Raw genomic sequence first — 230,686 nt, 5'->3', positions numbered from 1 at the left:
CACTAAAAAGCGTGTACCAGAGATCTGCTTACCGCCACGTTCAAGAGTGATGAACTGAGCGCCCATCTGCTTATACATCTCTTTTGGTGTATGAAGCTCATCATACTCAGCGTAAATGGTGTGGTATTGGTACGGATCGTCCACCAGCACTTCATTACCATCCCAATTCACTGCTAACAAGTAGTGGGTTAGGTGCAGATCTTTCTCTTGTTTAAGAATAAAGCCTGAAGCATCTTCACGCTCTAATTCAATGCGTTCATCTTCAATAACTAACGCAACACTATCAGCCCCAGGCATCCAAACTCGCAGCGCTCCCTGTGTAGGGTCGATAAATGGGCCGATAAAGGAAAATGGGTCAGCAAACGCAGCATGTGAAAGTTGGTTATATGTCTTTGTTGCCTTATCTAACGTTTTGGTTTTCAAGTTAATTCTCTCCCTAACCTAACTTTCGATAGTCCGATTTTCTCGGTTGTTATGATTCCAGCTAAAGCCATTATTTAGCGCAGCTGGCACAGAGGCCAATGACCCCAAAAGCCCGCAATGTGCGGGCTTAAATAATATCCAGTAAGTTTACCGAATTACTGCTCTACTTAGAGTGACCAAATCGATCATTTTCTATGTATACCATGCAACTTGATGTTTACTTACTCACCTTAGCTCGAACTTCGGTCAACTTATGCGCAATGCGGTTTACACCTGCGTGAGCGAAGACTTCGTCAAGGTTCATAGACAGTTTACGACGCCAGTTTGGATATTCATCTACCGTACCCGGAATATTGACTGGATTATCCATTTCCAACCAGTCTTCTAACTGTACGCTGAGTAGCGTTGAGGAACCCGCTGCAACATGCATTTGAAGCGCTTCCGCTAAGTAAGAATCCATTGGGACATATTGCGCATCACGGCCTACACCTTCAGGTAGGTAGCCATGCCACGCCACAGAATCCAAGATACCTTGTTTCGACTCCAAACGATCGGCAAACAAACCTTTTAGCTGCTCTGCATCAGGATACAAACCAAGCTCTTCACCCATCTTCAAGTCATCACAATGCCAGAAGCCGCGGATCGTTGGCATATCATGGGTACATAGTGCTGACATAGATTGTTCAGCATAATGCGCTGGTGAAATGTAGCCACCATCATCTTCCGATGTTTCAAAGAAGAACACCTTGTATGAGTGAACGCCTGCATCACGCAAGATTTCCACAATTTCATCTGGCACAGTGCCTAGATCTTCACCAATCACACTACATTGATGACGGTGTGATTCTAGCGCTAGAATTGCCAGCATATCTTCAACTGGGTAGTAGATGTACGCGCCTTTCGTTGCGTTTTCTCCTTTCGGAATCCACCACAGACGTAATAGACCAAGTACGTGGTCAATACGCAATGCACCACAATGCTTCATGTTGGCACGAAGCAGCTTGATGTAAGCATCATAACCTGTAGCTTGCAACACTTGTGGATTAAGCGGTGGTAAGCCCCAGTTTTGACCTAGTGGCCCTAACACATCCGGCGGCGCACCAATGCTTGCATCCATGATTAGGTTGCCATCATCAGCCCACGTTTCAGAACCTGAATCTGCCACACCAACGGCAAGGTCACGGTATAAGCCCACTGACATGCCTTTCTCTTCTGCCAGAGCTTGTGCTTCTTTGATCTGAACATCGGCAATCCATTGAAGGTACATGTATAGGTGTACTTGATCTTGGTTTTGCTCGATAAACTTCTGCACTGCGCTGTTTTCGAAACGGCGATACTCTTCAGGGAATACAGGCCAGCCCCAAACGTTAGAGTCTTTGTTATGCAATTTAGTATGTAATGCATCAAACGCTGCTTGATGAACTAGGCTTTCACCACCCTCTTCAACAAACTCTAAGAAAGTTTGTGCACGCTCTGTGTTCTTGTCTAAGTGACGCTTTTTAAACTCTTCGAACAGCTGTGGTAGTACGCTCAGTTTTAGGTCAGCGACTTCACTGTAGTTTACCCAGTGTGATTCACGCGCTTTTTGTAGACGTTGTTGGAAGTCTGCGCTGCCTACTTTTTGCTGCGCTTCAATGCTCAATGCAAACTCAGGTACTGAACTCACATCGATGTAGAGAATATTTAACCAACGACGAGAAGATGGGCTGTATGGGCTCGCACCTTCTGGATTGGCTGGGAAGAGTGAGTGAATTGGGTTTAGACCAACAAAATCACCACCACGAGAAGCAATATCCGCAACAAGCTGCTTTAGATCGCCAAAGTCACCAATACCCCAGTTATGCTGAGTACGCAGTGTGTAAAGCTGAACACTTGGCCCCCACATTTTCTTGCCATTTAAAATGCCATCTTGCTTGTAACACGCTTTTGGCGTCACAATCAGTGTCATCTCATAAGGCGCTTTACGACGTTTACGCGTAATGGTCAGTTTGTGGTATCCCCAAGCAATATCGCTTGGTAATGCAAACACTAAAGGGCCACCCTCTTTGCGCTCATCGCGAACAATTTGCGACTGAAGATAGCCTTCAAGTACCTCTCCCTGCTCTGTATCTAGACGCCAACTAAATTCACTCTCGCGAGCACTTGCGCCAAGATTTAGTACAACTTCAACAGGCTCACCATCGCGAACCACAAGCACAGGGTCTAATACTTCTTTCTTGTGCTTTTTCTCAGCTGATTTTAGAAGAGTTTCATCATTGGTTGTGTCATAGCCTAAAGACGCTAATAAGTGACGAATCGTATCGTCTTCTACCTTAGCTTCATCTCCCCACGCGCTAACATAGCTGTCGGCAATTCTCGCCATTTCAGCGACTTGTTTTAATGCGTTATTTTCTTTCATCGCTCTCTCCGAAGGACTGCAATACCTTCAAAATTGTAGGGTTGTTTATAGTTAATAAAAGAGTAGAGCCAAGACCCGAAGGCCTTGGCTGTTTATCGTGAAATTAGCGTTTTACTGACTCTAATTTCCAAATGTTGTTTACATAGTCTCGAATCGAGCGGTCTGATGTAAACTTACCAACCAAGGCGGTGTTAAGAATCGCTTTCTTAGCCCAGCCTGCTTGGTCTTTATACTGTTTGCCCATCTCTTCATGTGCTTGTACGTAAGAGGCAAAGTCAGCCAGACATAGGTATGGGTCACCACCATCAAGCAAGCTATCAAGTGTTGCACGAAGCAGACCAGGTTGACCTGGAGTAAACTCTTCACCCGCTAGAAGATCTAGCGATGCTTTTAGCAATGGATCTGAGTGGTAGTAATCGTATGGGTTGTAACCTTGAGCACGAACTTCTTGAACACCGTCAACGTCTAGACCGAAGATGTAGATGTTTTCATCGCCTACTTCTTCACGGATCTCCACGTTTGCACCATCCATCGTACCGATAGTTAGCGCACCGTTTAGCGCCATCTTCATGTTACCTGTACCAGACGCTTCTTTACCTGCTAGCGAGATTTGCTGAGAAACATCTGCTGCTGGAATGATGATTTCTGCCATACTTACACGGTAGTCAGGGATGAAGACCACTTTCAGCTTGTTGCCAATGCGAGGATCGTTGTTGATCTTCTCTGCAACCTTATTCACCGCGAAGATGATCTCTTTCGCTAGGTGGTAACCCGGCGCTGCCTTCGCTGCAAAGAAACATACACGTGGCGTACATTCGAAATCAGGTTCGTTAATGATGCGGTGGTATAGAGACAGAATGTGTAGCAAGTCTAGGTGCTGACGCTTGTATTCATGTAGACGTTTAATTTGAACGTCAAAGATAGCGTTAGTATCTAGCTCGATACCCATGTTCTCTTGAACCCAATCAGCAAGGCGCTGTTTGTTTTGCTTCTTAACTGCCATGAATTCTTTTTGGAATTCTGCATCTGTTGCAAACTGAGCAATACCTTCAAGCTGTTCTAGTTTCGCAGGCCACTCATTACCGATCTTGTCAGTAATTAGATTTGATAGACCAGGGTTACAGAACTTCAACCAACGACGCGGCGTAATACCGTTTGTAACGTTGGTCAGTTTCCCTGGGAAGATTTCGTTGAACTCTGGGAACAGGTCTTTCTTAACAAGCTGTGAGTGAAGCGCCGCTACACCGTTTACTTTGTAAGAGCCAATCACACATAGGTTAGCCATGCGAACCATGCGGTTGAAACCCTCTTGGATGATAGAAAGCTTCGCTTGCTTCTCACCGTCACCTGGCCACATTTTACGAACGTCTTGTAAGAAGTGGTGGTTGATTTCAAAGATAATTTCCATGTGACGAGGCAGTAGGCGCTGGATTAGCGACTCAGGCCAAGTTTCAAGAGCTTCTGGAAGTAGCGTGTGGTTAGTGTACGCGAACGTATTTGCGCTGATTTCCCATGCTTTATCCCAAGACAGACCTTTCTCATCAAGTAGGATGCGCATCAGTTCAGGAATCGCAATCGTTGGGTGCGTATCGTTTAACTGAATAGTTTCTTGCTTAGGTAGATCAGCAAGTGAATAACCTGCCGCTTCATGGCGACGTAAAATATCACGCACAGATGCTGCAGCATGGAAGTACTGCTGCATTAAGCGCAGAGTCTTGCCTTTCTCGTGGTTGTCATTAGGGTAAAGTACTTTTGTGATGTTACCAGCATCGATCAGGCCGTGCTGTGCTTCGAAGTAGTCACCGTTGTTAAAGCTTGCTAATGAGAACGGGGCAATCGCCTGACATTCCCAAAGACGTAGTGGGTAAACCGTGTCTGATTCATAGCCAACGATAGGTAGATCCCAAGGCATCGCTTTCACTTCCATACCTGGAACCCAAGTACGTACTTCACGACCGTCAACGTATTCAACGTTTACATGACCGTAGAAGCCGATGTTTTGTGCTAATTCTGGGCGGGCAACTTCCCATGGGTAACCCTCAACACCACGCCATGCATCTGGCGCTTCTTTTTGGCGGCCATCTTGGAAAGATTGCTTAAATAGGCCGTACTCGTAGTGCAGACCGTAACCTACTGTTGGGAACTCTTGTGCCGCACATGAATCCATGAAACATGCTGCTAGACGACCAAGACCACCGTTACCCAATGATGGGTCGCGCTCTTCTTCAAGTAGGTCAGTTAGGTTGTGGCCTAGTTCTTCCATCGCCTCTGTGATCTGCTCATACAGACCCATGCTGATAAGGTTGTTACCTGTTAGGCGACCGATTAGGAATTCTAGAGATAGGTAGTTAACGCTTTTTGCGCTTTGAATTTTAGGGTCTTGCTCAGTTTTAAGTAGGTCTAGTGTAGTGAGCTCAGCGAGTGCTCGACCCATTGCTAAATACCAATCACGCGGCGTAGCAGTTGCTTCGGTCTTCGCGTAAGTGGTCGATAAATGTTGTTTTACACTTTCTTGGAATGCGGCTTTATCAAATTTTTTCTGTTGCGTAGGTTTCATTAGAGAAATCTCACTTATTGGTTCTAATCCATCTGAGACATATCGTGCATGGATATAATCTGCGAAACATCCTCCCACCTAGACGGCGTATTAGGAGGAGGACACAGGGCGTAGAGGGCGTACTACCCGCAACTCAGTGATCTAACTCTCATTAAATTTTCAACACAGCTGAGCCCGGGTGATTGAGATCACACCGCCAACGAATTTACCCTACATCTGATGTATTAAAGTTCCGTGTCTTACAAAATACTCAATTGATGAATATGCACGCTCGATCACATTAAGAATTACTATTTGATGCAAATTTCATGTTTTTTGGTGCAAACAGGCATTCACACCCCATTCAAACCAAGATCTAAAAGTGACGGAAATCACACTTTAAGGGCGTAGTTCCGTACAAACTGTGAATCACACAAAAATCCGACCTTTGGCTGATAACTGCCCTCACTTTTCTCAAGTAACATCTTTCTCAGACCGCTACTAGAGTCACTAGTGGCACACTTTGGTGGAACAAAGGGAATAGAGAGATGTGGATTCCTTCTAAATTGACACGTCCGGGGCGCTTACATAACGCAATCGTACGCCCTCGAGTTTTAGATCTGTTACAACAAGCACCGTTCTATAAATTGGTATTGTTTCGCTCACCAGCGGGCTATGGCAAAACCACCATGGCTGCGCAGTGGCTATCAGACAAATCTCACGTTGGTTGGTACAGCATTGATGACAGTGATAACGATTCGTTTCGTTTTATGAACTACCTGCTTCAAGCACTAAACAAAGCGACTGATGGCAGCTGTCCCAACTCGCAAAAATTGGCAGAAAAGCGTCAATTTTCATCCCTCCATTCCTTATTTGGGGAGGTCTTCACCGAGATCTCTAGTTTTCACCAAGAATGCTACTTGGTGCTCGATGACTACCATCTAATTAACGATGACGATATTCATGAAGCAATGCGCTTTTTCCTAAAGCACATGCCCGACAACCTGACTTTAGTCGTTACTAGCCGAGCAGCGCCGCCTTTAGGTACAGCTAACCTGCGTGTACGTGATTTGATGATCGAAATTGGTGATGAGCTTCTGGCATTTGATACTGAAGAAACCACACGATTTTTTAATCAACGCGTGGCCGATGGTATTGATGACACCACAGCAACCAACTTACGCAACTATGTCGAAGGTTGGCCTTCAGCGCTTCAATTGATCGCGCTGCAAGCCCAGCATCAACATAAAACGCTTGCTCAATCCGCCGAGTCTTTTTCTGAATTCAACCACGCACATCTCTGGGACTACTTAGTCGAGGAAGTCTTTGATTTACTTGACAAAGAAACACGTCAATTCTTGCTGCAATGTTCGGTACTTGATCACTTCAACGATTATTTGGTATCAGAACTGACCGAGCGTGAAGACGCACTAAGCATGATCGAATCATTGAATCGCTTCGGCCTGTTTATTCACCCACTTGAAGGTGAACAAAACTGGTATCGCTTCCACAATCTATTTGCCGAGTTTCTAGCCCACGAACGCAGCGCGCGTATTCCACAGCAAGAAAAGAAACTCCACCAAACTGCGGCGAAAGCGTGGTTAAAACTTTCTTCTCCGCACCAAGCTCTGCACCACGCGCAAGAAGCGAATGATCGCCAACTCACGGCCGATATCTTGAGCCAATTTGGTTGGAAAATGTTTAATGGTGGTGAACTTCAATCCCTTGAAACCGCCATCAACTCACTTGCACCAGAACAGCTCTACAGTGAACCAAAACTTTGCATGCTTCAGGCGTGGTTAGCTCAGAGCCAACACAGATATAACGACGTCGGTGATCTGTTGTCAAAAGCAGATGAACAGATGGCTCAGTTCAGTGTTGTGCTAAGCACCAAAGAACAAGGTGAATTCAATGCACTGCGTGCTCAGGTTGCCATCAACCAGAATGAACCTGAAAAAGCTCTAGAACTCGCGGAGCTCGCGCTAAGTCAGTTAGATAGCACCGTTTACCGCAGTCGTATCGTTGCCACTTCAGTTGTCGGTGAAGTGAATCATGTACTTGGCCATTTAAGTCGTGCTCTGCCAATGATGCAGCAAACTGAAAAGCTTGCTCGTCAGTATCAAGTTTACCATCAAGCTCTATGGGCAATGTTGCAGCAAAGCGAAATCTTGATTGCTCAAGGTTATGTACAAGCTGCTTTTGAAATTCAAGACAATGCATTCAAACTGATCGAAGAACATCAGCTGCAGCAAGTTCCTCTGCATGAGTTCTTACTTCGAATTCGTGCACAAATCTTATGGTGTTGGAATCGATTAGATGAAGCGGAAGAGTGCGCATACAAGGGGCTAGATATACTGGGTAATCACAGTCCAAGTAAGCATTTACACAGCTACTCAATGTTAGCGCGAATTGCCATTGGTAGAGGAGAAATCGATAAAGCGGGTAAGTTCATCGAGCAAATCACTCACCTACTTAAACAGTCGACTTATCACGTAGATTGGACGGCGAACGCCTCGCTTTCACTTATCTTGTATTGGCAAGCACGTGATGACCTTGATTCTATCGAACAATGGCTAGAAACCACTGTGCGTCCAGAGCAAGCTTGCAACCACTTTACTCAGCTGCAATGGCGTAACATTGCTCGTGCTCAAATCGCCTTAGCAAAATACACTGATGCCAATGAAACTCTGACGTTTTTGCAGCAGCAGGCCGAAGAGAATGAACTCGTGACTGACAGAAACCGTAACCTGATTGTTGAAGCAGTTCTAGCAACGTCACAGCAAGATGACGCGTCAGCTCGTGATCTTCTCAAACAGGCACTTTCTTTAACCAATCAAACCGGGATTATTGGTAACTTCCTGGTTGATGGCAGCAAGGTAGGGCATATCTTAGAGTCTTTAAGTAAGAACAATGAGTTGAACGATTTAGAACGCCATCGAACTCAGCAACTACTTAAAGATATTTCAACCACTCAGCGCAGCAGCTCAGTCCATTTTGACGAAGAGTTCATAGAGAAGTTGGTAAATCACCCGAACATACCCGAATTGGTTCGTACAAGCCCGCTAACACAACGTGAGTGGCAAGTACTTGGGTTAATCTACTCAGGCTTCAGTAATGAGCAAATCGCTCAAGAACTCGATGTCGCGGGCACAACAATTAAGACCCACATCCGAAATCTCTACCAAAAGCTCAATATCGCCAACCGAAAAGAGGCGGTAAAAACTGCAGAGAATCTACTGCAGTTGATGGGGTACTAACTTCTTTGTCACACCAATTAGCCACTGCCTTCTGCAGTGGCTAATCTTATTTTTTCCTATCCAGTACCTTTTGTGAGTTTGACGAACTCGAGATTATGGTCTTTCCTTATTGAGCATTTACTAGGCTAAACGCGCAATACCAATCAAGGAATGAGGCTTAAATATGAAACTAATAACGTCAGTGACTTTTCTTTCCGTAGCAATTCTAGCGGGTTGCCAATCAACCTCCTCTCCCGAAGAACAAGCAATAAAATCCAACCTTTGTACTACTGGTGATGGTTCAGGGGCGAGTTACACTCAAGAGATGTTTGATAAGGCAGTCATGGAATGTGGCGGCTATGAGATCTTTACTGATGATATGGTAGTTGATCAGGAATTGGTCTTCTCATTCAATAAAGGTAAGAAGAAACGCCAAATGCTCTTGATGGACGATGGTACTGGTAAATACACGAAAGTTGATAAAGGGACATCAGAAACCATCACTTGGGAGTTCCAAGATAATGGTAATTTACACTTAGCATTTGAAGATGGCTACAAGTGGGACTGGAGACTCATTGAAGAAAAAGGCGCGTTTTGGGCGGTGAAATCTCACGGTTACGGTGAAAACGAAGGCGATCGAGACATACTGACAATGGTCGTAATGAATAAGAGCGCGCTAGCCCCAACTGAATAACACACCCGATCTAGCTAAAAAGGCAGTGATCATTGAATCACTGCCTTTTCACTTTTATCGCTCGCCTAAAACTTCGAACTCATCGTAGGTTAAACGCGCTTTTCCGTCATCTTGTAGTGTCCAAACTTCTTTATGTACGACACCAAATGCTTTATTCATTGTCCACTTAGAGGTCAAAATGTAGTTATTGTCATCGACCTTTTCCCACTCTGTTTCTGTATAAGAAACATCTGAGAAACCTTGGTCCATAATGTTTTGCCAAAAAGACTGAATTTGCTCACGACCATCAAATGTACCAAATGGCTTAGCGTGCATTGTTGTGCCTTCGGCGTACTGCTCTGCACACCCTTTTGCATCTTGTTGGTTAAACGCTGTTTTCCAAGCTTCAATTCCTGCCTGACATGCTTCTAATACAGATTGGCTCATAGTTTGTTCTCCTCTAAATCAATGCGCTCAGTTTAGTGTTACTATTAACAAAGAAAAACAAACGAATAAGAACTTACTGTTCTAATAAAGAGAACAATCAAATGAATAAACATCGCCAGATGAGCCTATTCCTTGCCATTGTTGAGAGCGGATCTATTTCCAAAGCTGCAGAAAGGCTTGAGTTATCAAAGTCCGTTTTGAGCAGCGCGTTGAAACAGCTCGAGCAGGAGCTTGATACCGTATTGCTTAAACGAACCACGAGAAAACAGAGCCTAACGCCTCAAGGGGAGCGCTTCTATCAGCATTGTCTAGCAATGCACGCTATCGCTGACCAAGCTTGGGACGAAATCAAACAAGCTCAGACGACTCCTTCTGGTTCCGTGACCCTTACCGCTCCCCACGCCTTAATGGAAAGCGTGGTCGCCCCAGCCGTTGCAAGCACATTTGTTCGTTATCCTGAAGTTAGAATTGAGCTTATTGCTGATGATCATCAACTCGATTTAATGCAACACAATATTGATTTAGCGATTCGAGTCGGCGAGTCCGCAGATAGTAGCTATCGCCAAAGAAAGATAGGCGCATTTAGAGATGTTCTTTGCCAAGCAAACCACTCTCGAGACGAGCTTTCTTCGGCTGCGTATGTTGCTAACCATTGGCAACGTAAGCACATTCATCACACTCTACAAAACCAAACAAGTGATGAAGTGAAAACATTTCGCTTCACTGCGTCCCATAGAGCAAACACCATCAATCAAGTCGCCACAATGGTGTCACTGGGTTTAGGTGTTGGAATCATTCCAGACTTCCTTATCAAACAATATCCAACGCTCGCGCCTTGTTTACCCGATTATGAGCTACCGTTGACCAACCTATATGCTTTACACGCTTACTCTCAAAAACCACCGATTGCCGTTGTGATGGCAATTGAGGCTATCCAAAGTAAGCTCAGAGAGATGAAAATAGGTGAGTAAGTCGTCGCTCACTATGCAGTCAGTAAAGCCGTTTCTTATGGCGAAATAGCCTGCGTAAAATAAAAAACCACGACCTATTGTCGTGGTTTCAGTTTATTCAGGCTTCACCTTAAATATGGTTTTGTACTCCAGCACATTCTCTGGGCAAACATCGATACAACGTCCACAACTCATGCAGTTTTGATCCATCACCCGTCGGTCTCCTTCTTTGAGTGGTTGACGCAAAACTACCGGCTCAGGACAAACATTGTAGCAATCCATACACTTGGTACACGCTTCTCGGTTGGTCGCTGTAATACGAATCAAACTCTTACGCCCAATCACCCCATATGTCGCTCCAAGAGGACATAGATGACCGCACCAACCATGGTCTACCAATAACAAATCGACGACGAACACCAACAAGATTAAGATCCATCCCGCCCCCATTCCAAATAGAATGCCTCGGTGCAGAGCAGCAACAGGATCTATCCAGCCCCACAAAATAGTGCCTGATGCCGCACTACCAATGAGCAAAGCAAAAAGAAGCCAATATCTCAATTGAGGGTTCCAGCGAAAACTCGCTTTAATCTCGAGTTTGCGTTTGAGCCAAGCAGCAAAATCAGTCACGACATTCATCGGGCAAACCCAACCACAAAATGCCCTAGGACTAACCAGTGCATAAAATCCGACCACAATAGCAACACCTATAATGGCACTGAGTTCTGGCATATGCCCAGTAAAGACAATCTGCAAAAAGATAAGTGGATCGGTTAGTGGCACCGTATCAAGCAGTAAGCTAGAAGATAAGTTACCTTTCAAAATCCCAATCGTTGGTCCTAAAAGGAATAAACCAATTACGCTGATTTGACATAAGCGACGTAAAATCAAAAAACGATGAGCGTGCCACCAGCCCAGTTTTTGAGCCGCTTCTTTACCTGCGTCTTTAGCAAGATTCTTAGCCATTACAGCTTCCCTCCTAACGACTCTAGCGCACCTGAAGGAATCACTTGATCAGGCTCGCTATTATCTAAAGGTTTGGTAATTTCTTCCCAGCCTAATTGATAATGGGCGCCCATTTTGCCCTTAGCGAGTTCCGTAGGGATGATTTTTATCGCAGCAACTTCGGTGACGCATGCCTGTTCACACTTGCCACAACCAGTACACTTATCAGAATGGACCGTGGGGATAAGTTTGGCGTGATAACCAGTACGTTCATTGCGAACATGTTCAAGCGTAATTGCTTCGTCTATGAGTGGGCAAACTCGGTAACACACATCACATCGTAAACCTTGCCAGTTAAGACACGATTCGTGGTCTATTAATACCGCTGTGCCCATCCGAGCCTGGTCAATATCAGTCAATGAAGGGTCTAGCGCACCGCTAGGACAAGCCACAACACATGGAATGTCTTCACACATTTCACACGGAATTGCTCGTGCATCAAAGTATGGGGTCCCTGATTCGACCGATGAAAGCAACGTTGCAAGCTTTAATGTATCGTAAGGGCAAGCTTGAACACATAACCCACAACGAGTACACGCTTTTTCGAACTCGCCTTTTTCTAAGGCTCCGGGCGGCCTAATAGGCACACCTGAACCGTCTCTAGCTTGGGTTTGCACTGACTGCAAACCCAGCACAGTTGCCACAGCGCCGACACCCGCTGCTGTTCTTGCCGTGTCGCGTAAAAATCGACGCCGACTTTCTGAAATTTTTGCTTTAGGATTACTCATTACACTATCCCAGTGAAGCGTGAGTGCTAGTGCAATAAAGCGCTATATTTCTCACTCTTCGTCTACATATAACCATATTAATTGTAGTCGTTTAGGGGTGAGTGTATGTGAGTTGAGGTAGGATTCGACCACCCCGAAAGAGGTAGTCACAACCTTGGTTGAGTTAGATCAAGAATATGAAGTGGTTAGGGTCACAAATTGTCAAAATTAAGGATGAAAAAAAGCGGCCACACTGACCGCTTTAACTCATCTAACAACTCTAGTTACCCGCGGATAACTAGGCCAAGCTCTTCCGCTTTATCTAGCGTAATCTTATCACTAATGACACTACCAAGTGCCGCTTCAGAGATAAGCAAAACATTTGCTGTCGATTCAGGAGCACTGACATGTACAGCGAGTCGTTTGTCAGGTTGATATTGTGACCATAGCTGGCTGTCGACCAAATAAATATAAGTGCCCGAAGGCAAATTAGGGTTACTCTCAACCATCAAATTTAACCACCAACTTGCTCGACGTAAACCTTGCCCTCCTTCCAAACGCTGAGGAGCTGCAATAGTCTGACTCTTAATCGCTTGCTGTGTAGCAATCGCTACATCCAAAGAGCCTGGGTAACTTTCAGAAAAAGGGTTATTAAACTGCCCATCGTATGAGCAAGCCCAACTCATTGGGCTCGCTATTGTGAGGGCAGCAAAAAGCAAACATAGGCCCTGCTTCATACTGTGCTCCTAATTTATGGGGTAACGATATTGAACCAGAAGTTAAAGGTATCTAGCATCCCAACGAAGTCTTTAAAGACGTCTTTGTCTCCATCTAATTCAATGTCACCGTTAGCGATAGCTTGCTCTAACGTCACATTACCCAGTTGAACATCATCCAAAGCACCTTTCGTCAAAGTCAGTGTCACATCTGGCTTATCAGTCTGCTTAGTCGTATGGTTTAACACGGAGTTCTCAACATAAAGCGTGTACTTTTCATCAAGATCGGTGAAGTTAATATTGATTGCAAAGTCTTTCCCTGCAGCTTTCTCTGGCAAAATACGCACTGCTAGATAATCAAATAACATCTCTGGTGGCATGTTTTTGATAATATCCGGCGATGCTGTGTTGGTTCCCCCAGTAGAAGGCGTACCATTTCTTAGTTCATACGCACCTTGCAAGTAGACAGAGCGCCAAGGTCCAGACTCTGCTTGATAACCTAACTGCTCATAGGTATCAGCAAGCAGCTCTTTACCTTTCTTACTCTGCGGGTTGGCAAACACGACATGTTTTAGCACCTCTGCTACCCAGCGATACTTGCCCGCGTCAAAGTCAGCTTTCGCTTTTTCGATCACGGCACGTTCTCCGCCCATGTATTCAACATATTTTACAGCAGCGTTGGTCGGTGGAAGGTTATTTAGATCGGAAGGATTACCGTTGTACCAGCCCATATAGCGCTGATACACCGCACGACTATTGTGGCGCAAAGTGCCGTAGTAACCACGAGTGCTCCAATTGTTCTCAATCTCATCAGGGAACTGGATGATCTCGGAGATTTCAGAGCCAATATAACCTTGGTTCATTAAGCGTACAGTTTGATCGTGGGTGTATTTGTACATATCACGCTGCTTCTTAAAGTAGTCGTTGATATCATCCTGTCCCCACATCGGCCAATGGTGACTTTGAAATTTCACTTCAACTTCGTCACCCCACATTTCAATCGTTTCTTGCAAGTAGCTAGACCATTTCAGCGCATCACGCACTTGAGCACCACGTAAGGTCAAAATGTTATGCATTGTATTCGTCGCGTTTTCCGCCATCCACAATGCTTTTTTCTCTGGGAAGTAAGTATTGATTTCGGTTGGAGCCTCAGATCCTGGGGTATATTGGAATACCATTTTCACGCCATCAATCGTGCGCTCTTCACCCGTTTTTTCAATGATGTCGGTTGGTTTAATCAAAGTCGCCAAACCAGTAGAGGTCGTCTGCCCTAATCCACCATTCACGCCTCCACGCTCGTTTCTTGGTAACAGCGCTCCGTACATATAAACCGCGCGACGGCCCATTGCATTACCCGCAATTACGTTTTCCGATACAGCATGCTCAGTAAACCCATGTGAAGCGATGATTTCTACCTTACCGTCAAGAACATCTTGTTCATCAACGATGCCACGGACACCACCAAAATGGTCAATGTGGCTATGGCTATAAATAACCGCCACAACCGGACGCTCCCCTAGCTCAGCGTTAACAAACTCCAGAGCCGCTTTTGCAGTTTCTTGAGAGATCAAAGGGTCAAAAACAATCCAGCCCGTATCACCTTTAACAAAGGTAATATTAGAAAGGTCATAGCCACGCACCTGGTAAACGCCATCAGTGACTTCAAACAAACCATTGATCATATTTAGCTGAGCATTTCGCCAAAGGCTCGGGTTAACACTATCAGGCGCTGGGTTCTCTAACGTGATGTATTTCTTATACGCTTCCAAGTCCCACACAACATCACCATTTTCATTAGTAATAGTGACCGTATCTTGCTTGGCAATAAAACCGCGCTGAGCGTCTTTAAAATCCTGCTTGTCTTTAAATGGTAGAGTCTGCGCAACTTTATTGTTTGCTGCAATGGTGGCTTCAGTAGCGGGTTTTGATTCACCTGCAATGGCCGATGAAGAAGCTAAAATAGCTATGATTATCGCCGAGATTGGCTTCATGACTTACTCCCTTAAATGCATATAAACACCAAATTTGAGTCTAGAAGCTAACCGCAAGATTTAACAAATAAACGCCCTAAGAAACTTATAAAATTTCTATCTTTGTTAAGTAGTTATCAAGATAAGGCGCGTAGAGTGATTAAAGAGATAATTAAGTAGATAGGAAGAAGAGAAAAGCGGCCATATTAGCCGCTTTTTACTAAGAGAGTGTGAGCAGAGGTTTGAACTCAAACATGTCCTCAAAGGTACAGAACTCAACTGCTCGATGCTTTAATGTGCCAAACGATTTAGAAATACGCTCTGCAATACGCTCAGTCGTTGCCACTAGCTCTGCTTTTTCGTGTTCTTCAAGTTCGATGACACGATAGCTCAATGTAATGTGGAAATGGTAATCATCAAAATCAGGCATATTGATACCTGTTGCTTCACGCAGTTGCTCTCTACAGTTAGCAAGCGCTTGCTTAGTCTCATTATTTGCAGGCTTGATTCGAATTGCAGAACCACCAATCTGGCAGTTGTGTACATAGTCATACACCATCTCAAATCCTTGGTGAGGACCAATTTCCTGCACTGCTTTAGCAAAGTAATCTGTCGTTTCCGATAGCGTTGCGTCTAGCGGTACCTTTGACGTCCACTTCTCTGCCAAACGAATCTGATCACATACTCCTTCGAAAACGGTCATATGCATCGACTCAATCGGCAAGTATGAGAACTTAAAACCACACTCCATTGCTTTGAGCTGTTCTTGCGCCCAAGCTAACTCGTTAATGAGTTCTAATGATGGGTCGACATGACAAATAAACGTGTTTCCCGGAAAACGACGGACAGAGCCATCCTCGTGGAACTTAACGCCCACGCTCGGTGCAAATTTCATAATTAGATGTTCCAGTGATGTTTTATTAAATACCTAGTGTGCGGAATACTGGGTACATACAAGCCCCATAAGTATTCAGCGACATTCCAACTTTGGTTGGAGAAAGACGCGCAATTGGATAGTCTCGTTCGAACTGAGTCCATTCGTGCGTAAGATTCATTTCATCGATAATGATTTGGCTTAGGTGTGCAGGGCATTCACCCGCAATAATCACGCAATCCGGGTCAAGCCAACCTATCGTCAACATAACCAATGGTCGTAACTGATAAACCGCGTTATCAAGCCATGAACGTACTATAGGGTTGCTGCTATCTGGGATCTGCTCTGGGTCATTGATGGAATAGCCAGCCTCATTCAATTGCTTGAGCAAAGCGCGAATAGTTGGCTTTTTTTCCTCACCAATAATGCTGAAGTAAGTACCAATTTCACCCGCGTTCTGGCGACTACCTCGATAAAGTTTGCCATTAACGATCGCGCCACCACCAACACCATGACCGAGTTGAATCAAGACCATATTCTTAACCCCAGGCCACTGACCTGAATAAAACTCGCCTACAACGGCTGATTTACAGTCATTGTCGATCCAAACAGGCCAATCGAAGTAGTGACCAAACTTTTCAGCCAAAGGTTCGTCACGCCAATGCGCTAGCGCTTCAACGGTATAAACACTCTTTCGATCGCCTTTGGTCGGTCCAGGTAAAGAAACCCCTATCCCAAGAATACGAGCATGCTGAAGCTTCTGTTTTTCAATCAGAGCCATGATCTCTTGATGGATGTGACCAAGAACCACATCAATTGCGGTATCTTCTTGGTAAGGAATGATGACCTTATCCACTAAAGTGCCACAAAAGTTCGCCAAGCCGATTTCAATCCGCTGGATATGAAAAGCAATGCCAAACGAGAAGGCCGCATAAGGGTTTAACTCAAGAGGAATGATCGGTTGACCTCGTCCAATACGAACTCTAGCCCCTTCCTTAATCAAGTTCATCGCCAATAGCTCTTTCGAGATACTGGTGACACTACCACTGCGAAGCCCTGTCAGCTCAACTACTTTTGCGCGAGACACTGAGCCTTCTTGACGACAAGTCGCCAGAATCTTCTTTTGGCCCGGAGTTAACTCAAGTTGAACAGGTTTAATAGGGTGTAACATGGGTAGCTGCTTCCTTAAATGGCTTTCAAGCCAGCTTCATTGATCAAATCTTTCAACATATCGATGTCATCATGACTCAGCATGTCTATCAGCCCACTACGTATCCAATCGATGATTTCACTGTGAACATCGTAGCCATAATACTGATTAAACCACTGAGTCGTCACGATATTCTCACCTTTATTTGGTAAATAGAGACGTACCGATAAGCCAGCATCTTTATAAGCTTGTAATACCTCTCTTGAGGCGTACGGGTATTCAACACAAACGCTATCCGCATTCGATGACAAAACCGCGCCTATTTGGTCGTGGTATTTTGCTAAAGTGACAACCTGAATTTTTATGTCTGGCAACAAGGTTTTAGCCCGATTTATCAAGGAATGGTCAAAGCCAAGCAATAGAATAAGTTCCAGACTTTGTGGCTTTTGTTTTAGTAGCTCGATTAACACTTCACTAAATTCTTGATGACGACGTCTTTGTTTCGCTTCGACCACCAATCCAATATTGTGCGTAATTGCCCAATCAAGCACTTCTGACAAGGTAGAGATCTTGGTACCACGAAATTGCTCACCAAACCATAAGCCAAAGTCGAGCTCGTTTATTTGCGAGAATGTCATTTGCTCTACATAACCCAGCCCATTAGAAGTACGTGCAACACTAGGGTCATGGATAACGACAATCTGGTTGTCACTTGTCATTGCGACATCGATTTCGATGCAGGTCGCACCTTTATCAACCGCACTTTGAAACGCTAACATCGTGTTTTCTGGGTAAAAAAGGCAATCACCTCTATGAGGATTTACCAAAACTGAGCCCTGATGTGAGACATTAAAATCGAACGCCATTACTACACCAATTAAACTACCTTAGAAAGTTTAATAGAGATTAATCGCCTAAGGGCATACTTGTCAACTGAGTGAATACAGAATTGTGACACGATAAAATACACATAAATATCAATAACTTATATTTTATGGCGTGATCAAAGCGTGATTTTTCAGCAAATTTTATCGCCAAGTAATATTTTTGAAATAAACTAAAAATAGTCTTAACGGAAACATTAAACTTTTTAAAAAAGGTTAATATGAACATTTTAGAATTGCGCGCTATCACTAAAAGCTACGGTGATTTTTTTGCCTCAAAAGACATCTCTTTCTCTGTAAAGAAAGGTGAGTTCGTCACTTTGTTGGGGCCTAGTGGCTGTGGAAAGACCACTCTGTTGAAAATGATTGGTGGCTTTCAAATGCCAACTAAAGGCGACATATTAATCAATGAGAAAATCGTCACGAATACTCCACCTGAAAAGCGCGATACAGCGATGTGTTTTCAATCGTATGCGCTTTTCCCACACCTCAGTGTTTCGCACAACATCTGTTTTGGTATGGAGCAGCAAAAGATCGATAAGCGTGAGCAACACAAGCGTCTTACCGAGATCTTAGAGCAAGTTGGCCTAATGGAGCATAAAGATAAGCTTCCTGGTCAACTTTCCGGTGGTCAGCAACAACGTGTCGCTTTGGCGCGTGCAATGGTGACTCGCCCAGACATTATTCTGTTCGATGAGCCTTTATCAAACCTTGATGCGAAGATGCGTGAAGGTGTTCGTTTCGAAATTAAAGAACTGCAACGTCAGCATAACTTAACCTCTATCTATGTTACGCACGATCAAGCAGAAGCATTAGCAATGAGTGATCGCATCGTCGTTCTTAACCGAGGTCAGATTGAACAAATTGGTACGCCAGAAGAAATTTACTATCAACCGAACAGCCGTTTTGTCGCAGACTTCATCGGTGCTGCAAACATTCACAGTGCCTTTGTCGAATCTGATGACAATGACAATAGCTACAAAGTAAGTTGCAACTTAGCCGACCTAACGGTTGAATCCAACACACCACCATGTGGCCAACACCTATATATTTGTTGGCGCCCAGAAGATGCAGAACTGTGTGAAACAGGAGCACCAAACAGCTTCCAAGTCACAGTTGATTCTAGCGCTTTCCAAGGTAATAACCTTGATGTATTTGGCTGGATTGGCAATCTACAAGATCAAAAAATTCGCCTACAGCTTAGCGGACGTGTAACTGCTCAACGTGGTGATGTACTAAATGTTCGTATTCCTCCTCATGCTATTCGCTTTTTGGAAGAGGTAGAAGCATGAAATTAAAGCCTTATCTGTTACTTATACCCGGTGTAGGGACGATAGCGCTGCTAATGGGGAGCGCACTCTATGTAGTGATTGCCCAAAGTTTTGGTGCGTTTAGCCTAACGGGTGAAACAAACCCTACGCTTGAGTACTGGCAAACAACGCTTAACGACCCTGTGTTGTGGCGATCTGTGGGTTACTCTCTTCGAACCTCAATCTTAGGTACTCTAGGCGCTGTCGCTTTTGCCTACCCTATTGCTCTTTGGTTACAAAAAGAGGTACCAGGTAAGCCAGCCATTATTGGTGTTTTACGTGCACCTATGTTTGTACCGGGTCTTGTTGCTGCGTTCCTTATGATGAACGTGATCGCTTACCACGGTATTTTCAACGAGCTACTTCTGCTTATGGGTATCATTGATAAGCCAATGAGGTTGGCGAACGACAAATTTGGTTGGAGCATTGTGGTCCTGCAAATTTGGAAAAACCTACCCTTTGCCTTAATTCTAATCACTGGTGCTATCGCGAGTATTCGTACCGACCTTCTTGATGCTGCTTTGGACTTAGGTGCAACACGTTGGTCTCGTTTTAGAAATATCATCTTCCCATTGACGATTCCAGCACTGCAAGCTGCTTCTATTTTGGTATTCATCGGTGCTCTGGGTGACTTCTCGTTTGCCGCTGTAGCAGGCTCTCGCAGCAGCTATTCATTGGCAATGTTAATGAACATTACCGCAACCCAATATTATGAGTGGGAGAACTCAGCGGTTATCGCCATGGTTATTATGATTCTCGCGGCTATCTCTGCTGTTGTCCTAACGCTACTTACTCAACCATTTGCAACTCGTAAGAAACCTGTCATCAATGTGGAGGCATCAAAATGAACCGCTTAAAGCAGATGTCTAACACTCAACTGGTCATGACGATTTCTATCGGCTTCTTTATTCTGGTTAACCTCGTGTGGCTTGGTATTCCTTTTGCGATGGCAATTTTGTGGTCGTTGGTCGACCCTGGTCACCCATGGAGTTACCCAGATCTATTCCCACAAGTGCTCTCTTTTGGGCGTTGGGTTGAAGTGTGGAACAACACCTCGCTACCAGAAGCATTACGCAACAGTTACAGCGTGGCTCCAGCAGTGGCCTTTTTGACAATCACACTGGCTCTGCCAACCGCCTATGCTTTTGGTCGATTTGAATTTAAAGGTAAGAAAATTGCTGAAATGGTATCGCTACTACCAATGGTTATGCCATCAATGATTCTGGCGGTTTTCTTTAGTTCAATGTTATTAGAGCTTGGATTAAACGACCCTTACATCAACATTGTTATCGCTCACACAGTACTGGCTTTGCCTTACGCAATCCGTATTTTGTCTGCAGGCTTTAAAGCAATTCCACAAGACCTAATTGATGCATGTGCTGACATGGGTGCAGGTAAGATTGGTACATTCAAACACGCATTTTTACCTATGCTTAAGCCAAGCCTATTAGCGTCTACTATTTTCTGTCTGGTTATCAGTATCGAAGAGTTCAATATGGCTTTCGTACTTGGTGCACCTGACTTTATTACCGTCCCTACCATACTCTATTCGTTCTTGGGTTACTCTTTCATCCGCCCAGATGCTGCCGTAGTATCACTGATTCTAGTGATTCCGAATGTATTGCTGATGCTGCTCATTGAACGTCTACTAAAAGGAAACTACCTGTCCCAATCTACAGGTAAAGCATAATTCAGAGGATACTATGAAAAAAACACTCTTATCTGCACTGATCGCAGCAAGCTCTTTCTCAGCAATGGCGTACGACGTCAACACAATGAGCTGGGAACAGATTGAAGCTCAAGCGAAAGAAGAAGGTTCTGTGACTTTCTCTGTTTGGTACCTACAACCAGCATGGCGTAAGTTCGTAAAACCTTTCGAAGAGCAAACAGGCATTAAGGTGCGTATCCCTGAAGGTACTCACGATGGTAACCGTAACAAGCTACAAGCAGAAAGCCGCCGAGACCAAGGCTCAATGGACATCGTCGCTTTAGGCCCAACAGCATTAAAAACGTTTAAAATAGACAGCACGTTAATGCCACTTAACGTATTGCCAGAATTTGAAAAACTAAACAAATCTGCGGAAGGCGTTGATAGCCAAGGCTATGGTGTGACTTTCTGGGGTAACCAGACAGGTATTGCTTACGATTCAGGGCGTATTAATGAAGCGGATCTACCACAATCATTTGCTGATATTGAAAAATACATCAAGAATAACCCAATGAATTTTGGTGTGAACGACCCAAATGGTGGTGGTGCAGGCCAACGCTTCATCGAAGCAACAATTCGCCATGTGAACGGTGACTTTGAAATGACTGAAAAGCCTGATCCAAAAGTAATTAAGTCATGGGCAGACACTTGGGATTGGTACCAAAGCAATAAAGAAGACATCTTAATTACAGCATCAAACGCTGACAGTCTAACGCGTATCAATGATGGCGAAATCATCATGGCGCCAGCTTGGGAAGACCACCTAGCAGGTCTACAAAAGCGTGGCGCACTGACAGATCGAATCAAATTCTACATCCCTGAATTTGGTATGTCTGGCGGCGGTAACTTTGTAACGGTAGCGAAAAACAGCCAACACAAAGCAGCATCACTTGTATTCATCAACTGGTTAACATCGGCAGAAACACAGTCAGCAATCAATGCTGAGTTTGGTTCAGCGCCGCAGCACCCAGACGCAGACAGCTCTAACTCTCTACTACCTCAAGAGATGCGCGCAAATGCAACAGTACCATTTAACTCTGAATACAGCGCGATGTTGAAAAAACAGTTCACTCGTAACGTATTGATGCGTTAAGTAAGCCTTCCAATCTGACAAAATGTAAAAGGGCTCTAGTGATAGAGCCCTTTTTTAGAACAACTACTTTTCTATAACGAGCTCAGCACTTTTTGAGCGAGTGATTCATCCTCTTCTTCTGACAAACCACTGATACCAATTGCGCCAATGACAACCTCATTCGAGACAATAGGTAGACCGCCCATAAACCCCGTGATCTTTGGGTCAGTCCAATAACTTAGCTGCTTACCAGTCTCTCTTGCCCATTTACCAAGGTCACCACTTGGCTGACGATCTCTTGCTGAGGTATAGGCTTTGTTTTGTGCTAACAACCCTGCTTGTACACTTACACCATCCATACGATAGAACGCAACAAGTTCACCATGGGAGTCAGTAACCGCAACCGCGATTTCTTGCTGATTTAACTCAGCCTGTTCAATCGCGTACTTAATCAGTCGCGATGCTTGCAAAATCCCCATTTTAGCTCCTTATGGTATTTCCTGGCCAAGTGACTTCTCAAGTAGCGTGTACCACTCAGCGCGGCTCAATGTCACCTTATCGACCTCAACACACGCTCGAATACGTGCTGGATTGGCCGTCCCGATCACCGGCTGAATACCTTGAGGTAAGCGAGTAAGAAACGCCAGTACGATAGCTTCGCGTGATACTTGATATCGCTCGGCAAGTGAGGTGACGTAACCAATGGTTTCGCGTACTCGTGAATCAGCGGTGTTGTCGTCACGTCCGGTAAATATCCCTTGCGCTAAGCATCCCCAAGCTTGGAGCTGAACCCCATGCGTATCACAATACTCCAAAGTTCCTTGAGAGCACTGCTGCGCATTAAATGGCAAAGCGACCGCCTGTTTGATGAAATCCAAGTGATTCAAACTCATTTGGATTTGGTTGACAATAATCTTGCTATCAATACGGGATTGAAAGTGCTGCATCTGAGCGTGGTTCATGTTTGACACACCTAGATGCTCAACTTTCCCCGCCGCTGTTAGTTGATTGATCGCTTCGCTAAGTTCATCAAATTCAACCAGTGGATCTGGGCGGTGCAATAGCAGCACATTTATCTTATCGATATGTAGCCGAGAAAGAATACCGTCTACAGATTGAGTCACCCAATCAGCAGAAAAGTCATAACGCTTAGCGCCTAACTTATCTTCAAAACGAATCCCACATTTAGACTGAATATACATTTGGTCTTTCAGCGATAGGGATTGCTTTAGAACTTTTCCAAAGACTTGTTCCGCTTTTCCAAATGTATAGATATCAGCATGATCAAAGAAGTTTATCCCACCTTCCAAAGCGGCCTCGATCGCTTCTCTCGCTTGGTTCTCATCTTGTTGTGTAATCGGGTTATTGTTCCAACCACCGCCAAGTCCCATGCAGCCAAAAGCCAATTGACTGACGTTAGGCAGATGCTGAGACAGTGGTAACGTCTTGCTATTCATTGCTCACCTTTCAAAATTAAATAACGTATCTCTGCTCATTGTATTGTTTTCAATAAATATGATAATAACTGGAATATGAAATGATTATTCTGGTATGAGAACAATGTCAGACCCGAAAAGAGTTGAAAAACTCATGCTGTTCAACGAAGTCGCCTTTCATCTCAGCTTTTCAAAAGCAGCAGATCAGTTGGGGGTTTCGAAAAGCTATTTATCGTCAAAAATCAAAAGCCTAGAATTAGAGTTACAGACACCTTTGATAGTGAGGACAACTCGCAGCGTTAGACTGACCCCAGAAGGGGCGCAAATTTACGCTCAAACACAGCGAATCAAAAATCAGGTGACTGAACTAGACAGGCTGCTCAATCTACAAGCAAGTGATGTGACAGGGGTGCTTCGCCTGACTGCTCCTAAAATGTTCGCAGAGTCGGTGCTTTATAAACTATGTGCAGAGTTTAAGCGCAACTATCCTGAGGTTAGGTTTGAGATAAACTCCAGCTATGAAGTGCTGAGCATTACAGATACTGAAGTGGACTTTGCATTTCGAGCGACACGTAACCCACCAGAAAACATCATTGCTTCTCACCTATTTGATTACGAACACTGCCTTGTCGCGTCACCAGAATATCTCTCACGCTACGAACCACTAACACAGGTAGAACAGCTATCACAACATGAGTGTTTGGCGACGTTACATCAGAAAGAATGGCCACTTGCCAGTACTACAGTAGAAGCCCAAGGTTGGCTACACAGCAACCAAAATGAACTGCTGAAAAGTGCCGCCATCAATCACATGGGGATAATTCGTATTGCAAGCTACTTTGTAAAAGATGAGCTAACACGCGGGGAGCTTGTGCAAGTTTTGCCTGATGAGACACGTAAAGAGTCAGGATCAATCTACCTGCTATATCCTCAACTAGTCTTTCCATCAGCAAAAGCGCAAGCCTTCATACAATTCGTTAAGCGCTATTTTCATGGAGAATAACGTTCAGCCGCTACCTCATCGTAACGATAGACTAAAAGATAAGTTAAGTCGGTCAATCAGCATACTACTGAGTCTGTCAAAGCTAGGGATAATCAAATAAACCGCTGAGACGAACAAGATGGATCCAACTAGATCGATTGGCCGATGCATACCTAACCACAAGCGGCTGTAGGCTACACTCAGTGCCCATAATGCAACCAACACAGTTAAACCATAGCGTTTATGCTGCATAAATAGCGCACCAAAGAACGCTAAGCAAATCGAGGCAAAAATAGTATGCCCAGAAGGGAACGAATAATCTTTTTCCCCCTGCCAGTGACGTGTCCGCCAAGTCGATACTTGTTGAGAGATTTCATCAATCACTTCTGCTTTCTGTGTTGTATCAAGTTTATAAAAGTGACCAGGGTTGGGAATTAATAGCTGATGAGTCAGTAGTTCGGTGTAAGGTCGAGGACTTTCTGTTACATGCTTAAGTCCGGTTTTTGCTGCAAAACCTATCACTAAAATAACACCGAGTTGGATCATTTTTGTCACGAATTGACGATTGAAACCCATCACTTTAACAGTCATTAAAGTCAAAATGACCAAGGTAAAAAGAAAACCAGAAGAACCGGCAGAGTCTGTAATCATCGTATAAATAAGCCCCGATGAATCAGCCACTTCACTGAGCAGATCTATATGACTCACAAGCAGAGACATTGGAGCAACCAACAATAGGAATCCAACCAAAAGCCCTAATCCGTGTCGCTTTTCCTGCAGTATTCTTTTCACACTTTCGACCTACACAAAATCAAACATCGAAAAGCATCTTAGCCGACGAAGCGTGGAAAATTTATCAACTTAATGTCAATTTGGTGAAAGTTAGCAACCTCTCGTTGTTTCAGTCACAAAATGCCGTCACCGACAAAGAGCAGATATTTGTGAAGGTTGCTGTTTTGCCACCTGGAAGTAACTTAAAACACCATCTACTGGAAAACCGCCGATCGCAGCCATCACGTAGTCATAATAAGGTTGTTCCACTACCTCTCTTAACTGGTACTCACCCGTATCTTTTTGTGCAACAAGTAAGGTGTATTTAGGCAATTCTAAACCCAAATTATCTTCTTCTCGCCAGATCTTGATCGTCGGGTGACTCGCTCCAAATTGATTAAGATTGTAAGCCCAGTCCCCATACCACTCTCCTTCGACAACAGGACTGCTACCTAATACTGCAACGGCTGCACCGCTCTTATACGTTTCACAAAACGACATCACATTGGGAGATGGGGGATTGTTCATACTACACCCAGCTAACAAAGCGGTAAGCCCTAACGTTGCCACGACATATTTCATTGAAACCTCTTTTCAGCTTTCTCTCATCACTCAAATTCTGTCACACATTGATATGGTTTTCTTTATTTCATTGACGATATAAATATCGTTGCATATGGAATGCAACTGCTCTAATCTAACAATGAGCAGTACCAATGCTAGGTTAGAAATCTTTCGCCGTATTTAGAAGGTTGCGAGGAGGATAATTATTATGATTAACAACCAAGAGTTTGAAGCCATGCTTCGATGTGTTGCCGAACTAAGCCCACGCCAAAGAAGGCAGTTGTCGTTGAAATTACGAGCATCACTCGTCGATAGTCATGCACAAAAGGCTTATGAATTAATCAGCCAAGAAGAATTAGATATGCTGATCAAAAGCAAACGCTATGAGGAAATAGACGGATAGCTGGATTACCCAGACCTCGTGTTTTCAACAAAGCTGCAGCGGATGCTTTGTTCCGTTAGTTCACTTGTGCTCTATTTCTGACGGTTTATACTCCTTTTATCTAAATGATATTAGGTGTAACCGCTTAGCAAATCCGATATGAAAAACAGCCTCAGCATTCGAGCTTACACCAAGCAATTACAGAGCCACTCGCACGAGAATTACCATCAACTGGTGTTGCCTATTCATGGCAATATCGCTATTGAGATGCCCAGTTTTGTCGGCAGAGTAACGGTCGGCGAGTGTGTTGTTATTCCTGCTGGTATTGAGCATGGTTTTAAAGCGGATGAAATGGCGCGTTTTATTGTAGCGGATTTGGATGTATTACCTACTCACTTTCTTACTGAGCAACTGGCTGTATTTTCTGTCACACCACCACTATTGAGTTATCTTCACTTCGTTGAAAAGCAATTACAGCACCAAGTCGATGGCGGGCTAGAAAACTCGGTTCTAAAGGTGTTCTCGTTGCTTTTACAACAGCAGACTCATGCTAAGCCTGTTGACCCTCGGATTCGAGCGGTACAACGTCATATTGCTGAAAACATTGGTATGCCTTTGACGATCAATGAGTTGGCTAAGATTGCGTGTTTAAGCCCAACTCAGTTTAAGAAACGGTTTAAAGAAAGCATCGGTATCAGCACATTACAGTACATCACTGAACAACGAATGGAGAAAGCAAAAGCCTTGCTCACGCATACTGATTTGCCGGTACAATTAATTGCTGAGCGCGTGGGCTACACAGACCTATCCGCGTTCAGTCGTCGTTTTTCAAATCACTTTGGTTTGTCGCCGCGCGAGTTAGCACGTCAATAACGTCTATTTAGACAATTACTGCGTCTTTTCTGCAAAGTTTACTATTCGTAATCTGAGTACACTTTTCTCTATTCGATATTAATGTAGAGAAACAAACCATGCCATCTATCGCGGTTCAAACAACCAGCCAATACCAAACAGGGGTAGTAGCGATCTTATTTGCTTCCTTACTTTGGGGAACAACAGGCACTGCTGCTAGTTTTGCACACCAAGTCAGCCCACTAGCTATTGGCGCTTTTTCTATGGGCATTGGTGGCTTGCTCCAAGCGGTATTGTCTTGGTCTAGCATCCGTCACCATTTCAATCAAATTATGGTGTTTAAGTTGGCGTTAATAATAAGCTGCGCTGCATTAGCCGTGTACCCCCTAGCCTTTTATACCTCTATGAAGCTCTCTGGTGTTGCAGTAGGGACAGTCATTTCAATTGCTAGTGCGCCTTTCTTTACAGTTCTCATTGGGTGTCTTTTTAGCAAAAATAATCGTATATCCATTCAATGGTGGATCAGCTTCGCATTTGGCTCGGTAGGCATCATTATGCTGGTAATGGCGAAATCGAACGGGGCGGTTGAGTCTGACCATTCCTCTTACCTTTTAGGCATCGTGTTGGGATTAATCGCCGGCCTAAGTTATGCCATTTATTCATGGGTTGCCAAGCGGATGATTGATGATGGAATTAAGTCGCAAGCGGCAATAGGCAGCATTTTTGCGGGAGGAGCGCTATTGCTAATACCTAGCTTAACCTTTACTGGAGATAACCTTTTTGCAGACATAACCAACGCCTCCGTTTCAATCTATATGGCAATCATTCCGATGTGCTTAGGCTACCTCGCGTTTGGTTATGGTTTGAGATACGTGGATGTTAGCAGCGCAAACCTTTTGACATTATTCGAACCCGTTGTGGCAGCTGTGTTAGCCGTTTGGATTGTAGGAGAAAAGATTGCTGTTTCTGGATGGGTAGGTATTGGCTTGATTGGTGTATGCCTGATTCTACAAACCTTAGACAAAGATTTAAGCAAACGAAAAGCGGCTGGATAACCTTCCGTTTGAATGAAATAGCTAGTTGGGATAACCAAAGCTCTGATTGATTTTTGCCGCAATAATTATTGTCTAATTTAATCTTGCTTTTTATAAGAAGTTTAGCGATTCTGTAATGCTGCGTAAATTTTACCGCACCAGCAGTTGCGAATCGTCAACCAGACTAATAGGTAAAAAAATGAAATTTCCAAAATCCCTTCCGACTTCTCATCAAGCTGTACTCGAGCATATTGTTGCTGTGTTATCACAAGACCCACGCATTTGTGGCATTGGTTGTAGTGGCTCTTATGCTTCAGATTCTATGGACGAGTATAGTGATTTAGACTTTGTAATTGCTATTGAACCTGAGCATCACTCAGAGGTTATGGCACAACGCTTTGAGATTCTAAATCAGTTTGAAGGTTTGCTTGCTGCTTTCACTGGGGAACATGTTGGTGAGCCAAGACTGATTGTGTCTCTATTTGGTGGTAGTGATCCTGTTCATGTCGACTTTAAATTCGTTTCCCTACCTGACGCAGCAGTAAGAGTTGATGATACTCAGGTACTGTGGCAACGCGAAAACTGTTTAAGTGATGTCTTTGCAAGTAAACAGCCACACTATCCGCAGCCGGACGCTCAGTGGATCGAGGACCGAGTTTGGATTTGGGTACATTACGCCGCAACCAAAATTGCCCGTGGTGAATATTTTGAAACGTTAGAGTTCATTTCTTTCTTGCGAATGACGGCACTTTCACCACTTGCTTTGCAACAAGCAGGCTTAACACCATCAGGCGTGCGTACCATCGAGAAACGCCTACCTGAGTTTGCCAGCAAGCTTGTAAAGACAGTTGCTATACCAGAGAAAATATCTTTAATTGCCGCTCTTGAGCACTGTATCGCCATCTATTTGGAGTTACGAGCTAAAGAGAACGTGACAATTAACGATCAAGCAAAACAAGTCAGTATTGCTTACTTAGAAGCGTTGAAATAGAGAATTAACTCGCTCAGGTTAGCGCCCAATTGAGCGCTAACCTAATTGCAATCAGCTTACATTCAACCCTTGCTGCCAAAAGGCAACTTCCATACGGGTTGCGGTTTTGAACACTTGAATAAGGTTCTGGCCGCGCTGGCTGTTGATATCAATTTCTTCCAGCAGTTGGTTGAAGTGCTCTGCGCCAGAAGCCACACCTGACTGGAACTCCTCACCGCCATACAGCTCAATCCAGCTTTGATATGGGTTGCCCTCTAGCACCGTTTTGTCACGTTCTAGCAGAGCTTTTCCGATCACAGCATAGCCGATTGAACACGGCGCCAATGCTGCATATAACTCCACTAAGTCGCCCGTCATTCCAGCATCAAGCACGTAACGAGTATAGGCAACGGTTCCAAAGTCTTCAGGCTCATTCTCTAGGTCCGACTCTGTTAATCCCCATTGGCCACAGTAAGTGACATGATGAGCGATTTCTGAATCAAGCAGAGCATGAACACTCGGCAATGCTCGACGCATATCGTCCAAGTTTCGAGCCTTATAAATAGCCAGCGCATACGCTCTTGCATACTGCTTCAAAAACAAGAAATCCTGCTTTAGATAGTGAAGAAAGCTTGGTTGAGGCAAAGTGCCCAAAGCCAGTTTCTGCACAAAGTCATGCTGTGTGTATTCGTTCCAATCTGACTCACAAGCAGCAATTAGGTCTTGATACTTCATTAGTTAAACTCCGGTACGTAATCCGCTGCTTTCGGTAGAGTTTGGATCAGCTTTTGTGAATACATAAACTCGGCGTAATCGTCGTAACGTTTTAGATCAACCGCTGATGGACGCAGTGCGAAACGAGTCAGAGTATCGTTCCAAGCACGTTTATTAAGTTCATTATTCAAGGTGTCAGGAGAGTACGCCACAAACTCGTTCCACGACGCTTCTGGGTGGTTAACAATATAGGTTGTTGCTTGCTCTAAAGCCTTGTTGAAAGCCTTAATAGCTTCAGCATCATGTGTTTTTGCATTCGCTACAAATACCAGCTCATCATAGGCCGGAACACCGTGCTCCTCTGGGTAGAATGCTTTTGCTTTGTATCCTTCCAGTTCTAATTGGTTGGTTTCAAAGTTACGTAGACCGCCCCAAATTGCATCCACTTTGCCAGATGCTAATGAAGACGACAGCGCCCAACCAACGTTAATGATGTTCACCTCTGAGAACTTCACGCCCTCTTGGCCTAGCATTGTACCGATGGTCGCTTCTTCGTTACCCGCGATAGCAATACCAATATTCTTACCTTTTAGATCGCCCAAGTTATCGTTTTTGCCGTTATCAAGAACCATCAGCGTATTCAGTGGCGTTGCAATCAGCGTTGCCGAACGAATCAATGGAAGTCCTGCAGCCACATCAATAGTTAAACTTGGCTGATAAGAGATCGCCATATCCGCTTTTCCTGCCGCAACAAGTTTAGGCGGCGTGCTCGGGTCCGCAGGCTCTTGAATATTTACTTCAATGCCCTGCTGTTCAAAATAGCCACGCTCTTTAGCGATCACAATTGGGCCGTGGTTCGGGTTAACAAACCAGTCGAGCATCAGCGTTAGCTCTTTATCTGCGGCAAATGCATTAACTGAAAATAGAGATGTAAGTAGTGCCACTGCACTGAGTGTTTTTGTTGTTTTCACTGAGTATCCTTTCTTTATTGATTTTCCCAAGGAATAAATCTTTTGAGTAATTTATCTGTGATGAAATAGAGCGAGACAGAAAGCAGCGCCAGAATAAATAGCGCAGCAAACATCTCATCGATAATCATGCGAGCATTGGCTTGAAGCATTAGGTAACCCAAGCCAGCACTTGACCCAACCCATTCGCCTACTACGGCGCCAATCGGAGCAATAACGACCGCAACACGTATACCAGATGCCAGTGTTGGTAATGCAGCGGGCAATTGAATATGTTTAAGCAGCTGCCACTTAGTTGCGCCCATGGTTTTAGCGAGATCTAAGTAGCCGGTAGGTGTATTGCGTAAACCGTCATAGCAGCAGGTCGTCACTGGAAAAAAGATGATGATCGCAGCCATCACAACTTTCGATGCAATGCCGTAACCAAGCCAAAGCATGAGCACAGGTGCAATCGCAAACACAGGAATAGCCTGGCTCGCGATCAAGATAGGCAGAAGCCAACGCTTAAGAGGTTTAAACAGCAGCATTTGCAACGCGAAGAACAACCCCATTGATAGACCCAATAGCAACCCAAGTACAATCTCTTGACCTGTCACTAATGTATGCTTCATCAAAACATCAAAGCGTGTAAACAACCGGCTAAGTACTTCCATTGGTGACGGTAAGATAAAACTAGGCATATCGAAAACCATCACCACGGCTTGCCACAAACCCAAAATCATTAGCAGCGATAGTACACCTCGAAAAAGAGAGTGATTGGTTAACGGCTTTATGTTTGAGCTCGGTTTAGTCACATTTAAGTCGGTGAGATTATTCATAGTCCAGCTCCAAGCTCTGTAAAATCGTTTGTTGCAACGCAGCGCATTCACCATCGATAACTCTTGGTGGCAAAGTGGATGGCACTGCTAACGATTGAGCTTTCGCAGGCGAGCCTTGCAATAAGTAAAGCGTGTGCGCGAGTCGAATCGCCTCTTGAGGATCGTGAGTAATCAAAATCACAGTTTTATCTTTAAGCAATGAAGCTGACAGGGTTTGTAACTTATAACGAGTGACCGCATCGAGCGCTGAAAAAGGCTCATCCATTAATACAACGGGTTTGTCTTGCATCAGAGTTCTCGCCAGCGCGACGCGTTGTCTCATCCCACCCGATAGTTGTGAAGGCATCGCCTTTGCATAGCCAGCTAAGCCGACCTGCTCAAGTAACGTTAACGCTCGCTCACGTTCACCCATAGTTTGCTGGGTAGAGAATTTACGGCTTAATAGAACGTTATCCACAACGTTTAGCCAAGGAAGTAACAGATCTTGCTGTGCCATATACGCAATTTGATCATCTAAATCATCGCCACGGCTTAACGAAATCAACCCTCCCACCTCAACCTTATCGTCAAGTAAACCCGCGAGATAGCGAAGTAATGTCGTTTTACCACTACCACTTCGGCCAAGTAAGCACGTCCACTCCCCTTGAGGAATCGACATGTTTAGCCCTGACAATGTCGGTGAATCACTATCAAGATACTTTAAATACGCAGCTCGCAGTTCAATGCCTATCGCATCAGCGCACATTGGTGTGGCCACAAAAGAAGTGGTGCACAGGCCCATGACCCTGGCCGACATCCAATAAGTCAGCATGTGCAATTGCTTGGGATATGTATTGCTTGCCTAGATAGACCGCTTTATGAAGGCAATTGCCTTGAGCAAGGTAAGAAGCAATCGCAGAAGAAAGCGTACAACCTGTACCGTGAGTGTTCTTGGTTTGTACACGTTTAGCGCTCAACAACTCACTGTTATCGGCTGAGATCAGTAGGTCATTGCTGTTTTCGTCTTTCTCTAAATGGCCTCCTTTAAGCAACACTGCTTTAGCACCAAGAGCGCGAAGAGACTCAATCATCGCTCCCATTTGGTCTTCGTCCTGCGGCACATCGCCACCAATTAAAGCAGCACCTTCAGGCAAGTTAGGAGTAATGAGATCAGCAAGAGGCAGCAGCTCTTGCTTTAAAGTTGATATGGCACTTTGTTCAAGTAATAAGTCGCCGCTTGTTGCGACCATGACTGGATCAACAACAAGATGTTTAGGTTGATATTGACGGATTTTATCAGCGACAACTTTGATGATTTGAGAATCCGCCAACATACCAACTTTAACAGCGGCTACGTTGAGATCAGTAAATACAGCATCCAGCTGACTAGAGATATGCTCTAACGGAATTGGGTGAATCGCGCTCACGCCTTGGGTGTTTTGAGATGTGATTGCCGTGATTACCGAGCAAGCATAACTGCCTGTGGCGGACATCGCTTTGATATCCGCTTGAATACCAGCACCACCGCCGCTATCAGAGCCTGCAATGGTTAATACGATTGGAGTTGTGTCTTGTGAATGTGGCATTGTTGCTCCTACTACAAGACGTACAGGAACTCTCGGCCACGACAAGAAAGGATCAGGAAGATATGATCATTTTATCGGATACGAGTGCACTCAACCAATAAGGTGAGATGCGCATAGTTCCCTACGTCAGTGCTAACTGAATCAGGTTCAACGGGTCTCGCTATGCGATCTCAGCCCTTTCCAAATTGGTTAGGCTCCCCGACTATTTCCCGCTGATGATAACAATAAAATTAAAGGAATTGCATCATTTGCTCTGAAAAATCCGTGTTCAATCATTTAAATGGAGACGTGGAGCCTTCTCTTTCTCAATCTTTTGTTATGGTTTAAACTCATCAGGATAAATTTTTCTTATGAGCAACAACTATGTTGAACCCTACCTGGTTAAAAACCTTCGTTACCCTTATCGATACTGGTCATTTTACTAAAACAGCTGACAAGCTTTTTATGACTCAGCCGGGCGTAAGTCAGCATATCAAGAAGTTAGAACAAGCTTGCGGCCATCCACTGATCAGAAGACATAACAAGAGCTTTGAAATTACAGAGGCAGGTAAAACCGTCTATGACTATGCGAGCCAATTAGAAACCCAACAGACACAAATGCTACTGTCATTGAATCAAGATGACCCGTGCACTGGTAGCGTGTCTCTTTCTTGTTCTGGTTCTTTGGCACTCTTGCTCTACCCTCACCTCCTCGATTTACAATGTAAATGCCCGAAACTGATTACTCATTTAGAAGCCGCACCACACCATAAGATACTGGCAGAAGTGATTTCTGGGGATGTTGATTTAGGTATTGTGACTCATGAACCATCCGACCCGCGTATAGAGTCTGAGAAGTTTGGGCAAGAACCTCTTTGCTTGATGTTGCCTAAATCTGTGGCAACAAAGAGCCTAAGTGAAGAGAAGCTAAAACAGATTGGTTTGATCCGCCACCCAGATTCTGAGCACTACTTAACGCTCTATTTTTCACGCTGTGGTGAACCAGAATTGACAGCGATGAACATTCACCAACTACCCATCAAAGGGTACGTGAACCAACTCAACCAGATTCTACTTCCTGTTGCGAAAGGCCATGGGTTTACGATATTGCCGAAGAGTGCATTAGACACTTTTCCTTTAAGAGATGACATTGCAATTTACCAACCAAAGCGAGAAGTGATCGAGACACTTTATTTATTAACTAAGCGTCATCGACAACTTCCTGCACGTTTTGAAACGGTTAAAGAGGTAATTCGAGAGCAACTGAGTAGCTAGACAATCGTATTTAGCTGTCGGTTTGAATGACTTTCAACTGCTCCACCAGCGCAGTAACTATGGCGTCGTCGGTGGCCCCCGTACCTAAGCCTAGTTCACTGTAGCCCATATCATTGATCTTGATATTGGTTTGTCCGCCGTTTTCATCGGTGACTTCTAACAAAGTGTGTGCGTCGTCGTTAGGGTCATTGATATCATCAATCACAGTTGCATCGATATGAGCAAACAGATCATTCATGTTCGGTGCATCTGGCAGTAAGTCTGACAAATCGATGATGTCATCACTGACTGAAAAGTCCGCTAAGGTGTCTTGTGTTGGATTCAACGCTGTGCCTGCATTCTCACTCAGCATGACAAAGGTATCTTCGCCCAGCCCGCCTAATAAGATGTCATCACTTGCGCTGCCAGTTAAGGTATCGTCCCCTTCATGCCCATAGGTTTGAGAGATTGTGATCGCTTGTTCGCTGAATAAGGTACTCAGCAGCTCAGCTTGAGTCATACTCGAAGTATCTTCACTGGTCAGTTCGCTAATTAATACATCTTGTAAAGTAATGGTTTGAACCAAATTTTGATTGTTATCGAACAAGCTAATTTGTGTATCAGTTCCAACCTCATCGATGTTCACTTGCTGCGCTACTGCGACTGATTGCCAAACATCGTTAGCATTGACGAAGCCTGATAGATCAATGATATCTTCACCAGCATCAAAATCTTTCACGTAATCGGTACCTGGCTGCGCCGATGTACCAACCGTAGAGTCACTCCAAGCGAAGCGGTCTGCTTGCCCTGCATCAGAACCGTCATTTGGACCGCCCCACAACCATTCATCAGCGCTGCTTGCTTGTAGCAAGTCATAACCAACACCACCTTGTTGAGCTGCATTACCAATCACAGTAATCGCTATGACTTGCTGCGTAGTTTTTACGCCATCCGACACTTCAACAATAAACTCATCCGTGTCCGTGGCACTAGCGACTAAGTCATTGGTTGAGCCAGGAGTGAGTTGATAGTCCCATTCACCAGTTGTTGGATTAAAGCTCAACGTACCGTACTGACCGACTGAGTTGCTCACCAACTGCCATGTAAGATCGCCAGTGTCAGTTTCGGTGTCTGTCGCAGCAAGCTGCCCAGACGTTTGATTGAGGTAATCTTCTTGAACCTGACCTGTCGCCGAACCGGTAATCACAGGCGCATCATCGGTACCTTGAATGTTCACGGTTAGCACTTGAGTAATCACGCCACCATTCTGGTCATCAATCGTGACCGTAAAGGTATCATTCACCAACTCATCTTTAAGCAGCAGTCCTGCAGCAACATTGAGGGTGTAGTTCCATGCACCAGTTGTACGGTCAATCGTGATTTCACCAAAGCTACTAGTCAGCACTTGCACATCTCCGGTCAAGGCGAAGGTGTGTGTATCACTGGTGTCTTCATCATCTATAACAATGCTACCACTTGCCGATGTAATCGCACTGTCTGCATTGATGGTTTCGGTCAGTGTACTACTTGCGGTAACAACATTCGGTGCGCCATTGGTACCCGTCACTTCAAATTCAACCAGTTGGGTGTCTGTTTCATCCAGCTCATCCATCACTTGAATGGTGTAGTTGAGCATTAGGGTTTCGCCCGCCGCTAAGGATTGAATATCAGCATGAGAATTATTTAGCTCGAAGTCCCACGCACCGGTAGTCTGATTCACCGTTAGCGTGCCTCGAGCATCCGAACTGAACACTGACCAAAAGTGAGGGTCTGAGGTATCTGGATCGCCACTATCAAAGGTGCCAGAAAGAGTTAACAGGGTATCTTCTGTCACTTCCTGAGTCGCTATGGCAACAATATTAGGCGCATCATTGGTACCGTTGATGGTGATAGTGATGTCTACGATATTAGATTCGCCATTTTCACTATCAACCGCTTTGACTTGAATTGTATCTGTAGTGCTTTCTCCCACTGCCAGCGCATTAACCGCAGGAGCAGTATCATCGACAACATAAGTCCATTCACCTTGAGCGTTGACCTGAAGCGTACCTAAGCTACCGTTAGCAACGATGGTGAAAGTGGCACTGTCTCCGATGTCAGCATCGCTTACCACCAACTTACCTGACGCATTACTGCCTGACGCTTCTTGCACAATACCCTGCGTATCTCCCGATAAAATCGGAGCATCATTTGAACCAGTGACAGAAACCGTGACCACTTGGCTGACTTCTGTACCAAGGTCATCTGTAGCGAATACAGTAAAGCTTTCAGTCACCACCTCATTTTCAGCTAGAGCTTGCAGATGCGGCTCATCATTATAAATGGTGTAGCTCCACTCACCGGTCGCATCAATAATAAACAAACCATAGGTACCATTGAGTGACTTAGCACCAAAGGTCACGGTATCACCACTATCGACGTCGCCGCCAATAAGCTGTTTGGTTTGAGTCAATACACCATCTTCACTCAGTGCAGCATTGGCATCACCGCTGATGGTTGGGGTTTCGTTGACACCATTAATGGTAACGACAATGTCTTTCTCAGATTCCAGACCTAAACTGTCGGCCACTTTAACGGTAAAGGTTTCGGTTAATGGCGCTGAATCTCGACCATTAAGTTCAATCAGAACCGCTAAGCTCTCATCTAAGTCATAGGTCCATTGGCCGTTGGCATCTAAGCTAAACAGGCCGTAGTTACCAGATTGGCTAACCGCCGTCCAGATATGGCTGTCATTGGTATCGACATCGCCCGGTTGCAAGTTACCCGAAAGAGTTGAGGTATTGTTGGCATTGGTTGACTCCGCTAAATCGCCGGTAATGTTTGGCGCATCATTGCTACCCTGAACATCCACGGTAAATTCCATCAACTGAGGTTGGCCACTACCATCAACAACGGTTTTACCATGCTCATCGACAACATAAAGCGTAAAGGTATCTTGCACCGTTTCACCGGTTTGCAGTGACTGAACCGCATTACTGCTGTTGTTTAAGGTGTAAACCCAATTACCGCTCGCATCCACACTGATGCTGCCGTATTGACCCGAGCCATCGACTAAGGTCCAGGTTGGGTTGTCGCCTAAGTCTGTTGGTGCCGCTAGAGAACCCGAAGCAGTGTACAGACCGTCATCGCTGCCATCTTGGTCATCAACATCTTCTGTCATGGTGAGCGTTTCAATCACAGGGTCCACAACCAGTACGTCTTCACCCACGCCTGTTACTTGCAAGGTAATGGTTCGTGTATCAGTCGCAAGCTCGCTATCGGTAACCGTCACGATAAAGGTTTCAGTGGCCGTTTCTCCATGAGCAAGATCGTTAACCGCAGCATTATCGGCCAAGACGTACACCCACTCACCGCTGTCTGCATTGAGTGTCAAAGCGCCGTACGTGCCTGATGAAGGGGTAGTTGGATCCAGTGACCATGTGTGCGTGTCGCCATTGTCTGGGTCATCGACACCAAGAACACCGGATGCTTGTGGAGAAACCTCATCGGTCACTTCACCCACTTGTACAGTCACACCTGGCGCCGGTTCCGTCACGAGTGAATCCGTAAAGGTGATGACTGGTTCATCATTAGTGCCAGTAATCTCTACATTCATACGATAATGATCGCCACTAGTGGTATGTATCGTCCACGTTTCCGTAATGCTTTGCCCTTCAGCGAGCCCCTGCACCAAATTGCTGTTGTTAAATAGCTGATAATCCCAGCTGGATGGCGACGTAAAATCAAGTTCACCAAATACTCCACCTGACAATGGGGAAACCTGACTAATGGTGTACGCAGGGTCAATAGATCCAGAGCTTGTCGGTTGTAAGTCTTCAAAGACTGTAGTGTTAATCGTACCTAAATTTGTACCCGGCCCAGTTCCGCCACCAAAGCCGTTTTCATTTTGTCCATGTACATCAATGGTGATCTGGTGCCACTCTGAGACACCACCATCATTGTCGGTTGCAGAGACATAAAAGGTTTCTTGGGCGATATCACCGAGGTTGAGTGCTTGAGTGTCTGGATCGCTATTATTGAGTAGATATACCCACTGGCCATTATTGCCAAGAGTTAGAATACCGTATGTACCAACGCCATAATCGGCGTCACCCGGATCAGTGCCATTTTCAATCGCCCAACTGACAACAGAGCTGTCTTTATCCATATCTGATGAAGTTAACTGGCCACTGGTTGAACTGAAGTCAATCGCACCAAAGTTAGCACCATCTTCAATAACACTGCCTGAGCTGTCACCAGTGATGACAGGCACATCATTAGTCCCTTCAATGTTGATGGTGACGTATTGAGTGATGACGCCACCAAAGTCATCTTCTGCAATCACAGTGAAGACTTCTGAGACTACTTCTTCACGTTTCATTGCATCCAGTGAGTTTGGGTAGGCAGTAAAGCTCCACTCGCCCGCTTGGTTAATATCAAACTGACCAAAATTACCTTGGTAACTATTGGCAATAAAACTTGGTGTGTCGGCATCGTCTATGTCTGACAAGGTCATCACACCCGTGATAGATGGAGCGACTTGGTCTTCGACAAATGTCCCAGCAATATCACCAGACACCGTTGGCAGATCATTAGTACCACGAATGGTGATCACCACATCACGACTGTCGGTTTCACCATAGCTATCGACCACTTCAACCGTGAAGTTTTCTTGCAAGGTTTGATTTGGATTTAGCTCTTGGATCTCGTCGAGTGCATTGTTGAGTGAGTAGACCCAAGCACCGCTAGAGGTCATGGTAAAGCTGCCGTAGTTACCGACTAGATTGCTTGGTGACCATAAGTGAGTATCGTGAGCGTCTGGATCACCATCTTGCAATTGACCACTGAAGCTGGCGGTATCTTCTCGGATGGTTTTCGCTACATCCCCTTTGATACTAGGACCGTCATTGTTGCCTTCGATATCAATGGTGAAATCTTTAATCGACACTTCGCCAAATCGGTCGACAACTTTGATTTGCACCGTATCTTGAAGAAGATCGCCCTCATCAAGTCGATTGACAGCGTTGTTGCCATTATCGAGGGTGTAAATCCAATCGCCATTTGCATCAACAACAAAGTTGCCATAGCTCCCGTTTGAGATAACAGTCCAATCCGCAGAGTCGCCAACATCAGGATCGCCCGAACCAAAGGTGCCACTGATGGTATTTGGCACATCATCTTCAACAATCGTCGGCGTATCACCAAGTACAATATCAGGTGTAGTGTTAACACCCGCTACCGAAATATCAACCGTGATGGTTTCTGTTGCGCCGTTAATGTCCGTAACTTCGACTTCGAAAGAATCCACCTCTGTCGTGCCTGGTGGGATAGATTTGGTACTCCAACGGGTACTGTCGAGTTGATACAGCCATTGGCCGTTATCATCGACGGTTAGTATGCCATATAGGCCACTCGCCTCACCGTTAATATCTTCACCAACCACCTTCCAGCTATGCGCATCGTTGGTATCAATATCAATGGCTAACAACTTGCCTGTTGCGCTACTTTTCGCTGGCGTATCTTCAATCACGCTGCCAGTCGTGCCACCAGTGATGCTTGGTGTGTCATTACTGCCTTCAATCGTGATGGTGATGGTTTCAGTGTCGGATGCATTGTTCCAAGATTTGTTGTCATTGGTGTCGTCAGTAACTGTGACCAAGAAGGTTTCAGTCAATGTTTCACCTGGCAGCAAGGCTTGAACCGCCGAGTGACCATTGGTTAAGGTGTAAGTCCATTCACCGTTAGCGTCGATTTGCATCGAACCATATTGGCCTTGATTGGTTTGCAGTGACCAAACATGGTCATCCAACCCATCAACATCATTGTGATTAAGTTGACCTGAAGTGGTTACTGGCAGCACATCATCTTCGGTCACCGTGCCCACTAGCACACCATCAATTTCTGGTGCATCGTTGCGACCTTTCACCGTGACAACCACTTGCTGGGTGTCTACTTGGTTATGCTTATCAACCACTTGAACCATAAAGTACTCTTTGACGCTTTGATTGAGCGAGAGTGCCTGGGTATTGGCCGCTTGCGTAGCATTGGTGTCTAAGGTGTAAGTCCACACCCCGTTTTGATCGAGAGTCAGTGAACCAAATTGTCCATTGGGGTCGCCAACAATCGACCAAGTGTGTACTTCATTCACATCAGGGTCGCCAGTGTTTAAAGTACCACTTCGAACGCCACTACCATCGTCTTCCCAGATAGTTCGAGTTGAACGACCTGAAATATCCGGCGCATCATTTTGGCCGAGAATGTCGATATCAATTTCGAAGCTATCCGTGCCACCTTTACCGTCATTGACGATAGCTGTGAACGTTTGTTCTTCGTAGAGCTCGCCGTGTTCAAACGACTGAGTCAAACTAGGATCGAGTGTGTATTCCCACTCACCGTTTTGGTTAATAGTGATGCTGCCGTAGCTGCCTTGACCATTACCTTGAATTGACCAAGTGTGAGTATCCATCAAATCACTATCTTCAACGCTCAGTGAACCATCCGCTACCAGCATTAAATCCTCTACGGTGTTGCCGCTGTCGTCACCGCTGATCACAGGGTCATCGTTGGTCCCTTCAATAGTAATGACGATATTTTGTTGCGATGTTCCACCGAGTCCATCATCCACTTCAACCACAAAGGTCTCTTGTACTTCCTGACCTTCAGCCAATGGTTGTGCGGCATTATTATCAAGGGTGTAAGTCCATTCACCCGTTTGTTCACCGATTGATATTGAACCGTAGGTCGAATCCGTTTCTCCGACTAGAGCCCAAGTGTGCGTTGCCCCATTATCGACATCGACTGGGGTAAGCGTACCTGTGGTTTGTAGAGTCGTTTCCTCTTTCACCTCACCCGTAAGATCTCCCAGCATAGTAGGAATATCATTGGTGCCGACAATGGTGACGGTCACGGTATGCTCTGTCCCATCGAGTGATTCTAAGGTAAAGGTTTCAACCTTAGTTTCACCCTCTGCTAAGTATTGAACATCAGCATTATCAACCGTGTAAGTCCAATCGCCATCTTGGGTAATGTCTAAGCTACCTAGAGCGCCGGCACTGGTTATGCCTGTGGCAACAACGAAAAGCTCTTCGTCTTCACCATCGACATCAGAAATACGCAGGGAGCCAGTATCAATAAGCTGTGGAGTAGATTCATCTTCGGTTACCGTGCCAACATCGTCACCTGAGATCACCGCAGCATCATTGACGCCAGTAATGGTCACCGTAATGGTGTGCTCGGTACCATCGAGCGATTCTACGGTGAAGGTTTCAACTTTGGTTTCACCCTCGCCTAGGTATTGCACGTCAGCGTTATCAACTTGGTAATCCCAATTACCTGCTGCATCGATGGTCAATGAACCCAATGCGCTCGCAGAGGCAACCACGCTGCTTGGTTTAAATTCGGCTTCGCCGCTATCAGCATCTGAAATGGTTAAGGTGCCTGAGTCAGTTAAGAGTGGAGTATCAGCATCTTCAGTTACTGCACCCACATCATCACCGGCAATTTCGGCGCTGTCGTTGACGCCAATAATGGTCACGCTAATGGTGTGCTGCGTGCCATCAAGTGATTCAACAGTGAAAGTCTCGTCTTTGGTTTCACCTTCTGCCAAATATTGCACATTGGCATTATCGACTTGGTAGTCCCAGTTACCTGAAGCATCTATGGTGAGTGAGCCCAATGCGCCCGCAGAGGCGACCACGCTACTTGGTTTAAATTCCGCTTCGCCAGCATCAGCGTCCGAAATGGTTAGAGTGCCGGAGTCAATCAGGAGAGGATTACTGTCATCTTCCGTTACTTCGCCGGAATCAACGCCAGCAATTACTGCGCTGTCGTTGACACCAGTAATGGTCACGGTAATGGTGTGCTCAGTGCCGTCGAGAGATTCAACGGAAAAGGTTTCTACTTTGGTTTCGCCCTCAGCCAAATATTGCACTGAATCATTGGCAACGACGTAATTCCAATTACCCGCTTCATCGATGGTCAATGACCCTAGCGCCCCAGCTGATGCCACCACGCTGGTCGGTTTAAATTCTGCTTCGCCTGTATCGGCATCTGAAATGGTTAAGGTGCCAGAATCGGTCAGAAGTGGTGTACTTTCATCTTCGGTTACTGCACCAACATCATCACCAGCAATTTCTGCACTGTCGTTGACGCCAGTAATAGTCACGGTAATGGTATGCTCTGTGCCATCAAGGGATTCAACGGTAAAAGTTTCAACTTTGGTTTCGCCCTCGCCGAGGTATTGCACATCGGCGTTATCGACTTGGTAATCCCAGTTGCCCGCCGCATTGATGGTCAGTGCCCCTAGAGCACCTGCTGATGCAACCACACTGCTTGGTTTAAATTGGGCTTCGCCTGTATCGGCATCTGAAATGGTTAGCGTGCCTGAATCGGTCAGCAGTGGCGTGTCATCGTCTTCGGTGACAGCCCCAACATCATCACCGGCAATTTCTGCACCGTCGTTGACGCCAATAATGGTGACGGTCACGGTATGCTCTGTGCCGTCAAGTGATTCTACTGTAAAGGTTTCAACCTTAGTTTCGCCCTCTGCTAAGTACTGAACATCAGCATTATCAACCGTGTAGGTCCAATCGCCATCTTGAGTAATATCTAATCTACCTAGAGCGCCTGTACTGGTGATTCCTGTGGCAGCAACGAAAAGTTCTTCAGCTTCGCCATCCACGTCAGAAATGCGGAGTGAGCCAGTATCAATAAGCTGTGGGGTGGACTCATCTTCAGTTACCGTGCCGACATCATCACCCGTAATTACCGCTGCGTCATTGGTTCCGATGATTTGAATGGTAATCGGATGTGATGTGCCATCGATTGACTCGACTGTGTAAACTTGGGTGATGGTTTCCCCTTCGCCCAAATATTGTATTGAGCTGTTATCCAACTCGAAATTCCATTGACCATTTTGATCAATAGTCAGTGTACCAATCGCATCTTCCGGAGCAGTCAAAGACTCCGGTACAAACAGCTCTTCGTCTGCACCGTCCACATCACTGATGGTTAATGTGCCAGATTCCGTTAAAAGCGGTGTAGATTCATCTTCTTTAACACTGCCGGTATCTTGGCCTGCAATCACCGCCGCATCGTTCACACCAATAATGGTAACCGTCACGGTGTGCTCCGTGCCATCAGCCGAACTGACGGTAAATAACTCTTGTTTGGTTTCCCCTTCCCCTAAATATTGAACATCCGCGTTGTTTACTCTGTATTGCCATAGGCCGGTTTCATCAATATCAAGCTGACCAAGAACACCCGTTGAAGGCACGACACTGTTGATATCAAACACTTCTTCTTGCGCACCATCGACATCACTGATTGTTAGCTGACCTGAATCTGTCAGCTCTGCACCTTGAGAATCTTCGATAACCTGACCAAAATCGACGCCAGCAATAACTGCGGCATCGTTCACGCCTGTAACCGTTATCGTCACAGTCTGCAGTTGGCTATCTAGGCCACCATCATCAGTAACGGAATAGAGGAAAGATACTTGGGTGGTCTCACCTTCTGGTAAAAAATCAAAATCGGTTCCGGTCTCAAACACGAACGAACCGTCAGTGTTTACCGTGACATTGCCCAGTTCGGGGCTTGCCAATAATTGATAAGACACGATCGTGCCATCAACATCTTCACCGTCTGGTAAGCGCCCTTCTAGAGTTTGGTTTTCGATGACAGAACCTTCACTGTCAAAGGCAATCGGCGCATCATTGATGGGAGTAAGGAGGATCTGAACTGACCCAGGTTGAACACTATTAAATAAGCCCGCGCCATCATCGACCGTATATTCCAATAGACCAGCAATCTCTCCAGCATTGTCCACTTCGTCAGGGGCTTCAAATTGGAGTGAAGTGAGCTGTTCAATCGTCAGCTCTTGACTTAGTACGATTGGCGTTCCATCTTCCAATGTCACGCGCCCTAGGGATGGTAGCCCTGTAATAGTTATGATTAAGGCTTCATCGTCTAAATCAAAGGGGAGCGTAATAGAAAGTGCGTTAGAGCCCGATTCTTCGGCATAAGTACGAGACTCAATTGCAGCGAATGGCGCAAGGTTACGAGTCTGAAAACTTGGATCATCAAACAGGGAAGGCGTGTCCAGTTCACTTTCTTCACGTGCTGCTGCGGTCTCAAACAGCGTAGAAGCAATTTTCTCAGTTCCGTCACGTTCAATCCCCTCCTGCGCAGTCAGACTCGCTCCTTCATTCGCCCCCGCTGCGGTAGCAAAGTCATCAATCGAAGTTGGGTCCACACCTTGTTCCAATAAACGAGTAATTTCGTCGATATCTGAATCGTTAGGTGGAGTTTGCTCCAGATCAGTCGCGATATTTGCACCAAGTTCAGGGAATTGTTCAAATAGTTCCGATGCTGGTACGGCGATCTCTCCAGGCTGTGGGAACTCGCCTGCTAAAAGCACTCTAGCGTTGCCATCCTTGCCAATCGCAATTTGTGCCCCTTTGGGTAGGTTTATTGATTGCGCCATAACCAACTCCTTTATCGTCTTATCTGAACACTTGCCACAAACGACTGCTTAGTGGATCAAGGTGTGGACATTAGATATGGCAAATAGCGGGCCAATAAAAAGAGTAGGAAAAACGCTGAAATAACAGATAGATGCTAATTACAAAGCAGAGCACCAAGAAGGATTCTCAAAAAGAGAATCAAATTAGAAAATCATTCGAGTTCGGATTTTAGCCAAGTCAAGAAGGCCTGAAATTTCGGTCGATTTTGCATTCCATGCGGACAAACGACATCATAACCTTTACCTGAATCAATAGCCGGGAAGGGCGCGACAAGCTGGCCACTCTCTAGGTATTGTCGATCAAATTCCATTCGTCCCAAAGTCACTCCCATTGACTGTAATGCAATAACAGTGGTGTGCTCGTAGCTGAACAAATCACTTTTTAACGTGCAATCGATATTCAAGTTCATTGCTTTCAGCCAACGTTCCCAAGCGGTATAGCCCCCACTATGAATAAAGTTAACTTTGGCTAAGTTGTCTGGTTTATCAAACAGTTGATGCTGCTTAGCATACTCTGGAGTGCAAACTGGTACGCGGCGCCCTACGAATAAACGCTCACTAAAGTGGTCTGGGTACGCACCTTCACTGTAAAAAATACCCACATCAATCGGATCAAACTGAAAATCAATCTGATGCTGTTTGGTCAGTAGTTTAAGACTCAAGTTTGGGTAGAGTTCACGGAAGCGTTTTAGACGAGGAATAAGCCAAGCGGATGCAAAAGATGACGATGTTCCAATATAAAGTTCACCACTCAATTCATCATTTTGAATATCCGACAGTTCAGAAAAAATTAGCTCAAACGAGGTGTTGAGCATGGATAAAACCCGAGCCCCTTCCGGCGTTAATTCTAGTTTTCTGGTCTTACGAATAAACAGATTAAACTGGAGCTGCTGTTCCAATTTACGTATGCGATGACTGACAGCACTTTGAGTCAAAAATAGCTCTTGCGCTGCCACAGTAAAACTCAGGTGCTTTGCCGCCACACTAAACGTATGTAAGTGAGCCAGTAATTGCTGTTTATTGTCGAACATAATCTCATGCATGAATCTGAGTAATCTATTAAGTCAATATACTCGTTTGTCAGTGATTAATAAAACCTCTTAAATGAACTCAGTTAATTTGATGGTGGTAAGAGGAAAGCATCATGGCAGACAAAAAAACACTCAAAGTAGCGGTTATTGGCGGTGGTTCTAGCTATACACCAGAGCTGATTGAAGGGCTTCTCGAACGCAGTCATGAGCTCCCAATTCGAGAAATCTGGTTAGTCGATATCGAAGAGGGGATGCATAAAACAGAGATCATTGGTGATCTCGCGCGTCGTATGATCAGAAAGGCAGGAAGCGAGATAAAAGTTCAGGTAACTGTAGATCGTAAGGCAGCCCTAGAGGGTGCAGATTTTGTATGTTCTCAGTTTCGAGCTGGCGGTATTCAAGCTCGCCTTCGTGATGAACGTATCGCGATTAAGTACGGCATGATTGGCCAAGAAACTAACGGCTTAGGTGGTTTTTCTAATGCTTGCCGTACGATTCCTATCGCCCTAGAAATTGCGAAAGAGATGGAAACGCTATGTCCAAACGCATGGCTACTTAACTTCACTAACCCATCAGGAATGGTGACAGAAGCCCTGCTCAAGCACTCAACTATTCGCACCGTTGGTCTATGTAATATTCCGGTCAATATGGAACGAGACATTACCACCATGCTAAACGCCAAGCGAAATGAGGTGACGTTGCAGATAGCGGGCCTCAATCATTTAGTTTGGGCGAGAAAAGTGCTGCACCAAGGAGAAGATAAACTCGACCAAATCATTGATATGTTGAACGACGGCAATATGGCAATGACGCCGAAAAACATTAAACCATTCAAGTGGGATGAAGACCTACTAGGTAATATGGGAATGATTCCTTGTGCATATCTTCACTACTACTACCAATCTAAAGATATCTTCAGCGAAGAGTTTGAAGAAGCGAAAAGTGCCAATAACCGAGCCGCTCAAGTTGCTCGTATTGAAGAAGAAGTGTTAGCTATTTACAGCGATCCAACGCTCGAAACTAAACCAAAGATTCTGGAACAGCGCGGAGGCGCTTACTACTCAGAGGCCGCCTGTGAACTGATGAGTGCCATCTACAATAACAAGCGCACCATCATGCACGTTAACACTCGTAATAACGGCGCTATTGCAGGGCTGCCGGATGACTGTGCCGTCGAAGTCAGCTCCGTCATTACCAGTAGTGAGATTCTCCCTCTCAACGTTGCGCCATTCCCGACAGATACACTGCGCCTTATTCAGCTAATGAAAGAATTTGAAGCGTTGACAGTTAAAGCGGCGATGGAAGGCGACTTAAATGCAGCGCATCGTGCTCTCATTCTCAACCCGATAGTGGATAGTGGCTCACATTTAAATGAGGCATTAAAAGAGACAATTAGAGAAAACATCGAATTCATGCCTCAGTTTGCTCACGCATTGAACCGATAGTCTTTCGAGCTACTCACCTCTTGGAGAAACCATGAAACTAATAGTTAATGCCGATGATTTCGGACTATCAGAGAGCGTCAATAATGGCATTGTTGAGTGCTTTAAAGCAGGCATAGTCACATCAACCACCATCATGATGAACCAAGAAGGAGTTCATCACGCGATAGACTTGTACAAACAGGGTTTGGTGCCTGAAATCGGCTTGCATTTTACCGTAACGAGCGGCAAGCCATTATCTCCACCAGCACAAGTACCCACTCTGATTAACGAGCACGGATATTTCTTAGATAAAAATACAATGCTTAGTCATCACGTCAATCCAGATGAGGTTTATCAAGAGCTGCTTGTGCAATATAACGCGGCGTTGAATGCGGGGCTTGATATTAACCATATTGATACCCATCACTTTGCAGGGGTGTTTGCTCCGCTTAAAGCAGCTTTCGTTCGCTTTTCCAATGATTGTGGTATTCCTGTCCGCCGCGTCGATACCTGTGTTCGCGGTCAAGGGACGCTACAAGTCCCGACAACAGATGCGTTCGACCTCTCCTTCTTTGATGAAGGTGCTACCGAGGCTAACTTTAAGCAGCAAGTGCTGAAATACAAAGAAGCGTACCCCGATGGTTTAATCGAGTTTATGTGCCACCCAAGTGCCGATAAGAATATTGAAGCGCTTCGTGCAGTGACTGGCTATGTAGAAAAACGCGCCGCCGAGCGTGAGATTTTAACCTCTCCTGAGTTAAAGTCTTGGCTTACCCAAAATGGGGTCGAGTCTGTTGGGTTTAATGCTTTGAGCTCTATGTAGAAAAAGAACTCGTAGATTATAAAACCAAAAAAGGAGCCATTGTGGGCTCCTTTTTCTCTTTGTTTTTATCGTAGTTATGCTTCTAGAACATCTTCACCAGACATTTCAGAGATAAGTAATAGATCGGCTTCATCAAGCTTCATACCTAATACTGGTAAACCGTGTTGAGCAACCCAGCAGCCTAAAAATACGAAAGCACCTAGTGCGAATAAACCTAGTGGTAACATAGCCAAACCTCCTCCATGGTTATCAGACAAAGTATCGATAACTAGAAGATGCGACTATTTAAAGAGGGGAAAAGCAAAAGGCCTTTGAAAATACTTAATTCTTATACGTTTTTGATGGCACTCTTAGCGGGTTGGACGCTAAGCCCTGTGTCTCTCTGCGTTCAGTTTGTTCGTATTCACTCTGGGAGTTTACTCAGTCTCTACACCTTAAAGTTATGTGGGATACCTATTCAATATAGTTATACCGTACATATGAAGCAACTATATTTAGTGCTTAATTGTCTAAAGATCACAAATTTTATGCCTTTGAGCGCATAATTATCCCATAACGGCCTGTAGAACTAAAAAAATGGGGCACAAGGCCCCATCCATACCATAGTAAAAATAGCTACGCCCCGATAACGCCACCATCTTCACGGGTAATCGCCATAATGGTAGAGCGCGGTTTGCTGTTTCCACCCGCAGGGAAGTGAGACGGCGCACCCTTCTCACCAGGGTGTTGAACACCAACAAACATGGTCTTGTTGTCCGCTGAGAAAGTTAAGCCCGTAATTTCACACGCAACTGGACCAGTTAAGAATCGGCGAACCTCACCTGTCATTGGGTCACCACAAAGCATTTGGTTGTTACCTTGGCCAGCAAAGTCACCTTTATTCGAATAGTTACCATCGGTCTGAATCCACAAGCGACCCGCAGAGTCAAAGCCAATACCATCAGGGCTGTTGAACATGTTGTCTTTATTGATGTTCTCGCTACCTGCATATAGGCTGCCTTGATGAACTTCAGGGTTACCTGCGATTAGGTAGAGATCCCAATTAAAACCATCGCTAGTATGATCATCGTTTTGTGGTACCCAACGAACAATCTGACCGTAATGATTTTCTTTGCGTGGGTTTGGACCACCCACCGGCTGGCCTTCTTTAACACCACGATTTTTATTGTTAGTCAACGTACAGAAGACATGTTTGTTGTTAGGGTGTACGGCTACCCATTCAGGGCGGTCCATCGTCGTAGCACCCACTTGAGTAGCGGCGCGACGAGCAAAAATCATCACTTCCGCTTGGTCTTTAAAGCCATTATCTTTAGTTAGCCCGTTCTTACCATGAGTAAGCTCTAGCCACTCCCCTTTGCCTTTTAACTCTTCGCCATCGAACTCAAACTTAGCCACATACAAGGTACCTTCTTCTAACAAGTCGCGATTCGCTTTGTCGTTGCCCGGCTGGTACTTGTTCTTAGAAATAAACTTGTACAGGTGCTCACCACGCTCATCATCCCCCAAGTACACGACGATATGACCATCATTGTTGATCAGCAAAGCGGCGTTTTCATGCTTGAAACGGCCAAGTGCAGTACGTTTAAGCGGTGTTGAGGTCGGGTCATTTGGATCAATTTCTACCACCCAACCAAAACGGTGTGGTTCGTTGGGGTGTTTTGCTACATCAAAACGCTCATCTGTGTCATGCCATTGATATTTACTTTTCGCTGCTTTGACACCATAGCGCTTATGATCATCCGAAACCTCAGCACTACCACTGGTACCAAAATAACCATTAAAGTTCTCTTCACAGGTAAGGTATGTTCCCCAAGGGGTTTGACCGTTAGCACAGTTGTTAAATGTGCCTAATGGCTTCATCCCTTGTGGGTCAAGCTTGGTCTTCATCAAGTCGTGACCCGCAGCAGGGCCGGTAAGCTTCATTTCTGTATTGGCGGTAATTCGACGGTTTAGCTTGCCGTTAATGTCGACTTTCCACTGGCCGCCTGAACGAACAACTTCAAACACCGTCACACCATGCGCTGCTTGCGCTTTCAAAACGTCATCAGCTGTCATCGCTTTACCACCATGATCAAACAGAAGATCATAGTTGGTGTATTCATTGTTAACAGCGATAACCGCACGATCTTCACTGATCGGGAACAAACTCATGCCATCGGTGTTGTCACCAAATTGGCGCAATTGAGCTTGTGAGTTTTGCTTACCGCTTGGGTCAAATTTAGGAGCGTCAGGGAAAATAGGATCTCCCCAAGAAAGCAATGGCGTCGCTTTATAACCTTTAGGGACAATAAATGCATCAGCAGTTGAAGCTGGCACCGCCTCAAAATTCAGTAATGTACTTTCACCTGTGGCAGCGAAGGCTTTCGCAATTGGGTTAAGCGATAGAAAGGCACCAGCACTGACGGCAGCGGTTCCCGCTAAAAATCGACGACGAGATAATCGTGCATCGATCATTTGGCTAAATTCTGAATCTTGATTGTCACTATTCTTATCTGAAACTGAGCACATTGCTAACTCCTTGCTTGAGTATTTTTATAAAAATGCGTGCAAATCGTAGAATCAAAAAATGACAGATTGGTTAACTTACTGTTTCAGAAAGATTAATTATCAAAGACACTAATGTTTTAGTTACATGTCAGGCTTATTAAACTGCGCCATGGTTCACTTTTCATGCATAAGGAATGGCATTCACTCAAAAAAATGTGATCAAAAGCCTAGATCTTTGCCAATTTGATGGCTACATTGTTTCTTGTTCATGAGGAACTTGATTCACATAAGCTCAAGAAAGAGCAATTTTCTATAAACGTGAGGGATTATCATGAAGAAAATGAGAAAAGCACAATTGCATCGCGTACGCATTCAGTACTGGAAAGAGTCGAACAAAGACGCAAGCAAAACTTCATAATGTGCAAAACAACCGTACTAAGCTGGCTTAATCGCCAGCTTTTGTGTTTCTAGGACTTAATAATTTTCGATTGCTCGGCTTGGTGATCTCGGTAAATACGCATTGCGGTTACTAAGTTCAACACAATCAAACAGCTCTCCAGTAGCGCTCCGCCGATCGAACCTACCGCAATATTATGGGTCAACCATAAGCTCGCCCCAACAACTAAACCCAGTCTTAATTGAATACCCCAAAAATTGAACACAGAATACGTTCCTATCGCTGTGCCTAAAATTGCCAGCAGTTGCCAATGAGATTGCCATGACAACAAGCCAATACCAGCGAGACAACCAATCACCACCCAACTTAGCCACTTTCTCGGGTAGAGTATCGACAAACCAGTACGAATAAATGACAGTACAACCGCACCAGCAGCAGCCATACTTCCTAGTAGGACAAAGTGAACCGCATGAACGCCATAAAAAGCCAGCATCATCAAACGCAGCTTGCGGTCATCTTTTTGGCAAAAACAAATCAAACCTAAAATAAAACTTACGCCACCTACCCATTGCGCAATATCCATAACACCTCTTTGAATCGTTACAATCTCTTACCTAAAACGAAAAAAGCCCCAACACTTGTTGGGGCAACTGGCTGGAGAGAGCCTATTTCAAATACGTAGATTGGTTTGCTTTGTCCACTTCTTCTAGGAACAGGTTCAGTAGCTCTGTCCCTTTTTCACCGTGAGTCTCTTTCACGTATGCAATGACACCAGGCTGAGTCGCTTGACGCATTGAGTCACGTTGCTCAGCTGTCAAAGAGTTCACCTTCATGCGCTTTTTCAGACCGTCTAGGCCACGGTCGCTCGATGCTTCAATCAGACGAGATAGACCACGGTTCGCGCTAAGAGCAATCTCAACCGCATCGGAAACGATCTTCTTCTCTTCTTCCGTCAGACCATCATAGAAATCCTTGTTAACCATAAACGTGTACGGTGCAAACAGGTGATTTGTTAGCGTTAGGTATTGTTGTACTTCGTTGAACTTAGCAAATGATACCGTTGGTACAGGGTTCATTTGACCATCGATAACACCCGTTTGTAGCGATGAGTACACCTCACCCCATGACAGCGGATACGCTTCTGCGCCTAGAGATTGAATGATTTTCTGGTGCGTTGGCAACGTCATCGTACGAATACGCAGACCTTTAAAATCATCTAGCTCTTCAATCGCTCGCTTAGAGTTCGTTACTGAGAAGAAGCCGCCTGTATCTGGGAAACCAAGAATCTTGACATCTTTCAGCTCTGACTCAATATCCGTCGCCAGCGCTTTACCAAATTGACCATCCAGAACTTCATACGTAGATGCGTTGTTATCAAACGCGAATGGAACATCTAGAACACCAATACGTGGGTAGTAACCAGCAAGAGGACCAACAGGTGATAGCGTACCTTGTAGCTGACCATCACGTACCATTTGGATGTGCTCTTTTGCCGTACCTAGTTGGTTACTTGGGAAAACTTGAACTTTGATTTCACCATTAGTAGCCGTTTCAACGATGTTTTTGAAAACGCCAGTAAACGCATGCGCTGGGTTTTCCATAATGTCAGCTTTGTTGTCATGACCAATACGAAGAACTTTTTCTGCCATAGCAAAAGGTGCGGATAATAGACTGGTTGCCAGTGCAGTAGCGATCAATGATTTCGTTAGCTTTTTCATAATAACTCCATTATGTATGAATTTTAGTTATTACCTGGCTTAGGCTTGAGCTTAAGCCAGGATTTGTAGGGTAAAAATGTACGAACTTAGGTTTGTGTTAGTAGCCCAATAGACGTGGGATGAACAACACAATGTCAGGGAAGAACGCGATAGCGAATAAGAGCAATAGTTGTCCGATTAGGAATGGCATAAGCTCTTTCGATATGCCTTCAATTTTCGCTCCAGTCACGGATGAGAGTACGAACAAGCAAGCGCCAATCGGTGGAGTCATCAGTGAAATATTTAGAGCAAGGATGAATACAATGCCGGCATGCAGTGGGTCCATTCCAATTTCCATCGTTAATGGAACGAGGATTGGCGCTAGGATAATCAGCATTACGTTGATATCCATAATCATGCCGACTGTCAGTAGTAGCGCGATAATCAGAGCCAAGATAACGTGTGGGTTATCAGACAAAGAGATGAACATATCTGCAATCATCTGTGGGATCTGATTGAAGCTCAGCCACCAGCCAAGAATCGATGCTGAACCAATGATTAGGTAGATAACCGCAGAGATCTGCGCCGTACGAATGATCATTTGGAACAGTGCGTTAACCGTTAGATTTCGGTAGATGAAGGTACCAATCACTAGGGCATAAGCCACCGCAATAGACGCCGCTTCAGTTGGAGTCACGATACCAAAAACAATGCCGCCAAGGATAATAAGTGGCATCAGTAGCGCCAGTGCAGAGTTCTTAAAGTGATCTAATACCTCTGCTAAGGACGCTTTTTGGCTCATCTTAGGTAGGTTTTTACGCTTACCCATTGCACCGATAATCGCCATACACACTAGACATACCAAGATGCCCGGCAGAATACCTGTTGCAAACAGACCACCGATCGATACGCCCATTAGTGAGCCGTAAACAACCATAAGACCTGATGGCGGAATCGTAGGGCCGATAATGGAACCTGCGGCCGTTACTGCACACGCGTAGTCTTTTGAATAGCCTTGTTTCACCATTGCTGGAACAAGAGTACGACCAAACGCTGCAGCATCTGCCGTTGCCGACCCCGTGATACCAGAGAAAAAGACCGACGCCACCATGTTTGAGTGCGCTAGGCCGCCACGGAAGTGTCCAACCAAAGCTTCAGAAAGATAAACCAGACGGCTTGTAATACCTGTATGGTTCATAATTTCACCCGCAAGGATGAAAAACGGCATCGCAAGGAAAGGGAAAATGTTTAAGCCGTTAAAAATTTTACTAGGAGCCAGTGACGCAAAGTGCGCACCACCCATATCGAACATACCCGTAATGCCAGCTACACCAAGCGCAATTGCAATAGGCGCACCCACTAACATGAGGAATAAAAAAATCACACCGACGATCATAGCTGCTCTCCTTGCACTTCTAATTTTTCACCTTGTAGACTCAGCCTTAGGGCGTAGATATCCTCTAACCAAACCATAAAGGCTTGGAAACTAGACAACGCAAACGTCACCGGAATCGCCGCATAGGCATAAGCCATTGGCATCGAAAAGACAGTTGAAAGTTGATTGGCCCCCTTCTCAGCAAAGGCGTAACCCAAATAAGCGATATAGCCAAAGAAGGCACAAGTTAGTCCACCTACAGCAATTTTGATCATCTGCTGTGCCGTTTTAGGAAAGCGTTTAGTGACAAACTCTAACCCCATATGCTCACGGCCAGCGGTACAGCAAGGAACTGCCATTAAAATGGCCCAAATCATGATGTAGCGAGCGAGTTCTTCAACCCATACCAATTGCAATTTAAGTACGTAGCGATCCAGTACGCCCAACCACACATCTAATATCAACAAAGCGGTAAGAATTCCTACTGCAAATTGATTGGCTTTGTTCAGCCGATTTTTAGTTCTAGTAATGATGTTATTCGGTAATGTCATAAACCCATTGTCCTTCCTTTTTGACAGCATTCCTTGGAGGCGCTTCCACACTTAAACAGCTCTGCTTAGTGCGGTAAAAACAACCATACCGTTAAGATTTAGATGGTGAAGTGTTCACGATCACAAAAATAACTTTGTGTGATAGTTTCTAACATCAATATCACAACCAGAATGTAAATAACTGTTTTTTATGGCTATTTTAATTTTAGCTTTTTGAGAAAAGATAATGAGTGTTAAAAAGTAACATCACCATTGCACTCTGTAGATCAAGGGGTTAGTTATAAAGATGTTATTAACTGGGTAAAAAGTAACACACCATAAACGGTGGGGACTTTATCGTGGAAAAGTGAATTTGGTCACACTGAAAGTCTGCAAAGCATTAGGAAATAAAGAGAAGATATTAGCTCAGAAAATCTTATTGAGAAGTATTTAACCCTTTATGAACATAGAAAGTTCAGTCACAACTCAAAGAATATTAATATCTGCCCTCTCATCACACTTCAACATACTGAGCGACAACCAAGCTAACTCATAAATGTTAGAAAGTAACAAAAAAGGCGATAACTATGCCGCTCGATTGTTTGAAGGGAACATTTGAGTAAGCTCATGCAGTATCGTTTGTGTCTGCTTGGAATAGAGGTGCTTATCCTTATATCCGACCAATTGAACTTGACGCACTTTCCCTGAAACAAGCAATTGACGAATCATTCGACTAACCACTTGAACATCTAGTGCACTGCCTCGTTCAAGGCGAGAAACGGGGTATAAACTAGGCAGGTCAATGTTTACGACCACTTCATCACAATAAGATAAGTAGTTAGCCAGTTGCTGCTTAACCTGAAAACGATGACCAAAACTGCACTCAGGTAACGTCATCCAGTCACAGCCAAGATCTTCTGCATACTCTAATGTCCGATCATCTTGATGTGTTGGGTCAATGCCTAAGCAGAACAGGCGACATTCATTGTAACGAGATAAAGCAAAATGAAATGCGCTCTCTTGGACAGGATCAAGTGACGCCTTAAGCTCGAATTGACGGCCCAGATGGATAATTCCGAGCTCTTTATGTGGGGAATGTAGCAGCGGTAAGCTGTGTAGTATCGTCTCACTGTTGTTAGTTAAAATAACAGGTAAAGCTTCTGAGCCTAGAAATCGGCTCAAATGAAGCTGATAGTGACCCGTTGGCTGATTCGACAAGTCATAGTGGCCACCATTGATCCAACGGTAACCATCTATATCAGCAATCCACTCATACATTTCTTCTAAGCTTTGATTGGCCATTTCGAACTCAACTTGTTTCATCGGCTTCAGTTTCTCGCTAACACTGAGCAAGACAAGGCGATGTGATAGTACACCGGTAATACTTTGCACTTTATTGCGTCGAAATAGCCCAAACATATGAATTACCTTTCTGGGGGCAATGCCCTCGCTGCTTGAAGAACGTGCAGAATGATTTTCTGCTGATTCATTTGAACTCGATGTGCAGGTGCCATCACCGAAATAGCACCAACTAGCTTTGATCCTTTCATAACAGGCGCACTGATACCTGATACCCCAGAGTCAATCTCTGAAGTACTGACTGCATAGCCCTGATTACGAATCTGCTCTAGTTCTTTGTGCCATTGCTCAATACGAGATTCTTCACCAAAGTAACGTAGGATTTTTTCGCACCGTGAGGCGGGTAAATAAGCCAACATAACCTTTGATGAGGCGCCACGCAGTAAGGGCTGACTTTGCCCTTGAACATAGCTGCAACGAAGAGCCTGCATACTTTCTTTACGACTGACACATAACGCCCTGTAACCTACAGGTACCATATACGCTGCCATTTCCCCCGTCTGCTTCTGCAGACGATTAAGCACTGAATCAACAATATCTAAATCATGCTGACTGGTTTCATAGCTGCGCATTAGCAGTAATGCCGCCGGACCTATGATCAAGGTTTTGTCATTTGGACTTTCCTCAATCAAGTTCCATTCTCTAAGCAGTTTCAAATGTCGGTAGAGACTACTTATCGGAGTACCAAGCTGTTCACTTAACTGTTTCGCGGTTACGGGTTCTTCATTGACTGCCACTTGCATCAATAGTTGAAGAACCTTTTCGTTCACTTGACCACTATTTTGCTTCATCGAGTTCACGCTATTGTTGTATCGCTATATAAAGGTAACGAGCAAATTGTATTCTTATATGGTAGGAATTTATAAATAGTTTTTGCCACCTATTCTTATTTGATGAGAATTATACGTTGAGAAACCAATCCCCCCTCAGCCAGAAATATTGAATACAACACGACAAAACTTTACTTAACGGTAAAGTTAAAATATTCTCTACAACGATAGAAATTAAAGAACAAATCACAAAATTCTATAAATCTAACAATTCATTACAATGAATCAGGGACAGACATGAACAGACTCGCCCTTTCACTTGGCCTAATCTTTATCCTCGCTCTAACTTTGGTTTTAAGCTGCCAGTTCACCCAAGCAAAGCCACACAAGAACGCAACTGCCTATCTAGTTCAGTTGCCCTCTGAGCGCCCAGCAACCCAACTCATTGCACTAAATGGCGAATTTAGACCATCGCAATACACCCAAATTGTGGCGGAAAACAGTGGTAAGATTGCTAAAATTTTCGTTCAAGATGGTGACTACGTACGCCAAGGTGAGCCTTTGCTGGAATTTGACGCGACATTGGCAAAGATTGCCGTCCAAGCGGCTCAGCACGAGTACCAGATCGCCACACGAAATATCATTGAGCTCACTCGAACGACACGTGAAGATGATCCGAGGTTTAAATCGGCCATCAGAGCAGTCGATGAAACGAGGAATAACTTGCTCCAAGCACAGCGAGAACAAGAAGCAGCCATCATGTACGCACCTTTTTCAGGCTCGCTGGGACAGTTTCGCCTCAACGAGGGTAACTACATCAACAAAGGAGAGTTGATCACCGAGTTAGTCGCGACAAACAATATTGAACTGCACTTTTCTGCTCAACCTCAAATACTCAGTGAGTATCGTCAAGCGCTAAGCCACAATCTCGATCTTGTCATTGCATCAATCGCAACGGAAAAAGGCGACTATATTGATGGGCAGCTAAAATACATCGATGCCAAACTCGCTGACCACGCTAAAGAGCTCAATGCTTTTGCAGTATTTGATAACCGTAATGGCGCGCATCTTATTGGCTCTAGCTCTTCCTTTTTCCTCAACAGCCCTAAGCGAACCCCGCAATTGTTTGTCCCTGCGACGTCAGTTCACACCCGTGATGGAACACCAACCCTATTCGTGCTTGATGAAAAACGCGTAGTGAGAGCAAAACAAGTGACTATTGCTAAGATTAAAGAAAGCTACACAGGCTATATCCCCATTCAATCTGGGATAGCGCCCAATGACTTTGTTGTGATGACGCCTGAAGCTCCAAAGCTAGTTGGTAAGAAAATCGATCCTATGATCAACCTAGTCAACCAGCTCAATGAAATATTAAAGCGTCAATCTTGATGCTAAAATCAACAAACAAGTCGATAAAAGATGAAAACACTCTCAATACGTCACTTTGTTCATAGAACTCAAGGAAATTTATGGTAGTTTCTCACCTTTCCCCATCCTGTACGGATAACGGTATGGATAAACGAAACCAGCGCAGTGAAAGGACCAAGCTAAATATCATCTTGGCCGCGATTGAATGCTACAAAGAATTAGGCGTACAAAGCGCGTCGTTAGAGCTCATTGCTAAAAAAGCCAATTCGACCAAACCTACGGTGTATTCCCACTTTGGCTCGAAAGAGAACCTTTACCAAGCCGTTGTTGAGCACATCATGCAAGAAGAAAAGCTCAATCAAACCTTGCCTGACTTCGACCCTAACAGAAGTGTGAAAACACAGTTAATCGAGATCTTTAGCCACCAGCTTGATCACGTTATGCAGTGTGAAAAACGCCGCCTACTTGTTGCCATCACCATTGAGGCGATGTGCCAAGGTAAATGCCACCTAAACAATGTCGAAAGCATTAAAGCTTGTCCTATGGAAGTTTGGCTAGAACAGGCTATTCACCACGGCGCTTTGCCAAAACAAAACACTTCAGAACTGGCTGTAAACTTGTGGGCGTTAGTAAAAGGTCGAACCTTCTTTCCTGTTTTTCTAGGTATGGCTGAAAATGACCCTGCCGAACGTTTAGTAAACTTAGAATCGGCCATCGACTTCTTCCTAGGTTGCCAAAACATTAAGTAGAGATAGCTATGACTCATGATCAGTTCAATCAATTTTGTGATTCTTTATCAGCCACAACCTATGTGATGCAATGGGGCGATTCACATGTCTGGAAAGTCGGCGGAAAAGTATTTGCCATTGGAACAACGCAAGAAGGTGGGAAAGTCGCTTATACCTTTAAGACATCGGAGCGAAACTACGATTTCTTGAAAGAGAATGAAGGCTATCGCCCAGCACCTTACTTTGCTACTCGTGGTATGAAATGGATTCAACAGATCGATACTGATGGCGAGCTGATTGAGGAGTTAACTTACTATTTAACGGAGTCTCATAAGATTGTCGCTAAAGGACTTAGCAAACGAAAAAGAGCAGAGCTTGGCCTAACAGAAGAAGAATAGTCCCCCATTAAAAAGGAGCTCACAATGAAGCTCCTTTTTAGTATTTAAAGTGCAATTTAGACTTTTAAGCTCGCACCATTAGTACCAATTACATCTTGATACCAATAGAAACTTTTCTTACGTTTGCGCTCAAGTGTGCCGTTTCCATCATCGTGACGATCGACGTAGATGTATCCGTATCGCTTGCTCATTTCTGCGGTTGAGTTTGCGACCAAATCAATCGGTCCCCAACTAGTGAAACCCATAAGTTCGACACCATCAAGAACTGCCTCACGCGCTTGAACAAGATGATCATTTAAGTAAGCGATTCGGTAATCATCAATAATCTCACCGTTTTCGTTCACTTCATCGCGTGCACCTAAGCCATTTTCAACAATAAACAGCGGTTTCTGATAACGATCATGCAAGAAGTTAAGCAAAATACGTAAGCCTTTCGGGTCAATTAACCAGCCCCACTGACTCTTTTCAAGATATGGATTTGGCACACTATCGACGATATTACCCACTTCTTTCTGCTTGGGATCAGCACTTGCACAGCCGCTTGCGTAGTAACTAAATGAGATAAAATCGACACTCGCACTCGCCAATTCTTCAACGTCGCCCGGCTCCATCACTATCTCAATGCCGTTCTCACGGAAATAGCGCAGCATATAGCCAGGATACTTGCCTCGCGTTTGAACATCACCAAAGAACAACCACTTGTTGTTTTCATGCATCGCGGCAATCACATCGTCTGGATTACATGTATAAGGGTAATTCAGAGCACCAAGCAGCATATTACCTATCTTCGCATCAGGAATGATCTCATGACACAATTTGACGGCTTTTGCATTGGCAATCAATTGATGGTGAATCGCTTGATAGATGGCCTGTTCACTCGCTTCTTCTTGCAATCCAACACCTGTAAATGGCGCATGCAATGACATGTTAATTTCGTTGAAGGTCAGCCATAACTTCACCTTGTTCGCATAACGTTCAAATACAGTACGCGCATAACGTTCAAAGAAAGTAATCAACTCACGACTACCCCAACCACCGTAGCTTTCTACTAAGGCATAAGGCATTTCGTAGTGAGATAGAGTGACGAAAGGCTGCATATCATGCTTAGCCAGTTCGTCGAAGATCTTATCGTAATACGCAAGTCCCTCTTCGTTCGGCTCTAGTTCGTCACCGTTTGGAAAAATGCGCGTCCAAGCAATCGAGAGGCGAAGGCAGTTGAAGCCCATCTCATTAAATAGTTCAATGTCTTCTGGGTAGCGATTATAAAAATCGATCGCTAAATCTTTAATGCCGTCGGTGCGCTCATCGCGTTTTTGATGAGGGCTTAAAATGCCATTTGGTAGCATGTCTGATGTAGATAAGCCTTTGCCACCTAAATTGAATGAACCCTCAACTTGATTGGCGGCAATTGCACCGCCCCAAAGGAAATCACTTGGAAATGTTGTCATTGTAGAACCTTAAATCAGCATTAACATCTGCCAATCATTGTAGATCTGAAACAAGGAACAAATGAGGCTCAATTATTCATGAACTTGTTCCTGGTTTTACAACGCCGCTGATTCTTAAAAAACGAAATTCACCATTACGGTATATAGGTTGGCCTCAGAATCGCTCGGTATCGTAATGAAGGAACCTCTCTGACCTGACATGGTATTGAAAGTTTGCCATTCTCCATTGATAGACACGTTGTAAAGTAAGTCGTATCGGACTCCTAACGTGTAGCTATCTCCAACCTTATGCTCACTTTGGTCAAATAACATTCCGTAGATAACATACGGTGTGAGTTCCTCATAGTTGTATTGACCGCCCACATACCAAGATGAAGATAAGTCATTAATCTGGCCTTCAAACGTCAACTTGCTTTGACCAAACTCATATTCAGCGCCAAGCGACCAAAGCTCAATATTTTGCCCATTATTCTGTGTAGTTAACTGAGGAATAGTCACCTCACCCACCATTGGCAGTGTTTGAACTACGTTGTAAAGCGTAGTGGTTTGGTCAAAGTCGCTATTGAGATAGGCAAAGTTCCATCTATAGCTGTCACCAGACAAAGATAAGTTTAGTCCCCACATTTTTTCAGTCTCAAACTTCAAATAAGTTTGAGGGTTAAATTGCACTTCATTTTCGTCCTTGAAACCGAAAAAGGGTGTCATTTGCAGGCTGATATCATCATTCAAATCATGAAGCCAACTAACACTTAAGCCGTTGTATGCAGTGATCCCTAATACACTGTTGTACACTTCTGATGGAGGGCGAGCAGGGGTGTAGGCTTGCCCAACATAGTAATATTCAGAAGCCAAAAAAAGCGGCAGACGTAGCCGACCCGCTCTAAATTCTAGCGACTCCACTTCATAACCGACGTAAGCCCATTCAAGCTGAGGATCACTCCAATTATCTTGGGGGCGTTTCACAACCTGCACAGACGCTTTAAAAGCGTCATAGTAGTAATCGAGTTGTAAGCCAAAGGTAGTATCACAGTCATAGCAACTCTCATCTCTAATATTTCGGTGAATGAATAACGGTGTGTCGTTGTCTGACTGAGTCCAAGATGTCGAGCCAAAGCCACTTACGGAAAAGTGATTCCCGAGTTCGATAGCACCAAAAGCAGGTAACGTGATAGCACTAAGCACAGCGATAGATATCCGTTTATTCATAGGTTAATTCTCCGTGCTTACGACGTATAAAATGGTCGCATTATCAGGTAGTTGATTGATAGGCGCATAGCCAATGCGACTCGACTTCTCTGACATCCAATTCAATAGGACATCAATACCAGCTGTACTGATCTCTTTCGGAGGTCTCGCTTTTCCTGAAAACGACAGGCTTGCCCAGTGTGCGTTCATCTGAGCAGTGTTCTTACCTAATAGAGAATGATAGAACTCAGATCGCTCGGGGCTATCTTCTGGCCAATCCGCCAGTTCAAAGCGCTTTCCCTCAAGGCGTTTTGTTTTGCCTCAATAGAGCTTCCTCGCCTTCGATTTCGAAAGCTCAGTGAAGCCTGAATCCATCGAAAATATGGCCATTTCTTGGCTTGCATTGGCTAATGGAACACACAAGCCAAGTCCCATGCTCAATAGCCAAACTGGTATTTGAGTTCGAATCACAGTTACTGAGTCCTTCCTTCGCTCTTGCCCGCTAAATAACATTGGCTATTTCATGCAAAAGCTTTTCTTTCTTCATCGGTTTTGCCACATAGGCATCCATTCCCGAGTCATAACAACGTTGAATGTCGTCATCGATAACACTGGCAGTCAAAGCGATGATAGGAGTTTTAGCTCGTCCTTGTTCAACTTCAATTTGCCTAATCTCACGAGTGGCTGCAAAACCATCCTTCACCGGCATCATGCAGTCCATTAAGATCAAATCGTAATCGTGTGCACTTTGAAACTTATCAACAGCTATCTGGCCATTATCCGCAATATCAAACTGATAGCCTGCTTTGGTCAAAAATAGAGCGGCAACTTTCTGATTTACTCTATTGTCTTCTACCAACAAAATTCGCTCCATTTTACTGGCCGTTTCTAGCACTGGTTCAGCAGGCATCTCTTCTCGCTGATCCGTCTCGATAGTCTGAACGTCGTTGTCATTTAAGCGAACTTGAGGAGCCTGAATCATTGAATCAATCTTTTCACGTAACACTGTCGCCTTAAACGGCTTAGCCACGTAATCATCCATACCCACATCAAAGCAACGTTGTATATCGTCATCAACAACACTCGCTGTCAATGCAATAATAGGGATTCTGCGTCGACCAGATGACCTCTCTAACTCTCTAATCGCTTGTGTAGCTGTAAACCCATCCATTACAGGCATCATACAATCCATCAAAATCAAGCCATATTCTTGATTGCTGGCATACATATCGAGTGCTTCTTGCCCATTATTCGCTAAATCAAAATCAAACCCAGCTTTACCCACATGTAAGCCCGCAATTTTTTGATTGATTTTATTATCTTCAACAATCAATAATTTAGAACGACGCAGTGGATGAAGAGAGCCTGAAAAGTCTGAGGAATGACATATTTTTTTGTCACAAGATTGGATTGCTTTTAGCAACCTTTGACCGAGTAATGGGAGCGTCACCAAGGCCGTAATACTGTCGCTAAAATCATGAGATTCTGTATTGAAACGACGAACAATACATACTGCATGCCCTGAGCTTTGCAACTCTGACAGTCGTTCGTAAGTAAGAGAGGTTTGATTTAGATCTGTCTCGACAACTAATAGAATTGGCTTAACCCCATGCTTAAAACTGTCCTGTAAAGCGGCAAAGTTCGCCAAGGTTTTTAGTACAGTGGCTCCGTAAAACTTAAGCTCCTCACTGATACTTTGTGACAGTAAAGTATCATCACAAACAAGAACAATTGGGGATTCAATTTGCTCTTCTTTCTTGGTTGGATAACTGCGAATATCAATAGGAAGCTCTAGCGTGAAATAGAAGCAACTTCCCTCCCCTTTGACAGATTCCAGTTGAATTTGACTACCCATCAATTCAACAAGCTGTGTACTTATAGCAAGCCCAAGTCCTGTACCACCGAATTGACGGGTAGTGGAGTCATCTTCTTGAGAAAAGGGTTCAAAAATCTTCTTCTGCTGTTGCTCATCAATGCCAATACCGGAGTCTTGTACCGCAAAGGTAAGCGCTACGTTATCACTACTTTGATAGTGACTGTCCAATGAAAGAGAGACTTCACCTTCACTGGTAAATTTGACCGCGTTAGACATAAAGTTCATCAACACTTGTCGTAGGCGGTGGTCATCTACCAATACCCTAAATGGTGTATCAGGGCTTATTGACACATTGAGGTCAATTCCCTGCTCTTTCGCCTTAGGAGCAACGATTGAAGCAATGTCATACATTGACTCACGGACACAAGTAGAATGAGGGCTAACTAACAGCATGCCCGACTCAATCTTAGAAAAATCAAGTATGTCGTTGATTAGGCTTAGTAATAAGTGAGATGAAGTTTCGATGGTATCAACATAATCTTTCTGATTAGCATTCAACTCGGTATCTGCCAACACCTCAGCGATACCAATGACACCATTGAGCGGCGTTCTAATTTCGTGTGACATGTTAGCCAAAAAGCTACTCTTCGCTTTACTGGCTAAAATCGCATCATCTTTTGCTCGTTCAGCGTCTTCTTTAGCAATCGTCAGTCGCTCTTGTGCTTGTTGACGCTCAATCGTCAAACGCTCTACCTCCACCGCAAATTGGCTGAGTTCATCATTCCCTTTAACCGCTTTACTGAGACTTGGAAGAGAAGCCGAATCATCATGGCTTAAAAAATCGAGCACGAGCTTTAAATTAAGGGTTAGGCGCTGAGCAAGTTTTATCGCCAGCACCATCACTAAAATAGTGAGTAACGACACTATCGCTAAAAACATTATTCGTTGCTGCTCAGCGTGCTCAATCGCTCGATCCACTTCACCAATAAGTTGATGTTCGATAGCCTCCCCAACATTTTGCAGTAGCATCAGTCGAGCTGATAAAGCAGAGACACCACGCTCAAGCTCAGTTGCAGACATTGCATTCAATTTCGAAGGAGAAGCAAGGGTTTGGCGAAAACTCTGACTTTGGCTAAACACCTCGTTGCTGAACACCTCCACCATCATACTGACTTGTGAGGCATCCGCATTGAGAGAGACAAAGCGTTCTATATAGAGTTGTTGATTCTGAACCAGCGAAACAATCTGCTCTTTAAGATCATTGTCGTAGTCCTGATACTCCAGCCAAACATTTATCATACCCTTGGTGATTCGAGTCTCTTCCGAAGACCAAAACATTAACCACTCTAATTGCAATAAAGCAGATAGGTGCTGTAGTACTTGAGGCTTTAGATCAGAGAAACGAACTCGCTCAAGTTTAACCAATAACTGTTTGTAAATATCAGCTTGCCACTCTTGTTCATCAAGTACTTCATAGACATCCGTTGTCGGCTCCGCGTTCGAAGAGACACTCGTAAGCTCATGAAGTAAATCCTTAGCTTGTTGGTCATTCCCAAAAACCAGCGAAGAGAGTTCAACTAAAGACTGAGACTCTTCCGACAGATTTAAATGGTCATCACTGCTTCGAAAAAAATGGCCGCCTTTCTCTAGCAACAAAACAAACGATTTAGACTTTTCAAGGCTTTGCATCTGGTCAGATAACAAATGCACTTGCCAACTGACGAGTACCAATAACAATAGTATCGGTAAGGCCACGAGCACAAAAAGCTTATGTCTTACCGATATATTACGAGCTAACCTAACCCTATCCATAGATGACGTCCATGTATCTTATTATATGCCAATGGTAGCACATCAATAGTCAACACGTTGCTCAATATGGATTTAGATCATCAATTGGAAATAAAACCGGCCTGACTGAATGCTTCACTGTGGATTCGAGACCTAGATAACACTCTTTTTGCGACGTAGTAAGTATGGTTATAACAGGTAACGATGATGAGGACACAATCATGAGATATACGCACATACTGGTAGCACTCGAACGCACAGATGAAAGTAAGATGCTTATAGATAGAGCTTCATATTTAGCAGAGATGACTAATGCCTACGTTTCCTTTGTCCACATAGATGGCTCTCATGGTGAGATTTACCCTGAATTGGTCGACATTCAACTTGATAGTAATGACCACCCTCTCGGTGAACAAACCATTAAAGAAATTCGCGAGTTTGAGGCGTACAGTGATCGCCCTATCAAGCATATACTGATTGGAACAGGTGACTTAGCTGATAAGCTACAAGAAACCATCAGTAACAATCATATTGATCTGTTAATTTGCGGCCATCACCATGACTTTTGGAGCAAAATTGCTTCCTACTCAAAACACCTAGTTGATAAATCCCCTATCGATATCTTGGTCGTGCCTATGTAGCTCGCGAGCTTCTAACACTTTCTTGTTTAGCGGAGCATGGTACTCCGCTAAGCTATTTGCCCCTCAACTTACATTCTCCCATTGATTATGGACATTTTATTCCATAGTGATTGGAGCAATTGGCTATTTTTCCTAACCGACAAAGCGATTAAATTACTCCCATCGACACGCGCTACAGAGAATATGTAGCCATCGGGGTATGTTCTCTGACGATTGACCAACTGAACAATAAACCCTAGTCATCCATTTAAAATTAGATAGTTAGGAATTCACATGACTCATCCAATCATCAAAGACTTAAACACTCGTTACACAGCAAAAAAATACGATGCAGAAAAACGCATTTCTGCTGAAGATATGGATGTCATCAAACAGGCTCTTCGTCTGTCAGCGTCTTCTATCAACTCTCAACCTTGGAAATTTATCGTTCTTGAGAGCGACGAAGCAAAACAGAAGTTCCACGACACGTTTGCGAACATGCACCAGTTCAACCAACCGCATGCAAAAGAAGCGTCTCACACAATTCTGTTTGCATACGATCCAAAATTCACTAAAGAGAAGTTTGCTAAACGTGTCGATGCTGAAGTGACATCAGGCCACCTACCAGCAGATATGTACGACATGTTTATGGGTGCTTATGCCTTCGCTGAAATGAATACAGATGAAACTGGCTTCAACGGCAACTGGACTAAAGCACAAGTATATATTGCGCTAGGTAACCTACTACACACATTGGCTCGTCTAGGTATTGACTCTACACCGATGGAAGGTGTTGACGCCCAACTGATCGGTGAAACATTTGCTGACCAACTAGAAGGGCATGTCTGTGAGCTAGCTCTGTCTATCGGTTACCACAAAGACGGTGAAGACTACAACCACGGTCTACCAAAAGCACGTCTAGCACTAGACCACGTAATCACAACACTGTAAAACAAAGCGATAACCAATAATAAATGGACCCGAAATGAGCAAACTAACGATTATTGCCAACATCATTGCAAAAGAAGACCAAGTCGATCTAGTAAAAGCTGAGCTAATTAAACTGATTGATAAGACTCGTGCTGAAGACGGCTGCATCAACTACGACTTGCACCAAGATAATGACAATCCAGCTCATTTCGTTTTCCATGAAAACTGGGAGTCTGAAGCGGCACTGGAAAAGCATCTGACTACTCAGCACATCGCTGACTATGTTGCTGCGGTAGACGGCGCAGTAGAGACATTTACTCTCAATAAAATGACTCACATTGCCTAACTAAATTTCAAACCACTGTCTTTCAAAGCCCTGCTCGCCCAGCAGGGCTTTTTCTTTTTATCAATAAGGTTAAAATGCCTGTTCAGAACAGAAGGCGGTATGGTTACCGCATCAAAGGAAGAATATGAAAGTTCGAGATAGTGGGATGCCACAAGAGCAGTATTGGGCCAGTTTTTTCAATGTCGAATTGGCGCTTGATACTTTGATCCCTGAGCCAGATCGCAATGGCAATTGGATAGAAATCGGCTGTGGTTACGGCACGTTTAGCTTGCCCGTCGCTCGACACCTTAAAGGCAAGCTGTCCAGCTTTGATATTGAGCCAGAAATGGTAGAAAGAGTGAATAGACTAGTCAAACAGCAAGCGCTTACTAACCTAGTAGCGATTGATAGAGATGTCGTTCAGCTTGGAACAGGTGAGGATGACCAAAGTCATTCTGGAGTAATAATTTACAACCTGCTTCACCTTGAAAACCCCATTGCCCTTCTAACAGAAGCCTATCGAAACCTTAAAGTTGGTGGATGCCTTTCAGTGATTCACTGGCGCAGTGATATTGATACGCCTCGTGGCCCCTCTCTCGATATTCGTCCAACACCAGAACAAACCATGCAATGGATGGAAAAAGCTGGTTTCCAAAATATTAAGCTCGTTGATATTGAACAAAGCTGCCCTTACCACTACGGCGTGTTAGCTTGGCGATAAACGGTAAGGACAACAGGAGGACTGCGGCCTACATAGGATTTGGAACTGACTGAACCAAATAACCGTGTCCATGGATGGTGACAATGTTTATCGGTACATTCTCCGATGCGATTTTCTTCCTAAGCCGTGAGACCAACAAATCTAGGCTACGACTTGCACCATCATAGGAAACACCTTGAATTACATAGTACAGCTCATCTTTAGAAACAACCTGATCAAAATTGATACCCAGGTAATGTAAAACTTTTGATTCTTGCTTTGTTAATCTCACCAACACTTGGTTGTACTCAAGTTCATATGTCTGAGAGTTTAACTCTGCACCACCAATTTCGATGACATGAGGGTTGCTTATCTCTAAATCACCAGACGATTTACACAGCGCCCTCATCACTCTTTTATATAGAACCTCCAACCCCCTAGATTTATTTACATAATCTTCAACACCGAGCTCTAGACACAATATTTCATGCCATTCACTATCGCTTGATGTGCAAACAATAATCGGGCACTGCAGTACACGTTCCATTTTATTATAGAGTTCAAGGCTTGAACCAGATGGAAGATCAATATCGATAATTCCCACATCAAACCGATTAGATAACATTTTAAAGAAACCACTACCGATATCGAAAGATTGGTGAACAATAAAACCACGCTCCTCAAAGTATGTTTTGATCATTCGACTTGTAATAATATCATCCTCTAGCAAGAACAACGTTTTTATTTTTTTCATTAGCCATGTACTAACGTTTATTTATTTAATCACAAACAAACCGGAACACAATCTCAATTTTAATCACTGAGCGCTCATACATTCATCTGAGAAATTTATTATCTATACCCACTGAAATAAAAAGCCTAACACGAGTTAGGCTTCTTGTAATTAATATATCTTTCTACGTACTCTCTAAGATTATTTAGCAAAGTCCAGAATAGTATTTTGTCGAAAACTGAATGCCGTCTAAGAGATAACCAGAAGACCACCCAGTGACAGTATCTATTTTATGACAATTGGGAACACTAAAAGTATAAGTACGCTTGTTTGAGCTGTACCAACCATTACCATAGGTTCCTATCACAGAACCATTAACATCAAGGAACTGCATTGAAGCGATCTTCTTATTGTTGGCCGCAAACTTGTAGTTACCTGTTGTTACTTTGACTTGTTTGACTCGGTTTAAATCAATGTACGAGCGTGATCCCCCATCAAAACCGACATAATCAGAATCTGAATAACCAATTCCATCAATCGCGGCACCATGACGAATAAATAGATTTAACTGGGATGAAAAGTCACCTCTATTGCCTATATTTTGGCCGAAAATAGGGCTCTTAAATTCCGTATACGTTGGAGTACAGTTTTCCAAGATCGTAGGTTCAGAATACAAGAAACCACCAATGCTACACGCTTTAAAACTCGACGTACGCACATCCATAGGCTGCCCTTGCAAGAAAGTATCAAGTGTCTCGTACACAATATTAGAATCTAAAACTCTATCATTTTGATCTAAATGTTCAGAATAGATGAAGACAGGCTCACCATTGGTAATCCGAAATGATGTGACAGATATAGGTTCAACACCAACTCCAAGCTTTTCTGGCTCAAGAACTTTAATATCCAGTGCGGCCTCATTATTTGAGGAACTTGCTGCTCTCTGGTAAGAGCGTGATTCATGTTGCTCATAGGGAGAGCACACTTTATTACTAACATTCGATGAAATACAAAACTTAACCAAGGAATTAGGCTTCAAGTCCTTATCAGAGATATAAGCTTTATTAGAGACTTTCGTATTGTCATCATACTCCCAACTAAGGGCTTGATAGTTTCCATTCTTATCGAAGTTAGTTGCCAGCTTACCTTCTTGGTAGCCAAAATATACTTTTCTTTCTCCAAATCTCTCCACTCTAATTTCCTCAGCATTAACCGAGGAGAACAACATCAGTGAAATCAGTGCCACATTACACTTAAAAAAACTTCCCATGAACTAACCTTAATTTTTATAATTAATTAGTAGACACAATTCATCTACTTAACCTACAGATCAATAAGAAAGCAATTCCTTAAAATATTAATCTATAGAAAAACCATCAATAATTATCATTTTGAAACGTGTAAATAAAATAAGTGCCAAACTCGTTTTCAAATGTTTGGCACTTAATAGGTTTTACTTATTTTTTACAAGCATAATAGCCATTGTAGAATTGGTTTGATGTGTTGTACGTATCACCTGAGCCAGAGATAGCAACAGTAACACCAAATCCACCCGGAAGTGTTGCAGGGCCTGCTCCCGTATCATTTGTCCAGTAGTTAGTTTTTCCTGGATAATCAGCGGTAAACAGGGTGCTATCTGCGCCAAATGTACTTAGCTGTGATGCTGTCATAGGTGTTGAACTACCCGACAATGCATCACAATAACGCTCTAGTAGATTGTCGCCTGAAGCACTCATTCTTGGTGCAAACGCGTAAGTAACCGCACCAACCGTTTCAGTCATATACGACTGTGAAGGGAAGAGTGCTTTAAATTGATCTTCAGTCGGTGGTAAATAGTAATCTGGTTCAGTAGGTGGTGTCGGCTTATCAGATACCACACGATCATCACAGGCAGGATCAACTTGTGGAGTCTCACCATATGTGGTGTAAATCGTTGAACAATAAGATACTTTATCGGTCGAACCTAAGGTCAATGACGTACCAGGGAAACTATAGGTTACGCCTTTATCGTCAGAAGGTGCATTCATGTATGCCTGGTAAGCTAGAGGTGTACCAGCATCATCTTTCATCTCCGCATACACATAAGCAACGGTTGGATTGGTTGCACTGAATGTATCTGAACTGATGTACGTAACTTTCGTTTCAGCACTAATTGTTGTGGTATCTGAATAGATAGCACCAGCCAACGTAATATCATTCGTTACAGACCAGAAGTTATTGAAGTCTGCTACACTAGCCGCACTACGAAGCATTCGAAATTGCCTTGGGATGTTCAACGGATTTGAACAAACCATATCAACACCAGTTACCTTACAGAGTTCAATACTTGTACCTTGTAGTTCATCTGAAGGGATGAACTTGATACCCGTCCCTAGCGTTTTCTTCGATAAACTGTCTAGCCAAATATAGTTGTTAATATTTCCTTCTTCACCATAGTGGCGGATAAACTCGCCATCTTCTGTTGCGATGATAGGAAGACCCGCTTTGCCGAATTCTTCTGAACCATCAATTGACTTAATTTCTAAACTGCTTGCATAGCTAGTCGCTGATATTAATGCCAAAGATAGACTCAAGAGGCTTTTTTTAAACTTCATATTAATTTACATCCTTTAAGATATTATATTTCACTTATTACTTCAGTTAGAAGGGTGGGTTTTTATACACAGTTCCCCCTCCTAACGTAGAAACTTTTCCATTAGGTTTAGTTGCGAGTGTTCCTCCAATTAACATATCAATTTTTGCATAATCATTTGGATGAGTTTGTATATTTGGACCAAGTCCCCATATGATAATTTCTCCACTTTCCAAGGTAATCAAGTATTCGCTTCCACCTTTTTGAGAAGAACTTATATCCACGACTCCAGAATATTGATCCATATTTGAGTTATAAGCATTGCTATCTGTATCTCCCCAAAGGGTCAATATTCCATTGTCATCCAATGCGGCAAATGTCTTGTCTGTTCCAACAACTTTGACAATATTATTTGATAGACTGGCTGATAAATATGCTGGGGGTAATTGGCTTCCCCAACTAACAACAGAACCATCCTTCAATAGTGCCGAGAAAACTTCTTTTCCGACCCCAGCACGATACGATGGAACGAAAGTAATAATTTCATCGCCAGCCTTATTAAGCTGATTTGGGAAATTGTTGAAGTCACTAGTTCCACCCCAAGATGCAACTTCACCGTTATTATTAATAACAAGAAATATTTCTCCGCCATTAAATACTCTAACAATATTCTCAAGAGGGATATTTTCACCTCGAGGTTGAAATGAAGGGTCACCTCCATACCTTGGGTTGCCCCATACCACAAGTTCACCATTCGTTTTTAATGCGGCAAAGGCACCTTTTGTCGCATAGATCGTTTCAACATCTGTTAGCTGTGCCTGAACGGAGCTGCTATCCCCACCGTAAGCAGAGTTTCCCCAAGTAATAACACCACCACTGGTTGTTAATGCCGCAAAAGCCTTCTCATTAGAAAACAACTTAGAAACACTAACGCCACTCAATTGAGATCGAACATCAGTAAATGAGGTCCCATCCCAAATTTGCTGGTCTCCACCTAATGCCGGATCGCCCCATGAACTCACAGTACCGGTAGAACTCAACGCAGAGTACGCCGCTGACCGAGCCCTATCCGCTGCTTCTACGATTTGCGTTATATCCGTTGGATTTGGTACAGGTAGCACCATGCCCAAAATCGCTATTGGCACAGGACCCCAGACCGCTACAGAATCATCGGGTAAAATAGCTGCAGCGCTGACTAACGTCCCAGCAAAAGTCGGTAAGTCATAAATTTGTAGAGGAATATTAACGACGTCACCGCCACCAAATGAGCCGATCACATGCGTTTTGCCTTCTGAAACGCCTCTCAAGCGTTCGTCTTCAATCTCAACAATAGATCGATTCAGAGGCTTCCAGACTATTTCATCTGATATATTCCTCACTCCATCATTCGTTGATATGTAAACTGTTGGCTGGAATATTTCATTCACTCGATATGAGCTTTCGATAGAAAACTTTGCATCGTATGTTGTCAGCTCATACTGCTTTCCATAATCAGCCGAACCATAACTCACAGTTATCCCTGTTGTTCCTTCACTAATAATTTCAATATCACCATCACTATTAAATCTTGCGATATTGGGATCAGTTGTTTCTAGAACTATTTCATCAACATTGTATTCACCTACCTCGTCATTTTTATATAAGGTAAGTTTTAGGTTCCCTGCTGATATATAGCTACCAACAACAGGAAGTGAGTCGATTATCTGAATATCAAAAACTACTTTTTCATGGTCTAATTCTTCTGAATATGAATAATTATTTAGAGAAGGGGAAGAATCTTTGCACCCCGTCATAAGAATTGAAAAACAGATAATAATTACTAACTGATATATTAAGTTTTTATGAGGTTTAAAGAGCAAAGGAAAGTACCGCTTGTGAATTATTTATTTAAATTCTTTCACATTGGCGATAAGGGATATGTATCACATTTGTATCAACACACCTATATTTTGATACTCAGATCTAACTTTATATAATAAATGATTTTTTCTACTAATTTTCATCATAAATGTATAAGGCATAGTAATAAAATATCGGGTCACGTCTTGAAATCTGTTACCATTGCCTGATTGATATTTACTTGAGAAAAATAATGATTACTTTATCCACCACTTACGGCGACATTGAAATTGAACTAAACATGGAAAAAGCCCCTGTCAGTTCGAAAAACTTTCTGCGTTACTGCCAAGAAGGTTTCTACGAAGGCACAATTTTCCACCGTGTAATCGATGGCTTTATGATTCAAGGTGGTGGCCACACTGAAGACATGACAGAGAAAGAGACGCACGCGCCGATCGCTAACGAAGCAAACCGTGGACTGAAGAACATTACGGGCTCGATCGCTTTTGCTCGCACAGACGCGCCTCATTCAGCGACGGCACAGTTCTTTATCAATCTTGATGATAATGACTTTTTAGATCACACAGCAAAAACCAACAACGGTTGGGGTTATGCCGTTTTTGGAAAAGTGACGGCTGGTATGGACGTGGTTAACAATATTGGTAAAGCCATGACTGGCTCAAAGAAAGGTCATGATGATGTGCCACTCGATACGATTAAAATCAACAAAGTAACCATCACTGAATAATAAAAATCCCCGAGATGAAACTCGGGGATTTTTTAATGCTGATTGGAGCTAGTTGTAGGCACGAGCCAACATACCGTTCCCGTGATAACTATAGACGCCAGAATCATTACTGATAAATACTGATTCACCAGACTTCAACAATAGCTTTTGTTGCTCCACTTCGACCGTCACTTCACCTTCTACACAGAACAGTATCTCAGCACTGCGCAAGTATTGCAGTTTTAGCGTTTCGCTAGCAGTAAGAATATCAAAGCCGAAGTCATCGACAGGAATTGGATAACTCAGCTTCCCTTCTTTATAGATAGGCGCCAGCTTAATCTGCTCTGGATGGGTCGAGACAAACAAGGTGTTATCAATCAGTTCATCCACATCAATATGCTTGGGCGTTAAACCAGCGCGCAGCACATTGTCCGAGTTAGCCATGATCTCCAATGCTGTCCCTTGAACGTAAGCGTGCGGCGTTTCAGCGTGAAGGAACATAGCTTCGCCAGGCGCTAACTCAATCGTGTTAAGGAATAACGGAGAGAGTAATCCAATATCCCCCGGATAGTGCTTGTTAAACTCTGCCACATACTCAAACACTTCGCGCATTAAGACCGTTTTAGGACCACGAACCAATGCGTGTTCAAGCTGTGCTATAGCGCTAGCTTTTCTTCGCTCATCCAAAGACATAATGGCAGTAAAGAACTCGCGCAAACCATCGCTGTTTGGTTTCGCCTCAAGCCCGCCAACCTCTACATCTAAGCTTGTAATGCCCGCTTGTTGAAACAAAGAAACGATCTGACTAATAGGTCGAAAGCCATTCATCGCTTTGTAAAAGGTTAACGCATACACCAGCTCTGGCTTGTGGTTTGAATCTTTGTAATTGCGATTGGTAGCACTCAGCGCAATGCCTTGTTCATTCTCACGAGCAAACCCTACCTCAGCTTTGTGCTTGTTCGGATGGACCTGAATCGACAACGGCGTTTCTGCAGCCAGCACCTTAAACAGGTAAGGCAACTCACCAAAACGCATTGCAGTGTAATCACCGAACATACTTTTGCTGTCTTGAGCAATCACATCGGATAATAGCTCTCCCGTCGCGGCGACACGCGAGCATCCATTAGGGTGTGCTCCCATCCAAATCTCCGCTTGCGGTTGACAGTCGGAGTTATCAATACCAAACATCTTGGAAATCGATTCTTTGCTGCCCCAAGCGTAATTCTGAATAACATTATCTAGTTTAAAAACTGACATAACCCACCACTAGAGCAGCAAAAATAGAAAAGCGGAGATCAAAACCCCGGCTCCCAAAACAATTGGGTAAGCAAAGCGACTTAAATCTTGCGCGAGCTCTTCACTAGAGAACGGCTCTTCATCATTTACTATTTCAGTTTCACTCTCTTCACCAGCTTCTGCTCCAAATAGCGCCATCACTTGTTGCGGAGAGTTCGCCGCTTGCAATTGGTCACGAAAATCATCATCAACAAGTGAAGAAGTCAGCGTGGTGAGCACTTCCATATGGGTCGAACCCGCTTCTGCTGGTGGAATCGCCAAAAGGAAGATCATAGTGACAGGCTCATCGCCATCTAAGCCTTTCCACTGCATCTCGTCTTTAACAAACGCACACGCAAACACCGGCTCTTTTACCGCAGGAGATTTACCATGGGGCACCGCTAAATACTCACCGAGAGCGGTTGGCCCCTCTTCTTCACGCTTGAGTACTGCATCTAAAAACTGGTCGCGGTCCGTCAGCTTGCCCGCTTGATCAATTTTATCAACCAAGGCATTGATCGCCGCAAAGCGCCCTTCAAAGGTAGCATTGAGCATGATTAGATTTTCAGACGTTAAGTTAGCTAGTTTCATCATAAACTCCTACTACTGGGCTTGCGGCTGAGTCAGCCAAACAAATTGATATGGGTTAAGTGTAAATTGCGCGTCGAACTCACGCTGTGAAATCAGATCCAAACCGCCTTTAGCTAGCGAAACGTCTGCCGCTTGCTCCGATAGGTTAACCACAAATTGAATCGCACTTTCTCCTTCACCACGTTTAAGCCCAAACAATCCATTATCGAGCTCTAGTACTTGCTGAGAGGAGCTTGGTGAAAACGCTTTTTGCTGTTTACGCAGCTCGAGAAGGCGGGTCATTTCACTGTAAACACGTTGACGTAGCGAGCCCTCTTCAGCCAACTCAGTTTCTAGCTGATCAAAGTCAAACTTCTCACGGTTAATGCGGCGATTAATGCCCGAGTCCAGCATACCTTGTACATCATTCTCACTGCCGAGTAAGCTGTGATAGTAAACCGCAGGCACACCGATGAACGAGAGCAAAATAGATTGCGCGGCTAGGAACTTGCTCGCTTTTAACTCGTCACTATCGCTAGGCTCTGTCACGGCACTTAAATAGTTGATATTCAGTTCGTAAGGCGATTGAGTACCGTCACCGTTATTCTTGTAGTTAACTCGTCCACCTTTGCGTTCAACGTGCTGACACATCATCAAACGATCGTCATCGCTCAAGATCCCTTCTGTTGGTCGCACCCCAATCCCATCATGGCTGGCTAAGAAGTTGAAGTAGGTTGTCTTGCGTCCCGCATTGAGAGACTCCATCGCCTCCGCAGTTAAACCTTTGGCCCAAGTCGTTAATACTTGGCTATCTTGGCTTAAGAACGCGTGCAAAGTTAATGGCGGCAGTGGGAACTGATACACCATGTGTGCTTCATCACCTTGACCAAAGTAAGAGATGTTCTCTTTGTGCGGTACATTGGTCTCGGTGATCAGTAGAGAACCCGGCATCACCTCGTCGAGCACAATACGCCACAACTTAATGATCTCGTGAGCTTGCTCTAAGTGAATGCAGGCTGAGTTCAGCACTTTCCAGATAAAACCAATTGCATCTAAGCGAACTGAGCGACCACCGTTTGCGGCATACATCAGCAAGATATCAATACTTTCTAACAGAACTTTAGGATTCTTAAAGTTAATGTCGATCTGGTCTTCTGAGAAGGTTGTCCACACATAAGTAGTCTCACCCGAAGCCTTGGTAAACGGTGTTAGGAGCGGTAATGCGCGGGGGCGCGTAACACTCGAATAATCCAGGCTTGGGTCAGACTCAATAAAGTAATCTTGGTAAGCTTCATCACCGGCTAAAAAGCGCTGAAACCAGTCACTGCTTTTGGAGATGTGGTTAATCACACAGTCGTACATCAAATCGAAGTTTTCAGCTAGTGCGTTAAGCTCACTCCAATCCCCTAAATTGGGATCGACTTTGCGGTAATCGACCACACTAAAACCATCGTCCGAGGTATATGGGAACATTGGCAAGATATGAATGTTGCTCAATGCACCTTTTAGGTACTTGTCAGCAAAGGTTTTCATCGTCACTAAAGTTGGTTTGCCTTGCTCTTGGAAACTGTCTCCGTAAGTGATGAGATAAGATGTGGTCTCATCGACCCAGTTTGCGTACTGCGGTGCTTTACCCTGCCATTTTTCAACCAAACCAAGAATATCTTGGGTGATGCTTTCCGCTTGCTCATCACCGTAGAGCAAAGCGACTTTTTGGTAAATTTTCTCGTTCATTGTTCTCTGCTCCACTAGATTTTAAAGTCAATGCGTAGGTCGATGGAATTGTTCGGTTTGACCGACCATTCTTGTTCCACACTTTGTTCGCGGTAATTCACACGCTCCACCTGAGCAAAATGGGCAAACGCTGTGGTATCAAGTTGCTGCACGTCATCTGTCGCATTAAACAGGCGCACAATAACGGCATTGTCTTGATAGAAGGAGTGACCAATACTTGAAAGTGTCAGCGCCTGATTCACTTCAAACAAGCTGAATGACTTAACCGCTGAACGAATATCAAAGCGAACTTGGAAGCGTTCGAGACGATTTTCAAAGCTGTTGAGTGACTGCTTCTGGTAGCTAAATGGCATATCGAGATATTGGTTTTCTAGGGCTCGCAGCGTTTGATGGCTGGCATCAGTTGGCATCGCTATCGAGAAAGCAAAGCTCATCGATTTTTGCAACTGAGCATCTGGCGTGTAGACCACTGTATTGTTGATGCCAGAAGCTCGTCCCGGACGCCACAACAGATCATCTTTACCTAGTTTGCCCGTCGCTTTGAACAGCGTCAGCGCAATCACATCACTCTGTTCACCAGGCAAAACTTGGAACTCTTTCAGGCCGCGACCATTAATCACCACCGCTTTACCTGCTTGCTCAATCGCAACAGCGCCATCGGTGGTTTCAATATCAATCGGACACTCACGGAAGCGCGCTTGCCAACCTTCAACATTTGGCGCAATTGGACGCTTCATTACAGCAAATGGCTGAGTGGCGACGGATTCCTGACTTTGCACATCTGAGTTAATCAATACACGAACACGGTGGTCACACGCTTGATTTACAGTGTGAATTGCCACTTTTAGCTGCTCGTCATTGGCATCTAAAGTCAGCGTGATTTCGAAACTAGCTTGAACCAATTCATTACCTGTTTGACGAGATTCTAAATCTGATGGCACTGGCATTGTTGCTAATAGCGTCATAGCTTGCTCGGTTTCGCCCACTTGCGTCGATAACCAAGTTAACTCAGTAAGGTAACGAGGCGCGTCCCCTTCTAAAGGTGAAAAATCGTATGAGTCACCATCATCAGCCTGCTCTTCAAAACGGAGCAACTGCTCAATCACACGGCCTGTTGCTTTGTTGGTGAAGCTCAGTTCGCCATCTTTTAGCGTGATGGTTAACGCCGAGTTTTCAATCGTTTGAACGTCACTACTCTGCGTAAGCATCGCTGACTCTGACTCAACCACTTGGAAGACCTGATAGCCCATCGCAGGTAGGTTGGACACCTTCACGTTCAATTCAAAGCGGTAATATGGCGGCACGGAGACTTCTTTCTCTCCATCTTTGGTCACTTCAATAACCTTGCCACCATCTAAGGTCTCGCGCGCTAGAATCTCGGTCGCAAGCAGGGATTTGCCATCCGACAATGCAATAGACGGGTGCTTAGAGAAAGCAATGATTTTAGCAACGCCGCTAAATGGTGTGATTTGGCCGTTGAAGATCATCACTTCATTGTCATCACAGGCGCTGCTGGCAATTTCTTTCACTACGAAGTTGTATAAGCCGTGACAGATCTCTTCTGCTTGCTTTAAGCGGTGCATGATGTCTGCGTTGGTTGCATCGCTATTGCACCCACCCATGCTGTCATGGGCGTGACATTCGAGGATCTTCTTCCAAGCCATGTCCACTAGCTCAGTATGAACGGTGATACCTTGCGCCTTAGCAATCGCGATCACGACTTCGAGTTTCTTGAGTAAGAGCTGCTCAATCTCGAAGTTCAGTTTTTTAATATCATAGCGAACAGAACCAATCGTCTTGTGGATACGAGTGTATCGCGGTGCCTTGAATTCACCTTGGTAAGTCTCAAATTCACTGCTGTTGTGACGAAGAAAATCAACAAAGCTTTCCATCGATGAGATGGTGTAGATGTCTCCAGCAGGCGAACGCTCACTAGCCGCTTGCAAGGTAGCCGGTAAGTTCGGGTCAATATTTACCTGATCACCACCAGATGGAATCAGCACTTCATCGAGACCAGACAGTGATTTTATCTTCTCAATCATCGGGAAGATTTTCTTATCTAGGTGCTCTGCGTCAGGAACGATGTTTTTCGCTGCGCCGTAACCGTGAACTAGGTTGTAGGCGTAAATTGAATCGCCACCTTGCGACTGCCAGAAGAAATGCGATTTTTCAACGTGCTGGTCATAATCAATCCCACGCCAAAATACGATGTTATCAATCCCCATTCCCTTGAACAGTGTTGGCATTTGCGCGTTATGGCCAAAGGTATCTGGTAGATAACCGACTTTCATGCTGTGGCCTAGCTCTTCTGCGATATGCATTCCGTATTTCAAGTTCCGGATAATTGATTCCCCAGCAACGTTGTATGTATCGGTTTGAGTGTACCAAGGACCAATAAACAGCTTTTTGTCGTTAACCAGATTCGCCATACGCTCGCGCATGTGTGGCAGCACTTTCAGGTAATCTTCAACAATGGCTGACTGACCATCGAGGTGGTAGCAGCTGTAGCTTGGTTGGTTCTCCAAAGTTTCAATCACTTTGGTGAAGTTATATGTCGCCAGAACGTCACTGTCTTGCTGAGTAAAATACCACTCACGATCCCAGTGAGTGTGAGGAATGACATGTACTTTTGCCATGGGAAAACTCTCGATAATTTCTTGATAGTTTGGGGAGGTAAGCCTCCCCGTTAGACGTGTTTAGGCTTTTGCGTGGTCTGGTTTAGTGCACAGCAGGAGAGCTATAGCGATAAACATAGAACCCGCGATAACAGAAATGGTGTAGCTGATTGGGTCAGAAGATAAGAACCAACCCCAAACTGCTGGTAGAGGCAAGCTTTGCCATACATTAAGAACAACAGCTAATTGAGTACCGATGATTGAACCCAAAATCATAATAGGAATCATCTTCGGGTTTTTCAGAATGAATGGAATCGCACCTTCGGAGATACCGATTAGGCCCAGCATCAGAGAAGTTTTGCCGACCGTGCGTTCTTCACTAGAGAAAACAGGTTTACGGAATTTGCCATCCAGCAACGCTGCGATACCCACACCGATTGGTGGAATAACGATACCCAACTCGCGAGCAACTAGGTCAAACCCTTCGCCCATGCCATTCAAACCTAGGGCTACAGAGCCTGCCGCTTTGTTGATTGGGCCACCTAAGTCAAAGGCGGTACCAGCAGCAATCACCATTGAGTAAATACCGCGCCCTGCATCACCAGCTTGAGTAAACAGATCAATCATTGCTAGGTTTAACGCACCAAAGAACGGGTTGATCGCGTACTCCATGGTTAGCACCATCACTATGCCCGTAACCGCAGGGACAAGTAACATGGTCTTTAGCGTGGTCAGTTCTGTTTTCACCTTAATTACATCGTTAAGGTAGCGAACCAGATAGCCAACGAGGAAACCAATCGCAATCGCACCGAAGAAGCCAGATGGGGCCCAACCTTCTAAATCGAAGAAGCGCTTGTAGGGTTCATCGGTCATCAAGCCACCGATAAAGGCAGGAATCAAAGCTGGTTTGCCTGCAATCGAGTACGCTAGGTAGCCCGCAAAAATTGGGTACATAAACTTGATAGTCATGAAACCAAGTTTATCTAGGGTTTGGATAGGCGTACCTGAAATATCGATGAACTCACCAGTGATCTTGGCAACGGCCATCAACAGGCCACCTAAAACGACAACAGGCAACATGTAGCTGATACCCGTCATGATATGACCGATAGCCACTTGGTAAGCCGAGCGCTTTTCATCATGCACTTCAACATCTGCATCTGACTTTTCTTTGCCTCGTAAAAATACCGTTGGCAACAAGTCATCGACGCGTTTAATCAGCTCTTGCGTACGAACCTGAAGTGGATTGGCGTTATCGAAACGCTCCATGTCCATAATGGGTACATCCACAGCCAGAACAACGCCATCAGCAGAAGCAATATCATGAGCAGTGAGTTTATTTTTCACACCATCACTGCCTTGTGTTTCGACTTTCACCTCATAGCCCTGCTTTTCAGCCCAGGCTTTGATTTTTTTAGCCGCCATAAAGGTGTGTGCAATGCCGGTAGGGCAAGCGGTCACTGCAACGAGTTTTTTCTTACTCATGGTTTTTCACCGTTATACTTATTAACTGCGGCAAGTATATTTAGCGGTGATGTATCAAGGTACAGTTTCCTCGTACAACCCATGTATGACGATACTTTTGTGATAACTATCAAGGAATTCCCCCGCATTTTAACGCCTAATAATAACCATTCTGTCATTAGTTAAGTGTAAGCGATGAACACCTTTAAAGGGATCGAACGAGTTATATATGAGTACCTGATCAGTCATGCCAAAGAGCTCGACTCGATATCAGCGAAAACGATAGCAAGCAAAGCATTAACGACGACGACATCGGTGAATCGGGTGTGCAAAAAGATGGGCTACGCAAGCTACACTGAGCTCAGATATAAACTCGCCGATGATCTTAATAAAGATGTCACGCCGTCGGCTCAAGGGGATGATCAAGCCCAGCGAATCGATCAGGTGGCTCAGTCTTTACTTAACTCTCCGGTGGTCTATCTATACTCTCGCGGTGCGTCAATTGTAAGCGTTTCGTATTTGTCGCGCTTTCTTTCGCTAGCTAACATTCCTCATCTAGTGATTACCGATATTCACCAGTTAGCTCGCGCGGAATCAGGCACAGTTATCCTAATTAGTAAATCTGGGGAAACTCAAGCGGTGGTCGATATGGCCCATAATGCTAAGCGCAAGGGATTAAAGGTTTTTGCGATCAGTCATTTAGGCTCTACGTTAGCGGGCATAGCCAGCATTAACCTTGATCTAGAAGAGCAGGTCGATGGCATTTCTCCGTATCATCGTGAATCCCAAATTCATATCTTAGAGCTAGTCGACTTGATTGGTCTGGAGTTATTGGCGGGTTAGAAGTAGATATAAAAAACCCGCCAAATAGGCGGGTATGGTCAAACTTTTTATATCGCTAGCACAGGATGTTAGTTATAGGCACGAGCTAAAATACCATTCCCTTGATATTGGTAAACGCTAGAATTATTACTAACGAATACTGATTCTCCCGGTGTCAATTTCACTTGTTCACCATTGGACTGAATATACGCTTCCCCTTCAACACAGAACAAAATCTCTGCACTACGTAGGTAAATCGATTTCATGTCATCACTGGCAGACAAGATATCAAAACCAAAATCATCGACAGGAATCGGGTAGCTTAATTTACCCTCTTTCAGTACTGGCATCATTTTAATACTAGTAGGCTCTATCGGTGTAAACTTGGTGTTGTCGATAAGCTCTGGCACGTCAATATACTTAGGCGTTAAACCCGCGCGAAGCACGTTATCTGAATTGGCCATGATCTCTAAACCTGTGCCTTTTACATAGGCATGCGGCGTTTCTGCATGTAAGAACATCGCCTCGCCTGGAGCCAACTCTATCGTGTTCAGCATCAATGGCGAGAATAAGCCAATGTCGTCAGGGTAATGTTCGTTGAAATCTTGGCTATATTGCAATGCTTCACGACACATCGCTGTTTTTGCTGGACGGGAATGTGCGGCATACAATTGCTCTAATGCCGACTGTTTTCGTGCGCCTTCTAACGACATAATCGCACAGAAAAAGGCTTTCAACCCTTCACTATTTGGGTTTGCAGATAAAGCTTCAACCTCAGCACTGAGTTCAGCAATATTCGCCTCTCGGAATAGCGCAATGATCTGCTCAATAGGTCTAAAGCCGTTCATCGCTTTGTAGAAAGTCAGCGCATAAACCAGCTCCGGTTTATGGTTAGGATCTTTGTAGTTTCGATTGGGCGCATCCAGAGCGATTCCTTGCTCATTTTCACGAGCAAAGCCTAGCTCTGCTTTAGATTTACTTGGGTGAACTTGAATCGATAATGGTGTCTCTGCTGCCAACACCTTAAACAAATAAGGCAATTCACCGAAACGCGCGGCTGTATAATCACCAAACATGCCTTTACTATCTTGTGCCAACACGTCTGAAAGCAACATCCCTGTTTCTGCTATTTTTGAGCAACCGCTTGGATGTGCGCCCATCCAGATTTCGGCTTGAGGCTGATGTTCAGAATTATCAATGCCAAACAACTGTGAAATCGATTCTTTACTACCCCAAGCATAATTTTGGATGACGTTATTCAGTTTAAAAAGTGACATTTTATCGCTCTCCAAATCGTACATCTGAATATTGCAATCGAATCGCATTGAGTAACGCTGTTATCCCAACTTCCACCTTGGAGCGTGGACAACCTAAATTGAGTCGAAGATAGCCCTTACCTGATTCCCCATAAACCTCACCAGACATGATAGCCACATCAAACTGTTCTATTAACGCCTGATTAAGCTGTGTCATATCTAAGTTTAAAGGAGAGAGATCTAACCAAGCGAGATACGTTGAATCTGGCACGGTATAACAAATGTCAGGGAAGGCTTGCTCTATAGTCGCTTTGACATACTCATGGTTGGAGAGAACATATTCGTTGAGCGCATTTAACCATGAGTTACCTTCCTTATAGGCAGCCATCATCGCTAATACACCCAATATAGAAGGAGACGAAAGACCATCCACCTCTTTTAACCTATATAAGTACTGCTCTCTCGCTTTGCGGTTGGGAATCAAAGCATACGCACCGTTTAAGGCCGGGATATTGAAAGACTTTGATGCCGATGTAACTAATGCCCAATCGCTAGTCTGCCCAAAGCCAATGTAAGGCGTGTGGGGTGTAAAACTGACATCCATGTGGATCTCATCTGAAATAACCCTTACACCATATTCGTCACACAAATCTGCGATCTTCTGGAGTTCACTTTCACTCCACACTCTGCCTGTCGGATTATGAGGGCTGCACAATAGGAGCACGGTATTATTCACATCAGAAAGCTTACTCTCTAAGTCTTGCCAGTTAATTTCAAATCGATGGTTTTCCTTGATCAAAGGTGAGCGAATACACTTTCTTCCCTGCCCTTCAATCATTTTGTCAAAAGCATCATAAGCAGGAGTATGGAAAACCACGCCTTGACCTGGCACCGACCATTGCTCTATCAGTTTAGAGACGATATAGATAACAGAAGGCCCATAAACCAAACTCTCTGTATCAATTTCACAATCAAAGCGAGTCTGATACCAATGACAAATAGCCTGTTTAAAATCATCATGATTCCAACGACTATAACCTAAAACTGGATGCTCTAGCCTTTGTTGCAGCGCTTGTATCACAGGTTCAGCTACTGCGAAGTCCATATCTGAGATGGTGAATGGCAATAGTCCCGGCTTGCCAAATCTATCTTGAACATAGTCCCATTGCGTACAGTAAGTACCTGTGCGATCAATTGGTGTGTCAAAACTAAAATTCTGGGTCATAACAATTATCCAAGGGTAGAAGTCCCTCGACACTAGGGGGAGTTAAGCGTGTGCCGAGGGAGGAGCAAAACAATCAAAACAGTGATTAACCTGCCGACATAATGGCTTGCATTTCATTCTTCACAAGGTGAACTTGGGTACCAATCACTACTTGCAAGTTATGTTCATCTAACTTGACCACACCCAAAGCTCCATGTGCTTTTAGTTTCGCGTCGTCAACTAGGCTCATGTCGTTAACCGACATACGCAGGCGAGTAATACAGTTATCTAATGCAGTAATATTCTCTTTACCGCCTAGTGCCGCTAGAACCGCTGCACCTTTACCTGATTCATTGATAAATGCAGCTTCAAGCTCTTTATCCACTTCTGCGGTATCAACTTCACGCCCTGGCGTTTTAAGGTTGAATTTAGTAATCGCAAACTTAAAGACTGTGTAGTAAACCGCGAACCAAATACCAGCAACAAGAGGGACTAAGTACCACTTGGTTGCAGTGCCTTGCAGAATACCGAAGACCAAGAAATCGATGATATTACCGTCGGTGTTACCAATAGTGACATCCAGCATCCCCATCACCATAAAGCCGACACCCGTTAAGATGGCATGGATGAAGTACAGCACTGGTGCAACAAATAAGAATAGGAATTCAAGTGGCTCAGTAATACCACCGACAACACACGCTACAACACCAGAGATAAGTAGAGCTTTGATTTTTGAACGGTTTTCTGGGCGAGCACAGTGATACATTGCCAATGCTGCACCAGGCAAACCACCTAGGAAAGTTGGCATTTTGCCTTGTGATAGGAAAGCGGTCACTTCCGGAGTAAAGGCCGTTGTATCAGGGCAAGAAAGCTCAGAGTAGAAAATGTTCAATGCGCCAGAAACTGTCTGGCCACACACTTCCATCGTACCACCAGCTTCAGTAAAGCGGATTAAAGCAACTAAGATATGGTGAAGACCAATAGGCAATAGTAGTCGTTCACCTGTACCGAATAGCATTGGTCCGAAGTCACCCGCACCTGCAATCGCATAACCGATACCGTTGATACCCGCCGCAAAGTAAGGCCATACAAACGGAATGAATACACCGACTACACCTAAGACAATGGCAGAAATGATCGGTACGAAACGCGCGCCTCCAAAAAAGGCCAAAGCGTCTGGCATTTTAAAGGTGTAGTAACGCTGATGCAGCTTGGCGACGATGATACCAACCATCACAGCGCCAAGGATACCGGTATCAATGGACTCGATACCAATGATGTTCTTAACACCATAAGAAGCACGCATTGCCTCATCACCAAGAACGCCAGCGACCGTTAAGAAAAAATTGATAGCTAGGTTAAAAGCCGCATAGCCAACAAAACCAGCAAAACCCGCAACGCCTTTCTCTTCACGAGCTAAGCCAAGAGGAATAGCAATTGCAAACATCACTGGTAAATAGATAAATGCAACCAGACCAATCTTGGTCATCCACATAAATAAATATTGAAGCAAAGTATTGTCTAAAAGAGGGATCGCTTCTTTGATTGCTGAACTCGACAAAGAACTGCCGACCCCAAGCAAAATACCTGAGAATGCCAGTAACGCTACAGGCAACATGAACGTCTTGCCGAGGCTTTGCAAGAACTCCCACATGGTCGATTTATTGGTATTAGACATATTACGTCTCCGAAACTTGAGAACTTGTAGGGCTCATACACATCACAATGTGTGTGCATGAAGTTTTGTATTTATGCGCTCAATATACGCCGCTAAAATTTTTGATAAAACGTTTTATCAAAATTTATGTGATCAAGTTAAACAAGTTTTTCCACATGCAAAGTGGGGCTTTTAAAATCAAGCTAATAGGGGTAAAGTTTCCTGATAAAACGTTTTTCTAATCCATAAGTGAAGCTATGTCGTCAAAAAAAGTGACCATTACAGAAGTCGCTAAACACGCTGGAGTCTCTGTCACTACCGTTTCTATGGTATTGGGCAACAAAGGCAGGATCTCTCCCGACACTATCGAAAAAGTAACTTCAGCTGTAGAAGAGTTGGGGTATATACGGAATCGCGCGGCCGCTAACTTGCGCTCAAATTCCAGCGAGATCATCGGACTGATCCTAAAAGACATTAGCGATCCCTATTACGCTGAGGTCGCTGCAGGACTTAGTGAAGAGATCGAGCAACAAGGCTACATGCTGTTTCTCGCTCAGAGTGGCGACAGCCAAGAGAAATTTGAAAAGTGTGTATTGACCATGGCTCGGCAAGGTGTAGGCGGAATTGCATTTTGCCCAATCGGTGAAAGCCAGCAATTCAATGTTGATAACCTAAAACAACATAATCTACCCATGGTGTGTATCTCCCGAGCATCCGTCGATAAACAAATCGATTATGTGGGGCCAGATAACATGTACGCAGCTAAGCTAGCAACGGAGCACCTTGTAAAGCAAGGGCACCGCAGAATCGCATATGTTGGTGGTGTAAGTAGCTCTCTTTGCCGAGCTGAGCGAATTGGTGGTTATTGCTCAACCCTAATGCAATTTGGCCTGCCATTTAAGCCAGAATGGGTGGTGGAATGTGATAAAAGCCAAGCCAGTGCTGCCAAAGCGGTTCAACAGCTGCTACTAGAACATCCTCAGGTTACTGCAATTCTTTGTCACCACTCTTCAACTGCTCTAGGTGCCGTCTATGGTGTACATCGCGCAGGGAGAACAATAGGAAAAGATCAATTTATTGGTGAGCAAATATCAGTGATTGGTTTTGATGACGTCGAGGAGGCTGAGCTCACCGAACCTTCGCTAACTTTTGTCAATTCCAATGCCCGTGAAATGGGAAGGCAAGCAGCGAAAAGGCTAATTACTCAATTAAAGCAAGAAGACAATCAACCATATAGCCTTATCCTTCCACCCGAGCTTATTATCCGAGAATCGGCTTAAGGCTTATCAGGATTTAATTGTTATCGAGAGAGTGAGCGACAAGACGAAAGCTCTAAATATTCAGTACCTTAATTTTTGCACTACATAGTGTAAGCCATAAAACCGAGCAATATACCAAAAAAGTGTTATACTCACGCCGTATGAGCCCTTATGGATAGTTTGCTCAGTTTTGCTCTCAAGGTTAACGTATTCAAAGATGAAACGTACATTACTGTTTTCGACCGTCTCCTCTCTACTATTGTCCGACTATGCTCATAGCGAAGAAAAGCAAGCAACAGGCGACACTAAAGTAAGTCATTTCAAGACCATTGCGATTCCGTTTTACGATCCTAGCGTGGGCGCAGGGGCATCTCTTGTGCCGATTTACAGTTTCTATTCAAACGAGCAAGAGAGTAACCCTTCGACACTTTCCGCGACTTTAACTTATACCGAAAGTCAGAGTTATAGCCTGCGAGGAAATACGGATATCTTGCTAGACAAGTTTCGAGTCGTCACGGATTTTGGCTACAACTATTCGAATATTGATGTTCAGCTTCTTGAACAAATTCAAAGTGTTACTACAACCCAGCATGAGATAAACTTCTTTGGCGATGTCTACTATTCGCTAACGCAAGACCTCTATATTGGTTTGGGCATCAACTTTACAGCGAATCGATACTTGGGCGAGAGCACTCGAGATCGGTTTTTATTAAGAATCGCTGGATTTTCTGAAGAATACCAATCAGATATCGGACTAAAGCTTTCTCTACTGTTAGATAAAAGAGAGCATTACTATTACCCATACAGTGGTTATATGTTTGAAGTCACTTATGAAGACCATGCAAAGTGGTTAGGTAATGATGACGATAAAACCTATTCTTTGATGACGACTGACTATCGTCATTACCGCAGTTTGGTTGACGAAAATAACCATATTCTTGCGACTCGCTGGCTCAACCGCTACCTGTTCGATGCAGATAACGCTCCTTCAAGTGCCTTAAGTACCTATGGTCGTCAAGGTCGAGACGTACAACGTGGCTTCATTGTCGGCGACTATGTTCCTGCCGCTAACCTCACAAGTTTGGAAATGGAATATCGCTACACTCCTCTGAATACGGGCTACGAACGACTAGATCGCTTAACTTATGTTGCTCTGGGCGGTATTGGCAAATCTTTTGGTCGTCAAGCATTAGGGCCTGAAGAGAGTTTTAGTGAAAGCGAGACACTCTCTATGATAGGTGTAGGTCTTAGATATCGAGTAATGCGCCAAGAGCGTATCAATGTACGTATGGATATCACCTATAATAATGATGGCGACTGGTTAGCTTACTTCAGCTTAGGTGAGAACATCTAACTCACTGATCTCTATATGTTCGTGTAACGCAAAGTTTGGCTTCAGGTCGGCTAAAGCTGCCATTTTTTTCAGGTAATTCTCATTGATAGGTAATCAACAGTTTGATGTTCTACTAGCTTCTTAAAAAAGCTATAGGAGCTACAAGTGAATAAGAAATACCTGTTATACCTTATGGGCGCGATAAGTCCATTTAGCAGTGCATATTCGATGACTGTCGGTATTGATACTAAAGCTGAAAATTTTATCCTCGTCGGTACCGTGAATAATGAAGTCGCAACAAACTATCTAGACGACAAGTTACTAGAACTAAAATGGATAGACCGAAACGGACAAACGATTTCAAATAAGCCTTATCTCATTCCCAAAAACTCTATCAATAATGTCCGTTTTTGCGCCTCCACGGCCAATACAACTCGCTGTTCGAATACATGGTCAAATAACTCTGCAAAATCCCTTCAATATAGAAACCTCAATGCTGCGAATCTGACCGTTCGAGTACTTAATTCAAATCAACTAAGTCAAGGCGAGCCAGTCACATCAATTAGTGACTTTGACATTATAAGAGGAACGTTTGGCTTTCATTACACAGAGCAACTAGACCAACAAGGGCATGTTATAAAAAGCACGATCAGTTACGCTGAACCCTCAATCTATCAAACCGTCCCCTCCCTCAGCTCAAACGTAAGATCGGTAAAAGCTTGTTCAGTTGGGGGCTTCTTACTATCAGAGCCAACTTACATAGAGTCGTGTACTTCAAGCTATCCCGTAGACGTATCACCGGAACCCGCGGGCTCAGCCCTTTGCCTATATAAGTCTTTTAACTATGAAGGCAAAAAGAAATGCTTCAATGAAAATCAGGTAAATCATTCAAAAGAGATGACGTCGCCAAGATTCCCTTATTTGATGTCTGATTATGGACTAGAAGGTGCACGTAGCTTCCAGGTGAAACCCGGTTACCGTGCGACAGTGGGGGATTTCAGTGGCCATAACAACGACAAACATTCAACATGGAATAGAAATAATAGATATTTCGAATTTATCCTAGGAGACTATATTCCGGACCAAATCAGACACGTATTTTTCGAGCGGGACGATACTCACGCGTGTTTTTTTGAACACCACGCACTCCATTATGGCGCATTCGAAAACTCAGTTAGCCAGTGTGTCAACTCTAGTGGAAAAATAGATCTCCTCACGAAACTAAAATCAGGGCTTCAACGTACTCTTTCCACCGTCACTTTGCATCCAGGTCTTGAAGTAACTTTATACTCTGACGAACTTGGGACCAAAAAACTGGGAACCTATAACGAAGCTAAGTTCTGGACTGGCTCTCCACATCCAAACGATAGGGCGAAGTCATTTAAGATTTCCGTCAATAAAAACTACAGCTTTTTCCGAGTCAGTAGTGACGCTCAGCTACGTAGTTTAGAAAACAGCAGCCTGGCCTTAAGAAATCTAATCTATGAGAAAGGTGACCTGCACTTAATCACGTCAGATAACAACTGGACTAGAAACTTTGTTCTTCCTGAAGGTGTTCGTGAATACACTCGATTGAAGTTCCAGCGCAACTCAAACTATTACTTTAACGTCATTGATGGCGGAACAACCTACAGACCAAACCGAGGAGAGACACTCATCCTCACCTACATCAATAATCGATGGGTTGTAAGTAACAATAACGGGGATTCGTTTTCCGTTTTTAATAGTTTGTACAACGGCTGCTTTGATTTCAAAGGAGGTGCGAGTTCAGGGAAAGATTTGACGCTTAATCAAAGCTGTAACCAGACAAGCCCTCAAAAGCTCGTCTATGACGGTTCTTCTAAGCAGATAAAAATCTCGGGAACAAACTACTGTTTAGATGTTAAAGCGGGTTCTAACTCTCACCGACAGCCTGTAATTGCCTACCAATGTCATAGTGGTAGTAACCAAAAATGGGAATTTAGCTCTGATAAAACAATAAGATCATTACTAGGAGGAACCCAGCGCTGTTTAGATGTAGACCAACACCGTCGAGACTCTGCCGGAAACCCAACCTTAACCTTGTGGGCCTGCTCTCCTCAATCAAGAGATCAGCAATTTGAAACAAGGCTGTCTCAGTAAGCATTCATCGATGACACGCCCTGCTAGTTAGAGCGTTAATAAGCATGGCTGTATCAACGATCCCCATAAAAACAAAGGTTCCTATATCTATAGGAACCTTTTTAATCGAATAACGCCCACTGTAGTTGTGGAGCTTATATCACTATTGGTGAGACTCAAGATACGCTATCGCTTCTTCTCGCCCCATATACTTGCCAAGAGTTCTTGCTGGTACATTGGTTAAGTCCACCACGATTAGGCCGTCTAATGCATTGTTAAACGCTGGGTCGACATTAAAGCACACCAACTTCCCATTCATACCCAAATACTGGCGCAGTAACACTGGCAATCCCATTCCTTGTTCTAATCTGCTGAGGACTTTAGATAACAGTGGAAGTTTAGAAAGTGAGCTCAACATATCTGGACGCCAAAATTCTTGTCCGCTTTTTTCAAGTGGCGTCGTTGGCTCAACCAATTTGGCTTTTTCATCGTCGTAGTAATGCACTGACATAACCGATGCAATTAACTGACGAGCAACGGGGCTGTAATCATTACTGATGCTGACAGGGCCAAACAGATGAGTGTACTTAGGGTTTCTTTGCACAAAGCCAGCGATACCTTTCCACAACAACAATAATGAATGCATATTGCGCTGATACTGGTGCGCCACTACCGAACGACCTAATTCAATTGAATTGCCTAAACTCTTAACAAAGTGCTCGTCATACTTAAATAAGCTAGTTGAGTAGAGCGACTCAATACCACCTTTTTCAATGAGCTGATCAACTAAGCCAAGACGATAAGCTCCAACTAAATCCCGATTCGCGCGATTCCATACGAATAGCTGTTGGTAATGAGGATCGAACTGGTCTACGTCACAATCAAGTCCACTGCCCTCGCCCACCTCTCTGAAACTCTCTTCTCGGACACGGCCAATTTCTCGCATCATATGAGGAATGAAGGGAGTTGGAATACAGTAAACATCAAAATCACCTTGCTCTATCAGTTTGTAATTTTCTAGTCCTGATAGCTCTTGTTCAAGCAATTCAACCGACACAGGCTCAATAATAGGCTCACCACCGGTACCTTCAGTTAGGTCCGTTGCCCTACCCATACTCCCCATTAAATATGTATTGAGGCGAAAATACTGGGTAATCTCCTCATCATTAGAAAAATCTTTTACTTCGCTAAATGGAATGGCGTGACCTACCGACACTGAAATGGTTTGACCCGATTTATTCAATAGTTCGCGACCAAGTAACGCAGTTCTTAGCAGTGGGTGTATCTTCCCCGCCTGATAGAACAACTTGCTATTCATGCCATTAATGAAGATAGGTATAGTTGTAGCTTGAGCGTGCGTAACGAATTTCGCCACCGACTTACTCCACTCTTTGTCGGTAATCTTCCCCTCTTCAGACTGCCACGCAGAAACCTCCCCAGCAGGAAAAACAATCAGAACGCAGCCATCTTTCAAATGCTGGTTTGCCTCCTTTATCGCCCTTCTATTGGTTCTTTTGGCTTGCTCTCCACCAAAGACGTCCACGCCAATAAACAGCTCATCTAACTCAGGAATTCGTTTAAGCAGTTCATTCGCTAGCACTTTTACATCTTCTCTAACTTCAGATATGAGCGAGGCTAAGATGATGCCCTCTATTCCTCCAAAGGGATGATTAGCGACAATCAATACTGGGCCTTCTTTAGGTATATTGTTTACACTGCCGTGATCGACACAATACTGAGTACCAATGCGCGCCAATGCTTCCTTCATGAACTCAAAACTGTTTTCAGGCAGCTTATCTTGTTTGTATAAAGCATCTAAAGTGGAAAGACCTGTTGCCCATTCAACAACGGACTCTCCAATACCGAAAGGCGTTTTACGTGGTAATCGAAAAGGACTCGCAATCATACTAAGCTCCCTTAGCTAACAAGTTCTGAGTGAATGATCCTTGAGTTCTTATGTCACGAATAAACAAAAACACACCGCAACTCCACACAAGACAAGCCATACCAAACAACAATCCACCATCGTTGCCAATCACTTCACCCATAGCATTGAACTCTGGCATGACGACACCAAGCGGCGTGAACAAGTGGAAAAAAATCGCCCCAGTCATTATTCCCGCGCTCATCGCAGCACCAACACCATGTAGTCGCGTAAACAGTAGAATGGAAGCAATCAACTCTGCGAAACCAATCAAGTAGCCTCCATACACACCAAACCACTCAATGCCAGACCACTCTCCTAGCGTGCCAAAGATATGATCCGTTTCGTAAGATCCAGAGAACTTAAAAAACAACGACTGAATAAAGACAAACGCAATAAATGCTGATGGTATATGTTTGACTGGAATAAACTTCATAATACGATCCCTATTTTTATTTAATTAGCGTTGGCCAGTTTTTATCTGCCTGAACGATGTGACCGTTACGATCGTCATCCCACCAGCTTTTTACTTCAGCGTTGTAGTTGAGGTAGAGCTTGCCATCGACAATCGCCCATTGCTTAGGATCGGATGACGCAAAATCATTTTTGGCAGAAATAGCCCAGGCACAATAACCACCGTATTGAGGCGCATACGCTTCAGGGTCAGCTTTGAACTTGTTGAGATTGTCTTGAGAAGAAAAGTACCAATCAGCGCCTTGATACTCTGTTTGCCACTGGCTATCCCCTTTCACCGGTTTACCTTCAGTAAAATAAGCGACAGTGTCATAACCGCTGACAGCTTTATTGCTAAAGATACCAGTGGATACCAAATCAGCCGAAAATGCAGAGAAGCTCACGACAGAAAGAATGAGGGCAAATAACTTATTCATTTAAATACTCCTTGTTCAACGAGATGTGAACGAAAGCAACTTAGGGAACCTTGAAAATCGATGGTTCGATGATCATCTACGGAGCGATAATTCATCTCCTGTTTAATAGAAGACACGATGACTGATGTAAAACTTACAGTGCGGGCGTCATCTCTTGCCATTAATGGGGAAAGATTAGGAAAATCAGCATCATAGGTTTGGTGAAATAACAAACCGACTTCATTGCTTGGAGTGGTCATAACCAGTTCATTAAACAAGTCCAGACGGTATCGGGAAGCTTCTTCAAAATTGAGAGCGGCGGAAACTATAGGTGCAAAAGCGTGTGAACGTACTAAACGGTGTCCATCCCACGTCCAAGCCACAGTTTCATTGGCAGTGCGTCTGGTATCGAAAGAGACAACTGTAAATGGCGCAAAGTTCTCCAACGTCATTTCCATCAGCCGTAAATCAACGGTCTGACTAGAACTACTGCTGGCTAAACGTTTGATAATAAGACCGCGGCTCGTTAATTCGCCTTTGGGTACGTCGCCTTGATAATAGTTAAGAAGGCACACCGTCACACCATGTTCATTGGTCGAGATCCAACTCCCTCCGCCAACGGGATCAATTGGCATAACACAATGAACCCCATCAATCATCATGCTTTGGGGCTCTAATGCTGGAAGACGCGTACGCTGCTCATCGCGATTAAAATAAACTTCATAGTGATTGTTGCCGTGATAAACCCAAGATAATGTACACATAACTTATTGCGCCCTCTGATACGTGGCCGTGGTAGGTGCAACACCAAACTGAGCATCAAGTTCAACACCACGAATGGAAGCCACTACCTTTGCCATAGCGAAATGGTGAGTCGCATGCAACGCAGCAAAGGTCAACTCTCGAGCCAAGGTAGAAGCGACTTCTGCACTATGAGTCTGGGTAAGCATCACTTCCGTTTCAACCGAAACAGCTTGATTGAGAGTGTGATTAGGTAATTCAAATAGCCACTTGCTCAGATCTTTGATTTCTTGTTTTGCGACTTGAAGGTTGCGTTCGACCTCGTGACCCCGTCGACGCACGTTGTAATCGATATGAAGCGGATCAAGTTTGATGGCATAGAAGAGATCAAGCCAATGACGGAAATGTTCCCCAATAGAGCTAGACACATGTGGTTGCGCAATGTAGGTATAATCTTCAGAGTTGAGAGATTCGAGAAATTCATACCCTTGAGTCAAAGTTTCAATGCACCCAACAACGGTTTGAGCAGGACTTTCGTGCGTTTCTGTTGCCGTAAAAGGCAAAGTATTTTTCATACTAGACTCCAGAGTCATTCTAATCAGTCATCGGATAAAGCTGAGTCAGCAGTTTTTCTTCGCGCCAAGCTTGCAACAAAGCCCCTAAGGTTGGCGTTTGATGGCCTTGCTGCTTTTGCTTCGAGCCTATTTGATAAAGAAGGCGGTATTGTTTTAGTAGGGTCGAAAAAATATTGCTCAACGGCGTGTCGCTATCCCAAATATGAGCCGCTTCACTACTGGCTCCATTAATTTCTAGAATGTCAAAGCCGTCACCTTCCATTAGCGATTGAATATCGCCAAATTTCACGTCCAAGCGTCCATAATGGAAGCCATCGAAGTCACCGAGTATTTCATCCAATTTGGTTTCTAATTTCTCGGTGATGAATTGATTGCCATCTCTAAAGATTGCTCCGCGTGAATGACTACCAGCAAATGCCAACTGAAACTCGTCCTCTTTTGGGATGACATAATTCAATTGATCGGTATGGCGCGGCAAATAAAGATGCTTCAGTTTCCCCGCTCGAGGACACTTCTCAATCAACTCTTTGAGGGTAGAAATGCCATCACCTACGACTCGTGGTGAGTACTTCAAGGTAATAGATATAATTTTTCCGCGTGCTTCTCCCGGCTGTCTGACATAAAACACGCCAGCTTCAGCACTGTGCTCGGATTTTTGTTGTAGTAAGAAACGACCTGAACGTGGGAAAGATTGAATATAGCTCTGCAGCTGCTCATCGTTATGAATTAGCTTAACCCCAACACCACGACATCCTAGGTCTGGTTTTGCGACAAGGGGATAAGTGAGCTTCGCTTCAGTTAACCTTTCTTTAGCTACCGCGAGAAGTGTATTAGTCGGCTCAGTCGATTTAGTGAGAGTAATGAAGGGCAAAATCCACGGTTTGGTTTGTTCTCCCGCTGAATGAAAAATGTCATGCTTTGATTCTCCAACCATGCCACTCAACTTGATGGCTGGATTCGCAATCAGCGGTAATGCCCAATCTCTATGGAATAAACTAAGCGCTGCGCTTTGCATCACCACTGGAGTATAAAAAAACCAAGCAGGTAGAAACTCAAACGGTGAAATCACTCTCTTAGGCTCACCAAGCACAGGCATACCTGCATTGACTCGTCCTTTAGGAATCATTTCAACGTTAGCGGACTGTGTCATAAGTACCTCTTAAAAACGTTTTCGTGATCAATTTATTCAGCAGCCACATCAGACATAAGCCGACTGGAATCAACAACCAACTGAATTGACTTTCTTGTAGCCACTGAGCATTACCAAGTTTAAAAAATGACCCAAAGATCAATGCCGTCCAAAGAGCTGTGGCGGTAATGACTGCGATAAAAAATTGCCATTTAGGCACATCTAAAAAACCGCTAAGCGAAAAACCTAGCGTCCTCAGGCCTGGAACAAAACGAACAATGAACAACGTCATAAACGCTTTTTGGTGCAACTGGCGCTTAAATACTCTGGCTCGCTGATAACGAAACAAGCGGTAGCGTAAAAAACGCACGCGTTGGGCAGCTTTACCTATAAAATAAAGGCCAAAATCACCAGTACTAATCCCGACAAAGATGGCAGCCAATGCGAGACTAGCGGGCATAAGTTGTTCGACCGCAAGCGCTGCAGCCGTAACAATGGCAAGATCTTCAAGTAAGTAAGAAAGCAAAATAACGCCGACGAACATCATCAACAAAGACGCTTCGCTATGAAATAGCCATTCTCTTATCGTCTCTGCCAGTTCAATCATCCTACCTACCTAAAGCGCCATTACGTTGTTCAATAAGTGCATCACTACATCAATACTCAAAAACGCTATTTGTTTAGTGTTGCATTCGTATTATTTATAAAGATAGGTGAATCATTCGAAAAATTTCACAGTCGACTCATTTTTATCGCCAGAGACATGTGGTTTGCGCAGACATTTTGAAAAGTAAAGCTTCAACTCTTGCGGGTATTTGTTAACCCCATTACATTGAGGCACCTCTCTTACTGCCCTAAATGGAGCCCTACAATGAGCAAGCCCATTCAATTCCGAACTATCTTATTGGCGTGCCTAATCATCAGTGTAGGCCAACTAAGTATGGGCTTAGTGTTTCCATCATTGCCATGGATTGCCAAGGACTTTGCTGTCTCTCTTGATGAGGCTCAGCTGTTAGTTAGCGTTTACTTACTTGGTTTTGGCCCGTCTCAGTTTATTTATGGTCCAATCTCTGATGCACTAGGCCGAAAGAAGGTGCTGCTTAGTGGGTTATTGATCGCACTGTCTGGCTTAATCATGATTATTGTTTTTCGAGACTCTTTTAGCGGCATGGTGCTAGGACGATTCCTGCAGGGTTTGGGCACTGGCTGCTGCGCGGTTTTAGCTAGGGCTTCAACGCGCGATCGCTACAGTGGTAGTCAGTTACCTGTCGCCCTGTCATACATTGCCATGGTCGCCTCAATCACCCCATTGATTGCGCCCGTTTTAGGTGGGTTTATCAACTACCACTTTGGTTGGACAATGGTGTTCGTATCTTTACTGGGGTACGTATCAATTGCGTGGGTTTTAATTGCCTTTCGATTTGATGAAACACTCGCTCGTACTAGCGCAATACCATCCCCAAAACGTATGTTGTTGCAATACAAAGAGTTACTGGGGTCTCGCTACTTCATGAGCTTTGCCAGCATTGGTTGGCTTAACTTTAGCCTGATGATCACCACGGTGTCAGTTATGCCTTTCATTATGCAAAATCAGATCGGCATGACCTCTGACGAATACGCTATGTGGGCAATTATTCCAGCAATAGGGATGATTCTTGGGACCACTCTGTGCAATCGACTTCGTCCGATCATCGGCAGTAAACAGATGCTGCTGTTTACCCCTTTCCTCCACCTAAGCTCTGCACTGTGGTTATTTGTTTGCCCTGTCGAGCCTTTGTACTTGATGCTAGGACAACTTCTGATGATTTTAGGAAATGGGATCGCTCTGCCTTGTGCTCAAGCAATGGTCATGCAACCCTATAAAAAGCAAGCTGGTGCAGCCGCTGCCATGTCGGGCGGCGGGCAAATGATTGTGTCATCGATTGTAAGTATGGCCTTAGTCCAACTCGGTCTGAGCCAAGCATGGCACTTATCGCTTATTATTGTCGTGTTTGCCTTCGTCACTCTAACCAATATTATCCGTGGCTTCGCGGTAACGGAACAAACACCACCATAAGGACGCTCTCTGAATAATGGAATCACTGTCAGTCTCTCAAGCGCAAAAGCTTGCGCTGCTTTCACAACAATTGGTCAGTGGTTCAAATAAAGGCAGTGCTTATTCCCAAGCACTCGCCTCCTTTGAGCAGTTAAGCTACGTTCAAATAGATACAATTTCTGTCGTACAGCGAGCTCACCACCATACTTTATGGGCTCGCAACCCAAATTACCTTCCGGAACATCTCGATAAATTAGTCGAAAACAAGCAGGTTTTTGAGTATTGGTCGCATGCTGCTGCATACCTTCCGATGAAAAACTATCGCTATAGTTTGCCGAGAAAAGCGGCCATCAAATCCGGTGAGCAGCGCCATTGGTACTGTCAAGATCGCGCACTAATGAATAACGTTATTGCCCGCATTGAAGCTGAAGGTCCTTTGATGGCTAAAGACTTTGAGTCTAAAGCACTTAAAACTAATGGATGGGGTAGTAAACCCACTAAGCAAGCATTAGAGAACCTTTACATGCAAGGGGACCTGATGATCGCCAAACGTCGCGGTTTTCACAAAGTATATGACTTAACGTCTCGAGTGCTCCCCAATGGGATCGATACATCTGTACCGACTCGTCAAGAGCACGCTCAGTTTCTGGTAATGAGTTACCTCAAAGCGCATGGCTTTGGCAGTGTGCAAGAAATGGTGTATCTGCTTAAAGATGTCAAAAAAGATGTGCAGCAAGCGTTAAATACGCTGCTAGAAACAGGGGAAATTGAACCAATTGAGGTCAATGGTTCTTCGTACGTTGCCACTGCCCAATCGTTAGAGCTGCTTGCGAAACGACTTAATCGAAAACAAGCAAAGATACTCTCTCCATTTGATAACTTACTTATTCAGCGAAAGAGAGCCAGTGCTATATTTCAGTTTGATTACCTAATCGAATGCTATGTGCCACAAGCGAAACGACAATTCGGCTATTTCTGTTTACCAATCCTTTGGGGTGGTCAGTTAGTGGCAAGAGCAGATTGTAAAGTCGACAAGAAAGGTGCTGTGCTCGACGTCATTCACCTCTGGACTGAGCCATCAATAAGACGTAAAGAGTCATTTTTCTCGGCACTGGAAGAAGAGCTTCAAGCGTTTGCACGTTTCAACCAATGTGAACACTTTCGTATCTTGAAGCTCTCAGAGAACCTTAGTTAACCGTAAGTACGACCTTACCAACATGACTTTTCGCTAAGAAAAACTCTTGTGCAGCTTGTATCTGATTAAGTTCGAATGTTTTCGCTACCAAAGGCTTTATGTTCCCTTGCTCGATGTGATTCACTAAGTTTTGAAACACTTGTGGCTCAATAATAGTGCAACCAAAGAAACTTAAATCTTTCAGGTAAAGTGTACGCACATCAAGTTCCACAATTGGGCCACCAATCGCCCCTGACACAGCATAACGACCTTTTCTGCGTAGCACTTGCAAAAACTGCGGCCAAGACTCACCAGCAACCAAATCAATCACCACATCGACGCTGCTTTCGCCTAACACGTCTGAGAGTTGATCATCACGATTTACGACTTCATCAGCACCAAGTGCTAGTACCTGCTCACGCTTACTTGCACTGGTAATTGCAATCACATAAGCCCCACGAGCTTTGGCTAACTGGATCGCAGCCGAGCCCACTCCACCAGAAGCCCCAGAGATGAGCACTCGGTCATTACAGCCTACATCCGCGCGGGTCAGCATATTTTCCGCTGTTGAGTAAGAACATGGGAAAGAGGCAAGCTCTACGTAACTCATACGCGATTTCACCGAATAAGCGTGCACCGAGTCCACCACCACATATTGAGCAAATCCACCATCACACTCTGAGCCGATATACCAAGGTGTCTCGAGGATTTGACCTTCGACTTGCGACAAGCACGGTTCGACTAACACTCGCTGCCCTATGCGGCTTGGTTCGATGTTTTTGCCGACTGCAACAATATCGCCACACACATCTGCACCTTGAATACGCGGAAGCTGCAATGCATTTCCTCCCCAACTCGCATCCTCACTATCATTGTCGCCTTTCGAATACCAACCGATACGTGTGTTTATATCCGTATTGTTTACGCCTGCGGCTCTCACTCTAATCAACACCTGATCCGCTTGTGGGCTCGGAACTTCGACTTGCTCACAAAGTTTGAGCATGTCAAAGCCACCATGCCCTATCAGTTGGACTGCATTCATTACGCTTGGAATTTTATTGTTCACTGCTGTACCTCGACTAAACTTGTCATCATTTGTTTTGCGACATCAATGGCTTGAGTTCCCATAACAGGCCATGAACCTGAAATCCCCTCGTGGATAACAAAAAGTTGCTGTCCTTTGTTCTCATCACCAACTAACTCAGACAAAAACGTCTGAACAGCCTGTTTGTGCTCATTAACCACACTCGCAATAAGCCCATTATCAGGGAAGGAGGCCACCGCTAATGTCGACATACAGCCGTGAGGTGCGTGAGTTGTCATCCAATATTCGAGCTGACATACGACATGCAGTACTCCCTCGAGAGCCTTGGCTGGCAAGTCTTTCTCCATAAGACTCATGTAACGTTGATGCCGATGTTCTAACGCAGCGACGATCATCTCTTCTTTCGATGGATAATACTTATACAAAGTACGTAAACTCACACCACTCGCTTTTTGGAGTTTAGATACGCTCGGTTCAGCAAACCCATACTGACTAAACGCTCGCTCGAGTTTTTCTGCAATTTGCTCTTTTACCGACATCGTGGCTCCTATCTGCGATATCCAAAACATACAACGTTAGTAGAACATTCATTCTACCTTAATTAGGGTAGAATGAACGCTCTACCTTTGTCAATTGCAGTTTCCTAGCTGGTAGGGTTTGATCTCTTTCGCAAGATCGTTAACTATCCATGTAAAAATGATCGACAAGAAATTTAATCATGAATAAACCAACGATCCTCGATGGAGGCATGGGACGCGAATTAAAACGAATGGGAGCACCGTTCACCCAACCGTTATGGAGCGCTCAAGCCCTGATAGAAGCGCCTGAATTGGTTGCATTGGCTCACGAAAACTTTATCGCATCTGGCGCAGAAATAATTATTGCGAACAGCTATGCCTGCGTTCCTTTTCATTTGGGTGACGATTTATACCAATCTGATGGAGCTCGCCTAGCCAAAGAAGCTGCGCAAATCGCACAAGACGTGGTTAAACGATCGCAAAAACCTGTTTTAATCGCAGGGGCAATTCCCCCCGCTTTTGGTAGCTACAGACCCGATCTTTTCAAAGTAGAAGAAGGTGCTGTTATTTTTCAAACCTTATTTGACGCTCAAGCACCCTACGTCGATCTTTGGATTGCTGAAACGATTTCCAGTATGGAAGAGCTCCACACGATTCAGTCTGTATTGGCACAAAGTGATCAACCTTGTCACTACGCTTTCTCTCTTCAAGATGATTCAAACGATCAAGCATTATTACGCTCGGGTGAAGCGATCCAACAAGCAGTCGAGTCAGTGTGTAACGCTGGGGGTGACGGCATCTTCTTTAACTGTTCAATTCCCGAAGTGATGGCTCAAGCAGTAAAATGCGCCAAAGAAATTACCGACAACTACTCACGCGACATAGAAATTGGCGTATACGCGAATAACTTTGCACCGATTGGAGACGATCATGAAGCCAACGATACGATGCAAGCAATGCGAGAATTAACACCACAAGCTTATCTAGCCTATTGCCAACAATGGCACCAACTCGGGGCAACCGTCATCGGTGGCTGTTGTGGTATTGGTCCGGAGCACATTCAAGCACTGAGTGACTGGAAATTGAGTCAAGACGGATAATCACAGCGTTCTAAACGAATCAATGATAAACTCTGCCGCGCTTTAAACTAGCGCGGCTACTTTTTCTCAATTCTGCTTAGGAACTCTTCATGGCTTTAGCAAACTCTGTCATTGTGCTCGACTTCGAAACCACGGGACTATCCCCAAACATGGGAGACCGAGCGATTGAGATAGGTGCTGTTAAGCTAATCAATGGAGAAGTCGTCGATACGTTTCAAGAGTTGATGAACCCTGGCTTTCGAGTCAGTTCATTCATTGAAAGCTACACAGGCATTACCAACAATATGTTAGCCAGTGCGCCTAGTTGTGAAGAAGTGATGTCCAGATTCAGCGACTTTATCGCAGATGACAACTTAGTCGCCCACAATGCTTCATTCGATAAGCGATTCCTTGACGCAGAATTTGAGCGTATAAACCTTGGCTACCAAGGTGAATTTGCTTGTTCTTTGTTGGTGTCACGACGCTTAAACCAAGAGGCTCCGAGCCACAAGCTTGGCGATCTCGTGCGCTACAAGAACATTGATAATGACGGTGTCTTCCACCGTGCGTTAGCTGACTCTCAGATGACAGCCAAACTGTGGTTACTTATGCTCGAAGAGATGGAACAACAAGGTATCCACCAGCCATCATTTTCATTTATGCAAAAAGTGAGTAAGACCAGCAAAAGTGCTGTGGGTAAACTACTCCAGCAACATGCGATGTAAATCAAGATGAGTCAGACCGATATTCTGGAAAAAATCGCCAGCTTTACCTCAATAGAGCAAGCATTGGATTACTTCGAGATTGGCTACGATAGTAAGTTTATTGATGAGTATCGAACGGATTTGATGAAACGTTTCAACGGCTATCTAATTTTAGAAAAGCCTGATGATTGGTTCTCAGGAAGGCGCGCTCTCAAAAATGCGTATTGTAAGATTCAGCGAGGTCGATTGGATAAGCACACCCGCTCAGCGTGTCGCGGATGTACTTCTTGCCAAAGACGATAAACATTACACATCGTTTTCAACATCTTCTTCTTCAAACATTGAAGAGTATTTAATCTCAAACTGATTAAAGCTGAAGACACTCGCCCCATGAACGCGCTTAGTGATCACTTTCTCGTCACCATATTGCACCGTGACGTGGGTGTAGACTTTGTTCTTCACTTCTACCGTACACTCTTCTAATGCGACCGAGAGTTCCTGTTCATTATGATCACGCGCGTGCTTCATTTTTTCTAAATGAGCATTAGCTTTCTGTTTATCAGCTTCTAAAGCCTGCTCTTGTTCGTCAGTGCGTTCGGCCTTTGGTATTTTTTTGAATTCCAGCTCTCGACGAATGATATCCATCGTCTGCTCTTGTGCTTGTGTGTACTGCTCTTTGAGTTTGGCTTGCCTGTCCTTAAACATTTGAAAACGTGCAAAAGCGTGGACATAAGTTGCGGTATCACCTTCAACCCCAAGGTTCACACACGTCACCTTGCCGCCCACTTTGGCATGACCACCGCTCAAAGTACCTTGTTTTTCTACTGCATCTGACACAACAAGATCATGACCACAGCGCAATTCATTGTTTAAGCAGTGAACACTTAGATGGATATCATTGGCAGCCTGTAATTCAGAAAACTGAGCATAATTAGCTTTAATTGAACCACCAGATTTCACAATACAGCTCTTAGGATCATCTTCAGATACGTTATGACCGATAATACCTTTTGCGACCTCAATATCTCCTTGTGCTTGCACGTCAGCAGACTCAATAAAGCCTCCTACAGTCAACGAACCTGTAGCGCGGACCACCATGTCTGACTCGATATTTCCTAAGACAACCACATTACCTTTGAACTTAACGTGCCCAGTCGCTACCCCTATGGTTGGCAGGCAAAGTGCATCTTCAACATCCGCACCGCGCTCTTTCAAAATAGGCATGCCAGACGTTGCGGCCACTAACAAGTTGGGGTTGTTTGGAGATATTTTGGTCCCTTTGCCCTCTTTTATCACAGCGTCATTACCCGGCTTAGGAGGGATAATTTTTCCTTGAACCGTCATTCCGGGCGTACCTTTTGTCGCAGGAACACGCTTCATCAAGGGATCATTTTCTGACACTGTGATGGTCTCACCCAAATTAAGCATATCAACCTTGCCATCAGGGTCAGACTCTTTAGGGGCGAGTACTTGTTTGGAAGGATCTTTTACCAGAGGAATGAACTTGGCGTCGGCCCCTTGAATAGGATTTTTACCTTTCGCAACCGGCTGGGTAAAACTTTCACCCGGTTTGAGTTGATGACTCATTACCAGCACTTTTTTTAGTGCTAACTTATTGATGCCTTTGGTGACATGTGACTGGGCAAGAGCTTGGACGATTTGTGGCCCTTTAAGCGGAGCACCTTTATAAGCTCCCGTTACGACCATACTGGCTAACATATCATGATCAGAGAGAACAACTTCGACGGTCGCATCCCTTACTTCTGCAATCACAACACCAACATAAGCTTCGCTTTTCATCTCTTTAGCAAAGTTGATAAAGCGTATCACTTCTTCTTCGATGACAAAGTATTTATCCGCTCCAATCGAAGCTAAAGCCTCATCCAGTCCTCGCGTATCAAAGTTTCCATCTACGACTATTTCAGGTGTCAGCTTTGCCAAGACTTGACGATTATCTTCAGAAAAAGCGACAAATTTATCCCACATGCCATTGTGCCTTATATACATCCTAGAATGAGTGTATAGAATTAATTCTAATGGCTGTATCACAAGTGTAACGAATTAAGGCGTACATCACTCCTTGGCGTTTTTACACTGTAAATAACGTTAGCTAGAGCTCGGAAAGTGATGATCGGCTGTCAATGAGTACACTGCGGTAACACTTCGCCCCTGTTTAGAATATTCCAATGAATCACATAATTCTGAAGCAAGAACAATACCGCGACCATGAGTCAGCGTTTTATCGTTCGAGTTGAAGCTTTTACGATAGTCAAACCCTTCTCCGTTATGTTCTAACTCCATAACCACCTGATCCTTATCTGGAAAGTAATCAATATTCAGCTCAATGTAAGCGCTATCTGGCAACTCTTTTAGCTGTTCTTCTCGCATCTGATAAAACAAAAAGAAGCCATCGGGTTCTTCTTTTATTGCAGAGTCCAAGCGTAGTAATCCATGATCAATCGCATTCGCAAACAGCTCAGACAGCACTGAGCAAATCAGGTCTAAATGCGCGCCGCCGTGTAAGATACCAGTTAGGAATTTTCTCACTTCAGTCATGACAGTCACGCGCCTAATCACATCGCCAGTTAACTTTAAGCTCGATTGAATTGGTATCTGGTTTTGGTATATCTGCTTAGGTGGTGGCTCTTGGGCATTACCGTTGGAGATGGGAAACGTCATTGCCAATATCGAGAGATCATCTCCCACCGACTTATGTGCAAAACTACGCACCGATTCATAAAGAGTAGGGATTATTGATTGATTGCTGTGAAAAGCGCTTTCCAAACGCTCTTGACCAAATTGTTCCCCCTCTTCATTCATCGCTTCAATTACCCCATCGGTGTAGCAAATAATTTGCTGATCCGGTTCTAGTTTAAAGTGTTGAATATTCGCTTCAAATTCGTGAGTTTTTAATACGCCAAGAGGCATATGGTTTGAGATTAATCGACGAACAATCGTCCCATCGCGTTCAATCAAATAACCATCTGGTAAGCCGCCTCCCCACCAAGAGACTTCAAAGCCGTTCGCTCGCACTTCGAAAATGCTCGCTGCTAGCATCATGCCCATCGGCAAGAATCTGACTAAAACTTCATTAATTTCTCGGGCAATCTCACCTAAAGAGAACCCTTTTGCAGCCATACTAAAGAAGGCTCTAGTTGCAGGTATTGCGGAAATAGCAGCAGGTAAGCCATGGCCAGTCGCATCGGCAATCATCACATAGACGCCACCATGCGGCCGATTAGCAACCACGATGAGATCACCATTGAACACGGTAGAAGGTGTCGAGAGGTAATTAATTCCGTAGATATTTTTCACTTGAGAGCTCATCTCAAGCATTAGGTTAGAGAAAATAGATTCCGCAATCGCGTAGTCGTAGCGAACTTGTTCATGGAACTGGCTCAACTCATCTCGCTGTTCCTTAACTTCGTTGTGCATACGAACAATTCGATAATGCGCTTGAACCTTGGCAATTAAAACGCTGCGCTCGACAGGTTTTGGGATAAAGTCATCCCCATAGGTTAAGCAGCGCTCAAAGGAAGCATGGTCATCCAATACCGTCAAAAAGATGATTGGAATATGGGCATCGGGGAAGGCTTGCCTGATCTCTTGTGCAGTAGTAATACCATCTTTAATCGGCATCATCACATCTAGGAGAATAATGTCAGGCAGACTCTCCATCTCCACCATTGCTTCAACCACACCCTGACCATTTTCAAAGGTAGTGACAGTTTCAACCAAGTGGCTAAGCATAAAGCGGCAAAGTTCCCGGTTGGTTGCATGGTCGTCAACGATCATTACATGCATAGGAGCTCCTTAACCATCACTCAATAGCAAACTTCTTATCAAAACGGGAAATCGTCAGAATTTTTCGAACTTGAGGTAAGGTGTTTGTGATTCGAATCATGCCATCATCTTGACCTAGATAGTTGTGCATATTCAGCAGCATACCCAGTCCAGCACTGTCGATGTAATCCACCTTACGCAGATCTATAGTAAAACGAAACTCTTGCCGGTCGTTGTAGCAACGGCGAAACTCTTGTACCAAATTGAAGCCAAATGCTCCTTCAATCATGATCGTAATGTGCTTTGCTGCTGAGTCCATTTGTGCTTCTACAGTCATTATTTCCCCCTCACATTCATCTAGTCCGATACCCTAAAACAGTTCTACTTCTCCTTCATCAATGCTCTCTTGCGATGCAGCTGGCGCATCCCTATTCTCAATCTGATTTTGTAGCTCAATCACTGCTTGAGTAAATTCATCAATATCCATTGCCCCTTGCCCCCACAACTGACACAGCTGGGTAAACTCACGCAAATAACCGACGGTCTTTTGAGCGTATTCCCCTTGCTGAACAATGATGTCGGCAAACTGCAACGCGCGGATACCGTTATCCACCTGTGAATGAATCAAGTCACCACTGGAACGAATTTTTTGCACTTCTTGCTCAACTGTCACGTTAACTTCTTGAACACCACGCAGCATGCTGTCGACTTTCTCTTTAGACTCAATTGCTTCTGTCATATCGATCGAAGCCATTTCACCCACTGTTTTATTTGCTTCTTTCACAGTCTGCTGTGCGACATTAATTTCAGTTTCTATTTGGTCGTTAAGCTCTTTGGCTTTGACGGATAAATCGCGAACTTCTTGAGCCACAACCGCAAAACCGCGGCCTGCATCTCCCGCTCTTGCTGCTTCTATCGCCGCATTAAGCGCTAACAAATTTGTTTGCTCAGAAAGCCCACGAACTCTCTCTAGAAGCTTAAATACTGCGTCTAACTTATCCGACATATCGTGAATACTGTGCACCGCTGAAATACTTTTCTCCGAGACGTTAACCAGCGTATCGACAAATTGGCGGATGATAGCTTCTGTCTTAGGCAATACTTGGCTGATGTCACTATCTCTGTCTCGATTACCTAAAAGGTTATTGACTAGCTCCGCCGTGATTTGATTTTGCTCTTCGGCCAACTTTTGGAGTGAAAAATAGCTTTCGTTCAGTGTTTCCACCGACTCATCTACAACGCTACGTTGATGCTCTAACGGCTCGTTCAGTTGCTGAGATATGGTCGAGAGTACTGGGTAAACTTCTTTAGGAGGCGTATTAGGTGCAGCTCGCGTGATGCTCTCTTCACGCCGTTTCTCTTGTACTTTCTGCTTTGCTCTGGGGAGCACAAACCAAGGTACGGCAGCGGCCATCACCATAAGGGCGACATGTACCGCTGAAGACGACATACTCATAGCTGTCGACAGAAGGAGTATTTGTAAGCCAATTGCGATGAAATATCGTTTATTCGTTGAGTTTTTTATCATGTCCATCGATTCTTCCCTGACGTTTTAAGCCTGACTATGAATCAGGAGATAAATAGTGGCATATCTGTCCAGCCACACTGTGTAAATCGACCACCTTAAGGGCAGCTCCCATTTCAGTCGCCACACGCGGCATTCCCCATACCACAGAAGACGCCTTATCTTGAGCGATGGTCTTAGCGCCTTGCTGTTTCATGCGCAGCATCCCTCTCGCCCCATCTTGTCCCATTCCCGTTAGAATCACGCCAATGGCTTTATCTCCCACTGTTTCGGCTACAGCATCAAACATCACGTCCACAGAAGGTTTATGACGATTGACCGCTGGGCGTTCATCCAGCTGGCAATAAAGGTGATTACCTCTGCGCACAACAACTAAATGTTTGTCCCCGGGTGCTAAATACGCACAGCCAGCGACTAAAGGAGCTCGATTCGCCTGCAATTCTTTGACTTGAATATCACTGTTTTCATTCAATCTTTGGGCAAACGAAGTGGAGAACATCGCACTAATATGCTGGGTAATAATGATGGGAGGCATGTTGGCAGGCAGCATCGACAACACTTGTTTCACCGCTTCAGTTCCGCCTGTGGAAGCACCAATCGCAATAACTTCAATATGATCGTTATGTTTAGGTACCGTCAGTTTATTGGGCTTTGACACCGATGATCCTGATGCAACATTAGCATTAGCGGCCATCTTTATTTTTTCGATCACTTGTTTCTTATCACTGACGATCTCCCCCGTACTATCCACCGAAGGTTTAGGAAAGTAATCAACCGCACCGTACTCGAGTGCCGCCAATGTTGCTTCTGCACCATGCTGAGTCAGCGTCGAGATCATCACAACCGGCATTGGCCGCAGGCGCATTAGGTTTTTCAAAAACTGGACACCGTTCATTTTTGGCATCTCAATATCGAGTGTTAGAACATCTGGGTTGTGAATTTTGATCAGTTCTCTTGCTTCAAATGGATCTTCCGCTGTAGCGACTACTTCAAGATCCGGATCAGAGTTGATCAGTTCCGATAACAACGCCCGATATACAGGAGAGTCATCAACCACCAATACTTTTGTTTTTTTCATTAGAACAACTCCACGTCATCATCATGAGGACGATGACTTTCTCTATCCAATTGACGTGCATATTTTTCTTCTTGATTTTGTAGTTTGTGAACCTCAGTAAATGGAATTCGCTTAAGCCATGCTTTTCCACTGCAAGGATCAAACACCACCTTGCGCGGTTCTAATCCTCCTAGATCCTGAGCAATTACCTCAATTCCTTCTTGTTTGACGTAATTGAGAATGAACGCGACGTTTTTTTCTCCAATCATGGAACTGCGCCCTAGCATTTGCGCACCACCAAATAGCTTAACTTGTAACGACGAACGCTTAGCGCCTCTTTCTATCATCGCATTCAGCAGCATTTCCATCGCATAGCTACCGTATCGAGAGGCCGTCGACACCACTTCATCAGGGTTCCATGATTTAAGCTGGCTCTTACTATCAAATGGCAATAGGAAGTGATTCATCCCCCCAATATGCTCATGACAATCCCAAACACATGCAGCAACACAAGACCCTAGTCCGGTCGCAATCAGCTCGTCTTCCTTTGCAGAACAATACACTCCACCAGGCAGCACCTTGACGATGTGTTTATCCTTCTTCGGATGGTAGAAGCGATTAAAGTGCTGATTTTCATATTTGGGAGTGACACTCCTTGCCTCAATCATGTGATTCCTATTTCTTTACATAAATGGTGTGACCAAGATGATGAAACAGGTCTAAATTCGCAGGCACACTTTCCGAATGACCAATGAATAAAACACCACCAGGCTTGAGTTGTTGATGAAAGCGAGTGATCAATTTTTCCTGAGTATTACGGTCAAAATAGATCATCACATTACGGCATGAAATCAGATCAAATGGCTTATCAAACTGCCACTGCTCTAATAAATTGAGCTGACGAAAATCGATAAATTGCTGTAGCCCTGCTTTACACTTCACATTGCCAGCTTGCGAGCCTGCCCCTTTTACAAAACACGGTTTTAAGTATTTATCAGGGATGCTATTTAACGCTTCTTCGCTGTAGATGCCTTGCTTAGCATGTGCCAAAACTTTCGTGTCTAGATCGGTCGCGGTAATTTGAATGTTTTCGAATAGTTCAAATGCCTTCGCCCAATACAAACATGAAACCAAACTGTAAGGCTCTTCTCCCGTAGAACAGCCTGCTGACCATATACGTAACTGTTTAAGGTTCTGACTTTGCCATTCGGACATCAGCACTTTTTCAATAAACTCAAAGTGGTGATATTCACGGAAGAACTGGGTTTTATTCGTCGTCAGGCAGTTGATGAAATTGACCTTCTCTTGCGCATCTTCTTCCATCAACTGTCGATACTGACTAAAACGCTTTAGGCCCAACCGTCTAAGTTGGCGACTGATCCGTCCATAGACCATGGTTCTTTTTCGGTCTGAAAAGAAAATGCCAACGTTCTTATGCATGAACCATTGGATAAATTTAAAGTCTTTATCCGTCAGCTCAAATTCATTCGAATCTGGCACCGATTGCTCAGCCCTAGCTAGAACTCTTCCCATTCGTCTCCATCCTCTTCAAGCTTGAAGCTTGAGTTAGCGACCTTCGGCGTTCGAATATCACGAACATTATTTACAGCAGAAGGCTCTATAGACTTCGACTCAAAGGTAGTGACATTGTTTTCATTGCTGAAGAAGTTCATCAAATGAAGTAGCTGTTTACCTTCATCTCTAAGTGATTGGCTAGCTGCAGAAGTCTCTTCAACTAACGAGGCATTTTGCTGAGTCATTTCATCCATCGTCGCAATAGCACGGTTGATTTCATCAATGCCTGTTGACTGCTCCATACTTGAAGAAGCAATCTGAGCAATCAGCTCGGTCACTTTCGCTACCGCTTCGACAATCTCATTGAGAGTTTCGCCTGACTCATCAACCAATCGCGAACCTTCATCCACTTTCTCTACGCTGTCTTTGATAAGTCCTTTGATCTCTTTTGCTGCTGCTGCACTGCGTTGAGCTAGGTTTCTCACTTCTCCCGCGACTACGGCAAAGCCTCGGCCTTGTTCACCAGCCCTTGCAGCCTCTACCGCCGCATTAAGTGCAAGAAGGTTAGTTTGGAATGCAATCTCATCAATTACGCCAATGATGTCTGCAATCTTCTTACTTGCGGTATTGATTTCAGCCATCGCAGATACGGCTTGACCAACCACTTCACCACCTTTACTGGCTTTCTTAGTTGCGTCATCAGACAGCTCATTGGCTCCTTTCGCATTATCGGCATTTTGTCGAACCGTCGCGGTCATTTGCTCCATACTCGCCGCAGTTTCTTCAAGGTTTGATGCTTGCGCTTCGACACGCTGACTCAAGTCATTATTTCCTTCAGCGATCTCAGTAGAAGCTGTCGCGACGCGAGCTGATGATTGAGTAATTTTATCGACCATATTTCGCAAATTCACAATCGAGGTATTCACTGCATGCGAGAGCCTTGCAAATTCACCCGTGTTGTCTTCTGGCATCGTGGTGTTTAAGTTGCCATCCGCCACTTGGCTCATGACATCAATACATTGGCCAATCGGTGCGACCATGGTATCTAACAAGTTGTTGATGCCATCCCCGAGCTCTTTCATAAAGCCGTTATAAACACTGGTATCGATACGCTCATTCAGCTCACCGGCAATGGCTTTTTGAATTAGAGATTCGACTTGGCGCTGACCATCTTGTTGTTCAGTGATGTCTACCCACTGGAGGGCTGGACCAATGTAGTTACCTTGTCCGTCACGCATTGCAATACACGTTAGATTAAATTCAAGGCCGCCTACTGCGATATTTGAGGAAAATGGTAAACGATCAGGGTTAGCAATAATGTTACGCTGGTGGCCAGGGTTCTTGTGGAATACATCAATATTTTTACCGACAAGGTTACTCGCATCAAACCCCGGTAGTGCTTGCTGCAAATCACTTTCTCGGCTTTTTAATAATGTGCTCAGCGATGGGTTAAGATAGGTAATAATTCCGTCTTTGTTTGCCATCATTAGGTTGGTTGTCATACCTGAAACCGCTGACGCCAAACGGCCGATTTCCTCTTCTTTCGCTCGCTCTTCAGTGACATCTCGCCACTCTAACGTGTTACCAATATAGTTACCCTGAGCATCATTGATCGCAGCAACGTTAAGCTCTATTTTCAAATCTTGAATAGTAATGTCGGTGCTATAAGGTAAGTTACTTTGATCTGCAAGCAGCTGACGTTGATGAGCGGGGTTTCTATGGAATTCATCAATACAGCGCCCTAATAACCATTCCTCACTCGCCGTAAAACCAGACCAAACAGTACGCAACGTCCCTTCATGTTTTTTAAATAATGAGATTGTTTCGTGGTTGGCATAAGTGATATTAAAATCTCGATCAATCATCACCATAGCGGTTTGTGCTTGATCAACAGCCGCTTGCAGGCGAGAGATTTCATCTTTTTGCTTGAGAGCATCAGTAACATCAGACCATTCTAGGGTATTGCCGACGTAGTTGCCGTTCACATCAATAATGGCACCAACATTAAGTTCAATCTTTACGTCTTTGACCGTGATGGTCGTGGTATATGGCAAGTTGGAAGGGTTTGAAAGCATCTGTCTTTGATGCCTAGGATTCGAATGGAATAGGTCGATACAGTAACCCAATAAGAATTCTTCCGTTGCTTGGAAATTTGGCCATACAGTTCGAAACAACGTCTCGTGAGTTTGTAACAGGTCAATCGACTTTTGGTTGAGATAAGTGATTTTAAAATCCCTATCAATCATCATCAGTGCCGTTTGTGCTGCATTCAAAGCGGAAAACAGCTGCTCTTTCGTCACGCCCTGTTCCTCTGGTTCAACATCTTCTGTCAACGTATCTTGCGTTGGTGCTACAAATTGAGCTGAAGGCTCCGTTCTTCTATTCCAAAATGCCATGAGTTTCCCCTCACTGGTTGCTTCTTCTGACGTGAATTACCGATACGACAACGCCACACACGTAACGGCCTTATGCCCAACTCTCTTCCTCTTGGTTGGGTAAAACTAACTCTGATGCATCGAACAGAGTTTCAAGATTAATTAGAATTAAATGCCCATTTGCTACGGAAGCAATGCCTCGCACATAGCTATGATCCACATCAGCAGAAACATAAGGTGATGGTTTGATCTGCTCATCACTCAGTGGATAGACTTCCGAGACCCCGTCAACGATGATCCCAAGCGGGTGCTTTTGCGCGTCATTCAAGACGATCACTACCGTTGTGCTGCCTATTTGCGCCGGAGAAAGTCCAAAACGCATTCTTAAATCAACGATTGGCACGTATTCACCACGAATTTCGAGGACCCCTTTCATGTACTCAGGCGAATTAGGTACCTCCCTTACCGGACTCCAGCCCCGAACTTCTCTCACTTCAAGAATAGGTACGCCATACTCTTCGCCTTCAAGAACGAAACTTAGAAACTCTTGAGTCATGATCATGCGTGTGCCCTTAATATTCGTTCAATGTTGAGGAGCTCTTCGGTATCAAGCAGTGACATCACTTGGTCACCGACATTAATAAGTCCTTGCAGGTATGGTGTTACAAGCGATTCGCCAACCGCTGGATAGAGTTCATTTTGTCCCTGACTAACAACGTCACTGACCGCATCGACAACAAGTCCCATCAACCTTTCTTGCTCAGCATCGTCAAAACGCAAAACAATGACGACTGTAGTCGGTAGGTATTCACTTGTTCCAACGGCAAACCTCAATCGCAAGTCTACGACTGGCACTATCATGCCTCTTAGATTAATCACGCCACATACAAAGTCAGGCGCACGAGGAATTGGAGTCGGACGCTCCCAAACACGTATTTCTTCGACATCATTTATTTCCACACCATACAACTCACCAGCCAATTGAAAACTCAAAAAATCTGCACTTTCACTCGCCTCGTCCGTCATATTGTCGAGTAGAGCTTCCGCTTGAGCTTCAATATTGTGTCGAGCAGAATCGGAGATAAATTCATTGTTGGATGATTGTGTTGATACCACTTCCATTAGCACTCCTTACGCCGCTAAGCCTTTATTAGAGGAATCAGAACCGCGATTTAAGAAGTTGGTGATCAAGCCTTGCACGTCTAGAATCAACGAGACAGAACCATCTCCTAAAATAGTCGCTCCAGAGATACCGGCGACCTTGCTATAGTTCGATTCTAAACTTTTAATCACCACTTGTTGCTGATCGAGCAGTTCGTCTAAAAGCAGCCCAACTCGATTCCCAGCGGCTTCAACAAAGCACAGAATCCGTTCATTCAATCCACCGCTACCGCCCATCTCTAACTCTTCTTGTAAGCGAAGAATTGGAATGTTCTCTTCTCTTAGTCGATAAAGCTCAATACCTCCGGAGGCCAACTTAATGCAGTTTGGATCTATCTGAATCGACTCTACAATCGTTAGTAGAGGTATGACGTAAACTTCCCCGGCTACTTTCACAAGCTGGCCATCTAAAATCGCTAATGTCAGTGGAAGGCTGATGGTGAATCGGCTGCCTTTACCAAGTTCAGACTCAACCTCAATATGTCCACCTAACTCTTCGATATTTCGCCTAACGACATCCATACCTACTCCGCGCCCAGAGATATCTGACACTTCCTCTGCAGTTGAAAAGCCAGGAGCAAAGATAAGATTCATGATCTGTTTATCTGTGTACTCTTCTCGGCGAGAATCTCCAGACAGAACGCCTTTCTCGAGCGCTTTATCCCATAACTTGTCACAGTTCAATCCTGCACCATCATCCCTAATCTCAATCACAATCGCGCCACCTTGATGGTACGCATTGAGTTCAATGACACCGAGCTCTGACTTACCACTTTTTACACGCTGTTCAGGTTGTTCGATCCCATGATCGATACCATTGCGAACAAGGTGGACAAGTGGATCAACAATCCGCTCCAGGACGGTTTTATCTAACTCGGTTTGTTCTCCTTTAATTTGGAGGTCGACTTGCTTATCTAATCGGCTCGACAAATCTCGGACCAAACGGGGAAAGCGGCTGAACGCAAAGCTCATCGGCAACATGCGAATATTGAGCACATTTTCTTGTAAGTCTTTACTGTTTTGTAAAAGTTGGTCCAAGCCAGACTTCAGTTTTTCGAGCTTATCAATCGAGAAATCATTGCCTATTTCAGTCAGCATAGATTGTGTGATGACAAGTTCACCCACCAAGTTGATTAAGCTATCTACTTTATCAATGTCGACTCGAATCGAGCTGACACTCGAGTCGGACTTCACTGCTTTAGTTGATTTTGGCTGAGTATCTTCGGTTGGTTTAGGGGCAGACAATTCAGCGGTTGAAGGAGGAGTATCGAGCTCTGCATCAGGGGCATCGTTTATCGCTGGTTCAGGACTAAATAACTCAATATTCAAGTCGCATTCGTCTTCTACCCATTCGAATATTTCTTGAATAAGAACAATATCAAGAGTGCCACTGATGGTTGCATTCCAAGCTAAAAAACAAAGCTCAGACTCAATCTGTTCAAGGTCTGGCAGTTTTGAAGTGTCTACGCTGATTTCGCAGGAGCCATCGAGTTCACTAAGCTCACGTAGTATTCTTAATGGGTCATTGCCGCTAAAAAACATATCTTGATGTGGTGCAAAAGAAATTTTCCAGACTTGGTCAGCGCTAGAGGCAGAGGCAGCGACAGATTCTTTTGCTTGTTCGACGTCTTGAGAGCCAACGCTTGATTCACTTGCTAGCAGCTCGGCAAGTTTGTGACTGACCTCTTGCTTAAGGTCTAGGTTCACATCAGTACCTTGTTCATGCCCCTCAAGCATACTGTGAATACAGTCACCACTTTTCAAAAGCAGATCGATGCTATCAGGAGTAAGTGCACGTTCTTGGTTACGAACCAAATCCAAATACGCTTCGACATTGTGGGTAAACTCACTAATATCGAGTAAGTTGAACGTTCCCGCCCCACCCTTTATCGAGTGGGCTGCTCTAAATATTGTGTTGATCGACTCTTCTTCGATATGAGCCAGATCTAGGTTGAGCAATACTTCTTCTAGCACCTCAAGATTTTCACGACACTCCTCGTAAAACATCTTGCGCAGCTGCTCCATGTCTAAAGCCATATTGTTGCCTCACCAATTGACGTTGCAGTGTGAGAAGAACCCGTACTAGATAACGCGTTTTAATGTTTTTAATAGCGTATCTGGATTGAACGGTTTCACTAACCAGCCTGTTGCTCCTGCCGACTTACCTTGTTGTTTTTTATCGGTGCTGGTTTCAGTCGTAAGCATTAGGATGGGAATAAATTTGTATTGGGGTTTCTCTCTCAGCGCTTTAACTAATTCAAAGCCCCCCATGTTTGGCATATTGACGTCGGAAATTACGACATCAAACTTTCCGGTGGAGACCTTAGATAACGCATCGCGTCCATCATTTGCAGTCTCAACATCGTAACCAGCATCACGTAGGGTGTGGCTCACCATCTGACGAATTGAAACTGAATCATCTACAGCCAATATTTTTGTCATATTGTCACTCTCCAATTGAGTCGCTCTTATCAAACTGTTCTTGCAGCCCAAGGGTCGAAATGCCTTCAAGCAGTGAATTGGTCGGGTTAATGAGTTGAATCTCAATCTGATTGCTTTTAGCGGAAAGGAACAAAGCTGTCAGTGCTTGAATGCCAGCAGCATCAACACGAACCACTTCGGAAGCGTCAATATGGAGTTGGTTAGCTTGTTCAAGCCAAGCTTGATATTGAGTCGTACTATCGAGCACAGTTGAAATGTCGAGTGACTCAGGTAATAAACATTCCATGTTTTCACCTTATTTATAATTCCTAGCCTATATAAATCAAGTTGCTTAAATCAGAGTGTAGGAAGGAATCATTAATTCGCAAGTAACATCTATACGAAAATTGTATGAATGAGGAGAGGTTTCAATAAGAAAAGTGATGATTTTCTGTAACTTATTCGCTAATTAGGAAGTTCTAATTTTGTTTAAAAAAACTCGTTACTAGCAGTAGCCAATCCGCTATCACGTATTCTAACAGTTAAAAGTAATTGAATTTACACTGTAAAAACCTCAAGCGTTTACAGTGTAAATTGATGTGGGAAGATAAAGGGTTATTTGCTTTACAGTGTAAATTAGATGATTTCGAGATAACTAAACCAGCGGCTTTAACGAATCTCTAAATGCTTGCTCGGTTTGTTTTCGCCCCGTAAAACCGAATTCGTTGGCACAACTCGTCCAATCCCAACGCTGAATAGTTTTTCGGATGAAGAGGTCATCCATCAGATGAGCACCATTAAATGACTGTTTCCACCACTTATCAAGAATCGGAGCAATGCTGTCGTAACTCGCACCGCCGAGAGAATAGAACTGAACAAGCCCACCGACGCCTTTAATTTCAACGGAAGCATCATTTTCGCGAAGTAAACTACGGACAAGTTCAGTCTCAAGTTCTTTGAAGCTTTCACTCAATGAATAGTGGAAACCATCACGGAAAATTTCGTTCGCAATATCAGCCCAATCACTGTGACTTTGAATCATCACTAACGAATGAGTGCCACTCGCCTGGTCGAGTTGGCTACCTAGTTTGACCGGTTTAAACCCACTGCTTTTCCAAAATTCGACTAACTCCGGTGTTGCCCCAAAGCTGGTGGAATAGAAGTCATAAGATGTCATGTCTTGAAGCTGTCGCAGTATCACTTGACCATGCCCTTGGTTTTGCAACTGAGGATGAACGGCAATTCTCATCACTCTTAAACTTGATAACGTCGCAGCCTCAGTCAATCCAAGTTGGTTAGCTAACACAATCGGGGTTAAGTTACCTCGTGGGCGTCGTTTTCCAATCTGCACGTCATTGATTAATTCAAGAGAGAGATTTCCTTCTTCGACGGTCAAAATACAACCCAAGCAGTCATCCCCGTCTAACCAAGCATAGAGCTGTATCGCCGGGTCACTGAGTAAAAGCATGAGGTCATTTGGTGATGTTTGGTAATGGGCATTCACGAGTAATGCGAAACAAGCGCGAAGAAGTTGTGGCTGCTCTACCAATCTTGTTTTTTCGATAAGCTCTAGCGTAGGTTCAGGAGTCTCGTTAGATGGGTCATTTAATTCTGAGTTGAGAAGAAAACTATCAAACAACCACTGCTCAAGCGGATCTGAACTGGCCCAACGAATCGGTTGTTCTAGATGATAAAAAACGGCCCCGGGGCGTTGCTCCTTAAGCCAAGCTTGAAACTTAACAGTAAAGCCGCGTCCACAACCTTCATAACCATGAATGGTTGTAGAAAACACGGTGCGATGATGAAACTCAACCATTTGTTTGAGCATCGGAATAGGAATTGCTGACGCTTCATCAACGAATAAACAGTCAACTTTTGGCGCGCTTCTGAGTAACTCATCTGGAGCAACAAACTCTAAGCGCGAACTATTCCATTCAATAGAGTTTTTTCTGCGGATAGCATTGGGCAATAGCTGACTCGCATGTTCAAAAACTGGCTGAACAGTCGCTAAGCTAGGAGCAGTCAATACAATGTGTATACTTCGATTTTGCATCAAATGCGCGGCTGCGATACCAAGCGCACTACTTTTTCCTCGGCCTCTATCAGCCGTCATCACCAATGGACGTTTACGGTGGCCTTCAACGACCTTGATTATTTTCTCAATGGCAAAGCCTTGCTGTTCAAAAGGAAGAGATTCGACTGAATAGCTATTTGGAAGTTGCGGTAACTCTCCCCCCTGCTCTACCACCAACAGTTCTTGCAAAGCTCGGTTTAACCAAGCACCGTCAAAACCTGACTCTGAGCGAAGGTCGTTACATAGGATAATGACAACACCACCGCCCTTGACGCACCCCGTCGCTGCATTGAAACTGTTGGCATCAAACCCAGCTCTGAAGTCGCATATCAATAGCTGGCACTCTTGGCCTAGTAACTGCTGCCCTTTATTGAATTTAACACTTTGACCAACATTGAATGCCACTGAGTTCCCAAGTTGATAAATAGTATTGCTCTCCATCGAGTCGCACAGCTGTTCAACAAGCAAATTCTGCCAGCCTTCTTCCCCGGAAAGAACTACCCCAAATCGGTGATGACGCTGTGCAGCAATAGAAATAGTTTGAGTGATAAAATCGTAGAATGCAGACATTGAGGAGAATAAACCCAGTGTTAAGTCAGTGATTATTATTATGACATAAAAAAAGCCGCTAATAAGCGGCTTAATTGATTCAGTTCTATAAGCTTAGTTAAGCTTGCTCGCGACTAAATCTAGCAGTTCTTGCATCAATGCATCATCCACTTTCTTAAGATTTAGCGTTAAGTTAGAACCTTTGCGAGTGTAGTCAGCACGACCCTTAACTAATTCTTTCTTAGCTGAAGGCGCCTTCTTACTTGGTGATAACTCTTCTACCCAAGCTTCAATTGTCTCGGTCACTTCTTTGGTAATACGAGCAACACCTTGTGATTCACTTCGCTGCCATACAAAACCATCTTCTGAACGGCATTTATCCAGCAGCTGAGCGCGCTTGTCTTCATCAAGGCCATTAAACTGTTTATGTAGCTTAACGATTGTTGGACGACCAAGCTCTGCAACATTCGGGTAAGCCTGAAGTAATTGCAAAGGTAAATCAGCGGCTTTCAGTGCACCACTCACCAATGCTTCACTGCACTGGAACATTTTTGCTAATGCTTTTTGGTCTTCTGCTTCGCCACTTTCAAGCTTAGCTAACATCTCTTTACCTTTTTCGTAAAGAGACAGGGGTTTATGCGCATTTGCTACGTCAGAAAGAAACTTAGCATGTTGAGTGCTAATGTTGTTACCAACGTAAATCAGGAACTCTTTGCCAGCCAAAATACATGACATGCGGCGACGGCTACCATCGAGTACTTCAATCTTGCCATCTTCACACTTGCGACCGACCGCTGGATACTGCTGACCACGCTCTTTTAGTGTCACCAAGACGTCTGAAAGTGCGTGTTCATTCAGGAACGATTGCTCACGTGCGTTCTCAGCAAATACGACGGTTTGATCACTCACTTTATCAGCAGGGATTCTAACCAGTTCAAACTGGACTTTCTCTTCACCCGCAACTGCAAGTTCAATCACCTGAGCTTGGTCTTTTGCCGCCTGCTGCGCTTCTTGTGGCGTCGTTACATGACGCTTGTTCGCCTTACCAAATAATCTTGCGTTTAAATCTGAAGTCTTAATTGCCATTTTCTAATTACCCCTGATTTAATGATGTCCAATGACTGTGCAGTACACGCTCGACTTCAAGCGCACTCTTTTGTACTGCATCTTGCGCGGTTGCTAACGTCTTCTTACCGCCTTCAAAATCACCTGTAGTTAGGTCAAATACAGTGCTATAGGTGTCAGCACATGTCTCGAATGCTCGGCTACGAGGAATAGTTGCCATCGTGACTTGATCACCAAGTAAGTAGTTCATTTCCGTCAATACAGCGACTTGCTTCTTATTGTCATCTTCAAACATTGTCGGCATTAAACGAACAAACTCTAGGCCCTGCCAATCTTCAGGGAACATCTCATACACTGTTGGTAAGTGTTGGAAGAAGTTAACGGTCGATGCCCAGTCTAAACGCTTAGCTGCACAAGGAATTAACAAAGCATTTGAAGCATACATCGCATTCCATACCAATGGGTCAACGTGCGGGCCGGTATCAATCATGATGATGTCAAAGTCATCAGAGATTTTATCAATCAGTTTTTCTTTTAGTAGCTTAACAATATCAAGCGACTGATTCTGGGAAAGATGTTGCCATGCTTCTGCATTAAACATCGCATCTTCAGGGAATGCAGAAACCGTCTTCAAATTTGGGTACTGAGTTGGCAGCAACACATTTTTGTTCAGGAACTCATTATCTACTTCCACCCCTTCAGGCACGTTATCAAGCATAACGTCGACAGCTGAGTAGATATTCTCATGATCAGTAATACTGATTTGTGGGTTCAAGAATAAACGTAGAGAACCTTGTGGATCTAAGTCAATCAAACAAATGCGGTAACGCTTATCCAGATTTAGCGCTAAGCAAGCCGCTAAATGAACCGCTGTCATAGATTTTCCCGTACCACCCTTTTGGTTCTGTACGTTGATAATCCATGGCTTGTTATCACCATTTTTCTTGCGTTGATGGAACTTTGGTACGCCAGCGGCATCCATGAGCATATGTGCTTCATCAAGAGAAATAGAGTAATGGTTAGCGTTGTTTTTCGTAAACTGATGACCCGACTCTTCAAGCTTACTAATTGCATCGTCCAGTTTACGACGCGTTAAACCAGATCGCGTCTCCATCAATGCTTTCGACATTGGTGGGAAGTGCTCATCACTACGCTCTTCTAAAACTATCTCAATGCGATCAGCCTGAACCTGAGCTGTTTTTTCAGCGAGTTGAATGAGACTCTCAATCGTGTGTTCTCGTTTCATTTGCCAAATTCCGTTATTAATGACTTGCTTACGATTGTACAGCATTTAAATACATAGACAATAAAAAGGTGAACACTCAGTTATGGATAAGTATCACACAAAATCGAGAATTGACACTAATTTGATTAAATACGGGATTAAACACGGAAATATCAACTAATTTTTAGCTTAATCGAGTATCGAATTACTCTTCATTTTTAAAATGTTACAACGTAGCTTATTTACAATGTAAACATAATCACCAGAGCAAGAATACCGGAACGATTAAGATTGGCTGCTATTTTACGGCTTGTGTAATTTTGACTTTAAATTAAACAGTTTTTCAGATTCGAGTGATTTTTTAAAATGGACCAAGACACACCCAACAATGTCATTCCATTATCAACATCGGAACAATGATCAAGGGAGTAATGATGATCATGCTTCCCTTCGTAATCGAGTCGTTAGGAACGATGATCAAGTAAATTTCATCGCAAGACAGTGGCTTATTATCTGTAAAATGAAAAGATCCAAGATCGGAAAAATGATCAAGTGATAATCAGCACCGGAAGCATGTAAAATTCTGGCTAAATTACGGAAGAATGTATATGGAGTGGGAGATAGGAGCAAATCGCGAGTTCCACTGCGGCAGTCTAAGGGAATGTAGAAAGAACACGACTCAATAACATGATTGTCATGATCATGCTTTCGAAATAGTATCTATAGCCCACCGTATGTGGATAGAATTGCTACCGTGTTATTTGAATTTAGAATTCGAATACTATTTCACCAAAGATGTACGAACAAGGCTTGATCCTTGATCATTCTTTCGAGAGAATATCGCCCATCTTCGGTTTAGTACACCGATATCAATCCAACGATATTATTCTGCTTGTGGATAAAGTGTGGGGAGATGATGATCATGCTTTCTGATTCACATTGATCATCGATTCGGGTTAGCGATGATCATCGTTCTTAGAGTTTTTGATCATGCTTTCAATGGTTTAATGATCATGCTTTCGTCTCAACCATGATCATGCTTTCCAAGCATAAAAAAAATAGTTACTTACAAACAATAACTTACAAGCCAAACTCCTGCCGGATCAATAGATCATATAATCAATTAAGATCAGATTAATCAAAAAGATCAGTTATTTAAAAGCAATAAGTTTTTCTTTATTTATGATCTTTTTTTCTTTATTCTTTCGGAACTATAGCGATATTACGGCTAGTGTGACACGGATCTAATAATGAGCTCAGAAGACAAACTGCTGATCAAAGCGCCAAGAAGCCACAAAGATGGACACTTATTTGAAGTATCTGAGATGGCGGTGAACTGGATTGAACAATACCAACACTTCAAAGGCGTTACGAAAAGTATCGTTGAACTTCTTAACTTAATCTCATTGCGAGGCTTTAGCAGCAAAGATGGTTTGGTTTCTACTACGGAACTTATCGATGCTACTGATGGTCAAGTGACTCGTGCTGCCATTCAGCAACGTTTACGTGCAGCCGTTAACATTGGATTATTCCAACAAGTCCCAGTTCGCTTCGAAGAGGGATTAGCTGGAAAAACGATGTTGCATCGCTTCGTTAATCCTAACCAGCTAATTTCAGTACTTGGGGCAACCAGCCTAGTGACTGAAACCGTAAAACAAAATGCTAAGCAAAAGCGTTCAAAGGCATTGGCTCAAACTCAGGTTAACAAGCGTTTACTGAATGAGTATGGATTAAATACACCACCAGCAATGAAAGACGAAGCGGATCAATTTGTCGTTTCTCCGACTAACTGGGCAGGCATCATAGATCAAGCGCTCGCACCACCAAGAACCCGCAAAAGCTATCAGAAGAGCATGGTGTCGATCTCTGGCACAAGAGCAGTGATCGAGACACGATCTTCAAAAAGTATCATGACGGTTGATGATCTGATGACCCTGTTTGCTCTGTTTACGTTAACAGTGCAGTACCACGAGCATCATCAGCACCAATATCAGCTAGATGGTACGCATGTACCAAATAAAACGCCGTTGTACATTACTGATATTCTTTCCTTACGCGGAAAGAAAGACAGTGGCCCTGCTCGTGACTCAATCCGTGACAGTATCGATCGAATTGAGTTTACCGATTTCCAGCTTCACGAACTCACTGGTCGTTGGTTAAGCGAAAACATGCCAGAAGGCTTCAAGAGCGACCGTTTTAGATTTTTGGCCCGTACCATCACTGCATCGGAAGAAGCGCCTACAGAGGGCGCTGACGGCGAAATTCGCATTAAACCGAACCTATACATCCTAGTTTGGGAACCATCGTTCTACGAAGAGCTGTTAACACGAGATTATTTCTTCCTGTTTCCACCTGAAATTTTGAAGCAACACACCTTGGTCTTTCAGCTCTACAGCTACTTCCGTAGTCGTATGTCGCGCCGCCATAGTGATTCGATGCTGCTAAGTGAGTTAAACCAGAAATTGGCTCGTAATATCGAGTGGCGTCGCTTCTCTATGGATTTGATCCGTGAGCTGAAAAAATTATCAGATCATAAGGGGACTGAAGATCTATTCGTCGTCAATCTATGGGGCTACCACTTAACGATCTCGACTATGGTTGAGAAAGGGAAGATCAAAGATTATCAGTTTGATATTAAGTGTGATGCTGAAGAAGTCTTGCGTTACTCACGTGCTCGAACCACTAATGCTGGTAAGCGCAATATGGCGCCAACCTTACCGAACCCGCTGCGTAATGAGATGGTGTCTAAGAAGCAGCTAGAAGAGATGTCACAGATTATTGATGGTGAGTTTGAACCAATTCAGCGTAAAGAACGTTCACCAAAAGGCAATTTAGGTCGTCGAGTAAAGCAGCGTAAACACCTTGTCGAGATCAATGCAGACGAGATTACCATTACCCTGTCTAAATATACCTCTTCAGAGGCTCTAGAACGCTCTATAACGGCTTTAGCAGCTATGACCGGGCATTCCCATAGCTCAATTCAAGAAGAGTGTCTGGAGCTCATAGACAAGCTTGATTTCCTAAGAGTCGGAGATCAGCCTGTGCCTTACGAAACGTTGAGTAAGATGATCGAGCTGTACAATGCTCAAAGTGAAAACAAGCACTTATCCATTGAGCGCTTGATTGCTGGCTTAGCAGTTCGACGTAAAGTCTGTAAGCAAGTGTTCGAAGGACACCTAGATGAAACGGTTTTCAGAGCACTCGATGAAGTTGCTGTTTAAATAATAGCAAGACATAAAAACAACGAAGCCAGCACTTAGGTGCTGGTTTTTTGTGTTTCGTTACCCTAATAAATACCCTGTTACACTCTAGGGTGAACAGAACAAAGCTACTACATTCCCCTGACAGTTAACTGACATTGGGGGTAGGGGAGTTGGATAATATTTATCCCGAATAGACAACCTTTTGTCCTTTCTGATGAATGGGGGATAGGATTATCCCCGATAGATTGGCTCATATTGTTACATTCATTCTGAATATTTTGCGAGTTCTTATGGACTCGCTTTTTTTTTGCTTAAAATTCAGTAGATAACAAAAGTTTACGGATCAATGATCAAGAAGCGTACCTTGATCATTGATCCGTAAATTTTGCTCGTAGAGGTTAATGGAACGATGAACTCCCTTGATCATAGTTCCCATGATCAAGCTTTCGGGGCTCATTCCATGAGTGGGTAGCCATAAACTGGACATGACTCTCGATTAACTGATGTGACTCTTGCTGCCACTCAGAGCGTGTTTGTTGGTTACAAAATTCCAGACTCAGTACCGCCAAATGCTGCAATCTTTTCATACACCAATCTTTCAGCTCCAATTCACTCGCTGGTGTTGATACTACGTTTTGTAATTTACTATAGGCCAGCTGAAGATATTGGAACGCTTTTTCTGCGTCTTGATATTGAGCGTGTTGGTAGACACGTAGGCAACCATCTAGCCAACAGGCGATCGCTTTACTTTGTGTGTCAGTGATCATTGGTCCCCAAACTTCATCAGGAACAGATAGGATCAATGATTCTAACTGACAGCCTTGATCATGCTTTCGGTTTTCATACCATTGGCTAATCTGATTTACCCACGTATCAAGTTCACTCATGCTGCTTTAACCCAATGTTTTACAAAGTGATTTACACCAACTTGATCAAATCCGTCTTGGACTACCGCGCTCTGTTCACGAATTAGATCAGCATCTAATGAATAGTTTGGTTCACTTTTGACTAAGTTGCCAAATGGCAAATCGGGATCCGGAACGGCAGAGATCAACAGCTTGGTGTACGGATGTTGCGGATCGGTTAAGATCGCCTGAGTATCGCCCCATTCAACAATTTGGCCTTTGTACATTACAGCGGTCTCTTCAGCGATATAATGCGCTGTTGCTAAATCATGAGTGATGTATAAAAAGCCAATGCCAAGTTCTTTTTTCATACGTTGCATCAGATTGAGAACCCCAAGGCGAATAGAGACATCTAGCATTGAGGTGGGTTCATCAGCCAAGATCACTTCAGCTCCTACCGCTAAGGCTCTGGCAAGGTTTACACGTTGTCTTTGACCACCACTCAGCTGATGAGGGTATTTTTCAAGTGTATCGGGTGCGAGTTCCACCAGTTCAATGAGTTCTTGTAACTTAGTTGGGATTTCCGCATTGCTGGTAACTTGTTCGTGAATCTTTAATGGCCGGGTCAGATGGTGCGCAATAGTATGGGTAGGATTAAGAGAGCCAAAAGGGTCTTGGAATACCATTTGCACTTTACTTCGATACTCTTGCAGATCTTTTTTACGGGTGATTTCATCAATGTTACGTCCATTGAACAAAATCTCTCCAGAGGTTGGTGGGTGTACTTTGGTGATAAGTCTAGCGCAGGTGCTTTTCCCACATCCAGATTCACCTACCAATGCTAATGTGCGCCCTTTATGTAGGCTTAGCGTAATACCTTGCAGTGCTTTGAAGCTATCGACCGAAGAAAAGCCACCACCAATTGAGAATTCTTTGACGACATTATTGAGTTGAATAATTGGCTCGCTCATGCGGTGACTCCTTGTGCCTGGTGTTTACCTTCGTGGATATTTGGGAATGAAGCCCACAGCTTCTGTGTGTAAGCGTGCTGAGGATCATTACGAATTTGTTTAGATTGATTGACCTCGACGATCTCGCCATTTCTCATGATGGCAATGCGGTCGCATAGTTGGCTCATCAGGGCGAGGTCGTGAGTAATGAATAACACTGAGAAACCAAACTCTTCACGTAGCTGGTATATCTGTTGAAGGATTTCACGCTGAACCACCACATCTAATGCCGTTGTTGGCTCATCCATAATGATTAATTTAGGGTTAAGTGACAGCGCAATAGCAATAACTAAGCGTTGGCGCATGCCTCCACTGAATTGGTGGGGGTACTCTGTGAGGCGCTCACGAGGTATGTTGACCAAATCAAGCAGCTTTTCAGCACGATCTTTTGCTTGCTCTTCGTTCATGCCCCTGTGGTTACGAAGTACATCTGCAAACTGCTCCTGAATAGGAAGAACAGGGTTGAGAGAATTCATTGCGCTCTGGAACACCATTGCAATTTCACTCCAGCGGATTGCGCCGATCTCTCGATCGGACAAGCGCAGCAGATCTTGTCCTTCAAAATGGATTTGCCCACCAGATATAAAAGCAGGTGGCTTATGTAGTCGGTTTATTGCGAAAGCAATAGTACTCTTACCGCAGCCCGATTCGCCGGCTAAACCAAAGATTTCCCCTTTGCCAATGTCAAAGCTCACTGAGTTGACGGCGCGAAAGTCACCTTTGTCTGTAATGTAATCCACACACAAATCCCGTATTTGAATCACAGGATTGGTATGAAAAGCATGCTGCTTAGAAAAATCACTCATAACTCTTACCTAAAATATAAAAGAGAATGATTATCATTAATGCTTATTTTGTGAGTGGAAAGAAGTTAGATTAAAAAGGGTGAAGTCACTCGAAAAATCTTGTGGCAATGACGAAAAGGGTGAAGCTGGTGAGCATAAACATGGAGAAAAAATGAGAGCCGGATCGTCTTCATTTCTTATGGGGTAATCCTTTAAATGTACTGTGCCCAATAGGACTGCGCAAAAGTTATTTATACAAAAAACAGTAAGAGTTTCGGAACTATTAGCAGTATCACATTCTCGGACTAAAATTCTTAACAAGGGATGAAGAGTTTTGCTACAGATTAGTCGTCCCTAGCATGGTTTGTTCGGAGGTATTTATGTCCATTAATTCTATTGACCATGATGAAATGAGTAAGATTGCTGGCAAGTGGGACTTCACGGAAGAAGTTGAATCACAAGCGCCAACGAAAGGTGCTAAATCTGCCGAAGCGCGTCGTCGTATCGAAGCATTAAGAGAGATTCGTGAAAGCGGTTTAAGCATTGAAGAAGCAAAAGAGCTAGGTTTGTTACACTAGTCTAGGCTCACGATAGCGATTACCTAAGGGTGGCACAGGAATGCCACCCTTTATTTTTTGGTCTTTTTTGATCTATTCCGTCTCACAAAACGCGTTTCGCTCTCTACATTGGCTTTTGGTGTGGTATATTCTCCCCCCAATATTTATACAGATTTGAGCCTAAGTATGTCGATCAACCTATCTACGCTTCCTGCGAGTGAGAAGAACAAGATTGAACTTGATAAACAAGCTTCGTTTTTAGTTTGGAAATTACGTGAAGCTAAAGCAGGCCCTGACGAGATTGATCAGGAAGCCGCTAAAATTGTAGATGACGCAGAAAAAGCCTCATTTTTAGAATCTGTAGACAAATATAAACGAGTAATGGGTGTTGCGTAATACGCCTATTTCCTCAGCAAGTGTCAGAAATTGAAAAGCTCACACGTTTTGCTAAAATCCTTCGCATTAAATTGAATTAGAGAGAACATCCCGATGGGAAGAAGTTTTGAAGTGCGCAAAGCCTCAATGGCGAAAACTGCCGGCGCAAAAATTAAAGTTTATTCCAAATACGGTAAAGAAATTTACATGTGTGCGAAAAATGGTGGTTCAGACCCAGACATGAACCTATCGCTTAAGCACCTGATTGCTAAAGCGAAAAAAGACCAAGTTCCTGCACACGTTATCGACAAAGCGATCGATAAAGCAAACGGCGGTGGTGGTGAAGACTACGCTCCAGCACGTTACGAAGGTTTTGGCCCAGGTGGCACTAGCGTTATCGTTGACTGTCTAACAGATAACGGCAACCGTACTTTCCAAGATGTTCGCCAGTGTTTTGTTAAATGTGGCGCAAAGATTGGTGTTGAAGGTGCAGTTTCTCACATGTTCGATCACCAAGCGGTATTCCAGTTCAAAGGCGAAGACGATGAAGCAATTCTAGAAACGCTAATGATGGATGACATTGACGTGACTGACGTTGAACTAGAAGATGGCGTGATCACTGTATTCGCTCCTCACACTGAGTTCTTCAAAACTAAGACAGCACTAAATACAGCATACCCAGAGCTAACAATGGATGTGGAAGAGATTACGTTCGTACCTCAAACTCATACTCCTGTAGCGGGCGAAGACGCGGAAAAATTCCAGAAGTTCTTAGACATGCTAGATGATTGTGATGACGTACAGCAGGTTTACCACAACGCTGAACTGTAATCAGAATTGATAATAAAAAACCGAGCTCATTGGCTCGGTTTTTTTATGCCTGCGAAACAGGCTCTGCTCCTGCAAGCCAATTAGAAAGCTTACGTATTTGAGGTAATACCGTAAGGTTAAGTGTGATGGCTGCTGGCCAAGCGAGTAGAAAACTGTCTAGCCATACTGAAGGCCACGCATTGCTGAACCCTAGCTTATAGCCTGAGATTAAACCTGACATGATCACTGCCATGGTAAATGATGAAAGGAGTGCGGAAATCCAAAATTGTTTGCGGCTCATAATATGTCCTCCTCGGCTGTTGTTTTGTTATAAATAAGGATATAACTAACCAATAGTGAAAAAAATAAGCAGGATTAGAACTATGAGTTCCATATTTGGAAACATTGATGATCTTTATTTGTTTTGTTGCGTGGTAGAAGAGGGCTCTCTTCTCGCGGCATCTAAAAAGTTGCACTTACCCGTTTCAACCATGTCTCGACGTCTATCGGCTTTGGAACAGCGCCTAAACACACGATTACTCGAAAAAAAGGGTAGAGAGCTAGTTGCTACTCAAAGTGGTTCTGAAGCCTTTGAGGCGCTTCGTAGTGGGATGGAATCGATTGAAACAGGCTTTGGTGAAATGGTATCGGAAACACAAGAGGTGTCAGGTAAGATCAAGCTCGCTATTCCTCATAATTTCTATCGCGCTTTTATCGGTGATGTCGTCGAGCAGTTTTTAGTGGATTACCCCAAAGTAACCTTGGACCTTGTGTTGAGTCAGCAACAGGTTATCCCTCAAACCGACCGAGATTTGTTAATCACTTTTGATCTTACTGAAATGGATGACATGATTGCGCGGCCACTGTTTAAAGCGCGACACGGTTTTTTCGCCAGTCCTGAATACCTCGCGAAAGCAGGGGAGGTAACGACTCTTCAGCAGCTTTCACAACTTGATTGGGTGAGCGTCGATCATATTAAGTCACTGGCCGTCTATCAGGATGAAGTGTTAGTTGATGTGATAGAGACAAAGCCAAAACTCGTGGTCAATGACATCTTTGCCTTGTGCGGAGTTGTTGAAAAAGGGTTAGGTGTCGCCTCGTTGCCGTTTCGTCATGTTCATGATGGAATGAATGTGGTCCGTGTTTTACCGCAATATCAGCGCAGTGTACGCGAAGCTCATATTGTTTATAAGCAGAGGCAGTATCAACCAAAGGCTCTAACGATATTGGTTGAACGTATCATCGCCAGTACCGATAAAATGAAAGAACCAATAGCTTTTACACTGTAAAGTCAGCGTAGTTGAATCTTTGAGAAGGAGAACATATGGATAAGGTTGTCATAGTGACAGGGGCGAGTCGTGGGATTGGCGCTGAAACAGCGAAACTACTCGCGTCGTTGCAATATAAGGTGTGCGTAAACTATTTAAGCCAACACCAACGTGCTGAACAGGTCGTGGATGACATTATTACAGCGGGTGGAGAAGCCTTTACGTTTCAAGCTGATGTTTCAAGTGAAGCGCAAGTCAGTGATATGTTTGCAGCTGTTCAACACCGCTATGGCACTGTGACGCATTTGGTCAATAATGCAGGCATCCTCTTCACTCAGTCTAAGTTGTGCGATATTGATCTCGAACGTTTTCAGAAGGTCATGAATGCCAATATCACCAGTTGCTTTTTGTGTTGTAAGGCGTTTATCCGGCAAACAGGCAATAAGAGTGCCATTGTGAATGTCTCTTCAGCGGCATCGAGGCTCGGAGCTCCATTTGAATACATCGACTACGCAGCATCAAAAGGCGCAATGGATTCCTTGACCAAAGGTTTATCTCTTGAGTTAGCAGGAGAAGGCATACGAGTAAACGGAGTACGCCCTGGTTGTATCTATACCGAAATGCATGCCGATGGTGGAGAGCCAGGTCGAGTTGACCGACTTGCATCAAGCTTGCCTCTTCAACGTGGTGGCACCCCAGAAGAGGTTGCACAATCCATTGCGTGGCTGTTATCAGATGAAGCTTCCTACGTCACAGGAACATTCATTGAGCTTGCGGGTGGACGCTAATCGTTGTTGTGAGCATTAGCGCGAAGGCTTAATTGGGGCCAAGTAGAAGCGTCCCTATTTGTGGGTTACACTTGAAATAGAATTGAAAGCAGAGGTAAGCATGTCCAACTCATCTTCTGAATCGGTGACTCGAACGAAAAAAACGTTCGTACCTAAAACGGATAACTTTAAAGTGAGCCTCAAGTATGAGGGGATGTCACTCAAAGAAGAAGACAAACGTCATTCTATTGAAGAACTTAAAAGGAAATATGCACGATAAGTATGGTGTTTTTCATGATAAGTACTGTTACGCAGGAACGGATGTTTTAATCAACTTATTAAACCTGCGTGATAGTGAGGAGCTGATAGAAGCGGAGATCGCTTTTACGGCGGAGCGTTATCGCACTTATCAAAGCCAAGTTACTCAGATCGAAGACTTTACCCTTTCCCACTTTAAATACCTTCATTTCTATCTTTTCCAAGACCTTTTTGAATGGGCTGGTGATATTCGAGAGGTCGATATCTCTAAAGGAGATACGCGTTTTTGTACCGTGCCACGTATCGAAGTGGAGGCAGAAAAACTGTTTCAATTGGTCCCCAAACTGAGCTTAATTCAAAGCCGAGATGAGCTGATCAATCAAGTGGCATCACTGTTCTGTGAATTGAATTTGATCCACCCGTTCCGTGAAGGAAACGGCCGAGTTCAGAGGTTTTTCTTCGAAGAAATGCTGTTTGTACTTGGCTATGACTTGAACTGGCCAGTCATCACTCAGCAACAGTGGGTTGAAGCAAATATTGCGGGTGTCTATTTAGATTTAGAACCACTTAAAACTATCTTTAGACAGGCTATCTCTAACCTTCATTCCCATCAGTAAGCTCTAGGCTTGTAACAGCGGAAGGTGCCCTGTTTTCACTAAGATTATGGTTTCCTGTTCAACAAACGGGAAGTGCTCACTCATGTGTGGGCTGCGTATCCATGTTCCTTTGGGGTAGGCGCCGAACTCATCTTTGAACTCTCCCGTCAAAACCAAAATCTCTTCGCCACCAAAGTGTTTGTGCGGTTGAAACCTTTCACCAACAGGCCACTTTACTAAAGCAACATGCTCGTGCTCGAAATCGTGTAGCGGCATCACCTCTAATCCACCTATGCCGGGTAACCACGTGGTTTGATGGGTATTGATGCGCACGGTCTGTCTATCTCGTTCATCAAACTGATTAAGTTTCACGAAGATTACGCAACCCTCCTTACTAAAAGGGGCGTGTGAACTGCCTGGAGGGTTACGAAGGTAGCTACCAGCTGGATAATCACCATGCTCATCAGAGAAAACGCCATCCAATACGAAAATCTCTTCACCCATAGGATGAGGGTGAGTTTTGAACGCCGAGCCTTGCTCATAACGCACGATGCTGGTGGTATGCCCTGATTCCGCTTCTTGGCGTTCAAGAGGCTTACGCCAAACCCCTTTAGCAGGACTTGCCAACCATTCCATTTGTTCCGTATCGATTGCTATGCGTTTTGAAAAGTCCATATTGAGCATAGGGCGCATCCTTTCTAAGTGAGCTATTAGTAATCTAGCAGCTAATGGGGGCTTCTGTAATCAAAGCCTAGCTGGTGAATCGTCTAGGCTTTCAATTACGGTGTGGCTAGGCGATAAGTTTAGTCAGATTGCGTAAAGATTGATAAGCGGCGGTTTGCTTTTCTCTTGGCTTACAGACTGAAAGGAGATCATCAATAAAGTGCGCGAGTGCGCGAGCTTCCACTTGTCGGATCCCACGTTGTAGAGGTTCATCAAGGTAGCCATAGACAGACGCAGCACCGAAGTCGCCAAAGATCATCTCACCTGACTCATTCACCAAAACATTGTGTGCGTAAAGGTCTCCGTGACACACCTTATTGCTGTGCATGTGCTCAAAGACATCCATCATTTGATTCACAATGTGGGTGATTTGCTCAACTGACAGTTCAAAATCGGGGTGAAATACATCACGAGAGCATGTCTCTAACGTCGGAGGCAAACCCAAGTTGTAAAAGTTATCAGGGATAAGCTCCATCACAAGGGCAAGGTAATCGGGCTCATTGACCTGAGCGATTGATTTAACCAGATTAGTGTGGTGGCCTGTTTGTAAGCATGCTTGCAGTTCATCTTGTGGGTAGCCATCACTGGTGACTTCGCCTTTAAACACCTTAATCGCAACATGTGGTGGAAAATCAAATGAGCTATCTAACCAATCGGCATGAGAGATAACACCGGAAGCTCCTTGACCAAGGACTTGATTGGTTGAATAAGCACTAGAGCTAACCTGAGGTACACTATCAGTTAGGGTTAGACGTTCACAAAATGGGTTACCAGCAAACGCCATCCAAGCCAGTTTTGGCAGCTCTAGCAGTACTTCAGGAAATACATCAAGCTGGTTTGCAGATAGGCGTACAAGCTCTAAGTTAACCAATTTAGAGAAAGAGTGTGGAAGGGTGCGAATCTTATTCCCCGCCAGCGCCAGCTTACGCATTGGAGTACAGTTCCCCAATGACTCTGGAAGCGTTTCAATTTGGTTGTCTGTGAGTATAAGCCAACGTAATTTAGGGGAAAGAGATTGCTCAGACACCGTTACTATCTGGTTACCCTTAAAGCCAATCATATCGAGCTCAGGACAGCGACCTAGCACATCAGGAAGATGGGTAAAGCAGTTGTTTGACGCAAACACTATCTTGAGTTTTGGTAAGTCAGCTAACCAATCTGGCAGATCGGTAAGTTGGTTGCCTGATAAATCTAAAATCTCAAGCGAGTCCGCCAGCGATAAAATTTCGCTTGGTAGCTCTGTGAGCTGCTCGGACAGTTTTAGTCTGTGAATGCCTTTAAGCTCGCCCTGAATAAGTTGTTCTACTGTGTGCAAACCGCCGCCTATTTTTACTCATTTGTTGAAAAAGAGAGCGCATTCTACTGAGATCGCCGGTGAAAGGCGAGGGGGGATTTGCGCCTCAAATATGAAGCGCAATGTGCTATTTCAGTGTTAATTGTCGGTAGGTGAGGGCGGTTAGTAGTGCAAAAAAAGCAGGATCGCTCCAACCAAAACCAACGAAAATACCGGTTATTCCCGCGTATCCTGTGATCGCTACACCCAATAAGTTTGTGACCAACAGAGCTTTTAGCAGCTGTCTTACCGTCTCTTTGTGCTCAATGTTACGCAGTAGCAAGCTGACCGCAGCAACACCACCTAAAAAAATGCTCGTATGCTGAGATAAGAAGTACGCGTATTGATCGTTTATCTCAACGCCATACATTGGCCACATGATTGTCGGTAGAAAAAATAGTACGATAGCAAAGGCGGTATAGATGCCGCCGTGCAAGGTCAAAAAAGTTCTGTGTTTCATACGTCCCCCTTGTTTAAGCGATAGGGCCGTTGTTAATGCTGGTTAGCGGCTGGTTCACATCAAAAATCACGCCACGAACCTCAGGTACGCCCATCTCTTTCAGTCTCGCGGCATGCATTTCTAAATACTTCTGCGCACTGGTCTCATCTTCAAATAGATAGATGCCACCGCCTAACTTTTCCGCTTCGCTTTCTGTCCATATTTTCCAGATTAGTCCTGGCTCTTGGTTGATTGATTGCGCCAAGTCTATGAGTGCCTTAGACATGGCTTCACCCATTGGACCGTGATATTCAAAATCGACTTGTAGTAACTTCATTTTCTATTCTCCATATTGTGTTGTGAACGCTGTTGCCGTTCTATGGAGTGATTATTATCTGTATAGATTGAACAGAAAAGTTCATAATATTGTGCATAAATGTCTAAAAAACTGACAGGTTTGAGATGAGATTAAAAAGCACATTGGAGCAATGGCTGACGCTGCAAGAGGTAGACAAAGCGGGCAGTATTCAAGCCGCTGCCGTATCACTTAATAAGAGCCACACCACGCTGATTTACTCAATTAAAAAGCTCGAGGATCAACTAGGCGTAAAGCTGGTGGAAGTAAAAGGAAGACGAGCGAGCGTCACAGAGCATGGGCAGTCTTTACTTCGCCGAGCCAGTAGTATGTTAGAACAAGCGCGAGATCTTGAGGATTTAAGTCAGCAAATATCGGCTGGAGTGGAGTCAGAAATAACCATTGCTATCGATCATCTATGTGACCCAAGCTTACTCTACCAACCAATGGCGCAATACCTTCAAAGTAATAACATTACGTCGATTCAAGTAGTGGAAACATCATTGAGCAAAACGACCGAAATGGTCATTAGTGAGCAGGCTGATATTGCGATCATTACATTGCCTGTGACTAATTATCCTGCACAAGCCTTTTCTCTGACGAGTATGGTTCCAGTGGTATCAAGTGAACACCCACTAGCGCAAAAGCCCAATGTTTGTATGGCTGATTTTTCCACTCAAAGTCAGGTTGTGGTTCGAGACCTTGGTGCGACTAATCTGGAGAGCCGAGAACAAAATGTCGGTTGGTTAAAGGCAAGCCAAAGAATTACTGTTGATAATTTTGATCATGCTTTTAGGGCGATTGAACAGGGTGTTGGCTTTTGTCGTTTACCAGAGCACATCATTGCGAAACGAAACCACGGACAGCTGAAAGTACTTGAGGTAGAGCAAAATAATAAGTACCAAGTCCCATTACATCTCACTTTACCAAAAGGAGCAAAAACAGGACCTGCGGCGAAGTGTTTTTACGAGCAACTATTAGCAAGTGTGATTCAGTAGTTAATGAAAATAGGTGGAATAATAGAAGCGAGTAATTACTGACAACCACCTGTTTACGATTGAACCGTACAAAAAGTGATGTATAGCACGAGAACGATATTTACTGATTCGTGACAACAACAAATCGATATTGATATGCGATATTTTCCTCAAATGTTGAAGAATTTTGGTAGGAACAATGAAAACTGAAAAGGAAAAGATGTTGGCAGGCGAGCCATACGATGCATGGGATGAACAGCTTTACAGTGAGCGTATTGCATGTCGAAAAGTTCTACAAACACTCAATAACAGCATTCCTGATAGTGCTGAATGGCGAACAGCAATTGATAATTTAATTCCTAGCTCTGAAGGTGCTTATTTAGAGCCCCCTTTTCGTTGTGATTATGGCTCTAACATCAAGGTTGGTAAAAACTTCTACGCAAACTTTAACTGTGTTGTCCTTGATGTATCAGAAGTGCACATTGGTGACAATGTGTTGTTTGCGCCGAATGTGCAGATCTATACCGCTGGCCACCCATTGGATGTAAAAGGGCGTGTAGAAGAGGGTGTTGAGTTTGGCACACCGATTACTATTGGCAACAATGTATGGATTGGTGGAGGCGCAATTGTCTGCCCGGGAGTCACCATTGGTGACAATAGCGTAATCGGCGCAGGCAGCGTGGTGACTAAAGATGTTCCTGCCAATGTGGTCGCTGCAGGTAATCCGTGCCGAGTGATTAAGTCTATCGAACAGTAGGTTAACGAGCTTTACAGTGTAAAGAGAGCCTTTAACGGCGAATCTAGTGAAACCATTCGACTAAGTGCTTTAGTTGAATGGTTTTTACGTTTTAGGGTCGATACTTTCAACAATTCTTGTCGCTTAAGATATGGCATGCCCAACCATCATTGTGACGTGCATTACTTCATTGGCATCCTTTCGAACTCGCCTTTAAACACTGACGATATGTATTAATTATCAACGACAGAATTAAGATTAATTGTAATCAATTTAATTAGTTAGTTGAGATGGCCAATCTTTCGATTTTGTACTTTACTGAAAAGGTGATTGTTTAAATTTAGACAGGAAACGTCGATGGCTACTGACCACAAAAAAAACAATAATTCTACATTCAAAGCGAAAAGAAACTCGGAACCTAAGAAGCAAACCAAGCCGGAAAAAAAGGTGAGATTGTACTCTCAGATAAACATGAGAGTTCCAATACCACGTGAGTTAACGATGATTTTGCCTTCATTAGCACTGAACAATAACGATTCAGATAGCTTTGCTGGTGGAGATGTACATGAGACACATCAACAAACGGCCACTGACACGACACGTGCATCAATCCAAAATGAAACTAACCAGACATTATTAAATGGCGAGCAGAACGACTCGCACGATAATAGTAGCCAAGCCGAAGTCATTGAAAAAGAGGATGCCCACGTTACTTTAGCGCTTAACTCTTCTCACCACCTATCGACTAAGTTACACCCAGTAGTTCACCACATTTTAGGTAGTTCACCGAATACTTCCGAATCTAAGCTGTCATCAATTCCCAATCACTCAGTCGATCACAATCAAGGCAATTCGTCGGTTCCTACACAAATTCAGCCAGCACAGCACCACCAGCCGTCTTCACCAAATATTCCGATAACTTATGTTGATGAAACACTAAAAGGAAAATACGGTTCACTCCATGTTGATGCAACGGGGAAATATACCTTCACTCTAGATCCCAAAGCGCCAGCGTATATTTTATTGCAGAAACAAGAGCCAGGGACTGACACTTTCACACTGCATCTTTCAAATGGCTCAAGCGTCATTATCCACATCCCTGTACAAGGTAAACAGGATGCACCGACGATTAGTGGAGACCTACAAGGCCAAGTCACCGAAGACCATAACGTTGATTCTCATGGTTTGATTAGCACGTCCGGAAAAATCGATGTTGTAGACCCTGATCATGATGAAAGCTCTCTACAACCAGAAACGATAGTGGGTCAGTTTGGTACTTTAACCGTGAATGCCAATGGTCACTGGCAGTATCAAGTTGACAACTCACAGATCAATATCCAAGCCTTGACCAGCCAAACTGCATTGCATGAATCGTTTACCATCCATACCAAAGATGGTACTCCGCAAGTACTTAACATGACCATTGGCGGTGAAGATGATAATGCCGTCATCTCAGGCGTAGATGCTGGAACGGTCACTGAGGATCAGACTACACATGCTCAGGGCCAACTCTTGGTGACGGACTCAGACCTTGGGGAAGATCATTTTCAAGCATCCCAAGTGATTGGGCAGTTTGGTACGTTAACCATCACCAAAGATGGTGCTTGGAGCTACGATCTTGATAACTCCAATCCAAAAGTACAAGCCTTAGGACAAGGAGCTACGGCTACTGAAACCATAACAGTGAGCTCAGCGGATGGTACACAACACCAGGTCACCATTACGGTAAACGGCACCAATGACCGCCCAATGGTGTCTGGAACATCAACTGGAGCAGTCGTTGAGCAGGGTTTAAATACTTCTGGAACACCTGATGCAACCGGTAGTCTCACCGCAACCGATTTAGATACGTCGGATACGATTACATGGGCGGTCAATCAACCTCAGGGGCAGTTTGGTACGCTATCGATTGATCAACAAGGGCACTGGCGTTATCAGCTAGACAACTCTACAGGAAGTGCGACAGATAAACTTGCTGCCGGTGAGCATCAATCTGAATCATTTTGGATTACAGCAACCGACAGTGCTGGCGCTTCAACCCCTCAAAAGATTGTCATCGACGTTCAAGGTAGCAACGACAAACCCGTGGTAAATGCTTGGGCGCAGCTTCCTGCGGGTAAAGAAGATCAACCAGTAACTATAAAAGCTTCTGATTTGCTAACGCATGCAAGCGATGTAGACGCTACCGATAATCTGCATGTCAGTAATTTGCAAGCCACTCATGGTCATCTGGTCGACAACAAGGATGGCACTTATACCTTCACGCCAGATAAAGATTTCAATGGTGAGATACGACTCACCTATGATGTGCTTGACGGCCATGGTGGTAGCGTCAGTACTCAAGCTAAGTTTGACCTCACCGCCGCGCCTGATAATGCCCAAATCAGTTATTCAGCAACGGATAACCATCAAGGTGGTGTGACTGAAGATCGTTACTACATCGATACCCATGACAACCTTCACTTCAATGGCAAACTGGATATCGTTGACCCAGACAAAGGGGAAGCTCAGTTTGATATTAACTTAGGCCCTCAGACCTACCAAGGCATCGGCTATGACACCAAACTCGGTGGCCATATCTTGATAATGCAGGATGGTCGCTACACCTACACCATTCGGGATCATCAGCCATTAGTACAGAACCTGAAACAGGGGGAAACCATCACTGATGAGTGCGTGGTAAAGTCGCAAGATGGCACTCCGTTCACCATAAAAGTGAGTATAGATGGCACCAATGATGCCCCGACTTTAACCGCCCAAACGCATTCCGTTACCGAAGATGGAGCATCACTATCAGGGCAAATGGTTGGACAGGACGTCGACCACGGCGCGTCACTGACCTACTCTATTGGTAATTCTGTCGATGGGTTAACCTTCAATGCCGATGGTAGTTATAGCTTTGATCCTTCCCACGCAAGTTATCAGACACTTGCACAAGGTCAAACTCAGACCCTGTCTATTCCTGTGACGGTAACCGACGAGCATGGTGCTAGCGCAACGCAGAACCTTGAGATTGTGGTTACTGGTACTAATGATGCCGCTACGGTTGCAGGCGTTGACACTGGTGATGTGCATGAAAATCAAGCTGGGCAGAATATGTCACCAAATTATGCTCAACCTGGCATGGCGAAGATTAGTCATGATGCATTAACCACCTCAGGTCAGTTATCTATTGTCGATCCCGATACAAACGAAGCTATCTTCGATACCAAGGGCGGAGTTTACTCTTATCATGGTCAATATGGGCATCTATTACTCCGTGGTGATGGGCACTGGGAGTATGCTGTTGCGGCAGGTCAAACCGATTGGCAACAGAAAGGTGTTAGTACAACCGTAGGGTCAACCATCGACAAGTTAGGAGCAGGTGAAACTCTAACCGATACCATCACAATACAGACCAAAGATGGTACCACTCATGACATTGTGGTCACGATTCATGGCGACAATGACGCGCCTTATATTTCTGGTGAAGTTCAACTCAAATCAGGAAAAGAAGATTTACCACAAACCCTTACTCAGGCCGAGTTGCTCGCCAATAGTCTTGATGTTGACCATAACGATATAGGCAAACTAAGTGTAGCGAATCTGCATGCTGATCATGGCTCAATCCTTGATAACAAAGATGGTACCTATACCTTCACGCCAGATAAGAACTATAACGGCCAAGTTCACTTCACCTATGACGTCAAAGATGCTCATGGTGGAACCACACACACTGGTGCAAATACCACACTTGTCGCGACCCCAGATAAAGCCATTATTTCAGAGGTAACTACTGGAAGCGTGATAGAAGACGGGCCACATGCAACGCACAACAACGGCACGACTACCGAGTTGGCAAGTGGTCAACTTCAAGTCATAGACCCAGACAGCGGAGAAGATAAGTTCCAATACAGCCAATTTGGTGAAACTCGTATTCACGACCCATTTGGTGGCATGCTTCGAATTGATAGCGCGGGTAATTGGGGCTACAGCGTCGACAACGCGGCACTTCAACACCTAGCACAAGGGCAAGTTGAAACGGTTACCTATCGAGTACACAGCTTCGATGGTACAGCTTACGACTTAAATATAGATGTCGTGGGAACCAACGACGCCCCTACAGTTACCAAGGTGGTTCTAAGAAACGGCACGGAAGATATAAACTATCAAATACAGGCGAGTCAGTTCGGCTTCTCCGATGTCGATACAGGCGATACGCTGCACTCTATCGCGATCACTGATCTGCCACCAGCGGCTCAAGGTAAGTTTATGCTTGATGGCCACGATATCACGGCCGGTCAGAGTATTCCTGCTGCCGATATCGCTAAGTTACAGTTCGTCCCTACCCCTGATTTCAACGGCGATGTTCAGTTTAAGTTCACTGTTAATGACGGACATGTCGATTCACAAGAAGCAACCAATACGCTGCACATCGATGCTGTTGGCGATGCTGCAACAATCTCGGGGCGCGACACTGGAGATGTTCATGAAGGGCATGCCTATACAGCGCCAGACGGTACTATGTCTGGCGGCTACGTCGATGACCGTTCACCAGATCATATGCATGGAAACGTCGGTAAAATATGGAACGATGAGATACACACCGATGGCCATCTAAATATCATTGATCCAGATTCCGGTGAAAGCCATGCTCAAACAGGCACTTACCAAGGTACACTGGGGCACGTCATACTCCAGAGTAACGGAGATTGGAGCTACTATGCTTCCATAGGCCAAGACGCAACAGGAAGAAAGATAGATCGTCTCGGTCAGGGTGAGTCAATAACCGATACGGTCACCGTCAAATCGGCAGATGGCACCACTCACGATATTCATATTACCATTCATGGTGACAATGACCGTCCATACTGCTCTTCAGAAGTTCAGCTCAACAGCGGAAAAGAAGATCTTGCACAAACCATTACAACAACCGAGTTGCTAGCCAATACTGTAGACGTTGACGCAAACGATGCTGGGCAGCTCTCTATCGCGAACCTACGCGCGGACCATGGCACTCTCGTCGACAACAAAGATGGCACATTCACCTTCACTCCAGAGCATAATTACAACGGGCAAGTCCACTTCACTTATGACGTTAAAGATGCTCATGGTGGCGTTACTCATACTGGCGCGTCTACCACTCTGTTACCTAGCAATGATGCTGCCACACTACAACCGACACTCGCCTCCAACTTTGTAACTGAAGATCACCTCAAATCGGGGACAAGCACCAATGAGCTATGGTCAGGTTGGAAAAACCTTGATATTCAGGATATTGACTCGCCATCGGAAGCGAAGGTTACTCAAATCGAGATCAACGGCGTTAAGCATACGGTACCAGCAAACTTCGCGATGAATCTTGCAGGCGTCCACGGTACCTTCAGCTTCACTCATTCAACCGATGGCCACGATAAATGGAGCTACAGTGCGGATAATAGTCACGCTGAAGTTCAATCACTGAGTCATGGCGATTCTCTGACTGATACGATCAATCTAATCACCGCAGATGGAACACGAATCCCGCTGACAGCCAAAATCTTAGGCACTGACGACCATGTGGTTATTGATACTCCAGATGCGTTAACAGCGGCACTTGGTACTGCCGTTGAAGATAAAATCACGTCAATTTCAGGGACTCTGCTTGCCCACGACTCTGATAGCAAAGACTCCGTCACATTCAATGCAGGGGATTCAGTGGGCGCTTACGGCACACTGCATGTTGATAGTAACGGGCAATGGCATTACGACCTAGACCACTCAAAAGCCAATGCTCTGCAACAAGGTGAAACCAAAGCAGAAGGTTTTGATATCACTGCAACATCGACAGATGGTTCTACCGCGACCAAGCATATTGAAGTATTGGTTCAAGGAAGTAACGACCAGGCGACAATTACGGTGGTCTCAAACCCAGACGTACATGAAGACGGGTCATCGACACCCGTTGAGGTGATATCTGGTCAACTGAATGTCGTTGACCCTGACCACGACCAATCTGAATTCTCAACAGATGTTGGCAAACGCCATGATCCATTCAACAGCGGTGTTCATGGCGGTCTTCATATCTCTAAAGATGGTTCTTGGACTTATAGCGTTAACAACAGCCAGATTCAGCAACTCGCCGCAGGCCAAGAAGAGCATGTCCTATACAACGTACATACCGTTGGTGGTGAGACTCATGTTATTGACATTAAGATTGTCGGAACCAATGACCTTCCAGTCGTGACCTCTGCTGTTACACTCGCTCAAGGCACTGAAGATACGCCAGTAACATTGAAAGCATCTGACTTACTGGCGAACGCCACTGATGTTGATGATAACAGCCACCTTAGCGTGCATAACCTCAGTGTAGATCATGGGCAAATCGTCGATAACCATGATGGCACATTCAGTTTTACCCCAGAAAGGAACTACAACGGCCAAGTTCAGTTTCATTATGATGTTCAAGATGAGCATGGCGCTTCCGTTACGACATCCGCTACGATGAACCTTGCCGCGGTCAATGATGCCGCGAGTTTTACTGGCGATTCAGGCAGTATCACCGAAGACAAAAGCCTTCACCACAATGTGCACATCACGGGAGCCTCACCTACCACAAACGCCCTCGAATGCACCGGCCACCTAATTGTTTCTGATATCGATGGTCAAGGAGAAGCGGCATTGGACCTTAGTGGTCAACAATATCTAAACCACAATGGAAGCTATGGACATTTTATTGTTTCAAGTAATGGCACATGGGCTTATGTTGCAGACAATGACAATCAACAGATACAAGATCTCGATAGTGGACAAACACTCACAGACAGAGTTGAAGTAACTTCTAAGGATGGCACCAAACACTCTATTACAGTGACAATTAACGGTACGACCGATAAACCTGTATTACACAGCCTGAGTGATTCAGGTGTCCAACATAATGGTCCTATTGAAGGCAATCTGCTATCGGGTATCGGTACTCATGAAGGCGTTTCTGGCGCAGCGACAGATACCGACTCCAATGCCCATCTGGTTCTGCAAGATATCCAAATAAAGGACCCCAGTGCAGGTTATGTGACGGTCACACCAGGACACCCACATTCTATCGCAGGAGTAGGCACATTAGCTATTGAAGCAAACGGTCACTATACCTTTACGCCAGAAGCTGGATTTACTGGGATGGTTCCAAGTATGGTCTATCGCGTGGGCGATGATGGCGGCGGCTCTAGAGGCGACTCGTCTCAAAACCGACTCACCATTGAAGTGACGCCACCAGCGCAACATGCACCAACAGCTACGCCGCAAACCGTCACTAGTGATGAGGACCAAACTCATACGTTTACGACCGCTGAATTTGGCTATAGTGATGCAGACCATGATGTATTGGACCATATAACAATCACTCAATTGCCTAGTCATGGCCTACTGACGTTGAATGGCGTGGTGGTTACGACTAATCAGCAGATATCAAAAGCTGATTTAGATGCCGGACATTTAACTTTTACACCTATTACCAATCAAAGTGGCGTTAATTACGCGCACTTAGAGTTTACTGCTAGCGACGGGCACCAAGACTCCGCGAGCGCGACCTTAATTGTGGATGTTAATGCCATCAATGATGCTCCAACGGTCGGTTCTAGCTTTATTAGTTCCCTAGAAGACAAACCACATAGTTTTACAGGGGCAGACTTTAAATACTCAGATATGGATGGAGATATGCTCCATCATATTACGATAACCAATGTAGCTCATGGTACATTGACCTTAAATGGACACACCATTAATCCAGGCGATAATGTTAATGCTGCCGATGTGTCTTCATTGGTGTTTACGCCAACAGCGAATTATTTCAGCTCTGGCGTAAGTGGGTTGGGAGCCGTTCAATTTACTGCAAATGATGGTCATACCGACTCCAAAGAAGGTTCAATATTTATCAATATTGCATCGGTTAATGATGCGCCTACAGTGAGTGAACAGCTTCAAACTGGTCAACGTCTTGGCTCTCATTCAGTGACCGAAGATTCGAATGTTAATTCCAGCGGACAAATATCCATTCATGATGTGGATGGCGACAGTTTAAGTGTGACAGTCGATCCTGCTCATAGTGCACAATTTGGTACCGTTCAATTTGACTCACATACCAACTCTTGGACTTACCAACTAGACAATGCGAACCCGCGAGTGGATGGATTGAATGACGGTGACACGCTACAAGATACCTTTACGCTCTTAGTCGATGATGGTCATGGAGGTATAGCTTCAAAAGAGATACAGATCGTCATCAATGGTAATACAGATGTGCCAGTGACTCCGACTTTAGTGGCTGCTCCTCAAATCACTGGTGGGGCGGGGCATCAAGATCTTCATGCGTCACTCGGAATACCGCCGCAGAATCACACGGGAGGTTCTCAGCACAATGGGTGGGGCATTCTCGCTAGCGGAGGACATGTTGTAACAAGTTTACATGGTCAGTTTGGTACTTTGCATGTCGATCCCCAGACTGGGCACTTAGATTACGATTACAACGCCTCTTCAGGAGTGATAAAAACGCACACTGGTGGGAGCTATGGCGCTGGCACCGATGAGACAGATTCATTTGTTCTGACATTAGATGGTAATCAAAACTCTCAAGTTGCGGTTCACTTACACCTACACTCACAATCAGTTCATGGCCACAGTGGCCATCACATCGATATGACGACCCTTACAGGCATCGATGTGTCACCATTAGCATCACCGCCACCTCCGCCTCCACCAGTAATGACTCAATCTGATGAAGTGATGGACTTACAGTCAACGGATACTGATATTGTTCTTTCTATTGATGATGTAGTTGAAACTCAACAAGAGTCTCATCATTCAGGAGATGGAGAAACACATCATGGAGCTGCTGCCTATTTGACTGCATTAGGTATTGAACCAACAATGGCAACAATCGAGACATCAACTGCCACCGATCTTCCAGACGATATTGATATTGTCTTGGATGATAATAGCGCGCCCGTTGATACGTTTGATGCAAGTAGTGATGTAGCCGAACACCTCTCTCATGAGCAAATTCATCATGATGATAAACACGAAGATCTCATTAACCCTGATGAGCATCATGATCAAGGTGACCCAAGCAGTTTCATCGACCCTTACTAGAGTTACCTGTTATTAAAATCAGAACGGGCAGCGAATTCGCTGCCCGTTTCATTAGTGAGTTTCTAATTCTCTTTGTAAGACGATTATCGTTCGCCAAACGCCACGCTAATATTGGTGAAAATAGGTTTCCAAAGATATTGAAAGACGGATTTCTCACCTGTTGTGATGTCTGCCTCTCCTGTCATACCCGGTAAAATGGAGAATCTTTCAGGATCGTCATGAAAGTAGGGCTTTTCTACGGAGATAACGACCTCATAGAAAATCTCTCCTCGTTCATTTTGACTTGTTGTCGGAGATATTTTGTCCACCTGTCCAAGCAATGCACCAAAGCGACTGTAATCAAACGCATCTACCTTTACTCGAACAGGCTGCCCTTCTCGTACGAAACCGATATCTCGTGGAGAGAGTTTCGCTTTAAAGTTTGCATTGCCTGTTAGCGGTACAATCTCAACAACTGTACCTCCTGGTTGAATCACGCCTCCAACTTGAGTTGATGGTACGCTTTGAACCAAGCCTTTAAGAGGAGAGGTTACGACTGTGTTCGATACTTTGGCTTCACTAGAACGAACACGTGCATTAAGAGCCGACAAGTCAGACACGGCTTTAGAGCGCTCATCGCTTACCTTTACCTTAGCTTCGGCAAGTAGCTGCTCTATCTTCTGCTCGTTGGTGGAGGCTTGCTTTTCCAATACGGAACGCTTACCAGTTGCGTCGGCGATTTGCTGCTCAATACTCGCCAGCTTTTGCCTCATTTCTAGCACTCTCAAGCGAGAAATATTTCCAGCTTTCAATCCTTTCTCTAGGATATTCAGCTCTTGTTTCGTTGCTTGTAGTTGTTTTTCGTATGAGGGTAATGCTTTGTTTACCGAATGCAATTGCTCTGCGATTTGTTCGCTCTCTTTTTCCAGTACAACCCGCTGCTGATAGAACAAAGCCTTTTGAGCACTTAGTTGAGCCTGTTGTTGGCTCACCAATGAAGGGTATTCCACAGCATAAAGTGAAAAATCGGGTTCTCTTTGATCTAGCAGAGCGTTCATCCTCTCGATGCTTAAAGAGAGAGTCACTTGCTGTGATTTCAACTCGTCTAATGTCGTTTTTTGGAAGGTGGCATCAAACTCAACCAAAGCTTGCCCTTCTTCAACAAGCTCACCCTCTTTGACTAAGACACGCTTTAATTTTCCTCCAATATCACTTTGTAAGACTTGTCTTTCACCTTCAGGGATCACTGAGCCTTTTGCTTTGGCGATTTCATCCACCTGAGTCACCACAGACCAAACAACAAAAGCGATGACACAAAACGCCACAGCCCATGTTGCGACTGCTAGCGATTTTGCCGTGGCTTTTGATTCAACCAACTCACCGTATTCATGATTAGCCATTGGATACCTCTGCGCTTATTTGCTCTTGATTTTCTGACTCCTGTTCTAATGGTCCAGCATATGCGACAGCACCTTCGTTTAGGACAACGACTTTATCCGCTAGCTTTATTAGCTCGGGATCATGGGAAGAAAAAATGATAGTAGACTGTCCTCGTTTCTGATTAATGAACGCTGCAAAAACCTGCTTAGCTTTTGGGTGATAGTCTGGCACTGGGTTGTCCATCAATAGTAGTTTGTAATCGTAAACGAGAGCTTTTGCATCGATAAGCACTTGTGCAACAGTACCTGATAGAATGTCGAAAAGACTATCAGGAATTAAGGCGCTGATGACAGTATCTAAGCCATTAGGCAAAGACTCGAACCAAGCTTGTCCTCCGACTCGATTTAGCGCATCGATCATCTCTTGGTCATCGACCTGATTGCCATCTGCTAGCCATTCACGCACCGAAAGTGAGAGAAGGTCAGGGTATGCGGCACGAATAAAACACCAGTGGCGATATAGTTGAGGATCGTATTGTGACAAGTTCACCCCTTCCAATTCTACAGAACCATTTTGTGCTGTTTGTAATCCCGCTAATACTTCTAATAAGGTCGATTTCCCACTGCTCGAAGGTCCGACAATGGCAATGACTTCACCCCTTTCAACACTAAAGCTCACTGCTGACAACGCAGGACGAGATTGCTTAGGGTAGCGGAAGGTCACTTGGTCGATATTTAGTGACGGCGCTTGCTTTGGTAAAGGGTGATGTTGGTAGCTAAAGTCTCGCTCGGAAGGCTGAGTGATCAAACGATTAATCTGCAACTTAGATTGGCTAAAGCTTGAGAACCTTGATGCGCTATTAGCAATCATCTGCGCGGGGCCTGTTACACGAGAAATCAGCATCATCGATGCAATCAAACCACCTGGCGTTAGTATTTCCTCAAAAATTAATCCGATACCAAGACCCATTACAGCAATGGTCGAAGATAAGCTAATCGCATAATATAGAGAGGTGTATTTATGCTGTTGGACGGCCTGTTCAAAACCAACTTTTGCCGCAAGGTAGTTGGCTTTTTCAAACCGTTTAAACCAATAATTTGCAAAACCTGAGCTGCGTAAAAAGATCAGTTTTGCTGACAGTTCATTAATCAAATTCTGTCTGTTGGTGCCCGCTATCGTAGAGTGCATCGAACTTTTTCGCGTTCCAGAAATTGCCCGCTTGGCGAGTAATGCATAGAGTATTAAAGCGATAATCGGCACGAGCACTAGCCAGCCTCCGAGCGCGCCAATTGCCACAATGAATATCAACACGAAAGGTAGATCGAAGAGTGCGCCTCCAAGTGGGCCTGATAGGATACTCGATATTCGTTCGGATAGGAGAACTTGGTTTTGTTGGTTGGAGACCGTAGATTGCTGGTTCTGAGCATATGAGCTTTTAAGCAGCTTTTTCACCAGTGCTTGAGAGATTTCACGACTAACTCTATTTGATAAACTGACTAATACTCTACCTCTGAGGGTTTTGAGTAATCCCATCATCACAAATAGCAGCCCAGCGCCTATCGCGATTCCCATTAGCTCATGCCCTGCATCTCCCGCGATGACATGATCATAAATCGCCATGGTGACAAACGGGATGCTTAAAGCAAATATGTTAGACAACAAGCTCACGAGGAGAAGTTTCGGGATCATTGGCTTAAAAGCATTGAGCCGTTCTCCCACCCAATCGGTTGGGTACTTTTCTTGTGGTAAATCTAAGATCACGACATAAAACTGGACACTGTTGTCACTCAATTTAGTGGAATTTGTCTTGTGGATCAGTTCAATAGAGTCGTCTTTGTTGAAAGCGATACTTGACTTAGCTGCTTGGTCTCGTTGAAGGACTGGAGTGATTTCATAAGGAAGATGGATTCGGTCAAACAGTGACAGCAACTCATCTACATTTTGAATCCCATTTTCGGCGATCCATTGCTTAGCGAACAATTGGACGTTGGTGCTGACTTCCAAGTTTTGTAGCAAAGAAAGGCCGGCTTTTTCGTATTCATTCATCATGCAGCGACTCCTTGCTCTGATTGAGTAACAACCACTTTTTTATCGGCTAAATTGATAAGCGCAGGATGGTGAGTTACAAGCACTATAATTCTTTCTTGCGCCTTTTCTTCTTGTAAAACACGATTGAGAGCGGCAAGTCCATCAAGGTCTAGTGATGAATCCGGTTTATCAAGAACGACAATCGCTGAAGGGGCCGCTAGTTGAGTAGCGAGGTTGAGTAGTTTTATATTTCCCATGCTTAAGGGGCTCGAAAGTGTGTGACCTACTTTAGTTTCTAATCCGTCACTTAGTTGAGAGAGCTTGCTGCCGAGTCCAAGTTTTTGTGCGTACTCACGGGCTCTGTCAGTTCGCTCTGGATCAAAGCCACACAGGTTATCAAGCAAGGTGCCGCTAACAAGTTGGCCTTTAGAACCAACGTAGGAAGTCACGTTTGATAGCTCGTGGAATGAACAGCGATTGTGGTTCAATTCTAGAGTCCCTGATACGGGCTCATCTACCCCTCCGATAATACCTGCAAAATAGCTATCTATATGGCGGTCTTCACTTGATAGGTGAACGATTTGACCTTTTTCAACGCTTAACGAGGCGGTGTATTGGTGCCCATAACGATGAGCTGTCAAACTTGATATAGTCAGTGATTCAGTTGTGATTGCAGTTTGATTATTGGTGAGCTCTGAAGGCAGAGACTGTATATGTTTAATCGATTGATTTGCAGTATGGATCGTATTGAGTTTTACACGAATTCCAATTAGAGCGCTTAATGGAGCCACAGCTCGCCCAGACAATATCGAACACGCTGCTAAGCCACCGGTTGTCAGCTCACCACTTAACACCCACAAGCTGCCTGTAATCACAATCACAACAGACGTCATCAACGAGGCTAACTGGATAAACTCTAGAGCAAACGCATTTTGCTGCTCTTCACTCGATTTCGATAAGAACTTAGCATCGTTAGAGCGTTTAAATTGATTGTAGAGTCTCGATTCCACTGCCTGACGTTTAATACCTTGCAATGTCTGCCCTAGCAGCAACATAAAACCTTTCCGCTCTTGTTCTTTTTGTGATGCGATTTCACCTAAGCGCTTAGATTTCTTTGATGCTAGCCAAACAATGACACTCGCAATCCCCCAGACTAGAACAGGAACAATGACTAAGTTACCACCGATATAGTAAACGAGAGCAAGAAACAGAAAGGCAAAGGGTAAGTCAATGAACCCAGCGACAATCCCACCTGAGTACCATTCTCTTACTTTTGAAATCGAAGAGAGTCCGTTATCTACCCCTGCCGCGCCAAGGTTGCGAAGCTCATTTGGCTTAGATTCTGCGACCCGTTTTACTAGGTCATCGAATGTTGCCTTTTCCGTATTACTAGCCGCAGCAGAGAGTAACCAGCTACGAACAAAGCGGACGAGTGACTCTAATAAAACCGCCGTACAAGCCCCGACAATAAGGAGTGTCGCTGTACCATAGCTCTGATTAGGCAATATTCGATCGTAAATTTGTAAAACCGTAAGTGGAACGGCAAGTGATAGAAGGTTAATAAGTATCGAAGGCACCATTACCTTGCGTATCACATCCTTATTAACTGTACGTGTCAGCTGCATACCTAGCCCCTGTATATTCTTATGAATTAAGGTTGGTACACAGTTGGCAGTTATTCAAGTTAAGGTGCTGAATTTTAGGTTAAATTTTAGATATAGAAAATTGATGTGGAGAGTGACGAGGTTTGCTTGCCAAGAGGCTATTCGAAGTATTAAAAAGCCGCGCTAATTGGCGCGGCTATTTTGTGATTATTGAGCCTGACATTCTGCAGGTGAAGGTCTGTTTTGCCTAATGGCTAATATTGCCTGTGGAAGCAAAGACATCACGATCATGCCTATCATCAAACTGTACTGGAATGGGGTGAAAGACTCACCAAGTAACACCAGTCCAGTGACGATGCCTGCGATTGGATTGGCGATCCCGCCGAAGGTAAAGTCGACTACCGACATACGTTGCAGTAACCACACGTACATGCCGTAACCCAGTGCGGTGTTTAAACCTACCACCCAAAGTAGACCCGATAGGTTTCTCATCGAGAAGTTTTCGGCAATTGCTTGATAAGTAGCCGGTTCCGATACTGCTTGTACGGCAGCAGCGATCGAGAGAATGACGCCACCTAGGATCAACTGCCAAGTCAGTACTGTCCACCAGTGCATACGATTCCCGAGTGATTTTGTTAGCGAACTACCGACAACAATACACATGATTGCGGCCAACATCGCCCCTAGACCAATAGGATTTAAGCTAATAGAACTAGGATCAAACAGCATCCACGCTAAGCCAATAAGTGCAGCGCCGCTGATCGCTTGAATAATACCAGGGCGATGTTTGTTGATTAGCCAGTTATATAGCATGGCAAATACAGGTACAGAGATCATACCGACCCCTGAAATCGCAGATGGTAGTGTCAAAGCCATCACAAAGATCAGACCAAAGAAGGTCGCAATATTGATTAACCCTAAGCTGAATAGGATTTGCCAATCGCCTTTTTTCGGCAAGCTTGGTCTAAATGCCAATAACAGCAGTCCTGCTGGCAGCGCACGAATTGCGCCAAGCAGTAGGGGAGGCCAGTCCGCAAGTGTGTACTGCGTGACGGCATAAGTGGTTCCCCAAAAGAACGCCGGTATCATGGCTAATAGTATATTCATGGTATTTATCTTTACGTTAAGATACTTTTGTGGTGAATGTACGCCTAAAATCAATGTTTGTAAAGTATCTTTATGTTAAGATACTTAGAACGACATTTTGTTACTGGAGACAAATTTTCATGGACGCTATTGAAAGAGTAGTTGAGCAGTGGGCTAAGGAAAAGCCAGAGTTGGATACTGAGCCAATGGCTATTATGGGTCGTTTGATGCGTATCGCTAAGTATATGGAGACGGAAGTTGCTCAGTTACACAAGCGTTATGATTTGAAACTGGGAGAGTTTGATGTCTTGGCAACGTTGCGCCGTAGTGGTGAGCCGTTTTGTCTAACGCCTTCTGAGCTAATCGATTCCATGATGCTGACATCGGGAGCGATGACCAATCGTCTTGATAAGTTGGAAAAGAAAGGGCTGATTCTTCGTGAGCACAGTAAAGAAGATCGCCGTAGTGTGACCGTTCAACTGACTCAAGATGGATTTATATTGATTGATAAAATCATTGAAGAGCACGCGGCAGTCCAAGCGAAGCTAGTCAAAGGTATCAATACCAATCAGAAAAAACAGGTGAATACTCTGCTCAAAGGCTGGTTGACTCAATACGAATAATGGCAAACAAACATAAAAAAACGCCCTCGACTTGAGGGCGTTTTTGTTTGTAGAGATTAGGAAGTTTACGCTAGCGACTCATCACAATAGAGCTGAGCATGGTCAATACCACCGAGCGCACAGCTCTCATCAATGTCGGATAAATCACCACTTACCCCGACTGCTCCTAAGATGTTTTTCTCTTCATCTCGGATTAATAATCCACCAGGGACAGGGACCATATTTCCGTGAGCAAGTACATTGACGGCTGAGATAAATGCTGGTCGGTTATCGGCATCTTGCGCCAGCTTACGTGAAGAACACCCAAGTGCGAGTGCTCCCCAAGCTTTAGCTATAGCGATGTCTGGACGCATCATACTGGAACCGTCTTGACGTTGGAGAGAAATGAGCTTTCCGCCACTATCAAGGACAGCGACTGTCAGTGGTGCGCTTTTGGTTTTTGAACCGGCTTGAAAGGTGCCATCAATGACACTCAATGCTTGATCTAGAGTTAAACTTCCCATGTTATCTCCTGTTATATCTACCTTGCGGGCTTACAAAGCCGTTCAGGTATTATTCAGTCCCATGAAGAAACTGATAGCTTGGTAAGGTCAGGAAGGTGGCGAACTCTTCTGCGGTAGACAACTCGAAGAAAAGGTCAGCAGTTTGTTCAAAGCGGCCTGCTGCATAACGAGTATCACCCACTTCCTGTTTGATAGTGTCGAGCTCTTGGTATAACCAAGTGTGGAATAGCTCTTTGGTAAAGGTTTGCCCATCATCAAGTGCGACGCTGTGATGGATCCATTGCCAGATGTTTGCGCGTGAGATTTCTGCCGTGGCTGCATCTTCCATTAAGCCGTAGATAGGCACACAACCGTATCCCTGAATCCAAGCTTCAATGTAGTACAGCGCAATACGAATGTTTTTACGTACACCGGCTTCGTCACGTGTACCGTCACAAGGTTTAAGCAAAATATCAGCGCCAATTTCATGTGAAGGGCTGACAAAATCTAATTGGTTCGGTTTACCATCAAGGTTTTTCTCAAACACCGACATCGCTAAATCAACGAGAGCTGGGTGCGCGACCCAAGTTCCATCGTGACCATTGCGAGACTCTCGCTCTTTGTCTTCGATAACCTTGGCCGTTACTTTTTCCATTTCAGCTGGATCTTTAGCCGGAATAAATGCCGACATACCGCCCATTGCTAGTGCGCCGCGCTGGTGGCAAGTACGAATCAATAATTGGCTGTAGGCATTGAGGAATTCTTTATCCATACCGACAACATGACGATCAGGAAGAATACGATCGGCGTGATTTTTCAGCGTCTTAATGTAGCTGAAGATGTAATCCCAGCGGCCACAGTTCATTGCGACAATATGATCACGCATGGCGTAAAGCATTTCATCCATTTGGAAAACCGCTGGTAGTGTCTCAATCAACACTGTTGCGCGGATAGTGCCGCGTTGTACGCCAAAGTAATCTTCGGTAAACGAGAAAACGTCATCCCACCATTGGGACTCTTCCATGCTTTCAAGCTTTGGAATGTAGTAATACACACCTAGTCCTTGCTCCGCACGAGTAAGGTAGTTGTGGTAGAAGTAGAGTGCAAAATCCATCAAACAGCCGGGAATTGGCTTGTTTGCGTATTGAATTGATTGCTCCGGCAGGTGCAGGCCTCGCGGACGGGCAATCAGTAAAGCTGGGTCATCACTAAGCTGATAATGTTTGTTTTTGGCTTGATCGTGATAACTGATGGTTCTTGCATTGGCATCTCGTAGGTTGATCTGGCCTTGAACCATGTTCTCCCACGTTGGAGAAGAAGCATCCTCAAAGCAGCACATAAATACTTTTGCGCCAGAGTTCAGTGCGTTGATCACCATTTTACGGTCTACAGGACCGGTGATCTCTACTCGACGATCCAGTAATTCAGGTGGAGGTGTTGCAACCTTCCAGCTCTTATTGTCACGTATCGCCTGTGTATCCGCTCTAAAGTTAGGTAATTCACCCGCATCATAGCGTTGTTGTTGTTCTTTGCGGGCTTGGAGTAGGGCATCTCTACGAGGGGCAAACTTTTCCACCAGTTTGTTGAGGAAAGAGAGCGCCTCTTTAGACAAGATGGCTTGGTATTCTGGGTTGTCCATGTTACCGACTACGCGCAGACAAGCAGTTTCTTCTTTTTCTGCTACATCGTTCAGACTCATTGTTCGTCTCCTTTAAACAATAGCGAATGATTTTGTGTACAAAATCTAACTTTCACGAATACTTATATTTCAATTTATGTAAACAATCAAAGGGTATTTAACATTTATTTTTCATTTGTTGATTTGGGAAAATATTTTTATGTAAAGATATTTTATGTAAAGCAATGATTTCTAGGCTTTTCGGGGTTAGTGATCACTTAGAGTAACTATTCAGTGTTGAAAAAATGTTGCATTTAGGGGTTGCCAAATTCTGAATATGATTCATAGTACACAAACTATCTTTGAATTGTATACAATCGAAATGGAGGTTCGCATGGCAAAGATGAAGGCAATTGAAGCAGCGGTAGAAGTGTTGAAGAAGGAAGGTGTAGACATTGCCTTCGGCGTCCCAGGCGCAGCCATTAACCCTATGTACGCAGCAATGAAAAAGCTTGGTGGAATTGATCATGTACTTGCACGTCACGTTGAAGGTGCGTCACACATGGCTGAAGGTTATACCCGAACAAACCAAGGTAATATTGGTGTTTGTATTGGTACGTCGGGCCCAGCAGGGACTGATATGATCACGGGTTTGTACTCGGCGTCAGCTGACTCAATCCCAATCCTATGTATTACCGGACAAGCACCACGAGCTCGCCTACATAAGGAAGACTTCCAGGCAGTAGATATTGAATCTATTGCGAAACCAGTAACCAAATGGGCGACGACGGTCCTTGAACCCGCGCAAGTACCACGTGCATTCCAACAAGCGTTTCACTTAATGCGCTCTGGTCGTCCAGGCCCAGTACTTATCGACTTGCCACTTGATGTTCAGTTAACGGAAATCGAGTTTGATATCGATACTTATGAGCCACTAGAAGCGTATCAACCAAAAGCGACTCGCGCTCAAGCTGAGAAAGCGATGGAGATGATGTGTGAATCGGCTAACCCACTGATTGTGTCAGGTGGTGGTGTGATTAACGCTGGTGCCGAAGAGCTACTGCAGCAGTTTGCTGAAATTACTGGCGTACCTGTGGTGCCAACTCTGATGGGATGGGGTTCTATTGCCGATGATCATGAGTTGATGGCGGGTATGGTTGGTCTGCAAACGTCACACCGTTACGGTAATGCGACCATGCTAGAGTCTGACTTTGTGTTTGGTATTGGTAACCGCTGGGCGAACCGTCATACCGGTTCACTAGATGTGTACACCAAAGGACGTAAGTTTGTTCACGTTGATATTGAACCAACGCAAATTGGCCGTGTGTTCTGTCCTGATTTAGGCATTGTGTCTGATGCGAAATCGGCGCTAGAGCTACTGGTTGAGGTTGCTCGTGAATGGCGTGATGCAGGCAAGCTACCAAACCGCAGCGCTTGGGTTGGTGAATGTCAGCAACGTAAAGCCACCATGCTGCGTAAAACACACTACACCGATGCGCCAATCAAACCAATGCGCGTTTATGAAGAGATGAACAAAGCGTTTGGCCGCGATACCTGTTACGTGAGCACGATCGGTCTGTCTCAGATTGCTGCTGCGCAATTCCTACATGTATACAAGCCGCGTCACTGGATTAACTGTGGTCAGGCAGGTCCATTAGGTTGGACAACACCGGCTGCACTTGGTGTACGAGCTGCCGATCCTAACCGCGACATCGTGGCAATTTCAGGTGACTACGACTTCCAGTTCATGATTGAAGAACTAGCCGTAGGTGCGCAGTTTAACTTGCCTTACATCCACGTATTGGTGAACAACTCCTACCTAGGTTTGATACGCCAAGCGCAGCGTCAGTTTGATATTGATTACTGTGTACAGCTAGCGTTTGAAAACCAAAACGCTCCAGAACTAAACGGCTACGGCGTTGACCATGTGACGGTGGTGGAAGGTCTAGGTTGTAAAGCCATTCGCGTAACGGATCCAGAGCAGATGCAAGACGCATTTGCACAGGCGAAAGAGCTGATGAACAAGCACAAAGTGCCTGTCGTGGTAGAAGTGATTCTTGAGCGTGTAACCAACATTGCTATGGGTGTTGAAATCAACGCAATCAACGAATTTGAAGCATTGGCAGAAAACGCTGATGACGCACCAACCGCGCTGATTCATCGTGGCTAATTAAAAACAAAAGGAAATCACAATGGCAAAGTTTGCAGCAAATTTATCCATGTTATTTACCGAACTGGAATTTGAAGATCGCTTTGAAGCCGCAGCGCAAGCTGGCTTTCAAGGCGTGGAGTATCTTTTCCCTTATGCGCTGGAAGCAAAGCAAATTAAGGAGAAGCTAGATGAAAACCAACTTACCCAAGTGCTGTTCAACCTTCCGGCCGGCGATTGGGAAGCGGGCGAGCGCGGTATCGCCGTGGACCCAAACCGAATTGAAGAATTCCAAGCAGGGGTCGCCAAGGCCATTGAATACGCCAAAGTATTGGGTAATACCCAAATCAACTGCCTCGCAGGGATCGTTCCACAAGGGGTAAGTGAGCATGATGCCCATGCGGCGTTTGTCATCAACTTACGCTATGCGGCGCAAGCATTGAAAGAAGCGGGTATTCGTTTGGTGATTGAAGCGATTAACACACGCGACATAGCGGGCTTCTTCCTAAACACGACTGAACAAGCGAAAGCGGTGATTAAAGAGGTCGGTAGCGATAACTTGTTTATCCAATATGACATCTACCACATGCAAATCATGGAAGGAGACTTAACTCCGACTATGACTGCAAATATTGACCAAATTGCTCATGTTCAGCTAGCAGACAATCCTGGTCGTCATGAGCCAGGTACGGGCGAGATTAACTACCCGTTTGTTCTAAAGCATTTAGATGATCTTGGTTATCAAGGCTGGGTAGGCTGCGAGTACAAGCCGAAAACCACAACAACCGAAGGTCTAGATTGGATCAACCTATACCGCTAATGCGGTGAATGCCCATCCAAATGGGTGGGCAAACGTTACGGAGAACAGATTATGAAAATTGCATTTATTGGTACAGGTATCATGGGCCGCCCAATGGCCGCTAATCTACAAAAAGCAGGCTATGAACTGGTGCTTTCTGATCACTTCAACCCAGCGCCAAAAGACCTTGTTGAAGCAGGTGCTCAAGTAGTGCACTCAGCTCAAGCAGCTACAGAAGCGGCGGATGTCGTTATCCTGATGGTGCCAAACACGCCACAAGTTGAAGATGTACTGTTTGGTGACAAAGGCGTTGAAGCCGGTCTGAATGCGGGTGGCGCTGAAGGCAAACTTGTTATCGATATGAGTTCGATTTCACCAATGGCAACAAAAGCGATCGCTGCACGCGTAAATGAAAGTGGTGCCCAGTATCTAGATGCACCGGTATCTGGTGGCGAAGTGGGAGCGATTAACGCTGCCTTAAGCATCATGGTAGGCGGTTCACAGCAAGCATTTGATAAAGCACGTCCGCTGTTTGAAGTGATGGGCAAAAACATCACGCTAGTGGGTGAAAACGGTGCGGGCCAGACATGTAAAGTGGCGAACCAAATCATTGTTGCGTTAAACATTGAAGCGGTATCAGAAGCGCTTGTGTTTGCTTCGAAAGCAGGTGCCGATCCGGCGCGTGTTCGTCAGGCTCTATTGGGTGGCTTCGCAAGCTCTAAGATTCTTGAGGTACACGGCGAGCGTATGATTGAAGGTACGTTTGACCCTGGCTTTAGAATCTCTCTTCACCAGAAGGACCTTGATTTGGCACTAACCGGTGCGAAAGAGCTTGAAGTTGCGCTACCAAACACGCAAACCGCACAAGAGCTATTTGAAGATTGTGCAGCACTCGGTGGCCAAGGTTGGGATCACTCAGCGCTTATCAAGGCAATCGAGAAGCGTTCGAACCACTCAATCCGAGATTAAGGTTAGAACGCAGAAATTAGCTGTTGTAGTTAGTTTCCGTCTGGGGTGGATAGGACTCCTCTCCCTGCCACCTCAATAGCTATATCAATCATGGTGACTCCATTGTAGGGATGATCGTTAGATTGATATCAAATCGCGTAGTTTTTCGTCTCCTTTTGTACGCGTTCCCGTTGTAAGACAATAGGTAGGAGCATCCTCGGGCTCCGTCTTAGCAGGCACCTAGCGGGCTTACTTCGGGATTTTTTCTTTCTATGTGAACTGAATGAAATTGGAATTCAGTCAACTTAGTAGGGCATGTGATATCTTACATGGGTGTGCCAATAGGCCGATATCACAAGGCAAATGAGATGCAGCTAAACACCCTTATCGCCCGCCAGATTGTGGAGCGAGCGACAAAAATTATCCAATTTCCCGTCAACGTGATGGATGAAAACGGAATCATTATTGGTTCAAGTGATCCATCCCGTTTGCATCGTACCCATGAAGGGGCATTGCTCGCTATTCACGACAATCGGATTGTCGAAATTAATCAGACGGTAGCCAGCACGCTCATCGGGGTGAAAGAAGGTATTAATTTACCGGTGGTACATCAGGATAGTGTGATAGGTGTTGTTGGCATATCAGGTCAACCTGATGAAGTCAGAAGCTACGGCGAGCTGGTCAAAATGGCGGCTGAATTGATCATTGAGCAAGAAGCACTAATGGCGCAGATTCAATGGAACAAGCGTCATAGAGAAGAGTTACTACTGCAATTGATTCAAGGCTCCACTCTCAATGAGAACCAACTACTGTCGATTGCAGAACGGTTAGATTTGGATATAGCTCAGCCAAGGGTTGCTGCCACAGTGAAAGTGATTCCCAAGCAGGGGCAGTCTTTAACTCAAGAACATTTGCAAAAGCTAGTGCATCTCCTTGAGTACCCAGAACGAGACAATATTGTTGGGATTGTTTCTGTGTCGATGAACGAAGTTGTGGTGCTTAAACCTGTCACCATTTCACACGGAAATTGGAATCAAGAAGAAGAAAAAGTTCGAGTGAAAAGATTGCTCAAGCGAATCGCACAAGAAGCTGATTTCTCAATCAAGATTGCGATAGGGCAATACTTTCCTGGTGTAGATGGTTTAGCTCGCTCCTATGAAACAGCAAAGGCAACAATGGCTGGTGCAGGTAACAGCAAACAAGCGATATTGTTCTATCAAGAACATAAGCTAGCCGTGTTGGTTGGTGGATTAAAACAAGACCAATGGCGACGGGCTCAGTTGGTCGAGCCTTTAGCAAAACTGCAAACAAAAGATGAAAAGGGTGTGTTGATTAAAACGTTGAGAGTGTTTTTTGATCAGGACTGCGATCTGGCTCAAACTTGTGCAGTACTACATATCCACCGAAATACGCTCCGTTATCGGTTAGATAAAGTAGAAGAAGTTACAAGTTTAAAAATCAATAAGTTAGACCATAAGGTTCAGCTCTATTTAGCGTTGAAATGTCTATAAGGGAAAAGTTATTTTTGTGCAATATGACAATTAAGGGGTGGTTTTAGGCTGATTAATTTGTCACTTTGCATAAAGGAATAAGACTTGATTCACTGAATAATAACGCCGTCCCTACAGACACCCTGGATGTTTGAAATGAATTCAAGCATACCGGCAAATACTATAATAAACGGAGTTATCATGAGTCTTATCTTAATTTTGCTGGGGGTGATAGCCTTTATCGTCCTCGCGACAACCAAATTTAAATTACATCCTTTCCTCGCACTGATCGTAGCGGCCTTTTTGGCGGCCTTTGCATATGGTCTACCTGCAGACAGTATCGCGAAAACCATCGCTTCGGGCTTTGGCGGCATATTAGGTTATATCGGCCTAGTGATTGTGTTAGGTACGATTATTGGTGTCATTCTTGAGAAGAGTGGTGCAGCGATTACCATGGCAGACACGGTGATTAAAGTGCTGGGTGAGCGTTTCCCTACGCTGACCATGAGCATCATCGGTTACATCGTGTCGGTACCAGTATTCTGTGACTCTGGCTTCGTTATTCTGAACTCGTTAAAAGAGTCTCTCGCTAACCGTCTAAAAACGTCCAGTGTGGCAATGAGTGTCGCATTAGCAACGGGTCTATATGCAACACACACGTTTGTACCACCAACGCCGGGCCCAATTGCGGCTGCAGGTAATTTAGGTCTGGAGTCTAACCTTGGCTTAGTGATTGGTGTCGGTATCTTTGTGGCAGCAACGGCGGCGATTGCCGGTATGTTGTGGGCAAACCGTTTTAAAGATGTTGAACCTGATGGCGGCGATCAAGTAGAAGAAGTGAAGCAAGATTGGAAAGAGCTTAAAGCCTCTTACGGTGAGCTACCAACGGCAGGCCAAGCATTTGCGCCAATTTTTGTTCCTATCCTTCTGATCTGTTTAGGCTCAATTGCAAAATTCCCAAGCCTACCTTTGGGTGATGGTGCGGTATTTGACGTGCTTTCATTCTTAGGTCAGCCACTCACAGCATTAATCATCGGCTTGTTCTTGTCTGTTCGCCTACTCAAAGGTGACAACAAAGTAGAAGAGTTCGGTGAACGCATTAGCCAAGGCATTACGGCAGCAGCGCCGATTCTACTTATCACCGGTGCTGGTGGCGCATTCGGCGCAGTACTTAAAGCAACGCCATTAGGTGAATACCTGGGAACAACATTATCTGCATTAGGCGTTGGTATCTTTATGCCATTTATTGTTGCAGCGGCACTGAAATCAGCGCAAGGCTCATCAACCGTAGCGTTAGTAACAACATCTGCGCTAGTTGCACCTATGCTGGCTCAACTCGGTCTAGACTCTGAAATGGGACGAGTGCTGACTGTAATGGCGATTGGTGCAGGTGCGATGACAGTATCGCATGCAAATGACAGCTTCTTCTGGGTCGTTTCGCAGTTCAGCCGCATGTCTGTTGGGTTAGCGTATCGCGCTCAAACCATGGCAACCTTAGTTCAAGGCGTGACTGCAATGGCACTGGTTTACATTTTAAGTCTTGTTCTACTGTAACAAGCCCAAATAGGAAACATATATGAAAGTAGTTATCGCTCCAGATTCTTACAAAGAAAGTTTAACCGCTATGGAAGTGGCAACTGCGATCGAAAGTGGTTTTAAAGAAATCATGCCTGACGCAGATTACGTTAAGTTGCCGATGGCTGATGGTGGCGAAGGCACAGTGCAATCTTTGGTCGACGCAACTGGGGGCGATATTGTCTCCGTTGCGGTGACGGGCCCTCTTGGTGAGTCTGTTGAAGGATTCTACGGATTACTAGGTGATGGCTCTACTGCTGTAATTGAAATGGCGGCAGCATCGGGTTTGCACTTGGTCGAGCCGAGTCAACGTAACCCATTGCTTACGACCTCTTTTGGTACGGGTGAGTTGATTAAAGCGGCGTTAGATAAAGGTGTTAGTCACATCATCATTGGTATTGGTGGCAGCTCAACTAACGATGGTGGTGTCGGTATGGCGCAAGCGCTCGGAGCGAAATTGTTGGATGCGCAAGGCAATGATTTACCATTTGGAGGTGGTGCGTTAGCAGACCTAGCAACGATTGATCTATCGGGATTAGATCCTCGTCTTGCGACTGTTCAGCTTGAAGTAGCGTGTGATGTCGACAACCCTTTATGTGGGCCAAAAGGTGCTTCACATGTGTTTGGACCACAGAAAGGTGCGACGCCTGAAATGGTTGAGCAATTAGATCGCAATCTTGCCCACTATGCTGAAGTGATACGTCAAACCAATGGTAAAGAGGTGTTAAACCAAACAGGTTCGGGCGCAGCAGGTGGCCTTGGTGCAGCTCTATTAGGGCTTTTTGATGCGACACTTCGCCCTGGCATTAGCATAGTTATGGATGCGGTTAACCTTGCTGAAGTTGTTAAAGATGCTGACTTGGTGATTACTGGTGAAGGGCGTATTGATAGCCAAACTATTCATGGTAAAACCCCAATCGGTGTGGCTCGTACCGCTAAGCTTTATAATTTACCAGTGATTGGTATTGCAGGAAGCACTGCTAAGGATTGTCGTGTAGTACATGATCATGGTCTGGATGCAGTCTACAGTGTGGTACTTGGTGCAACCGACTTACCTACAGCATTAAAAGAGGCAGCGTTCAATGTAGAAATGACCTCTCGTAATGTTGCTGCTGTGCTGGCGATGACGTTTAAATAATTTCCTATTTTACACTGTAAACGGCCGCTATCTAGCGGCCGTTTTTGCTTCTCTAAGCTTGTTTGTAGCTCGTACTAACAGAGAATAAACACTATTGCTCTCTCGGGATTAGTACTAGTTCGCCTGTTTTGATCATACTGTTTACCTGTGTTTGCAACTTGGAAATTTGGTTCGCTGGAATCTCCTTATTGCAAGCTAAATACTTGATGTCAGTAAGAAAGACAAACGGTTGATTGGCCAGCTGGATCCCTAGGTCTTCTGATAGTGCCATGGCTGTACGAGTATCAGATAACCACAAATCAATATTCTCTCGCCTTAGCATCTGTAAACCATCATCGACTTCTTCCGTCATTACGATATTAAAACCTTGTTCTTGTAGCTGCTGTGCGATGCTATAGCCTTCATACGCAACAATTTGGTATGGCGAGGCATCTTGCAAAGAGAGTAGTTGAGGCTCGTTGCTTTGTTGTTGATACAGCGCATATTGGCTGATGGCAATTGGACCAACCCAGTTATAGTTGGCTTCAACAAGCTGTGAGCGAGCGACGGGAAAAGAGCACACATTGTCTATTAAGCGAGCGGATTTCATTGCTCTGGCTTCTGGTGAATGACCAATCACAAAGCTGATACTGGCACGCTCAAACAGCTGCGCCACCATATAATACGTATCACCAATGTGAGTGCTTGTTTCGCTGTTAACTAAAGGAGGAGAGTAAAACGTAATCAGCCGGATATTCTCAGCGTGGGCAGAGGGTATCAGACAAAGCCACAGCCAAATTAATCTTCTAAGGTGTTCCATACTTCATATACCTCAGAAAATGGCAGTGTTTTACCTTGGGGAGTTTGATTTTGCTTTGGCCATGGTGAACCCGGTTGATTGAGCCAGTAATCGTCAGGCTTCTCCTTATTCACTTGTGGTCGACACCGGAGGGAACTATCAATAGACAGTGTGGCAAGGTGTTGATCAAACTTACCCGCCAATTGGTTGAGTGTTTGCTGCGCGGTCATATCGCTATATAGGTAATCACCAATATGTTGCCACCACATGGCCGCCATGGTTGAGTAGTCTGGAATATTGACGCCAGAAGGTGTCCAGACATGTTTTGCCGGACTTTGATAGAACTCAACCAATCCCCCTAACTTCGGCTTGAGCTCGGCAAAGCGCTCTGAATGCACATCGGTATGCCTGATTGGTGTAAAGCCATTAAGCAACTTATCAAAGCTGACGGTTTTAGAGACGGTGAATTGAGCGTATAACCAAGCTGCTTCTCGTTGTTTTTTCGGGGTAGAGTAAAGAAATGTCCACGAGCCCGCATCTTGGTATCCCGATTTCATGCCGGGTTGCCAGTACTGCCCTCGGGGAGAGGGTGCTAAGCGCCATAATGGATTGCCCTCTTCATCGATGACCTTTGATTTAGGGCTAAGTAACGTCGGGATAAACGCGCTGTACCAAAAAATTTGCTGAGCTACTTTTCCTTGGGCGAGCCAATCAGCAGTCGTTCGAAAGGTGAGGGTTTTGGACTCAGGAGGCGCATATTCATTTAACCAGAACTTGTATTTCTCTAGCGCATAAATGGCGGCTGGGCTGTTTAGTGCACCGCCTCGACTGACACTGGTCCCAACTGGTACGCAATTCTCGGCTCTAATTCCCCAATCCCCGACTGGTGATCCGCTAGGTAGACCAATGTCATTGACACCCGCTAAGCTGAGCCAAGAGTCTGAGATACGCCAACCTAAAGAAGGCTCGTATTTTCCATAATCAAAGTGGCCCCAGATTCGCTCTCCGTCAATTTCTTTTACGTCGTAGGTAAAGAAGTGGGCGATATCTTGGTAGGCTTGCCAGTTTTGTGGGACTGCGAGTGGATAGCCATATTTTTCCTTAAATTGCGCTTGAAGATCTGGGCGACTGAACCAGTCGTGTCGATACCAATATAAATTGGCGAACTGTTGGTCGGGAAGTTGGTAAACAACGCCTTGGTCATCCTTGGCAAATTCAAGACCGATGAAATCTTCAATATCCAACGTTGGTAGCGTAATGTCTTTCCATTGGTTATCGATAAAAGTTGATATAGGAATCACTTTTTGGCTTCTGATATGGGTGCCAATGAAGTCGGTATCGTTGATGTAGCCATCATAAACACTGATATCGGTTTGCATTTGCAACTGCAGCCGTTTTACAAGATCATCTTCTCCGACGACTTCGTGAATGACTTGAATACCGGTTAACTGAGTAAACAATCTTGCTAGTTCTAGCGCCTCGTAACGGTGGGTTGGAATGTCTTCAGAAACAACGTTAATTTTGATTCCACGATAGGGCTTGGCCGCATTTTGAAACCAACTCAGTTCTTTGGTTCGTTGGCTAAGAGATAATGTGGAAGAGGAAAAGTGCTCTGCGAATTGAGCAATAAGGTTGCTATCTGGAGCGGGTGCTTCATTTGCATGTAGTTGGTTCGAATGAATTAAAAGCACAACAGCTAAGCATGGAAGGCCTTTTCGGCTGCTGCATAGCAAGTTTCTGCACGTTATCTCTATAAACTTTTGTTGCATAGTTCACCCTAAGGCAAAGCCAAACAGTTATCGTTGAGTTTAGTACAGAACTCATTTATTCGAATGAAGAAGGCCTGCTACCCTATAGGTAATCTGGCCGATATTTTGGCCCATGTGGCATACAAAGGAATGGAATCATGAAACGCATTTTTGCACTGTTGATGAGCTCTACTTTAATAACCAGCACGTTAGCGGCTCAGCATGCGGATTTGCTGATCACCAACAGCAGCATCTATGGCCACCCAAATGCCAATGCGATTGCGGTTGCCAATGGAACTATTCTCTTTGTCGGAGCCAGCAGTCAGGCCGCCCCATATTTGAATGCATCAACCCAGGTGATTGACCTGCAAGGCGGCTTCGTTGCCCCTGGTTTTATCGATAACCATAATCATGTGTTTGAAGCGGCTTCTGACGCGGGCGCTCAGTGTGAATTGAGTCTTGAGGATGGGCTGAGTGGTCAAGTTTCTTATCTAAAAGCATGTCGAAACCAGACCCCACGAGGCGAATGGATTATGGGCTACGGCTTTTCGATTGAATCCATACTTTCTGATGAATACGAACAAACGCCGCTTCAAGTCATAGACGCTATTTTTCCTGATCAGCCAGTGATTTTTATGGAGCAAACTTCTCATTCAATGTGGGTGAACTCTGTTGCTCTACAGCGGGCAGGGATTACGCGTACTTCTTCCGAACCTCAAGGCGGGAAAATACTCAATGATGAAATAACAGGCGAGTTGAATGGGATCTTACTCGATAATGCAGGAGACATCGTTCTAGAGCTTGCATGGAATAGTCTAAGCAATCAGTTTGAACAAAGTTATCAAGGTTTGATGCAAGGCTTGTCAGAGGCAAAGACTTATGGGATTACAACCATTGGTGACGGACGTTTGTATTGGAAGCGTGGCTGGTATGAAGTGTGGAAAGAAGCCGAGCAGCGGGGGGACTTAACGGCACGTGTATCGCTTCGTCCGTGGATTTATCCTACCGAATCGATGCAACCACAGATCGAATACTTAAAAGATATAGTGACTTCTGAACGTTCACAGCTGCTGCTTGTTGATCAAGTGAAGATGTATAGTGATGGCATTTTGATTAATGGAACAGCTAAGACACTAGCACCTTATCTTTTTACCTATATCCCTGATGAACCTTACGGCATTAACTACATTGAACCTCAAGCAATGACTCAGTGGATTCAAGCCCTCGACAAAATTGGCTTTGGGGCACATATCCATGCGATCGGTGATGGGGCAATCCGAGAATCTTTGAATGCGATTGAAAGCATGCGAAAACAAAACGGTGATAGGGAATACACCCTAACTCACGTTGAGTTGGTTAACTCTCAAGATATTCCTCGCTTTGCTGATTTAGATGTAACGGCAGATTTTCAGGTTGGTTCGGATTATGTTGCCTATCACGATCACCAGTGGGCGGAAGCGTTCTTAGGTGCTAAGCGCATGCGCTCGTTAATGAACTTAAAAGTATTGTTTGATACAGGTGCTAACGTCACCTTAAGCAGTGATTGGAATGTACATGAGCTTAATCCTCTGGTCGGTATTGCCAATAGCATTATCATGGGGGATACCGGATTACCGAATGTGGAGGCAGCGATCGATGCATATACCATTAATGCCGCTAAGAGTTTAGGTATTGATGACATTACAGGCTCGATAGAAGAAGGTAAATCAGCGGACTTTGCCATTTTATCGCAGGATATTCGTCAGTTAGCTCCTGAAGAGATCAAAGCGACTGAAGTATGGATGACGATGGTTAAAGGGGAAGTTGTGTATGCACTTGAGTAACTGGATGACAGGTAGAGAGTGTTTGTTTCGTTCATCAATGCCAAGTGCCAACGTATCTACTATTATGTAAGAATATCCTTTATGAATTATTGGAAATTTCTATTGCTAATTATCTTTTAGTTGTTGTTATTTTTATTATTTCGTCTACAGGATCACAATTGACAAAATGATTGAGTGACGAAATATATAAAATTTGATTAATCTAACTGGGTTCTTATAGCATTTTATTTTCAATAAGGAGGTAACATGGAAAAATACAATAACTCTAGTGTTTGGTTTACCCTCGATTATAAAATCGCGCTTTTCTTCCCTGCTAAGTAATTCTTTGCACGTTCTGTGCACGTAAATTGTTGATTTATAATTTCAATCTTGAGCTCCTGAGCGTATTTAGGTGCTTGTTTTTGTTAGTTCTAATCGATGGTTTTCGCCCCCAAATCAACTATCTCTTTGTTTTCTAATTCAAAGATTTAATTTCGATTTATATATCCTATCTTCGCCAATATGATTATTTGGTGGGGAGGACAAGTATTACTTTTATATTAGGGATTTAACAATGGAAAATTTCAAACATCTCCCAGAACCATTTCGTATTCGTGTTATTGAACCAGTAAAACGCACTACGCGAGAGTATCGCGAACAGGCAATCTTAAATGCGGGAATGAACCCTTTTCTCCTTAACAGTGAAGATGTGTTTATTGATCTTTTGACTGACAGCGGCACTGGTGCGATTACTCAGGAGATGCAAGCTGCGATGCTAAGAGGCGATGAAGCATACAGTGGTAGTCGCAGCTATTATGCACTGTCAGATGCTGTCAGTGATATTTTTGGCTACAAGCACACCATCCCAACTCACCAAGGACGTGGCGCTGAGCAGATCTATATTCCTGTGCTCATCAAAAAGCGTGAGAAAGAGAAGGGCTTGGATCGCAGTAAAATGGTTGCTTTATCCAACTATTTCTTTGATACAACTCAGGGGCACACTCAAATCAACTGCTGTGTGGCGAAAAATGTCTACACCGAAGAAGCGTTTGATACTGGAGTCAGTGCTGACTTCAAAGGTAACTTTGATATAGAAAAGCTAGAGCACGCGATACTAGAAGCTGAACCACAAAACGTGCCTTATATCGTTAGCACCATTACATGTAACTCATCTGGTGGGCAACCAGTCTCTATCGCTAACTTGAAAGCGGTGTATGAGGTTGCTCAACGCTACGATATTCCTGTGATTATGGACTCCGCACGCTTTGCTGAAAATGCTTACTTTATTCAGCAGCGCGAACCTGGTTATCAGGACTGGAGCATTGAACAGATCACTCGCGAAAGTTACAAATACGCAGATGCTTTGGCGATGTCGGCGAAAAAAGACGCGATGGTTCAGATGGGCGGCTTGCTGTGTTTTAAAGATGACAGCATGCTCGACGTTTATAATGAATGCCGTACCTTATGTGTGGTTCAGGAAGGCTTTCCAACCTATGGCGGTTTGGAAGGTGGCGCGATGGAACGTTTAGCGGTTGGCCTGTACGATGGTATGCGCCAAGAGTGGCTAGCGTATCGCATCAGCCAAGTGCAATATTTGGTTGATGGTCTAGAATCTATTGGCGTTGTGTGTCAGCAAGCTGGTGGACATGCTGCGTTTGTTGATGCAGGTAAACTGTTACCTCATATCCCTTCAGAGCAATTTCCTGCTCATGCCTTAGCTTGTGAGCTTTACAAGGTGGCTGGTATTCGTGCTGTCGAAATTGGCTCGTTATTGCTTGGACGTGACCCTGCGACAGGTAAACAAATGCCTTGTCCTGCTGAGCTAATGCGTTTGACGATTCCACGTGCGACATATACACAAACGCACATGGACTTCATCATTGAAGCTTTCGAGCAAGTCAAAGCGAATGCAGCAAACGTTAAAGGGCTCGACTTCGAATATGAGCCAGAAGTGTTACGTCACTTCACCGCAAGATTAATAGAAGTGGACAGCAAATAACTACCCATCACGCAGCTCAAAATGAGCTGCGTTTTTTTTGCCTGTTCAACGCAAAACGTGAAATCAATTTAGAGAACAAAATTATGACTGCAAAACCTTCCTTATTGGGTGGGGCCTGCATCATTGCTAGCGTCTGTGTAGGTGCCGGCATGTTAGGCCTACCCAGTGCGGGGGCGGGAGCGTGGACAATTTGGTCTATGCTTGCCATTACCCTCACTATGTTAGTAATGACTGTTTCTGGCTGGATGTTACTTGAAGCCTTTAAACATTATGACCTCAGAGTATCCTTTAATACCGTAACTAAAGACATGTTGGGTGAGAAGATCAACATGCTCAACAATTTAACGGTGTACTTCGTTGGCGGAATTTTGTTGTACGCCTACATCACCTCTTCAGGACTCATCTTACAAGACCTATTGGATGTGAATAGCAAGGTCGCATCAACACTGTTTGTGGCAGTATTTTCGATGTTTGTTTGGCATTCAACACGTGCTGTTGATCGTATCTCCGTCATCTTGATTGTGTTTATGGTGCTGAGTTTCGTTTTTGGTGTTTCGGGCTTAGCGGTAAACGTGAATGTGTCTGTGTTGCTCGATACAATCGATCCTGATGCGAAGTATGCGCCTTATGCGATGGTAATGTTACCTGTTGCTTTGACTTCTTTTGGCTATCATCACTCAGTTTCGTCAATGCGGGCTTACTATGGTGAGGAGCGCCGAGCTAAATACGCAATTCTTGGTGGAACCATGATTGCGTTGGGGCTTTATTTTCTATGGTTAGTGAGTATCTTTGGTAACTTACCCCGTGAAAGCTTTGGGGATGTAATCGAACAAGGTGGTAATGTTGACGCATTACTCATGGCGCTTGGTTCGGTTATTGAGTCACAGAATGTCGAGCGTGCCATAAACGCATTTTCAATGGCTGCGATCCTGTCTTCATTCATTGGTGTAGGCTTGGGTGTTTTTGATTTCTTAGCTGACTTTTTCCGGTTTGAGAATGATAAGAAAGGACGCACCAAAACTTGGTTAGTCACCTTTGTTCCACCGTTGGCCTTTTCTCTTCTTTTCCCGTTTGGCTTTGTGATTGCGATTGGTTACGCAGGGGCAGCTGCGACAGTGTGGGCTTGTATTATCCCAGCGTTGTTAGTGATGAAGTCGCGCTCTAAAGATAACGGTGGTGATGGTTTTGTCGCGCCTGGAGGCAAGCTCATGATTGGCTTGGTTATTTCGTTTGGTGTACTTACCGCAGTATTCCACTTTATGGCGATGGCAGGAGTTCTGCCGGCATTTAACGGTTAAACAGTGAGGAATTTAAATGACTACTATCAATACAAACAAAGCGCCAGCAGCAATTGGTCCATACATTCAGGGCGTCACACTTGGCAATCTAGTGATCACTTCAGGTCAGCTTCCATTAGATCCTGAGAGTAAACAAATGCCCGAAGACGCCGCTGCTCAAACCACACGTTCGTTGCTCAATGCACTGGCCATTATCGAAGAAGCAGGGCTGAGTATTCATGACTTTGCTAAGACGACGGTTTTTGTCAAAGATCTCAATGAGTTTTCAGTCATCAATGAGTCGTATCAGGCTTTTTTTGAACAGCGAGGAGCAGCTTTTCCTGCTCGTTCCTGTGTGGAAGTTGCCCGTCTACCTATGGATGCGAAAGTGGAAATAGAAGTGCTAGCATCTAAATAAGCAGACCTAGGCGTCTCGCTACGAATAAATATGGCCACATAAAGTGGCCATATTGCTAACGTCAATTTGCTCGGTTAGAAGTCTAATTCGTAGCTTAGGCTGAAGGTACGGCCACGGCCAGAGAAGTAGTAAGAGCTATGGTTACGAATTTGGCTGAAGTAGTTTACGTATTGCTCATCCATCAGGTTTTCAATACCAAAGGCAATACGACCTTTGCTCGCCATATCATAATGGGTACTGAAATCGACTAAGCCATAACCATCAAAGTTTTGCTCTGCGCCCACATTGTTGTCTGCCTTATTGCGATCAAACAAGTGGTTGTATTGAACTCGGCTCATTAATGCTTCTGTAAAGTTGTGGTTTACTGCTAGCATTAGGCGGTCTGGCGTTAGATTCTTAAGGTCCATGTCAGAGTCTACGTCACCGTTACCTGTTGTATCGACTTCACCTTCAACGTGAGAGTACATTGCTTGTAGTTGTGTTGAGTTTAGAACTTGATAAGTAGAGCTTAGTTCGTAACCAAAAATGTCTGTACGTTGACGCTCGACATCATAAGTGCCCCCATCGTTTAGCGACAGGTTAGCGCCATCTTTTGCGATCGACATGTAAGTACTTGCGCTGACAAATAGCTTGTCACTACGGTAAGTCATACCTAGTTCATAGTTATCTGTTACTACAGGCTCAACAGCTGGCATATTGTTGAAATCGATTGGTGTACCGGTTTGACCAGGGTTGCTGTCTCCAATCCAGTTACCACGAAGTACTCGACCAATGTCAGGCAAACCAAAGCCTTGGTTAAAGCTCGCAAACGTGCTCAGCTCATCTGTTAGCGTGTATACAGCACCAAGGTTAAATACCGCTTTAGATGAGTCTTGTGTACCGCCAATGATCTCAGAATTGTGGCCATCAACGCCGTAACCATAAATCGTTTGGCCATCTTCTACTTTTACGCGGATGGTTTCGTAACGAACCCCTGAAGATAGACGTAAATTATCAGTCACAAGGAAGTCACCTTGGATAAATGGCGCGAGGCTGTAGTATTCCATCAGTGGAGTAACATTTAATCCAGATTGGTTTAGCGTTTGCTCTGTTTGGTCATGCAGTCCGTCTAGCCCAACAACCCAGGTGTCATCCATATCTAACAGGTCATAGGTTTCATAGCTCACTTTAAACCCCATCTTCTGTGATGAGATAACGCCCTGATCTTGTTCTTTGGTTTCTGTTGGGTACCAAGCTGCTTGACCAAACACCGCATCATAGTTTTGATAGAACAATTGGGACGTAAGAACACCGTTGCCTAATGCGTAGTGGTTGTAAGTTAGGTTTAATAGTTGAGCTTCGTTGCTTACGGCATCGCCTTCTGGTGTTCCTGGTTCGACAGTACCAGGAATGCCTGCGTCGAAGTCTCCTTTGACCGCTTTGTAATTACCGTTCGCTTCGATAGTGTAGGTATTTGCCATGAACTCAACGCGTTGCTCACCATCGGCGAAGTTAAGACCACCTTTGAAGAATACGTCTGTCGCCGTGCTGTCTTGGGTTTCGCCTTGAATATCGTTCATTCCGATTGGGTTGCCATTACCGTCGTAGTAAAGACCTTGTTGATCCCATGAACCACCTAGGAATAGATCATATTCGTCGTTAAACTCGCTAACGTTGTAGTATATTTTTCCGCCAGTACCATCATTGTGCAAGTTCGACGTCACACGAGTACCAACGGTTTGCTTCCAATTATCGCCTTGTTTAGCACCCTTGGTAATGTAGTTGATGATGCCGCCTGTTGCGCCCATTCCTTGCACTGCGCTCGCACCATTGACCACTTCAATTCGTTCAATCATTGATGGGTCGATGGTGTATCCGTAGCGGTTACCATTACGAAGTGGGTTAATTTGTGGAACGCCATCAATCATGATCAGTGCCTGGCGACCACGAAGGTTTTCACCTTGGTTCGACATTTTTTGGCGGCTCGGTGTCATGCTAGGAACTAAGTTGGCAATTGCACTGGTGAGATCATCAGCAATGATGGCTTGCTGTTCTAATTGCTCAGAATCAATCACAGTGACTGCGCCTGCAATTTTATCTGGAGTTTGAGAGTATCGGGTTGCGGTGACTACAACCGTTTCTAGTGTTGTTGCATCTTCTTGGGGCGCGGCAGTTGCGTTAGAAATAGATAGCGTCAAAAGGGACAACGCAAAAGGCAGGTGGAGCTTACTTTTCATTATATTTCCTTGAAAATTGGCCTAGACGGCCGGTAGTGGATTTGTGCGTTTAGTTATAGGTTTATGCACATTGGTTTGTTTGAAACGGGATCTGGCATCACCATCGCTTCGAGATCAAAAACATCACGAAGTAAGGACTCGGTGAACACTTCTTCAGGTGAGCCAGAGGTTTCGATCTTGCCAGATTTAAGTACCACCAAGTGATCGCAGTAACGACATGCTTGGTTTAAGTCATGCAGAACAACAATGATGGTTTTCCCTTTTGCATTGAGCTTTTGAATCAGCTTCATTAGCTCAACCTGATGGGATAAATCTAGATAAGTTGTGGGTTCATCAAGCATTACGATAGGTGTGTCTTGCGCTAGCACCATCGCAATCCAAACGCGCTGGCGCTGTCCGCCTGATAGGGCATCGACCTTCTTATCGACTAATGACTGAATCTGGGTCTCTTCAATTGCTTGGTCGACTTTTTGATGATCTTCTTGAGAGAGTTTTCCCCAATACGACAAATAAGGAGAACGCCCGTACTCAACTAAGCGGCGAACGGTAATATCCTCTGGGGTGGTGAGTACCTGAGGAAGCAAAGAGATATATTTAGCCAGCTCTTTGTCGGCATAACTTGTGATGGGCTTACCCAATACAGAAAGCTCACCACCAAAGCCCTTATTGATTCGACAAAGCGTTTTTAGCAGTGTCGACTTTCCGCTGCCGTTTGGACCAATTAGCGCAGTAATCTTTCCTTCAGGGATATCTAAATCTAAGTTTTGAATAATTGTGTCTTTTCCGTATGACACAGACAGTTGATGCGTTTTGATCATTATTTCCAACCTTGATAACGCTGAAGTAAGAAAATGAAGTACGGAGCGCCAATCAGTGATGTGAGCACACCTGCTGGCAGTTCCAGTGGGGGATCGATACCACGGGCTAGCGTATCTGCTGTAACAACAAGTAGTGCACCGATGACACCTGACATTGGCAGTAGCAGTTTGTGGTTGTGGCCAAATAGAAGTCTCGCTAAGTGGGGGGAAAGCAAGCCCACAAAGCTTATCGTTCCACATACAGCGACACTGACGCTGGCGAGTAACACCGACAAAATCAAGGCGAGAAAACGTGTACGTTGTGGCTGAGCACCTACCGTTGTTGCGGCTTCTTCGCCCAGCCCCATTAAATCGAGTCGCCATGCAAGGTACATTGCACAAGGAATAAAGCAGGCCAAGCTTATCCATATCAGCGGCATTTGAGACCAGTTGCGCCCCCATAAGCTGCCGGTTAACCAAACCATCGCTGTATTGATTTCAACCGGATTCACAATGAGCAGAAAATCGATACCACTGGAGATGAACGCACTAATGGCAATCCCGATCAATGCAAGTCGTGCTGGTGTTGGGTTGTATTTATACGCGATAGCGATGATTACGATCGCCGCGCCAATTCCGCCAGAAATAGCGACGCTTGCCAGCAAAGGGAGTGACGCATCTGGGATGTATACAAGCAAGAGCGTTGCTGCAAACCCTGTACCTGCGCTGATCCCCATAAGGTCGGGAGAAGCGAGTGGGTTGCGTAATACACCTTGAATAAGAGCGCCAGAGATCCCTAGACCGGCACCAACACCAATGGCGAGCAAGAAGCGAGGGAGACGGTACTGATTGACAATAAAGTCTAGTTCACCGCCTTGCCACAAGGTATGAATGACGGCTTTTGCTTCCAAAGGTGTGCCACCTATGAAGAGGCTCCCAATAGCACAGATAAGTAAGCTTGCGACTAACAAAGAGACTTTTATCTGATTCATGACATTTTGCTCCTAACTGCGAGCATGATGAAGAATGGAGAACCAATCAGAGCGGTAATCACGCCCACCGGTGTTTCCGCGGGGAAGGCGACCATTCTTGAAATGACGTCAGACCATAACAATAGACTTGCCCCTAAAATGGCTGAGACTGGAATCAAAATGAAATGATTGGTTCCTACTAGTTTGCGAGCAATGTGTGGAACCAGAAGGCCAACAAAAGCGATAGGTCCAGCAACTGCGACGCTTGATGTCGTCAAAAGTAGACTGGCGATGCAGGTGATAAGTCGGGTTCTAGAAATGTTAACCCCTAAACCAACCGCGATATCGTCTCCAAGCGCAAGCAAGTTAAGGCTACGAGCAAGGCTCAAAGTGATGAGAATACCAACTAGGCTGACAGGCCAGAACGTTGCCCAATCTTGCCAAGTGATGTTTGAAATTGAACCTGCAAGCCAGTTTAAAACGCTATAGGCCATATCATCTGCGAGAATGAGTGCGCTTCGAGTGACACCCACCAATAAAGCGTTTACTGCGATACCAGCGAGGACGAGTTTGATCGGGTGTGACTTCGCTGAGAAAAAACCTCCCAGTGACAACACTAAAATACCGCTGAGTGTTCCGCCGACCAGTGCACTGACTGACACGGGAATTTCAGGCAAGAAGAACAGGTTCATAGAGGTCAGAGCAATAAAGCATGACGCGCCAGCATTAATTCCCAATATACTTGGTGAAGCTAAAGGGTTGGCGGTTAGTCCCTGCATTAGCAAGCCCGCTATGGCAAGGTTCACACCGATTAGCATTGACGTCAGGACTCTTGGCGATCTCAGTGTCGCCAGTATTTGGTGTTCCATACTTGAGCTATCAAAGTGGAATAAAAAATTGACCAGATGAATGAAAGTGAGTTCAAAAGAGGAGTAGCCAATCATGGATGAAATGGCGCCGAAAGTGAGAATGACGGCGGCAGTAACGCACCCCAGCAGCACTTGCCACTGGGGAGTTGATGTGTGAGCAATCATGATTTATTTAGAATGGTCTCGAGGTTTTGGGCAATTTCTTCTGCTGCGTTCATACCACGGTTAAGGGACCAAACTTGTGGGGAAACCTTGATAATTTGTTGCTGCTTCTGAGAATTAAGCAGATTGAATAGAGGGTTCTTTTGCCAAGTATCCGCAATTGTTTCTTCGCTGTATGGACCAAGCAGTAGCCAATCAGGATTGACCTTCAATAGCTGTTCAAGGCTCACCTCAACATACGCTTTCTCTGTTTCTTGTGGCATTGGGCTTTGAATACCAAGACTCGTTAACACACTACCAGCGTAAGACTCTGGGCCGTGCATCCACATCCCTTTTTGAGTCACGACTGCAAACTGCATCGTTTGCTGGCTTGAAAACTTGGTCTTGTACTCGGCCATTAGCGCTTGGTGTTGGCTAATACGCTGTTTCATTTCTTGTTCTTTGTTTAGAACGATGCCAATTTTTAATGCTGCCTCTAGGTTCTCTTGGTAATTTTCCCCACGACTTTTCAAAATTAAGGTTGGTGCAATACGAGAAAGATCGTCGTAAGCAGGAGAATGGCGCTGAACATCGGCAATAATCAGATCAGGTTTAAGTTGAGCGATAATTTCTAAACTTGGTTGTGGACGCATACCTACTGACGTCCAAGGGTCGATCTGATCGCGGATGGTTTTTAGGATTCGATTTACGTCTTTATCATCAGCAACACCAACAGGTGATACACCGACAGACGCTAGAGCATCGACAAAGGAGTATTCGAGTGCAACAACTCGGGTCGGAGTTCCGCTAATCGTAAACGTGCCTTTTTCATCTTCAACCGAGCGTTGCTCTTGTGCTGAAACATTAAATGAGACAGCAACAGCCAAGAGGAAGGAAGATAATGTGTTGAGAAATTTCATTGCATAAATCCATTATTAAGCAAAAATATGAGCTTTTTATTAAGCAGAGGCTAGAGTGCGAAAGTGTTTCATCACTCAAACTGATTGAATAGACTTTGTATCTAAATGTTAATGGGTATTCTAGTTAAAATGAGAATTACTATCAATTGATATAATGTACATTTACCATAAAGGGGTAGTCATCTGGTAAAAGTGTTGCATTGAGTGGTGAGTTACTTAAGCAAAAATGCCGTTGGTACTTCTATTTATGACGCTCTACTACTTGAACCTTCATTCTTACAGTGAGGGGCTTGTCTTCGATAACATAATGTTTACACTGGAATAGCGTAAACATTTATAAGGAAATAGAATGACTCGCATTAGGCAGAAAAATCAGCAATTGATTATTGAAGTCGCCAGTGAACAATTTGCTCAACAAGGGTATGCTGCGACCAAGATGGTTGATATCGCCAATGCGGCGGATATTGCTAAAGCGAACGTTTTCTATTACTTCAGTTCCAAAGACAAGCTTTATTATGCCGTGCTGCAAACGGTGACCCAGCCTCTGCTTGAAGCTTCTCGCCCTATTGAAGAGTTAACCGACCCAGTCGAAGCACTCAGTCAATACATCCAAGCAAAATTACGTATTTCGCAAGAGCACCCTTATGCGTCGAAAGTATTCGCCAATGAAGTGATGTCTGGGGCAAAAGTTTTGCCGAAAGACATTGCCGATGAACTGTTTAAACAGTCGCAGATGATCATCGATAAATTTTCCACATGGTCACAGCAAGGGTTGATGAATGACGTCCCTGCTCATCACCTGATGTTCACCATTTGGGCGGCGACACAAACGTACGCAGACTTTGGTTGGCAGATTTGTAACGTGATGAAAAAAGAAAAGCTCGACGAAGAAGATTATCGTCAAGCTTCACAGTTCCTTACCCAACTTGTTATTAATGGCTGCGGCGTAAAGAGTAATGGTTGAGATTAGCGCGGATGGTTTATTGCGGCTAGCAATAGCCCCGTTGCTTTTATCGCATGCTCTCTTACTTGTATGTGATTGAGTTTTTTTATTCCTAATAACGCACTTGAACGAGGTGCAAGCAACATACCTACCCAAAGTTCTATATAGCTTTCGGGATTTTCTAGAGCTAATTTTTGCTTAAAGAACTCACTTAGGACTTGATCGGTTTCGTTTGAGCCGATGGTCATAAAGCTTTCGACAATCTCTGGCGACTGCGCTGCTTCAGCAATCAGCAACCTTTGTGTATTGAGATGCTCTTCTGAAAGGTGGAAAGTTAGAAAGTCATTGGCAAACTCAATCAGTGCCTGCTCGCTGTTTTCTTGAGTGAGATGCAGAGAAAAACGCTCGTCATAATCTTGACCTATTTGCTGCAAAGTTGCTTCGAAAAGTTCGATCTTTGAAGGAAAGTAACGGTAAAGAGTCTGCTTAGTTAGTTTGGCTTGCGCAGCAATCTTGTCCATATTCGCGCTGGTATAACCTTCTGTTAGAAAGGTTTGCTTTGCTGCGTCTAAAATAGCCTGCCTTTTTATTGCTCTGTTTTGTTCGATTTTGCTCATAGGGCCTCAAAAACAATTTTTCATACTAAGGAGTATGATCTTGTTGACACGTTACCACTTAAAAATCATACTCGCTAGTATGATTTTTAAGTGAGGAACGATCATGACAAGCAAAATAAGAACGCTATACGCAGCAAAGAACACCAAATTATTTGGCTTTTCAGTCGCTTTACTAGGTGCGTTACTAATGAGTATTGATCCAATTTTCATTCGTTATGCTGGAGTAAGCGGCTTCGACACTGCCTTTTTGTTTGGACTCTTTAGCGCTATCTCGATGCCGATATTGCTTAAATTCAACGATAAGAGAGGCATTCGCAAAGCGGTGCTAGAAAGTGGTTGGCCGTTATTGTTCGCCGGATTGTTGATGGTTGGTAGTGCATCTGGTCTCGTGTTCAGTATTAAAAACACATCTATTGCCAATACTTTTTTGATTTTAAGCGCAGCCCCTGCAGTCGCCGCGATATTTAGCTGGTTGCTGTTAAAAGAAGTCACCACAAAGTCTACAATGGTTGCGATAGGCGCAGTGATGGTCGGTATTGTGATTGTTGTATCCGGTTCGTATGGCTCTGGAAATTGGTTTGGCGATCTCCTTGCAGTGTTCTCGGTGACATGTCTTTCCTTAATGTTCACTTTGCTGCGCAAATATCCTGAAGTGAGTCGTATGGCAAGTGTAGGTCTAGGAGGGTTGTTACTTGCTCTTGTAATGTTTTTCTTCGCTGAGCCAAGTAGTTACAGCAGTCATACATGGTTGGTTATGGCAGCGATGGGGTTAATCACGGCGCCATTAGGACGAGTGATGTCGATGGTCGCGACGCGCTATTTAACGGCGGCGGAAGTGTCGATGACTTTGATGTTAGAAACTGTTTTGGCACCTTTATGGGCGTATTTGTTCTTCTCTGAAGTACCACCGATGATGAGTGTAATAGGTGGTAGTGTGATTCTAGTGACTATTGTCATCTATACATTAAAGACTGTGTCAGGAGACGAATAGTAACGACTCGTTTTTTATAGTGCGCTGTTTTGTTCCTAAAATAGCGTCTATACCATTCGCAAAATGTAATATTTCACTAAATTTTGGTCGGATTTAGAGGTTTATTTTGTGATGGTAATTAATTCAAAGTCTGACCTAGATCAAAGTAATAGAGTTCTCGGAAAAATGGTTTAAAACAGAATGATGTTTTTCAGGCTGTTTTTTACACTCTGTTACTAATTGAAATTATTAGACTTTTTTATTTCTGCTTTGTAATACCTCGAAAATACCGAACATAAACGCAATTTTAAATTACTTTTTCGAAAAAAGCTCTGCGGCTAGCTTGAATGAAACACGACAGAATAATTAGAAAAACCAATGAATATTAAAAATGTCCCTTACCTTTACGCTGCCCTTTGGTTCCTAGTCATTTCAGTTTATGGCGGAGCAAAGTACGCCAAAGCAGATACGCAACCATGCGTTGACGCTATCCATTCCCAGTATCAAACACAAATTGCTACAACGTTGGCAGAGTTTGAGGAAACGTCCCCAGATCACTACACCGTTGACCATCTGCTTGTTAAAGATGGTGAAGGTAAGTTCTACAGAAAAGATGGCATGACTTGTGTGATTGAAAACGGTCATGTTGAGTTGGGTAACATCAACTAGAAGGAATCGTTATGATTTTATCGAGTGAACTGAAGAAAGTCGGCAATATTGTCACGAGTTTGGTGGATATTGTCAAAAAACACGGTGTAGAACTGAACAGTGAATCGACCTACTACATTAGCCGACGATTTCGGGAGAAAGTCATCCCTTGTAGTCGTAACGTGTATTACTATTTAACCCTGACCAATGATGTCGGTGAGATCCTGATTACTAAGTTTGTCCATGCTGATAACTCAGTCGATGTTGGGTTTAAGGATATCTACGGCAATAAGCTGGCTAACGCGACGATCACTGATAAAGGTGAAATCAAAGAGTATCGCTTGGGTAACCTTTAAATCCAATTCTTCCCAAGCGCTACCAATGAATGCTTTCTCCATCTCAGTTACTTATTCTTGTCGCCTCTCTGCTTAAGTTTTAAGGCGTTCTAGCGGCTAAAAAGCGAGTGATATTATCTGATCGAACCTAGTCCATTCTCGTAATTAAGGTATTGATTTTTATTTGATAGCTTAGAGCAATGGAGAAGGGTGATGAGACATTTTTCATCAAGGATGATCACAGAGATGGAGCAGCGGACTCGGGTTCGCTTTATCAACAGTTTATCGGGCTTTAAGAGCGCTAATTTAGTCGGCACGATTGATAAAGAGGGCAATGAAAACCTGTCGATTGTGAGTTCAACCTTTCATTTAGGCGCTTCGCCTGCCTTGATGGGGATGATCATTCGCCCAGCAAAGGTCGAGCGTCATACCTTAGAGAATATCTTACAAACCAAGTCTTACACGTTAAACGCTGTCAGTAGCGACATAATATCTGCAGCGCATCAAACCTCGGCCCGCTACAGTCGAGAAATATCTGAGTTTGACCAAGTTGGATTAACGCCCTATTACAGCAAGAGTAGAGCGCCATTTGTGTTAGAAAGCCCGCTGAAAATAGAACTTTCTTTAGTTAGTCATCAAACACTGGAAGTGAATGGAACAGAGATGGTTGTTGGTCAAGTGGAACAGGTGATCATCAATGAAGGGGCTATTATGCCAGATGGATACATTGATATTGAGGCACTTGATATAGCCGCAATCACGGGGCTGGATAGCTACCATGTTACCCAAAGAGTGAGCCGATTGAGTTACGCTAAGCCGAATAGCCCTTTGCATCCTCTGACCCGTGAGGGGGAGGTAACGTCATGGGAAGCGTTTGGACTTGGTGACCTAATCACCAAATCCAAATAACGCTTAATACCAGTTCAAATCTATTTGCATGGTATTGCCCCCTATGTCGGTCGAGCCGCACATTTCGTCATAAGCACTGTGCTGGAGTAAAGACGCCGATTGATAAGGGAAATCTTGGCAATAGTCTCGGATTTGGTTGAGGCTATGAAAATGAATAGGTTGGTTATATTCATTGGCGATGGGCGTTTTGCTATCGCCATTGACCTGAAACGCTAAATAGATATCGCCTTCTAGTGATTCAATGAGCAATTCCATGTGTTTCTCCTTATTGATGTTATTGCCTCACTCTTTTACGCATCCTTTCTCTATATGATCAGAGTTGATTAATGATGAGCTTCCCAGGCGATGGAAAAACATAGCTGCTGTTAGCCATGAGCTCGGCTTTAACGACCAGTCACACCTTACACGGGCGTTTAAGTTGCAGTATGGTTTGACGCCAGGACAATTCATTAAGCAGTATAAGTCGACTTAGAACCTAGGGTTTGTAAGTGGTTACAAACCCTTCTGGTACTGCGCGTTGGTCGTCGGAGTGATCAACGTATGAAGTTCTGTCAGGTCTGCAGCGTTCGTTGCTAATAGGTGGTTAAATTGCTCTATTAGCTTCTTCTTACCTGCGTGCAAACGTGTTTCGGTGCTGATATCACGTAAGTCAATGAGCACATCGGTAAGCAGCCCAGGTAAATCTTTCAGGACATCTAGATTCATGACATTGTGCTCAGCATAAATGGAGTTGTGACTGCCTTTATGTTTTTGAACCACGTATGGGTTGTCTTTTAAGTTGATGATTGACGTACGTTTCTCACAACGTTTCAAACACCCTTTGTTCACTTTAATTTTTCGGCACCCTTCAGTTTGCTGGAACAGACACTGACGACTCGTTAATAGGGTATTAGGGTGATAGATACTGTAGAACAGTCGCATGTTATCGCCACGCTTAATATGGCGCATCTGCTTCATATTAAGCTCACTGGAAATAAACGCACCGGCGCAGTTGAACTCTTCTTGTAAGCAGGTGAGAGCATAAGAGTTCGTGATATTCATTTGTGGCCCAGCGACCCATGCTAAACCAAGTTCTTGGGCAATGATGCCAACCCCTGAATTGTTAGTAACTAATTGCGTAGGCTTGATGGCTTGTAAGAATCGTTTCGCTGCAATGAAGTCATCACCAATCAAGATGGCGGGGAACCATGGCATTAGCTTAGGGTGCTCCGTAAACAACTCAATTAGTGTGTCACATTCTGCGGCTAAGCCCATCGGCAGTTGGTAGTAGCACTTGGCGTTATCTGCCAAACTAATATCTTGTGGTGAAGAGATCAGTACAGATAACCTAGTTGCTTCAACTGGTGCTGGTGTTGGCAAAGGTTTTAGCTGTGGAACATCAATTGCGCCTTTCAGGCTCGCTCCATTATCATTCGACGACTCTAAGCGCATTGAGTGGGTCTTTTCGGTAACCGTTTCAATAATTGCAGTTTTATCGTCATAGAGCTTCTGCTTAACCTGCTGGACTTGCTCACTACTGGTACATTTATAGACCTTCGAAAAATGCGTTACTGCATGATCCCTAGGGTTATCGATATACATTGCTTTACCAAATTCACCCTTTAAGAATGCATTTGAAAAGTCGCGGTTAAAGACAGTGTACAGCTCTGTTGTGTCATTAGAGAGCTCAACGCCATCGCAAAAACGATCGATCTGTTTACGCCAATTATCGACAACGGTATAGACGTAATGAGACTTCTTGATTCGACCTTCTACTTTGAGTGAATAAACACCAGCATCGACCAGAGCTTCTAGATCTCCAAAAGCAGAGTTGTCTTTCATGTTCAGTGGGTAGCTGTTGCCTGTTTTGGTTGTTTCGTACTGTTCTCGACAAGGTTGGCTGCAACGGCCACGGTTGCCAGACGCCCCATTACGTGCTGAGCTAATGTAACAAATACCTGAAAATCCAATGCAGTAAGAACCGTGAACAAACACTTCCATCAACACATCATGCTTCTTACCAAAATGAGCAAGGTGTTTGATCTCATCAATGTTGAGCTCACGAGACAGGTTTACTCGACTTGCAGTGAGTTGATTGAGGAACAGGATTTGTCCTTCGTTGTGGGTGTTGAGCTGAGTAGAGGCATGAACATCGAGTGCTGGAAAGTGGTGTTTCAATATATATGCTAAGCCCAAGTCTTGGACGATGACACCATCTATTGCCGTTGTATTAAGCTGGCTTAATAGGCGAACTATGGCTGGGATTTCGCTTTCAAGAATCAGCACATTCAAAGTAAGAAAGATTTTGCAGTTATGCTGATGCGCCAGTGTTAACACGCCATTCAAGTTATCTAAGGTAAGGTTTGTCGCTCGGTTACGAGCATTGAATCTATCTAGGCCACAGTAGATAGCATCAGCACCAGCCGCAATGGCTGCTTTGATTGAATCTAAATCACCACCTGGAGCTAATAACTCAAATTGATCGCGCGTCACTGTTTGTCTCTGTATTCGGTTGCTTCAATAAGCACGTATCTTACGGGTTTCAAAAGTGTGATGTAGCACAAGTTAACGCTTTATTAATCTGTATCAATTAATCAGTAGCAAAAGTTAAGTTTATAAATGTCTTGCAATCGTATTGCATTGCTTTAGTGTTATACCCATGTATAACACTAAAGCGTATTGATAAGGTGACACCATGACAGAGTGGAACGAGAGCCAACCTATCTTTCGCCAATTAGCTGATCGAATAACTGAGCAGATTTTGCAAGGTACTTGGCTGGAAGGCGAAGCGCTACCATCGGTGAGAAGTGTCGCCGCAGACCTTAAAATCAATCATTTAACGGTGATGAAAGGCTACCAGTTATTGGTGGATGAAGGGTTAGTAGAGAAAAAGCGCGGGCAGGGAATGTTTGTTTCTGATGGTGCAGTGAGTCAACTCAAGCGCAATCAGCGACAATTGTTTATAGAACAGCAGATCCCTTCAATTGCTAACAAACTAGAGCAATTGGATATTCCATTAGATGAATTCATTAATCAGCTTAAACAACATGCTGAGGGAAAATCATGAGTGTATTAGTCAAAGCGACTCAAGTATCGAAGCAGTACTCAGGTCAAACCAAAGGCCAAGGTGAGGCGCTTAAAGATATTGATTTAGAGCTCAAGGCTGGGCAAGTTCTTGGACTACTTGGCCATAATGGTGCGGGAAAATCGACGTTAATCAAAAGCTTGCTAGGGGCGCATGATTACCAAGGTGAAATTAGAATTCTTGGTATGGATCCAGTCAAAGAGCGGGCTCAGGTGATGGCGCATCTTTCCTATATTTCGGATGTTAACGTGCTACCAGACTGGATGAAAGTTAGCCAATTACTCCGTTATACCGCTGGTGTTCATCCTAGCTTTGATATTGATAAAGCGCGCGGTGTGCTTGAGAAAACCAATATTAATCCGAGCAGCAAAATCAAATCACTATCAAAAGGGATGAAGGTTCAGCTCCATTTGGCACTGGTCATCTCAACCGACACGAAAATTTTGATTTTGGATGAACCTACCCTTGGTCTTGATCTCGTGTATCGAGATACCTTTTATCGTCATCTATTGGAGTGGTTCCACGATGGAGAACGTGCTCTGATTATTGCGAGCCATGAAGTTTCAGAGATAGAGCATTTGCTGACGGATGTTCTAATCCTTAAGCAAGGTGAAGCGGTACTGCAATCAACGATGGCCAATATTGAAAATGACTTCGTGATTGTGGAGACCAATGACGCAGACGCTCAAAAAATGGCTTCTCTATATCCATTATCAAGTGAGAAAGGACTTGGCTGTACTCGTTGGTTATTAGAAGCCGAACAGGCAGAAAAATTGGGGGACGTTAAGCGAATTTACAATGTAAAACTGGCTGACTTGTTCTTGGCGATACAGAAAGGGGCTGCATAATGAACACCAATATTTATATGCTTGAGAAAGAGTGGTTAGAGCACAAAATGATCACTCGAGTGCCATTGGCGTTACTCATCTGTGGTGTGGTTTTTCTGTTTAGTATCATCATGAACAGCTCTATCCAAAGTAATGTCACTTATGAACTGACCTACAGTGGCGGCTTTGACTCGAACTTTGAGCTTGGCAAGCAGTTAAGTCACCTAGTGTTCGGCTTTGCCGGTATTCTGTCGTTAATTTTGTCAGGACTATACTTCCCAAAGACGTTACGCAAAGAGCGCCAAGAAGGGAGCTTGATGTTTTGGCGCAGTATGCCAGTGAGTGATGTTCAGGTTCATTTAGTGAAACTTTGCTTCGGGTTGCTGGTGGTGCCGGTGATTTGCTCGGTTTTGGTGTTCGGTGCCGATTTTCTAATGTGGGGAATTAACTTAGCTGTAGGGGACAAGTTTCCACTTTTTTCAACCGGCGAGTCAGTACTGTATGTTTTCACTAACTGGTTAGAGTTTATTGGGCGTATGTGGCTCATTGGTTTTGCACTTATTCCAATGGCAACGCTATCGCTTGCGGTATCGCAAAAGGTAAACTCACCGCTGCTTGTTATCCTAGTGGCGTTATTTGTGATTCAGTTATTGTCCAAATCGCTGCTAGGTATCCATGGAATAGGGCACTTCATTGAAGCGGCTTCTCTTCTACCGTTTGAGTTACTAACAGTGGATAACCCATTCAGTGCGTTCGCCAATATGGGGCTTATTAACCTATTGGTTTATGTCGCTCTTGGCGCTCTAGGTTGGGTGATGAGCTTAAGGTTTGCTAAATACGTGGATTAGGCGTTCATTCTTCGCTTAGAACTGATAGAAAAAAAGAACCCAGCATTGACTGGGTTCTTTTTTAACTTGTTATTTAAAGCGGTTACTTTTCAGAATCCAACCGACGAATCAGTTTAGCAGGAGTACCACCGTATAAGCAGTCAGGTGGAACATCACTGTTAACCACCGAGTTGGCAGCAATTACTGAACGAGCACCAATAGTCACGCCTTGGTTAATCACACTGTTGCCGCCAATCCACACATCGTCTTCAATGGTGATTGGGAGGCAGTAGGTTTCCCATTTACGCCGGCTCAGGTGGTCAAGAGAATGTGAAGCGGTATAAAGTTGGCTACTTGGGCCAATCATCACGTTATTGCCGATAGTGATCGGAGCACCATCAAGCATCACGACATTCATGTTAATGAAAGTATCGTTACCAATTGAGATGGTTTTACCAAACTCACAATGAAACGGTGAGCGAATCATGCTTTGGCCAACGTCGCCAAACAGCTGCTGTTGTAGTTCAAATCTTTGGTCGCTGTCTAAGCAGGTATTGAATTTTTGCAGAGTGTTAGCCGCAGTTTTGCGTATTGAGTCAATTTCTGGGGCAGCACCATCGAATATTTGCCCCGACATCATCTTTTCCAACTCATTCATGGAGAAACCTTACTAGCAAGAAGATGTGCTCAATGTACGCTTATTTGGGAAAAGAAAAAGAGAAAAGTGCAAAAATCAGAAGTTCCTCTTTTCAGCCGCGGCTTAAGTATTTACTAGGAGAAACATTGAAGTGGTTGGGTATTGATCGTGTTGTTATGTACCAGCGCAGATTAGGATAAAGGCAAACAATGCCAGTAATGATGCATAGCACACTTTCCAGACAGTCGTTCGACCTACAGGTTTGCGCTGTTTATCTTCATACGTCCACCCTAAATCACGTGCTTGTTGCTCCGTGATTCGAAGGTCAATTTCGTTGCAGTATTGTTCTAAATCGAAGTTATCGCTAGTACTACTCATTGTTCGGCTCCTTTGTTTTCTTAAAGAGTACCGACTGCACGAGTTAATAAAAATCAAGTAATAAAATACAGATGTTCAGGAAAACTAAACATAAAGGCAATATATTGAATTGATGAAAGTTCAGGACTGTAATCTAGTTATAAAAAGGCCTCGCTTTATACGAGGCTTTGATTTTTAACCTAGAAGGAAACGATTGGCTAGTCTCCAAGTGGCTGTCTATCTAAACCACCACGATAGGAGTCTAGAGCCAGCTTTAGACGACGTAGCTTGTCACGTGAGCGGCGTTTATGGTTGACCGCGAGTGCCATAGAAAGCACATCGACAAGTGCTAACATCGCATAACGTGATGCTGATGGTTTATAGATAAAGTCGGTTTCTTGGTGTTCGATAGGCAGAGTCAAATCTGCAATATCTGATAGAGGGGTCGACTTAGGCGTAATCGCAATCACTTTAACGCCATACTCTTTTGCAAGCTCGGCAGTTTCAACGATGGTTGGGGTATAACCTGTAGCAGACAGCATCACCAGTACGTCATTGCTATCCGCCGTTGAAGCCACCATTCGTGACATAAGACCGTCATTATAAGCAACGACGGCATAACCTAAGCGAAACAAGCGGTGCTGCATTTCTTGCGAAGCAATCGTCGAGCCGCCACCCATACCAATCGAAATCACTTGTCTTGCCCCATGTAGCCATGCGACCGCAGTATTAATGTCTGCTTCATTGACTAGGTTTCGGTTGATATCTAATGACTGTTTAATAGATTCGTAGATACCTTGATAACCACTTTGGTCTGGTGGCTCAAGAATAAAGCGCTGGCCGACGGTGAGGGTTTGAGCGAGCTTTATTTTCATATCACGCACGTTCTTACAGCCAACGGCTTTGGCGAAGCGTGTGATGGTGGCTTCACTAACCTCAGCATTTTCCGCAAGTTCAGTAATACTGGCATTCGCGGCAGTTTCTATGTCGTCCATGATCAACTTGGCGACTTTCTTTTCCGCATCTCGTAGTGCGCTGAATCGCTCGGTAATCCGCGAAATAATATCGACTTCTAAACTCAACGTATTTTCCTATTATTCTATGCTGGAGGCTAAAACTTAACTGGCATTAGACAGTTAGAGCATCAGCCTCCAATACTTTGCTGATTAGTATACCCAAAAAGTGAGGTGACTAAAGCTAAGCGGGTTAGAAACGAGTCTCAACCCAATGTGTGACGTTATATTCGTCATCACAAATCGCAATTGAACGCCATTTATCGATCGTCAAACATGGGTGTGAGGTCGAAAACGCGATAATGTCACCCACATTGAGCTCACTGTCCGCTTCAATTTCGATAAAAGCGTGCTGATCCATCACCGCTGTTGTGATGGCTTTACCCACTTCAATCGATTGTCCATTACGATACGCACGTTCAGGGATTGGTAAGCCAGCATCAAAAGCGACATCACGTTTTCCTAAACCGGCAACAAGTTTGGTCGGCTCAGGACGTGAAATGATGTGAGCCCAAACTTCCAATGAAGATTGAAGGTCGCCACCAAGATCGCATGCTGCCCCCTGATTTTTCTCGGCGCGAGCCATGACCTTATTCTGTGCTTCTAGATAGATGCCCGTATCATGAATGGCGTAACAGCCTGGGCGAATGATAGCGTCTACATCAACTAGGTTAGCTAAACATTCCGATACTACGTCATACCATGCGGAACCTGCGCCGGTGACGATAGGCTTGCCCAAAATGAGCTGATCGTTCGAGAGTTCGCGAGCTAAGGTCAATGTTTGAATCAGGAAATCGCGAATCAATTGCTCGGCATGTTCGCTATGAATGACCCCTTCGTAAACTTCCACGCCGCGCAATGATAGGTGAGAGTGCTGGTGGATAGTTTGAGCAAGCACCGCCACTTGGCGTTCATCTCGACAGCCACATCGACCGCCTTCGACTCCAAATTCAATCAATAGATTAAGCGTGACTTGTCGCTGTGCAAAGTAAGCGCCGAGAGCATCGATGTTCAGTTCTGAATCAACGCAAGCATAGATCTCGACATTATGCTGTTCAATTAGGTTGGCTACGATCGCCATATTTGCTTTACCAACCAGCTGATTAGCGATGATGATCTGTTTAGCGCCGGCCATGGTTGCAATTTCTGCTTGAGCAGCAGTGGCAACGGTAATACCCCATGCTCCGTGACTCAGTTGTTGACGGAAAAAGTCTGGCGTCATGGTGGTTTTTCCATGAGGGCATAACTTCACTCCGTGTTGGGTAGCAAAGCGCTGCATCCAATCAAGGTTGTTCTTCAGTCGTGATTGTTGAATCACAGCTGCAGGTAGACTGATCTCTTCATTAATCAGGCTGTATTTCTCAAGGCTATCTGGTTGATAAGGCTGAGACTTTTCCCCTTGTCCTGGTTGGTTAGCGTGTTCTTTGTGATAGTTTTTATCACAATTATTTCCTAAATCCTTCATCGCAAGCTCGCTTCTAACATGTTCTAAGTGTTTGATTTGTATTGTTTGTTACTATCTACATTAATATTAATGTTAGAAAGTATCAAACAAATTGGCATTTTTTGTGTGTTTTATCACTGATTTTGTAGCTGAGATTATTAATATTGAGCTCATGCAAACGAGAGACGAAAAAGGTGAACAATGTTGTTCGATACCATTATAAAAAGTATAGAAGTCTTTGACGGTACCGGCGCCGAGTCATACACGGCTGATATCGCCATTCGTCACGATCGAATTGAACAGATCGGCCAGCTAGGTGAAGTAGAAGCAAAACGCGTTATTGATGGACAAGGGTTAGCTATCGCACCTGGTTTTATTGATGTTCACACTCATGACGATACTAATGTGATTCGTTTCCCTGAGTGTCTGCCAAAGATTAGCCAAGGTGTCACTACTGTGATTGTTGGCAACTGTGGCATCAGCGCAAGCCCAGCGGTATTAGCGGGCGATCCACCTGACCCGATGAACCTACTGGGTAAGCGTGAAGACTTTAAATATCCAACGTTTGCGAGTTATGCAAAAGCAGTAGAAGAAGCAAAACCTGCTGTTAACGTTGCGGCGTTGGTTGGTCATACGGCCCTACGTAATAACGTAATGGATGATCTTCAACGCACCGCGACCGATGAAGAAATTGCTCAGATGCGTGTTGCCCTTGATCAAGCAATGGCGGAAGGAGCACTTGGTTTGAGCTCTGGTTTGGCTTACGCAAGCGCAAAACAAGCCAATGCAGATGAAGTGATGCGTTTAGCGCAAATATTAGGTGAGCATGGCGGTATTTACACCACGCACATGCGCACTGAATTTGAAGAAATCATTTCTGCGATGGAAGAAGCGTTTGAAACTGGCCAATTTGCCAAAGTTCCAGTCGTGATCTCTCACCTGAAGTGTGCAGGGGCAGGTAACTGGGGACGTACCGTTGAAGTTCTGAATCTGATGGACAAGGTGTCTGAGCACCAAGATGTGTCTTGTGATTGTTACCCATATTCAGCTAGCTCTTCGACTCTTGACTTGAAACAGGTAACGGATGATTTCGACATCTTCATTACCTGGTCAGAAGCTAAGCCAGAACATGCAGGTAAAACGCTAAAACAGATTGCGGATGAAATGAACCTACCTTTAATGGAAGCAGCAAAAGCATTGCAGCCTGCCGGTGCGGTTTATCACTGTATGGACGAAAACGACGTTAAACGTGTTCTTAAGTACAAGTTAACTATGGTGGGCTCTGATGGCTTACCAAACGATCCGCATCCACACCCTCGTTTATGGGGGACTTTCCCTAAGGTATTGGGTCACTACTGCCGAGAAGAAAAGCTATTTTCGTTGGCGGAAGCGATTCACAAAATGACTGGAATGTCGGCACAAAGATACAACCTGCAAGGTCGTGGTGAAATTCGTGTTGGTGCATTTGCAGACTTAGTCTTATTTGATCCGAATACAATTAAAGATACAGCGACATTCGAAAATCCTATTTCGATGGCGCAAGGTATTGAATCTGTATTTGTAAATGGTGACTTGTCTTATTTTGAAGGCAACGTTAGCGAAAAAAGAAATGGAACATTTATTTATAGAAGATAAATGATTCCTAAAATAAATATCAATTGTTACTTATATTAATTAAATTTTTAAATACTGGAGAATATTATGTCTATTAAACGTTACGGTGTAGAAGGTGGTACAGGTACCGGTGGTCAACATCTTCCATTTGCACGTGCAACCGAAGCGGGTGGCTTCCTTTATGTATCAGGTCAAACACCAATGACAGATGGCGAAGTCGTTGAAGGTGGCATCATCGATCAATCTCGCCTAGCAATTCAGAACTGTGTCGACATCATGGAAGAAGCGGGCTACACGCTAGCAGACGTTGTGCATGTTAAGGTTGTTTTAACAGACTCTCGTTACTTCCAGTCATTTAACAAAGTATTTAAAGAGTTCTTTGGCGAGCACCCACCTGCACGTATCTGTATGGTTTGTGACCTAGTAGTTGATGTAAAAGTTGAAGTTGATGTGACGTGTTTCCGCGAAGATCGCCGATAAACATCACAATTATATAGTATTAAGTGTCGGGGTTAATCTATTCCCTGTTAGAATTACCTCGGCGCTTCCTCCCTACAAAAAATAACAATAAACAACAGCGCTATAAATAGTTAATTAAATATCTACTTATATTTTAACTGTTTATATAGGAATAAGATTTAATTACTGCTGTTGTAATAAATCTCAATTGAATATGGATTTTTCCTAAGAGGTGTTTGATGAATAGCACACTTTTCCTTACTGGTTTTGGCGCCTATGTCCTTTTTTTAATCTGGCTTGGCTGGTTCGTATCACGCAATCAAAAATCAGGTGAAGATTTCTTACTGGGTGGCCGTGGCCTTCCTCTGTTCCTTGTTTTAGGTACCACTGTTGCAACTATGGTTGGCACGGGCTCAAGTATGGGTGCTGTCGGCTTTGGTTACGCTAATGGTTGGGCCGGTGCTCTTTATGGCATTGGTGGCGCAGTCGGCATTCTATTGTTGGCGTTATGGTTTGCCCCAGTGCGTAAACTTAACTTTATGACAATGAGTGAAGAACTGGCGTATTACGTTGGTGCGAATCGCATTGTGAAAAACGTCGTTGGTCTGCTTATTTTTATCGCTTCTATTGGTTGGTTAGGCGCGCATATTCTAGGTGGTGGTATGTACCTAGCTTGGATTGCGGATATTGACCTCAATACAGCAAAAGTGATCATTGCAGCAGCCTTTACGATCTATGTTGTTATTGGTGGCTACACTGCCGTTGTATGGACAGATACGATTCAAGCAATCATTCTATTTGCTGGCTTCATCCTAATGGCGGTACTTTCTGTGCAGCACATTGGTGGCCTTGATAACCTATATGAAGCGATGGACCCTGCGGCAACTAGCTTCTTAGCGATTGAAAAACTCGGTTTGCTACCTGCTATCTCACTGGCTGTAGTGATTGGTGTTGGTGTTCTGGCAACGCCTTCTTTCCGCCAGCGCATATACTCTGGTAAAGATGTTTCAACAATTCGTCGTTCATTTGTGGCGTCAGGTGTTCTATACCTATTCTTCTCTATCATTCCAGCAATCATCGGTATGGCAGCACATGCGATTGACCCGACGTTAGATAATCCGAACTTCTCGTTTCCTTACGTAGCGGCGACGGTTCTTCCTGTGGGTGTTGGTCTGATTGTTCTTATCGCTGGTCTTTCTGCAACAATGTCGAGTGCAAGTTCTGATGCTATCGCTGGTGTATCGATTCTGCTTCGTGACGTATATGTAATGTTTACTGGCCGCGTACCAAACAAAGAATCGATGCTGAACTACTCTCGTCTTGCTCTGATTGTGGTTATCGGTTTTGCTCTACTGTTTGCACTAACCTCAAACGACATCATCGGCTACATCACTAAGATGATCTCAACAGTGATGTCAGGCATGTTTGTTTGCGGCATGCTAGGTCGCTTCTGGAAACGCTACAACTGGCAAGGTGCTATCGCAACATTAGTGGGCGCGTCAGTTGCTTCATTCACTGTAATGTTAAATGCTGACCTAACGGCTTTCTGGGGCAACCCTGTGATTCCTTCATGTCTATTTGCTCTAACGCTAGGTGTGGTAGTTAGCATGGCGACACCAGCGAACAAAGTGACACCTGAGATGGCTCGTGCAATCCTTGACGATGAGCGTGCATTGATGGAAATGGAACTTTCAGACAAAGGTCAAATTGAAGAAGATGCGTCTCTTCAAAATCGCAAAACTGCGCAAAGTGCATCGTAATTAGACACTGAAATCAGGTGGCTCAACGGAGCCACCTTCTTTGATAAGGTTAGCCTCTCAATGACAAATCAACTTCACATTGCATTCTTTGGTGAATGCATGATCGAACTAAGCGGCCTTCCTCTAAAAAAAGGCTTTGGTGGCGACACGTTAAACACTGCACTTTATCTTTCTCGCCTAACAGAAAATACCCCTGTAACAGTGAGTTATGCAACAGGTCTTGGTGAAGATGCGCTTTCTCAGCAGCTAATTTCAACTTGGCAAGGCGAAGGTATTAATATCGCGTTGGTTCAGCAATATGGCGATAAACTGCCTGGTTTATATATGGTTGAAACTGATGAGCACGGTGAGCGCAGCTTTATGTACTGGCGTGATAGCGCCGCGGTGAAAAGCTACTTTACAAGCAGCGATCTGAGCAAGTTAGAACAAGCGATGAAACAAGGTGAGCTGGATTTTGTATACCTTAGTGGTATTAGCCTAGCGATTCTTTCCGATGCAAGTAAGGTACGGCTTATTGGTGCGTTAAAGCAGTTTTCGGTGGCCGGTGGTAAAGTTATTTTCGACAACAACTTCCGACCACAACTATGGACAACTGAGCAGGCCCAAACTTGGTATAGCCAACTGCTACCTATCGTCGATATTGCTCTTATTACAGAAGATGATGACCAGCTTGTTTGGGGGGAGGACGAAAGCGTGGAGCAACGCAGTCTGCGCTTAGGTTGTAAAGAGACCGTAATTAAGCGTGGTAGTGAGCCGTGTAAAGTGATTTGGCAGCAAGATGGTGAGCAGCAGCACGCTTATGTGAGTGCTGAACGTGTAACCAACGTGGTAGACACGTGCGCTGCGGGGGACTCGTTCGCTGCAGGGTATTTGGCTGCACGCCTAAATGGTCAAAGCGCAGAAGCATCTGCAACATTAGGACATCAACTGGCCTCAACCGTTATTCAATTTTCAGGAGCGATCATTCCTAAATCGGAAATGGCGCACCTCACCCTTTCTTAATTTTTGATTGGTATAGAACAATGACAAACGAAATGATCAACAAACTAAAACAGTTCAAAGTAATCCCAGTAATTCAAATCAACAAAGTTGAACACGCCATTCCGCTAGCGAAAGTTTTGGTCGAAAATGGTCTTCCGGTAGCAGAAGTGACATTCCGCACAGAAGCAGCGGCAGCCTCTATCAAAGCAATGAGCGAAGCTTACCCAGAAATGTGCGTTGGCGCAGGTACGGTACTTAACGCAGAGCAAGTAGATCAGGCAAAAGCGGCAGGCTCTGAATTTGTGGTAGCGCCGGGTCTAAATCCAAATACGGTTCGTTACTGCCAAGAGATCGGTATGCCAATCGTTCCTGGTGTGAACAACCCAAGCCAAGTAGAGCAAGCACTAGAACTTGGTCTTAACTTCTTAAAATTCTTCCCAGCAGAAGCATCAGGCGGTGTGGCAATGGTGAAGTCATTATTAGCGCCTTACGTTGATGTGAGCCTAATGCCAACAGGCGGTATTGGTAAGGGTAACGTGAATGACTACCTAGCGATTGATCGTGTGGTGTGTTGCGGTGGTACTTGGATGGTGGCACCAGCATTAATCGAAAATGAGCAGTGGGATGAAATTGGCCGACTAGTGCGTGAAGCTGTTGAGTTAGTCGCATAACAGAAATCCAATAATAAAAAATAATAGGAATACAAAGATGAAAAGAACCACTCTTACCCTACTGATTTCTGGATGGCTAAGTACTAACGTTATGGCGATGGCTCCAAACACTGACCTTAACCTAATGCCTTACCCGCAAGAAGTGGAACTGGGTTCTGGTACGGTTAGCATTGATAAAGAATTTAGCATTTACATCAAAGGTTACGATTCAGAGCGTGTTCAGTTTAATGCTAAACGCACGATGGAACGTTTATACCGTCAGACTGGCCTGCCAATGCTCCACTGGCAGGCTGAGTCTGAAAAAGACGCGACTCTAGTGATTGATATTCGCAAGGGGCCGAAAGACGACGTACAGAACATCGAAAGTGACGAGTCATACCAACTTGAAGTTGAAGATGGTCAAATCCGTATTTCTTCAGATCGCCCATACGGTGCATTCCATGGTTTAGAGACATTCCTTCAGCTAGTCACAACTGACGCATCGGGTTACTCAGTACCTGTTGTGTCGATTGAAGATGAACCTCGCTTTAAATGGCGTGGTGTTTCTTACGATACCGCTCGCCACTTCATTGAGTTAGATGTCATCCTACGTCAACTGGATGCTATGGCTTCAGCCAAGATGAACGTCTTCCATTGGCACATTTGGGATGACCAAGGCATTCGTATTCAGCTTGATAACTACACCAAGCTTTGGTCAGAAACGGCAGATGGTGATTACTACACCAAAGACGAAATTCGTTATGTTGTGAACTACGCGCGCAATCTAGGTATTCGTGTTATTCCAGAAATTTCATTGCCAGGCCATGCGTCTGCTGTTGCGCACGCTTATCCAGAGTTGATGTCTGGTATGGGCGAGCAATCTTACCCGCAGCAACGTGGTTGGGGGGTATTTGAACCACTGATGGATCCAACTAACCCTGAGCTTTATACCATGCTAGCAAGTGTGTTTGATGAGGTTGTTGAACTCTTCCCTGACGAGTATTTCCACATTGGTGGTGATGAGCCAAATTACAAACAGTGGAAAGAAAATCCAGAGATTCAAAAGTTCATTGCTGACAATAACCTAGATGGTGAGCGCGGCTTACAATCTTACCTCAACACCAAAGTTGAGAAGATGCTTGAAGAGCGCGGTAAGAAGATGTCGGGTTGGGATGAGATTTGGCATAAAGACTTACCTAAGTCGATTGTTATTCAAAGCTGGCGTGGACACGATAGCATTGGCCGAGCGGCGAAAGAGGGTTACCAAGGTGTGCTTTCCACGGGCTACTACCTAGACCAAGCACAGCCAACTAGCTACCACTACCGCAATGACCCTATGCCAACAGGAATCACCGTCGATGACAAACTTCATAGTGGTGAAAAATTTGAAACTTACGGTTGGGTTAAACCTCGTAACAAGGGTGGCCCACGTAAAGGTAATCTAACCATTATCGAAGCAAAAGACGGATCATTCCGCGCATTTACCGACTACAACGGTAAGTCTCGTGAAGAAGTCCATATTTTAGAATACGTACCAGGAGTTAAATTCCGCGGTCACTTCGACAACTTTATGTCATACACTGAGTTCAACTATGAATTTGCCGGTGGCAAGTTGAAAGAGAATAGCTACCAGCTTGTAGGTAACGTGCGTTGGCCTGCAACAGGTGAACTTGTTGCGGGTAGCGTTATGTCAGGCAGTGTCATCCCTGAACCAAATGGTGGATATCCAGCAGAGCTTAAAGGTGACGAGCAAGATCTAATCCTTGGTGGTGAAATTACGATTTGGGGCGAAAATCTAGACTCGATGACAATTGAGCAGCGCTTATGGCCTCGTAGTTACGCCATTGCTGAGCGTCTATGGTCAAGCCAAGAACTGACTGATGAACGCAGTATGTATCAGCGTATGAGTGTGATGGACACTTGGTCTGAGATCTCTCTAGGAATGCGCCACCATGCGGATGCTAATATGATGCTTAAGCGCCTAGCGAACGGTGCAGACGTAACATCATTGCAGACCTTAGCCAAATACATCGAGCCAGCTCAGTACTACGCACGCCATTGGGAAAAGTGGATTTCAACGCCAAACAAAGGTGACCTATACAACCAATATGAGCGACTGAACCGATTCGCTGATGCACTGCCGGTTGAAAGCCTAGCCGTGTATGAGATGAACGATTTGGTGGTTGAGTTTGCAAACGGTGATAAAGCGGCGCTTGATAAGCTGTCAATGCACTACCAAGTGGCTTCTATGGCTGCGAAACAGGCGGCGCCAATCTTCGCGAACAATGTAGCGTCTGTTGATACTGTGAAAGTGGCTGAGGCGACCGTCAAGGTGGCTGAATTAGCAGCAACATTGATTGATATTGCTAAACAAGGTCAAACAGTGAGAGCAGAAGATGCAGCAGAGTATCAAGGCTTGATTGATGAGAATGCGATTATCCTTGATGAAACCATCGTTGCCATTGTTAAGCCGACTGAGAGCTTACTTCAGACTTTAACTAAGTAATTGTGAAAACCAATTGCCGCTAGCGAAAGCTGGCGGCATTGTTGTTTCTAACGTTTATTGATTGGAATCTATGCCATGCAAGCAAGTGGTCACTTACGCTTCCTCGTCGGTACTTACACTGATTCACCAAGCCAAAGTAGAGGAATTGGTCAGGTGAGTTTAAATCAGAAAACAGGTGAGATTATCCGCCTTGATGATTTCTACCCAATTCGTAATCCTTCGTATCTTATTCAGTCTTCACGTGCGGTTTATAGTTTTTCGGAAGTCTCTCAGCAGCAAGGTGCTCAGTTAGTCTGCTTAAAAGGATCACATGCGCACGCTATTCCTATCGAAGGTGACTATCCGTGCCATTTGGCTACTTCCTCAGACGAACAGTACCTAGCTATCGCCAACTATGGTTCAGGCAATGTGAGCATTTACTCACTGGATAGCCAAGGCATCCCAATAAAATGCATTGTTGAGTTGTTTGAAGAAGGTCAAGGTCCAAATCAAGACCGTCAGCAATCTCCTCATGCCCATCAAGTGCTATTTCAAAATACCGAATCAACATTAGTCAGTGTTGATTTGGGTAGCGATGCAGTAAGGTTTTATCGAGTAGAAGATGACTCCTTTACACTTACACAAGCTTTGTCGCTTCCGGCTGGTTCAGGACCACGACATTTAGTGTTTAACCGTGCTGAAGATGTCGCGTATGTAGTCTGTGAGTTGAGCGAGACGCTAGTTGTTTTGAATCAAACACAGCAAGGCTGGCAGGTAGGGCAACAGATTGACTTACTGCCAAACCACGACAAAGGTGAAGCCGCCAGCGCGATTAAACTCTCTGATGACGAGCGTTTTGTGTATGTGTCTTGCCGTCAGCAAAATGCGATCAGTTGTTTTGACGTGACGGAAGAGACTGTGAGGTGGGTAAGCATGGTCGACGTTGATGGACTGTTTCCGCGAGACTTTATTATTTCCTCGTGTGGTGAATGGTTGATTGCGGCCAATCAGCATTCAAACAACCTAGTCAGTTACCACCGAAATCCTCAAGACGGCAGTTTGCGAGCAACGGGCTACCAGTGCCAAATAGATGCTCCTGTCTGTCTATTAGAACTTAACAATGAATGAGAACAACAATGACACTTCACCGTATTAATCCGACCAAACGTTGGTCAGACGTGACCATCTTTAATGGTATCGCTAACTTTGTGGAAGTTGCTGAAGCGGATACTTCTGCTGATGTAAAAGGGCAGATTCAACAGATTTTCGACCAAGCAGAGCAAATGTTAGCCTCAGTTGATAGTGATAAAACGCGTATTTTATCAGTAACTATTTACTTGACGGACTTTGCCAACTTCGACGCGCTCAATGAAGTGTGGGATGAATGGTTTGAAGAAGGCACAGCTCCAAGCCGAGCTTGTGTAAAAGTTGAGTTGGCCGATCCCAACTTGTTAGTAGAGATGGCATTTGTCGCCGCAGCGGGCGATAAATTTCAATAAGTAAAGTTAAAGCTGACGGTTACGAGTCCGTCAGCCTTTTTATCTTTGGTAATGTTCCATGAAATTCCCCTTGTGCGCCCATAAAACCAAAAGTGTATGGAATTACTTTCAAACTCTCACGGCTCCACAGCTCTTGGTTTTCCCTAAGCAAATTAAACATCCATTCTTCTAGCTTTTTATTGATGTCTTGAAACTCTTACCGCATTTATGCTCATTGCATCATCTTTACTATTTGTTTCGTTAGCCAACCATTCAAAGGTTGAATTGAAGAGGGCAGAGCAATCTTAAGGGCCGAAAGATAACTTGTATATTTAACAGTGTGTTGGTATCGCTTAACGGTGTTTTTGGTGTAGTTGAGCCAAAAAACACCCTCTATGTGGTAGTATAGCGTGTTGGGGATTAGTGATGAGTCCCACAATACCTGCTAGGAAAGGGTATGTGTCATCACAACGATGGTCGGAGTATTTCGTCGCTAATCAAACTATCACTAACATGGAGTTGGTCTTTATATTCGTTGAGTCGGATATGTAAACCTCATGATATATGAGCTTTAAATCAAAAAAATACAGCATTGAATCTACTGATTACCAAGTCGGTCAAGACAACGTTAACAAGTGGGGAATGGATGTCCACAACACTGTTTTCACCGCCTCAGTAGGCCTATCTCTTCTTTTCATTGTCACCTTACTCCTGCTATCACCAGCAGACGCTAAAGCAGCGATTGATTCTGTTAAAGGTGCCGTTCTTTCTTACTTCGATTTCCTCTTTATGTGGGGCGCAAACATCTTCTTATTGTTTGCAGTTGTTGTTGCACTATCTCCTTTTGGTAGAGTCCGTTTGGGCGGAGAAGGGGCAACGGCAGACTACTCAACCGTTTCATGGATCACCATGTTGTTTGCAGCGGGTATGGGGATTGGTCTTATCTTCTGGGGCGTTGCTGAGCCAACCGCGTTTTACACTGGTTGGTACGGCACACCACTGAATGTGGAATCGCATACCCTTGAAGCGCGTGAACTTGCGCTAGGTGCAGCAACTTTCCACTGGGGCTTCCATGCGTGGGCAATCTATGGTGTCACTGCGCTTTGTCTGGCGTACTTTGTTTACAATAAAGGTCTGCCATTATCGATGCGTTCTGTTTTTTACCCTCTACTTGGCGACAAGGTTTGGGGAAAAACAGGTGACGTGATTGATGTACTGACGGTATTGGTTACTCTATTTGGTCTGGCAACATCTCTTGGCTTAGGTGGTACACAAGCAGCCAGCGGTATTAGCCATGTGTTTGGTCTGGACAATAGTTTGTTACTTCAGCAATCTATTATCGTACTCATCATGGGTCTAGCGATTATCTCTGTACTGCGAGGTATGGATGGTGGTGTGAAACTGCTAAGTAACCTGAATATGGCAATTGCGTTCCTATTCTTGGGTTTGATGGCGATGCTTAATTTCACCACTGTGTTTGATTCAATGACGACAGCGGTTGTGGGTTATGTGAAGAACATTGTTCCTTTGAGCCAGACTTCAGGCCGTGAAGATACCACCTTCCTACACGGTTGGACGGTTTTCTACTGGGCGTGGTGGGTCGCGTATGCCCCGTTCTTTGGTATGTTCGTAGCGCGCATTTCTAAAGGTCGTACGGTTCGTGAATTCCTATCTTACGTACTGATCATCCCAACCTTGGTGACTACAGCTTGGATGTCTACTTTTGGTGGAATCGCTATCCAACAGATGATCGATAAAGTGGGTCTGTTAGGTGTTCAGCAACAGCTTAACGATGTTTCTCTCAGCCTGTTCTACATGCTAGAAGCTTACGCGATTGGTGACATTCTATCGGTAGTGGCTGTGGTACTTATCGTTGTCTTCTTTGTAACGACACTAGACTCTGGTTCTATCGTAATTGATAGCATGACGGCAGGTGGTAAGTTAGAAGTACCAATGAAGCAGAAAATCGTGTGGGCGATCATCTCAGGTCTAATTGCGATTGTTATGCTTTGGATTGGTGGTACTCAGTCGATTCAAGCTCTTCAGTCGATCACGATTATCGCGGCGATGCCGTTTACGATTATCTTACTGATTGGCTGTGTCAGCTTGGTAAAAGGTCTATTTACGGAAATGGATAAAAACGAAGCACAGCCTAAGTACTCTCGTTCTAAATAAACGTCGTTATTTATAGAAATGCAAAAGCCCCGACAACATACGCTGTCGGGGCTTTTTTGTAACAGTTAGAGGCGATTACGCTTTCTTCAGGTCTGCTGCAGGGTAAGTTAGCGACATACCGTCAACAGAAACGCGAACGTAGTAACCGCCGCTGCTTAGACCAACAACAACCATTTGGCCTAAATCAACACCTTTAGTTGCAACAACTACATCATCAATTGCGAACATAGTAAACACCTTGAAGTTAAGTAATAGAGTTTGAAAATCTCTTCGGTGCGGATTAAAGCAGCAATTGAGTGGTAGTACTAATCGAGTTTTTTGTCGTGATGATTAATTATTTGGTTGCTCTATGAAGAAAAGGTGTTGGCCTTACTTGTAGCACCTTGATTGTGTCGATCTTGACTTCTGTGCCTGTGAACCCTTGAGTAAATGTTCTAATTAAGTATTGTGGATTAGTAATGCTGTTAAACTTCATTTGAATGAGAAAAGGGTGAATTAATAGTGGCTGGGATTAAAGGAGAGTGTTTTTATAATGATTTATAGAATCAGCATGGTTTTTAAAAAGGTAACTTTTCTGATTTTTATTTATATAGAAACGTTGAAATAAAGCAGTTCATTTAATCTATTTACATTTATTGTTTATCTTAAGTGTTGATAATAAAGGTTTTTTTAATTTTCCCCTCTCTGTCTTGAACATTTCTATGACGAGCTCATAGTAATCACTTGATTCATGAAAAAAATTGTAATTCATCTGCCATTTTTAGTTTCTTTATGTCTATTTATGATCCCCCGAAATTACGCAGGGGGTATACACATGAAATATAAATTTTTATGGGCATTCGTATTATGCTTGGGGCTGGTAGGCTGTGGGCATGAAGAAACATCTCAATCGATTAATGAAGAAAAACAAGAGCAATTCAAGTTTTCGGAACAGGTTTATTACTCACTACCAGGTGAAAAGATTTCTATAGGCTCTAGTACCCAAAATATTAATAGGCTTATACGCTCTTATAGCCAGAGTCAAACCGCGGAAGAGCAGATCAGTAAGGTCGTGATTGAAGGTCAAGAATATTTTGATATTGATAATATTTATGCGCCTGAAGATCTGGGTGATTTTGAGATAGTTGCATATGACCGTTCTGGTTCGGTATTAGCGACAAGTTCTGTCAATACGGATAGTCGCTTGGTTAGTGTTGAGGTTCATCAGGTAAGTGATGTCGTCGCAATGGATGGCAATATTGCCGCTTACCAAGCCATCGGAACATTTGATGCTGATGGTGTTATGGTGAGAAGAGACATTTCTAACTCAGTCAATTGGAATGTAAGTGGAAGTATCAAGTCATTTGATGACTCTTCAAGTGTTTTCTACTACGAAGGTACGGGGGATGCGAATCTAAGCATTAGCTATGGCGAATTTAGCCAAGATATTACGACTACAGTTATTTCTCCGCTTGTTGTGAGCTCAAGAAGTGCGACCATTGGTAATCTTACTGCACTTGATGGACAAGTGGCGAAATTACCGGGCAAAGACACTTTCGATCTAAGTCTTAAGCTCCATTATGAAGATGGTTCTGAGGCTATCGACAATACGATCGTGTGGCAATTAGCTACTCCACATTCAGGCGTCAATTTGGTTGGTAATAAACTCGTTGTTAAAGACAACAATATCGATTTCACATTAAATGCCTACAGTACATCTGTAGTGGATGGCAAAGTAGAATTGAGTGCGTCTCCAGACGTGAGTATTGATGTAGAAGTTGGTGGTGTCGATATGACCCTGACCAATTTTGAGTTGCAGTTAGAGAAAGCAACGTATCGCGTCGGCGACAAGCTTAAATACACAGTGTATAAAAATTATAATTCGGGTCTAAGAAGTGAAGTCACTGATCCATCGGAAATTACAATTTTTGGTTCGATGATTGACAGTAATTCCTTAGGTGAAGTGTCAATTACTAAAGCTATATCAGGAACAGTTTACGCCAAGCTTAATGGTGTAGATGGTGTGAGCAATTCAGTGGAAATTGAGGTGACATCTGATCAGGTTGAAAGCTTAACGTTGGCACCGCACAACCCGGATGTAGACAACTATCTAATCACTGATAATGGCTATCCGTTTAATATTTATAGCCAAGTCAGTACAGGAGCTAGTGAACCTTGCGCAACTTGTAGCCTCACGGTGACTAACTCTGCAAATGATCAATTGGGGTCAGAATATTATTCCGTTGATTTAACTAACCCAGACTATTCCGCAGTATTGAGTATTCTTCAACCGGGAACTTACTATGTTAAAGCAGTTTCCCTAAATGGAAATGCGACATCAGAACCAATCGAAGTGACTGTGCCGAGTAATCCTATGGCGTCTATCGACGTTAATATTAATGCGACGGTTAGTACATATGTAGGTGGTCATATTACCCCAACTGTTACTGTTCATTATACGGATGGCCAAACTCGACCAGCAGGCTCAGTAACTTATAGCGTTAAAAGTTCAACTCCAGATGAGAAGCTGATTGATATACAAGGGAATACGCTGTACCCACTTAAATCTGGCACTATTGAATTGACGGCTTCATACAATGGACTGACTGTTGATAAAACGGTGGTGCTTCAGGTTGAACAAGCAGTGACGGTTCAAAGTGCGACAATTCACTACCCACAAAAAAATGCTATCGGTGAGTTGGTTCTTAATGTTCATCATAAGCCTTATGTGAAAGTTGCTTTAAGTAATGGCACAACCGTTACTTATCCATATGAAGATGTTGCATGGACAATCAGATCGTCTGATCTTGCTTATGAACAAACACTACAAGGGTTTAAGTTTTTCTATGATGAAAAATATGATGGAGACTATGCGTATACAGAATTCGTTGGGAGTATTTACTTTAACGGTGAGCTTTACCAAGCAGAAGATACGATAGGTGTCGATAGTCGGATTACCAATGGAGTATGGATGACAGGGTATAATATGGATATCCCTGTTGATGAAATTAAAGTGGGTGAATCATTTAATTTTTATATCAGGGTCGGCTTCCATCAGTCTAATGGTGTTTATTATGATTTTGCTAAAGATACCAAAGCGGCATTGAGTAACAATAACGCCAGAATAATCAATGAGTCAGGGTACAGGCTCGAAGTAGGCGGCGAAAGTGCAGGTCCAGTGACGATATATCTTTACTCTAAGTATGGAGACTTCTTAGGCACTAAGAACTTAACCATTGTTGAATAAGATTACATAAATGGTACCCCAGTGGAATATGCTGTTGGGGTATTGTTATCTATTATAATTTGGTATTTTTGTTATTCGTGTTTTTTATTTTTAACTGTTTTAAATTCCTGATTTTTGTATTTATTATTGAGAAGTAATTTTTCCTAAATGCTAATTTCAAGCTTTAGATATAACCTTGAGTGATCGTCATAAATCATGTTGTTTTGTTGTGGCTGTGGAAACTGTCTATTCACCAATTATTTGTTATTTTTAATCGTTCATTGTGAATGGTGAGGTTCAATCTTTTGTTTATTAGATAAGATGTGTTTAATTTTTAATCTTTGGTCTGATTTAGATGAGGGAGATAGTACTAATTGGAGAGGTAAATAAATTTAGAACCTTAGTATATGAAATTATCCCAATATGAACGAATACTTCTAAGGGGTAAAGGTGAATAAGTTTTCAGATAAAATTAGAAATGTTCGACTATCAAAAAATATGAAGCAAATTGAAGTTTGCACGTTATTGTCTGAAAAAAATCGTCAGTTTCAATCAATTGATACAACGACTTACTCTAGGTGGGAAAGTGGCAATGTACTTCCTAGCCCCATAAAACAGGTTGCAATGTTAGACATCTTGGACTCGGTTAAATCGTATGATGCAATTATCCCTTCGATAAACAAAGCAAAAGCAAAAGTCTATGATGAGCTGATGGAGAAAATTTTCCATAATGAAGGGTTAAAAACTTACTTTAGCCAAAGTCATTTCCGAGTTTTAAAAAGCATTGATGAGATAACAAGTGCTTTCCAAGATGGCCGCATTTATAGGCACACACATCACGTTGGTGATGATTATTCATGGCTACTTAATAAACACTCGTTAGAGGAAATGATCGATTTATTTGGATTGGAACTAATCGCACTTTATTATGATGGTATTTTGATAAACCATGTTTTGATTGCAACAGTTCCTATAGAACTGATTGCTAGAAATGTTCCAAACGGAGACTATTTTCGTGCTTTGATAAGTCAAGAATTTACTATGAAAAATGTAAATGTCATTTCTAGCAGTGTTGTGACGGATTTTGACTTTATGAAGTTGAGTTTCGCGTATGTATGCTCTCGAAACTTTTCTGACTCTAAATGGTTAAAAAGTCCAATGTTATCTCAAACACATAACCCGTTATGGAAAAAGTTATTTAACTTATATGGTTCTAAATCGTTACCAACATTTACTAAAAGTGGCCAACCATGTAACTATCAACTATTCGAACCTTATTCATTTATGACCAATTTTCTTATCGAGAAAACATACAGTGACAACATAGGTACAATCGCCAAGTGGATCTAGCTTGAATTCTCATTTACTCTCTATCATAAAGCTAGTTTGATGTGAAAAAGAGTAATAATCATAGATGAGTATTTCTCTCTCTAGGTGGAAAAATAGTGCATCAATCCCCTCAAATGAAAGAAAAGTTGTTTCGCTAATCGAAATCGGGATGGTTGGTGAAATTATTGATGTGGAGTTCAAGGAAAACCTTGCAAAGAAAAACAAAGAGAAGCTCATATTAGAAAAACTGTATCCTAGACCGTTTACTTTTACATACTTTTCTTCCCGTTCAATAACTCGCCTTACAAGGCCAGAGCAGTTACAGACTTTAGTTAAACATCAATTAATGAATCACAACCATGTTATTCATGATGACTTTGAGTACCTATGTGAAAACTATTCAGCAGAAGAGCTTGTATCCAAATTTAGATTGGGCTGTTTTAGAGTACGATGGTCAGGTGATGGGCATTTAATGTCAGCATTTGTGCCTAAGAATATCATTGGTAAAGATAAGCCCTATTATGATCAGGTACAAAATGCTTTGTCTGTTGTACCGCATGAACACATAAAGTTACATTCATGTGCTGTGGTGCCAGAGTCTAATTTCTTGAGTGAATTGATGTCTTTATTGTATGAGCGTCACCTAGAAGATGAAAGTTTGTGTAGCTACTATTCCTTAATGAAATCTCATACTGAACTGGTCAACAACTTGTTAGAGCTGTATGGAGGGGAGTCAATTTTTGCTCATCATCACCCGACGTTGGACTTACTGGCTCGGTTTTATTTGTTTCCTCCTTATACTATGTTATCAAATCCGTTAATTCGTCAGCATTATCTCACCAGCCATACGGCTAACTCGCTATAAATGCGCATTAGCCTTGGTATGGGCTAATGAGGTTACTCTTCTTTGAGTAACTGCAAAACGATAGGGAGTTTGTGCCCTTGTCTTTGCAAGTAAAAGACGATTTGAGAGCGCTGTTCGTCGCTTTGTGGTAGACCAGTCCCAAACTTCTCTACTTTACAGTTTAATGCCAAGTTAAACTCGTCAATGTTGCTATAAAGAGAATCCAAAACTAGGCTGATTTGTTCAGTATTGTATTGGCTGGCAAGTAATTGCTCCTCAGCTCGTTTTCGCCCATGAAATGCCCGTAAGTATTTTTCGGTATCTCTTTCAATTTGGGCTAAGTCGCTTATTTTCCCTTCTTGATAAAGTAATCTGATGTGATGATTTATGTCGGACTTTTCTATACCAAGGAACTCGAGCCGCTGTCTGACACATGCTGACGTGGGCTCAGCATTAAACTTAAGCATATTGTTAATCACATTAGCTATTTTTTTCTCTTTGTCTTTGGGCATGGAGGTGACCTGGCTATGAATTGCGTCTACTGAACTTATTGTTTATGAAGATAAATTGTCTTTATCTAAGCTTACTATCATGTTGCAAGCTTGAGTTACTGGCTATCATTGTTTTATAAAACTGATGTAAGTAAGTTCTTGTTTTTACTGTAGGAATTTGGTTTGCATATGGTTGTGCAATGAATTGATTCAATGTGGCTATTCTTGATGATGTTTTATGCCTGATAGGAGTCACTATAGAGTCACAAGATCACTCACTGTATATATCAAACTAAGCTCCCCCCAGCTCACTTGTAGGATTAATCTACTAACCTAGTAAGCTAAGGAGGATTTCAATCTTGATGGCCCTTAGTCACTCATCCTAGCCTGCAAACTTATATAATCCACCCCCTTTTCCTGTTTGACGTCGGCTGTGATGATGCACGTTAAGAAAAGTTCTTATTCACATACTGACGACAGACTCATGAATGTTTTGAGCGAGTAGAGAAATGAAAGTGAATATAGTGTTGGCTGCAATAGTGATATCCACTACAAATGCAGCTTGGGCATCAAGTACGCCGGCTCCATTTATTGGCATAAAGGGTGGCTTTCAGCTGTCTTATGATGATGATTTTGACCAGAATAACAGTGGTAGCCCGGTTTGGGGTATATATGGAGGGTTGAAGCTATCTCAATCTTGGTCTTGGGACCTTGGTTATCAGAATCAACCACGATTAGAGTTTGGGCCTGCCGATGCTGACATCAGTACCCAACTTTTAGAAAGTGCGATTCGCTATGATTGGTATTTACAAGACTCACTCAGTATCTACGCTCGTGCTGGTGCTACTTATTGGCAAATGGAGAGAACCCAAGCTTCTGATTACAAAGAAAGCAGCGGTTTCTCACCTTTAGCTGAAGCTGGAGTGAGTTATCAAGTAGCCCCAAGCCTGACTATGTCGGCTGGGTACCAATACATTCCTTCGATTGGTGATGTATACACAACCGGTGAATATGACAGCAATGCATTGCTCCTAGGTATTACATATACTTTTAGCCATCCTAATAGTTCTAGTCATGGTATGGTTACCGCTGAGCCATATGAGGAGAAGCGGATACAAGAAGGAGTGTCTCACACCAGTGGGAATGAGCCAGTGAAGAGCTCTGATGTGGCTCCGGCAACGCAGCGGTTCTCACCATTTATGATCTCTTCAAGCTTCAACTTCGATTCAGCCGAAACTGAAGTCAATCTTGGTTCTATCGCTGATATTCTTATCCAGTATCCGCAAGCTAATGTTGAAGTTGTTGGTCACACTGACTCTACAGGCCCTGAAAAGTACAACCAATCTTTATCGGTTAAGCGCGCACAGTTTGTATCAAATAAGCTGCTCGATTTAGGCGTTCCTCAAAAACAGATTCAGTATGAAGGCCAAGGAGAACTCGCACCACTTGTGAGTAACGATTCTCCGCAGGGAAGAGCGAAAAATCGCCGAGTCGTTATTTCAATAAAGAGTTTTGAATATTAAACCAATAAAGAACATTGGCGCCTAGCATGGTTTATACATGTTAGGCGTTTTTTATACTTCAAACCCTTCTTGTAGGATTAATCCTTCAGTAATTGGTTACCTATCCTTATTAACTATAAGGACCTGCCTTATATAAATGGCGACAAAAACCTTGTTAATATTTCGTTGTAATAATAAGACGTAGATGACAAAGAAAGCTCACAGCCTTAATCGTTATTGATAGGTGAATATATGATATCTCTCATGATTGGGGGCTTGCTTTTCTTTATTTAAACTCAGCCATTAAGCAACTAGAGATTAACATGCCAATTCCCAAAGATGATACTAGAAGTTTTATATCTAAAGCGACTAAGCGTTGGGGTATGAAATATGATTATAGTCAAGTCGAATATATCAATAGTCGCACACCCGTAACTATTGTCTGTCGTAAGCATCAACACTCTTTTCTACAAACCCCTAAGGCCCACTTTACTGCAAAGCGACATTGCTGCCCTTTGTGTTACAAGGAAGTTGAAGGGTTTTACAAGAATCAGTGGCGCAGTGTCCCACCTGTAAAAAGCGCATTGCTGTCTAATATTTCGCCGCTTATCAACCACGTTTTTCGTTGAGGAATATAAGTAATTTATTACTTGATGATAATTATATTTCCTCAATCTCAGTGTTATTTGTCTCTGTGCTCTTACCTTGCTGCTTATATAAGTGCAAGTGCTCTTATTGGTTTTAGTTATTGATTTTCTGTCTGGGTTTGTTTGTAGGGCGTTTCCTGTTTTTAATTTACTTAATAAATGGGCGTTGTTACCAAGGCTGATTGTTATTACTTTGAAAAAGAAATGAAAACATTATTTAGGAGAAAAATGTTGAAAAACCGTGTTCTATTAACACTGCCAATGTCAATTCTAGCTACGGATGTTGCTGCTAGTGTGAATTTAAATGGCGGAATGGTGGGGGAGTTGGTTCAACCCGCGTCGCCTTCGCCACATTGGAATAATTACCAAATTACCTTTAAAAACAATGGTAGCAGTGCAATTGAACTGCATAAGAACGAGTTTCGTTTTGATACACCATCTCCTATGTATAGCGCCCCATGGGGATTGAGTGGAGCTAGTGTGACTCTGCGTTCTTCACAGGCGAATGGTGATATGTTCACCAATACTTTGGGATTTGCGGCGTATAACGGTACATCTCGTTTGCTGAAGCCTGGTGAGTCTGTTTCGATGACATTTGGCTATGGTGGAACGTTGGACAGCGCGTTAATTGAAGCTTCTTTTCGCTTTTCGGGTGATGATAGTGTGGTTGAGCCCAATAACGCGCCTAGCGTTACTTTATCTCGCCCTAGTTCAAATATCTCAATCGTAGAAGGCCAGCTTTTGACGCTAACTGCGCAAGCTTCCGATGTTGATGGCGACTTGGCTGGTGTTAAGTTCTTTGTTAATGATCGTCAAGTCTCTGATGATAAAGCGTTGCCATACGAATTTAATCTTGCCGATCTAGGGGTAGGAACGCACTCTGTTTATGTAAAAGCGTACGACTCTAAAGGGAATGTCACACAAAGTGTTACTCGCACGGTTACTGTGGAACCAAGCAAGGGCACTGCACCTGAAGTTGGTATTACTCAACCAACAGGTGAAGTCGAGCTACAACTAGGTGATTCTTTGAATGTCATTGCCGATGCTAGTGACGTAGATAATGATCTCGCTGGCGTAGAGTTTTATGTAGATGGACAAAAGTTAGCGACAAAAACACAGCCACCATTCGATTTCCAATTTACGCCAGCAAGTGAAGGTATTTATACATTCCATACAGCGGCTTATGACATCGCAGGAAACCGAACGGAGTCGCCACCTCAAGTGTTTAAAGTGAAGGTTCCAGTTGTTGAAACCACACCTCCAGTCATCAGTATTGTTTCACCACAGTCTCATGTAAACACTCTATCAGGCGAATCAATCGTAGTGACTGCACAGGCTTCGGATGTAGACGGCGATCTAACTGAGGTGCGTTTCTATGCAAATGGCGATTTACTTGCGACGAAGAAAAATGCGCCATATACCGCTGTTGTAATCGCGCAAGAAGGTAAAACAGCTATCGTAGCTGAAGCTATTGACGCTGCAGGCAATACAACACGTACGTCAGAAATCAATATCACTGCAAAATCCTTGTCTGGTGGAGAGAGCTCCGGTGGAAGCTGTGATGTACCTCAGTACCAGAATGGCGGTAATTATGTGTTTGGTGACAAGGTACAGAACAATGGTTCCATCTACGTATGTAAACAGTTTGGTTGGTGTGGACAAGCACCCTATGAGCCAGGCGTTGCATGGAACGGTAGCAATTTCTGGACGGATGCATGGGACGTTGAAGGGGCTTGTGATGCGGAGCCAAACGTCGCGCCTTCTATCTCAGTCGTACAACCTAATGTGACAGCGAATTCAGCTTTTGTGTTGAGCGCTAATACCAGCGATGAAGATGGTCAAGTTGCAAAGGTAGAGTACTACATTGATGGCATTTTAGCGGGTACTTCGAGTCAGGCTCCATTTACACTAAGTCACCAAGGGCTGAGTGAAGGTGATTATCAATTATTCGCCGTTGCTACTGATGATAAAGGAGCGCAAACACGTTCAGAAAATGTTGCACTCAATGTTGAGCAAGCGTTTGAAGGCAATCGTTTAGCTATTACTTTTCCAAGTTTTGACCATAAAGACCTCTTAAATCCTCCTGCTGAGCTACAAGACCAAGTTTTGACTGGTTCTCTTTATTGTCCAACAGACGGCACCACCACCAAGATTGAAGGAACATGGGGCGAAACCGTCAATATCGATGGTTTAGGTGAAGACTGTTTGTATCAATTGAACCTTGATGGTTTCAGTGGTTACGTTGCCCGTTTTTCCCCTTGGCTGGTGAATTTTGCTAAAGCTGAAGAGCGCCAAATTGATATCGATGCTTTATACCGAGCGCCGATTGCTACCGAAGCCCTGTTCCCATTAGGTGGGGTGAAAGTTGAAACCTATTTAGAAGGGATTTATCAACCTCGCTCAATGGCGATGGGTGACAACATGATCTTCGTTGGTTCCTCTTCAATTATGTTGGATAGCGAACCTCTAGGCGGCACTATTTACGCTGTTCAGCTTGATCCTCAAACGAAACAGCCAATCGGTACTTATGTCGTGGCGGAAGGCGAAGAGCCTCATGGTGTGGCGTATCGCGATGGTAATCTCTACTACAGCACAGTAGGTGCTCTGTACAAGATTGAAAATATCAATGAGACTTTTAAGTCACGTCCTGTAGCTGAAAAGATCTTCACTTATCCTGCTGACGGTACCAAAACGCCGATCCCAACAACGCAGTGGTGGACTCGGATGCAGCACCAAAAACATCCACTCAAGTTCAATACGGTCGACCCGACAGACAAGAAGCTTTATACCGCAGCTGGTCTACCATGTAACATTTGTACCACACCAGAAGAAGAGCTTTACGGAACAATTTTCGCAATTGACTTAGAAACGGGTGAGTACGAAATCCAAGCCAATGGTATTCGTAACTCAGTGGGCTTTGACTGGCACCCTAAAACGGGCGAAATCTGGTTCAGTGACAACAACCGCCAGCAGTTTGATAACCCAGACGAGATTAACCGTATCTCAAACCCAGGTAATCAAAACTTTGGTGCGCCAATTTTCTTCGGTAAAGACACGCGTGGCCTGACGGATCATGAGATGGCGAATTGGCAAGACCTACTCCTTGGTGGTGAAGGCAGCGACGGCTACCCAATCATCCCGCCAAAAGCGATTTTGCCTCAGATCGATTATGACGTGGTTAAACCAACAGACTATGTAGGCGCAGAGTTTGATGTGTTCACCAACAGTGCTCCACTAGGGGTGAAGTTCTGGAACGCTTACTCACAGTCAGACAATATCCAGCACCTTGTTTACGCGACTCACGGTAACAGTAAACCAGAACACCCGGGGTTAGAGCTCCGCATGGTGACTATTCAAAATGGTACCGATGTGATCCATGAGCGTCCATTAGTGACAGGTTGGATGAGAGATCGTCAAGCGGTCGAATCTTACGCGTGTTTAACGGACGCATGTATTGGCCGTCCAGTCGAGTTCTTAGAGTTGAACGATGGCTCAATGTTGGTATCAGATGATAAGGCGAGTGTCATTTACCGCGTTTCTTATGATGCAACAGGAGCAAACCAGAAGCAGATCACGTTCACAACCACTGAAGCACCGGATAGTAGCCTAAGTGAAGAGTTGGTTAGTGGTGCCCTGATTCATCCGAATGGTCATGAAAGTAAGTTCCATGTCGCGTGGAATGCACCTTCTATGAACATTGATGGTTTGGAAAACGGTACTTATCAAGTTCGTTTAAATGATGTTGGTGAGTTCATCCCAGAGCAACGTATTCATTCGATCACGATCTCTAATAGTGCTCCAACAGCTACGATTGAGCTGAAGTATGTTGAAAAGCCGAAAGATTTGGTGGGTGTCGTTAAGTTTACTGCACCAGCGAAACCTGCGAATGCTGCTGAATCTAGCTTACGCCTCACCTTTATCGATAAAGCGCAAAACGAAACGTTTGAGCGTGAAGTTGCTTGGGGAGCGTCATTAGAAGAGACTTTAGACTATGGTACGTACGAAGTTCGTTTCCCATATCTAAAGAACTACTTCCCTCAGCCATCTAAGCTCAATGTGGCGATTAATGAATCCAGCCTAGAGCATAACTTAGATGTGGAGTTTATTGGTTTTAACTCTGGCGAAGATCTTATCGCGCAGAACTGTAATGCGTGTCACTCAACAGAGTTCTTCGATAATGCGAATAAGGCAAACGCGTGGAACAATGCAGGGTACGATGCTCTTATCGATAAAATTATGTCGATGCCGGTGGCGGGTCACTGTGATCTAACCTGTGCGCAAGAAATTGCAGACCACTTGTTTGATGATGTGTGGAGTGAGTACCTTGGTCAAACTGAGTCTTATGGTGAACGACAGGTTAGACTACTGACCAACCTTGAGTATGCGAATACCATTCAAGATCTATTTGCCATCACCGTTGATAAGCAAAAACTGCCAAAAGACAAATATGAACGTGAATTTAAGTTCGCTGGCCAATCTAGTCAGGGTGTCATCCTAACTGAGGACATGAAGCAGTACCACTCGGTGGCAGTTGATATCGCGAGCCGTATTGACTTAGCGTCCATTGGCTACAGTGAGAATGTTAACAAAGCACAGTTCATTTCTAAACTGGGTCAGAAAATATACCGCCGACCATTAACCACTGACGAGCAATCAAGATTTAACTCTTTCCTTGGGCAATATGGAGCGAGAGACTTGGTTGCGTCAATGCTGTTGTCGCCGAATTTCTTATACCGCTCAGAGCTAGGTACTTTGACAGATGAAGCTCACGTTTATGAGCTAAGTCAGTACGAAGTTGCTACCGCGCTTTCATACAGCTTCCTTGGTACAACGCCAAGTGAGTCTTTGTTAGCGAAAGCATCTCGTGGGGAATTAGAGACCAACGAACAAGTGGCCGCAGAAGTCGCAAGCATGCTGACTAGCCCGAGAGGCATTGCGCGCTTTACCGATTTTATTGGTTACTACATTCATACCCAAGTTCAAGAGCTACCTGAAAAACCAGGTCTAACGACTGAAGTGGTTAACGCTATGGTGCAAGAACAAGCGGAGTTCATCCGTTACTTCTTAACTGAAGGGGAAGGAACTGTTGCAGAGCTATTTAACCCGAACTTCACTTTCGTTAATGGGGCATTGGCTAAGCACTACGGAATTAGTGGTGTTACAGGCGAAGAGTTCCAAAAAGTCGTGGTCGATAACGGACAGCGTGGTGGTCTACTACAACAAGGTCTCACACATGTTGTGAACTCAGATTATGCGGCAACCTCATTAGTGAAGCGTGGCCTGATGATCCGGCAGAACCTACTATGTCGCACCATAGGTGTCCCTGTTGATGTTGATCCAGACTCAATCGAGCTACCGGAATCACCAATCACCACTCGTGAGCGCTGGGACACCATTAATGGTCAAGATGCCTCTGCTGGACAGTGCTGGCAGTGTCATGAGTTTATGAATGACACCGGCGCTTCTATGGAGAACTACAGCCAGACAGGTGAATGGAGAACGACCGAACCAGCATACAACGATCCAAGTGTTACTTTGCCAATTGATGCGTCAGGTCCATTGGTGGATAACTCGGGTTCTCATGTGATGCTTGAGTTCAATAATGTGCGCGATATTTCTGCCCACTTCCCTACCAACGCAACTGTCCTTCAGTGTCTAGCGGACAGCTACTTCCGTTATGCCATGGGACAAGAAGCAAATGTTAATTCAAGTGCAGGTATTCAAGACATGACCAAGCAGCTTGAGAAGAGCGGTTCGATTTCAGAAATGCTGGAAACCCTAGCAACGTCGCAAATGTTCAAATTCAAAAAGGAGAGTAACTAATGTCTTTTCTAAAAAGTCGTAGACGTTTTCTAAAAGCAGCGGCAGGGGCTGGCGTTTTAGCACCCATGTCATTGCCCGGGCTTACCCGCATTGCTCATGCAGGAACAACAGGTCAAGCAAAAACTAAAGTGGTATTTTTTGTGGTGCCAGATGGTTTTGCGACCGATAGCTTTAACGGTCAATTCAATAAGGGCTTATGGTTCCCAAAGACCGCACAGGCGAACGCGACTGATACCACGCAGTTTACGCTCAATGAAGTAAGCCAAGAGCTTGCCGCGTATAAAAATCGCTCTTTGTACCTGCAAGGAATCATGTTAGGTCAGGGTAACGCGGGTCATAATGGTTGGACTGAAGTACTGCGTGACCGAAACAAGAGCCAGTCGTCTATCGATGTCTTGTTAGGTCGAGTTATGCCGGGAACAGACCCTTCTCAGCGAGCTATTTTCGCTGGTCCTCATGCGACAGATAGCGTGAATTGGTATGTGTCTTGGGATGGTAAGAATAAGCGCACGCCTCAAGGTAATCCGACACTGTTGTTCGAAAACATTTTCGGCACAAACTACAGTGGAGCAAAAGCGCGCACGGCTCAAAACAATAACGGTACCCATTTATTTGATCCAATTAACCAAGACATTCAGACGCTGCGTTCGAAGCTATCTGGCAGTGAGCGACAAAAACTGGATACCCATTTGGATTCGATGGAGCAAGTGGTTGCTGATATGGATGCGACGATACCTATTACGGCGGAGTGTTCCCCTGTCATGCCGAGTAATCATCCGATGATGTCGGCCGATTTTCGAAACCAAGTTCAATCAAGCCACCACCAAGTCGTCGCAACAGCACTGAGTTGTGGTGTGTCACGAGTGGCAACAGTGCAAGTCGGCCGCTCTGCTGACCAAGTGGTGATCAAAGATGCGAGCTTACGTGCTAACCCACACGATCTTGCACACCGTTATAAAAGTGAACAGGAGTGGAAAGATAGCCGTAAATGGTATGCACGTCAGGCGAAGCTGTTCTTGGATGAACTGTCTCGCCATGCGGATCCTGATGTCCCTTCAGACTCACTGTTGGATCACACACTCGTGGTGATTACTTCTGAAATGTCAGATGGCGCTCCTGAGCACCAGTACAACCAACCGATGTTATTTGTTGGCGGTGCTTCTGGATTGCTGAAGAGTGGGGATGGACAAGGTCGTTACTTGAACATTACTTCTCAAGGGGATCGAAACCATTGGGCAGCAGGGCGCCAGGTTGATCAACAGCGTATTTGGGCAACCGTTGCTCAAGCGATGGGAACGTCAGTACCGTATGGTGGAAACAGCAGCTCAGTATCTGGCATCTTCACTAACGTAAGTTAATGTCTATCTAAGCCGTAAAACAAGGGGGAGATTTTCTCCCCCTTACTACAGGAGTAATTTCATGATCACCATCCCCCAACGGTGGGTTTTTCTTCTACCGTTATTAGCGCTAGCAGGGTGTGATAGTTCAACCCCTATGCCGTCAGCCTCTCCGACCCCACAAGTGTCGGTAGTAGAGCAAGAAGCCAGCTCACCTCCCCCAAATAATCCAGTCTCAATTCAAGGTTGGCTCAAACCAGGTACTCCTGAACTTGAGTTTGTCGAGGTTCCTGTGAGTGTGACGCTGGAAGAATTTAGCTCGAGTGGAGAGTCCAAAATCGTCGCGACCACAACAACAAAAGCCAGTTACGAGACCGGTTTCTTGGCTCGTTTTGTCTTGGAGTACAACACCAGTCAATTGGATGAAGGCGCAAAGTATTTTGTCCGAGTGGAAGCAAAGCGCGAAGATAAGGTCCTTTGGCGCAACAACATCTTTTTTTCAGGGCTGAGTAACCCCTACCAAGATTCAACATTGAATATCGTTGTTAAATAAACCAGCAATCTTTGTATTTAAACGTGGACTACGAGTCACTCACCGAAACCTATAGACCAACTATTAATAATGGCTCTAGGCATGTTAACGGCTCCAAGAGACCGTTTCGTTTTTATGAAGGATACGAAATATCACGAAGACTACTTTCAAACAATATGATGCTCCTCATGGCGCTCAATCTCAGGCGGCGACACGTATGAACGTGAAAGGGGTAACAGGTAGCTGTGATGTCAATGACCTCAATGCGGGCAGCTACCCTCAGTGGTCTTCTAGCCAAACATATGTTGGAGGCAATACCGTCAGTTATAAAGGCTTTGTTTGGAAAGCAAAATACTGGACTCGTAACAACCAGCCGGATCAAAGTTTTGCTTGGGAATTGGTCAGTGATGTAAGCTTACCTTGGTCTAGCCAACGTGCTTATACGGGTGGTGACATTGTTATTTATCAAGGAGTTAAGTACCAAGCTAGGTGGTGGACAATGGGTGAACTCCCTGATGTGAGTAGTGTAAGGGACAATCAAGGCCCAGCTTGTTAGTTACTGAGTAAATTTTTGTAGCTGTGCAGTCGGGAGAAAAGAGTTTCTCCCGATATACCAAGGGCCTAGCCGAGGCTACACTGTCCCCAAAAGTGACACAACAACGGGACTATCCAAAGTCCATCGTCAGGAGCAACCTCGGTTGATCTGCTATACCATCAGGTGAGCGATGGACCAATCCATTTTCTTCATTTCCTTCCCAGCGGGTGCCTTTCAAAAGTGCGACGTCTCCGCTAGTTAGTTGTTCAATATCTGAGTATTGCTTGTATAAGCCAGACGACGAATCTGGCAGACCGTTGCTTCCTCTGCCGAGTTTGGAACGATCCACCACAGAGTTTGGTAGCCATTGTGTTGCGATACCTTGGTAGGTAGTGACTAATCGGCATGGAACATGATCAACATGAAAACGAGGACACATTGCGCCACTAAGAGTTGCTAGTCTGACTCCCGCACTGTCTAGATCAAATAGGCAGCAAAACATATCGACAAGTTGGGCAATGTCTAGAAGCAGAGAGACAGGGGCTTTCCCGTCAAATGTATAGTCTAAAGATTCGAAAGCGTTTTCTGGAGACAGTGTAAGGGATTTGCTGAGCTGTGGATTCTCTGTGATGAACAGAGAGATTGCATTGACTGTGTCTGATTCAAAATCGCGTTGCCAGACGGCGATATTGGTTTCGGATTGATAAATATTGCTCAGTACAGTTGGTTCTGATCCAATACTAGAACTCGTTTCATCGACTATTTGTACATCAAAAGATTCGGCTAAAGCAGTCACGTATAAACTCCAGAGTTATTGAAAGTAGCGTGACGGGTCACACCAAAAAAACAAACTATAGATATGTTATAACATAACAAAACTTATCAGTTCAAATTATGCTGTGCTTATTACACTCAGCTTATTCGCACTTAATCTGCTCATTGACTAGACACCAATTACTTGAGTAAAAGGAGCTTTAGGGGAATGATACACTTTGCGCAGGGTGTTTGGTTCTGAAACTATTGGATGATCGATAAGTATCAAAATGAAAGAATTTGAGGCTTGATGTGATACTTAATGATAAGTTGAGGATGTGCGAAAGGCATACACTGGGTTCCGAACTTAACAAGAAGGATCACCATTATGAAAGCACTAAACCAATCTGTTTTAGCACTGAGCCTTGTGTTTGCCAGTTCTGTTAGCGCATTTGAGTTATCGAGTAACGACCTTCAAGAAGGGCATCCGATGGCGAAAGCTTTTGAATACAGTGGATGGGGGTGTGATGGAGACAATCAATCACCTCAATTGCAATGGAAAAACGCGCCAGATGGTACTAAGAGTTTTGCCGTTACGGTTTATGATCCAGATGCGCCGACTGAAAGTGGTTTTTGGCATTGGGTTGCGCTAAATATTCCTGCGTCAGTAAATGAATTACCGCGTGATGCGGATATCACCAAGCTTGGCGGTATGGAAACACGTATTGATTATGGTTCGGTTGGCTTTGGTGGGGCATGTCCGCCGAAAGGAGATGGAATGCATCGTTACCAGTTTACGGTTTGGGCATTACCTACTAGCAAGCTCGATATAGAGCAAAATACTCCTTCTGCAGTGGTAGGTTTTACCTTGAATAGTATGGCGTTAGATAAGGTAACACTCACCACTACTTACACACGTTAACCGAATGCACCGAGGAAAGTAATGAACCGTCAGTATCACGTCACTACCTTCAGAGCCGATCAACTTCAGAAGTTGAGAAACGTGAGGGTTCATTCGCCAACCATTATTCAAATAGTTTTGGGCAGTAAGCGTCTGTTTTGGAGAGATTCGACATTGGATCTTTCCAACTCTCAGCTCCTGCTGTGCGAAGCTTCTGCGTCGTTAAGTTTTGAAAACTTGCCCCACAAAGGGCGATTTCTTTCACGGGTGTTTTCTTTTCAATGTATGCCAAGCAATACGATGCTTGAATTGAGCAAAGAACGTTCCTCGTTGGCTAGGCACGACATTGTGATTGATTCAAACAAGATGCTTGAGGATACCTTGAACGCATTGTTTTCGTTCGACCAAGATTTAATGAGTGCTGAGACTCAAACGTTTTGGGTGATGGGGCTTTATCAGCAATTGGCCGAACAAGGGATGTTGCATCAACTGTTTGCTAACTCGAATACCACGTTTACCCATACATTGAGCCGCTATCTCTCCCGTAACCCAGGAAAAAAACACGCTCTTGATGATGTTGCACAGCGATTTGCAATGAGCCGCGCAACACTGATTCGTAAACTCAAACGAGAAGGAACTCAATACAAAGAAGTTCTTGCTGAAGTGCGATTTGGTCATGCACTCTCACTAATGCAAAGTGGTGAACGTAATGTGGCTTCACTTGCCCTTTCTTGTGGTTATCAGTCTGAAGGACGTTTTAGCCAACGATTTCGGGATAAGTTCGGACTAACACCAAGTGAATATCTAAGAACGGTCGCATTGAACTAGCTGGTAAACCTAAGTCTGAGTCAATAAAGTTTGATATTGGCTAAAGCTACTACAGCGTGCATTGCGTAAAGTGTCCGAGCAAAAAGGAGAGTACGTGTGAAAATTGAAGACTTAAAGTTGTTTGTGAAAGTGGTGGAGCTCGGAAGTTTTACGGCTGCGGCCAACGCACTGGATTTGCCTCGTGCCAATGTGAGCCGCAGAATTAATGAACTTGAATCGAGCCTAAACACTTCATTGTTCCACCGCACGACTCGCAGCCTTTCTCTCACTAACCAAGGTGAAATCTATTACCAAGAGTTGATTAAAGCGCTGGAAATGTTCGATAGCGCAGGGCAAGCAATCAAGCATGATAGTGGTGTCGTAAAAGGCAAGGTGAAATTAGGGATTCTGCCTGAAACTCATGATTTGCTGCAGCCAATATTGTTTGAGTTTCTTGATCGCTATCCAGATGTTGAACTCGATGTCCGTGTTATCCAAAACGGTTTTATCGATATGTATCAGCAAGGATTGGATGTTGCGTTTCATGGCGGAGAACTGATGGATTCGGATTTGGTTGCTCGCAAAGTATTGCTATTAGACCGCTGCTTGGTTGTTTCACCCAATTACTTAGAAAAGTATGGCGCTCCAACTTGTGTCGAACAACTCACGCAGCACCAAGCTTTGTGTTTTCGTTGGCCGACAGGAGAAGTTGATCAGTTTTGGCATTTCTCACAGCAAACGATAAAGGTCGAATCTAAGTTAGTTGCTAACAGTGTCGCGTTTTTAAAAGATGCCTCTATTGCTGCACGAGGTATTTGCTTCCTGCCTAAAATATTGGTGCAGAGCCAGCTAGCAAGTGGTGAACTGATTCATATTTTGCCTGAATCTAAAACCAAATCTGAGCATGGATATTTACTTTACCCTCAACCAAAAACACTCAGTCATGTGAGTCGATTATTGATCGACTATCTATTACAAGAGATTCCAAAAATCGGCTAAATTAGACGTATTGTCTCAATTTTCATGACAGTCAGTCATGTGATAGCCCGATTATTTGAACGGTGTTCAATTATAGAATAGCGCTAACAATATGGAGCTATCTATTATGAACAGACTCAATTCTCTCGGCATTGCTGTCGGTATGGCGCTTGGCCTAACTGGTTGTAATCAAGCGCAAGTGGTCGAACAGCCACAGCTCAGTCAAAAAACGATTCAAGTTATCGAACTTGCAGATACTCAATCGCAAAGTGCGAAACATTTTAGTGGCGTTGTGCATTCTCAAGAAACTGCTGGCCTTGCTTTTCGTGTTCCGGGAACCATCACGCAAATCTACGTAAAAAAAGGCCAAAGCGTTGAAAAGGGAGACCTAATTGCAGAGCTCGACCCTCATGACTATCAGGTCACACTTGAAGAGTTACAAGCCCGAAAATTAGAGGCTGAATCGGCGCATAAGTTGGCTAAGGCGGAGCTAAAACGTGTTAAGCAAGCAACACAGGATGATGCAATTGCAAGTGTCAATCTTGACCGCGCCATTAGCGGCTATGAGCGAAGCCTCTCGGCGATAAAAGTGGTCGATAAGAACATTCAACGTGCAAAAGATACGCTGAATTACACTCAACTGAGAGCACCATTCGATGGCGTGATTGGTAGTGTGGATTTTGACACGCATGAGCAAGTGCTACCGGGCATAGCGGTAGCAACACTGCAAGATAACTTACTTCTTGAAGTGGAAGTGGACGTTCCAGAGAATATGATTGAGGCGTTTGAAGTAGGGCAAAAAGGCGCGGTCTCTTGGTATCAGTCGAAAACAGTTTTGAACGCTCAAGTGACAGAAATTGCTCCATTACCGCATTTGATCAAACAGACCTATACCGTCACCTATCGTATAGATTCAACCAGTAAGCAACTGTTTCCTGGTAAATCGGTCTCGCTTACTACTCACTTAACATCTGAGCAAGATGCCTTCTGCGTACCTTATTCTGCGATTGTCGGCGAAAAGCAAAATATGCACGTGAACCTCATTCGAAAGCACCAAGTGGTTAGAACTCCGGTTGAGCTGCAATCTCTAGACGCTTACCAAGCGTGCGTGATGGGGGAGATGCATGGGGGCGATTATGTGGTGGTCAGTGGTAGCCATTACCTTGCCGATGGCGATCGTGCTGACAAACTCGTTGTGCGACTGCAATAGGGACGAATCATGATTAAACTTGCAGAATTTGCGATTCGCCAACGCACCTTTGTGCTGTTTTTCACTGTACTCAGCATTATTGCGGGTCTGTATTCCTACTTTGATTTAGGCAAGCTAGAAGACCCAAGCTTTACGGTAAAAACAGCAGTGGTAGTCACGCTTTATCCGGGCGCATCTGCACAAGAAGTGGAAGCCCAAGTTACTGACACTATAGAAACTAAGTTGCAAGAGATGGGAGAGCTTAATCGCTTACGTTCGCTGTCTCGTCCTGGTATGTCGATGGTATTTGTTGATCTCAAAGAGAGCCTTAACTCAAAAGAGTTACCACAACAATGGGATCTACTACGCCGCAAAGTCGATGACGTTAAGCTTCAGCTTCCTTCGACGGCTCAACTTAGCATAGTGCAGGATGAGTTTTCAGAGGTCTATGGCATGCTGTTCGCTATTCACGGAAATGATGCTAAACCAGAAGAACTGCGCCGCTATGCAGAAGAACTGCAACGACGTATCAAGACGGTGAAGGGCATTAAGAAAGTGGAATTGCATGGGGTCCAACCGCGTGTCGTTTACATCGATATGCCTGATGAACGATTGGCACAATATGGCTTATCTACCGTTCAAGTCTGGAATCAGCTTAATAGCCGAAACATGACGTTCGAAGCGGGTAAGTTTGATGCGGGAAGAGAGCGTATCCGTATTGCGCAAAGCAGTGAGTTCCAGTCGCTTGATGACGTACGTAACCTCGTCATTAAAGGCGGTGTGAGTGAGCTAGGAACTGGTCTGATTCGTTTAGGTGATATAGCTGATGTTTCAATGGGCTATCAAACCCCAGCGTTAACTGAGAACCGTTACAATGGTGAGCAATCTGTCACGCTTGCGGTTAGTCCAGTGCAAGGCATTAACGTGGTGTCATTGGGTGATACGATTCGAACAATCATTGATGAATACCAAGCAAGTTTACCACTCGGTGTTGAAATTTCGACAGTCGCATATCAGCCAGATGAAGTACAAAAGTCGATAGATGATTTCGTGGGTAATCTACTTGAAAGTGTCGGCATCGTCTTTGTTGTATTACTTGTTTTTATGGGATTCAAGAGTGCAACCATCGTAGGTGGTAGCTTGTTATTGACCATCTTGTTGACGCTTATTTACATGAATGTGATGAGTATTGATTTGCACCGAGTTTCACTCGGCACATTCATTTTGGCATTAGGTATGCTGGTTGATAATGCCATTGTGATCACCGATATGATGATTGCCAAGCTGAACAAAGGGATTGAACGGACGGAAGCGGCACTGGAGTCTGTCAAAGAGACGGCTATTCCACTACTTGGCGCAACCATTATCGCTATCATGGGTGCAAGCCCAGTGTTGTTTTCAAAAACAGATGCTGCAGAGTTTGCGGGTTCTGTCTTTTACATCATCGCCTCTTCCTTATTGTTATCGTGGTTGGTTGCGATGACTTTTACCACCTTAATGTGTTGGTTGTTTATCAAACCGAGCAAAGGGGATTTAGGCAACAAGATGGTGAGATACAAGCAATGGGTGAGCTGGACGGTTGATAACCCAGCTAAAGCACTATGTGGCTTGATTCCATTGCTCATTGTTACGGGGTTTGCGGTACCGTACATCTCCATCAACTTTATTCCTCAGTCTGATCGCCCAATAGTCTTCTTTGATTACTGGTTACCTAATGGGGCGAAAGTTGAGCAAACCTCAGCTGACATGAAAAAGATGGAAGATTGGTTACTTGAACAGCCTGAAGTGGTGTCCATTTCTGCTTCGGTTGGGGCAAGTGTGCCGCGCTTCTCGGTCACGGTAGAGCCAGAGCCTCTTGACCCTGCTTATGGTCAAATCTTGATTAACACCACTGATTATCATGCTATTTCCAGTTTAGTCGCTCGCGGCGATAAGTGGATTCAAGCAGAATTTCCCGATGCAGAGCCTCGTTTTAGATCGCTTAAACTAGCGACAACAGATAAGTATTCGGTTGAGGCGCGTTTCTCAGGCCCGGATGAAGAGGTATTGCATCAACTGGCTGAGCAAGCAAAGTCGATTATGGCATCTCATCCAGATTCAAAATACGTTCGGGATGATTGGCGTCAGCAAAGTAAAACGCTTAACCCAATCATCAACCAAGATAAAGCGCGTCGAGCGGGCATTAATCGTGCAGACATTGCATTCGCTATGAAACGTGCCTCTGATGGTATGCCGCTTGGACAAATGAACCTCAACGATGAACTGATCCCGATTCAATTGCGCGGATCTGAGAAAACCATGGCATCGTTAGAAACACTACCAGTGAAATCTCTATTGGGTATGCATACTGTTCCGCTGGGCCAAGTTGTTGATGGTTTCGAACTCTCTGTTGAAGAGAGCATGATCTGGCGACGTGACCGCGTGAAAACCATTACTGCTCAAGCTGGTGTAAGCCGAGAAACGACATCTGCGCGGGTACGTAATGCCATCAAAGATCAAATTGAAGCCATCGAGTTGCCGCCGGGTTATTCAATGGAGTGGGGCGGGGAATACTACGATGAACACAAAGCGGTTTCAGACATCTTAAAACAATTGCCTAAAGCGATGTTGATTATGGTGATTATCTTAGTCGCTATGTTTAATGCCTTTAAGCAACCAGTGATCATTCTATCGACGATACCCCTTGCAGCTACAGGGGCTACGTTTGCACTACTGGCGTTCGACAAACCTTTTGGTTTTATGGCGTTGATTGGCGCTATCACACTAATGGGGATGATCATTAAAAATGGCATTGTATTAATGGATCAAATTGAATTAGAACGCGCTAACGGAAAAGCCCTTTCTGATGCGATCAAAGAGGCGACCATCAATCGTACTATGGCAATCTCAATGGGCGCTTTGACCACGGCTCTTGGCATGATCCCTCTTCTGAGCGACCTTTTGTTTGACCAAATGGCAGCAACCATCATCGGTGGGTTGGCTGCTGCAACAGTCCTTTCGTTGTTTGTTATGCCAGCCTTATACCGCTTGGCTTATAAAGAGAATCCACAACCACGTAAAAATGCGCGTGTGAACAAGCAAATTGTGCAAGCTTAGGAAGAGAAAATGACAATACAAAATACACAGCTTAATAAAGCGTTAAAGCTTGCTCCTATTGCATTGAGTTTAGTGCTAGTTGGATGCGCCGTTGGTCCTGATTATAGTGAACCAACCGTATCTATGGCAGAAAGCTACCTCTACTCAGAAAACCAGCAGGTGGCGGAAAATGATTACTGGTGGACGCAGTTTAATGATCAAACATTAAATACTATGGTTGCTAACGTTCAAAGCCAAAACATCCCACTTAAAATGGCGGCTACACGAATCAGCATGGCGAATAGCTATAAGTCAGTTGTTGAGTCTTTCAAAGTCCCGACTATTAATGTTGGGGCGGGGTACTACAACTACCAGCTGAGCAAAAACGATTCACTGCTTGGTCCGGCGCTAAATCCGCTTGGTGAGAGTGTCTCAGCTCTACCTCCTCAGTTATCTAACACAACAGTCTTGGATAACCAGCATGATGGAAGTTTGGTTGGTGCTTCGATTGCTTGGGAAATGGACTTGTTTGGACGTATCGATAGGCAAGCGAATGCGGCTTCGATCCGTGTCGAACAAGCCGAGATCTACAAAAGTGGTTTAACAACTCTGATCACGGCAGATCTAGTGCACAACTACTTGCAGTATCGTGGTGCGGAAGAGCGTATCGCATTGGTGGAAGCTAACCTTGTCGATCAAGAAAGAACACTTAACTTGGTCGATAAGGTGGTGAAAAGTGGTTATGGCTCTGACTTAGATTTGGCACAAGCAAAAGCGATGCTGTCGGCGACTCAATCTTTATTGCCGCAGCTAGAGATTGCACAGCAAGTCCATAAACAACGTATTGCAACGTTACTAGGTGAGCCGCTATCTCAAGTTGATGTTCGACTCGCTCAATCCCAAGGGCTACCCGTTATGGAAGGGGTAATTCCTGTAGGGCTACCTTCTGATTTGTTAAAGCGTCGCCCGGATATTCGTTTAGCGGAGCGCGAAATGGCGGCAATTAACGAGGAAGTTGCCGTCAGTATTGCCAATCGGTATCCGAAGTTCTTCTTAACAGGGGCTCCAGGTGTGTCAGCGAGCAATTTTGATGACCTATTCAGCGGTGACTCGTTTGGTTGGGTTGGTTCAGTCGGAGTCAGCTGGAACGTATTTGATGGTGGCCGAGGCGAAGCGCTGACAGAGTTAAACCAAGCAAGATTCGATAATGCTGCATTAGGTTACCAGCATGCGGTGGACTCTGCGTTTACAGAAGTCGACTCAATGCTGTTTGCGTATGGACGCAGCCAAGAGAACCAACAGTACATAGATGAAGCGCTTACCTCGTCTGAAAAAGCCGTCAGTAAAGCAAAGTCTTTGTATCAGGCTGGATTAATCGATCACCTTTCGGTACTTGATGCCCAGCGTCAGCATCGAATGTTGGAAGATCGAGAACTTGCTGCAAGATTACAAACAGCGCAAGTTACAGTAGGTGTCTACAAAGCACTTGGCGGTGATTGGCTTATCGCACAGTGATGATGGATTAAGTCAATATAGAGCCCAAGATGGATACCATGTTGGGCTTTTGGCTATTTAGGGCCTTATCTCGTACGGATTACCTATAATTGATCCATAAGGCAATTTTATAAATTGTTTGTGATTTATAACTTGTTACATGTTAGAAACGTCTCAGATTTCATGGAATGATTAATAAGTAGGCTGTAGGGAATACGATGAGAAAGAGTGGTTTTACGTTAATTGAGTTAGTTGTCGTTATCGTCATTCTTGGCTTACTGGCGGTTGTTGCTGCTCCACGTTTCCTTAACTTACAAGAGTCAGCTCGTGAGGCAACACTTGAAGGTGTCGCAGGTGCAATGGAAGGCGTCATTACTCAGGTTAATGCTAAGGCAGCGATTGCTGGACTTACACCGAGTCTTTCTAACCCTGGTAATCAACAAGATTATATTCTCGACTTTGGCATTGGTACGGTCGAAATTGACTGGGCGACGCTTTGCCCTGAAAGCGAAGGGGAATCGGCAGATGCACTCACTATGTTTGATTTCCTCACGCTCGAAACCTCAGGCGACTTAACGACAGCTATTGGTAACCGACATACGGTAGTGGGTTACGACCATTCCTTCTCTGATAGTGATCTAAACAGCACTAACCTAACGACGCTCCCAGCAGGTTGTTATGTAATTTATGATTCATTTGGTGGGCGAGGAAGCTCAGATATTTGTCCAGCAGAAGGCTGTGAATGTACTGTGCGAGTCGAAAATACCAGCTGTTGATAGCCCACATATATTCATGTCACTCTAGTTTCCGTAATATGACCGAGTTGGTTGAATTGCTTCATACTTAAGGGCAAGCCATTGTCGTCATACGGAGTACCTATGCAGAATATTAAAAATCAAAGCCTTGTGTCTTTTATGGTTCCCTCTGAAGAGCAAGGTATTGCGGTGATTAACCCAGCAAATGGGCAATTACTGGGCTACGCTCCGGTCGCTTCAGAGCAAGACATTCTTGAAGGTATAGAACAATCACATGCAGCGCAAAAAGAGTGGGCGGCACTACCCGCGAAAACTCGTGCTCAACTACTCAATCGCTGGTACCAGCTATTAATTGAAAACAAAGACGACTTGGCACGGCTAATGACTCTTGAGCAGGGGAAGCCATTAGCTGAAGCTCAAGGTGAAGTGATGTACGGAGCAAGTTTTGTTGATTGGTTTGCTGAGGAAGCCAAGCGTACTTACGGCGAAACGATTCCGGCTCCTAGTGGTGATAAACGTTTGGTGACAATCAAACAGCCAATTGGTGTTGCGTGTGCGATTACCCCTTGGAATTTCCCTATCGCAATGATTACCCGAAAAGCAGCGCCAGCCCTTGCTGCTGGCTGTAGTTTTATTGTCAAGCCTGCGGAGCTTACGCCGCTGTCTGCTTTTGCCGTGGTTGAACTTGCTTATCAAGCAGGGATCCCGCGCCAAGTGCTTCAAGTTGTGTTGGGAGAGAGTGCTCCGCTGGTGGGTGATATCTTTACCTCACATCCATTAATTCGAAAGCTGTCGTTTACTGGGTCTACTCAAGTGGGTCGCCTATTGATGCAGCAAAGTGCCCATGACATTAAGCGCACCTCAATGGAGCTTGGTGGCAATGCGCCGTTTATCGTGTTTGATGATGCAGATATTGATGCGGCAGTGGCTGGTGCAATGGCTTCTAAGTTTCGTAATGCGGGTCAAACGTGTGTCTGCGCCAACCGATTCTATGTCCATAGCAAGGTATATGATGAGTTTGTGACCAAGTTCGACGTAGCAGTACAGCAGCTAAAAGTCGGAGATGGCCTAGAAGATGGAGTGAATATTGGCCCTGTTATCAGTGACTCTGCAAAACAGAATGTTCAAGCTCTGATTAACCGAGCGATTGAACAGGGGGCTCAGCCTGTATCTGAACTTAAATCGTTAGATGGACTGTTTGTGCAACCTGTCGTGCTTAAGAATGTTACCCATGACATGGAGATTGTCTCTCAAGAGATTTTTGGTCCAGTCGCCCCTGTGATTGAGTTTGACAGCGACGAGCAGCTGATTGAAATGGCCAATGACACGATTTATGGCTTAGCGTCATACTTCTACAGCCAAAATATCCACCGAGTGTGGAAGATCGCGGAAGCGCTCGAATACGGCATGGTTGGTGTCAATGAAGGCATTATTTCGACGGAAGTTGCGCCTTTTGGTGGTGTGAAACAATCGGGTATAGGTCGTGAGGGAGCCAAGCAAGGGATCGATGAATATCTTGATGTGAAATACCTCTGCTTTGGTGGTAACTAACCTGATAACAAATATAAAAAAAGCTGACCTAATTAGGTCAGCTTTGCTTTTGAATGGCTATTTAGTTAGTCATTGTTGCGGTTTGAAGCCCATGCGTACATAAGCTCAAGTGCCACAGTTGCCCCTGCTAGGGCGGTAAGGTCGCTGTGGTCGTATGGGGGTGATACTTCCACAACGTCCATACCAACAATATTGACACCCGCTAGGCCGCGCAGAATCTTCAGAACTTTGTCTGAGTTTAATCCGCCGCATACTGGTGTGCCTGTTCCTGGTGCAAATGCTGGGTCAAGGCAGTCGATATCAAACGTAACGTAAACTGGCTTATCACCGATAATGTCACGGATACGCGCTACGATGCTTTCTGCTGAAAGATCGTTCGCCTCCATCGCGTTAATTACGTTGAAGCCATGATTGTTCTGCTCATACTCAGTACGAATACCGATTTGCACTGAATGCTTAGGTGAAATCAAACCTTCGTTTGGCGCATGATAAAACATAGTGCCATGATCGTAGTTGCTGCCGTTGTCATAGGTGTCAGTGTGAGCATCGAAATGAATCAATGCCATTTCACCATGATGCTTCGCATACGCGCGAAGGATTGGCAGTGTGATGAAGTGATCACCACCTAGAGCTAGCATAGTTTTACCACTTTTTAGAATCTCGCTTGTCGCAGCTTCTAGTCGGTAGGTAAAGTCTTCAGCGTCACCACAATCAAACACTAAGTCGCCCGCATCAATCACTTTTGCGCGATCAAATACGTTGAAATCCCAAGGGAATTTATTGCCTTCCCACGCAAGGTTTACTGACGCACGACGAATCGCGTCCGGGCCCATGCGAGCACCTGGTCTACCTGATGTTGCCATATCTAGTGGTACACCAAGTACCACTAGATCAGCGTCTGCCGAGACAGGATTGCGCAGGTAAGGTCTGCGCATAAAACTCATTGAATTCGAGTACAGCGAATAATCAGTTTTCGTAAACAAATCATTCATTTAGAAATCCTCTAAGTAGGTGTAACCAGTCAGGCCACCTTCTAGTTCTTGTAGTACGGTTTGCTGTTCGCTAGTTTCTACACGCTCAGCGACCAGTTCACGGTAGTTGCTACGAATCTTGTCAACGTCGATGTGTACGTAACGCATCATATCTTCAACGCTATCGCCTTCATCAATACGCTCAATAATCGCTTCACCGTTTTCATCGACAGTGACAACTGCACTGTGCGTATCACCAAATAAGTTATGCATATCACCAAGGATTTCTTGGTATGCGCCAACGAGGAAGAAACCCATTAGGTATGGTTTATCTTTATTCCAAGCTGGAACTGGCAGTGTAGTTTCGATACCTTGACCTTCAACATACTGCTCAATTGCACCATCTGAATCACACGTGATGTCTAACATAACAGCGCGACGTTCTTCTACTTCTTCCAAACCTGACAGCGGTAGGACAGGGAATACCTGATCAATACCCCATGCATCTGGCAGAGACTGGAATAACGAGAAGTTAACGAAGAACTTGTCTGCTAGTCGCTCGTTCAACTCATCCAAAATAGGACGGTGGAAACGGTTCTTATTGCTCATTTGGCGGCTTAGCTCGAAGTAGATTCGAAGAGAAAGCTGCTCAGCCCACGCGCGTTGCTGCAGGTTTAGTACCCCGGTTGCAAACTGCGAGTGCACTTCTGCCAAATCGCTTTGAGTATCATTGTAAATCTCAATCAGTGCGCGAGCATCGCTGCCGTCTTGTAGGTTCTCCCAGTTACGCCACATGTTTTGTAGTAGCGTCGGATCTTCAACACTTGGCTCAACCACCGTTTCTGGATGATACGCCTCAGTGCCAATTACGTTAGTGATCAAGACCGCATGATGCGCTGTCAATGAGCGACCTGATTCCGAGATAATCACAGGAACAGGTTGTTCGTATTGTTGGCAAACATCGCCGACAGTGCTGACAATATTGCGAGCATATTCGATCAAACCATAGTTCATAGAGTTTGATGATTGGCTACGTGTACCGTCGT

At 44.3% G+C, this 230,686-nt stretch carries 192 protein-coding genes, 1 pseudogene and 1 riboswitch (2 of these 194 cut by a window edge); of the genes and pseudogenes, 89 read left to right on the top strand and 104 right to left on the bottom strand.

Going from position 1 to position 230,686, the window contains the following annotated elements; translation table 11 throughout:
- The 3 genes from glgB to AAFX28_RS04375 form a co-directional block, all read right to left on the bottom strand.
- Positions 1–423: the beginning of a 1,4-alpha-glucan branching protein GlgB gene (gene glgB, locus AAFX28_RS04385; RefSeq protein ID WP_408685990.1), read on the bottom strand. Its footprint begins 1,755 nt before the window's first position; only the first 423 of its 2,178 coding nucleotides appear in the window; the start codon lies at positions 421–423; its stop codon lies beyond the left edge, outside the window.
- 217 nt (positions 424–640) lie between these two features.
- Positions 641–2,821 carry a 4-alpha-glucanotransferase gene (gene malQ, locus AAFX28_RS04380; protein WP_408685988.1) on the bottom strand — a complete coding sequence of 727 codons (2,181 nt, stop codon included), beginning with the start codon at positions 2,819–2,821 and terminating at the stop codon, positions 641–643.
- Between the two features lie 103 nt (positions 2,822–2,924).
- A complete protein-coding gene (locus AAFX28_RS04375; RefSeq protein ID WP_408685986.1) occupies positions 2,925–5,378 on the bottom strand; it encodes a glycogen/starch/alpha-glucan phosphorylase in 2,454 nt (817 codons plus the stop codon).
- Positions 5,379–5,905: 527 nt separating this feature from the next.
- On the opposite strand from AAFX28_RS04375, the gene malT reads away from it, so the two are divergent.
- Complete coding sequence (malT, locus tag AAFX28_RS04370; RefSeq protein ID WP_408685984.1) at positions 5,906–8,614, top strand: HTH-type transcriptional regulator MalT; 2,709 nt, start codon at positions 5,906–5,908, stop codon at positions 8,612–8,614.
- A 163-nt stretch (positions 8,615–8,777) separates the two neighbouring features.
- Entirely contained in the window at positions 8,778–9,287 is a 510-nt protein-coding gene (locus tag AAFX28_RS04365) for a hypothetical protein (protein ID WP_408685982.1), read from the top strand.
- A gap of 54 nt (positions 9,288–9,341) precedes the next feature.
- On the opposite strand, the gene AAFX28_RS04360 is transcribed toward AAFX28_RS04365, so the two are convergent.
- Positions 9,342–9,713 carry a nuclear transport factor 2 family protein gene (locus AAFX28_RS04360; protein ID WP_408685981.1) on the bottom strand — a complete coding sequence of 124 codons (372 nt, stop codon included), beginning with the start codon at positions 9,711–9,713 and terminating at the stop codon, positions 9,342–9,344.
- A 101-nt stretch (positions 9,714–9,814) separates the two neighbouring features.
- Here AAFX28_RS04360 and AAFX28_RS04355 point away from each other — a divergent pair, with 101 nt between their 5' ends.
- Positions 9,815–10,684: a LysR family transcriptional regulator gene (locus tag AAFX28_RS04355; protein WP_408685980.1), complete on the top strand. Its 870-nt coding sequence runs from the start codon at positions 9,815–9,817 to the stop codon at positions 10,682–10,684.
- 93 nt (positions 10,685–10,777) lie between these two features.
- On the opposite strand, the gene napH is transcribed toward AAFX28_RS04355, so the two are convergent.
- From napH to AAFX28_RS04320, 7 genes are all read right to left on the bottom strand, one after another.
- A complete protein-coding gene (gene napH / locus AAFX28_RS04350; RefSeq protein WP_408685978.1) occupies positions 10,778–11,629 on the bottom strand; it encodes a quinol dehydrogenase ferredoxin subunit NapH in 852 nt (283 codons plus the stop codon).
- On the bottom strand, positions 11,629–12,396 hold the full coding sequence (gene napG / locus AAFX28_RS04345) for a ferredoxin-type protein NapG (RefSeq protein ID WP_408685976.1): 768 nt from the start codon (positions 12,394–12,396) through the stop codon (positions 11,629–11,631). Before napG ends, napH begins: the two co-directional genes overlap by 1 nt.
- A gap of 263 nt (positions 12,397–12,659) precedes the next feature.
- Positions 12,660–13,112: a hypothetical protein gene (locus AAFX28_RS04340; RefSeq protein WP_408685974.1), complete on the bottom strand. Its 453-nt coding sequence runs from the start codon at positions 13,110–13,112 to the stop codon at positions 12,660–12,662.
- 14 nt (positions 13,113–13,126) lie between these two features.
- Positions 13,127–15,082, bottom strand: a complete 1,956-nt coding sequence (locus AAFX28_RS04335) for an alkyl/aryl-sulfatase (protein WP_408685972.1) — start codon at positions 15,080–15,082, stop codon at positions 13,127–13,129.
- A 199-nt stretch (positions 15,083–15,281) separates the two neighbouring features.
- A complete protein-coding gene (locus tag AAFX28_RS04330; protein WP_408685970.1) occupies positions 15,282–15,956 on the bottom strand; it encodes a DUF1868 domain-containing protein in 675 nt (224 codons plus the stop codon).
- A 25-nt stretch (positions 15,957–15,981) separates the two neighbouring features.
- Positions 15,982–17,106 carry an ROK family protein gene (locus AAFX28_RS04325; RefSeq protein ID WP_408685968.1) on the bottom strand — a complete coding sequence of 375 codons (1,125 nt, stop codon included), beginning with the start codon at positions 17,104–17,106 and terminating at the stop codon, positions 15,982–15,984.
- Between the two features lie 14 nt (positions 17,107–17,120).
- Entirely contained in the window at positions 17,121–17,951 is an 831-nt protein-coding gene (locus tag AAFX28_RS04320) for a glycerophosphodiester phosphodiesterase (RefSeq protein ID WP_408685966.1), read from the bottom strand.
- Positions 17,952–18,190: 239 nt separating this feature from the next.
- Here AAFX28_RS04320 and AAFX28_RS04315 point away from each other — a divergent pair, with 239 nt between their 5' ends.
- From AAFX28_RS04315 to AAFX28_RS04300, 4 genes are read left to right on the top strand one after another with little or no spacing between them, the layout of a single operon-like run.
- Entirely contained in the window at positions 18,191–19,261 is a 1,071-nt protein-coding gene (locus AAFX28_RS04315) for an ABC transporter ATP-binding protein (RefSeq protein WP_408685964.1), read from the top strand.
- Positions 19,258–20,127 (top strand): ABC transporter permease, encoded by an 870-nt coding sequence (locus AAFX28_RS04310; protein ID WP_408685962.1) that lies wholly within the window; start codon positions 19,258–19,260, stop codon positions 20,125–20,127. The genes AAFX28_RS04315 and AAFX28_RS04310 overlap by 4 nt, the downstream gene beginning before the upstream one ends.
- Positions 20,124–20,969: an ABC transporter permease gene (locus tag AAFX28_RS04305; protein WP_408685960.1), complete on the top strand. Its 846-nt coding sequence runs from the start codon at positions 20,124–20,126 to the stop codon at positions 20,967–20,969. Before AAFX28_RS04310 ends, AAFX28_RS04305 begins: the two co-directional genes overlap by 4 nt.
- 13 nt (positions 20,970–20,982) lie before the next feature.
- Positions 20,983–22,080, top strand: coding sequence for an extracellular solute-binding protein (locus AAFX28_RS04300; RefSeq protein WP_408685958.1), 1,098 nt, complete (start codon positions 20,983–20,985; stop codon positions 22,078–22,080).
- A gap of 71 nt (positions 22,081–22,151) precedes the next feature.
- Here AAFX28_RS04300 and AAFX28_RS04295 read toward each other — a convergent pair whose 3' ends face one another.
- Together AAFX28_RS04295 and AAFX28_RS04290 are read right to left on the bottom strand one after the other, a co-directional pair.
- Positions 22,152–22,538, bottom strand: a complete 387-nt coding sequence (locus tag AAFX28_RS04295; RefSeq protein ID WP_408685956.1) for a GlcG/HbpS family heme-binding protein — start codon at positions 22,536–22,538, stop codon at positions 22,152–22,154.
- 9 nt (positions 22,539–22,547) lie between these two features.
- On the bottom strand, positions 22,548–23,516 hold the full coding sequence (locus AAFX28_RS04290; RefSeq protein WP_408685955.1) for an aldo/keto reductase family oxidoreductase: 969 nt from the start codon (positions 23,514–23,516) through the stop codon (positions 22,548–22,550).
- Positions 23,517–23,619: 103 nt separating this feature from the next.
- Here AAFX28_RS04290 and AAFX28_RS04285 point away from each other — a divergent pair, with 103 nt between their 5' ends.
- Positions 23,620–24,498, top strand: coding sequence for a LysR family transcriptional regulator (locus AAFX28_RS04285; RefSeq protein ID WP_408685954.1), 879 nt, complete (start codon positions 23,620–23,622; stop codon positions 24,496–24,498).
- Between the two features lie 15 nt (positions 24,499–24,513).
- Here the strand turns inward: AAFX28_RS04285 and AAFX28_RS04280 are convergent, their stop codons facing one another.
- Both AAFX28_RS04280 and AAFX28_RS04275 read right to left on the bottom strand, forming a co-directional pair.
- Complete coding sequence (locus AAFX28_RS04280; protein WP_408685952.1) at positions 24,514–25,269, bottom strand: phosphatase PAP2 family protein; 756 nt, start codon at positions 25,267–25,269, stop codon at positions 24,514–24,516.
- A 126-nt stretch (positions 25,270–25,395) separates the two neighbouring features.
- Positions 25,396–25,830 (bottom strand): hypothetical protein, encoded by a 435-nt coding sequence (locus tag AAFX28_RS04275; RefSeq protein WP_408685950.1) that lies wholly within the window; start codon positions 25,828–25,830, stop codon positions 25,396–25,398.
- Between the two features lie 190 nt (positions 25,831–26,020).
- On the opposite strand from AAFX28_RS04275, the gene AAFX28_RS04270 reads away from it, so the two are divergent.
- The 4 genes from AAFX28_RS04270 to AAFX28_RS04255 all read left to right on the top strand — a co-directional run bounded on the left by AAFX28_RS04270 (position 26,021) and on the right by AAFX28_RS04255 (position 29,071).
- Positions 26,021–26,215, top strand: coding sequence for a hypothetical protein (locus AAFX28_RS04270; RefSeq protein WP_408685948.1), 195 nt, complete (start codon positions 26,021–26,023; stop codon positions 26,213–26,215).
- A 138-nt stretch (positions 26,216–26,353) separates the two neighbouring features.
- Entirely contained in the window at positions 26,354–27,067 is a 714-nt protein-coding gene (locus AAFX28_RS04265) for a helix-turn-helix domain-containing protein (protein WP_408685946.1), read from the top strand.
- 98 nt (positions 27,068–27,165) lie between these two features.
- Positions 27,166–28,101: a DMT family transporter gene (locus AAFX28_RS04260; protein WP_408685944.1), complete on the top strand. Its 936-nt coding sequence runs from the start codon at positions 27,166–27,168 to the stop codon at positions 28,099–28,101.
- A 178-nt stretch (positions 28,102–28,279) separates the two neighbouring features.
- Complete coding sequence (locus tag AAFX28_RS04255) at positions 28,280–29,071, top strand: oxalate:formate antiporter (protein WP_408685942.1); 792 nt, start codon at positions 28,280–28,282, stop codon at positions 29,069–29,071.
- Between the two features lie 51 nt (positions 29,072–29,122).
- On the opposite strand, the gene tenA is transcribed toward AAFX28_RS04255, so the two are convergent.
- Genes tenA through thiD form a run of 5 tightly spaced genes read right to left on the bottom strand, consistent with a single transcriptional unit; the run spans position 29,123 to position 33,115 of the window.
- Positions 29,123–29,785, bottom strand: a complete 663-nt coding sequence (gene tenA, locus AAFX28_RS04250; protein ID WP_408685940.1) for a thiaminase II — start codon at positions 29,783–29,785, stop codon at positions 29,123–29,125.
- The gene (locus AAFX28_RS04245; RefSeq protein ID WP_408685938.1) at positions 29,785–30,735 is read right to left on the bottom strand and encodes an ABC transporter substrate-binding protein; all 951 of its coding nucleotides are present in this window, start codon (positions 30,733–30,735) and stop codon (positions 29,785–29,787) included. Before AAFX28_RS04245 ends, tenA begins: the two co-directional genes overlap by 1 nt.
- 14 nt (positions 30,736–30,749) lie before the next feature.
- On the bottom strand, positions 30,750–31,550 hold the full coding sequence (locus tag AAFX28_RS04240; RefSeq protein WP_408685936.1) for an ABC transporter permease: 801 nt from the start codon (positions 31,548–31,550) through the stop codon (positions 30,750–30,752).
- Entirely contained in the window at positions 31,543–32,295 is a 753-nt protein-coding gene (locus tag AAFX28_RS04235; protein ID WP_408685934.1) for an ABC transporter ATP-binding protein, read from the bottom strand. The genes AAFX28_RS04240 and AAFX28_RS04235 overlap by 8 nt, the downstream gene beginning before the upstream one ends.
- A complete protein-coding gene (thiD, locus tag AAFX28_RS04230; protein ID WP_408685932.1) occupies positions 32,285–33,115 on the bottom strand; it encodes a bifunctional hydroxymethylpyrimidine kinase/phosphomethylpyrimidine kinase in 831 nt (276 codons plus the stop codon). The genes AAFX28_RS04235 and thiD overlap by 11 nt, the downstream gene beginning before the upstream one ends.
- 101 nt (positions 33,116–33,216) lie before the next feature.
- A riboswitch (TPP riboswitch) is annotated at positions 33,217–33,326 on the bottom strand.
- Positions 33,327–33,478: 152 nt separating this feature from the next.
- On the opposite strand from thiD, the gene AAFX28_RS04225 reads away from it, so the two are divergent.
- The gene (locus tag AAFX28_RS04225) at positions 33,479–34,369 is read left to right on the top strand and encodes a LysR family transcriptional regulator (protein WP_408685930.1); all 891 of its coding nucleotides are present in this window, start codon (positions 33,479–33,481) and stop codon (positions 34,367–34,369) included.
- 10 nt (positions 34,370–34,379) lie between these two features.
- Here the strand turns inward: AAFX28_RS04225 and AAFX28_RS04220 are convergent, their stop codons facing one another.
- Positions 34,380–44,810 carry a VCBS domain-containing protein gene (locus AAFX28_RS04220; protein ID WP_408685928.1) on the bottom strand — a complete coding sequence of 3,477 codons (10,431 nt, stop codon included), beginning with the start codon at positions 44,808–44,810 and terminating at the stop codon, positions 34,380–34,382.
- A 191-nt stretch (positions 44,811–45,001) separates the two neighbouring features.
- Positions 45,002–45,880 carry a LysR substrate-binding domain-containing protein gene (locus tag AAFX28_RS04215; protein ID WP_408685926.1) on the bottom strand — a complete coding sequence of 293 codons (879 nt, stop codon included), beginning with the start codon at positions 45,878–45,880 and terminating at the stop codon, positions 45,002–45,004.
- Positions 45,881–45,993: 113 nt separating this feature from the next.
- Here AAFX28_RS04215 and AAFX28_RS04210 point away from each other — a divergent pair, with 113 nt between their 5' ends.
- Positions 45,994–47,325, top strand: a complete 1,332-nt coding sequence (locus AAFX28_RS04210) for a 6-phospho-beta-glucosidase (RefSeq protein WP_408685924.1) — start codon at positions 45,994–45,996, stop codon at positions 47,323–47,325.
- 31 nt (positions 47,326–47,356) lie between these two features.
- Positions 47,357–48,127 (top strand): carbohydrate deacetylase, encoded by a 771-nt coding sequence (locus tag AAFX28_RS04205; RefSeq protein WP_408685922.1) that lies wholly within the window; start codon positions 47,357–47,359, stop codon positions 48,125–48,127.
- Positions 48,128–48,201: 74 nt separating this feature from the next.
- On the opposite strand, the gene AAFX28_RS04200 is transcribed toward AAFX28_RS04205, so the two are convergent.
- From AAFX28_RS04200 to AAFX28_RS04165, 8 genes are all read right to left on the bottom strand, one after another.
- Positions 48,202–48,360 (bottom strand): hypothetical protein, encoded by a 159-nt coding sequence (locus AAFX28_RS04200; protein ID WP_408686836.1) that lies wholly within the window; start codon positions 48,358–48,360, stop codon positions 48,202–48,204.
- 382 nt (positions 48,361–48,742) lie between these two features.
- Positions 48,743–50,635, bottom strand: a complete 1,893-nt coding sequence (locus AAFX28_RS04195) for a PhoX family protein (RefSeq protein WP_408685920.1) — start codon at positions 50,633–50,635, stop codon at positions 48,743–48,745.
- Between the two features lie 446 nt (positions 50,636–51,081).
- Positions 51,082–51,594 carry a YgjV family protein gene (locus AAFX28_RS04190; RefSeq protein WP_408685918.1) on the bottom strand — a complete coding sequence of 171 codons (513 nt, stop codon included), beginning with the start codon at positions 51,592–51,594 and terminating at the stop codon, positions 51,082–51,084.
- 82 nt (positions 51,595–51,676) lie between these two features.
- On the bottom strand, positions 51,677–52,729 hold the full coding sequence (locus AAFX28_RS04185) for a DctP family TRAP transporter solute-binding subunit (protein ID WP_408685917.1): 1,053 nt from the start codon (positions 52,727–52,729) through the stop codon (positions 51,677–51,679).
- A 97-nt stretch (positions 52,730–52,826) separates the two neighbouring features.
- The gene (locus AAFX28_RS04180) at positions 52,827–54,104 is read right to left on the bottom strand and encodes a TRAP transporter large permease (protein WP_408685915.1); all 1,278 of its coding nucleotides are present in this window, start codon (positions 54,102–54,104) and stop codon (positions 52,827–52,829) included.
- Positions 54,101–54,634 (bottom strand): TRAP transporter small permease, encoded by a 534-nt coding sequence (locus tag AAFX28_RS04175; RefSeq protein WP_408685913.1) that lies wholly within the window; start codon positions 54,632–54,634, stop codon positions 54,101–54,103. The genes AAFX28_RS04180 and AAFX28_RS04175 overlap by 4 nt, the downstream gene beginning before the upstream one ends.
- 564 nt (positions 54,635–55,198) lie before the next feature.
- Positions 55,199–56,032 carry an arginase gene (locus AAFX28_RS04170; RefSeq protein WP_408685911.1) on the bottom strand — a complete coding sequence of 278 codons (834 nt, stop codon included), beginning with the start codon at positions 56,030–56,032 and terminating at the stop codon, positions 55,199–55,201.
- Positions 56,033–56,037: 5 nt separating this feature from the next.
- On the bottom strand, positions 56,038–56,763 hold the full coding sequence (locus AAFX28_RS04165) for an IclR family transcriptional regulator (RefSeq protein ID WP_408685909.1): 726 nt from the start codon (positions 56,761–56,763) through the stop codon (positions 56,038–56,040).
- Positions 56,764–57,039: 276 nt separating this feature from the next.
- Here AAFX28_RS04165 and AAFX28_RS04160 point away from each other — a divergent pair, with 276 nt between their 5' ends.
- The 3 genes from AAFX28_RS04160 (at position 57,040) to AAFX28_RS04150 (ending at position 59,236) form a co-directional block, all read left to right on the top strand.
- Positions 57,040–58,131, top strand: a complete 1,092-nt coding sequence (locus tag AAFX28_RS04160; protein ID WP_408685907.1) for an efflux RND transporter periplasmic adaptor subunit — start codon at positions 57,040–57,042, stop codon at positions 58,129–58,131.
- Between the two features lie 122 nt (positions 58,132–58,253).
- Positions 58,254–58,859 carry a TetR/AcrR family transcriptional regulator gene (locus AAFX28_RS04155; RefSeq protein ID WP_408685905.1) on the top strand — a complete coding sequence of 202 codons (606 nt, stop codon included), beginning with the start codon at positions 58,254–58,256 and terminating at the stop codon, positions 58,857–58,859.
- Between the two features lie 8 nt (positions 58,860–58,867).
- Entirely contained in the window at positions 58,868–59,236 is a 369-nt protein-coding gene (locus tag AAFX28_RS04150; protein WP_408685903.1) for an MmcQ/YjbR family DNA-binding protein, read from the top strand.
- Positions 59,237–59,292: 56 nt separating this feature from the next.
- Here AAFX28_RS04150 and ascB read toward each other — a convergent pair whose 3' ends face one another.
- From ascB to AAFX28_RS04130, 4 genes and pseudogenes are all read right to left on the bottom strand, one after another.
- Positions 59,293–60,684 carry a 6-phospho-beta-glucosidase gene (gene ascB, locus AAFX28_RS04145; RefSeq protein WP_408685901.1) on the bottom strand — a complete coding sequence of 464 codons (1,392 nt, stop codon included), beginning with the start codon at positions 60,682–60,684 and terminating at the stop codon, positions 59,293–59,295.
- A 114-nt stretch (positions 60,685–60,798) separates the two neighbouring features.
- Positions 60,799–61,890, bottom strand: coding sequence for a sulfate ABC transporter permease (locus AAFX28_RS04140; RefSeq protein ID WP_408685899.1), 1,092 nt, complete (start codon positions 61,888–61,890; stop codon positions 60,799–60,801).
- 3 nt (positions 61,891–61,893) lie between these two features.
- A pseudogene (locus tag AAFX28_RS04135) lies at positions 61,894–62,304 on the bottom strand (hypothetical protein).
- 67 nt (positions 62,305–62,371) lie between these two features.
- On the bottom strand, positions 62,372–65,497 hold the full coding sequence (locus AAFX28_RS04130; protein WP_408685897.1) for a response regulator: 3,126 nt from the start codon (positions 65,495–65,497) through the stop codon (positions 62,372–62,374).
- 200 nt (positions 65,498–65,697) lie between these two features.
- On the opposite strand from AAFX28_RS04130, the gene AAFX28_RS04125 reads away from it, so the two are divergent.
- The 4 genes from AAFX28_RS04125 (at position 65,698) to AAFX28_RS04110 (ending at position 68,072) form a co-directional block, all read left to right on the top strand.
- Positions 65,698–66,117 (top strand): universal stress protein, encoded by a 420-nt coding sequence (locus AAFX28_RS04125; RefSeq protein WP_408685895.1) that lies wholly within the window; start codon positions 65,698–65,700, stop codon positions 66,115–66,117.
- Between the two features lie 273 nt (positions 66,118–66,390).
- Entirely contained in the window at positions 66,391–67,047 is a 657-nt protein-coding gene (locus tag AAFX28_RS04120) for an NAD(P)H-dependent oxidoreductase (RefSeq protein ID WP_408685893.1), read from the top strand.
- A gap of 34 nt (positions 67,048–67,081) precedes the next feature.
- Positions 67,082–67,372 (top strand): putative quinol monooxygenase, encoded by a 291-nt coding sequence (locus AAFX28_RS04115; protein ID WP_408685891.1) that lies wholly within the window; start codon positions 67,082–67,084, stop codon positions 67,370–67,372.
- Positions 67,373–67,496: 124 nt separating this feature from the next.
- The gene (locus AAFX28_RS04110; protein ID WP_408685889.1) at positions 67,497–68,072 is read left to right on the top strand and encodes a class I SAM-dependent methyltransferase; all 576 of its coding nucleotides are present in this window, start codon (positions 67,497–67,499) and stop codon (positions 68,070–68,072) included.
- Between the two features lie 28 nt (positions 68,073–68,100).
- Here the strand turns inward: AAFX28_RS04110 and AAFX28_RS04105 are convergent, their stop codons facing one another.
- The 4 genes from AAFX28_RS04105 to AAFX28_RS04090 all read right to left on the bottom strand — a co-directional run bounded on the left by AAFX28_RS04105 (position 68,101) and on the right by AAFX28_RS04090 (position 73,215).
- Positions 68,101–68,805 (bottom strand): response regulator transcription factor, encoded by a 705-nt coding sequence (locus tag AAFX28_RS04105; RefSeq protein ID WP_408685887.1) that lies wholly within the window; start codon positions 68,803–68,805, stop codon positions 68,101–68,103.
- 184 nt (positions 68,806–68,989) lie between these two features.
- Positions 68,990–70,054 (bottom strand): beta-prism lectin domain-containing protein, encoded by a 1,065-nt coding sequence (locus AAFX28_RS04100; protein WP_408685886.1) that lies wholly within the window; start codon positions 70,052–70,054, stop codon positions 68,990–68,992.
- A 187-nt stretch (positions 70,055–70,241) separates the two neighbouring features.
- Positions 70,242–71,378, bottom strand: a complete 1,137-nt coding sequence (locus AAFX28_RS04095) for a hypothetical protein (protein WP_408685884.1) — start codon at positions 71,376–71,378, stop codon at positions 70,242–70,244.
- Between the two features lie 46 nt (positions 71,379–71,424).
- Positions 71,425–73,215 carry a hypothetical protein gene (locus tag AAFX28_RS04090; protein ID WP_408685882.1) on the bottom strand — a complete coding sequence of 597 codons (1,791 nt, stop codon included), beginning with the start codon at positions 73,213–73,215 and terminating at the stop codon, positions 71,425–71,427.
- A gap of 233 nt (positions 73,216–73,448) precedes the next feature.
- On the opposite strand from AAFX28_RS04090, the gene AAFX28_RS04085 reads away from it, so the two are divergent.
- Entirely contained in the window at positions 73,449–73,943 is a 495-nt protein-coding gene (locus AAFX28_RS04085) for a peptidylprolyl isomerase (RefSeq protein ID WP_408685880.1), read from the top strand.
- Positions 73,944–73,991: 48 nt separating this feature from the next.
- On the opposite strand, the gene manA (AAFX28_RS04080) is transcribed toward AAFX28_RS04085, so the two are convergent.
- The 5 genes from manA (AAFX28_RS04080) to AAFX28_RS04060 are packed head-to-tail and all read right to left on the bottom strand — an operon-like array spanning position 73,992 to position 81,601.
- Positions 73,992–75,179: a mannose-6-phosphate isomerase, class I gene (gene manA, locus AAFX28_RS04080; protein ID WP_408685878.1), complete on the bottom strand. Its 1,188-nt coding sequence runs from the start codon at positions 75,177–75,179 to the stop codon at positions 73,992–73,994.
- 9 nt (positions 75,180–75,188) lie between these two features.
- Positions 75,189–75,788 (bottom strand): fructose PTS transporter subunit IIA, encoded by a 600-nt coding sequence (locus tag AAFX28_RS04075; protein WP_408686815.1) that lies wholly within the window; start codon positions 75,786–75,788, stop codon positions 75,189–75,191.
- A gap of 12 nt (positions 75,789–75,800) precedes the next feature.
- Positions 75,801–77,501, bottom strand: a complete 1,701-nt coding sequence (locus AAFX28_RS04070; protein ID WP_408685876.1) for an alpha-amylase family glycosyl hydrolase — start codon at positions 77,499–77,501, stop codon at positions 75,801–75,803.
- Positions 77,502–77,515: 14 nt separating this feature from the next.
- Positions 77,516–80,137, bottom strand: coding sequence for a glycoside hydrolase family 38 C-terminal domain-containing protein (locus AAFX28_RS04065; RefSeq protein WP_408685874.1), 2,622 nt, complete (start codon positions 80,135–80,137; stop codon positions 77,516–77,518).
- Between the two features lie 60 nt (positions 80,138–80,197).
- The gene (locus AAFX28_RS04060) at positions 80,198–81,601 is read right to left on the bottom strand and encodes a PTS fructose transporter subunit IIC (protein ID WP_408685872.1); all 1,404 of its coding nucleotides are present in this window, start codon (positions 81,599–81,601) and stop codon (positions 80,198–80,200) included.
- Between the two features lie 174 nt (positions 81,602–81,775).
- On the opposite strand from AAFX28_RS04060, the gene AAFX28_RS04055 reads away from it, so the two are divergent.
- Positions 81,776–82,423, top strand: coding sequence for a MurR/RpiR family transcriptional regulator (locus AAFX28_RS04055; protein WP_408685871.1), 648 nt, complete (start codon positions 81,776–81,778; stop codon positions 82,421–82,423).
- 68 nt (positions 82,424–82,491) lie between these two features.
- Here AAFX28_RS04055 and manA (AAFX28_RS04050) read toward each other — a convergent pair whose 3' ends face one another.
- The 3 genes from manA (AAFX28_RS04050) to malX all read right to left on the bottom strand — a co-directional run bounded on the left by manA (AAFX28_RS04050) (position 82,492) and on the right by malX (position 86,540).
- Positions 82,492–83,679 (bottom strand): mannose-6-phosphate isomerase, class I, encoded by a 1,188-nt coding sequence (gene manA / locus AAFX28_RS04050; RefSeq protein WP_408685869.1) that lies wholly within the window; start codon positions 83,677–83,679, stop codon positions 82,492–82,494.
- 1 nt (position 83,680) lies between these two features.
- Positions 83,681–84,883, bottom strand: coding sequence for a MalY/PatB family protein (locus tag AAFX28_RS04045; RefSeq protein WP_408685867.1), 1,203 nt, complete (start codon positions 84,881–84,883; stop codon positions 83,681–83,683).
- 85 nt (positions 84,884–84,968) lie between these two features.
- Complete coding sequence (gene malX / locus AAFX28_RS04040; protein ID WP_408685865.1) at positions 84,969–86,540, bottom strand: maltose/glucose-specific PTS transporter subunit IIBC; 1,572 nt, start codon at positions 86,538–86,540, stop codon at positions 84,969–84,971.
- Between the two features lie 236 nt (positions 86,541–86,776).
- Between malX and malI the strand changes: the two genes are divergently transcribed.
- The 3 genes from malI (at position 86,777) to AAFX28_RS04025 (ending at position 91,232) form a co-directional block, all read left to right on the top strand.
- Positions 86,777–87,799, top strand: coding sequence for a Mal regulon transcriptional regulator MalI (gene malI, locus AAFX28_RS04035; RefSeq protein ID WP_408685863.1), 1,023 nt, complete (start codon positions 86,777–86,779; stop codon positions 87,797–87,799).
- 196 nt (positions 87,800–87,995) lie between these two features.
- Positions 87,996–89,132 (top strand): hypothetical protein, encoded by a 1,137-nt coding sequence (locus tag AAFX28_RS04030; protein WP_408685861.1) that lies wholly within the window; start codon positions 87,996–87,998, stop codon positions 89,130–89,132.
- A 144-nt stretch (positions 89,133–89,276) separates the two neighbouring features.
- Positions 89,277–91,232 carry a ricin-type beta-trefoil lectin domain protein gene (locus AAFX28_RS04025; protein ID WP_408685859.1) on the top strand — a complete coding sequence of 652 codons (1,956 nt, stop codon included), beginning with the start codon at positions 89,277–89,279 and terminating at the stop codon, positions 91,230–91,232.
- Between the two features lie 142 nt (positions 91,233–91,374).
- Here AAFX28_RS04025 and AAFX28_RS04020 read toward each other — a convergent pair whose 3' ends face one another.
- From AAFX28_RS04020 to AAFX28_RS03990, 7 genes are read right to left on the bottom strand one after another with little or no spacing between them, the layout of a single operon-like run.
- Positions 91,375–93,117 carry a lysophospholipid acyltransferase family protein gene (locus tag AAFX28_RS04020; protein WP_408685857.1) on the bottom strand — a complete coding sequence of 581 codons (1,743 nt, stop codon included), beginning with the start codon at positions 93,115–93,117 and terminating at the stop codon, positions 91,375–91,377.
- Position 93,118: 1 nt separating this feature from the next.
- The gene (locus AAFX28_RS04015) at positions 93,119–93,571 is read right to left on the bottom strand and encodes a hypothetical protein (RefSeq protein ID WP_408685855.1); all 453 of its coding nucleotides are present in this window, start codon (positions 93,569–93,571) and stop codon (positions 93,119–93,121) included.
- A gap of 16 nt (positions 93,572–93,587) precedes the next feature.
- Complete coding sequence (locus tag AAFX28_RS04010) at positions 93,588–94,025, bottom strand: YHS domain-containing (seleno)protein (RefSeq protein WP_408685853.1); 438 nt, start codon at positions 94,023–94,025, stop codon at positions 93,588–93,590.
- A complete protein-coding gene (locus AAFX28_RS04005) occupies positions 94,022–94,768 on the bottom strand; it encodes an NRDE family protein (protein WP_408685851.1) in 747 nt (248 codons plus the stop codon). Before AAFX28_RS04005 ends, AAFX28_RS04010 begins: the two co-directional genes overlap by 4 nt.
- Positions 94,769–94,771: 3 nt before the next feature.
- Positions 94,772–95,320, bottom strand: a complete 549-nt coding sequence (locus AAFX28_RS04000; RefSeq protein ID WP_408685849.1) for a hypothetical protein — start codon at positions 95,318–95,320, stop codon at positions 94,772–94,774.
- 19 nt (positions 95,321–95,339) lie between these two features.
- Positions 95,340–96,470, bottom strand: a complete 1,131-nt coding sequence (locus AAFX28_RS03995) for a D-alanine--D-alanine ligase (protein ID WP_408685847.1) — start codon at positions 96,468–96,470, stop codon at positions 95,340–95,342.
- Entirely contained in the window at positions 96,454–97,056 is a 603-nt protein-coding gene (locus tag AAFX28_RS03990) for a DedA family protein (protein ID WP_408685845.1), read from the bottom strand. Before AAFX28_RS03990 ends, AAFX28_RS03995 begins: the two co-directional genes overlap by 17 nt.
- A 264-nt stretch (positions 97,057–97,320) precedes the next feature.
- On the opposite strand from AAFX28_RS03990, the gene AAFX28_RS03985 reads away from it, so the two are divergent.
- Both AAFX28_RS03985 and AAFX28_RS03980 read left to right on the top strand, forming a co-directional pair.
- A complete protein-coding gene (locus tag AAFX28_RS03985; protein WP_408685843.1) occupies positions 97,321–98,505 on the top strand; it encodes a multidrug effflux MFS transporter in 1,185 nt (394 codons plus the stop codon).
- Positions 98,506–98,521: 16 nt separating this feature from the next.
- Positions 98,522–99,679 (top strand): winged helix-turn-helix domain-containing protein, encoded by a 1,158-nt coding sequence (locus AAFX28_RS03980; protein ID WP_408685841.1) that lies wholly within the window; start codon positions 98,522–98,524, stop codon positions 99,677–99,679.
- Here AAFX28_RS03980 and AAFX28_RS03975 read toward each other — a convergent pair.
- Both AAFX28_RS03975 and AAFX28_RS03970 read right to left on the bottom strand, forming a co-directional pair.
- On the bottom strand, positions 99,672–100,724 hold the full coding sequence (locus AAFX28_RS03975) for an alcohol dehydrogenase family protein (protein ID WP_408685839.1): 1,053 nt from the start codon (positions 100,722–100,724) through the stop codon (positions 99,672–99,674). The genes AAFX28_RS03980 and AAFX28_RS03975 overlap by 8 nt on opposite strands.
- Entirely contained in the window at positions 100,721–101,242 is a 522-nt protein-coding gene (locus AAFX28_RS03970; protein ID WP_408685837.1) for a TetR/AcrR family transcriptional regulator, read from the bottom strand. The genes AAFX28_RS03975 and AAFX28_RS03970 overlap by 4 nt, the downstream gene beginning before the upstream one ends.
- Positions 101,243–101,421: 179 nt before the next feature.
- On the opposite strand from AAFX28_RS03970, the gene AAFX28_RS03965 reads away from it, so the two are divergent.
- From AAFX28_RS03965 to AAFX28_RS03955, 3 genes are all read left to right on the top strand, one after another.
- Positions 101,422–102,321 (top strand): homocysteine S-methyltransferase family protein, encoded by a 900-nt coding sequence (locus AAFX28_RS03965; protein ID WP_408685835.1) that lies wholly within the window; start codon positions 101,422–101,424, stop codon positions 102,319–102,321.
- A gap of 89 nt (positions 102,322–102,410) precedes the next feature.
- Complete coding sequence (locus tag AAFX28_RS03960) at positions 102,411–103,025, top strand: PolC-type DNA polymerase III (protein WP_408685833.1); 615 nt, start codon at positions 102,411–102,413, stop codon at positions 103,023–103,025.
- Positions 103,026–103,031: 6 nt separating this feature from the next.
- Positions 103,032–103,307, top strand: coding sequence for a nitrogenase-stabilizing/protective protein NifW (locus AAFX28_RS03955; RefSeq protein ID WP_408685831.1), 276 nt, complete (start codon positions 103,032–103,034; stop codon positions 103,305–103,307).
- Between the two features lie 3 nt (positions 103,308–103,310).
- Here AAFX28_RS03955 and AAFX28_RS03950 read toward each other — a convergent pair whose 3' ends face one another.
- The 16 genes from AAFX28_RS03950 to AAFX28_RS03875 form a co-directional block, all read right to left on the bottom strand.
- The gene (locus AAFX28_RS03950) at positions 103,311–104,990 is read right to left on the bottom strand and encodes a FapA family protein (RefSeq protein ID WP_408685829.1); all 1,680 of its coding nucleotides are present in this window, start codon (positions 104,988–104,990) and stop codon (positions 103,311–103,313) included.
- Positions 104,991–105,110: 120 nt separating this feature from the next.
- Complete coding sequence (locus AAFX28_RS03945) at positions 105,111–106,808, bottom strand: SpoIIE family protein phosphatase (RefSeq protein ID WP_408685827.1); 1,698 nt, start codon at positions 106,806–106,808, stop codon at positions 105,111–105,113.
- Between the two features lie 16 nt (positions 106,809–106,824).
- Entirely contained in the window at positions 106,825–107,124 is a 300-nt protein-coding gene (locus AAFX28_RS03940) for an STAS domain-containing protein (RefSeq protein ID WP_408685825.1), read from the bottom strand.
- 33 nt (positions 107,125–107,157) lie between these two features.
- Positions 107,158–108,315, bottom strand: a complete 1,158-nt coding sequence (locus AAFX28_RS03935) for a methyl-accepting chemotaxis protein (protein ID WP_408686814.1) — start codon at positions 108,313–108,315, stop codon at positions 107,158–107,160.
- Between the two features lie 34 nt (positions 108,316–108,349).
- Positions 108,350–109,390, bottom strand: coding sequence for a chemotaxis response regulator protein-glutamate methylesterase (locus AAFX28_RS03930; RefSeq protein WP_408685823.1), 1,041 nt, complete (start codon positions 109,388–109,390; stop codon positions 108,350–108,352).
- The gene (locus AAFX28_RS03925; RefSeq protein ID WP_408685821.1) at positions 109,390–110,037 is read right to left on the bottom strand and encodes a chemotaxis protein CheD; all 648 of its coding nucleotides are present in this window, start codon (positions 110,035–110,037) and stop codon (positions 109,390–109,392) included. The genes AAFX28_RS03930 and AAFX28_RS03925 overlap by 1 nt, the downstream gene beginning before the upstream one ends.
- 7 nt (positions 110,038–110,044) lie before the next feature.
- The gene (locus AAFX28_RS03920; RefSeq protein ID WP_408685819.1) at positions 110,045–110,902 is read right to left on the bottom strand and encodes a CheR family methyltransferase; all 858 of its coding nucleotides are present in this window, start codon (positions 110,900–110,902) and stop codon (positions 110,045–110,047) included.
- Positions 110,887–113,280 carry an aerotaxis transducer Aer2 gene (gene aer2 / locus AAFX28_RS03915; protein ID WP_408685818.1) on the bottom strand — a complete coding sequence of 798 codons (2,394 nt, stop codon included), beginning with the start codon at positions 113,278–113,280 and terminating at the stop codon, positions 110,887–110,889. The genes AAFX28_RS03920 and aer2 overlap by 16 nt, the downstream gene beginning before the upstream one ends.
- 70 nt (positions 113,281–113,350) lie before the next feature.
- Positions 113,351–113,821, bottom strand: a complete 471-nt coding sequence (locus AAFX28_RS03910; protein WP_408685816.1) for a chemotaxis protein CheW — start codon at positions 113,819–113,821, stop codon at positions 113,351–113,353.
- A complete protein-coding gene (locus tag AAFX28_RS03905) occupies positions 113,818–114,381 on the bottom strand; it encodes a chemotaxis protein CheW (protein ID WP_408685815.1) in 564 nt (187 codons plus the stop codon). The genes AAFX28_RS03910 and AAFX28_RS03905 overlap by 4 nt, the downstream gene beginning before the upstream one ends.
- A gap of 9 nt (positions 114,382–114,390) precedes the next feature.
- Positions 114,391–116,457, bottom strand: a complete 2,067-nt coding sequence (locus tag AAFX28_RS03900) for a chemotaxis protein CheA (protein ID WP_408685813.1) — start codon at positions 116,455–116,457, stop codon at positions 114,391–114,393.
- A 45-nt stretch (positions 116,458–116,502) separates the two neighbouring features.
- The gene (locus AAFX28_RS03895) at positions 116,503–116,862 is read right to left on the bottom strand and encodes a response regulator (RefSeq protein WP_408685811.1); all 360 of its coding nucleotides are present in this window, start codon (positions 116,860–116,862) and stop codon (positions 116,503–116,505) included.
- 4 nt (positions 116,863–116,866) lie between these two features.
- On the bottom strand, positions 116,867–117,148 hold the full coding sequence (locus tag AAFX28_RS03890) for a lipid asymmetry maintenance protein MlaB (RefSeq protein WP_408685809.1): 282 nt from the start codon (positions 117,146–117,148) through the stop codon (positions 116,867–116,869).
- Positions 117,149–117,496: 348 nt separating this feature from the next.
- The gene (locus AAFX28_RS03885; RefSeq protein ID WP_408685807.1) at positions 117,497–119,485 is read right to left on the bottom strand and encodes a tRNA(Met) cytidine acetyltransferase TmcA; all 1,989 of its coding nucleotides are present in this window, start codon (positions 119,483–119,485) and stop codon (positions 117,497–117,499) included.
- 93 nt (positions 119,486–119,578) lie between these two features.
- Entirely contained in the window at positions 119,579–120,550 is a 972-nt protein-coding gene (locus AAFX28_RS03880) for a ParB/RepB/Spo0J family partition protein (RefSeq protein ID WP_408685806.1), read from the bottom strand.
- 7 nt (positions 120,551–120,557) lie between these two features.
- Complete coding sequence (locus tag AAFX28_RS03875) at positions 120,558–121,775, bottom strand: ParA family protein (RefSeq protein ID WP_408685804.1); 1,218 nt, start codon at positions 121,773–121,775, stop codon at positions 120,558–120,560.
- A gap of 1,229 nt (positions 121,776–123,004) precedes the next feature.
- On the opposite strand from AAFX28_RS03875, the gene AAFX28_RS03870 reads away from it, so the two are divergent.
- The gene (locus AAFX28_RS03870) at positions 123,005–124,975 is read left to right on the top strand and encodes a replication initiator protein RctB domain-containing protein (protein ID WP_408685802.1); all 1,971 of its coding nucleotides are present in this window, start codon (positions 123,005–123,007) and stop codon (positions 124,973–124,975) included.
- Between the two features lie 380 nt (positions 124,976–125,355).
- Here the strand turns inward: AAFX28_RS03870 and AAFX28_RS03865 are convergent, their stop codons facing one another.
- The 3 genes from AAFX28_RS03865 to AAFX28_RS03855 are packed head-to-tail and all read right to left on the bottom strand — an operon-like array spanning position 125,356 to position 127,618.
- Positions 125,356–125,844 (bottom strand): transcriptional regulator, encoded by a 489-nt coding sequence (locus AAFX28_RS03865; protein ID WP_408685801.1) that lies wholly within the window; start codon positions 125,842–125,844, stop codon positions 125,356–125,358.
- Entirely contained in the window at positions 125,841–126,773 is a 933-nt protein-coding gene (locus AAFX28_RS03860) for an ATP-binding cassette domain-containing protein (protein ID WP_408685799.1), read from the bottom strand. Before AAFX28_RS03860 ends, AAFX28_RS03865 begins: the two co-directional genes overlap by 4 nt.
- A complete protein-coding gene (locus AAFX28_RS03855; RefSeq protein ID WP_408685797.1) occupies positions 126,770–127,618 on the bottom strand; it encodes an ABC transporter ATP-binding protein in 849 nt (282 codons plus the stop codon). The genes AAFX28_RS03860 and AAFX28_RS03855 overlap by 4 nt, the downstream gene beginning before the upstream one ends.
- A 359-nt stretch (positions 127,619–127,977) precedes the next feature.
- On the opposite strand from AAFX28_RS03855, the gene AAFX28_RS03850 reads away from it, so the two are divergent.
- The 3 genes from AAFX28_RS03850 (at position 127,978) to AAFX28_RS03840 (ending at position 129,360) form a co-directional block, all read left to right on the top strand.
- Complete coding sequence (locus AAFX28_RS03850) at positions 127,978–128,175, top strand: PA3496 family putative envelope integrity protein (RefSeq protein WP_408685795.1); 198 nt, start codon at positions 127,978–127,980, stop codon at positions 128,173–128,175.
- A 165-nt stretch (positions 128,176–128,340) separates the two neighbouring features.
- Positions 128,341–128,550 carry a DUF3283 family protein gene (locus AAFX28_RS03845; protein WP_408685793.1) on the top strand — a complete coding sequence of 70 codons (210 nt, stop codon included), beginning with the start codon at positions 128,341–128,343 and terminating at the stop codon, positions 128,548–128,550.
- Between the two features lie 93 nt (positions 128,551–128,643).
- Complete coding sequence (locus AAFX28_RS03840; protein WP_408685791.1) at positions 128,644–129,360, top strand: YebC/PmpR family DNA-binding transcriptional regulator; 717 nt, start codon at positions 128,644–128,646, stop codon at positions 129,358–129,360.
- A 43-nt stretch (positions 129,361–129,403) separates the two neighbouring features.
- Here AAFX28_RS03840 and AAFX28_RS03835 read toward each other — a convergent pair whose 3' ends face one another.
- The gene (locus tag AAFX28_RS03835; protein WP_408685789.1) at positions 129,404–129,640 is read right to left on the bottom strand and encodes a DUF2798 domain-containing protein; all 237 of its coding nucleotides are present in this window, start codon (positions 129,638–129,640) and stop codon (positions 129,404–129,406) included.
- Between the two features lie 82 nt (positions 129,641–129,722).
- Between AAFX28_RS03835 and AAFX28_RS03830 the strand changes: the two genes are divergently transcribed.
- The 4 genes from AAFX28_RS03830 (at position 129,723) to AAFX28_RS03815 (ending at position 132,249) form a co-directional block, all read left to right on the top strand.
- The gene (locus AAFX28_RS03830) at positions 129,723–130,628 is read left to right on the top strand and encodes a LysR family transcriptional regulator (RefSeq protein ID WP_408685787.1); all 906 of its coding nucleotides are present in this window, start codon (positions 129,723–129,725) and stop codon (positions 130,626–130,628) included.
- Positions 130,629–130,663: 35 nt separating this feature from the next.
- A complete protein-coding gene (locus AAFX28_RS03825; RefSeq protein WP_408685785.1) occupies positions 130,664–131,395 on the top strand; it encodes an SDR family oxidoreductase in 732 nt (243 codons plus the stop codon).
- A 100-nt stretch (positions 131,396–131,495) separates the two neighbouring features.
- Positions 131,496–131,654: a hypothetical protein gene (locus tag AAFX28_RS03820; protein ID WP_408685783.1), complete on the top strand. Its 159-nt coding sequence runs from the start codon at positions 131,496–131,498 to the stop codon at positions 131,652–131,654.
- On the top strand, positions 131,644–132,249 hold the full coding sequence (locus AAFX28_RS03815; protein ID WP_408685781.1) for a Fic/DOC family protein: 606 nt from the start codon (positions 131,644–131,646) through the stop codon (positions 132,247–132,249). The genes AAFX28_RS03820 and AAFX28_RS03815 overlap by 11 nt, the downstream gene beginning before the upstream one ends.
- Before the next feature lie 3 nt (positions 132,250–132,252).
- Here the strand turns inward: AAFX28_RS03815 and AAFX28_RS03810 are convergent, their stop codons facing one another.
- From AAFX28_RS03810 to AAFX28_RS03795, 4 genes are all read right to left on the bottom strand, one after another.
- Positions 132,253–132,912: a cupin domain-containing protein gene (locus AAFX28_RS03810; protein ID WP_408685779.1), complete on the bottom strand. Its 660-nt coding sequence runs from the start codon at positions 132,910–132,912 to the stop codon at positions 132,253–132,255.
- 106 nt (positions 132,913–133,018) lie between these two features.
- Complete coding sequence (locus AAFX28_RS03805) at positions 133,019–134,266, bottom strand: leucine-rich repeat-containing protein kinase family protein (protein ID WP_408685777.1); 1,248 nt, start codon at positions 134,264–134,266, stop codon at positions 133,019–133,021.
- A gap of 106 nt (positions 134,267–134,372) precedes the next feature.
- Positions 134,373–134,744 (bottom strand): hypothetical protein, encoded by a 372-nt coding sequence (locus tag AAFX28_RS03800; RefSeq protein WP_408685775.1) that lies wholly within the window; start codon positions 134,742–134,744, stop codon positions 134,373–134,375.
- A 13-nt stretch (positions 134,745–134,757) separates the two neighbouring features.
- The gene (locus AAFX28_RS03795) at positions 134,758–135,060 is read right to left on the bottom strand and encodes a monooxygenase (protein WP_408685773.1); all 303 of its coding nucleotides are present in this window, start codon (positions 135,058–135,060) and stop codon (positions 134,758–134,760) included.
- A 125-nt stretch (positions 135,061–135,185) separates the two neighbouring features.
- Between AAFX28_RS03795 and AAFX28_RS03790 the strand changes: the two genes are divergently transcribed.
- From AAFX28_RS03790 to AAFX28_RS03780, 3 genes are all read left to right on the top strand, one after another.
- Positions 135,186–136,076 carry a LysR family transcriptional regulator gene (locus AAFX28_RS03790; protein WP_408685772.1) on the top strand — a complete coding sequence of 297 codons (891 nt, stop codon included), beginning with the start codon at positions 135,186–135,188 and terminating at the stop codon, positions 136,074–136,076.
- A 178-nt stretch (positions 136,077–136,254) separates the two neighbouring features.
- Positions 136,255–136,812: a sugar O-acetyltransferase gene (locus AAFX28_RS03785; protein ID WP_408685770.1), complete on the top strand. Its 558-nt coding sequence runs from the start codon at positions 136,255–136,257 to the stop codon at positions 136,810–136,812.
- 450 nt (positions 136,813–137,262) lie between these two features.
- On the top strand, positions 137,263–145,893 hold the full coding sequence (locus tag AAFX28_RS03780) for a VCBS domain-containing protein (protein WP_408685768.1): 8,631 nt from the start codon (positions 137,263–137,265) through the stop codon (positions 145,891–145,893).
- A gap of 83 nt (positions 145,894–145,976) precedes the next feature.
- Here AAFX28_RS03780 and AAFX28_RS03775 read toward each other — a convergent pair whose 3' ends face one another.
- The 4 genes from AAFX28_RS03775 to AAFX28_RS03760 all read right to left on the bottom strand — a co-directional run bounded on the left by AAFX28_RS03775 (position 145,977) and on the right by AAFX28_RS03760 (position 151,991).
- Positions 145,977–147,272: an HlyD family type I secretion periplasmic adaptor subunit gene (locus AAFX28_RS03775; RefSeq protein ID WP_408685766.1), complete on the bottom strand. Its 1,296-nt coding sequence runs from the start codon at positions 147,270–147,272 to the stop codon at positions 145,977–145,979.
- Complete coding sequence (locus AAFX28_RS03770) at positions 147,265–149,301, bottom strand: peptidase domain-containing ABC transporter (protein ID WP_408685764.1); 2,037 nt, start codon at positions 149,299–149,301, stop codon at positions 147,265–147,267. Before AAFX28_RS03770 ends, AAFX28_RS03775 begins: the two co-directional genes overlap by 8 nt.
- Positions 149,298–150,905 carry an ABC transporter transmembrane domain-containing protein gene (locus tag AAFX28_RS03765; RefSeq protein WP_408685762.1) on the bottom strand — a complete coding sequence of 536 codons (1,608 nt, stop codon included), beginning with the start codon at positions 150,903–150,905 and terminating at the stop codon, positions 149,298–149,300. Before AAFX28_RS03765 ends, AAFX28_RS03770 begins: the two co-directional genes overlap by 4 nt.
- Before the next feature lie 186 nt (positions 150,906–151,091).
- Positions 151,092–151,991 carry a DMT family transporter gene (locus tag AAFX28_RS03760; RefSeq protein ID WP_408685760.1) on the bottom strand — a complete coding sequence of 300 codons (900 nt, stop codon included), beginning with the start codon at positions 151,989–151,991 and terminating at the stop codon, positions 151,092–151,094.
- A 119-nt stretch (positions 151,992–152,110) separates the two neighbouring features.
- On the opposite strand from AAFX28_RS03760, the gene AAFX28_RS03755 reads away from it, so the two are divergent.
- Entirely contained in the window at positions 152,111–152,593 is a 483-nt protein-coding gene (locus AAFX28_RS03755; RefSeq protein ID WP_408685758.1) for a MarR family winged helix-turn-helix transcriptional regulator, read from the top strand.
- 65 nt (positions 152,594–152,658) lie between these two features.
- Here AAFX28_RS03755 and AAFX28_RS03750 read toward each other — a convergent pair whose 3' ends face one another.
- Positions 152,659–153,096, bottom strand: coding sequence for a GlcG/HbpS family heme-binding protein (locus AAFX28_RS03750; RefSeq protein ID WP_408685756.1), 438 nt, complete (start codon positions 153,094–153,096; stop codon positions 152,659–152,661).
- A gap of 49 nt (positions 153,097–153,145) precedes the next feature.
- Positions 153,146–154,774 (bottom strand): malate synthase A, encoded by a 1,629-nt coding sequence (gene aceB / locus AAFX28_RS03745; RefSeq protein ID WP_408685754.1) that lies wholly within the window; start codon positions 154,772–154,774, stop codon positions 153,146–153,148.
- A gap of 313 nt (positions 154,775–155,087) precedes the next feature.
- Between aceB and gcl the strand changes: the two genes are divergently transcribed.
- The 6 genes from gcl (at position 155,088) to AAFX28_RS03715 (ending at position 162,792) form a co-directional block, all read left to right on the top strand.
- Complete coding sequence (gcl, locus tag AAFX28_RS03740) at positions 155,088–156,863, top strand: glyoxylate carboligase (RefSeq protein ID WP_408685752.1); 1,776 nt, start codon at positions 155,088–155,090, stop codon at positions 156,861–156,863.
- A 22-nt stretch (positions 156,864–156,885) separates the two neighbouring features.
- Positions 156,886–157,662: a hydroxypyruvate isomerase gene (hyi, locus tag AAFX28_RS03735; protein ID WP_408685751.1), complete on the top strand. Its 777-nt coding sequence runs from the start codon at positions 156,886–156,888 to the stop codon at positions 157,660–157,662.
- A 48-nt stretch (positions 157,663–157,710) separates the two neighbouring features.
- Positions 157,711–158,610 (top strand): 2-hydroxy-3-oxopropionate reductase, encoded by a 900-nt coding sequence (locus AAFX28_RS03730; RefSeq protein WP_408686813.1) that lies wholly within the window; start codon positions 157,711–157,713, stop codon positions 158,608–158,610.
- Positions 158,611–158,957: 347 nt separating this feature from the next.
- Positions 158,958–160,100: a sugar diacid recognition domain-containing protein gene (locus AAFX28_RS03725; RefSeq protein ID WP_408685749.1), complete on the top strand. Its 1,143-nt coding sequence runs from the start codon at positions 158,958–158,960 to the stop codon at positions 160,098–160,100.
- Positions 160,101–160,280: 180 nt separating this feature from the next.
- On the top strand, positions 160,281–161,633 hold the full coding sequence (locus tag AAFX28_RS03720) for a GntP family permease (protein ID WP_408685747.1): 1,353 nt from the start codon (positions 160,281–160,283) through the stop codon (positions 161,631–161,633).
- 22 nt (positions 161,634–161,655) lie between these two features.
- Positions 161,656–162,792, top strand: a complete 1,137-nt coding sequence (locus AAFX28_RS03715; protein WP_408685745.1) for a glycerate kinase — start codon at positions 161,656–161,658, stop codon at positions 162,790–162,792.
- Between the two features lie 91 nt (positions 162,793–162,883).
- Here the strand turns inward: AAFX28_RS03715 and AAFX28_RS03710 are convergent, their stop codons facing one another.
- On the bottom strand, positions 162,884–163,450 hold the full coding sequence (locus tag AAFX28_RS03710; RefSeq protein ID WP_408685743.1) for a hypothetical protein: 567 nt from the start codon (positions 163,448–163,450) through the stop codon (positions 162,884–162,886).
- A 119-nt stretch (positions 163,451–163,569) separates the two neighbouring features.
- Positions 163,570–165,339 carry an ABC transporter substrate-binding protein gene (locus AAFX28_RS03705; RefSeq protein ID WP_408685741.1) on the bottom strand — a complete coding sequence of 590 codons (1,770 nt, stop codon included), beginning with the start codon at positions 165,337–165,339 and terminating at the stop codon, positions 163,570–163,572.
- A 137-nt stretch (positions 165,340–165,476) separates the two neighbouring features.
- Here AAFX28_RS03705 and AAFX28_RS03700 point away from each other — a divergent pair, with 137 nt between their 5' ends.
- The 5 genes from AAFX28_RS03700 to AAFX28_RS03680 all read left to right on the top strand — a co-directional run bounded on the left by AAFX28_RS03700 (position 165,477) and on the right by AAFX28_RS03680 (position 170,814).
- Positions 165,477–167,141, top strand: a complete 1,665-nt coding sequence (locus tag AAFX28_RS03700) for an amidohydrolase (protein ID WP_408685740.1) — start codon at positions 165,477–165,479, stop codon at positions 167,139–167,141.
- Between the two features lie 246 nt (positions 167,142–167,387).
- Positions 167,388–167,462, top strand: a complete 75-nt coding sequence (gene tnaC, locus AAFX28_RS03695; RefSeq protein WP_408686812.1) for a tryptophanase leader peptide — start codon at positions 167,388–167,390, stop codon at positions 167,460–167,462.
- Between the two features lie 232 nt (positions 167,463–167,694).
- Positions 167,695–169,119, top strand: a complete 1,425-nt coding sequence (gene tnaA / locus AAFX28_RS03690) for a tryptophanase (RefSeq protein WP_408685738.1) — start codon at positions 167,695–167,697, stop codon at positions 169,117–169,119.
- A gap of 83 nt (positions 169,120–169,202) precedes the next feature.
- Entirely contained in the window at positions 169,203–170,417 is a 1,215-nt protein-coding gene (locus tag AAFX28_RS03685) for an aromatic amino acid transporter (RefSeq protein ID WP_408685736.1), read from the top strand.
- 16 nt (positions 170,418–170,433) lie between these two features.
- Complete coding sequence (locus tag AAFX28_RS03680; protein WP_408685734.1) at positions 170,434–170,814, top strand: Rid family detoxifying hydrolase; 381 nt, start codon at positions 170,434–170,436, stop codon at positions 170,812–170,814.
- 74 nt (positions 170,815–170,888) lie between these two features.
- Here the strand turns inward: AAFX28_RS03680 and AAFX28_RS03675 are convergent, their stop codons facing one another.
- Genes AAFX28_RS03675 through AAFX28_RS03655 form a run of 5 tightly spaced genes read right to left on the bottom strand, consistent with a single transcriptional unit; the run spans position 170,889 to position 176,728 of the window.
- Entirely contained in the window at positions 170,889–173,030 is a 2,142-nt protein-coding gene (locus tag AAFX28_RS03675) for a TonB-dependent receptor (RefSeq protein WP_408685732.1), read from the bottom strand.
- A 53-nt stretch (positions 173,031–173,083) separates the two neighbouring features.
- On the bottom strand, positions 173,084–173,848 hold the full coding sequence (gene fecE, locus AAFX28_RS03670; protein WP_408685730.1) for a Fe(3+) dicitrate ABC transporter ATP-binding protein FecE: 765 nt from the start codon (positions 173,846–173,848) through the stop codon (positions 173,084–173,086).
- A complete protein-coding gene (locus AAFX28_RS03665) occupies positions 173,848–174,819 on the bottom strand; it encodes a FecCD family ABC transporter permease (RefSeq protein ID WP_408685728.1) in 972 nt (323 codons plus the stop codon). The genes fecE and AAFX28_RS03665 overlap by 1 nt, the downstream gene beginning before the upstream one ends.
- A complete protein-coding gene (locus AAFX28_RS03660) occupies positions 174,816–175,832 on the bottom strand; it encodes a FecCD family ABC transporter permease (RefSeq protein WP_408685727.1) in 1,017 nt (338 codons plus the stop codon). The genes AAFX28_RS03665 and AAFX28_RS03660 overlap by 4 nt, the downstream gene beginning before the upstream one ends.
- Positions 175,829–176,728, bottom strand: a complete 900-nt coding sequence (locus AAFX28_RS03655; RefSeq protein WP_408685725.1) for a Fe(3+) dicitrate ABC transporter substrate-binding protein — start codon at positions 176,726–176,728, stop codon at positions 175,829–175,831. The genes AAFX28_RS03660 and AAFX28_RS03655 overlap by 4 nt, the downstream gene beginning before the upstream one ends.
- Before the next feature lie 349 nt (positions 176,729–177,077).
- On the opposite strand from AAFX28_RS03655, the gene AAFX28_RS03650 reads away from it, so the two are divergent.
- Complete coding sequence (locus AAFX28_RS03650) at positions 177,078–177,692, top strand: TetR/AcrR family transcriptional regulator (protein WP_408685723.1); 615 nt, start codon at positions 177,078–177,080, stop codon at positions 177,690–177,692.
- A gap of 2 nt (positions 177,693–177,694) precedes the next feature.
- Here the strand turns inward: AAFX28_RS03650 and AAFX28_RS03645 are convergent, their stop codons facing one another.
- Entirely contained in the window at positions 177,695–178,288 is a 594-nt protein-coding gene (locus AAFX28_RS03645; protein WP_408685721.1) for a TetR/AcrR family transcriptional regulator, read from the bottom strand.
- A 103-nt stretch (positions 178,289–178,391) separates the two neighbouring features.
- On the opposite strand from AAFX28_RS03645, the gene AAFX28_RS03640 reads away from it, so the two are divergent.
- The 4 genes from AAFX28_RS03640 to AAFX28_RS03625 all read left to right on the top strand — a co-directional run bounded on the left by AAFX28_RS03640 (position 178,392) and on the right by AAFX28_RS03625 (position 181,150).
- The gene (locus tag AAFX28_RS03640) at positions 178,392–179,279 is read left to right on the top strand and encodes a DMT family transporter (RefSeq protein WP_408685719.1); all 888 of its coding nucleotides are present in this window, start codon (positions 178,392–178,394) and stop codon (positions 179,277–179,279) included.
- 357 nt (positions 179,280–179,636) lie between these two features.
- On the top strand, positions 179,637–179,927 hold the full coding sequence (locus AAFX28_RS03635; protein ID WP_408685717.1) for a hypothetical protein: 291 nt from the start codon (positions 179,637–179,639) through the stop codon (positions 179,925–179,927).
- Positions 179,928–179,938: 11 nt separating this feature from the next.
- Complete coding sequence (locus AAFX28_RS03630; RefSeq protein WP_408685715.1) at positions 179,939–180,262, top strand: hypothetical protein; 324 nt, start codon at positions 179,939–179,941, stop codon at positions 180,260–180,262.
- Between the two features lie 192 nt (positions 180,263–180,454).
- Positions 180,455–181,150 (top strand): flavin reductase family protein, encoded by a 696-nt coding sequence (locus AAFX28_RS03625; RefSeq protein WP_408685713.1) that lies wholly within the window; start codon positions 180,455–180,457, stop codon positions 181,148–181,150.
- Positions 181,151–181,153: 3 nt separating this feature from the next.
- Here the strand turns inward: AAFX28_RS03625 and AAFX28_RS03620 are convergent, their stop codons facing one another.
- Positions 181,154–181,405, bottom strand: a complete 252-nt coding sequence (locus AAFX28_RS03620) for a DUF6482 family protein (protein ID WP_408685712.1) — start codon at positions 181,403–181,405, stop codon at positions 181,154–181,156.
- A gap of 64 nt (positions 181,406–181,469) precedes the next feature.
- Here AAFX28_RS03620 and AAFX28_RS03615 point away from each other — a divergent pair, with 64 nt between their 5' ends.
- Positions 181,470–181,622 (top strand): helix-turn-helix domain-containing protein, encoded by a 153-nt coding sequence (locus AAFX28_RS03615; RefSeq protein ID WP_408685710.1) that lies wholly within the window; start codon positions 181,470–181,472, stop codon positions 181,620–181,622.
- A gap of 20 nt (positions 181,623–181,642) precedes the next feature.
- Here AAFX28_RS03615 and AAFX28_RS03610 read toward each other — a convergent pair whose 3' ends face one another.
- Positions 181,643–183,622: a U32 family peptidase gene (locus tag AAFX28_RS03610; RefSeq protein ID WP_408685708.1), complete on the bottom strand. Its 1,980-nt coding sequence runs from the start codon at positions 183,620–183,622 to the stop codon at positions 181,643–181,645.
- A 202-nt stretch (positions 183,623–183,824) separates the two neighbouring features.
- Here AAFX28_RS03610 and AAFX28_RS03605 point away from each other — a divergent pair, with 202 nt between their 5' ends.
- The 3 genes from AAFX28_RS03605 to AAFX28_RS03595 are packed head-to-tail and all read left to right on the top strand — an operon-like array spanning position 183,825 to position 185,889.
- Complete coding sequence (locus AAFX28_RS03605; protein WP_408685706.1) at positions 183,825–184,196, top strand: GntR family transcriptional regulator; 372 nt, start codon at positions 183,825–183,827, stop codon at positions 184,194–184,196.
- A complete protein-coding gene (locus tag AAFX28_RS03600; protein ID WP_408685704.1) occupies positions 184,193–185,062 on the top strand; it encodes an ABC transporter ATP-binding protein in 870 nt (289 codons plus the stop codon). The genes AAFX28_RS03605 and AAFX28_RS03600 overlap by 4 nt, the downstream gene beginning before the upstream one ends.
- Entirely contained in the window at positions 185,062–185,889 is an 828-nt protein-coding gene (locus AAFX28_RS03595; RefSeq protein WP_408685702.1) for a hypothetical protein, read from the top strand. The genes AAFX28_RS03600 and AAFX28_RS03595 overlap by 1 nt, the downstream gene beginning before the upstream one ends.
- An 82-nt stretch (positions 185,890–185,971) precedes the next feature.
- On the opposite strand, the gene AAFX28_RS03590 is transcribed toward AAFX28_RS03595, so the two are convergent.
- The 4 genes from AAFX28_RS03590 to AAFX28_RS03575 form a co-directional block, all read right to left on the bottom strand.
- Entirely contained in the window at positions 185,972–186,526 is a 555-nt protein-coding gene (locus AAFX28_RS03590) for a sugar O-acetyltransferase (protein WP_408685700.1), read from the bottom strand.
- Between the two features lie 153 nt (positions 186,527–186,679).
- On the bottom strand, positions 186,680–186,883 hold the full coding sequence (locus AAFX28_RS03585; protein ID WP_408685698.1) for a hypothetical protein: 204 nt from the start codon (positions 186,881–186,883) through the stop codon (positions 186,680–186,682).
- A gap of 197 nt (positions 186,884–187,080) precedes the next feature.
- Complete coding sequence (locus AAFX28_RS03580; protein WP_408685697.1) at positions 187,081–187,944, bottom strand: MurR/RpiR family transcriptional regulator; 864 nt, start codon at positions 187,942–187,944, stop codon at positions 187,081–187,083.
- Between the two features lie 124 nt (positions 187,945–188,068).
- A complete protein-coding gene (locus AAFX28_RS03575; RefSeq protein ID WP_408685695.1) occupies positions 188,069–189,340 on the bottom strand; it encodes an amino acid deaminase in 1,272 nt (423 codons plus the stop codon).
- A gap of 180 nt (positions 189,341–189,520) precedes the next feature.
- Between AAFX28_RS03575 and AAFX28_RS03570 the strand changes: the two genes are divergently transcribed.
- The 9 genes from AAFX28_RS03570 (at position 189,521) to AAFX28_RS03530 (ending at position 200,921) form a co-directional block, all read left to right on the top strand.
- Entirely contained in the window at positions 189,521–190,954 is a 1,434-nt protein-coding gene (locus AAFX28_RS03570) for an N-acyl-D-amino-acid deacylase family protein (RefSeq protein WP_408685693.1), read from the top strand.
- Positions 190,955–191,020: 66 nt separating this feature from the next.
- Entirely contained in the window at positions 191,021–191,413 is a 393-nt protein-coding gene (locus AAFX28_RS03565) for a RidA family protein (protein ID WP_408685691.1), read from the top strand.
- A gap of 218 nt (positions 191,414–191,631) precedes the next feature.
- Positions 191,632–193,152, top strand: coding sequence for a sodium:solute symporter family protein (locus AAFX28_RS03560; RefSeq protein WP_408685689.1), 1,521 nt, complete (start codon positions 191,632–191,634; stop codon positions 193,150–193,152).
- Positions 193,153–193,212: 60 nt separating this feature from the next.
- Entirely contained in the window at positions 193,213–194,154 is a 942-nt protein-coding gene (locus tag AAFX28_RS03555; RefSeq protein WP_408685687.1) for a sugar kinase, read from the top strand.
- 20 nt (positions 194,155–194,174) lie between these two features.
- Positions 194,175–194,804, top strand: coding sequence for a bifunctional 4-hydroxy-2-oxoglutarate aldolase/2-dehydro-3-deoxy-phosphogluconate aldolase (locus AAFX28_RS03550; RefSeq protein ID WP_408685685.1), 630 nt, complete (start codon positions 194,175–194,177; stop codon positions 194,802–194,804).
- A gap of 37 nt (positions 194,805–194,841) precedes the next feature.
- On the top strand, positions 194,842–197,289 hold the full coding sequence (locus tag AAFX28_RS03545) for a beta-N-acetylhexosaminidase (protein ID WP_408685683.1): 2,448 nt from the start codon (positions 194,842–194,844) through the stop codon (positions 197,287–197,289).
- A 75-nt stretch (positions 197,290–197,364) separates the two neighbouring features.
- Positions 197,365–198,396 (top strand): lactonase family protein, encoded by a 1,032-nt coding sequence (locus tag AAFX28_RS03540; protein WP_408685681.1) that lies wholly within the window; start codon positions 197,365–197,367, stop codon positions 198,394–198,396.
- Between the two features lie 8 nt (positions 198,397–198,404).
- Positions 198,405–198,767, top strand: a complete 363-nt coding sequence (locus AAFX28_RS03535; RefSeq protein WP_408685679.1) for a RidA family protein — start codon at positions 198,405–198,407, stop codon at positions 198,765–198,767.
- Between the two features lie 543 nt (positions 198,768–199,310).
- Entirely contained in the window at positions 199,311–200,921 is a 1,611-nt protein-coding gene (locus tag AAFX28_RS03530; protein ID WP_408685677.1) for a BCCT family transporter, read from the top strand.
- A 75-nt stretch (positions 200,922–200,996) separates the two neighbouring features.
- On the opposite strand, the gene AAFX28_RS03525 is transcribed toward AAFX28_RS03530, so the two are convergent.
- The gene (locus AAFX28_RS03525) at positions 200,997–201,149 is read right to left on the bottom strand and encodes a hypothetical protein (protein WP_408685676.1); all 153 of its coding nucleotides are present in this window, start codon (positions 201,147–201,149) and stop codon (positions 200,997–200,999) included.
- Positions 201,150–201,735: 586 nt separating this feature from the next.
- On the opposite strand from AAFX28_RS03525, the gene AAFX28_RS03520 reads away from it, so the two are divergent.
- From AAFX28_RS03520 to AAFX28_RS03510, 3 genes are all read left to right on the top strand, one after another.
- Positions 201,736–204,147, top strand: coding sequence for a hypothetical protein (locus AAFX28_RS03520; protein ID WP_408685674.1), 2,412 nt, complete (start codon positions 201,736–201,738; stop codon positions 204,145–204,147).
- Positions 204,148–204,576: 429 nt separating this feature from the next.
- Entirely contained in the window at positions 204,577–205,476 is a 900-nt protein-coding gene (locus AAFX28_RS03515; protein WP_408685673.1) for a helix-turn-helix domain-containing protein, read from the top strand.
- Between the two features lie 64 nt (positions 205,477–205,540).
- Positions 205,541–206,320 carry a hypothetical protein gene (locus AAFX28_RS03510; protein ID WP_408685671.1) on the top strand — a complete coding sequence of 260 codons (780 nt, stop codon included), beginning with the start codon at positions 205,541–205,543 and terminating at the stop codon, positions 206,318–206,320.
- Positions 206,321–206,352: 32 nt separating this feature from the next.
- On the opposite strand, the gene AAFX28_RS03505 is transcribed toward AAFX28_RS03510, so the two are convergent.
- The gene (locus AAFX28_RS03505; protein ID WP_408685669.1) at positions 206,353–206,811 is read right to left on the bottom strand and encodes a hypothetical protein; all 459 of its coding nucleotides are present in this window, start codon (positions 206,809–206,811) and stop codon (positions 206,353–206,355) included.
- A gap of 488 nt (positions 206,812–207,299) precedes the next feature.
- Here AAFX28_RS03505 and AAFX28_RS03500 point away from each other — a divergent pair, with 488 nt between their 5' ends.
- The 5 genes from AAFX28_RS03500 (at position 207,300) to AAFX28_RS03480 (ending at position 217,187) form a co-directional block, all read left to right on the top strand.
- Positions 207,300–208,313, top strand: a complete 1,014-nt coding sequence (locus tag AAFX28_RS03500) for an OmpA family protein (RefSeq protein WP_408685668.1) — start codon at positions 207,300–207,302, stop codon at positions 208,311–208,313.
- A gap of 854 nt (positions 208,314–209,167) precedes the next feature.
- Positions 209,168–214,762: an Ig-like domain-containing protein gene (locus AAFX28_RS03495; RefSeq protein ID WP_408685666.1), complete on the top strand. Its 5,595-nt coding sequence runs from the start codon at positions 209,168–209,170 to the stop codon at positions 214,760–214,762.
- A complete protein-coding gene (locus AAFX28_RS03490; protein WP_408685665.1) occupies positions 214,762–216,120 on the top strand; it encodes a DUF1552 domain-containing protein in 1,359 nt (452 codons plus the stop codon). Before AAFX28_RS03495 ends, AAFX28_RS03490 begins: the two co-directional genes overlap by 1 nt.
- Positions 216,121–216,181: 61 nt before the next feature.
- Positions 216,182–216,652, top strand: a complete 471-nt coding sequence (locus tag AAFX28_RS03485) for a hypothetical protein (RefSeq protein WP_408685663.1) — start codon at positions 216,182–216,184, stop codon at positions 216,650–216,652.
- Positions 216,653–216,848: 196 nt separating this feature from the next.
- A complete protein-coding gene (locus tag AAFX28_RS03480) occupies positions 216,849–217,187 on the top strand; it encodes a carbohydrate-binding protein (protein ID WP_408685661.1) in 339 nt (112 codons plus the stop codon).
- A gap of 109 nt (positions 217,188–217,296) precedes the next feature.
- On the opposite strand, the gene AAFX28_RS03475 is transcribed toward AAFX28_RS03480, so the two are convergent.
- Positions 217,297–217,962 (bottom strand): DUF1826 domain-containing protein, encoded by a 666-nt coding sequence (locus AAFX28_RS03475; protein WP_408685659.1) that lies wholly within the window; start codon positions 217,960–217,962, stop codon positions 217,297–217,299.
- Positions 217,963–218,307: 345 nt separating this feature from the next.
- Between AAFX28_RS03475 and AAFX28_RS03470 the strand changes: the two genes are divergently transcribed.
- The 8 genes from AAFX28_RS03470 (at position 218,308) to AAFX28_RS03435 (ending at position 228,669) form a co-directional block, all read left to right on the top strand.
- Positions 218,308–218,841 carry a YbhB/YbcL family Raf kinase inhibitor-like protein gene (locus AAFX28_RS03470; RefSeq protein WP_408685657.1) on the top strand — a complete coding sequence of 178 codons (534 nt, stop codon included), beginning with the start codon at positions 218,308–218,310 and terminating at the stop codon, positions 218,839–218,841.
- Between the two features lie 21 nt (positions 218,842–218,862).
- Positions 218,863–219,648: a helix-turn-helix transcriptional regulator gene (locus AAFX28_RS03465; protein ID WP_408685655.1), complete on the top strand. Its 786-nt coding sequence runs from the start codon at positions 218,863–218,865 to the stop codon at positions 219,646–219,648.
- A 96-nt stretch (positions 219,649–219,744) separates the two neighbouring features.
- Positions 219,745–220,626, top strand: coding sequence for a LysR family transcriptional regulator (locus tag AAFX28_RS03460; RefSeq protein ID WP_408685654.1), 882 nt, complete (start codon positions 219,745–219,747; stop codon positions 220,624–220,626).
- A gap of 106 nt (positions 220,627–220,732) precedes the next feature.
- Positions 220,733–221,815, top strand: a complete 1,083-nt coding sequence (locus tag AAFX28_RS03455; RefSeq protein WP_408685652.1) for an efflux RND transporter periplasmic adaptor subunit — start codon at positions 220,733–220,735, stop codon at positions 221,813–221,815.
- 9 nt (positions 221,816–221,824) lie between these two features.
- On the top strand, positions 221,825–224,890 hold the full coding sequence (locus AAFX28_RS03450; RefSeq protein WP_408685650.1) for an efflux RND transporter permease subunit: 3,066 nt from the start codon (positions 221,825–221,827) through the stop codon (positions 224,888–224,890).
- A 9-nt stretch (positions 224,891–224,899) separates the two neighbouring features.
- Positions 224,900–226,384: an efflux transporter outer membrane subunit gene (locus tag AAFX28_RS03445; RefSeq protein WP_408685648.1), complete on the top strand. Its 1,485-nt coding sequence runs from the start codon at positions 224,900–224,902 to the stop codon at positions 226,382–226,384.
- A gap of 197 nt (positions 226,385–226,581) precedes the next feature.
- Positions 226,582–227,139 carry a type II secretion system protein gene (locus tag AAFX28_RS03440; protein ID WP_408685646.1) on the top strand — a complete coding sequence of 186 codons (558 nt, stop codon included), beginning with the start codon at positions 226,582–226,584 and terminating at the stop codon, positions 227,137–227,139.
- A 102-nt stretch (positions 227,140–227,241) separates the two neighbouring features.
- Complete coding sequence (locus AAFX28_RS03435) at positions 227,242–228,669, top strand: NAD-dependent succinate-semialdehyde dehydrogenase (protein ID WP_408685644.1); 1,428 nt, start codon at positions 227,242–227,244, stop codon at positions 228,667–228,669.
- A 65-nt stretch (positions 228,670–228,734) separates the two neighbouring features.
- Here AAFX28_RS03435 and speB read toward each other — a convergent pair whose 3' ends face one another.
- Positions 228,735–229,661, bottom strand: coding sequence for an agmatinase (gene speB, locus AAFX28_RS03430; protein WP_408685642.1), 927 nt, complete (start codon positions 229,659–229,661; stop codon positions 228,735–228,737).
- Positions 229,662–230,686, bottom strand: the 3' portion of a protein-coding gene (gene speA / locus AAFX28_RS03425) for an arginine decarboxylase (RefSeq protein ID WP_408685640.1). It continues 886 nt past the right edge of the window; only the last 1,025 of its 1,911 coding nucleotides appear in the window; its start codon lies beyond the right edge, outside the window — the gene reads right to left on this strand; it ends in the stop codon at positions 229,662–229,664.

The sequence above is a fragment of the Vibrio sp. TBV020 genome (genome assembly GCF_046056895.1).
Classification (GTDB): domain Bacteria; phylum Pseudomonadota; class Gammaproteobacteria; order Enterobacterales; family Vibrionaceae; genus Vibrio.
This window is presented reverse-complemented; position numbering and strand designations above follow the sequence as displayed.

Bases quoted from the DNA above. Each gene is read 5' to 3' on its own strand.
- AAFX28_RS04110 (WP_408685889.1), top strand. From the start codon at position 67,497: ATGAAAGTTCGAGATAGTGGGATGCCACAAGAGCAGTATTGGGCCAGT.
- AAFX28_RS03905 (WP_408685815.1), bottom strand. From the start codon at position 114,381: ATGGAAGTGGTATCAACACAATCATCCAACAATGAATTTATCTCCGAT.
- AAFX28_RS03960 (WP_408685833.1), top strand. From the start codon at position 102,411: ATGGCTTTAGCAAACTCTGTCATTGTGCTCGACTTCGAAACCACGGGA.
- AAFX28_RS03945 (WP_408685827.1), bottom strand. From the start codon at position 106,808: ATGCATGTAATGATCGTTGACGACCATGCAACCAACCGGGAACTTTGC.
- malI (WP_408685863.1), top strand. From the start codon at position 86,777: ATGTCGTCAAAAAAAGTGACCATTACAGAAGTCGCTAAACACGCTGGA.
- manA (WP_408685878.1), bottom strand. From the start codon at position 75,179: ATGTCAGTTTTTAAACTAGATAATGTTATTCAGAATTACGCTTGGGGC.
- manA (WP_408685869.1), bottom strand. From the start codon at position 83,679: ATGTCACTTTTTAAACTGAATAACGTCATCCAAAATTATGCTTGGGGT.
- AAFX28_RS03995 (WP_408685847.1), bottom strand. From the start codon at position 96,470: ATGACACAGTCCGCTAACGTTGAAATGATTCCTAAAGGACGAGTCAAT.
- speB (WP_408685642.1), bottom strand. From the start codon at position 229,661: ATGAATGATTTGTTTACGAAAACTGATTATTCGCTGTACTCGAATTCA.
- AAFX28_RS03930 (WP_408685823.1), bottom strand. From the start codon at position 109,390: ATGAAAAAAACAAAAGTATTGGTGGTTGATGACTCTCCTGTATATCGG.
- AAFX28_RS04000 (WP_408685849.1), bottom strand. From the start codon at position 95,320: ATGAAAAATACTTTGCCTTTTACGGCAACAGAAACGCACGAAAGTCCT.
- AAFX28_RS03725 (WP_408685749.1), top strand. From the start codon at position 158,958: ATGCAGCTAAACACCCTTATCGCCCGCCAGATTGTGGAGCGAGCGACA.
- AAFX28_RS04330 (WP_408685970.1), bottom strand. From the start codon at position 15,956: ATGAAATTTGCACCGAGCGTGGGCGTTAAGTTCCACGAGGATGGCTCT.
- AAFX28_RS04005 (WP_408685851.1), bottom strand. From the start codon at position 94,768: ATGTGTACATTATCTTGGGTTTATCACGGCAACAATCACTATGAAGTT.
- AAFX28_RS04195 (WP_408685920.1), bottom strand. From the start codon at position 50,635: ATGTGCTCAGTTTCAGATAAGAATAGTGACAATCAAGATTCAGAATTT.
- AAFX28_RS04205 (WP_408685922.1), top strand. From the start codon at position 47,357: ATGAAACTAATAGTTAATGCCGATGATTTCGGACTATCAGAGAGCGTC.
- AAFX28_RS04185 (WP_408685917.1), bottom strand. From the start codon at position 52,729: ATGAAAAAGCTAACGAAATCATTGATCGCTACTGCACTGGCAACCAGT.
- AAFX28_RS03630 (WP_408685715.1), top strand. From the start codon at position 179,939: ATGATTTTATCGAGTGAACTGAAGAAAGTCGGCAATATTGTCACGAGT.
- AAFX28_RS04075 (WP_408686815.1), bottom strand. From the start codon at position 75,788: ATGAAACTAGCTAACTTAACGTCTGAAAATCTAATCATGCTCAATGCT.
- AAFX28_RS04355 (WP_408685980.1), top strand. From the start codon at position 9,815: ATGAATAAACATCGCCAGATGAGCCTATTCCTTGCCATTGTTGAGAGC.
- AAFX28_RS04010 (WP_408685853.1), bottom strand. From the start codon at position 94,025: ATGAATAAGTTATTTGCCCTCATTCTTTCTGTCGTGAGCTTCTCTGCA.
- AAFX28_RS03750 (WP_408685756.1), bottom strand. From the start codon at position 153,096: ATGGGAAGTTTAACTCTAGATCAAGCATTGAGTGTCATTGATGGCACC.
- AAFX28_RS03450 (WP_408685650.1), top strand. From the start codon at position 221,825: ATGATTAAACTTGCAGAATTTGCGATTCGCCAACGCACCTTTGTGCTG.
- AAFX28_RS03585 (WP_408685698.1), bottom strand. From the start codon at position 186,883: ATGAGTAGTACTAGCGATAACTTCGATTTAGAACAATACTGCAACGAA.
- AAFX28_RS04285 (WP_408685954.1), top strand. From the start codon at position 23,620: ATGTCAGACCCGAAAAGAGTTGAAAAACTCATGCTGTTCAACGAAGTC.
- AAFX28_RS04160 (WP_408685907.1), top strand. From the start codon at position 57,040: ATGAACAGACTCGCCCTTTCACTTGGCCTAATCTTTATCCTCGCTCTA.
- AAFX28_RS03830 (WP_408685787.1), top strand. From the start codon at position 129,723: ATGAGTTCCATATTTGGAAACATTGATGATCTTTATTTGTTTTGTTGC.
- napH (WP_408685978.1), bottom strand. From the start codon at position 11,629: ATGGCTAAGAATCTTGCTAAAGACGCAGGTAAAGAAGCGGCTCAAAAA.
- AAFX28_RS03980 (WP_408685841.1), top strand. From the start codon at position 98,522: ATGGAATCACTGTCAGTCTCTCAAGCGCAAAAGCTTGCGCTGCTTTCA.
- AAFX28_RS03835 (WP_408685789.1), bottom strand. From the start codon at position 129,640: ATGAGCCGCAAACAATTTTGGATTTCCGCACTCCTTTCATCATTTACC.
- AAFX28_RS03965 (WP_408685835.1), top strand. From the start codon at position 101,422: ATGAATAAACCAACGATCCTCGATGGAGGCATGGGACGCGAATTAAAA.
- AAFX28_RS04320 (WP_408685966.1), bottom strand. From the start codon at position 17,951: ATGGCGTTCGATTTTAATGTCTCACATCAGGGCTCAGTTTTGGTAAAT.
- AAFX28_RS04055 (WP_408685871.1), top strand. From the start codon at position 81,776: ATGAACACCTTTAAAGGGATCGAACGAGTTATATATGAGTACCTGATC.
- AAFX28_RS04325 (WP_408685968.1), bottom strand. From the start codon at position 17,106: ATGTTACACCCTATTAAACCTGTTCAACTTGAGTTAACTCCGGGCCAA.
- AAFX28_RS04375 (WP_408685986.1), bottom strand. From the start codon at position 5,378: ATGAAACCTACGCAACAGAAAAAATTTGATAAAGCCGCATTCCAAGAA.
- AAFX28_RS03525 (WP_408685676.1), bottom strand. From the start codon at position 201,149: ATGTTCGCAATTGATGATGTAGTTGTTGCAACTAAAGGTGTTGATTTA.
- AAFX28_RS03520 (WP_408685674.1), top strand. From the start codon at position 201,736: ATGAAATATAAATTTTTATGGGCATTCGTATTATGCTTGGGGCTGGTA.
- AAFX28_RS04070 (WP_408685876.1), bottom strand. From the start codon at position 77,501: ATGAACGAGAAAATTTACCAAAAAGTCGCTTTGCTCTACGGTGATGAG.
- AAFX28_RS03660 (WP_408685727.1), bottom strand. From the start codon at position 175,832: ATGATTGCTCACACATCAACTCCCCAGTGGCAAGTGCTGCTGGGGTGC.
- AAFX28_RS04105 (WP_408685887.1), bottom strand. From the start codon at position 68,805: ATGAAAAAAATAAAAACGTTGTTCTTGCTAGAGGATGATATTATTACA.
- AAFX28_RS03655 (WP_408685725.1), bottom strand. From the start codon at position 176,728: ATGAAATTTCTCAACACATTATCTTCCTTCCTCTTGGCTGTTGCTGTC.
- AAFX28_RS03445 (WP_408685648.1), top strand. From the start codon at position 224,900: ATGACAATACAAAATACACAGCTTAATAAAGCGTTAAAGCTTGCTCCT.
- AAFX28_RS04215 (WP_408685926.1), bottom strand. From the start codon at position 45,880: ATGTTCGACAATAAACAGCAATTACTGGCTCACTTACATACGTTTAGT.
- AAFX28_RS04165 (WP_408685909.1), bottom strand. From the start codon at position 56,763: ATGAAGCAAAATAGTGGTCAAGTGAACGAAAAGGTTCTTCAACTATTG.
- AAFX28_RS04155 (WP_408685905.1), top strand. From the start codon at position 58,254: ATGGATAAACGAAACCAGCGCAGTGAAAGGACCAAGCTAAATATCATC.
- AAFX28_RS04085 (WP_408685880.1), top strand. From the start codon at position 73,449: ATGATTACTTTATCCACCACTTACGGCGACATTGAAATTGAACTAAAC.
- AAFX28_RS03635 (WP_408685717.1), top strand. From the start codon at position 179,637: ATGAATATTAAAAATGTCCCTTACCTTTACGCTGCCCTTTGGTTCCTA.
- thiD (WP_408685932.1), bottom strand. From the start codon at position 33,115: ATGCCACATTCACAAGACACAACTCCAATCGTATTAACCATTGCAGGC.
- AAFX28_RS04115 (WP_408685891.1), top strand. From the start codon at position 67,082: ATGAGCAAACTAACGATTATTGCCAACATCATTGCAAAAGAAGACCAA.
- AAFX28_RS04180 (WP_408685915.1), bottom strand. From the start codon at position 54,104: ATGATCGTCGGTGTGATTTTTTTATTCCTCATGTTAGTGGGTGCGCCT.
- AAFX28_RS03970 (WP_408685837.1), bottom strand. From the start codon at position 101,242: ATGTCGGTAAAAGAGCAAATTGCAGAAAAACTCGAGCGAGCGTTTAGT.
- AAFX28_RS04365 (WP_408685982.1), top strand. From the start codon at position 8,778: ATGAAACTAATAACGTCAGTGACTTTTCTTTCCGTAGCAATTCTAGCG.
- AAFX28_RS03645 (WP_408685721.1), bottom strand. From the start codon at position 178,288: ATGAGCAAAATCGAACAAAACAGAGCAATAAAAAGGCAGGCTATTTTA.
- AAFX28_RS04305 (WP_408685960.1), top strand. From the start codon at position 20,124: ATGAACCGCTTAAAGCAGATGTCTAACACTCAACTGGTCATGACGATT.
- AAFX28_RS04255 (WP_408685942.1), top strand. From the start codon at position 28,280: ATGAAATTTCCAAAATCCCTTCCGACTTCTCATCAAGCTGTACTCGAG.
- AAFX28_RS03770 (WP_408685764.1), bottom strand. From the start codon at position 149,301: ATGATGAATGAATACGAAAAAGCCGGCCTTTCTTTGCTACAAAACTTG.
- AAFX28_RS03465 (WP_408685655.1), top strand. From the start codon at position 218,863: ATGAACCGTCAGTATCACGTCACTACCTTCAGAGCCGATCAACTTCAG.
- AAFX28_RS04125 (WP_408685895.1), top strand. From the start codon at position 65,698: ATGAGATATACGCACATACTGGTAGCACTCGAACGCACAGATGAAAGT.
- AAFX28_RS04235 (WP_408685934.1), bottom strand. From the start codon at position 32,295: ATGTGCGCTGATGCGATAGGCATTGAACTGCGAGCTGCGTATTTAAAG.
- AAFX28_RS04290 (WP_408685955.1), bottom strand. From the start codon at position 23,516: ATGAATAGCAAGACGTTACCACTGTCTCAGCATCTGCCTAACGTCAGT.
- AAFX28_RS04190 (WP_408685918.1), bottom strand. From the start codon at position 51,594: ATGGATATTGCGCAATGGGTAGGTGGCGTAAGTTTTATTTTAGGTTTG.
- hyi (WP_408685751.1), top strand. From the start codon at position 156,886: ATGGCAAAGTTTGCAGCAAATTTATCCATGTTATTTACCGAACTGGAA.
- AAFX28_RS03575 (WP_408685695.1), bottom strand. From the start codon at position 189,340: ATGAAGGATTTAGGAAATAATTGTGATAAAAACTATCACAAAGAACAC.
- AAFX28_RS03870 (WP_408685802.1), top strand. From the start codon at position 123,005: ATGAGCTCAGAAGACAAACTGCTGATCAAAGCGCCAAGAAGCCACAAA.
- tnaA (WP_408685738.1), top strand. From the start codon at position 167,695: ATGGAAAATTTCAAACATCTCCCAGAACCATTTCGTATTCGTGTTATT.
- napG (WP_408685976.1), bottom strand. From the start codon at position 12,396: ATGAGTAATCCTAAAGCAAAAATTTCAGAAAGTCGGCGTCGATTTTTA.
- AAFX28_RS03455 (WP_408685652.1), top strand. From the start codon at position 220,733: ATGAACAGACTCAATTCTCTCGGCATTGCTGTCGGTATGGCGCTTGGC.
- AAFX28_RS03720 (WP_408685747.1), top strand. From the start codon at position 160,281: ATGAGTCTTATCTTAATTTTGCTGGGGGTGATAGCCTTTATCGTCCTC.
- AAFX28_RS03790 (WP_408685772.1), top strand. From the start codon at position 135,186: ATGAGATTAAAAAGCACATTGGAGCAATGGCTGACGCTGCAAGAGGTA.
- AAFX28_RS03765 (WP_408685762.1), bottom strand. From the start codon at position 150,905: ATGCAGCTGACACGTACAGTTAATAAGGATGTGATACGCAAGGTAATG.
- AAFX28_RS03920 (WP_408685819.1), bottom strand. From the start codon at position 110,902: ATGGGAAGAGTTCTAGCTAGGGCTGAGCAATCGGTGCCAGATTCGAAT.
- AAFX28_RS03480 (WP_408685661.1), top strand. From the start codon at position 216,849: ATGAACGTGAAAGGGGTAACAGGTAGCTGTGATGTCAATGACCTCAAT.
- malX (WP_408685865.1), bottom strand. From the start codon at position 86,540: ATGTCTAATACCAATAAATCGACCATGTGGGAGTTCTTGCAAAGCCTC.
- AAFX28_RS03560 (WP_408685689.1), top strand. From the start codon at position 191,632: ATGAATAGCACACTTTTCCTTACTGGTTTTGGCGCCTATGTCCTTTTT.
- AAFX28_RS03795 (WP_408685773.1), bottom strand. From the start codon at position 135,060: ATGAAGTTACTACAAGTCGATTTTGAATATCACGGTCCAATGGGTGAA.
- fecE (WP_408685730.1), bottom strand. From the start codon at position 173,848: ATGATCAAAACGCATCAACTGTCTGTGTCATACGGAAAAGACACAATT.
- AAFX28_RS03845 (WP_408685793.1), top strand. From the start codon at position 128,341: ATGTCGATCAACCTATCTACGCTTCCTGCGAGTGAGAAGAACAAGATT.
- AAFX28_RS04295 (WP_408685956.1), bottom strand. From the start codon at position 22,538: ATGGGGATTTTGCAAGCATCGCGACTGATTAAGTACGCGATTGAACAG.
- AAFX28_RS03685 (WP_408685736.1), top strand. From the start codon at position 169,203: ATGACTGCAAAACCTTCCTTATTGGGTGGGGCCTGCATCATTGCTAGC.
- AAFX28_RS04020 (WP_408685857.1), bottom strand. From the start codon at position 93,117: ATGATTGCGAGTCCTTTTCGATTACCACGTAAAACGCCTTTCGGTATT.
- malT (WP_408685984.1), top strand. From the start codon at position 5,906: ATGTGGATTCCTTCTAAATTGACACGTCCGGGGCGCTTACATAACGCA.
- AAFX28_RS04260 (WP_408685944.1), top strand. From the start codon at position 27,166: ATGCCATCTATCGCGGTTCAAACAACCAGCCAATACCAAACAGGGGTA.
- AAFX28_RS03550 (WP_408685685.1), top strand. From the start codon at position 194,175: ATGACAAACGAAATGATCAACAAACTAAAACAGTTCAAAGTAATCCCA.
- AAFX28_RS03440 (WP_408685646.1), top strand. From the start codon at position 226,582: ATGAGAAAGAGTGGTTTTACGTTAATTGAGTTAGTTGTCGTTATCGTC.
- AAFX28_RS04150 (WP_408685903.1), top strand. From the start codon at position 58,868: ATGACTCATGATCAGTTCAATCAATTTTGTGATTCTTTATCAGCCACA.
- AAFX28_RS03640 (WP_408685719.1), top strand. From the start codon at position 178,392: ATGACAAGCAAAATAAGAACGCTATACGCAGCAAAGAACACCAAATTA.
- AAFX28_RS03590 (WP_408685700.1), bottom strand. From the start codon at position 186,526: ATGAATGAGTTGGAAAAGATGATGTCGGGGCAAATATTCGATGGTGCT.
- AAFX28_RS03800 (WP_408685775.1), bottom strand. From the start codon at position 134,744: ATGAAACACAGAACTTTTTTGACCTTGCACGGCGGCATCTATACCGCC.
- AAFX28_RS04140 (WP_408685899.1), bottom strand. From the start codon at position 61,890: ATGAATAAACGGATATCTATCGCTGTGCTTAGTGCTATCACGTTACCT.
- AAFX28_RS04045 (WP_408685867.1), bottom strand. From the start codon at position 84,883: ATGACCCAGAATTTTAGTTTTGACACACCAATTGATCGCACAGGTACT.
- AAFX28_RS03820 (WP_408685783.1), top strand. From the start codon at position 131,496: ATGTCCAACTCATCTTCTGAATCGGTGACTCGAACGAAAAAAACGTTC.
- AAFX28_RS04300 (WP_408685958.1), top strand. From the start codon at position 20,983: ATGAAAAAAACACTCTTATCTGCACTGATCGCAGCAAGCTCTTTCTCA.
- AAFX28_RS03955 (WP_408685831.1), top strand. From the start codon at position 103,032: ATGAGTCAGACCGATATTCTGGAAAAAATCGCCAGCTTTACCTCAATA.
- AAFX28_RS03760 (WP_408685760.1), bottom strand. From the start codon at position 151,991: ATGAATATACTATTAGCCATGATACCGGCGTTCTTTTGGGGAACCACT.
- AAFX28_RS03555 (WP_408685687.1), top strand. From the start codon at position 193,213: ATGACAAATCAACTTCACATTGCATTCTTTGGTGAATGCATGATCGAA.
- AAFX28_RS04340 (WP_408685974.1), bottom strand. From the start codon at position 13,112: ATGAAGCAGGGCCTATGTTTGCTTTTTGCTGCCCTCACAATAGCGAGC.
- AAFX28_RS04130 (WP_408685897.1), bottom strand. From the start codon at position 65,497: ATGGATAGGGTTAGGTTAGCTCGTAATATATCGGTAAGACATAAGCTT.
- ascB (WP_408685901.1), bottom strand. From the start codon at position 60,684: ATGACAACATTTCCAAGTGATTTCCTTTGGGGCGGTGCAATTGCCGCC.
- AAFX28_RS03675 (WP_408685732.1), bottom strand. From the start codon at position 173,030: ATGAAAAGTAAGCTCCACCTGCCTTTTGCGTTGTCCCTTTTGACGCTA.
- AAFX28_RS03495 (WP_408685666.1), top strand. From the start codon at position 209,168: ATGTTGAAAAACCGTGTTCTATTAACACTGCCAATGTCAATTCTAGCT.
- AAFX28_RS03565 (WP_408685691.1), top strand. From the start codon at position 191,021: ATGTCTATTAAACGTTACGGTGTAGAAGGTGGTACAGGTACCGGTGGT.
- AAFX28_RS03900 (WP_408685813.1), bottom strand. From the start codon at position 116,457: ATGGCTTTAGACATGGAGCAGCTGCGCAAGATGTTTTACGAGGAGTGT.
- AAFX28_RS03885 (WP_408685807.1), bottom strand. From the start codon at position 119,485: ATGTCTGCATTCTACGATTTTATCACTCAAACTATTTCTATTGCTGCA.
- AAFX28_RS04310 (WP_408685962.1), top strand. From the start codon at position 19,258: ATGAAATTAAAGCCTTATCTGTTACTTATACCCGGTGTAGGGACGATA.
- AAFX28_RS04170 (WP_408685911.1), bottom strand. From the start codon at position 56,032: ATGTTTGGGCTATTTCGACGCAATAAAGTGCAAAGTATTACCGGTGTA.
- AAFX28_RS03850 (WP_408685795.1), top strand. From the start codon at position 127,978: ATGTCCATTAATTCTATTGACCATGATGAAATGAGTAAGATTGCTGGC.
- AAFX28_RS03860 (WP_408685799.1), bottom strand. From the start codon at position 126,773: ATGAGCGAGCCAATTATTCAACTCAATAATGTCGTCAAAGAATTCTCA.
- AAFX28_RS03755 (WP_408685758.1), top strand. From the start codon at position 152,111: ATGGACGCTATTGAAAGAGTAGTTGAGCAGTGGGCTAAGGAAAAGCCA.
- AAFX28_RS04265 (WP_408685946.1), top strand. From the start codon at position 26,354: ATGAAAAACAGCCTCAGCATTCGAGCTTACACCAAGCAATTACAGAGC.
- AAFX28_RS04315 (WP_408685964.1), top strand. From the start codon at position 18,191: ATGAACATTTTAGAATTGCGCGCTATCACTAAAAGCTACGGTGATTTT.
- aer2 (WP_408685818.1), bottom strand. From the start codon at position 113,280: ATGGCATTTTGGAATAGAAGAACGGAGCCTTCAGCTCAATTTGTAGCA.
- AAFX28_RS03990 (WP_408685845.1), bottom strand. From the start codon at position 97,056: ATGATTGAACTGGCAGAGACGATAAGAGAATGGCTATTTCATAGCGAA.
- AAFX28_RS04225 (WP_408685930.1), top strand. From the start codon at position 33,479: ATGTTGAACCCTACCTGGTTAAAAACCTTCGTTACCCTTATCGATACT.
- AAFX28_RS03540 (WP_408685681.1), top strand. From the start codon at position 197,365: ATGCAAGCAAGTGGTCACTTACGCTTCCTCGTCGGTACTTACACTGAT.
- AAFX28_RS03620 (WP_408685712.1), bottom strand. From the start codon at position 181,405: ATGGAATTGCTCATTGAATCACTAGAAGGCGATATCTATTTAGCGTTT.
- AAFX28_RS04240 (WP_408685936.1), bottom strand. From the start codon at position 31,550: ATGAATAATCTCACCGACTTAAATGTGACTAAACCGAGCTCAAACATA.
- AAFX28_RS03490 (WP_408685665.1), top strand. From the start codon at position 214,762: ATGTCTTTTCTAAAAAGTCGTAGACGTTTTCTAAAAGCAGCGGCAGGG.
- AAFX28_RS04065 (WP_408685874.1), bottom strand. From the start codon at position 80,137: ATGGCAAAAGTACATGTCATTCCTCACACTCACTGGGATCGTGAGTGG.
- AAFX28_RS03825 (WP_408685785.1), top strand. From the start codon at position 130,664: ATGGATAAGGTTGTCATAGTGACAGGGGCGAGTCGTGGGATTGGCGCT.
- AAFX28_RS03775 (WP_408685766.1), bottom strand. From the start codon at position 147,272: ATGGCTAATCATGAATACGGTGAGTTGGTTGAATCAAAAGCCACGGCA.
- AAFX28_RS03680 (WP_408685734.1), top strand. From the start codon at position 170,434: ATGACTACTATCAATACAAACAAAGCGCCAGCAGCAATTGGTCCATAC.
- AAFX28_RS04015 (WP_408685855.1), bottom strand. From the start codon at position 93,571: ATGAAGTTTATTCCAGTCAAACATATACCATCAGCATTTATTGCGTTT.
- AAFX28_RS03780 (WP_408685768.1), top strand. From the start codon at position 137,263: ATGAGAGTTCCAATACCACGTGAGTTAACGATGATTTTGCCTTCATTA.
- AAFX28_RS03890 (WP_408685809.1), bottom strand. From the start codon at position 117,148: ATGGAATGTTTATTACCTGAGTCACTCGACATTTCAACTGTGCTCGAT.
- malQ (WP_408685988.1), bottom strand. From the start codon at position 2,821: ATGAAAGAAAATAACGCATTAAAACAAGTCGCTGAAATGGCGAGAATT.
- AAFX28_RS04210 (WP_408685924.1), top strand. From the start codon at position 45,994: ATGGCAGACAAAAAAACACTCAAAGTAGCGGTTATTGGCGGTGGTTCT.
- AAFX28_RS03715 (WP_408685745.1), top strand. From the start codon at position 161,656: ATGAAAGTAGTTATCGCTCCAGATTCTTACAAAGAAAGTTTAACCGCT.
- AAFX28_RS03710 (WP_408685743.1), bottom strand. From the start codon at position 163,450: ATGGTGGCGCAGCTGTTTGAGCGTGCCAGTATCAGCTTTGTGATTGGT.
- AAFX28_RS03705 (WP_408685741.1), bottom strand. From the start codon at position 165,339: ATGCAACAAAAGTTTATAGAGATAACGTGCAGAAACTTGCTATGCAGC.
- AAFX28_RS04095 (WP_408685884.1), bottom strand. From the start codon at position 71,378: ATGAAGTTTAAAAAAAGCCTCTTGAGTCTATCTTTGGCATTAATATCA.
- AAFX28_RS03910 (WP_408685816.1), bottom strand. From the start codon at position 113,821: ATGATCATGACTCAAGAGTTTCTAAGTTTCGTTCTTGAAGGCGAAGAG.
- AAFX28_RS04120 (WP_408685893.1), top strand. From the start codon at position 66,391: ATGACTCATCCAATCATCAAAGACTTAAACACTCGTTACACAGCAAAA.
- gcl (WP_408685752.1), top strand. From the start codon at position 155,088: ATGGCAAAGATGAAGGCAATTGAAGCAGCGGTAGAAGTGTTGAAGAAG.
- AAFX28_RS03535 (WP_408685679.1), top strand. From the start codon at position 198,405: ATGACACTTCACCGTATTAATCCGACCAAACGTTGGTCAGACGTGACC.
- AAFX28_RS04335 (WP_408685972.1), bottom strand. From the start codon at position 15,082: ATGAAGCCAATCTCGGCGATAATCATAGCTATTTTAGCTTCTTCATCG.
- AAFX28_RS03650 (WP_408685723.1), top strand. From the start codon at position 177,078: ATGACTCGCATTAGGCAGAAAAATCAGCAATTGATTATTGAAGTCGCC.
- AAFX28_RS03570 (WP_408685693.1), top strand. From the start codon at position 189,521: ATGTTGTTCGATACCATTATAAAAAGTATAGAAGTCTTTGACGGTACC.
- AAFX28_RS04175 (WP_408685913.1), bottom strand. From the start codon at position 54,634: ATGACATTACCGAATAACATCATTACTAGAACTAAAAATCGGCTGAAC.
- AAFX28_RS03665 (WP_408685728.1), bottom strand. From the start codon at position 174,819: ATGAATCAGATAAAAGTCTCTTTGTTAGTCGCAAGCTTACTTATCTGT.
- AAFX28_RS03595 (WP_408685702.1), top strand. From the start codon at position 185,062: ATGAACACCAATATTTATATGCTTGAGAAAGAGTGGTTAGAGCACAAA.
- AAFX28_RS03785 (WP_408685770.1), top strand. From the start codon at position 136,255: ATGAAAACTGAAAAGGAAAAGATGTTGGCAGGCGAGCCATACGATGCA.
- AAFX28_RS03935 (WP_408686814.1), bottom strand. From the start codon at position 108,315: ATGATAAAAAACTCAACGAATAAACGATATTTCATCGCAATTGGCTTA.
- AAFX28_RS03855 (WP_408685797.1), bottom strand. From the start codon at position 127,618: ATGAGTGATTTTTCTAAGCAGCATGCTTTTCATACCAATCCTGTGATT.
- AAFX28_RS03940 (WP_408685825.1), bottom strand. From the start codon at position 107,124: ATGACTGTAGAAGCACAAATGGACTCAGCAGCAAAGCACATTACGATC.
- AAFX28_RS03985 (WP_408685843.1), top strand. From the start codon at position 97,321: ATGAGCAAGCCCATTCAATTCCGAACTATCTTATTGGCGTGCCTAATC.
- AAFX28_RS03485 (WP_408685663.1), top strand. From the start codon at position 216,182: ATGATCACCATCCCCCAACGGTGGGTTTTTCTTCTACCGTTATTAGCG.
- AAFX28_RS03470 (WP_408685657.1), top strand. From the start codon at position 218,308: ATGAAAGCACTAAACCAATCTGTTTTAGCACTGAGCCTTGTGTTTGCC.
- AAFX28_RS04030 (WP_408685861.1), top strand. From the start codon at position 87,996: ATGAAACGTACATTACTGTTTTCGACCGTCTCCTCTCTACTATTGTCC.
- AAFX28_RS03435 (WP_408685644.1), top strand. From the start codon at position 227,242: ATGCAGAATATTAAAAATCAAAGCCTTGTGTCTTTTATGGTTCCCTCT.
- AAFX28_RS04360 (WP_408685981.1), bottom strand. From the start codon at position 9,713: ATGAGCCAATCTGTATTAGAAGCATGTCAGGCAGGAATTGAAGCTTGG.
- AAFX28_RS03880 (WP_408685806.1), bottom strand. From the start codon at position 120,550: ATGGCAATTAAGACTTCAGATTTAAACGCAAGATTATTTGGTAAGGCG.
- AAFX28_RS04100 (WP_408685886.1), bottom strand. From the start codon at position 70,054: ATGGGAAGTTTTTTTAAGTGTAATGTGGCACTGATTTCACTGATGTTG.
- AAFX28_RS03505 (WP_408685669.1), bottom strand. From the start codon at position 206,811: ATGCCCAAAGACAAAGAGAAAAAAATAGCTAATGTGATTAACAATATG.
- AAFX28_RS04220 (WP_408685928.1), bottom strand. From the start codon at position 44,810: ATGGCGCAATCAATAAACCTACCCAAAGGGGCACAAATTGCGATTGGC.
- AAFX28_RS03500 (WP_408685668.1), top strand. From the start codon at position 207,300: ATGAAAGTGAATATAGTGTTGGCTGCAATAGTGATATCCACTACAAAT.
- AAFX28_RS03700 (WP_408685740.1), top strand. From the start codon at position 165,477: ATGAAACGCATTTTTGCACTGTTGATGAGCTCTACTTTAATAACCAGC.
- tenA (WP_408685940.1), bottom strand. From the start codon at position 29,785: ATGAAGTATCAAGACCTAATTGCTGCTTGTGAGTCAGATTGGAACGAA.
- AAFX28_RS03815 (WP_408685781.1), top strand. From the start codon at position 131,644: ATGCACGATAAGTATGGTGTTTTTCATGATAAGTACTGTTACGCAGGA.
- AAFX28_RS03925 (WP_408685821.1), bottom strand. From the start codon at position 110,037: ATGATTGAGGCAAGGAGTGTCACTCCCAAATATGAAAATCAGCACTTT.
- AAFX28_RS03865 (WP_408685801.1), bottom strand. From the start codon at position 125,844: ATGAGTGAACTTGATACGTGGGTAAATCAGATTAGCCAATGGTATGAA.
- AAFX28_RS03950 (WP_408685829.1), bottom strand. From the start codon at position 104,990: ATGTGGGATAAATTTGTCGCTTTTTCTGAAGATAATCGTCAAGTCTTG.
- AAFX28_RS03840 (WP_408685791.1), top strand. From the start codon at position 128,644: ATGGGAAGAAGTTTTGAAGTGCGCAAAGCCTCAATGGCGAAAACTGCC.
- AAFX28_RS03895 (WP_408685811.1), bottom strand. From the start codon at position 116,862: ATGACAAAAATATTGGCTGTAGATGATTCAGTTTCAATTCGTCAGATG.
- AAFX28_RS04060 (WP_408685872.1), bottom strand. From the start codon at position 81,601: ATGAGTAAGAAAAAACTCGTTGCAGTGACCGCTTGCCCTACCGGCATT.
- AAFX28_RS03545 (WP_408685683.1), top strand. From the start codon at position 194,842: ATGAAAAGAACCACTCTTACCCTACTGATTTCTGGATGGCTAAGTACT.
- AAFX28_RS04270 (WP_408685948.1), top strand. From the start codon at position 26,021: ATGATTAACAACCAAGAGTTTGAAGCCATGCTTCGATGTGTTGCCGAA.
- AAFX28_RS03530 (WP_408685677.1), top strand. From the start codon at position 199,311: ATGAGCTTTAAATCAAAAAAATACAGCATTGAATCTACTGATTACCAA.
- aceB (WP_408685754.1), bottom strand. From the start codon at position 154,774: ATGAGTCTGAACGATGTAGCAGAAAAAGAAGAAACTGCTTGTCTGCGC.
- AAFX28_RS03510 (WP_408685671.1), top strand. From the start codon at position 205,541: ATGAGTATTTCTCTCTCTAGGTGGAAAAATAGTGCATCAATCCCCTCA.
- AAFX28_RS03600 (WP_408685704.1), top strand. From the start codon at position 184,193: ATGAGTGTATTAGTCAAAGCGACTCAAGTATCGAAGCAGTACTCAGGT.
- AAFX28_RS03875 (WP_408685804.1), bottom strand. From the start codon at position 121,775: ATGAAACGAGAACACACGATTGAGAGTCTCATTCAACTCGCTGAAAAA.
- AAFX28_RS04275 (WP_408685950.1), bottom strand. From the start codon at position 25,830: ATGAAATATGTCGTGGCAACGTTAGGGCTTACCGCTTTGTTAGCTGGG.
- AAFX28_RS03605 (WP_408685706.1), top strand. From the start codon at position 183,825: ATGACAGAGTGGAACGAGAGCCAACCTATCTTTCGCCAATTAGCTGAT.
- AAFX28_RS03625 (WP_408685713.1), top strand. From the start codon at position 180,455: ATGAGACATTTTTCATCAAGGATGATCACAGAGATGGAGCAGCGGACT.
- AAFX28_RS03810 (WP_408685779.1), bottom strand. From the start codon at position 132,912: ATGCTCAATATGGACTTTTCAAAACGCATAGCAATCGATACGGAACAA.